Annotated in this window: 177 protein-coding genes, 2 tRNA genes and 1 riboswitch (2 of these 180 only partly in view); of the genes, 71 read left to right on the forward strand and 108 right to left on the reverse strand. The window is 72.1% G+C overall.

Going from position 1 to position 230,686, the window contains the following annotated elements:
• Together H4696_RS10675 and H4696_RS10680 are read left to right on the forward strand one after the other, a co-directional pair.
• Nucleotides 1-110, forward strand: partial view of an ABC transporter ATP-binding protein gene (locus H4696_RS10675; protein ID WP_086863026.1) — the 3' end only. 1,561 nt of this gene lie to the left of the window's left edge; 110 of the gene's 1,671 nt are visible here — the last part of the coding sequence; its start codon lies beyond the left edge, outside the window; it ends in the stop codon at nt 108-110.
• Entirely contained in the window at nt 107-1,858 is a 1,752-nt protein-coding gene (locus H4696_RS10680) for an ABC transporter ATP-binding protein (RefSeq protein WP_086863025.1), read from the forward strand. Before H4696_RS10675 ends, H4696_RS10680 begins: the two co-directional genes overlap by 4 nt.
• Before the next feature lie 138 nt (nt 1,859-1,996).
• Here H4696_RS10680 and H4696_RS10685 read toward each other — a convergent pair whose 3' ends face one another.
• The 4 genes from H4696_RS10685 to H4696_RS10700 all read right to left on the reverse strand — a co-directional run bounded on the left by H4696_RS10685 (nt 1,997) and on the right by H4696_RS10700 (nt 21,864).
• A complete protein-coding gene (locus H4696_RS10685) occupies nt 1,997-2,206 on the reverse strand; it encodes an MbtH family protein (protein WP_086863024.1) in 210 nt (69 codons plus the stop codon).
• Between the two features lie 11 nt (nt 2,207-2,217).
• On the reverse strand, nt 2,218-3,243 hold the full coding sequence (locus tag H4696_RS10690; protein WP_086863023.1) for an ABC transporter substrate-binding protein: 1,026 nt from the start codon (nt 3,241-3,243) through the stop codon (nt 2,218-2,220).
• Between the two features lie 67 nt (nt 3,244-3,310).
• Entirely contained in the window at nt 3,311-3,724 is a 414-nt protein-coding gene (gene panD, locus H4696_RS10695) for an aspartate 1-decarboxylase (RefSeq protein ID WP_086863022.1), read from the reverse strand.
• A 2-nt stretch (nt 3,725-3,726) separates the two neighbouring features.
• On the reverse strand, nt 3,727-21,864 hold the full coding sequence (locus H4696_RS10700; protein ID WP_192782235.1) for a non-ribosomal peptide synthetase: 18,138 nt from the start codon (nt 21,862-21,864) through the stop codon (nt 3,727-3,729).
• Between the two features lie 136 nt (nt 21,865-22,000).
• On the opposite strand from H4696_RS10700, the gene H4696_RS10705 reads away from it, so the two are divergent.
• The 4 genes from H4696_RS10705 (at nt 22,001) to H4696_RS10720 (ending at nt 25,534) form a co-directional block, all read left to right on the forward strand.
• On the forward strand, nt 22,001-23,038 hold the full coding sequence (locus H4696_RS10705; protein ID WP_086861981.1) for a FecCD family ABC transporter permease: 1,038 nt from the start codon (nt 22,001-22,003) through the stop codon (nt 23,036-23,038).
• 1 nt (nt 23,039) lies between these two features.
• Nucleotides 23,040-24,098 (forward strand): FecCD family ABC transporter permease, encoded by a 1,059-nt coding sequence (locus H4696_RS10710; protein ID WP_086861980.1) that lies wholly within the window; start codon nt 23,040-23,042, stop codon nt 24,096-24,098.
• 3 nt (nt 24,099-24,101) lie between these two features.
• Nucleotides 24,102-24,914: an ABC transporter ATP-binding protein gene (locus H4696_RS10715; RefSeq protein WP_086861979.1), complete on the forward strand. Its 813-nt coding sequence runs from the start codon at nt 24,102-24,104 to the stop codon at nt 24,912-24,914.
• A 134-nt stretch (nt 24,915-25,048) separates the two neighbouring features.
• Nucleotides 25,049-25,534, forward strand: a complete 486-nt coding sequence (locus H4696_RS10720; protein ID WP_086861978.1) for a DinB family protein — start codon at nt 25,049-25,051, stop codon at nt 25,532-25,534.
• Here the strand turns inward: H4696_RS10720 and H4696_RS10725 are convergent.
• Nucleotides 25,521-26,828, reverse strand: a complete 1,308-nt coding sequence (locus H4696_RS10725) for a lysine N(6)-hydroxylase/L-ornithine N(5)-oxygenase family protein (protein ID WP_086861977.1) — start codon at nt 26,826-26,828, stop codon at nt 25,521-25,523. The two genes, H4696_RS10720 and H4696_RS10725, sit on opposite strands and share 14 nt — an antisense overlap.
• Nucleotides 26,829-26,943: 115 nt before the next feature.
• On the opposite strand from H4696_RS10725, the gene H4696_RS10730 reads away from it, so the two are divergent.
• The 5 genes from H4696_RS10730 to H4696_RS10750 all read left to right on the forward strand — a co-directional run bounded on the left by H4696_RS10730 (nt 26,944) and on the right by H4696_RS10750 (nt 33,090).
• Entirely contained in the window at nt 26,944-27,888 is a 945-nt protein-coding gene (locus tag H4696_RS10730; RefSeq protein ID WP_086861976.1) for a methionyl-tRNA formyltransferase, read from the forward strand.
• 56 nt (nt 27,889-27,944) lie between these two features.
• Nucleotides 27,945-30,017 carry an alpha-galactosidase gene (locus H4696_RS10735; RefSeq protein ID WP_086861975.1) on the forward strand — a complete coding sequence of 691 codons (2,073 nt, stop codon included), beginning with the start codon at nt 27,945-27,947 and terminating at the stop codon, nt 30,015-30,017.
• Between the two features lie 109 nt (nt 30,018-30,126).
• The gene (locus H4696_RS10740; RefSeq protein ID WP_086861974.1) at nt 30,127-31,392 is read left to right on the forward strand and encodes an extracellular solute-binding protein; all 1,266 of its coding nucleotides are present in this window, start codon (nt 30,127-30,129) and stop codon (nt 31,390-31,392) included.
• 1 nt (nt 31,393) lies between these two features.
• Nucleotides 31,394-32,284, forward strand: a complete 891-nt coding sequence (locus H4696_RS10745; RefSeq protein WP_225955641.1) for a carbohydrate ABC transporter permease — start codon at nt 31,394-31,396, stop codon at nt 32,282-32,284.
• On the forward strand, nt 32,281-33,090 hold the full coding sequence (locus tag H4696_RS10750; RefSeq protein WP_086861973.1) for a carbohydrate ABC transporter permease: 810 nt from the start codon (nt 32,281-32,283) through the stop codon (nt 33,088-33,090). Before H4696_RS10745 ends, H4696_RS10750 begins: the two co-directional genes overlap by 4 nt.
• A 31-nt stretch (nt 33,091-33,121) precedes the next feature.
• On the opposite strand, the gene H4696_RS10755 is transcribed toward H4696_RS10750, so the two are convergent.
• On the reverse strand, nt 33,122-33,604 hold the full coding sequence (locus H4696_RS10755) for a GNAT family N-acetyltransferase (protein ID WP_211299737.1): 483 nt from the start codon (nt 33,602-33,604) through the stop codon (nt 33,122-33,124).
• Nucleotides 33,601-35,238, reverse strand: a complete 1,638-nt coding sequence (locus H4696_RS10760) for an ABC-F family ATP-binding cassette domain-containing protein (protein WP_086861972.1) — start codon at nt 35,236-35,238, stop codon at nt 33,601-33,603. The genes H4696_RS10755 and H4696_RS10760 overlap by 4 nt, the downstream gene beginning before the upstream one ends.
• A gap of 147 nt (nt 35,239-35,385) precedes the next feature.
• On the opposite strand from H4696_RS10760, the gene H4696_RS10765 reads away from it, so the two are divergent.
• From H4696_RS10765 to H4696_RS10790, 6 genes are all read left to right on the forward strand, one after another.
• Nucleotides 35,386-36,297 (forward strand): PaaX family transcriptional regulator, encoded by a 912-nt coding sequence (locus H4696_RS10765; RefSeq protein ID WP_192782236.1) that lies wholly within the window; start codon nt 35,386-35,388, stop codon nt 36,295-36,297.
• A gap of 2 nt (nt 36,298-36,299) precedes the next feature.
• The gene (locus H4696_RS10770) at nt 36,300-37,079 is read left to right on the forward strand and encodes an enoyl-CoA hydratase/isomerase family protein (RefSeq protein WP_169735043.1); all 780 of its coding nucleotides are present in this window, start codon (nt 36,300-36,302) and stop codon (nt 37,077-37,079) included.
• Nucleotides 37,080-37,241: 162 nt separating this feature from the next.
• Nucleotides 37,242-39,455: a glycosyl hydrolase family 18 protein gene (locus tag H4696_RS10775; RefSeq protein WP_086861970.1), complete on the forward strand. Its 2,214-nt coding sequence runs from the start codon at nt 37,242-37,244 to the stop codon at nt 39,453-39,455.
• A gap of 163 nt (nt 39,456-39,618) precedes the next feature.
• Nucleotides 39,619-40,791, forward strand: coding sequence for an alginate lyase family protein (locus H4696_RS10780; protein WP_086864333.1), 1,173 nt, complete (start codon nt 39,619-39,621; stop codon nt 40,789-40,791).
• Between the two features lie 118 nt (nt 40,792-40,909).
• Nucleotides 40,910-40,983 (forward strand) — tRNA-Pro (locus tag H4696_RS10785).
• A gap of 346 nt (nt 40,984-41,329) precedes the next feature.
• Complete coding sequence (locus H4696_RS10790; protein ID WP_143265369.1) at nt 41,330-42,943, forward strand: LA2681 family HEPN domain-containing protein; 1,614 nt, start codon at nt 41,330-41,332, stop codon at nt 42,941-42,943.
• 22 nt (nt 42,944-42,965) lie between these two features.
• Here H4696_RS10790 and H4696_RS10795 read toward each other — a convergent pair whose 3' ends face one another.
• From H4696_RS10795 to H4696_RS10835, 9 genes are all read right to left on the reverse strand, one after another.
• Entirely contained in the window at nt 42,966-44,075 is a 1,110-nt protein-coding gene (locus H4696_RS10795) for a tyrosine-type recombinase/integrase (RefSeq protein ID WP_249027198.1), read from the reverse strand.
• A gap of 89 nt (nt 44,076-44,164) precedes the next feature.
• A complete protein-coding gene (locus tag H4696_RS10800; protein WP_086864335.1) occupies nt 44,165-44,383 on the reverse strand; it encodes a helix-turn-helix transcriptional regulator in 219 nt (72 codons plus the stop codon).
• A gap of 13 nt (nt 44,384-44,396) precedes the next feature.
• Nucleotides 44,397-45,992 carry a replication initiator gene (locus tag H4696_RS10805; RefSeq protein WP_086864332.1) on the reverse strand — a complete coding sequence of 532 codons (1,596 nt, stop codon included), beginning with the start codon at nt 45,990-45,992 and terminating at the stop codon, nt 44,397-44,399.
• The gene (locus H4696_RS10810) at nt 45,992-46,378 is read right to left on the reverse strand and encodes a hypothetical protein (protein ID WP_086864331.1); all 387 of its coding nucleotides are present in this window, start codon (nt 46,376-46,378) and stop codon (nt 45,992-45,994) included. Before H4696_RS10810 ends, H4696_RS10805 begins: the two co-directional genes overlap by 1 nt.
• Nucleotides 46,375-47,928 carry an FtsK/SpoIIIE domain-containing protein gene (locus tag H4696_RS10815; protein WP_086864330.1) on the reverse strand — a complete coding sequence of 518 codons (1,554 nt, stop codon included), beginning with the start codon at nt 47,926-47,928 and terminating at the stop codon, nt 46,375-46,377. The genes H4696_RS10810 and H4696_RS10815 overlap by 4 nt, the downstream gene beginning before the upstream one ends.
• A gap of 334 nt (nt 47,929-48,262) precedes the next feature.
• Entirely contained in the window at nt 48,263-48,508 is a 246-nt protein-coding gene (locus H4696_RS10820) for an AMED_5909 family protein (RefSeq protein ID WP_249027199.1), read from the reverse strand.
• Nucleotides 48,495-48,761 (reverse strand): hypothetical protein, encoded by a 267-nt coding sequence (locus tag H4696_RS10825; protein ID WP_086864328.1) that lies wholly within the window; start codon nt 48,759-48,761, stop codon nt 48,495-48,497. The genes H4696_RS10820 and H4696_RS10825 overlap by 14 nt, the downstream gene beginning before the upstream one ends.
• A 246-nt stretch (nt 48,762-49,007) precedes the next feature.
• Nucleotides 49,008-49,463: a hypothetical protein gene (locus H4696_RS10830; protein WP_086864327.1), complete on the reverse strand. Its 456-nt coding sequence runs from the start codon at nt 49,461-49,463 to the stop codon at nt 49,008-49,010.
• A gap of 22 nt (nt 49,464-49,485) precedes the next feature.
• Entirely contained in the window at nt 49,486-49,710 is a 225-nt protein-coding gene (locus H4696_RS10835; RefSeq protein ID WP_086864326.1) for a hypothetical protein, read from the reverse strand.
• A 236-nt stretch (nt 49,711-49,946) separates the two neighbouring features.
• Here H4696_RS10835 and H4696_RS10840 point away from each other — a divergent pair, with 236 nt between their 5' ends.
• From H4696_RS10840 to H4696_RS10855, 4 genes are all read left to right on the forward strand, one after another.
• Nucleotides 49,947-50,690 carry a DUF5919 domain-containing protein gene (locus H4696_RS10840; RefSeq protein WP_086864334.1) on the forward strand — a complete coding sequence of 248 codons (744 nt, stop codon included), beginning with the start codon at nt 49,947-49,949 and terminating at the stop codon, nt 50,688-50,690.
• Between the two features lie 8 nt (nt 50,691-50,698).
• Entirely contained in the window at nt 50,699-51,166 is a 468-nt protein-coding gene (locus H4696_RS10845) for an NUDIX hydrolase (protein ID WP_086864325.1), read from the forward strand.
• Nucleotides 51,167-51,194: 28 nt separating this feature from the next.
• The gene (locus H4696_RS49915; protein WP_225955642.1) at nt 51,195-52,001 is read left to right on the forward strand and encodes a DUF6338 family protein; all 807 of its coding nucleotides are present in this window, start codon (nt 51,195-51,197) and stop codon (nt 51,999-52,001) included.
• A 1,503-nt stretch (nt 52,002-53,504) separates the two neighbouring features.
• Nucleotides 53,505-54,491, forward strand: a complete 987-nt coding sequence (locus tag H4696_RS10855; protein WP_086864323.1) for a helix-turn-helix domain-containing protein — start codon at nt 53,505-53,507, stop codon at nt 54,489-54,491.
• Here the strand turns inward: H4696_RS10855 and H4696_RS10860 are convergent.
• From H4696_RS10860 to H4696_RS10900, 9 genes are all read right to left on the reverse strand, one after another.
• Nucleotides 54,481-58,392, reverse strand: coding sequence for a S8 family serine peptidase (locus H4696_RS10860; protein WP_192782237.1), 3,912 nt, complete (start codon nt 58,390-58,392; stop codon nt 54,481-54,483). The genes H4696_RS10855 and H4696_RS10860 overlap by 11 nt on opposite strands.
• Nucleotides 58,393-58,849: 457 nt before the next feature.
• On the reverse strand, nt 58,850-59,467 hold the full coding sequence (locus H4696_RS10865; RefSeq protein ID WP_192782238.1) for a lamin tail domain-containing protein: 618 nt from the start codon (nt 59,465-59,467) through the stop codon (nt 58,850-58,852).
• Between the two features lie 114 nt (nt 59,468-59,581).
• Nucleotides 59,582-59,842, reverse strand: a complete 261-nt coding sequence (locus H4696_RS10870; protein ID WP_192782239.1) for a helix-turn-helix transcriptional regulator — start codon at nt 59,840-59,842, stop codon at nt 59,582-59,584.
• Nucleotides 59,843-59,916: 74 nt separating this feature from the next.
• The gene (locus H4696_RS10875) at nt 59,917-60,441 is read right to left on the reverse strand and encodes a lamin tail domain-containing protein (protein WP_338078665.1); all 525 of its coding nucleotides are present in this window, start codon (nt 60,439-60,441) and stop codon (nt 59,917-59,919) included.
• A gap of 115 nt (nt 60,442-60,556) precedes the next feature.
• Entirely contained in the window at nt 60,557-61,225 is a 669-nt protein-coding gene (locus H4696_RS10880; protein WP_086862902.1) for a response regulator transcription factor, read from the reverse strand.
• A 168-nt stretch (nt 61,226-61,393) separates the two neighbouring features.
• Complete coding sequence (locus H4696_RS10885; RefSeq protein ID WP_086862901.1) at nt 61,394-61,933, reverse strand: DUF4142 domain-containing protein; 540 nt, start codon at nt 61,931-61,933, stop codon at nt 61,394-61,396.
• Nucleotides 61,934-62,030: 97 nt separating this feature from the next.
• Nucleotides 62,031-63,395: a diaminobutyrate--2-oxoglutarate transaminase family protein gene (locus tag H4696_RS10890; RefSeq protein ID WP_086862900.1), complete on the reverse strand. Its 1,365-nt coding sequence runs from the start codon at nt 63,393-63,395 to the stop codon at nt 62,031-62,033.
• A complete protein-coding gene (locus tag H4696_RS51195) occupies nt 63,392-67,402 on the reverse strand; it encodes a Pls/PosA family non-ribosomal peptide synthetase (RefSeq protein ID WP_192782240.1) in 4,011 nt (1,336 codons plus the stop codon). Before H4696_RS51195 ends, H4696_RS10890 begins: the two co-directional genes overlap by 4 nt.
• Nucleotides 67,399-68,667 (reverse strand): aspartate kinase, encoded by a 1,269-nt coding sequence (locus H4696_RS10900; RefSeq protein WP_338078666.1) that lies wholly within the window; start codon nt 68,665-68,667, stop codon nt 67,399-67,401. Before H4696_RS10900 ends, H4696_RS51195 begins: the two co-directional genes overlap by 4 nt.
• A gap of 558 nt (nt 68,668-69,225) precedes the next feature.
• On the opposite strand from H4696_RS10900, the gene H4696_RS10905 reads away from it, so the two are divergent.
• Nucleotides 69,226-69,645, forward strand: a complete 420-nt coding sequence (locus H4696_RS10905; protein WP_192782241.1) for a nuclear transport factor 2 family protein — start codon at nt 69,226-69,228, stop codon at nt 69,643-69,645.
• Entirely contained in the window at nt 69,642-70,271 is a 630-nt protein-coding gene (locus H4696_RS10910) for a ScbR family autoregulator-binding transcription factor (protein WP_192782242.1), read from the forward strand. The genes H4696_RS10905 and H4696_RS10910 overlap by 4 nt, the downstream gene beginning before the upstream one ends.
• Before the next feature lie 260 nt (nt 70,272-70,531).
• Here the strand turns inward: H4696_RS10910 and H4696_RS10915 are convergent, their stop codons facing one another.
• Together H4696_RS10915 and H4696_RS10920 are read right to left on the reverse strand one after the other, a co-directional pair.
• Nucleotides 70,532-71,578 carry an alpha/beta hydrolase gene (locus H4696_RS10915; RefSeq protein WP_086861705.1) on the reverse strand — a complete coding sequence of 349 codons (1,047 nt, stop codon included), beginning with the start codon at nt 71,576-71,578 and terminating at the stop codon, nt 70,532-70,534.
• Between the two features lie 233 nt (nt 71,579-71,811).
• Entirely contained in the window at nt 71,812-73,443 is a 1,632-nt protein-coding gene (locus H4696_RS10920; RefSeq protein WP_086861706.1) for an AMP-binding protein, read from the reverse strand.
• Nucleotides 73,444-73,576: 133 nt separating this feature from the next.
• Between H4696_RS10920 and H4696_RS10925 the strand changes: the two genes are divergently transcribed.
• The 8 genes from H4696_RS10925 (at nt 73,577) to H4696_RS10960 (ending at nt 83,979) form a co-directional block, all read left to right on the forward strand.
• Nucleotides 73,577-74,425 carry a helix-turn-helix transcriptional regulator gene (locus H4696_RS10925; RefSeq protein ID WP_211299719.1) on the forward strand — a complete coding sequence of 283 codons (849 nt, stop codon included), beginning with the start codon at nt 73,577-73,579 and terminating at the stop codon, nt 74,423-74,425.
• Between the two features lie 129 nt (nt 74,426-74,554).
• Nucleotides 74,555-75,127: a TetR/AcrR family transcriptional regulator gene (locus tag H4696_RS10930; RefSeq protein WP_225955643.1), complete on the forward strand. Its 573-nt coding sequence runs from the start codon at nt 74,555-74,557 to the stop codon at nt 75,125-75,127.
• A 520-nt stretch (nt 75,128-75,647) separates the two neighbouring features.
• Entirely contained in the window at nt 75,648-77,513 is a 1,866-nt protein-coding gene (locus H4696_RS10935) for a CocE/NonD family hydrolase (RefSeq protein WP_086861708.1), read from the forward strand.
• Between the two features lie 27 nt (nt 77,514-77,540).
• Nucleotides 77,541-79,088, forward strand: a complete 1,548-nt coding sequence (locus H4696_RS10940) for an ABC transporter substrate-binding protein (RefSeq protein WP_086861709.1) — start codon at nt 77,541-77,543, stop codon at nt 79,086-79,088.
• The gene (locus tag H4696_RS10945; RefSeq protein WP_086861710.1) at nt 79,085-80,437 is read left to right on the forward strand and encodes a GH1 family beta-glucosidase; all 1,353 of its coding nucleotides are present in this window, start codon (nt 79,085-79,087) and stop codon (nt 80,435-80,437) included. Before H4696_RS10940 ends, H4696_RS10945 begins: the two co-directional genes overlap by 4 nt.
• A complete protein-coding gene (locus tag H4696_RS10950; protein ID WP_086861711.1) occupies nt 80,425-81,366 on the forward strand; it encodes an ABC transporter permease in 942 nt (313 codons plus the stop codon). Before H4696_RS10945 ends, H4696_RS10950 begins: the two co-directional genes overlap by 13 nt.
• Nucleotides 81,363-83,282 carry a dipeptide/oligopeptide/nickel ABC transporter permease/ATP-binding protein gene (locus H4696_RS10955; RefSeq protein ID WP_211299720.1) on the forward strand — a complete coding sequence of 640 codons (1,920 nt, stop codon included), beginning with the start codon at nt 81,363-81,365 and terminating at the stop codon, nt 83,280-83,282. Before H4696_RS10950 ends, H4696_RS10955 begins: the two co-directional genes overlap by 4 nt.
• A complete protein-coding gene (locus H4696_RS10960) occupies nt 83,269-83,979 on the forward strand; it encodes an ABC transporter ATP-binding protein (protein ID WP_211299721.1) in 711 nt (236 codons plus the stop codon). Before H4696_RS10955 ends, H4696_RS10960 begins: the two co-directional genes overlap by 14 nt.
• Here H4696_RS10960 and H4696_RS10965 read toward each other — a convergent pair.
• The 9 genes from H4696_RS10965 to H4696_RS51200 form a co-directional block, all read right to left on the reverse strand.
• Entirely contained in the window at nt 83,954-85,225 is a 1,272-nt protein-coding gene (locus H4696_RS10965; protein WP_086861712.1) for a glycosyltransferase, read from the reverse strand. The genes H4696_RS10960 and H4696_RS10965 overlap by 26 nt on opposite strands.
• A 145-nt stretch (nt 85,226-85,370) precedes the next feature.
• Complete coding sequence (locus tag H4696_RS10970) at nt 85,371-86,567, reverse strand: phthiocerol/phthiodiolone dimycocerosyl transferase family protein (protein ID WP_086861713.1); 1,197 nt, start codon at nt 86,565-86,567, stop codon at nt 85,371-85,373.
• The gene (locus H4696_RS10975; RefSeq protein WP_158104335.1) at nt 86,558-88,543 is read right to left on the reverse strand and encodes a CocE/NonD family hydrolase; all 1,986 of its coding nucleotides are present in this window, start codon (nt 88,541-88,543) and stop codon (nt 86,558-86,560) included. Before H4696_RS10975 ends, H4696_RS10970 begins: the two co-directional genes overlap by 10 nt.
• Nucleotides 88,540-89,550 (reverse strand): 3-oxoacyl-ACP synthase III family protein, encoded by a 1,011-nt coding sequence (locus H4696_RS10980; RefSeq protein WP_086861714.1) that lies wholly within the window; start codon nt 89,548-89,550, stop codon nt 88,540-88,542. The genes H4696_RS10975 and H4696_RS10980 overlap by 4 nt, the downstream gene beginning before the upstream one ends.
• 10 nt (nt 89,551-89,560) lie before the next feature.
• The gene (locus tag H4696_RS10985; RefSeq protein WP_225955644.1) at nt 89,561-89,779 is read right to left on the reverse strand and encodes a DUF5988 family protein; all 219 of its coding nucleotides are present in this window, start codon (nt 89,777-89,779) and stop codon (nt 89,561-89,563) included.
• 19 nt (nt 89,780-89,798) lie between these two features.
• Nucleotides 89,799-90,578, reverse strand: a complete 780-nt coding sequence (locus H4696_RS10990; protein WP_086861715.1) for an ABC transporter permease — start codon at nt 90,576-90,578, stop codon at nt 89,799-89,801.
• Nucleotides 90,575-91,540, reverse strand: a complete 966-nt coding sequence (locus H4696_RS10995) for an ATP-binding cassette domain-containing protein (RefSeq protein WP_192783018.1) — start codon at nt 91,538-91,540, stop codon at nt 90,575-90,577. Before H4696_RS10995 ends, H4696_RS10990 begins: the two co-directional genes overlap by 4 nt.
• A 220-nt stretch (nt 91,541-91,760) precedes the next feature.
• On the reverse strand, nt 91,761-92,666 hold the full coding sequence (locus tag H4696_RS11000) for an AraC family transcriptional regulator (protein WP_158104337.1): 906 nt from the start codon (nt 92,664-92,666) through the stop codon (nt 91,761-91,763).
• Between the two features lie 270 nt (nt 92,667-92,936).
• Entirely contained in the window at nt 92,937-93,581 is a 645-nt protein-coding gene (locus H4696_RS51200) for a response regulator transcription factor (RefSeq protein WP_086861718.1), read from the reverse strand.
• Nucleotides 93,582-93,893: 312 nt separating this feature from the next.
• On the opposite strand from H4696_RS51200, the gene H4696_RS11010 reads away from it, so the two are divergent.
• Nucleotides 93,894-94,697, forward strand: a complete 804-nt coding sequence (locus tag H4696_RS11010) for an SAM-dependent methyltransferase (RefSeq protein WP_086861719.1) — start codon at nt 93,894-93,896, stop codon at nt 94,695-94,697.
• Here H4696_RS11010 and H4696_RS11015 read toward each other — a convergent pair.
• From H4696_RS11015 to H4696_RS11025, 3 genes are read right to left on the reverse strand one after another with little or no spacing between them, the layout of a single operon-like run.
• Entirely contained in the window at nt 94,687-95,043 is a 357-nt protein-coding gene (locus H4696_RS11015; RefSeq protein WP_086861720.1) for a ClpX C4-type zinc finger protein, read from the reverse strand. The genes H4696_RS11010 and H4696_RS11015 overlap by 11 nt on opposite strands.
• A 26-nt stretch (nt 95,044-95,069) precedes the next feature.
• A complete protein-coding gene (locus H4696_RS11020; RefSeq protein ID WP_086861721.1) occupies nt 95,070-95,459 on the reverse strand; it encodes a hypothetical protein in 390 nt (129 codons plus the stop codon).
• Between the two features lie 52 nt (nt 95,460-95,511).
• Nucleotides 95,512-96,759, reverse strand: a complete 1,248-nt coding sequence (locus H4696_RS11025; protein ID WP_249027048.1) for a GDSL-type esterase/lipase family protein — start codon at nt 96,757-96,759, stop codon at nt 95,512-95,514.
• A gap of 131 nt (nt 96,760-96,890) precedes the next feature.
• Here H4696_RS11025 and H4696_RS11030 point away from each other — a divergent pair, with 131 nt between their 5' ends.
• Nucleotides 96,891-97,151: a hypothetical protein gene (locus H4696_RS11030; protein ID WP_086861723.1), complete on the forward strand. Its 261-nt coding sequence runs from the start codon at nt 96,891-96,893 to the stop codon at nt 97,149-97,151.
• 129 nt (nt 97,152-97,280) lie between these two features.
• On the opposite strand, the gene H4696_RS11035 is transcribed toward H4696_RS11030, so the two are convergent.
• The 3 genes from H4696_RS11035 to H4696_RS11045 all read right to left on the reverse strand — a co-directional run bounded on the left by H4696_RS11035 (nt 97,281) and on the right by H4696_RS11045 (nt 102,245).
• Nucleotides 97,281-98,132, reverse strand: coding sequence for a GH25 family lysozyme (locus H4696_RS11035; protein WP_086861724.1), 852 nt, complete (start codon nt 98,130-98,132; stop codon nt 97,281-97,283).
• A gap of 91 nt (nt 98,133-98,223) precedes the next feature.
• A complete protein-coding gene (locus H4696_RS11040) occupies nt 98,224-99,672 on the reverse strand; it encodes a radical SAM protein (protein ID WP_192782243.1) in 1,449 nt (482 codons plus the stop codon).
• Nucleotides 99,672-102,245 (reverse strand): glycosyltransferase, encoded by a 2,574-nt coding sequence (locus H4696_RS11045; RefSeq protein WP_225955645.1) that lies wholly within the window; start codon nt 102,243-102,245, stop codon nt 99,672-99,674. Before H4696_RS11045 ends, H4696_RS11040 begins: the two co-directional genes overlap by 1 nt.
• A 138-nt stretch (nt 102,246-102,383) precedes the next feature.
• Between H4696_RS11045 and H4696_RS11050 the strand changes: the two genes are divergently transcribed.
• The 5 genes from H4696_RS11050 to H4696_RS11070 all read left to right on the forward strand — a co-directional run bounded on the left by H4696_RS11050 (nt 102,384) and on the right by H4696_RS11070 (nt 109,688).
• Nucleotides 102,384-103,463, forward strand: a complete 1,080-nt coding sequence (locus H4696_RS11050) for a sensor histidine kinase (protein ID WP_086865402.1) — start codon at nt 102,384-102,386, stop codon at nt 103,461-103,463.
• Nucleotides 103,460-104,113, forward strand: a complete 654-nt coding sequence (locus H4696_RS11055; RefSeq protein WP_086865403.1) for a response regulator — start codon at nt 103,460-103,462, stop codon at nt 104,111-104,113. The genes H4696_RS11050 and H4696_RS11055 overlap by 4 nt, the downstream gene beginning before the upstream one ends.
• A gap of 95 nt (nt 104,114-104,208) precedes the next feature.
• Nucleotides 104,209-104,598 (forward strand): hypothetical protein, encoded by a 390-nt coding sequence (locus tag H4696_RS11060; protein ID WP_086865404.1) that lies wholly within the window; start codon nt 104,209-104,211, stop codon nt 104,596-104,598.
• A gap of 1 nt (nt 104,599) precedes the next feature.
• Nucleotides 104,600-105,898: a DJ-1/PfpI family protein gene (locus tag H4696_RS11065; protein WP_192782244.1), complete on the forward strand. Its 1,299-nt coding sequence runs from the start codon at nt 104,600-104,602 to the stop codon at nt 105,896-105,898.
• A gap of 133 nt (nt 105,899-106,031) precedes the next feature.
• Entirely contained in the window at nt 106,032-109,688 is a 3,657-nt protein-coding gene (locus H4696_RS11070) for a family 78 glycoside hydrolase catalytic domain (RefSeq protein WP_086864318.1), read from the forward strand.
• 5 nt (nt 109,689-109,693) lie between these two features.
• Here the strand turns inward: H4696_RS11070 and H4696_RS11075 are convergent, their stop codons facing one another.
• The gene (locus H4696_RS11075) at nt 109,694-111,025 is read right to left on the reverse strand and encodes a cytochrome P450 (protein WP_086864317.1); all 1,332 of its coding nucleotides are present in this window, start codon (nt 111,023-111,025) and stop codon (nt 109,694-109,696) included.
• 39 nt (nt 111,026-111,064) lie between these two features.
• Nucleotides 111,065-111,409: a hypothetical protein gene (locus H4696_RS11080; RefSeq protein WP_086864316.1), complete on the reverse strand. Its 345-nt coding sequence runs from the start codon at nt 111,407-111,409 to the stop codon at nt 111,065-111,067.
• A 172-nt stretch (nt 111,410-111,581) separates the two neighbouring features.
• Here H4696_RS11080 and H4696_RS11085 point away from each other — a divergent pair, with 172 nt between their 5' ends.
• From H4696_RS11085 to H4696_RS11095, 3 genes are all read left to right on the forward strand, one after another.
• Nucleotides 111,582-112,841, forward strand: a complete 1,260-nt coding sequence (locus H4696_RS11085; RefSeq protein WP_192782245.1) for a cation:proton antiporter domain-containing protein — start codon at nt 111,582-111,584, stop codon at nt 112,839-112,841.
• A 94-nt stretch (nt 112,842-112,935) separates the two neighbouring features.
• A complete protein-coding gene (locus tag H4696_RS11090; protein WP_086864314.1) occupies nt 112,936-113,118 on the forward strand; it encodes a CsbD family protein in 183 nt (60 codons plus the stop codon).
• A gap of 64 nt (nt 113,119-113,182) precedes the next feature.
• Nucleotides 113,183-114,055, forward strand: coding sequence for an alpha/beta fold hydrolase (locus H4696_RS11095; RefSeq protein WP_086864313.1), 873 nt, complete (start codon nt 113,183-113,185; stop codon nt 114,053-114,055).
• A gap of 153 nt (nt 114,056-114,208) precedes the next feature.
• Here H4696_RS11095 and selB read toward each other — a convergent pair whose 3' ends face one another.
• The 3 genes from selB to H4696_RS11110 form a co-directional block, all read right to left on the reverse strand.
• Nucleotides 114,209-115,930, reverse strand: a complete 1,722-nt coding sequence (selB, locus tag H4696_RS11100) for a selenocysteine-specific translation elongation factor (RefSeq protein WP_192782246.1) — start codon at nt 115,928-115,930, stop codon at nt 114,209-114,211.
• Nucleotides 115,921-117,204, reverse strand: a complete 1,284-nt coding sequence (gene selA, locus H4696_RS11105) for an L-seryl-tRNA(Sec) selenium transferase (RefSeq protein WP_086864084.1) — start codon at nt 117,202-117,204, stop codon at nt 115,921-115,923. Before selA ends, selB begins: the two co-directional genes overlap by 10 nt.
• Nucleotides 117,204-117,298 (reverse strand) — tRNA-Sec (locus H4696_RS11110). The genes selA and H4696_RS11110 overlap by 1 nt, the downstream gene beginning before the upstream one ends.
• A 54-nt stretch (nt 117,299-117,352) precedes the next feature.
• On the opposite strand from H4696_RS11110, the gene selD reads away from it, so the two are divergent.
• Together selD and H4696_RS11120 are read left to right on the forward strand one after the other, a co-directional pair.
• Nucleotides 117,353-118,345 (forward strand): selenide, water dikinase SelD, encoded by a 993-nt coding sequence (gene selD, locus H4696_RS11115; protein WP_086864083.1) that lies wholly within the window; start codon nt 117,353-117,355, stop codon nt 118,343-118,345.
• A 35-nt stretch (nt 118,346-118,380) separates the two neighbouring features.
• A complete protein-coding gene (locus H4696_RS11120; RefSeq protein ID WP_086864082.1) occupies nt 118,381-118,593 on the forward strand; it encodes a DUF2795 domain-containing protein in 213 nt (70 codons plus the stop codon).
• Between the two features lie 3 nt (nt 118,594-118,596).
• Here the strand turns inward: H4696_RS11120 and H4696_RS11125 are convergent, their stop codons facing one another.
• Nucleotides 118,597-118,887: a ribosomal protein L7/L12 gene (locus tag H4696_RS11125; protein WP_086864081.1), complete on the reverse strand. Its 291-nt coding sequence runs from the start codon at nt 118,885-118,887 to the stop codon at nt 118,597-118,599.
• A gap of 54 nt (nt 118,888-118,941) precedes the next feature.
• Between H4696_RS11125 and H4696_RS11130 the strand changes: the two genes are divergently transcribed.
• Nucleotides 118,942-119,508 carry an isochorismatase family protein gene (locus H4696_RS11130; RefSeq protein WP_086864080.1) on the forward strand — a complete coding sequence of 189 codons (567 nt, stop codon included), beginning with the start codon at nt 118,942-118,944 and terminating at the stop codon, nt 119,506-119,508.
• A 122-nt stretch (nt 119,509-119,630) separates the two neighbouring features.
• Here the strand turns inward: H4696_RS11130 and H4696_RS11135 are convergent, their stop codons facing one another.
• The 3 genes from H4696_RS11135 to H4696_RS11145 are packed head-to-tail and all read right to left on the reverse strand — an operon-like array spanning nt 119,631 to nt 121,777.
• Complete coding sequence (locus H4696_RS11135; RefSeq protein ID WP_086864079.1) at nt 119,631-119,963, reverse strand: antibiotic biosynthesis monooxygenase family protein; 333 nt, start codon at nt 119,961-119,963, stop codon at nt 119,631-119,633.
• Between the two features lie 45 nt (nt 119,964-120,008).
• Nucleotides 120,009-120,911, reverse strand: coding sequence for a serine hydrolase (locus tag H4696_RS11140; RefSeq protein ID WP_086864078.1), 903 nt, complete (start codon nt 120,909-120,911; stop codon nt 120,009-120,011).
• On the reverse strand, nt 120,908-121,777 hold the full coding sequence (locus H4696_RS11145) for a LysR family transcriptional regulator (protein ID WP_086864077.1): 870 nt from the start codon (nt 121,775-121,777) through the stop codon (nt 120,908-120,910). The genes H4696_RS11140 and H4696_RS11145 overlap by 4 nt, the downstream gene beginning before the upstream one ends.
• Nucleotides 121,778-121,884: 107 nt before the next feature.
• On the opposite strand from H4696_RS11145, the gene bla reads away from it, so the two are divergent.
• Nucleotides 121,885-122,784, forward strand: a complete 900-nt coding sequence (gene bla, locus H4696_RS11150) for a class A beta-lactamase (protein WP_086864076.1) — start codon at nt 121,885-121,887, stop codon at nt 122,782-122,784.
• A 33-nt stretch (nt 122,785-122,817) separates the two neighbouring features.
• Here bla and H4696_RS11155 read toward each other — a convergent pair whose 3' ends face one another.
• The 10 genes from H4696_RS11155 to H4696_RS11200 form a co-directional block, all read right to left on the reverse strand.
• Nucleotides 122,818-123,453 carry an NAD(P)H-dependent oxidoreductase gene (locus tag H4696_RS11155; RefSeq protein WP_086857221.1) on the reverse strand — a complete coding sequence of 212 codons (636 nt, stop codon included), beginning with the start codon at nt 123,451-123,453 and terminating at the stop codon, nt 122,818-122,820.
• The gene (locus H4696_RS11160; protein ID WP_086857220.1) at nt 123,450-124,388 is read right to left on the reverse strand and encodes a TauD/TfdA family dioxygenase; all 939 of its coding nucleotides are present in this window, start codon (nt 124,386-124,388) and stop codon (nt 123,450-123,452) included. Before H4696_RS11160 ends, H4696_RS11155 begins: the two co-directional genes overlap by 4 nt.
• Complete coding sequence (locus tag H4696_RS11165; RefSeq protein ID WP_086857219.1) at nt 124,385-125,638, reverse strand: ATP-grasp domain-containing protein; 1,254 nt, start codon at nt 125,636-125,638, stop codon at nt 124,385-124,387. The genes H4696_RS11160 and H4696_RS11165 overlap by 4 nt, the downstream gene beginning before the upstream one ends.
• Nucleotides 125,635-126,888, reverse strand: coding sequence for an ATP-grasp domain-containing protein (locus tag H4696_RS11170; RefSeq protein WP_086857218.1), 1,254 nt, complete (start codon nt 126,886-126,888; stop codon nt 125,635-125,637). The genes H4696_RS11165 and H4696_RS11170 overlap by 4 nt, the downstream gene beginning before the upstream one ends.
• The gene (locus H4696_RS11175) at nt 126,885-132,275 is read right to left on the reverse strand and encodes a non-ribosomal peptide synthetase/MFS transporter (protein WP_086857217.1); all 5,391 of its coding nucleotides are present in this window, start codon (nt 132,273-132,275) and stop codon (nt 126,885-126,887) included. Before H4696_RS11175 ends, H4696_RS11170 begins: the two co-directional genes overlap by 4 nt.
• Nucleotides 132,272-135,256 (reverse strand): non-ribosomal peptide synthetase, encoded by a 2,985-nt coding sequence (locus tag H4696_RS11180; RefSeq protein ID WP_086857216.1) that lies wholly within the window; start codon nt 135,254-135,256, stop codon nt 132,272-132,274. Before H4696_RS11180 ends, H4696_RS11175 begins: the two co-directional genes overlap by 4 nt.
• A 10-nt stretch (nt 135,257-135,266) precedes the next feature.
• Nucleotides 135,267-140,525, reverse strand: a complete 5,259-nt coding sequence (locus tag H4696_RS11185; RefSeq protein ID WP_086857215.1) for a type I polyketide synthase — start codon at nt 140,523-140,525, stop codon at nt 135,267-135,269.
• Nucleotides 140,522-143,956, reverse strand: a complete 3,435-nt coding sequence (locus tag H4696_RS11190; protein WP_192782247.1) for a non-ribosomal peptide synthetase — start codon at nt 143,954-143,956, stop codon at nt 140,522-140,524. Before H4696_RS11190 ends, H4696_RS11185 begins: the two co-directional genes overlap by 4 nt.
• 57 nt (nt 143,957-144,013) lie before the next feature.
• Nucleotides 144,014-147,445 carry a beta-ketoacyl synthase N-terminal-like domain-containing protein gene (locus H4696_RS11195; RefSeq protein ID WP_086858213.1) on the reverse strand — a complete coding sequence of 1,144 codons (3,432 nt, stop codon included), beginning with the start codon at nt 147,443-147,445 and terminating at the stop codon, nt 144,014-144,016.
• 310 nt (nt 147,446-147,755) lie between these two features.
• Nucleotides 147,756-148,466, reverse strand: a complete 711-nt coding sequence (locus tag H4696_RS11200; RefSeq protein ID WP_086858214.1) for a type 1 glutamine amidotransferase domain-containing protein — start codon at nt 148,464-148,466, stop codon at nt 147,756-147,758.
• Nucleotides 148,467-148,578: 112 nt separating this feature from the next.
• Between H4696_RS11200 and H4696_RS11205 the strand changes: the two genes are divergently transcribed.
• The gene (locus H4696_RS11205; protein ID WP_086858215.1) at nt 148,579-149,481 is read left to right on the forward strand and encodes a LysR family transcriptional regulator; all 903 of its coding nucleotides are present in this window, start codon (nt 148,579-148,581) and stop codon (nt 149,479-149,481) included.
• 83 nt (nt 149,482-149,564) lie between these two features.
• On the opposite strand, the gene H4696_RS11210 is transcribed toward H4696_RS11205, so the two are convergent.
• On the reverse strand, nt 149,565-149,813 hold the full coding sequence (locus tag H4696_RS11210) for a hypothetical protein (protein ID WP_225955646.1): 249 nt from the start codon (nt 149,811-149,813) through the stop codon (nt 149,565-149,567).
• A gap of 85 nt (nt 149,814-149,898) precedes the next feature.
• Nucleotides 149,899-151,149, reverse strand: coding sequence for a PucR family transcriptional regulator (locus H4696_RS11215; RefSeq protein ID WP_086858216.1), 1,251 nt, complete (start codon nt 151,147-151,149; stop codon nt 149,899-149,901).
• 533 nt (nt 151,150-151,682) lie between these two features.
• Between H4696_RS11215 and H4696_RS11220 the strand changes: the two genes are divergently transcribed.
• On the forward strand, nt 151,683-152,108 hold the full coding sequence (locus H4696_RS11220; protein WP_086858217.1) for a DoxX family protein: 426 nt from the start codon (nt 151,683-151,685) through the stop codon (nt 152,106-152,108).
• 187 nt (nt 152,109-152,295) lie between these two features.
• Here the strand turns inward: H4696_RS11220 and H4696_RS11225 are convergent, their stop codons facing one another.
• Together H4696_RS11225 and H4696_RS11230 are read right to left on the reverse strand one after the other, a co-directional pair.
• Entirely contained in the window at nt 152,296-152,808 is a 513-nt protein-coding gene (locus H4696_RS11225; RefSeq protein WP_086858218.1) for a VOC family protein, read from the reverse strand.
• 245 nt (nt 152,809-153,053) lie between these two features.
• On the reverse strand, nt 153,054-153,806 hold the full coding sequence (locus H4696_RS11230) for a D-Ala-D-Ala carboxypeptidase family metallohydrolase (RefSeq protein WP_249026924.1): 753 nt from the start codon (nt 153,804-153,806) through the stop codon (nt 153,054-153,056).
• Nucleotides 153,807-153,993: 187 nt separating this feature from the next.
• On the opposite strand from H4696_RS11230, the gene H4696_RS11235 reads away from it, so the two are divergent.
• Genes H4696_RS11235 through H4696_RS11245 form a run of 3 tightly spaced genes read left to right on the forward strand, consistent with a single transcriptional unit; the run spans nt 153,994 to nt 156,131 of the window.
• On the forward strand, nt 153,994-154,620 hold the full coding sequence (locus H4696_RS11235; RefSeq protein ID WP_086858219.1) for an NAD(P)-dependent oxidoreductase: 627 nt from the start codon (nt 153,994-153,996) through the stop codon (nt 154,618-154,620).
• A 46-nt stretch (nt 154,621-154,666) separates the two neighbouring features.
• Nucleotides 154,667-155,536, forward strand: a complete 870-nt coding sequence (locus tag H4696_RS11240) for an alpha/beta fold hydrolase (RefSeq protein ID WP_086858220.1) — start codon at nt 154,667-154,669, stop codon at nt 155,534-155,536.
• A gap of 4 nt (nt 155,537-155,540) precedes the next feature.
• Nucleotides 155,541-156,131 carry a TetR/AcrR family transcriptional regulator gene (locus H4696_RS11245; protein WP_086858221.1) on the forward strand — a complete coding sequence of 197 codons (591 nt, stop codon included), beginning with the start codon at nt 155,541-155,543 and terminating at the stop codon, nt 156,129-156,131.
• Here the strand turns inward: H4696_RS11245 and H4696_RS11250 are convergent.
• From H4696_RS11250 to H4696_RS11270, 5 genes are all read right to left on the reverse strand, one after another.
• Nucleotides 156,128-156,676, reverse strand: coding sequence for a dihydrofolate reductase family protein (locus H4696_RS11250; RefSeq protein WP_086858222.1), 549 nt, complete (start codon nt 156,674-156,676; stop codon nt 156,128-156,130). The genes H4696_RS11245 and H4696_RS11250 overlap by 4 nt on opposite strands.
• 101 nt (nt 156,677-156,777) lie before the next feature.
• The gene (locus H4696_RS11255; RefSeq protein WP_086858223.1) at nt 156,778-157,899 is read right to left on the reverse strand and encodes a S1 family peptidase; all 1,122 of its coding nucleotides are present in this window, start codon (nt 157,897-157,899) and stop codon (nt 156,778-156,780) included.
• Nucleotides 157,900-158,334: 435 nt separating this feature from the next.
• Nucleotides 158,335-158,664 (reverse strand): hypothetical protein, encoded by a 330-nt coding sequence (locus H4696_RS11260; protein ID WP_225955647.1) that lies wholly within the window; start codon nt 158,662-158,664, stop codon nt 158,335-158,337.
• Between the two features lie 157 nt (nt 158,665-158,821).
• Complete coding sequence (locus tag H4696_RS51205) at nt 158,822-160,063, reverse strand: sensor domain-containing diguanylate cyclase (protein ID WP_086858225.1); 1,242 nt, start codon at nt 160,061-160,063, stop codon at nt 158,822-158,824.
• Nucleotides 160,064-160,172: 109 nt separating this feature from the next.
• Nucleotides 160,173-161,837, reverse strand: a complete 1,665-nt coding sequence (locus H4696_RS11270; protein WP_086858226.1) for an alkaline phosphatase family protein — start codon at nt 161,835-161,837, stop codon at nt 160,173-160,175.
• A 327-nt stretch (nt 161,838-162,164) separates the two neighbouring features.
• Here H4696_RS11270 and H4696_RS11275 point away from each other — a divergent pair, with 327 nt between their 5' ends.
• The 8 genes from H4696_RS11275 (at nt 162,165) to H4696_RS11310 (ending at nt 169,218) form a co-directional block, all read left to right on the forward strand.
• The gene (locus tag H4696_RS11275; RefSeq protein WP_086858227.1) at nt 162,165-163,559 is read left to right on the forward strand and encodes an IS4 family transposase; all 1,395 of its coding nucleotides are present in this window, start codon (nt 162,165-162,167) and stop codon (nt 163,557-163,559) included.
• 233 nt (nt 163,560-163,792) lie between these two features.
• The gene (locus tag H4696_RS11280; RefSeq protein ID WP_086858228.1) at nt 163,793-163,987 is read left to right on the forward strand and encodes an antitoxin; all 195 of its coding nucleotides are present in this window, start codon (nt 163,793-163,795) and stop codon (nt 163,985-163,987) included.
• Between the two features lie 74 nt (nt 163,988-164,061).
• Nucleotides 164,062-165,234, forward strand: a complete 1,173-nt coding sequence (locus H4696_RS11285; protein WP_086858229.1) for a VanZ family protein — start codon at nt 164,062-164,064, stop codon at nt 165,232-165,234.
• A 98-nt stretch (nt 165,235-165,332) separates the two neighbouring features.
• Nucleotides 165,333-165,716, forward strand: coding sequence for an STAS domain-containing protein (locus tag H4696_RS11290; RefSeq protein WP_086858230.1), 384 nt, complete (start codon nt 165,333-165,335; stop codon nt 165,714-165,716).
• A 92-nt stretch (nt 165,717-165,808) separates the two neighbouring features.
• Nucleotides 165,809-166,207, forward strand: a complete 399-nt coding sequence (locus H4696_RS11295) for an ATP-binding protein (protein WP_086858231.1) — start codon at nt 165,809-165,811, stop codon at nt 166,205-166,207.
• Nucleotides 166,200-167,816 (forward strand): PP2C family protein-serine/threonine phosphatase, encoded by a 1,617-nt coding sequence (locus tag H4696_RS11300; RefSeq protein WP_086858232.1) that lies wholly within the window; start codon nt 166,200-166,202, stop codon nt 167,814-167,816. Before H4696_RS11295 ends, H4696_RS11300 begins: the two co-directional genes overlap by 8 nt.
• Nucleotides 167,813-168,868, forward strand: coding sequence for a cobalamin B12-binding domain-containing protein (locus H4696_RS11305; protein ID WP_086858233.1), 1,056 nt, complete (start codon nt 167,813-167,815; stop codon nt 168,866-168,868). The genes H4696_RS11300 and H4696_RS11305 overlap by 4 nt, the downstream gene beginning before the upstream one ends.
• A complete protein-coding gene (locus H4696_RS11310; protein ID WP_086858234.1) occupies nt 168,865-169,218 on the forward strand; it encodes an STAS domain-containing protein in 354 nt (117 codons plus the stop codon). The genes H4696_RS11305 and H4696_RS11310 overlap by 4 nt, the downstream gene beginning before the upstream one ends.
• Here the strand turns inward: H4696_RS11310 and H4696_RS11315 are convergent.
• Nucleotides 169,215-171,296 (reverse strand): MMPL family transporter, encoded by a 2,082-nt coding sequence (locus H4696_RS11315; protein ID WP_086858235.1) that lies wholly within the window; start codon nt 171,294-171,296, stop codon nt 169,215-169,217. The genes H4696_RS11310 and H4696_RS11315 overlap by 4 nt on opposite strands.
• Nucleotides 171,297-171,370: 74 nt before the next feature.
• Between H4696_RS11315 and H4696_RS11320 the strand changes: the two genes are divergently transcribed.
• The 3 genes from H4696_RS11320 (at nt 171,371) to H4696_RS11330 (ending at nt 173,052) form a co-directional block, all read left to right on the forward strand.
• Complete coding sequence (locus H4696_RS11320; RefSeq protein ID WP_169734912.1) at nt 171,371-171,805, forward strand: MarR family winged helix-turn-helix transcriptional regulator; 435 nt, start codon at nt 171,371-171,373, stop codon at nt 171,803-171,805.
• 269 nt (nt 171,806-172,074) lie between these two features.
• Nucleotides 172,075-172,506, forward strand: a complete 432-nt coding sequence (locus H4696_RS11325; RefSeq protein WP_086858236.1) for a hypothetical protein — start codon at nt 172,075-172,077, stop codon at nt 172,504-172,506.
• A gap of 9 nt (nt 172,507-172,515) precedes the next feature.
• Nucleotides 172,516-173,052: an alpha/beta fold hydrolase gene (locus H4696_RS11330; RefSeq protein ID WP_086858237.1), complete on the forward strand. Its 537-nt coding sequence runs from the start codon at nt 172,516-172,518 to the stop codon at nt 173,050-173,052.
• 80 nt (nt 173,053-173,132) lie between these two features.
• Here the strand turns inward: H4696_RS11330 and H4696_RS11335 are convergent, their stop codons facing one another.
• From H4696_RS11335 to H4696_RS49935, 10 genes are all read right to left on the reverse strand, one after another.
• On the reverse strand, nt 173,133-173,759 hold the full coding sequence (locus H4696_RS11335) for a DUF4360 domain-containing protein (RefSeq protein ID WP_086858238.1): 627 nt from the start codon (nt 173,757-173,759) through the stop codon (nt 173,133-173,135).
• Nucleotides 173,760-173,941: 182 nt separating this feature from the next.
• On the reverse strand, nt 173,942-174,805 hold the full coding sequence (locus tag H4696_RS11340; protein ID WP_086858239.1) for a spermidine synthase: 864 nt from the start codon (nt 174,803-174,805) through the stop codon (nt 173,942-173,944).
• Nucleotides 174,805-175,164 (reverse strand): adenosylmethionine decarboxylase, encoded by a 360-nt coding sequence (speD, locus tag H4696_RS11345; RefSeq protein ID WP_086858240.1) that lies wholly within the window; start codon nt 175,162-175,164, stop codon nt 174,805-174,807. Before speD ends, H4696_RS11340 begins: the two co-directional genes overlap by 1 nt.
• Nucleotides 175,157-176,299, reverse strand: a complete 1,143-nt coding sequence (locus H4696_RS11350; RefSeq protein ID WP_086858241.1) for a type III PLP-dependent enzyme — start codon at nt 176,297-176,299, stop codon at nt 175,157-175,159. Before H4696_RS11350 ends, speD begins: the two co-directional genes overlap by 8 nt.
• A 22-nt stretch (nt 176,300-176,321) precedes the next feature.
• Nucleotides 176,322-178,865, reverse strand: coding sequence for a glutaminase domain-containing protein (locus H4696_RS11355; RefSeq protein WP_086858242.1), 2,544 nt, complete (start codon nt 178,863-178,865; stop codon nt 176,322-176,324).
• A gap of 1,084 nt (nt 178,866-179,949) precedes the next feature.
• A complete protein-coding gene (locus H4696_RS11360; protein ID WP_143265020.1) occupies nt 179,950-180,426 on the reverse strand; it encodes an MSMEG_6728 family protein in 477 nt (158 codons plus the stop codon).
• 75 nt (nt 180,427-180,501) lie between these two features.
• Nucleotides 180,502-180,807, reverse strand: coding sequence for a DUF1883 domain-containing protein (locus tag H4696_RS11365; RefSeq protein WP_086858244.1), 306 nt, complete (start codon nt 180,805-180,807; stop codon nt 180,502-180,504).
• 102 nt (nt 180,808-180,909) lie between these two features.
• Nucleotides 180,910-182,034 (reverse strand): hypothetical protein, encoded by a 1,125-nt coding sequence (locus H4696_RS11370; protein ID WP_143265021.1) that lies wholly within the window; start codon nt 182,032-182,034, stop codon nt 180,910-180,912.
• 1,016 nt (nt 182,035-183,050) lie between these two features.
• Nucleotides 183,051-183,527: a MarR family winged helix-turn-helix transcriptional regulator gene (locus tag H4696_RS11375; RefSeq protein ID WP_086859264.1), complete on the reverse strand. Its 477-nt coding sequence runs from the start codon at nt 183,525-183,527 to the stop codon at nt 183,051-183,053.
• A 254-nt stretch (nt 183,528-183,781) separates the two neighbouring features.
• A complete protein-coding gene (locus H4696_RS49935) occupies nt 183,782-184,093 on the reverse strand; it encodes a hypothetical protein (RefSeq protein WP_225955649.1) in 312 nt (103 codons plus the stop codon).
• 257 nt (nt 184,094-184,350) lie between these two features.
• Here H4696_RS49935 and H4696_RS49940 point away from each other — a divergent pair, with 257 nt between their 5' ends.
• Nucleotides 184,351-185,013, forward strand: coding sequence for a phenylacetate--CoA ligase family protein (locus H4696_RS49940; RefSeq protein WP_225955650.1), 663 nt, complete (start codon nt 184,351-184,353; stop codon nt 185,011-185,013).
• Here H4696_RS49940 and H4696_RS11385 read toward each other — a convergent pair.
• Complete coding sequence (locus H4696_RS11385; RefSeq protein WP_086859266.1) at nt 185,010-187,577, reverse strand: hypothetical protein; 2,568 nt, start codon at nt 187,575-187,577, stop codon at nt 185,010-185,012. The two genes, H4696_RS49940 and H4696_RS11385, sit on opposite strands and share 4 nt — an antisense overlap.
• A 46-nt stretch (nt 187,578-187,623) precedes the next feature.
• Nucleotides 187,624-187,932: a DUF4326 domain-containing protein gene (locus tag H4696_RS11390; RefSeq protein WP_086859268.1), complete on the reverse strand. Its 309-nt coding sequence runs from the start codon at nt 187,930-187,932 to the stop codon at nt 187,624-187,626.
• 219 nt (nt 187,933-188,151) lie between these two features.
• Between H4696_RS11390 and H4696_RS11395 the strand changes: the two genes are divergently transcribed.
• Entirely contained in the window at nt 188,152-188,526 is a 375-nt protein-coding gene (locus H4696_RS11395) for an STAS domain-containing protein (protein WP_086859269.1), read from the forward strand.
• A 4-nt stretch (nt 188,527-188,530) separates the two neighbouring features.
• Here the strand turns inward: H4696_RS11395 and H4696_RS11400 are convergent, their stop codons facing one another.
• From H4696_RS11400 to H4696_RS50760, 14 genes are all read right to left on the reverse strand, one after another.
• Complete coding sequence (locus H4696_RS11400) at nt 188,531-188,911, reverse strand: response regulator (RefSeq protein ID WP_086859271.1); 381 nt, start codon at nt 188,909-188,911, stop codon at nt 188,531-188,533.
• Nucleotides 188,908-190,329, reverse strand: a complete 1,422-nt coding sequence (locus H4696_RS11405) for a PAS domain-containing sensor histidine kinase (RefSeq protein WP_086859272.1) — start codon at nt 190,327-190,329, stop codon at nt 188,908-188,910. Before H4696_RS11405 ends, H4696_RS11400 begins: the two co-directional genes overlap by 4 nt.
• A gap of 52 nt (nt 190,330-190,381) precedes the next feature.
• Nucleotides 190,382-190,780 carry an ATP-binding protein gene (locus H4696_RS11410; protein WP_249026974.1) on the reverse strand — a complete coding sequence of 133 codons (399 nt, stop codon included), beginning with the start codon at nt 190,778-190,780 and terminating at the stop codon, nt 190,382-190,384.
• A 70-nt stretch (nt 190,781-190,850) separates the two neighbouring features.
• A complete protein-coding gene (locus H4696_RS11415) occupies nt 190,851-191,495 on the reverse strand; it encodes a response regulator transcription factor (protein ID WP_276328927.1) in 645 nt (214 codons plus the stop codon).
• Nucleotides 191,496-191,563: 68 nt separating this feature from the next.
• On the reverse strand, nt 191,564-192,028 hold the full coding sequence (locus H4696_RS11420) for a DUF6292 family protein (RefSeq protein WP_086859274.1): 465 nt from the start codon (nt 192,026-192,028) through the stop codon (nt 191,564-191,566).
• Nucleotides 192,029-192,083: 55 nt separating this feature from the next.
• On the reverse strand, nt 192,084-192,791 hold the full coding sequence (locus tag H4696_RS11425) for an RraA family protein (RefSeq protein WP_086859276.1): 708 nt from the start codon (nt 192,789-192,791) through the stop codon (nt 192,084-192,086).
• A gap of 13 nt (nt 192,792-192,804) precedes the next feature.
• Entirely contained in the window at nt 192,805-193,143 is a 339-nt protein-coding gene (gene cutA, locus H4696_RS11430; RefSeq protein WP_086859278.1) for a divalent-cation tolerance protein CutA, read from the reverse strand.
• A gap of 9 nt (nt 193,144-193,152) precedes the next feature.
• The gene (locus tag H4696_RS11435; RefSeq protein ID WP_420831495.1) at nt 193,153-194,370 is read right to left on the reverse strand and encodes an MFS transporter; all 1,218 of its coding nucleotides are present in this window, start codon (nt 194,368-194,370) and stop codon (nt 193,153-193,155) included.
• 311 nt (nt 194,371-194,681) lie between these two features.
• Nucleotides 194,682-196,259 (reverse strand): Hsp70 family protein, encoded by a 1,578-nt coding sequence (locus tag H4696_RS11440; protein WP_086863636.1) that lies wholly within the window; start codon nt 196,257-196,259, stop codon nt 194,682-194,684.
• 1 nt (nt 196,260) lies between these two features.
• A complete protein-coding gene (locus H4696_RS11445; RefSeq protein ID WP_086863635.1) occupies nt 196,261-197,475 on the reverse strand; it encodes a hypothetical protein in 1,215 nt (404 codons plus the stop codon).
• Entirely contained in the window at nt 197,472-198,947 is a 1,476-nt protein-coding gene (locus H4696_RS11450) for a dynamin family protein (protein ID WP_192782249.1), read from the reverse strand. The genes H4696_RS11445 and H4696_RS11450 overlap by 4 nt, the downstream gene beginning before the upstream one ends.
• On the reverse strand, nt 198,944-200,782 hold the full coding sequence (locus H4696_RS11455) for a dynamin family protein (protein ID WP_086865297.1): 1,839 nt from the start codon (nt 200,780-200,782) through the stop codon (nt 198,944-198,946). Before H4696_RS11455 ends, H4696_RS11450 begins: the two co-directional genes overlap by 4 nt.
• A 26-nt stretch (nt 200,783-200,808) precedes the next feature.
• Nucleotides 200,809-202,020 (reverse strand): putative sodium/potassium/calcium exchanger, encoded by a 1,212-nt coding sequence (locus tag H4696_RS49945; RefSeq protein ID WP_225955651.1) that lies wholly within the window; start codon nt 202,018-202,020, stop codon nt 200,809-200,811.
• 130 nt (nt 202,021-202,150) lie between these two features.
• The gene (locus H4696_RS50760) at nt 202,151-204,715 is read right to left on the reverse strand and encodes a helix-turn-helix transcriptional regulator (protein ID WP_276328959.1); all 2,565 of its coding nucleotides are present in this window, start codon (nt 204,713-204,715) and stop codon (nt 202,151-202,153) included.
• Between the two features lie 268 nt (nt 204,716-204,983).
• On the opposite strand from H4696_RS50760, the gene H4696_RS11470 reads away from it, so the two are divergent.
• Together H4696_RS11470 and H4696_RS11475 are read left to right on the forward strand one after the other, a co-directional pair.
• Nucleotides 204,984-206,378, forward strand: coding sequence for a PI-PLC domain-containing protein (locus tag H4696_RS11470; RefSeq protein WP_086864442.1), 1,395 nt, complete (start codon nt 204,984-204,986; stop codon nt 206,376-206,378).
• Nucleotides 206,379-206,431: 53 nt separating this feature from the next.
• Nucleotides 206,432-207,583, forward strand: a complete 1,152-nt coding sequence (locus tag H4696_RS11475; RefSeq protein ID WP_192782250.1) for an FAD-dependent monooxygenase — start codon at nt 206,432-206,434, stop codon at nt 207,581-207,583.
• Here H4696_RS11475 and metH read toward each other — a convergent pair.
• Nucleotides 207,565-211,194, reverse strand: a complete 3,630-nt coding sequence (gene metH / locus H4696_RS11480; RefSeq protein WP_086860576.1) for a methionine synthase — start codon at nt 211,192-211,194, stop codon at nt 207,565-207,567. The two genes, H4696_RS11475 and metH, sit on opposite strands and share 19 nt — an antisense overlap.
• A 14-nt stretch (nt 211,195-211,208) precedes the next feature.
• Nucleotides 211,209-211,287, reverse strand: a riboswitch (S-adenosyl-L-homocysteine riboswitch).
• Nucleotides 211,288-211,581: 294 nt separating this feature from the next.
• On the opposite strand from metH, the gene H4696_RS11485 reads away from it, so the two are divergent.
• Nucleotides 211,582-212,439 carry a TIGR03619 family F420-dependent LLM class oxidoreductase gene (locus H4696_RS11485; RefSeq protein WP_086860578.1) on the forward strand — a complete coding sequence of 286 codons (858 nt, stop codon included), beginning with the start codon at nt 211,582-211,584 and terminating at the stop codon, nt 212,437-212,439.
• A 152-nt stretch (nt 212,440-212,591) separates the two neighbouring features.
• On the opposite strand, the gene H4696_RS11490 is transcribed toward H4696_RS11485, so the two are convergent.
• Nucleotides 212,592-213,977 carry a sugar porter family MFS transporter gene (locus H4696_RS11490; protein ID WP_192782251.1) on the reverse strand — a complete coding sequence of 462 codons (1,386 nt, stop codon included), beginning with the start codon at nt 213,975-213,977 and terminating at the stop codon, nt 212,592-212,594.
• Between the two features lie 251 nt (nt 213,978-214,228).
• Here H4696_RS11490 and H4696_RS11495 point away from each other — a divergent pair, with 251 nt between their 5' ends.
• Nucleotides 214,229-216,943: a cellulose binding domain-containing protein gene (locus H4696_RS11495; RefSeq protein ID WP_420831496.1), complete on the forward strand. Its 2,715-nt coding sequence runs from the start codon at nt 214,229-214,231 to the stop codon at nt 216,941-216,943.
• A 273-nt stretch (nt 216,944-217,216) separates the two neighbouring features.
• On the opposite strand, the gene H4696_RS11500 is transcribed toward H4696_RS11495, so the two are convergent.
• From H4696_RS11500 to H4696_RS11520, 5 genes are read right to left on the reverse strand one after another with little or no spacing between them, the layout of a single operon-like run.
• A complete protein-coding gene (locus tag H4696_RS11500) occupies nt 217,217-218,218 on the reverse strand; it encodes a zinc-binding dehydrogenase (protein ID WP_192782252.1) in 1,002 nt (333 codons plus the stop codon).
• 26 nt (nt 218,219-218,244) lie between these two features.
• A complete protein-coding gene (locus tag H4696_RS11505; protein ID WP_086865536.1) occupies nt 218,245-218,946 on the reverse strand; it encodes an HAD family hydrolase in 702 nt (233 codons plus the stop codon).
• Entirely contained in the window at nt 218,943-219,746 is an 804-nt protein-coding gene (locus H4696_RS11510; RefSeq protein ID WP_086865537.1) for a carboxymuconolactone decarboxylase family protein, read from the reverse strand. Before H4696_RS11510 ends, H4696_RS11505 begins: the two co-directional genes overlap by 4 nt.
• 35 nt (nt 219,747-219,781) lie before the next feature.
• The gene (locus H4696_RS11515) at nt 219,782-220,621 is read right to left on the reverse strand and encodes an AfsA-related hotdog domain-containing protein (RefSeq protein WP_249027296.1); all 840 of its coding nucleotides are present in this window, start codon (nt 220,619-220,621) and stop codon (nt 219,782-219,784) included.
• On the reverse strand, nt 220,618-222,063 hold the full coding sequence (locus H4696_RS11520; protein WP_225955652.1) for a hypothetical protein: 1,446 nt from the start codon (nt 222,061-222,063) through the stop codon (nt 220,618-220,620). Before H4696_RS11520 ends, H4696_RS11515 begins: the two co-directional genes overlap by 4 nt.
• Before the next feature lie 578 nt (nt 222,064-222,641).
• Here H4696_RS11520 and H4696_RS11525 point away from each other — a divergent pair.
• On the forward strand, nt 222,642-223,790 hold the full coding sequence (locus tag H4696_RS11525) for a cellulose binding domain-containing protein (protein ID WP_192782253.1): 1,149 nt from the start codon (nt 222,642-222,644) through the stop codon (nt 223,788-223,790).
• Between the two features lies 1 nt (nt 223,791).
• On the opposite strand, the gene mgrA is transcribed toward H4696_RS11525, so the two are convergent.
• Nucleotides 223,792-224,787: an L-glyceraldehyde 3-phosphate reductase gene (mgrA, locus tag H4696_RS11530; protein WP_086861458.1), complete on the reverse strand. Its 996-nt coding sequence runs from the start codon at nt 224,785-224,787 to the stop codon at nt 223,792-223,794.
• 27 nt (nt 224,788-224,814) lie between these two features.
• Complete coding sequence (locus tag H4696_RS11535) at nt 224,815-226,008, reverse strand: AGE family epimerase/isomerase (protein ID WP_086861459.1); 1,194 nt, start codon at nt 226,006-226,008, stop codon at nt 224,815-224,817.
• A gap of 156 nt (nt 226,009-226,164) precedes the next feature.
• Between H4696_RS11535 and H4696_RS11540 the strand changes: the two genes are divergently transcribed.
• The gene (locus H4696_RS11540; protein WP_086861460.1) at nt 226,165-227,226 is read left to right on the forward strand and encodes a lytic polysaccharide monooxygenase; all 1,062 of its coding nucleotides are present in this window, start codon (nt 226,165-226,167) and stop codon (nt 227,224-227,226) included.
• Nucleotides 227,227-227,341: 115 nt separating this feature from the next.
• On the opposite strand, the gene H4696_RS11545 is transcribed toward H4696_RS11540, so the two are convergent.
• Complete coding sequence (locus H4696_RS11545) at nt 227,342-228,289, reverse strand: LacI family DNA-binding transcriptional regulator (RefSeq protein WP_086861461.1); 948 nt, start codon at nt 228,287-228,289, stop codon at nt 227,342-227,344.
• 140 nt (nt 228,290-228,429) lie between these two features.
• On the opposite strand from H4696_RS11545, the gene H4696_RS11550 reads away from it, so the two are divergent.
• Entirely contained in the window at nt 228,430-229,701 is a 1,272-nt protein-coding gene (locus H4696_RS11550; RefSeq protein ID WP_086861462.1) for an ABC transporter substrate-binding protein, read from the forward strand.
• A gap of 66 nt (nt 229,702-229,767) precedes the next feature.
• Nucleotides 229,768-230,286: a GNAT family N-acetyltransferase gene (locus tag H4696_RS11555; RefSeq protein WP_086861466.1), complete on the forward strand. Its 519-nt coding sequence runs from the start codon at nt 229,768-229,770 to the stop codon at nt 230,284-230,286.
• Between the two features lie 52 nt (nt 230,287-230,338).
• On the opposite strand, the gene H4696_RS11560 is transcribed toward H4696_RS11555, so the two are convergent.
• On the reverse strand, nt 230,339-230,686 hold the final stretch of the coding sequence (locus H4696_RS11560; protein WP_086861463.1) for a glycoside hydrolase family 6 protein. The gene runs 1,461 nt beyond the window's last position; the window shows 348 of its 1,809 coding nt (coding positions 1,462-1,809); its start codon lies off the right edge, out of view; it ends in the stop codon at nt 230,339-230,341.

Raw genomic sequence — 230,686 nt, forward strand, 5'->3', positions numbered from 1 at the left:
TCGCCGCGACCGACCGAGTCGTCCTGCTCGACGACGGGCGCGTGACGGGCGAAGGCAGCCACGCCGACCTGGCGGGCCGGGCCGACTACCGGGCGGCGGTGCTGTCATGACCCGTGAACTCCTCCCCGTGGCCGACGGCCGCCGGATCCGCGCCGTCGTCGGCGAGCTGCTCGGCCGGGCCAAGGGCCGCACGACCGCGGCGGCCACGATGCTCGTCGCGGCGACCGCGATCGGCCTGCTCACCGCTCCCCTGCTCGGCCGCGTCGTCGACCTGGTCGCGACGCACCACCCGGCCGCCGACCTCGTCACGCCGGTCGTCGGCCTGGTGCTGGTCGCGCTGGCCCAGGCGGTCGCGACCGCCATCGGCGTGTCGCTGGTGGCGCGCCTCGGCGAAACGATCCTCGCCGAGCTGCGCGAGCGTTTCGTCGAACGGGCCCTCGGGCTGCCGCTCGAACAGCTCGAACGGGCCGGCTCCGGCGATCTCACCGCCCGAGTGACCAACGACGTCTCCGTCGTCGCGGAAGGCGTCCGGCAGGCGCTGCCCGAGCTGGGCCGGTCGGTGCTGACCGTCGTCCTGACGCTGGGCGCGCTGGCCGTGCTCGACTGGCGGTTCCTGCTGGCCGCGCTGGTGGCCGTGCCGGTCCAGCTGTGGACCGTGCGCTGGTACGTGCCGCGCGCGAAGCCGCTGTACGCCAGCCAACGCGAGGCCGTCGGCGCGCAACAGCAGCAGCTCCTGGACACCATCGGCGGCGCGAAAACGGTCCGCGCGTTCCGGCTCGCCGATGCGCACCTCGAGCGGGTGCGGCAGCGCTCGAACGGCGCCGTCGAGCTGGCGCTGCGCGGGATCCGGCTGGTGACGCGGTTCTACGCGCGGCTCAACCTCGCCGAGTTCCTCGGGCTGTCGGCCGTGCTGGCGATGGGATTCCTGCTCGTCGGGGCGGACGCGGTGTCGGTCGGCGTGGCGACGGCGGCGGCGCTGTACTTCCACAGCCTGTTCGGGCCGATCACGACCGCGCTCGCGCTGGTCGACGACGCGCAGGCGGCCGCGGCGAGCCTGGCGCGGCTGATCGGCGTCGCCGACCTCCCCGCGGAGGCGTCCCCCGCGCGCCCGGCCCGGCCGGTCGACGCGTCGGTCAAGACGGCGGGCATCGGGTACTCCTATGTGGACGGTCACCCGGTGCTGGCCGACGTCGACCTCGCCGTCGCCCCCGGCGAACGGGTGGCGCTGGTCGGGGCGAGCGGTGCCGGGAAGACGACGCTGGCCAAGCTGATCGCCGGCATCCACCGCCCGGGCACGGGTTCGGTCACCCTCGGCGGCGTCCCGCTCGACGAGCTGGGCCCGGCGGGCACCCGCCGGACGGTCGCGCTGATCAGCCAGGAGGTCCACGTCTTCGCCGGACCTTTGGCCGACGACTTGAGGCTGGCGCGCCCGGAAGCGACCGACGCCGAACTGCGGGCCGCGCTTGCGAAGGTGGGCGCGCTGACCTGGGTTTCGTCCCTGCCGGACGGCCTGGCGACGGTCGTCGGCGAAGGCGGCCACCAGCTGACCGTCACGCAGGCGCAGCAGCTCGCCCTGGTCCGCCTGGTGCTGGCCGACCCGCCGATCGCGATCCTCGACGAGGCCACGGCGGAAGCGGGCAGCGCCGGCTCCCGGGTGCTGGAGGCGTCGGCCGCGGCCGCGCTGGAAGGACGGACGGCGCTGGTGGTGGCGCACCGCCTGACGCAGGCGGCGGCGTCCGACCGGATCGTGGTGCTGGACGCGGGCGCCGTGGTGGAGTCCGGGACCCACGACGAACTGGTCGCGGCGGGCGGCCAGTACGCGAAGCTCTGGACGGCTTGGTCCGGCCAGCGCGCCTGACCTGGCCGAAGTCCGTGAATGCCACATCGAGGGACGTAGTGTCCGTGAATGTGGCATTCACGGACTTGCGCGGCGGGTAAGCACGCGAAAGCGCCGGGAGCCACGCGGGCTCCCGGCGCTTTCGTCTTCCCGGAAGGGTCAGTCGTCCATGGCGTCGGCCAGGGACTTCGGCCGCATGTCCGTCCAGTTCGCTTCCACGTGGTCCAGGCACGCCTGGCGGCCGGACGGCCCGAAGGCCACCGTCCAGCCGGCCGGGACGTCGACGGACTCGGGCCAGAGGCTGTGCTGGTTTTCGGCGTTGACCAGCACCAGGTACGTGCCGTCGGGGTCTTCGAACGGGTTGGTCACGGCGGGCCTCCTCAGGCGGTGACGTCGGTGCGGGCGCCCTTCACCAGCGCGGTCAGCTTCTGGATGACCGGCGTGGCGAGCAGGTGGTTGAAGCGGGGCTCGGCCGACCAGTCGCCGAGCTGGTTCGCCTTGACGGCGGGGAGCTGGTTCCACGTCGGGAACTGCGTCATCTGGGCGCGCGGCAGGGCGTAGGAGCGCGAGTCGGTCAGGATCAGGTCCGCCGGGTACTTGCCCGCCTGCTCCCAGGACAGCTGCTCCCAGTAGTCCTCGGTGCCGCCGCCGGAGACGATGTCCAGGCCGAGCTCGCGGTAGTACGCCAGGTCGGCGAAGAAGTCCGGCTTCGCGATGTAGAGGCCGTCCTTGTCGCCGTAGAGCACCAGGACCTTGAGGCCGGCCTTCTCCTTCGCCGCCGCGCGCAGTTCCTCGGACGCCTTGTCGAAGTCCTCCTTGGCCTTCTTCATCGTCTCCGAGCCGGCGTCACCGCCCAGCGCGACGGCCAGCTGCGAGTAGCGCTCGATCACCTTGGGCAGCGTGACTTTGTACTCCGAGAGCGCGACGATCGGCGCGACCTGCTGCACCTTGGGGCCGAGGTCGTCGGTGAGCACCCACATGTCCGTCGGCTTCGCGCCGGTCAGGCCGGTGACGACCAGGTCGGGCTTGAGCGCCGCGAACTTCTCCATGCTGAAGTCGTCCCAGGCGTTGCCGATCGACGTGACGGAGTTCAGGTCGATGTTGCCCGCCTGGATCTCCTTGCCGCCGTCGGCGGTCTTCTGCGGGCCGAACACGCCGACCGGGCGGACGCCGTAGTCCCACAGCGCGGCGGCCGAGCTGGCGTAGGCCACCACCCGCGCCGGACGCTGGTCGCGCGCCGCCTTCTGGCCGCGGTCGTCGGTGAACTCCCAGGGACCGGAGGCGGCACCCGCCTGCTTGCCGTCACCGCTGCCGCACGCGGTCAGGGCCGCCGCGGCGGCGACGCCACCGGCGCCGATCAGGAATCCACGCCGGCTGAGCCCGGCCGCGCCTTGGAACAGGGACATGAGAACCTCTCGCCGAACTTTAGGGTAGGCACACCTTATTTAGGGCAGCCTCGCAAAAGCAACTGTGTCACCGCCCACGGCCGGAGAGCTGGGTCTCGGCGCCGGGCACCGGCTCGGCCGGGTCGTGTCCCAGGTGGACCTGCCGGTTGTCGGCGTCGACGTGCACCACCCGGGGCCGGTGCGCCGCGCGCTCGGCCTCGTCGACCTGGGCGTAGGTGATGATGATGACCAGGTCGCCCGGGTGCACGAGGTGCGCGGCCGCGCCGTTGACACCGATCACGCCGCTGCCCGCTTCGCCGGTGATGGCGTAGGTCTCCAGCCGGGCGCCGTTGGTGATGTCGACGACGTGGACCTGCTCGCCTTCGACGATGTCCGCGGCGGCCATCAGGTCCGCGTCGATGGTCAGCGAACCGACGTAGTGCAGGTCGGCCTGGGTCACGGTGGCGCGGTGGATCTTGGCGTTCATCAGGGTGCGGTGCACGTCTACTCCGTGTCTCGGGTCAGCAGCGCGGCGAGTCCGGCCGCGGTGGGGGTGCGGAAGAATTCGGCGATCGGCAGTTCGGTCCCGAGCCGTTCGGTGATCCGGTTGCGCAGGACCACCAGCAGCATCGAGTGGCCGCCGAGGGTGAACAGGTCGTCGTCGGCGCCGACCGCGGCGACGTCCAGCACCTCCGCGAAGATTTCGCAGAGGGTCTTCTCCAAGGGGGTTTCCGGGGCACGGCCCCGGGTTTCGAACTCCGGCACGGGCAGCGCGGCCTTGTCGAGCTTCCCGTTGGGTGTCACGGGGAACGCGTCGAGGGGGACGATCGCCGCGGGCACCATGTACTCCGGCAGCGTCCGGGCGAGGAACTCCCGCAGCCGCGCCGGGTCCACAGTGGACGGCGTCGGGTACGCGACCAGCCGCTCGTCGCGGACGACGACCAGCGCCTGCGTGACGTCCTCGTGCCGGGCCAGGGCCGTCTCGATCTCGCCCGGTTCGATCCGGAAGCCGCGGAGCTTGACCTGGTCGTCGGTGCGGCCGAGATACTCCAGCTGCCCGTCCGGCCGCCACCGCACGAGGTCGCCGGTGCGGTACATCCGCTCCCCCGGCTCGAACGGCGAGGCGACGAACCGTTCCGCGGTCAGCGAAGGACGCCCGTGGTAGCCGCGGGCCAGCCCGGCGCCGGCCAGGTACAGCTCGCCCGGCACCCCGGCCGGGACCGGCGTCAGGCCGCCGTCGAGGACGTACGCCCGCGCGTTGTGCACCGGGCGGCCGACCACCGGCCGGTCCGCGTCGGCGAACCGGCCGACCAGCGCGTCCACCGTGGCCTCGGTCGGCCCGTAGAGGTTGTACGCCGCCGTGCCGGGCATCGACCGCAACGTCTCCCACAGCGTCTGGGACACGGCTTCCCCACCGACGCCGACGACGCCGAGCGCGCACTTCCCGTCCTCGACCACGCCCGCCTCGGCCAGCTGCGTGAAGTGCGACGGCGTGAGTTCGAGGAAGTCGAGCCCGCGTTCGCGCACCACCGTCGCCAGCCGCGCGGGATCGCGGCGGGTTTCGTCGTCGACGACGTGCACCTCGTGCCCGTCGAGCAGCCACAGCTGCGGCTGCCAGGACGCGTCGAAGAAGAACGCCCACGCGTGCCCGACCCGCAGCCGCCGCCCGCCCGCCGCGGCGACCGCCGGGCGGTAGAGCGTCTCGCGGTGGCTGTGGAACAGGTTCACCAGCCCCGAATGCGGGATGACGACGCCCTTGGGCTTGCCCGTCGAACCGGAGGTGTAGAGCACGTACGCCGGGTTCGCGGGCGACGGCGGCTTCAAAGCCGCGCCGGTGTCCACGACGTCCTCGATGAACAGCGCTCCCGGAACCGGTGAGGCCAGCGCACGGCTGGTGAGCACCAGCGCGGCACCGGAGTCCTCGAGGATCGCGGCGATCCGGTCGGCCGGCTGGTCCGGGTCCACCGGCAGGTACGCCGCGCCCGTCTTGAACACGCCGAAGATCGCCTCGACGACCGTCGCGGACCGCGGCAGCACGAGCGCCACGACCCGCTCCGGACCCGCGCCCCGGGACGCGAGCCACCGGGCGAGGCGGTCGGTCCGCGCGGCGAACTCCGCGAAGGTGACGCTCGAATCGGCATCGCTCAGCGCGGTCGCGTCCGGGGTCGCCGCCACCTGCGCGGCCAGCCGGTCGACGACCGTCGGCGCCGACGTCGTCAGCGGCTCGCCGCTCCCCCACTCGCGCAGGATCCGGTCCCGCTCGAGGGGTTCGAGGACGTCGATCCGGCTCAGCGGCCGGTCCTGGTCCGCGACGACGGCCGTCATCAGCCGCACCAGGCGCTCGGCGAGCGTCCGGGCGGTCGGCTCGTCGAAGAGGTCGAGGCTGAACTCGAGGTCGCCCTCAATGCCGCCCGCGGTTTCGACCAGGTCGAAGGACAGGTCGAACTTCGCCTGCCGCAGCCCGGTGTCCCGGTAGGCCGCGTCGAGCCCGAGCAGCCGCTCCCGTTCGCCACTGGAGTAGTACACCGCGAGCATGACCTGGAACAGCGGGTGCCGGGCCAGCGAGCGCGGCGGGTTGAGCAGCTCGACGAGGTGCTCGAACGGCAGGTCCTGGTGGGCGTACGCGGCGAGGTCGGCTTCCCTGACACGGGCCAGGAGCTCCCGGAACGTCGGGTCGCCGCCGGTGTCGGTGCGCAGGACCAGCGTGTTGACGAAGAACCCGGCCAGGTCCTCCAGCGCGTGGTCGGTGCGGCCGGCCACCGGCGTCCCCAGCGGGATGTCGGTGCCCGCGCCGAGCCGGGTCAGCAGGGCGGCCAGCGCCGCCTGCAGCACCATGAACGTGCTGGTGCCGCTGCCGTTGGCCAGTGCGCGTAGTCCACTGTGGACTTCCGCGGGCACGGTGAACGGCACGGCGGACCCGCGGTTGGTCGAGCGCGCCGGGCGCGGCCGGTCCGCCGGGAGCGCCAGCTCGTCGGGCAGACCCGCCAAGGTGTCCCGCCAGAACGCCGCCTGGCGGCCGAGCACGCTGTCCGGGTCGTCGGCGCGGCCGAACATCTCGCGCTGCCACAGCGTGTAGTCCGCGTACTGCACCGGCAACGGCGTCCACTGTGGACTTTCGCCCCGCAGTCGCGCGGCGTACGCGGTGTCGAGGTCCCGCTTCAGCGGCGGCAGCGACCAGCCGTCGCCCGCGATGTGGTGCACCAGCAGCACGAACACGTGCCGCTCGGGCCCGGCCGACACCAGCGTGGCCCGGATCGGGATCTCGGCGTCGAGGGTGAAGCAGTACGACGCCGCCGCGGTGACGCGCTCGCCGGGATCGGCAGCCGTTTCGACGACCAGGTCCGGGCGGGCGCGGTCGTCGCCGGGGTCGAGGACGACCTGCCGCGGGGTGCCCTGTTCCTCGACCAGGAGCGTCCGGAGGACCTCGTGGCGCGCCACGACATCACGCAGTGCGGCTTCGAGGGCATCGGCGTCGACCGGTCCGGTCAGCTCCCACGCCCACGGGATGTTGTAGGTCGCCGACAGCCCGTCGAGGCGGTCGAGGAACCACAACCGCTGCTGCGCGAACGAAAGCGGCAGGACGTCCGGCCGGTCGGCCGGCACCAGCGGCGGGCGGCTGCGGCGGCCCGGGTCCAGGACTTCGGCGAGCCGGGCCGGGGTCGGCGCGTCGAACACCGCCCGGATCGGCACTTCGACGCCGAGCAGCGCACGGACCCGGCTGACCAGGCGCGTCGCCAGCAGCGAATGCCCGCCCAGCGCGAAGAACCCGTCGTCCGGCCCGACCGCCGGCACGCCGAGGACGTCGGCGAACAGTTCGCACAGGGCCTGCTCGGCCGGTGTGCGTGCAACGCGGCCCGAGGTCCGGATGTCCGGATCGGGCAGGGCGGCGCGGTCGAGCTTGCCGTTGGCGTTCACCGGCAGTTCCGGCAGCACGACGATCGCCGAGGGGACCGAGTACGCCGGCAACCGCGCCGCCAGCGACGACCGCAACGCGGCCGGGTCGCCCGACGGCGCGACGTAGGCGATCAACCGGTTCGCCCGGGCGACGACGACCGCGCGGGCGACCGCGGCGTCGGCCTTCAGCGCGGCTTCGATCTCACCCGGCTCGACGCGGAAGCCGCGGACCTTGAGCTGCTGGTCGGCCCGGCCGAGGAAGTCGAGCGCGCCGTCGGGACGGCGGCGGACGAGGTCGCCGGTGCGGTACATCCGCTCCCCCGCTTCGAACGGCGAGGCCACGAACCGTTCCGCGGTCAGCGCCGGGCGCCCGAGGTAACCCCGGGCGAGGCCGGCGCCGGCCAGGTACAGCTCGCCGCGCACGCCCGGCGGCACCGGCCGCAACCCGGCGTCGAGGACGTACGCGCGGGTGTTCGCGACCGGCCGTCCGATGGCCACCGGCCCGCACTCCTGCGCGAGGCTGTCGCCGGCGACCTCCGAGCAGCCGTACAGGTTCACCAGTTTCGCCGACGGCCACCGCCGCGCGACCTTTTCCGCGAGCGCCTCGGAAAGCGGCTCGCCGCTGGTGATCCACGTCGTCACCGAAGCGAACGCGTCGGCCTGGGTGTCTTCGGCGAAGGTGTCGAGGAGGCTCGGCACGACGGTCAGCACCTGGGCGCCGGACGTCCGGACGAGCTCGGCGAGCGCGTGCGGATCGGTGGCGGTCGCGTCGTCCGCGAGGACCACCGGGTCGCCCGCGACGAGGCCGCCGAGCAGCTCGGTCGAGCCGTCGATGAAGGTCAGCGCGCTCTTCGCGACCCGGACGCCTTCGGTGCGCCCGCGCCCCCAGTGCAGCCGGTTCGCCAAGGCGAGCTGGGTGCCCGCGACCGCCTTCGGGCGCCCGGTCGAGCCGGACGTGAAGATCACGTACGCCGGGTGGTCCGGGCGGATCAACGGCCAGACCGGTGCGGGCCCGGTGTCGCCGGGCCGGACCAGCCGGTCGCCGAAGCCGTCCTCGGCGATGACCAGGTGCGGCTTCGCGTCGGTGAGCATCAGTTCGACGCGCTCGGCCGGGTGGTTGAGGTCCAGCGGCAGGTAGGCGGCGCCGGTCTTGAGCACCGCCAGGAGCGCGACGACGAGGTCAGCCGACCGCGGCAGCGCGACCGCCACGACCCGCTCCGGCCCCGCACCCCGCGCGAGCAGGGCACGGGCGAGCGTCGTGGCCCGCGTGTCCAGCTCCGCGTAGGTGAGCTGCTCGCTGCCGAAGACCAGCGCGGTGGCGTCCGGCGTCCGGGCCACCTGCGCCGCGAACAATTCACTGGTCGTTTCCGCGGGGAGGACGGTCGCCGGCGCGGGGGCGAGCTGGTCGTGCTCGGCGTCGGTGAGCAGGTCGACCGCGCCGATCCGGGTGTCCGGGTCGGCGACAACGGCCGCCAGCAGTGTCCGCAGCCGGGCCAGGATCGCCTCGACGCTCGCACGGTCGAAGACGTCGCTGTTGTACTCGGCCGTGCCGCGGATCCCGGCCTGGGTGCCGGGCGACTCGCCGACGAAGAACACCAGGTCGGCGCGTGAAGTGCCGGTGCGGACCGGTTCCTCCACGACGGTCAGGCCCGGCAGGGTCAGGTCGGCGACGGCGTTGTTCTGCCACGCCAGCATCGTCTGGAACAGCGGGTGGTACGCCAGCGACCGCGCCGGGTTCAGCGCCTCCACCAGCCGTTCGAACGGGACGTCCTGGTGGGCGTAGGCGTCCAGGCTGCGGTCCCGCACCCGGGCCACGAGGTCGCGGAACGTCGGGTCGCCGCCGGTGTCGACGCGCAGCACCAGGGTGTTGACGAAGAAGCCGACGAGGTCGTCGAGCGCCTGGTCGGTGCGCCCGGCGATGGACGTGCCGATCGGCACGTCGGTGCCCGCGCCGAGCCGGGTGAGCACCGCGGTGAGCCCGGCGTGCACCACCATGAACACGCTGGCCCCGCACGCGCGAGCCAGGTCGACGAGTCCACTGTGCAGGCGCGCGTCCCAGCCGAAGGCGAACTGCTCGCCGCGGTAGGACGCCTCCGCCGGGTGCGGCCGGTCGGTCGGCAGCTCGATCCGTTCCGGCAGCCCGGCGAGGGCTTCGCGCCAGTACGCCAGCTGCGGTTCGATCACCGGCTCGCCGAGGACGTCCCGCTGCCAGAGCGTGTAGTCCGCGTACTGCACCGGCAGCGGTGTCCACTGTGGAGCTTCACCGGCTTGCCGGGCGGTGTACGCCGTGGCGAGGTCGCGCCACAGCGGCGCGGTCGACCAGCCGTCGGAGGCGATGTGGTGGAACACCAGCACGAGGACGTGTTCCCGGGCGCCCAGCCGCAGCAGCTCCGCGCGCAACGGGAGCTCCGACTCCAGTTCGAACACCGTGCGAGCCGCTTCCGAGACCGCGTCGGCGAGCGTGGCGCCGGTGACCGCACGGACCGGCAGCGGGATCGAGACTTCTTCGAGCACCTGCTGCCGCGCTTCTCCGTTGATCTCGGGGAAGACCGTCCGCAGGGCTTCGTGGCGTTCGACCACATCGGACAGTGCGGTGCGCAGCGCGTCGACGTCGAGCGCGCCGGTGAGCCGGACCGCGCTCGCCATGTTGTACGTCGCCGACGGGCCTTCGAGGCGGTGCAGGAACCACAGCCGCTGCTGGGCGAACGACAACGGCAGCACGTCCGGCCGGGGCTCGGCGCGCGTCAGGGCGGGGCGGGCGGCCGAGGCGTCCGCGGCGGCCAGCAGCGTGGCGAGCCCGGCCACGGTCGGCGTTTCGAACACCGAGCGCACCTGCAGCTCGACGCCGAAGACCGCGCGCAGCCGCGCGACCAGCCGCGTCGCCATCAGGGAATGGCCACCGAGGGCGAAGAAGTCGTCGTCGACGCCGACCGAGGTGTCGAGGACTTCGGCGAAGAGCCCGCACAGGACCTCTTCGACCGGGGTCCGCGGCGCCCGCCCGGTGGTGGCGGCCTGCTTGTCGGGGCTCGGCAGCGCGCGGCGGTCGAGCTTGCCCGAGGCGAGCAGCGGCAGCCGGTCCAGGAGCACGAACGCCGAGGGCACCATGTACTGCGGCAGCCGGTCGCGGACGTGCGCCCGCAGCGCCGCCACCAGCGCGCTCGTGTCCCGCTGCCCCGCCGGGTGGTTGCCGAGCGCCTCGAGGGCGGCGCGGACCGGGCGGGTGCGGTGGATCCGCGTCGGCGCACCGGTGGTGAACACGACTTCCAGCGTGCCCGCGTCCGCGGTCAGGGTCGCATACGCGCGGTAGCCGTGGCGCTCGCCGAGGGCGTGCAGGGTCTCCGGGTCCACCCCGGACGGCTCGCCGTCCAAAGCGGACAGTGCGGCATCGGCGTCCCCGCTCGCGAGCGCCGCGACGGCGGCCAGCTCACCGGACAGGCGGGCGTCGGGCACGCCGGTCACGCGCAGCCGGGCCGGGCCGTCGGCCAGCCGCGCTTCCAGCTCGGGAAGTGAGGTGAACGAGACGACGTCTTCGGCCACCGGCGCCGGCTTCGGGGCCTTCCGCAGCACGACGTCGTAGCGGTGCCGGGTCAGCTCGTTGTGCGCGTGGCCGCGCTTGACCCACAGGTCGACGTCGTCGAAGCCGTCGAGTTCCCGGCTCAGCGCCGTGAAGAAGTCCGGGTCGAGCACCAGCTCGCCTTCCCGGGCGATCGCCTGGTCGGCGGCCGCGGCGTCCCGGCGGCCGTGGCGCAGCTCGGTCGCGGTCCGGAACGCGCGCAGCGAGCGCAGGTTCCGGATGTCGCCGAGGAAGACGACCCCGCCCGGCCGGACGCGCGCGGCGGCCGTGCGGATCACCTCGGCGAGGTAGCCGACGCTCGGGAAGTACTGCGCCACGGAGTTGATGATCACCGTGTCGAACGGCTCGGCGGGAAGCTCGCCCAGGTCGTGCGCCGGACGCGCGGCCAAGTGGACCTTGCTCGCGAACGGCGTCGCCGCGAGTTCGCGCCGCAGGTTGGCGATGGCCTGTTCGGACAGGTCGACGCCCCAGTACTCCTCGGCGTCCGGCGCGATCCTCGACAGGATCAGGCCACTGCCGACGCCGATCTCCAGCACCCGCTTCGGCTTCAGCGAGCGGATGCGGTCGATCGTCGCCGCGTGCCACTCCCGCATCTCGTCCAGGGGGATCTCGGTGCCGTCGTAGCTGGAGTTCCAGCCGGTGAAGTTCTCCTCCAGCCCCCCGGCCGCCGCGTCGGTGAAGACGTTCTCGTGCAGCTCACGCCATTCGCCGACGTGCTCCAGCTCCGCTTCTTCGTCCCGCCCCGCCGAGGGCACGGCGTAGGCGATGAGCCGGCCGTCCTGCGCGACGACGACGGACTGCCCGACGGCGGGGTGCTCGGCCAGCACGGACTCGATCTCGCCGAGCTCGATCCGGTAGCCGCGGATCTTGACCTGGTCGTCCGCGCGCCCGAGGAAGACCAAGCGGCCGTCCGGCAGCCACTTCACCAGGTCGCCAGTCCGGTAGAGGCGGCCGCCGGAACCGAACGGGTCCGCCACGAACCGCTCCGCCGTCAGCCCCGGCCGACCCAGGTAACCCCGCGCCAGGCCGGAGCCCGCGAGGTACAGCTCCCCCACCACGCCGGGCGGGACCGGCCGCAGCCCCGCGTCGAGCACATACGCCCGGGTGCCGGGGTCGGGGATGCCGATCGGGACGACCGTCGCGCCCGCCAGCTCGGCCGGATCGCTCTCGCCGAGCGTCGAGTTGGTGGTCGCCTCGGTCGGGCCGTAGGCGTTGAACATCCGCCGTCCCGGCGCCCAGCGGCGCACCAGCTCCGGTGACACACGCTCGGTGCCCGCCAGCAGGACGCTGTCGCGCGGCAGGTCGAGGTCCGCCGGCATCGCGTCGAGCAGGGCGGGCGGCAGGATCATGAAGTCGACGGCGTGCCGGTGCGCGTACTCGGTCAGCGCGGGCCCGGCGACCCGGCGCTCGGCCGGGACGACCACCAGCCGGCCACCGGAGAGCAGTCCGAGGCACAGGTCCCAGAACGCGACGTCGAAGCTCGGCGACGCGAACTGCAGCACCCGGCTGTGCGGCCCGATGCCGAACCGCTCGACCTGCGTGGCGACCAGTTTCGCCACGCCGGAGTGCTGGAGCACGACGCCCTTCGGCCGCCCGGACGAACCGGACGTGTAGATCACGTAGGCCGCGTTCTCCGGCCGCACCGGCACCGCCGGGTCCACTGTGGACATCTCGCCCAGCGCCGGGTCGTCGAGCAGGACCCGCGGCAGGGTCGCGGGCAGCTTCGCCTCGACGTCCCGGGTCGTCACCACGCAGACCGGCCGCGCGTCCTCGGCCATGTAGGCGATCCGGTCGGCCGGGTAGTCGACGTCGATCGGCAGGTAGGCGGCCCCGGCCTTGAGGACGGCCAGCTCCGCGATGATCATGTCCGGCGACCGCGGCACGGCCAGCGCGACCACCCGCTCGAGCCCGGCGCCCCGGGCGAGCAGCAGGTTCGCCAGCCGGTTGGCGTGGGCGTCCACTTCGGCGTAGGTGAGTTCCTCGTCCTCGAAGACGAGCGCCACCGCGTCCGGCGCCTCGGCGACGCGGCGGGCGAACATCCCGGGGAACGTCTCCGTGCCCGCCGGGTCGAGGGAACCGGCCCATTCGGTGAGCACGCGGTCCCGTTCGTCCCCGGCGAGGAGGTCGAGCGCACCGACCGGGCGGTCCGGTTCGGCCAGCGCCGCGCGCAGCAGCACTTCGAGGCGGCGCAGGATCGCGTCCGCGCCGGCGTGGTCGAAGACGTCGGCGTTGAACTCCAGCACGCCGTCGATCCCGGCTTCGCGCTCGGTCAGCGAGATCGCCAGGTCGAACTTCGACGTCCCGGTGGTCACCGGGATCTCGGAGACGGTCAGCCCGGGCAGGGTCACTTCGGCGCGGGCGTTGTTCTGCCCGGCGAGCATCACCTGGAACAGCGGGTGGTACGACAGCGACCGCGCCGGGTTCAGCACCTCGACCAGCCGCTCGAACGGCACGTCCTGGTGCGCGTACGCGTCCAGGTTGCGCTCGCGCACGCGGGCCACGAGGTCGCGGAACGACGGCTCGCCGCCGGTGTCCACGCGCAGCACCAGGGTGTTGACGAAGAACCCGACGAGGTCGTCGAGCGCCTGGTCGGTGCGCCCGGCGATGGGCGAGCCGATCGGCACGTCGGTGCCCGCGCCCAGCCGTGTGAGGAGGGCGGCGAGGGCCGCGTGCACGACCATGAACACGCTGGCGCCGGACTCCCGGGCCAGTTCGGTCAAGCGGGCGTGCAGCCCGGCGTCCCAGCCGAAGGTGTGCAGCTCGCCGCGGAAGGTCGCGGTGGCCGGGTGCGGCCGGTCCAGCGGCAGCTCGATCCGGTCCGGCACGCCGTCGAGCACGTCACGCCAGTACTCCAGCTGCGCGCTGAGGACGCTGTCGGGGTCGTCCTCGCGGCCGAGCAGCTCCCGTTGCCAAAGTGTGTAGTCCGCGTACTGCACCGGCAGCGGCGTCCACTGTGGAGTCTCCCCGGCGCGGCGGGCGGCGTAGGCCGTGGCGATGTCCCGCCACAGCGGGGCCATCGACCAGCCGTCGGAGGCGATGTGGTGGAACACCAGCGCGAACACGTGCTCGCCCGCGCCGGTCCGGAGCAGTCCCGCCCGCACCGGCACCTCGCGTTCGAGGTCGAAAGGCCCGCGGACGAGCCCGGTCAGGGCCGCGTCGAGGTCCGTGACCTCGCGCACCGGCAGCGTGACGTCTTCGGCCGGGAGGATGTCCTGGTACGGCAAACCGTCCCGCTGCGGGAACCGGGTCCGCAGAGCCTCGTGGCGGGCGACCACGTCGGTGAGGGCAGCCCGCAGCGCGTCGACGTCCAGTTCGCCTTCGAGGCGCATGACCAGCGGCACGTTGTAAGTGGCCGACGGCCCTTCGAGGTGGTGCAGGAACCACAGCCGCTGCTGGGCTCCGGACAGCGGCACCAGTTCGGGCCGCCGCTGCCGGACCAGCGGCGGGCGCGCGGTCCCGCCCGCGGTGGCGAGCACCTCGGCCAGGCCCGCGGCGGTCGGGCGCTCGAACACCGACCGGACTTCCAGCTCGGCGGCCAGCGTGGTGCGGATGCGGGCGATCAGGCGGGTGGCCAGCAGGGAATGGCCGCCGAGGGCGAAGAAGCTGTCGTCCGGGCCGACGCGCGGCAGGCCGAGGACGTCGGCGAACAGCTCGCACAGCTGCCGTTCGAGCGGGGTCCGCGGTTCGCGGTCCGATGTCGGCGCCACCGGGTCCGGCGACGGCAGCGCGCGGCGGTCGAGCTTGCCGTTGGCGGTCACCGGGAGCGCGTCGAGGACGACGATCGCCGAGGGCACCATGTGTTCCGGTAGCCGCTCGGCGGCCAGCGCCCGCAGGTCCGCGGACAGGGTCCGGACGCGGCCGGGGTTGCCGGTGTAGGACAGCAAGCTCTGCGTCCCGGGCCGGAAAGCGCCGGCGGTCTCGCCCGTCGTGAACAGGACGTCCACCGAGCCGTCGCCGGCCCCGGACCAGGTGACGACCGTGCGGAAGCCGTGTGCCTCGCCGAGTTCGTACCAGTCCTCGGGGTCGACGCCGTCCGCGGTGCGGCCATGGGGGACACCGTCGACGCGCAGCCCGTCGCCGAGCCGCGCCGCGACCTCGTCCACAGTAGACACATTCGTACCCCACGCGAGCACGGGGACGTCCGGCTCCGCCGCAGTGCCCGGCCGTAGCACGACGTCGTAGCGGTACTGGGTCAGCTCGTTGACGGCCCGGCCGCGCTTGACCCGGATGTCGGCGGCCACGCCGTCGAGACCGGCGAAGAACTCGGGTGCGACGAGGAGTTCCTTCTCCCGCAGCAGGCTCTGCTCGACGCCACCACCGCGCGCCGCGGCCACCGCGGTGTGGAACGCCCGGACCTGGCGCAGGTCGCGGACGTCACCGACGAACAGCGCCCCGCCCGGGGCCAGCAGGTCCAGCGCCTTCCGCACGACCTCCAGCAGGTACCTCCCGCTCGGGAAGTACTGGACGACCGAGTTGAGCACGATCGTGTCGAAGAACCCGGACGGCAACCCGGCGAAGTCGGCGGCGTCGCCGGTGCGGAGTTCGACGCGCCCGGCGAGCGCGGGATCGGCCTCGACCCGGCGGCCCAGCGAGGCGATGACCTCGGCGGAGAAGTCCGTGCCCCAGTAGGTCTCGCAGTCCGGCGCCAGCTCGGTCAGCAGCAGGCCGGTGCCGACGCCGATCTCCAGCACCCGTTTCGGCTCTAGGGAGCGGATCCGCGTGACGATGGCGTCGCGCCACTCGCACATCTCGGCGACCGGGATCGGCTCGCCGGTGTAGCTGGAGATCCACCCGGTGAAGACGTCGCCGTCCCCGGAGTACATCGAGTCGTACAGCTCGCGCCATCCGTCGACGTGCTCGGTCTCGCCGGCCGGGCTTTCGGAGTCGGCGGGCACGACGTAGCCGACCAGGCGAACGTCGCCCGGGCGGTCTTCGCGGGCCACGACCACGGCGTGGGCGACGTCGTCGTGCGCGGACAGCGTCGCGGCGATCTCGCCGGGTTCGACGCGGAAGCCGCGGATCTTGACCTGCTCGTCGCCGCGGCCGAGGAACTCGAGGACGCCGTCGGCGCGGAAGCGGGCCAGGTCGCCCGTGCGGTACATCCGCGCGCCGGGGGCGCCGAAGGGGTCGGCGACGAACCGCTCCGCGGTGAGCCCGGCCCGGCCGAGGTAGCCGCGGGCGAGCTGGACCCCGGCGAGGTACAGCTCGCCGGACGTGCCGGGCGGCACCGGGCGCAGGGCGGCGTCGAGCACGTAGGTCCGGGTGTTCCAGACCGGGCGGCCGATCGGGACGGCGGTATCCACTGTGGACGTCCGCCAGGCGGTGACGTCGACCGAGGCTTCCGTGGGGCCGTAGAGGTTGTGCAGTTCGGCGTCGAGCACCCGGCCGAACTGCGCGACCGCGTCCGGCGGCAGCGCCTCCCCGCTGCAGAGGACCCGGCGCAGGCTCGTGCACTCCCCCGCCGCCGGTTCCTGCAGGAAGACCTGGAGCATCGACGGGACGAAGTGGACGGTCGTGATCCCGCGGTCGCGGATCAACCGGGCCAGGTAGGCGGGATCCTTGTGCCCGTCCGGTCGCGCGAGCACCTCGGTGGCGCCGGTGATCAGCGGCCAGAGGAACTCCCACACCGAGACGTCGAAGCTGGACGGCGTCTTCTGCAGCACGCGGTCGTCGCCGGTCAGGCCGTACTCGTCCTGCATCCACAGCAGCCGGTTGACGATGCCCTCGTGCGGCACGACGACACCCTTGGGGCGGCCCGTCGACCCGGACGTGTAGATCACGTACGCCGGGTTTTCCGGCCGCACCACGACGTCGAGCGGTTCGCCGGAGACTCCGGCGACGGTGTCCGGGTCGTCGAGGAGCAGGGCACCGGGGACGGCGGTCTCGCCGACGGCCAGCACCAGCGCCGGAGCGGCGTCTTCGAGCATGAACGCGATGCGCTCGGCGGGGTAGCCCGGGTCGAGCGGCAGGTACGCCGCGCCCGTCTTGAGCACGGCGAGGATCGCCGTCACCAGGTGCGTCGAGCGCGGCAGCGCGAGGGCGACCACGCGCTCGGGCCCGGCGCCCCGCGCGGCCAGCACGCGGGCGAGGCGGTTCGAGGCGGCGTCCAGCTCGGCGTAGCTGAGCTCTTCGTCCTCGAAGACCAGCGCGGGGTGGCCCGGGGTGCGGGCGGCCTGGGCGGCGAACAGCTCGGGCACGGTGACCGCGGGAACGTCCTCGACCGGGCCCGACCAGGTCGCTTCGAGGCCGTCACGCTCGGCCGGCGTCAGCACGTCGAGGGTGCCGAGCCGGCGGTCCGGGGCCGCGACGACCTGGCGGAGCAGGACTTCCAGCCGGTCGAGGAGCCCGGTCACCGTGGCCCGGTCGAACACCTCGGCGTTGAACTCGGCCTGGCCGTGCAGCCCGTCGGCGCGTTCGGTGAAGGAGAACCAGAGGTCGAACTTGGCCGTGCCGGTGCCGACCGGCTGCTCGGTGACGGTCAGCCCGGGCAGCTCGACGCCGGTGCCGGGGGTGTTCTGCCAGGCGAGCATGGTCTGAAACAGCGGGTGGTGCGCCAGCGACCGCGCCGGGTTGACCGCTTCGACGAGCCGCTCGAACGGCACGTCCTGGTGCGCGTAGGCGTCCAGGCTGCGCTCGCGCACCCGGGCGACGAGGTCGCGGAAGGACGGGTCGCCGCCGGTGTCGACGCGCAGCACCAGGGTGTTGACGAAGAACCCGACCAGGTCGTCCAGCGCCGGGTCGGTGCGGCCGGCGATCGGGGTGCCGATCGGGATGTCCGTGCCGCCGCCGAGCCGGGACAGCAACGCGGTCAGGCCCGCGTGCACGACCATGAACGGGCTCGCGCCGCACGCCCGCGCGAGGTCGGCGAGGCTCGCCTGGAGCCCGGCGTCCCAGGCGAAGGTGAAGAAACCACCGCGGTAGGCGGAGACCGCCGGGTGCGGGCGGTCGAGCGGGAGGGGAATCCGCTCGGGCAAGCCGTCGAGCGCGCCGCGCCAGTAGTCGAGCTGCGCGCTCTCTTCGGCGGCGAGGAGTTCGCGTTGCCAGAGGGTGTAGTCCGCGTACTGCACCGGCAGCGGGGTCCACTCGGGAGCGTCGCCGCGGAGCCGGGCGCGGTAGGCCGTGGCGATGTCCTGCCAGAGCGGGGACAGCGACCAGCCGTCGGCGGCGATGTGGTGCACGACCAGGACGAGCACGTGCCGTCGCGGGTCCACGGCCAGCAGCTCGGCACGCACCGGGACGCCGGCACCGAGGTCGAAGACCCGACGCACGAGAGCGTCCACTTCGGCGTCCACATCGGACACTTCGCGGACGGTCAACTCGACCGTCCCTTCCGGAAGGACTTCCTGGTACGGCACGCCGTCGACGACCGGGAAGACCGTGCGCAGCACCTCGTGCCGGGCCAGGACGTCGTTCAGCGCCGAGCGCAGCGCGTCGACGTCCAGCTCGCCGGACAGGCGCATGACCAGCGGGACGTTGTAGGTCGCCGACCCGCCTTCGAGACCGTGCAGGAACCACAGCCGCTGCTGCGCGAACGAGAGCGGCAGCCGGTTTGGCCGCTCGGTGACGCGGGTCAGCGGACGCCGTTCGGTGCCGGTGACGGGCCCGGCGAGGAGTTCGGCGAGCGCGGCCGGGGTCGGCGCGTCGAACACCGCGCGCACCGGCACCTCGGCGCCGACGGCCGCGCGGATGCGCTGGATCAGCCGGGTCGCCAGGAGGGAATGCCCGCCGAGTGCGAAGAAGTCGTCGTCCGGGCCGGCCTGCGGCACGCCGAGGACGTCGGCGAACATCTCGCACAGCAGCTGCTCGACGGGGTTGCGGGGCGCGCGGCCCGGCCCGGCGGTGAACCGTTCCGGGCTCGGCAGCGCCTTGCGGTCGAGCTTGCCCGAAGCCAGCACCGGCAGCTTGTCCAGCACGACGAACGCCGACGGCACCATGTAGAGCGGCAGCCGGTCGCGCACGTGCGCCCGCAGCGACGCAACGAACGCGCCGGTCTCCCGCCGGGCCGCCGGGTTGTTGGCGTACGAGCCCGGCGTGCCGGTCCGGCGCCCCGGCCGGTAGGCGGTCCCGTCCTGCCCCAAGTACCCCAATGTGGCATTGGGTGCGTCAGACGCACCCAATGTGGCGTTCGGTGCGTCTGACGCACCGAACGCCACATTGGGGCGCGAGAAGACGGCTTCCAGCTCGCCGCTTTCGGCGGCCCAGGTCACCGCGACCCGGTAGCCGGCACCTTCGCCGAGCCGGTGCAGGGCTTCCGGGTCGACGCCGTCCCGGCCGTCGAGGGCTTCGAGCGCGGCCGCGGGGGCGGCTTCGTCGAGGGCGCGCACCGCGGCCAGCTCACCGGACAGCCGCGCGTCCGGGATGCCGGTGACACGCAGCCGCTCCGGGGACTCGGCGGCCAGGAACCGTTCGACCGCACCGAGGTCGCCGAACGCGACGACCTGCTCCTCGACCGGAACCGGCCGGGGTCCCTTGCGCAGCACGACGTCGTAGCGGTGCCGGGTCAGTTCGTTGTGCGCGGCACCGCGCTTGACCCACAGGTCGACGTCGTCGAACCCGTCGAGGCCGCGGGCCAGCGCCGGGAAGAAGTCGGGGTCGAGCACGAGTTCGCCCTCGCGCGCGATGGCCTGGTCGACCGCGGCGACATCGGCCCGGCCGTGCCGCAGCTCGACCGCGGTGCGGAAGGCCCGCAGTGAGCGCAGGTTGCGGATGTCGCCGAGGAAGATCGTCCCGCCCGGCTTCAGGACGCCGGCGGCGGTCTTCACGACCTCGGCGAGGTAGTCGGCGCTCGGGAAGTACTGCGCCACGGAGTTGATGATCACCGTGTCGAACGGCTCGGGCGGCAGCTCGCCCAGGTCGTGCGCCGGGCGCGCGGCGAGGTGGACCTTGCCCGCGAACGGCGTCGCCGCGACCTCGCGCCGGACGTTCTCGATGGCGCTCTCGGAAAGGTCGACGCCCCAGTACTCCTCGGCGTCCGGCGCGATCCTCGACAGGATCAGCCCACTGCCGACGCCGATCTCGAGGACCCGCTTCGGCTGGAGGGACCGGATGCGGTCGATCGTCGCCGCGTGCCACTCGCGCATCTCTTCGAGAGGGATTTCCGAGCCGTCGTAACTGGAATTCCAGCCGGCGAAGTTCTCCTCGATGCCGTGGGAGCCCGCGAGCATCTCTTCGTGGACGTCGTGCCATTCGTCGACGTGCCCCTGCTCGGCCGCCTGGTCGCGGTCGGGCACCGGCACGGCGTACGCGATCAGCCGCCCGTCCTGCGCGACGACGACCGACTGGCCGACGCGCGGGTGTTCGGCGAGGACGGACTCGATCTCGCCCAGTTCGATCCGGTAGCCGCGGATCTTGACCTGGTCGTCGGCGCGCCCCAGGAACACCAGCCGGCCGTCGGGCAGCCACTTCACCAGGTCACCCGTGCGGTAAAGACGTCCGCCGGAACCGAACGGGTCCGCCACGAACCGCTCCGCCGTCAGCCCCGGCCGACCCAGGTAACCCCGCGCCAGGCCGGAGCCCGCGAGGTACAGCTCGCCGACGGCGCCGACCGGGACCGGCGCCAGGTGCGCGTCGAGGACGTAGGCGCGGGTCCCCGCGTCCGGGACGCCGATCGGCACGGCCGAGCCCGGCGTGATCTCCGGGTCGCAGAGCCCGAGGGTCGAGTTGGTCGTGGCCTCGGTCGGGCCGTAGGCGTTGAACATCCGCCGCCCCGGCGCCCAGCGGCGCACCAGCTCCGGCGACACGCGCTCGGTGCCCGCGAGGAGAACGCTGTCGCGCGGCAGGTCGCAGTCCTCGGGGAACTCGGCGAGCAGCGCGGGCGGGAGGATCATGAAGTCGACGCCCTTGGCGTGGGCGTAGTCGGCCAGCTCCGGGCCGGGCACCCGCCGCTCGGCCGGCACGATCACCAGCCGGCCGCCCGAGAGCAGCCCGAGGCACAGGTCCCAGAACGCGACGTCGAAACTCGGCGACGCGAACTGCAGCACCCGGCTGTGCGGGCCCACGCCGAACCGCTCCGACTGCGTAGCCACCAGTTTCGCCACGCCCGCGTGGGAAACCACGACCCCCTTGGGCCGTCCGGTCGACCCCGACGTGTAGATCACGTAGGCCGCGTTCGCCGGGACGATCCGCGCGGCCGGGTCCGTGGCCGGTGCCGCGTCGAGGTCCACTTCGTCCAGCAGCAGGACGTCGCCGTCGAAGCGGCCGACGAGGTCGCTGGTGGTCACCACACACACCGGGCGGGCGTCGGACACCATGAAGGCGATCCGCTCGGCCGGGTAGTCCTGGTCCAGCGGCAGGTAGGCCGCACCGGCCTTGAGCACCGCCAGCTCGGCCACGATCATCTCAAGCGAGCGCGGGACGGCGAGGGCGACCACGCGCTCCGGCCCGGCACCGCGGCCGATCAGGACGTGGGCGAGCCGGTTGGCGCGCGCGTCCAGTTCGGCGTAGGTCAGTTCCTCGTCCTCGAAGACGAGCGCGACGGCGTCCGGGTTCTCCCGGACGCGGGCCGCGAACAGCTCCGGCAGGGTCGAGAGCGGCGTCGCGAGGTCCGTGTCGTTCCAGCCCTCCAGGATCTCCCGCAGTTCCGGCGCGGTCATCAGGGCGAGCCGGTCGACCGGCCACTGTGGACGATCGGCCGCCTCGGCGAGCAGGTTGCCCAGGTGGCCGAGCATCCGGTCCACAGTGGACTCGTCGAGGACGTCGGGGCGGTAGTGCAACCCGTCAGCGGTCAGGTTCAGGTCCAGCGGGAGGTCGGTGTCGGCGCCGAAGCCGACGTTGACGAGCAGCGATCCCCCGCGACCGGGCTCGGGGTCCAGCTCGGCGACCAGGTCGGCGAACGGCACCTCGTGCGCCAGCGCTTCCTCGCGCGCCTCGCGCACACGCGCCACGACGTCGGCGAACCCGGGCGAGCCGCCCAGATCCACCCGCAGCGGCACCAGCGAACCGATCCCGAGCAGGACGTCGGCGGTTCCCGCGTACCGCGACAGCAGCACCGTGAACGCCGCCAGCAGGGTCAGCTCGTCGGCCTCGGGCACCGGCCGGCGGAGCACCACCGGGGCGGCGGGCTCCACGGGGTAGGGCCGGTCGACCGGCAGCGGCAGCTCCTTCGGCGCCGAAGCGAGGCGGTCACGCCAGAAACCGAGCCCCGACACCTGCTGCACAGCGTCACCGTTGCTCACCGGTAGACCAGCCTCCCGCTGCTCGCGGCGCCTCCGACGAGGCGCAAACTTAGGTGACCCTAACAAACGGATGGTGAGGATGCACTCCTGTACCATCGGTTAGCCTTACCTAAAATCAGTACCAGTCGGAGGTGCGGTGCGAACAGACCCCGGAGGGATCGCTCTCACGCGACGCCCGCCACACACGGGCCGCGCACTCGGTCTGCTGGCCGCTCTCGGTGTGCTGGTTTTCCTGTGCCTGCTGAGCGTCTGGCTGGGCTCGAAGGAGATCTCGTTCGATGCCGTCTGGCAGGTGCTGTGGCACGACGACGGCTCGGCCGACGCGGTGATCATCCACAGTGTCCGGCTGCCGAGGACGTTGCTGGCCGTCCTGGTGGGAGCCGCGCTCGGCCTGGCGGGCACGGTGATGCAGGCGCTGACCCGCAACCCGCTCGCCGACCCCGGGTTGCTGGGCATCAGCGCCGGCGCCGCGTTCGCGATCGTCTTCTCGATCACCGTGCTCGGCGTCAGTTCCCTCTACGGCTACGTCTGGTTCGCCTTCGCCGGCGCGCTCGCCGCGACCGTCGTCGTCTACTACCTCGGCACCCGGGGCCGCAGCGGGTCGAGCCCGGTCAAGCTGGCCCTCGCCGGGGCCGCCGTCACGGCGTTGCTCGGCTCGTTCACCAGCGCGATGGTGCTGTCGGACCCGGTGGCGCTCAACCGTTTCCGGTTCTGGTCGGCCGGTTCCCTCGCCGGCGTCGACGGCGGTTCGCTGCTGCGGATCCTGCCGTTCCTGCTCGTCGGCGTGGTGCTGGCGATCGCGAGCGGCCCGGCGCTGAACAGCCTCGCGCTCGGTGACGACGTCGCGGTCGCGCTCGGGCGGCGGCTGGGCCCGCTGCGGCTGCGCGGAGCGCTGGCCGTCACGCTGCTGACCGGCGCGTCGGTCGCCGTCGCCGGCCCGATCGTCTTCCTCGGCCTGATCGTCCCGCACGCCGTCCGGTTCCTCATCGGCCCCGATCACCGCTGGCTGCTGCCCTACACCGCGGTGCTCGCGCCGTGCCTGCTGCTGGCCGCCGACATCCTCGGCCGGGTCATGGCCCGGCCCGGCGAGATCCGCGCCGGCGTGATCGTCGCGTTCCTCGGCGCGCCGTTCTTCATCTACCTCGTCCGCCGCCGCAAGCTCGTGGAGTCCTGACATGAGCCTGCTGCAGGTGCGGCGCGACCGCGTCACCTTCCGCCTCGCGAAACCGCCGGTGTCCGGCCAGGTCAGGCTCCGGCTCGCCGCCGTGTCGCTCGTGCTCGCCGTGCTGGCGTTCGTGTTGTTCTGCGTGGGCATGACGATCGGCGACGTCCCGCTCAGTGTGTCCGACGTGCTGTCGGCGGTGTTCGGCGGCGGGGACAGCGGAACCGCTTACATCGTCCAGGAACTGCGGCTGCCGCGCGCACTGACCGGGCTGCTCGCCGGGGTCGCTTTCGGCGCGTCCGGCGCGGTGTTCCAGACCATCACCCGCAACCCGCTGGCCAGCCCGGACATGATCGGCATCAACGCGGGCGCGGCCACCGCCGTCGTCGCGGGGATCTCGTTCGGCTTCGGCGGCGGGCTCGGCACCACGACGCTCGGCCTGCTCGGCGGCCTGCTGACCGGGTTGCTCGTGTACGCGCTCGCCTGGCGGCGCGGCACCACCGGCTACCGGATCATCCTGGTCGGCATCGGGATCTTCGCGATGTGCACCAGCCTGACCGACTACCTGCTCAGCCGCGCGCAGATCACCGAAGCCCAGGCGTCGATCGGCTGGCTCGTCGGGAACCTCGCCAACCGCGGCTGGGAGCACGTCCTGCCCCTGGCCGGCGCGCTGGCGGTGCTGCTTCCCTTGCTGCTGGCGCTGTCGCGGTGGATGCGGACGCTGCAGCTCGGCGACGAAGTGGCCGCCGGGCTCGGCACCCCGGTCCAGCCGGTGCGGCTCGGCCTGCTGCTGTCCGGCGCCGGGCTGGTCGCCTTCGCGACGGCGTCCGCGGGCCCGGTTTCGTTCGTGGCGCTGACCGCGCCGCAGATCGCGCAACGCCTGGCACGCCAGACGTCGCCGCCGCTCATCGTGTCCGCGCTCACCGGCGCGGTCGTGGTGCTGGGCAGCGACATCCTGGCGCGCACCATCACGGCGTCCCCGCTGCCGGTCGGCATCGTGACCGGCGCGCTGGGCGCCCCGCTCCTGCTCTGGCTGCTGGCCAGGGCCAACCGATCCGGTTCCGGAGGCTGACCCATGGAAACACCGTCACTGCGGGTGCAGCAGCTGCGCGTCGCCTACGACGACCGGGTCGTCATCGACGGTCTCGACCTCGACATCCCGCCGGGCCGGATCACCGCGATCGTCGGGGCCAACGCGTGCGGGAAGTCGACGTTGCTGCGCACGCTGGCGCGGCTGCTCACGCCGAAGTCGGGCGGGGTCTACCTCGACGGCCGCTCGATCCACGACTTGCCGACCCGCCAGGTGGCCCAGCGGCTCGGGATCCTGCCGCAGTCCCCGGTGGCACCGGAAGGCATGACGGTGGCCGACCTCGTCGGCCGCGGCCGCGCCCCGCACCAGAGCTGGTGGCGCCAATGGTCCACTTCGGACGAAGGCGCGGTGCGTGACGCTCTGGCGGCCACGCAGATGACCGACCTGGCCGACCGCCCGGTGGACGAGCTGTCCGGTGGCCAGCGCCAGCGCGCGTGGATCGCGATGGCGGTCGCCCAGGGCACCCCGGTGCTGCTGCTCGACGAGCCCACGACGTACCTCGACCTGGCGCACCAGATCGACGTGCTCGACCTGGTCGTCGACCTCAACCGCGGCGAGGGCCGCACGGTCGTGATGGTGCTGCACGACCTGCCGCAGGCCTGCCGCTACGCCGACCACGTGATCGCGATGAAGGCGGGCCGGATCGTGGCTTCGGGCGCGCCGTCCGACGTCATCACCGAGGAGCTGGTGGACGAGGTGTTCGACGTCCGCTGCCAGATCACCCCCGACCCGGTCAGCGGCACCCCGATGGTCATCCCGATCAGCCGCCACCACCCGGCTCCGGTGCACCAGTCCTGAAGTCCGTGAATGCCACATCGAGGGCCTTTAGGTCCCTCGATGTGGCATTCACGGCTTTGGGCTATCCTGGGGTTCGGCCCGCCTCGCGTGTTCCGGGGAACGTCCGGCCGAAACCCCCTCCAGGAAGCAGAGCCATGTTCGTGCTGCCCGAAATCACCACCGGAACCGAGCGCCACCTGCTGGAAGCCACGATGGACCGCCAGCGGCGCGCCGTCGCCGACACCGCCCGCGGGCTGTCGGAGACCGAGGCCCGCGAGCGGCTGGTCGCGTCCGTGACCACGCCGATCGGGCTGGTCAAGCACGCCGCCATGGCCGAGCGCCGGTGGTTCCAACTCCTGCTGCAGGGCCTCGACGAGGCCGAATGCGACGGGCCCACGACGCCCGGCGACCCCAGTTTCGCCGTCACCGACAGCGAAACCGTGGCCGACGTGATCGCCGAGTTCGAGCGAGCGAGCGCCCGCTCACGCGAGATCGCGGCCCGCTTCGAACTCGACGACACGTGGAAGCACGACGTTCTCGGCGACGTCAGCCTCCGGTTCGTCTACCTGCTCCTGATCGAGGACTTCGCCCGCCACGCCGGCCACGGCGACATCCTGCGGGAGCAGCTCAGCGCGCGCTGACCGCGTACTCCCCCGCCGGCTCGGCGACCACCCGGCGCTCCACAATGGACTGCAGGATCTCGCCCACCCGCACCGCCGTGTTCGACAGCAGTGACGACGTGATGCCGTGTGTGTGCTCGGTGCCGCCCTGGAGGTAGATCCCGCCGCGCAGCGCCGGTTCCGTCGTGAGGCGGTAGTCGCGCTCGACGCGCAGCCTGCCCTCCTCGTCCCGCGAACAGCGTGAGCCGAGCTCGCCCAGCAGCGGCGTCGGGTCGGCGGGCCGGTACCCGGTGGCGTAGACGACCGCGTCGGCTTCCAGCACCGTGCGTTCGCCCGTCGTCAGCGATTCGACCGTGGCCGTCACCGCGGTTCCGGTGTCGGTCACCTCGACCGGGCGGGAGACGTTGAACAGCCGCAGCCGCTCCACGCCGAGGACCTTCTCGCGGTAGACGCGCCGGTACAGCTCGTCGATCAGGTCGATGTCGACGGCCGAGTAGTTCGTCGCGCCGTGGTAGCGCATCAGGCGGTCCTTGACCGGCTCGCCCGCGCGGTAGAACTGGTCGACGGCTTCCGGGTCGAAGATCCGGTTCGCGAACGCGCTGTCGTCGGCCGGGCTGTAGCCGTAGCGGGCGAACACCGCGCACACCTCGGCGTGCGGGAATTCGTCGTGCAGCAGCGCGGCCACCTCGGCCGCGCTCTGGCCGGCGCCCACGACGACGAACCGCTTCGGCGACGTGCCGCGGAGGGCGTCGACGCGGAACAGCAGTTCGCTGTTGTGCCAGATCCGCGGCCCGGCGGCGATCCCCTCGGGCAGTTGCGGGCGCAGACCCGTGCCCACCACCAGGTTCCGGGCGCGCAGCGACGAGCCGTCCGACGCCTCGACGTCGAAGTAGGCCACCTCCGGACCGTCGTAAACCGGCTTCACCGACACGACCTCGGTGCCGTACGAGACGACGTCGTCGACCTTCGCGGCCGCCCACTCGAAGTAGTCGTGGAACTCGACCCGCAGCGGGAAGAGGTTCTTGTGGTTGATGAAGTCGACCAGCCGCCCCGCCGAGTGGAGGTAGTTGAGGAAGCTGAACTCGCTGGTCGGGTTCCGCATCGTGACCAGGTCCTTCAGGAACGACACCTGCATCGTGGCGGTGTCGATCAGCATCCCGCGGTGCCAGCCGAAGCGCGGCTGGCGCTCGAGGAAGTGCGCGGTCACCGGTTCCCCCGCGCCGGCGTTGTGCTCGGCGAGGGCGATCGCGAGGGCCAGGTTCGAAGGTCCGAAGCCCACGCCGACGATGTCGTAGATCGGGACCTCTGCAGTCATGTTGCTCCCTCGCGCGCTCCGGTACCGTTCAGGGAACCCTAACCTAACTTAGGCGAGCCTCGCCTAGTACGTTCGTGGTGATGTTCGTCCCCCGATCACGAAAGGGCACTCTCGAATGCGCGTGGCGATGTTCGGCTACCAGACCTGGGGGCACCGGACCCTGCAGGCGCTCATCGACGCCGGGCACGACGTCGCCCTCGTGGTGACGCACCCGAAGAGCAACCACGCCTACGAGCGGATCTGGGCCGACTCGGTCGCCGACCTCGCCGAGGCCAACGGCATCCGCGTGCTGCTGCGCAACCGCCCGGACGACGCCGAGCTGCTGGCCGAGCTCAAGGCCGCGGACCTCGACCTGATCGTGGCGAACAACTGGCGCACCTGGCTGCCCCCGGAGATCTTCGAGCTCCCGCGCCACGGCACGCTCAACATCCACGACTCGCTGCTGCCGGCGTACGCGGGCTTCTCCCCGCTCATCTGGGCGCTGATCAACGGCGAGCCCGAGGTCGGCGTCACCGCCCACATGATGGACGGCGAGCTCGACGCGGGCGACATCGTCCTGCAGCGCGCGATCCCGGTCGGCCCGGCGGACACCACGACGGACCTGTTCCACCGCACGGTCGACCTGATCGCCCCGCTCACCGCCGAGGCCATCTCGAAGATCGAGACGGGCTACACCCCGGTGCCGCAGGACCGCTCGAAGGCCAGCTTCTTCCACAAGCGCGCCCGCCGCGACAGCCTGATCGACTGGACCCTCCCCCCGGCGGACCTCGAGCGTTTCGTGCGCGCGCTGTCGGACCCGTACCCGAACGCGTACACCCACCACCGCGGCGAGGAGCTGCGGATCCTCAAGGCGTCGGTGTCGCAGGGCCACTACGGCGGCACGCCGGGCCGGATCTTCATCAAGGAAGGCGACGGCGTGGTGATCGTGGCGGGGCCGGAGGCGCGGCGCGGGCAGTCGCCGGGGCTGGTGGTCGAGCGGGTCCGGACCGCCGACGGGACCGAGCTGCCGGCGCACGAGTACTTCAAGACCATGGGCGGGTACCTGACCGACCGGCCTTGACCCGGTGAGCGGGAAATCCTGGCCGCCGTGGTGCTCCGGCGGCCAGGATGGCCCGCATGGCCGGGATCAGCTACCTCGACGACCACCGCACCTGGGTGCTCACCGGCGAATCCAGCACCTACGCCCTGCGGCTCGACGAAGACGACGTCCCCGCCCACGTCTACTGGGGTCCCCGGCTCTCCCCGCCCGAAGTCGTCGAACTGACCGCGAAAACGCTTCCCCGCTGGGACGGCTTCAACGACCCGAACGAAGGCCTCGACGAACTCGCGGCGGACAGCGGCACCCGCTACTGGACCCCAGCCCTGCAACTGCGCTTCGCCGACGGCGCCCGGGGCCTCGAATGGCGGCACGAAACCCACGAGAGCACCGGAAACCACCTCAAGATCTCCTTCACCGACCGCCACTACCCGGTACGGATCACGCTCCACTACCGCTTCCGAAAAGACGTCCTCGAACGCTGGACCGAGCTGGACGCCGACACCGACGTCGAGGTCGCCCGTGCCGATTCCGCGACCTGGGTGCTCCCCCTCCTCGACGACTACCGGCTCAGCCACACCACCGGCCGCTGGGCCGCGGAAACCCAGCTCCGGCGAGAAACCGCGTCGCACGGCGAAACCGTCTTCGGCAGCCGACGCGGGATCACCAGCCACCACGCCAACCCGTGGGTCATGGTCGACGACGGCACCGCCACCGAACGCCACGGCGAGGTCTACGGCGTCGCCCTCGCGTGGAGCGGGTCGTGGCGCCTCACCACCACCCGGTCCTCGACCGGCCGCCTCACGGTCAGCGGCGGCTTCGGGCAAGACGGCGTCGTCCACCACGTCGGGCCGGGAAAGCCGCTGACCACCCCGGTCGCGGCGGGCCTCTACACCGAAGGCGGCTTCGGCGCCGCCAGCCGCGCGTGGCATGCCTACGTCCGAGAACACGTCCTGCCGCACCCAAGCGAACTGCGCCCGGTGCTCTACAACTCCTGGGAAGCCACGGGTTTCGCCGTCTCCGAAACCGGGCAGCGCGCGCTCGCCGAACAGGCCGCGGCACTCGGCGTCGAGCTGTTCGTGCTGGACGACGGCTGGTTCGGCGCCCGCACCGGCGACCACGCCGGGCTCGGCGACTGGCACGTCAACCGCGAGCGCTTTCCCGGCGGCCTCCAGCCACTGGTCGACGCCGTGCACGCGCTGGGCATGAAGTTCGGCCTCTGGGTCGAGCCCGAGATGGTCAACCCGGACAGCGACCTGTACCGCGCCCACCCGGACTGGGTCCTCCACCAGCCGCACCGGCGGCGCTCGGAACTGCGCCACCAGCTCGTTCTCGACTTCGCGCGGCCGGACGTCGCCGCGTGGGCGCACGGCTGGCTCGACCGGCTCGTCGGTGACCACGGCGTCGACTTCCTCAAGTGGGACATGAACCGCCCGTTCAGCGAAGCGGGCCAGGACCGCGTGTGGGTCGAGCACACCCGGGCCGTGTACGCGATCCTCGACCGCCTCCGGGAAGACCACCCCCACCTTCGCATCGAGGCGTGCAGCGGTGGTGGCGGCCGGCTCGACCTCGGCGTGCTCGCCCGCACCGACCAGGTCTGGCCGTCCGACAACACCGACGCCCTCGACCGGCTCCGCATCCAGCACGGCTACAGCCAGCTCTACCCGGCCCGCGCGATGTCGGCGTGGGTCACCGACAACCCCGGCTTCGTCACCGGCCGCTCGGTGCCGCTGCGCTTCCGGTTCCACGTCGCCATGGCCGGCGTGCTCGGTCTCGGCGGCGACATCGCGCGCTGGCCGGAGGCCGACCTCGCGTTCGCCCGGGAGATGATCGCGCGCTACCGCGAGATCCGGCCCGTTGTGCAGCACGGCGCGTTGTACCGGCTCCGGCCGCCGGTCGACGACGGGCTCGTCGCGCTCCAGTACGTCCTCGGCGACCGGTCGGTCGTCTTCGCCTACCGGCAGGCCGCGCACTTCGCCGAGCCGGACCGGCCGCTGCGGCTCGACGGACTCGATTCCGCTGAGCGGTACCTCGATCCGGATTCCGGGACCACGCACAGCGGCGCCGTACTGCTCGCCCACGGACTCCGCCTCGGCCTCCCGACCGGCGACTTCGCGAGCACGGTCGTCCGGTTGGAGCGAATTCCGCGCTAGAGATCGGATCTCTGGGCCACTCTTCGACGGTTTCACGGCCGATGACCGCTTGACAGCCCGTCAGACGTCAGATCAAATGCGTCATACATCACATCTGGTGGAGGGCTCGATGAGAACGACATTGGCGCTCGGCGCGGCGGCGCTCCTGGCGGTGAGCGCGTGCTCGGTCGGGTCGAACACCGGCAGCGGCACCGAAATCACCTTCCTGACCTTCGAAACCCCGAACCTCACCCCGGCCTACTGGGACGCCGCCATCAAGCGCGTCACGGACAAGAACCCGGGCGTGAAGGTCAAGAAGCTCGTCGCCCCGACCGCCGACGGCCGGACGTCGTACGCGAAGCAGCTCCTGCAGTCCGGTCAGTTCCCGGACGTGCTGATCGCCGTCGACTCGGCCGGTTTCGCCGAAGCCGGCAACCTCTACGCCTGGACGCCGGAGGAGCTCAAGGACTTCCAGTTCCCCGAAGCCAACCCGGTCAACGGGAAGCACTACCAGCTGCCGGCGAACACCCAGACCATCCCGCCGATCTACTACAACAAGAAGATGTTCGCCGACGCCGGCATCGCCGCGCCGCCGAAGACGTGGGACGAGCTCGTCGCCGACGCGGGAAAGCTGAAGGACAAGGGTTTCCCGCCGTTCACCATCGGCGGCGGCAAGGACGGCTTCCCGTCGTCGATGATCCTCTCCGGCCTGGTCTCCACCGAGGTCTACAACGCGATGCCGGACTGGCTGACCCAGCGCCGCCACGACCAGGTCAAGTTCACCGATCCCGCGTTCCAGCACGCCTTCGCGAAGCTCGCCGACCTCGCCGCGAAGGGGTACGTGGACAAGACCAGCGTGTCCCGCGACTACGCGGCGACCGAGCAGGCCTTCCTCGACGGCAAGAGCGCGATGTACCCGATGGGCAACTGGTTCGCCGCGAACGCCGACTCCAAGAAGCACGACTTCGAAGTGGGCGTTTTCGACTTCCCCACCGAGGACGGCAAGCTCGTCGTCCCGGCCTACACCGGCGGCGGCATGATCGTGAACGCGAAGGCCGCGAACCTCGACGCCGCCAAGAAGTTCGCCCTCGGGTTCCAGCTGGACAAGGACCAGCTCGACGCGTCGGTCAAGGCCGACGGCCTGTTCCCGGCCATCAAGGGCTACACCCCGCCGGCCGACGTCGGGCCGACGTTCAAGGCCGGCTACGACCTGTACACCCGAGCCGTGCGGCAGAACGCCGTGGTGTCCGCGTTCCGCTGGGAGACCGCCGACGACGGGCTGCTGCCCGGCATGAAGGACAAGGTCGACCAGGCCGCCCAGGACGTCATCACCGGCCGCAAGTCCGTGGCCGACGCGTGCGCGTTCCTGGACGCCGAGTGGGCGAAGGCGGGCTGACTTGGCCACCCGCAAGCCGGTCCTGCCGCGGCTCGGGCACTTCGCGTCGTTCGGCGCTCCGGGAGTGCTCGTCTACCTGTGCTTCGTGCTGGCCCCGATCCTGATCAGCTTCGGGTACAGCCTGACGAACTACAACCCGTTCAACCCGCCGGTGAAGTTCACCGGGCTGGACAACTACCGGCTGCTCTTCACCGACGAGCAGTTCCTCACCGCACTGAAGGTGACCACGATCCTGACGCTGATCGTGGTCGTCGTGCCCAACGTCCTCGGCCTCGGCGTCGCCCTGCTGCTGGACCGGAAAGGCTGGCTGTACAACGCGTTGCGGAGTGTGTTCTTCACGCCGGTGATCCTCAGCTCGGTCGTCGTCTCGATCGTCTGGTCGCGGCTGCTCGACGACGAAGGACCGCTCAACAGCCTGTTGCGGGCGCTGGGGGTCGAGCACCCGCCGGGCTGGCTGTCCGACCCCGGCCTGGCGCTCTACTCGGTCGCCACGATCGTGTGCTGGCAGATGCTCGGGTTCTGCGTCGTCGTCTACCTGGCCGGGCTGCAAGGCGTGCCGGCGGAACTGCTGGAAGCCGCGGAGATCGACGGCGCCGGGCCGCTGCGCCGGTTCCGCGCGGTCACCTGGCCGCTGCTCGCGCCGTCGCTGACGATCAACACGGTGGTGCTGCTCATCTCCGCGTTCAAGACCTACGACTACGTGAAGGTGATCACCAACGGCGGCCCGGGTTCCGGCGCCACCGCGACGATCGCGTTCGACGTGCTGCAGACCGGCTTCGACGCCAACCACGTCGGCTACGCGTCCGCGATGGCCGTGCTGATGCTGGTGATCGTCGCGGTCGTGACGACGGTCGTGCTGAACTTCCTCCGCCGCCGGGAGGTGGACCTGTGACCCGGCCCGCGGTCGCCGTGGTCGTCAGCGCGGTGTTCTTCGTGCCGCTGTACCTGGTGCTGGCCAACGTCTTCAAGCGCGGCGACCTGATCGCGAAGGAACCGGCGGCCCCGCCGCTGCCGCCGACGCTGGCCAACGTCCACGCGGTGCTGACCCGCCCGGACGGGCTGTTCTGGGTCAGCCTGACCAACAGCGTCGTGGTCACCCTGTCGTCGATCCTGGTCCTGACGGTGCTTTCGGCGATGCTCGGCCACTACCTGGCGCGCTCGGCCAAGCGGTGGACGAAGGTGCTGACGCTGGTGCTGCTGGCCGGGCTGATGATCCCGCCGCAGGTCATCCTGATCCCGATCACGGACGTCCTGCGCGTCACGCACCTGATGGCGACGCTGCCGGGGCTGATCCTGTTCAACGTCGGCTACTACGTGCCGTTCGGGGTGTTCGTGTTCTCGGGCTTCATCCGCGGCGTGCCGGTGGAGCTGGAGGAAGCGGCCCTGCTCGACGGCGCGAGCCGGCTGCAGGTGTTCTGGCGCGTGGTGTTCCCGCTGCTGCGCCCGGCGACGGCGTCGGTGCTGATCTTCCTCGGCGTGTGGATCTGGAACGACTTCATCGACCCGCTGATCATCCTCGGGCCGAGCCAGGGCACGACGATCACCACCGGCATCTACCGCTCGATCGGCCAGTACCAGGCGGACCTGGGCAGCGTGTTCGCCCTGATGTTCCTGGCGACGCTGCCGGTGCTGATCTTCTACCTGGCGCTGCAGAAGCAGTTCGTGAAGGGCCTGACCGGCGGCGCGACGAAGGGCTGAAGCGGCACTTTCACGTGAAAGTGCCGCTTCTTCACAGGACTTTCACCATGGTGTCGGACTGCGCCGAGCCCGCGCCGGTGACTTCGTAGCCCACCGCGAGGTACAGCCGCTGCGCGAAGTTCTCGCGCTCGACGCTGAGGCTGATCCGCGCGATGCCGGCCTCCTTCGCGCGGGCCTCGACGGCGTGCAGCAACGCGCGCCCGACGCCGCGGCCGCGCCAGGCCGCCGCCACGCCGATGGTCAGCTCGGGGACGTCGGCGGCCACGAAGCCGTACCCCAGCTCACCCGGCGGGAAAAAGCGCAGCCACGCGGCGCCGACCCGCTCGGTATCCGCTTCGGCGACCACGCCCAGGTCGGTCTCCCGCGGCCAGCCGGCGATGTAGTGCGCGGTGTCCGGGGCCGCGAGCACGCGCCGTCGGCTCTTCGGCCGCCACCGCGGTGACCAGTTGACCGCGGCCACCAGCATGTCGGCCAAGAAGTCGCCGTCGTCGGCGGTGGCCGGGCGGAGCTTCACCGCTCGCGGACCTGCCCGCCCTCGACCTCGAGACGCCGCGTGACGTGCACGGCGTCCAGCATCCGGCGGTCGTGCGTCACCAGCAGCAGCGTCCCCGGGTACTGGTCGAGCGCCGACTCCAGCTGCTCGATCGCGGGCAGGTCGAGGTGGTTCGTCGGCTCGTCGAGCACCAGCAGGTTGACGCCGCGGGCCTGCAGCAGCGCCAGCGCCGCCCGCGTCCGCTCCCCCGGCGAAAGCGTCGCCGCCGACCGCAGCACGTGCGCGGCCTTGAGCCCGAACTTCGCCAGCAGCGTGCGGACCTCGGCGTCGGCCAGCTCCGGGACCTCGCGCGCGAACGCGTCGGCGAGCGGGACGTCGCCGAGGAACAGCCGCCGGGCCTGGTCGACCTCGCCGACCACGACGCCCGCGCCGAGCGCGGCGTTCCCCTCGTCGAGCGGGACCCGGCCGAGCAGCGCGGCCAGCAGCGTCGACTTGCCCGCGCCGTTCGCACCGGTGATGGCGACCTTGTCCGCCCAGTCGATCTGCAGGTCGACCGGCCCGAGCGTGAAGCCGCCGCGGCGGACGACCGCGCCGCGCAGGGTCGCGACCACCGCGCCCGCGCGCGGCGCCGCGGCGATCTCCATCCGCAGCTCCCACTCCTTGCGGGGTTCCTCGACGACGTCGAGGCGCTCGATCATCCGGTCGGTCTGCCGGGCCTTCGACGCCTGCTTCTCGGTGGCCTCGGCGCGAAACTTGCGGGCGTTCTTGTCGTTGTCGGGTTGCTTCCGGCGCGCGTTCTTGACGCCCTTCTCCATCCACGCCCGCTGCATCCGGCCGCGCGCTTCGAGTGACGCTTTCGTGTCGGCGTACTCCTCGTAATCCTCGCGCGCGTGCCGCCGCGCGACCGCGCGCTCCTCGAGGTACGCCTCGTAGCCACCGCCGTAGCTGTTGACCTGCTGCTGCGCCAGATCCAGCTCGACGACGCGGTCGACGGTCCTGGCGAGGAACTCGCGGTCGTGGCTGACCAGCACGGTCGGCGCCCGCAGCCCGGAGACGAACCGCTCGAGCCGGGCCAGGCCGTCCAGGTCGAGGTCGTTGGTCGGCTCGTCGAGCAGGAAGACGTCGTAGCGGCTCAGCAACAGCGACGCGAGCCCCGCCCGCGCCGCCTGGCCGCCCGACAACGACGTCATCGGCTGGTCGAGGTCGACGGCGAGACCGAGGTCGGCAGCGACTTCGGCGGCGCGGTCGTCGAGGTCGGCGCCGCCGAGGGCGAGCCAGCGGTCGAGCGCCGCCGCGTACCGGTCGTCCGCGCCCGTTTCGCCCGCGGTGAGGGCTTCGGTCGCGGCGTCTAGATCGGCCTGCGCCGCCGACACGCCGGTGCGGCGCGCGAGGAATTCCCGGACCGACTCTCCTTCCCGCCGTTCCGGCTCCTGCGGCAGGTGCCCCACGGTCGCGGTCGGCGGGTTCAGCCGGATCTCGCCGCCGTCCGGTTTCGCGAGTCCGGCGAGGGTCCGCAGCAGCGTCGACTTGCCGGCGCCGTTGACGCCGACCAGGCCGACGACGTCGCCCGGGGCGACGACCAGATCCAGACCGGAGAAGAGGGTGCGGTCACCGTGGCCCGCGGCCAGGTCCTTCGCGACGAGTGTTGCGCTCATGAGACCGCCGAGTCTACGGGGCCGTGGTGAACTGTCAGATCATGGTCAAAGCCACCGACTGTGTGTGTCGGGTGGCGCTTTGATCACTGAGTGTGGGTACCCTGTTCGGTTGTCGCGTCTTCCGTGCAGTGAGGTTGGTGAACACAGATGGGCGAACCCGCTCCCCCGGTGACCCTCGGCCGCAGGCCGAAACCGAGGGAAGGCCGCCCCTCCGCGCCCCGGCCCACGGTGAGCCGGCGCCGCGAGGTGAGCCACGCCAGCGCCCGGTCGCTCCTGATGACCGTGCTCGGCGAGTACGCGCTCCCCCGCGACAAGCCCGTGTGGACGTCGATGCTCGTCGAGGTCCTCGGCATCCTCGACATCGAGGAGAAGTCGGCCCGGCAGGCACTGGCCCGCTCGGCCGCCGAGGGCTGGGTCGTCTCCGAACGCGTCGGGCGGCGGGTGCGCTGGTCGCTGACCCCGCCCGGGCGCCGGCTGCTGACCGAAGGCGCCGAGCGGATCTACGCGTTCGGCCGCGAACGGCCGCCGTGGAACGGGCAGTGGCTGATGCTGATCGTGTCCGTCCCGGAGGCCAAGCGCGACCTGCGGCACCGGCTGCGCACCCGGCTGACCTGGGCGGGTTTTGGTTCGCCGGTGGCCGGCGTGTGGGTCAGCCCGGACCTGTCCCGCCAGCGCGAGGCCCAGCAGATCGTCAGCGAGCTCGGCCTCGACGCGCAGGCGATGTCGTTCACCGCCGCGTACGGCGAGGTCGGCGAGCAGGAGTCCATGGTGGCCCGGTCCTGGGACCTGACCGAGCTCAAGGACCGCTACGAGGACTTCATCGACCGGTTCACCGGCCTGCACCCCACCGGCGGCCGGGCGGTGCTGCGCGCGCAGACCGAGCTGGTCCACGAGTGGCGGCGGTTCCCGTTCCTCGACCCGCAGCTGCCCGCCGAGCTCCTCCCGGCGAAGTGGAGCGGGACGAAAGCCGCGGAACTGTTCCATCACAAACACGTCGACTGGCGCCCCGAGGCCCAGCAGTATTGGGACGACATCGTCGAAACCGAAGAAGCAGGGTGAACATGACTCAGCAGGTCCGCCTCGATCGTGACGGCGGGCTCGCCGTCCTGACCGTCGACGCTCCGCCGTTGAACCTCTACACGGCTTCGCTGCAGTCCTCGCTCGCTTCGGCCCTCGACTCGCTGGAGGCGGCCCCGGCGCGCGCCCTGCTGATCCGGGCCGAAGGCAAGATCGTCAGCGGCGGCGTCGACGTCTCGCTGTTCGACGCGCAAGGTTCGCCCGCCGAGGCGAAGGTGCTGTTCGACGAGATGCTCGCGGTGCCGGACCGGATCGCGGCCCTGCCGTTCCCGACCGTGTTCGCCGCCCACGGCCTCTGCCTGACCTGGGCGTTCGAGGTCGCCGTGGCCTGCGACCTCATCCTCGCCGCCTCGCGCGCCAAGTTCGGTCTGGTCGAGAAGGTCGTCGGGCTGACCCCGACCATGGGCGGCACCCAGCGGCTCGCCGCTCGCGCAGGAGTGGGCCGCGCCAAGGAGTTCGTGATGACCGGCGACACCTACGACGCGGCCACGCTGGAGCGCTGGAACGTCGTCAACCGCGTGCTGCCGGACGAGGGCTTCGACGACGCTGCGCGGGAGTTCGCGCGTCAGCTGGCGGCCGGGCCGACCCAAGCGCACGCGGCGACCAAGCGCGTCCTCGACCACTTCTCCGCCGGCGGCGTCCCCGAGGCGAACGCGCACATCACGTCGATCGCGGCCGCGCTCTTCGAGACCGAAGACCTTCGCGGTGCGGTGAAGTCGTTCCTGGCCGACGGGCCGGGCAAAGCGACGTTCTCGGGCCGTTAACCGTCCGTTCGGACGGCGGTAGCCGCCGTTCGGGCCTGCGCGGTTCTCCCCGCCCCGGGTTACATTCGATGTGGTCTAGACCACATCGTCCCCGCCCCTTGTGCCGTCTGGAGAACCGCCATGAGACGCACCCCTGCCCGACTACGCTCCGCGCTCGCCGCCTTGCTGATAGCGCTCGGCGGCACCGCGGCCCTCGCGCCACCCGCCGCCGCGGCCGGTTCGCTGACCGCCACCCTGGCGATGAGCGGCACGACCGGCACCTACACCGTCGCCAACACCGGGACCGCCTCGGTGAGCAACTGGGCGATCACCTTCACGCTGCCCGCCGGCGTCACCGCGTCGACCGGCGAAAACGGCACGGTGACCCAGAACGGCACGCAGGTCACGCTGACCCCCGCGTACTACATCGCGACGCTGGCGCCGGGCCGGAACACCTACCCGTACAGCCCGACGTTCCGGCTCAGCGCGGCCGCGACACCCACGCAATGCCGCGTCGACAACGCCAACTGCGACGGTTCACCGGACACGCCACCGGGGGCGCCCAGTGGGCTCAGGCTGGTCACGAAGACGACCAAGACGGTGGCGCTGGCGTGGACCGCGTCGACGGCCGGGTCGTTGCCGGTGACCGGGTACGACGTCTACCAGGGCAGCTCCCTGGCCGTGTCGGTGACCGGGACGAGCGCGACGATCACCGGGCTGTCGCCGGGGACAGCGTACTCGTTCGCGGTGAAGGCCAAGGACGCCAAGGGGAACACCTCCCCCGCGAGCACTCCCCTGTCCGTGACGACGAACAGCCCGGCCGACGACACGCAGGCGCCGTCGGCTCCGACCGGGTTGCGCTCGACGGGCGCAGACTCGGGCAGCGTCTCCCTGGCCTGGACGGCGTCGACGGACAACACCGGCGTGATCGGCTACGACGTGTACCGCGGATCGGTACTGGCCACGACGGTGACCACGACGTTCGCCGTCGTGACCGGGCTGGCACCGTCCACTTCGTACACGTTCACGGTGCGGGCGCGCGACGGCTACGACAACGTGTCCGCGCCGAGCGCCGCGGTGACCGCCCGGACCGGCGACATCGTCTCGGGCTACGCGAAGGTCGGCTACTTCGTGCAGTGGGGCATCTACGGGCGCCAGTACTTCGTGAAGAACCTCGAAACCTCGGGCGCGGCGGCGAAGCTGACGCACCTGCTGTACGCGTTCGAGAACATCGACCCGGTGAACCTGACGTGCCTGTCCGGCGTCACGAAGGGCACCACGGCGAACCCCCAGGACCCCAATCAGGGTGACGGCGCCGGCGACGCCGAGGCGGACTACTCGCGCCCGTTCGCCGCGGCGCAGTCGGTGGACGGCGTGGCCGACACGGGCTGGGAGTCGCTGCGCGGCAACTTCAACCAGCTCAAGAAGCTCAAGGCGAAGCACCCCAATCTCAAGGTGCTGGTGTCGCTGGGCGGCTGGACGTACTCGAAGTACTTCTCCGACGTCGCGGCCACGGACGCGTCGCGCAAGAAGTTCGTCTCGTCGTGCGTCGACACGTGGCTGAAGGGCAACATCGCGCCCTACGGCGGCGCGGGCGGCCCGGGCACGGCGGCCGGCATCTTCGACGGCATCGACCTCGACTGGGAGTGGCCGGCGAGCGCCGACGGCCACCCGGGCAACCGCTGGAGCCCCGCTGACAAGGACAACCTGACGGCGCTGATGGCCGAATTCCGCACACAGATGGACGCGTACGGCGCGACGACCGGCAAGCGGTACCAGCTGCACGCGTTCACCCCGGCGGACCCGAACAAGGTGGCGTCCGGCTGGGACCTGTCCCGCGTCTTCAACTACCTGGACGTCGCGAACGTGCAGGGCTACGACTTCCACGGCTCGGGCAGCGACAACTCGTGGGAGCCGAACCGCACCGGCCACCAGGGCAACCTGTACGCCGACGCGGACGACCCGTACCCGTTCCACTTCAGCGCCGAGGCGGCGATCAACGCGTACACGAACGCGGGCGTCGACCCGCGGAGGCTGACGTTGGGCCTGGCGTTCTACGGCCGCGGCTGGCAGGGCGTGGCGGACGGTGGCAAGAACGGCGAATGGCAGTCGGCGACCGGCGCGGCCCCGGGCCAGTTCGCGGAGGAAGCGGGGACGCGCGGTTACGCCAACCTGGTCGCGAGCGTCCCGGGCTGCACGGTCCACCACGACACGGCCGCGGTGGCGACGTCCTGTTACACGGGCAACGGCGGCCAGTGGTGGACGTTCGACGACGCCTGGTCGATCGGGCTCAAGACGACGTGGCTGAAGCAGCGCGGTCTCCTCGGTGTGATGGCGTGGGAGATGTCGGGTGACACCGGTGTTCTGATGAACGCGGTCAGCGCCGGGCTCGGCTAGTTATTCAGCCCGCTGAACGGAATCGGCCTTTCCGTTCAGCGGGCTGAACCTTTCCTTCAAATCGCGAATAAAGAGCCTTTGCTCCTTGACTCTCGGTGGTCTGGACCATGAAACTGAGCGCAGCGCGCAGGGGATCCAAGACACCGTCGTCGCGAGGAGAGCCATGTCCCGCTTCCGCAGAGTTTTCGCTTTGGGCGCCCTGATCCCGCTGGCACTGGGCTTGATCGCCACGCCGGCCCCCGCCGCCCCGGCGACGTTCACGCACCCGGGCGTGCTGGTGAGCCGCCCGCAACTGGACTTCGTGAAAACCCAGGTGAACGCCGGCGCCCAGCCCTGGAAAGCGGCGTACGACCAGGCTTTGGCGAGTTCGTACGCCTCCCTGTCCCGCACCCCGAAACCGCGTGCGGTCGTGGAATGCGGCTCCTATTCGAACCCGAACTACGGCTGCACGGACGAGCGCGAAGACGCGATCGCGGCGTACACGGACGCCCTGATCTGGTACATCTCCGGCGACGCCCGCTACGCCCAGAAGTCGATCGCGCTGATGGACGCGTGGTCGGCGACGATCACGAGCCACACCAACAGCAACGCCCCGCTGCAGACGGGCTGGGCGGGCTCGTCGTGGCCGCGCGCGGCGGAGATCATCAAGTACACGTACTCGAGCTGGCCGAATTCCGGCCGGTTCGCCACGATGCTGCGCAATGTGTACCTGAACACCGTCATCAACGGCAGCAACAGCAACGGCAACTGGGAACTGTCCATGATGGAGGCCGCGGTCGGCATCTCGGTGTTCCTGGAGGACAAGACGAACTTCGACAAGGCGGTAACCCGTTACCGCAACCGCGTCGCGGCCTATGTTTACTTGGCTTCGGACGGTTCGCTGCCGAAGACGGTCCCGGGCAGCGGTCTGGACACCCGTTCGGAGATCGTGAGCTACTGGCAGGGCCAGTCGACGTTCGTGGACGGCCTCACCCAGGAGACCTGCCGCGACTTCACCCACACGGGCTACGGCATCGCCGCGATCGCGGACGTGGCGGAGACGCTGCGCATCCAGGGCCAGGACGTGTACGGAACGGACGTGGGCGAGCGCCTGCGCCAGGCCCTGGGCTTCCAGTCGAAGTACCAGCTGGGCACGGCGGTGCCCTCCTGGCTGTGCTCCGGCTCGTTGAAGCTCGGCCTGGGCCCCGTGACGGAGGTGGGGTTCAACGCGCTCCACACCCGCCTTGGGATCGCGATGACGAACACCCAGACGTTGACCGAGCGTCAGCGGCCGGCGGGGTCGAACAACCTCTTCGTGGCGTGGCAGACGCTGACGCACGCGGGGAACGCGGCTTGATCTTGGGCTCCGGTCCGCTTGGCTTGTTTCCGCAGGTCAGGCGGGCTGGGGACCCTGCTTGCAGAGGGGTTTGAGGGGCACGCTAGAGTACTTCTCACGCACTCAGCGAGTGCGGGTCCGGGCTGTGGCGCAGTTTGGTAGCGCACTTGACTGGGGGTCAAGGGGTCGCAGGTTCAAATCCTGTCAGCCCGACGGACAAGCTTAAGGCTCGTGATCGGCGTATCTGCTGGTCACGAGCTTTTTGTGTCCGCACAATCCTCTGCCCCCGGCATCTACCCGCGCCCAGCCTGGGGACCACGGGGGGACCACGAGTTACAAGCAGCCTCGTCCAGCGGAACCAACCCACGCAAGGCTGACACAACCTCTACGGCCACCAGCACGCCCGGGGACTCGATCGACATCCAGACAGGGGCAGCCCACCCGACGAGCCTTTCCACCTCGTGCCCACCCTCCGAGCAAAAGATCACGGTTCGAGAACCAAGTTTGCGACACGCCGACAGATCGTAACGACTTCCCCATTGGAACCGACTGGGTCTAGATGACCCCGACTGATCATGAGATTTTGTTCCTGGCTGACTCAGCTCTTGCCGCGGCCTACGAGCACGTGGACGACCAACCCAGCGAAGCAGCATCTGTCGCCAAGGAAATATTCTCTCGACTTCAAAGAATTACCCCGGGCCCAATCCAGCAGCAAGTACTAGTGAACTGCTCAAGCCTTTTGATCGACGCTGGCTCTCGGGCCTCCGACAAGGAAGCGCTAGATATTGCCGCCGAACTGACAGCCGAACTGATTTCTTCTCCCCATCTGGCACATGAAGAAGTTGCCAGGGCGAAATATAATAGAGCCAACTGCCTCACCTCAATTGTCGAATATGAATTCGCAATCACGATCACAGAATCTACCGACGAAGCCAAGTTAGACGACGAGACCATTAGGGCGAAAGAACTTGTACATAGACTTAATAGTCGCACCCTTCTTACTGAGGCTCGACGCCTTTACTATGCTGCCGGAACGGACGAAACCATCGATGCCGACCAGAGGGGACGCAGTTTTTGCAACTTGGCGAATCAACTGGACTTCTCCGGACGGTGGGCGGAAGCTTACGATGCATACCTGAGTGCGCTCACAATCGATCCCACCAACGGAAATGCAGCAGGAAATGCCGCCATGCTTCTGCGCATTGCCATGCAGGCAGGCACAGTCGACGTCGGCCATGCCGCAGTATTGCACAATAGGTTCCTTCGAATCGCACATGATCACCTAGACAGGGTCGCCGAACTGGCCGGACCAGATACTGCAGATTTCTGGAGAGGCCTTGAACTCTTCGACGTAGAAGATCATTGGCACCCCGGTAATCCGGATGACCATCTTCAGAGCTGGCTTATCAAGCATCGCTTAATCCTTGCTACGACAGCCCTAGAAGGACTCGGGTCCACGGAGGTCAAGTGGGACAGCGTACACATCGATACCGTCTACACACCTATAATACAGGATGGCCCTCCCGAAATTTTTGCGATGATTAATTCAATTAAAGCAGAGTATCTCGTCGCCAGAAGGACCATCTATACCGCCTGCCAGATGGCCGAAGAGTCCGAGGGGCGGCAGCATCACTCAGATACAGGCTGGTATGCCGACACTGAAGACAACAGACTTTACGGGCAAATGCCAGGGATGTTTGTACTTGGCCAGCGAGCGACACTTGATGTTCTGGACAAGATTTGCGTTTGCATCAACGAGCATTTTCAAATTGGAGACCGACCCTCATCGGTGGCTTTCCGAAGCTTTCTTGCCAAGAAGGATACCTTAGGGTTTCGAGCAGAGATTCTTAACAAGCTAGATATTAGCCCTACGCTTGTCGCACTGCGAGAACTTGTTGATGACGTCAACCCGAACGGGCTCTACCCGGACGCCTACAATCTCAGAAACGCCGGGACCCATCGAATCGTGGTAGCAACTTCAGATGAAACAAAGGACTTAGGAGTCGATTCAATCAGCCTTATTGGGATCGACAATCTTGAAAAAGTTGCGATTCAAGCTTTGCAAGTCACGCGCGCCGCGATAATGTACCTAGTTGCCCTGGTCAACCATACAGAGCGACTGAAAGGTGTCAAAGATCGAGTGATCAAACTTCCCGTCGTTGGACAGAAATAGGAAATTTAGTTCCATTGTCGAACTATATTGCCCTCAGACCTATTTTGCCGTCACGCTTTAAGTAGCTTGATAAAAGATCGCCAGCCTCGGTTACCGACCGTTGACTAGGGTGCAAGTATCGCTGCGTGGTAGACAACGACCCATGTCCTGCGATCTTTCGCAGGTGGTGCACGGGAACGCCGGCATCCGCCATCCACGTCAACCCTGTGTGTCTCAAGTCGTGTCGCCGGAGATGGTCGTAACCCAGATTTGCTACTACGTCGTCCCATGCCGTCGCATCTCGGAGCACCGCTGTCGTGATCCGACCCCCACGGGGCCCCTTGAAAAGCCGGCCGTCCGGCTCGTTGCCAGCGAGCGCGATACGTCGCTGAACCAACTCTCGGATGTCCTCGATCAGCGGGACCGTCCGAGCCCGTTTCCCCTTCGTTCCCTTGTCCACCAGTCCACCAGGTGACGGCGTCGTCTGCCGGCGAACCGTCCAAGTCCACGACGAGGTATCGATATCCGCAACCCGGCAGCCCGAGACTTCCCCGATCCGGGCCGCCGTACAAGCAGCGAACAGAACCACGTCACCCCAACCCCGGTACTCCCCCGACGACCGCGCTACCAGGGCGTTAGCCAGCGTAGTGAGCGAGATCCAGTCCGGCAGCGCCAGCGACCTCGGATCGTCCAACTCGTCCTCGGCGCGCTTGTACTCCTGCTGCCAGCCGGTCACCCGGGCCGGGTTTCGGTCGATGATCCCGTCCCGAAGCGCCTGCTCCATGACCCTGACCAGCACCGCGATGCTGTTCTTCACCGTCGACCGGCTGCACTCGTCCGCGATCCACGCGTGAACCGCACGGTCGACCGCCCCGTTCGTGATCATGCTGACCGGCAGGTGCCCCAGCGTCGGGACGACCCGCTTCCGCCACCCGGCCAGGTACGGATCGGTGGTCTTGGCCTCCAGCCCACGCAGAGCGAACGTCATGTTCGTCGTCCCATAGTCGGCCAGCTTCATCGTCGCCGTGTTCGGATCGACCCCCTGGGCGGCGGCACGCTCCATCCGGGTGATCCAGTCGCGAGCTTCGTCCTCGGACGCGAACGCCTCCGACTTGCTCGGACGCCTCTTCGTCACCGGGTCGATCCACCGCACCCGAGCGCGGTACGGACTCGGCCGTCCAGGCCGGTACTCGACATCAGACGACAACGAGACGCCGAGCGGCAGACGCACATCGCCGGCCATCACGCAGCTGCCTGACCTGGATCAACGCGCCTACTCCGTAGCCACGCTTCGACGTCCGACGCGCTGTACACGGTCACCCGCTCGGACAGCTGCACGAAGGGCGGTCCCTGCGGCGGCCGGGATGTTCGCCACCTGCGCACCGTCGACGGATCAACGCCGAGCAGGGCGCCCAACTCCTCAGTCGTGAGCCACCGCCCATCCACCAGTCGCAGCTCCATGTCCACTCCCCTCTTACGCCGCCAGCTCGGTTGCCGAAGTTTCTGGAGGTCTCCCCGCCGCCAATAGCGCCCGGTCGTACTCGGCCTTCCACGTGATCCGTTCCGCGATCGCGCGCATGACCAGGTGTGGCCGGGGTGGGACCTGCGGGTCGCCGGGCTCGACCTTGCGCCAGACCTGCTGCGAGCGGTCGGCGTCCGGCTTCTCGATCCCGACGGCCGCGAGCGCTTGGAGCACGAAGGCTCGCCGGTCGGCCTTGTGGTCCATCAGCGTCCTGCCGGACCACTTTCGCGAGACCAGGACACGGCGGCCGGGCAGGCCGAGCGTGGTCCGGCGGTGAGCCCGGCCCTTGCAGTGCCCCGGGGTGGTCTTGCCCGTGACGCCCTTGGGCTGGACGCCGTAGAGCAGCCATACCGCGCAGCGCGGCGAGCACGGCGTGACCGACAGCTCGGCGTGAAGCCGGTCGTGGTGATCGGCTTGTGCCGCGCTGTCTGCCTCGACCACTTCGCCGGTGGACTTGGTGAGGTACTTGGTCAGGTAGCCGATGTGGCGGCCGGCCTCGTCAGTCCCGCCCAGGATGCCCTTCGAGTGCACCTGCCGCCCGAACCGGACCACGTGCGACGGACACTCGACCGCCTCCACCGCGTCGTCCCACCGAGTCAGCGGCTCACGCGTCTCCGGATCAACGAAGCCGGCCTCAGGGCCGTCCCAGACCGGCAGCCGATCGGCGTAGACGATCTCGTCATGCGCCGGCCACCAGACCTGGTGATAGGTGGCCTCAGTGACCTGCCGGATCACGTCATGCGGCACCGAGCCCCGAATCGCCGCGTGCAGGTGTGGCGCGGCCCGACGCTGCGGCTCGACCGTGGCGAAGTACTGCGCGTCCCAACCGACGACCCGGCGCAGGTTCTGCCACCACCGATCCACCAACGCCGAGAAGTGCACCGCATCCCGAGCAGCCCGCCGGTAGTCGTACCGGGCCGGGTCGACCGGAGCACCGTCACCGCGAACCGGCCCGTAGGTGTCGCAGGTCAGCGTCACGAACATGGACGGCCGAAACTTCCCCGCGTACTCCCGGCCCACGGTGGTCTTCGCGACCTTTCGCCGAGGAAGGTTTGGCGTGTCCTGCCTGCGCTTGGTCGAGCGCTTCACCGCCCGCCTGGCCGGGACGTCGAGGGCGGGAAGCCGGCCCCGCAGCCCGAGTTGCCGAAGTTCCGCATCAACCCCGGCAACCTCCTCCCGCAGCTCCTCGGCCTCCACCTGGTCGTGCTCGACCACCTCCCGGTAGGCCGCGACGAGGTCGGCGCGGTACGTCAGCAGTTCCTTGTGGTTCTCCGACGGAGGAGCAGGGGTGAGGCTCGGTTCTTCGGTCATGTGCCAGCCTTCGCGGCACTGGACCTGCCGCAGCGCCTTCGCCTTCCGGGCGCAGGGCAGACAGACCGACTCGACAGTGGACCCACAGGGCACCGGGACGTACCGAAGTTCGCCGGTCGTGGTGTCCCCCACCTCCATCGTGAACGGGCGGACACAGACCCCGTGCTTCTCCGCCGTCGCCCGGATCACGTCAGCAGCCAGCGGTGTCCGCATCCGCTCTGCACGTGTCTCACCCATCAGGCCGCCACCTCCTCCGGCGAGGACCAACCACGCAGAAGGAACACCGGCATGTCCTGCTTCGCTCCGGCCGGGAGATCCGGGAACGTGCTCGGCTCAAACCGCACCACGCCGAACACCACGACGGGGATGCCGCACGGCGTCCGGCCGGTGATCGACAGGTGCACCTGCGTCCCGTCGACCAGCCGCCATAGCCGAGCCGAGACGTCCTCGAGCGTCTGCGTCCACACCAGCAACGCGCGCGCGACCTCCGGCAGCCCGTCCACGTCGAGCTGAACGGTGATCGGGCTGGACCAGGCGTTGACGTCCACCGACGCGGCCGGCGGCAGCTGGTGCGAGTCCAGATGATCACGGATGGCGTCGAGGAATATCATCAGCCGGTTCACGCGGCCACCCCCTCACCGCCGTGCCGCAGATCCGCGACACCCCCATTAGTCACGTATGCCTCCAGCGCCTTGACCGTGGCGTCGGAGACCCACCCGGCCCGGATGCGCAGGGGTTCGCGGATGCCTTCACCCCACACGTAGCCCACGCCGGCCTCCGAGTCGCCGATCCGGTTCGCCCACGCCCCGCGCTCGTACGCGCCGTCACCCAGCACCATCCCGACGTGCGTCTTCGAGGTGACGCGCAGGCACACCCGCCGGGTGAACAGCTCCCGGACCGGGACGGTGTCCTTGGTGGGCTCCTGGACGTAGCCGCGGACCGAGATCCCCAGCGCACGCCCCTGCGTCGTCAGCAGTGCGACGCGCTCCACAATGGCCTCACGGGTCTTGCGGTCGGTGTACTTCGTGAGCGCCCCGATCTCGTCGAACTCCAGTAGCTCCAACGGATACTCCGTCGACACCGGGATCGTGCGCAGCCGACCGGCGAACGCGCGCTTGCGGGATTCCATCTCCTCCACCAGGCCGTCAAGCACCTCGACCGCGTCCTTGCCGCCCACCGCGTAGCGGGCGAAGATCCCACGCCCGTAGGCCAGTTCCATGCCCTTGGGATCGATCCCGCACATGCGCACCACCCCGGCCCGGATCGCCGGAGCAGCGGCCACGAGCGGACACCACATGACGCTGTTCTTGCCTGCACCCGAGGCACCAGCGGTCAGGCAGTGCGCACCAGAGCCCAGCAGCGGGACCCGCCAGTCACGCCCGTACTCGGTCCGCCCGGCCCACACGTTGCGCAGGTCCACCCCGGTCGAGTCGACGCCGTCCGGGACCTGGGGGCCGGCCACCCCGCCGCCGAGCAGGTCACGGCGTTGGAAGTCGATCGAGACGACGTTGGGGGCCAGTTCGCGGACCTGGCAGCGAGCGACCTTCCGCGCGACGGCCAAGGCACGAGCGGCGTCGTCGAAGTCCTCCGGCTTCTGCCCGGCCACCAGCTCCACCCGCACCTCATCCCACGACGCGCCGGAGCGGACGCTGAGCACCTTGGGCATCCGTGCGTTCGGCCGGTTCGAGGTCGAGCGGGAGAGCGCGCGTCGACGGCCGACGAGGTTGACGTTCACCACCACCGGCAGCGCCTCATCCCGCACCGAGAGACCGCACGCGTGCAGCCACTCCGGCAGCTTCCGGCCGTACACGGCCCAGCGAGCCCACCAGGAGCGCAGGAACCGCCAGCACCACTGGTCGAACGAGACGGCGTCGATCGCCCACCAAGCGGCAAGGATTGTCGCGAGGCCGCCGAGGGTGATCGCCAGCGACAGCCAGCCGAACAGCTCACACCAGCCATAGACCGCGACTATGGCAAGGCTGGTCCGCCACCGGGTCACGACCTGGGCGAGCATCCACACGACAGCCTTGCACAGCCACCACAGGGCCACGAACACCACGGCCGCCGCAGCCAGAGCTTCCAGAATCGAGGCCAGGGCGCGGCCGACCTTGTGCAGCACCCACACACCGAGCCCCAGCCCAGCCAAGGCCACTACCGCGAAGCCGGCAGACATCACCGACCACCCCGCTTCACGTCGAGGTCCAGCGGCAGCATTCCCAGACAGGGAGCGCACTGGGTCTCGCCGGGCAGGAGTTTGGCGAAGCGTTTGCAGGAGGCGCAGCGCGTTCGGGTGACCCCCGTTGACGCGCGCCGGTTGTCGTCGTTTAGCGTTGTCATTGTTCACTTCCGCTGGTTGTGGACAGCGCAGGAGCGGCAAGGTTGGTAGCCAGGCACCGCTTCTGCGCCTTAACGGATCACACGCACCCGCAACAGGACGTGCTTCATCGCCGCACGTCGGAGAGTGCGTTTTCACTGATACTGTTGACTTTTCGGTCGTCTACATGCGACTACTCAGCAGGCGTCCCTTCCCTCTGAAGGTCCGCCGAGATCTCACCCGCCTTCCGCTCCTCGTATCCGGCCCAGTACAGCGCCTCGTGGTGATGACCCCGGTCGACGTCCGCGACGGCCTTATAGAGCCGTGCGTTGCCGAGGCGGAACGCCAGCCACACCGACGGGTTGGCGTCGGTCGGTGGCCGGCGGTCCATCACGACCTCATGGGCGTCCCGCAGCGTCCTTGGCTCACCCTTGCGCACGATCACGCCTCTCCGCGCGGGCTTCCAGCAGCGCCGCCAGGTCCTCGGCGTGGTCGCGGAGCCGGCGAAGGAACGCCGCGCACCCCGCCCAGGCGTCCTGGTCCTCCGGCGGCACCAGCGTCACCACGCACAGCCCACCAGCCAGCACCAGGACCGGCGGATGTGACGCGCCCATCCCGGTCTCCTCCACCGTCACCTCGGTACCCGCGCCCACCGTCCACCGCAGCCCCAGCCCGTCCCACGTTGCCGTCATGCTGTTCCCATTCCCGGGCCAGATCGGCGAACCCCTCGGCCGCCGACTCCAGCGCCGCCACACACCACCACGGCAACCCGCGCGCCTGCGCCAGCTCGTGCCACGCCCGGGAGACCCGCCGCGCAGCGTTCGCCGTGTTCGTCGCACTCACCGGCGACAGCACCGCACGACCGTGCTCCCACGCGGCCATGTAGTCCCGGTACGCCTGCTCCCACGCCTCGACCCGCTCGCGGAAGCCCATCCCTGTCACGCCGCCTTCGCCGTCTCACCGGACCCACCGGACCCACCGGACCGGGAAGACTTGCTCGCGGCCTGCTTGAACCCCGTCGCGCGGAACACGTAGGACTGGTACTTGAACTCACCCTGACCAGCCACCTTCGGCTCAGCCGTCAGCCCCTCCAGCTCGATCGGCCGCATCCCCGGCAACGCCTCCGACGTCGTCGGCACCGGCTGCACGTCAGCCAAGAGCGTGATCTCGAACGACGCCCGCTTCGCCCGCGTCTCCGCCGGGTCGGTGACCATCACCTTCCACTGCCGCTTACCGGTCACCTCGTCGACCCGCTGCCGCACCGGTCGATTGGCGGCCCGGTCCTCACGCGACTGATACTCGTTGTCGGGCGACACCTCGCCCACCATCACCAGGCCCTGGGTGAACGCGTCGTCGAAGTCGATGCTGAACCGGTGTCCCTTGTCGATAGCCATGCTGAATCCCTTGTGTCGTCTGCTAGTTGGTTACTTCGGGCGGTTCTCCGCCTCGTGCCGCTGCGGCGTCCAGTGCCGCGCTCACCTCGTCCAGTTCCCTCCGCAGTACGGCGATGGCGTCGGAGTCCACGAGCAGGACCACCGGGAACGCCTTGCCGAACCGGACTTCCGCGCGGTTTGCGTACGTCAGCGCCCTGACACGAATCGGCAGATCAGCCGTGACGTGGATCTGAACCGTGTCGCGCATGCCACGCCGCGCCTACGCCGCACGTCGGCGAGGTACCGCCCGCTTGTCCAAGCCAGCCGGCCGGACGGCGGTTTCAATCGTCACGCCTACCTCCTCGGTGTCCTGGCACCGGGCCTGCCCCGGCAACCTGACACCCAGACTCCGCCAAAACGCGGGACGTGATCACCACGTGGCGGGACATCTTGGGACGTCCCTGGTACCGTCCAAGACGTCCCTACACGTCCCAAGGGGTGCCGATGCCGAACGAACGCCTGCGTGACGCGCTACTGCGCAACGGCCTGACGCTGGAGCAGGTCGCCAAGGCCGTCGGCGTCGATCAGAAGACCGTCGAGCGCTGGATCACCAAGAACCGGACGCCCTACCCCAAACACCGGCACAAGATCGCCGCCATGGCACGCGAGTCAGAGACCTACCTGTGGCCGGACTCGATCGCACCGGAGCGCAAAGCCGAGACAGCCGCCGCCGAGCTTGTGCAGGTCTTCCCGCACCGCAACGCCGTCCCCGTCGAGCTGTGGGACCGGCTGATCAAGGAAGCATCGGACACCGTCGAGATCCTGGTCCACGCAGCGTTGTTCCTGGTCGAACGCCCACGATTCATCAAGGACCTGACAGCCAAGGCAGCGGCCGGCGCTCGAATCCGGCTCGCGTTCGGAGACCCCGAGGGTGACAGCGTCGCCCTGCGCGGCAAGGAAGAGCAACTCGGCGACGGGACGCTTGCGGCGCGCATCCGCAACGCGCTCGCGTCCTACCGGCCGCTGGTTGGGGTCGATGGCATAGAGATGCGGTTCCACAACACGACGCTCTACAACTCGATCTTCCGGTTCGACGACGAGATGATCATCAACACGCACGTGTACGGGTTCCAGGGAGCCCACGCCCCGTCCCTTCACCTGCGGAGACTGTCCGCCGGAGACCTCTTCGAGACCTACTCGGAGAGCTTCGAGTCAGTCTGGAACCTCGCCAAGCCGGCCACCTTCTAGGAGGCAGCATGTCCCGAGTCGACTACTACAACGACCCGAACGCACCCAAGGCCAACAGCATCGCAGTAGCAGTGTCGGCGTTCATCCAGGACGACGAAGGCCGGATCCTGATGATCAGGCGCACGGACAACGACCTGTACTCCATCCCAGGTGGCCAACTGGAGCTTGGCGAGACATTGGCCCAGGCTGCGGTCCGTGAGGTACGCGAGGAGACCGGCATCGAGTGCCAGGTCACGGGAGTGATCGGTCTGTACTCCAACCCGAAGCACGTCATCGCCTACGACGATGGCGAAGTCCGCCAAGAGTTCTCTATTTGTTTTCGAGCGTTGCCGGTAGGCGGAATCACTCGACGGAGCAACGAAAGCAGCGAAGTCCTTTGGATAAAACCGAAGGACCTGGAACAATTGGATATCCACGAGTCTATTAGGCTTAGGATTAATCACGCACTCGAAAGGGGCGATATCTACTTCAGCTAGGCTCATCACCAAGCAGAGGACAAACGCCTTGCTTCCGACGACATTTGCCCAGATAGCCGTACTATCACTACTTGTTATCCCAGGATTTGTCTACAATTCCACAAGGTCAAAATTCAGAGGACCGACGCCGGAGGATCGCGAGCTAGGAGTTCGGGTTCTGCGCGCCCTTGGCGTGTCAGCCGTTCTCGCACTGGTATACATCGCCCTACTGGGACGCTGGATGCGCCCAGACCTTGTCAACCCCGCCCACCTTTTGGACAGCCCTCGCCGCTCCGCCGCCAAAGCCCTTCTTCTGATCTTCATTATTCCAGCACTGCTAGGGATAACTTCACACGTCAACTGGGCCCACAGTAGAATTATCAAATTCCCATTATCCAAGAAACCTCGTTGGAACAGAGACAAATGGGTCGAATGGTGGAAGTTGACCTTTCGGTCATATAGTCCAACTCCGACCGCGTGGGACCACATGGGACCGAAGGTCGACGGATTCGTTAGAATCTTGACGAAAGATCAAGTTTGGATTGGCGGATACGCCTCTGCCCAGAAGTTTATCAGCGCCTACCCAGAAGGCAGAGAAATCTTTCTAGACTTCGCCTACGAAATGACCGCGGACGGAGAATTCGGCGAACCGATTCCAGACTCCGAGGGCGTCTGGATCAATTGCGCAGACGCTCTAGTCGTCCAGTTGATCTCGGCAAACTCCAACGACGACAGCGAGGATTTCGTCGAAGAGCAACAGGAACCTAGCGCGGCCATGAGCAGGCTGGCACAACGAGGCCGCCTGTGGATAATGAACCATACAAAGGGACTTCGGAGGCGCAGTGACGAAGGGTGATCGAAACAAGAAGGTCGAAGACACCAAGAAGTGGTACGCGCCTCGAAGCGGCGGCTATACAAGTCGCTCAACACAGACAGGCGACGTTGCGAAGCAACCACCCCGCCCGCCGAAAGGCTCCGGTGGAATAGTAACCAAAAGAGGAACCAAGTAGAGGGGATATCCCATGCCCAAAAAGGAAGGACGCCACGTCACAGGTGGCGGCTGGGTTGGCAAAGCACAACCCGCTTCACGCGATGCGAACGGAGCCCAAGGACAAAGCGGAAGTTCCGAAGAACGCGGTGGCTGGGTTTCATCAAATCCCCGCCCGACGACCCCACCAAAGGCACCAAAAGGTAAAGGTGGAATCTCTCCCGCCAAGGGTTCGAAGTAAGCGGCTCTCAGCGACCTTGCCGAACTTGGCTCTACTGGATCAAGGCGCCGCCGCTGGCGGCGCGCACGTCACCGTCCGCACGGCGAACCTGCCCAGGCGACACGCCGACCTGCCGCTCCGCTCCGGCCGGCGGCCGCCGGGCAGGCCCGCCGATCCGTTAGCAGCGCACGCGCGCCGCCAACGGGACTCCCACATGCCTAGGAAGCCCAGCCGCACCGACCGTCCTGCCTCTCTACTACCAGCGAAAGCACCAGGTCACTGGACTCGCCGACTCCTTGGCTCGACCAGCCAACCCCGCACTTCGCTGTCGTCGTGCAGGTAGTCGCCGCCAGACCCGTCATGTAGATCGATTCCGTGGAGCAGATCCAAGGCCCACAAGCTCAGCTCATCCCACGAGAGACCGTCATCCGTCCGCCACCGTCCAGCCCATCGGTCGACCGCGTCACGGCTCATTCGGCCATCAAGAAGCGCAACGAAGTGCGCCTCAATCTCGTCCAAGTCCGGCTGCGTACCAGCGATCATGCGTCGACCGTACCGCGTCATGCCAGCTGACGACATCACCGGACGCTAAAGCGCCGGACCACAGCCACCCGCCGCTCAGCTCCCCACCTGAGGTCCAAAAGCAGTGGTCACCAGCGGCTGTCCTCGCCTCCGATTCTCTAACGCCGAGCCACCCGCATCAAGGCGGGAAAGATGCCTTGACACGGCCGTCTCAACGCTAGGAGCCGCATGGGCGAGAACGACGACCAAGACCAGGACTTCCGCTCGGGAGGCCCGCCGGCCGCCAGCAGGACCGAACCAACTCACCCTCTGGACCTGGGCGGAGCTGGGGACCACGTGGGGACCACACGTGGTCCGCGCCCTTGAACGAACCGCATGTGAGCGAACTTCAGGTGATCTTGCGAACCGCCGCTGACCTGTGGAAACCGCTACTCCAACGTCCTGGGGGTCAAGGGGTCGCAGGTTCAAATCCTGTCAGCCCGACGGAAAAGCCACGTTTACGCACGCAGACGTGGCTTTCGTCGTCTCCGGGGTCCGTCCAGGCCGACAACCTCCTGAGTACCTTCCGTACCCCTCCCCCTCCCTCGATGAGCGCTACCGTCGGCGCACCCGGGATACCCAGGAGGGTCATGCTCGACATCATCGGTCTCCGCGAAGCCGACCTCGACGTCTACCAAGTCTTCGCCGGCTCCGGATCGATGACCTCCGCCCAGCTTCGCGAAGCCACCGGGCTCTCCGACGAACAGCTCCGCCCCATCCTCCGGCTCCTCACCCGCAAAGGTCTCCTCGCCCGCCTGCCCGGCACCCCCAAGGCCTACGCCGCCGTGCGGCCGGAAGTTGCCATTGGGGCCATGCTCAGCCGCAAACAGCAAGAACTCGCCGCTGCCAGGGTGATTGCCGAACGGCTTGAAGAACGGTTCCGGGAAGCGCCCGCGCAACACCCCGTCGACCTCATCGAAGTCGTCCACGGCACTGAACGCATCGCCGAACGGGCCGACGGACTGCTCCGGCAAGCGAAACAAGAAGTCACCTTCATCGACAAGCCCCCGTACGCCCAGCCGCCCACCGTTCTACACCCCGCCGAACGGGAGCTGCTCGAGCGTGGTGTGCGGTTTCGCGGTGTCTACGACCGCAGTGCGCTCGAACTGCACGATCTTCCCACCGACCTCGAAGCCGGGCTCGTGCTCGGCGAGGAGGCCCGGGTCGTGCCCGAAGCGCCGCTCAAAATGATTCTCGTCGACCGGGACTTCGGGCTCGTGCCACTGCGAACAGACCTGCCGGAGATCCGCACCGCCCTCGTCATCCGGCGCTGCGCCTTGCTCGACGCGCTCAGTGCGCTCTTCACCCTGCTCTGGCGCGAAGGCCTCCCCCTGCGCCTCCCCGCGGCCGAGCAGCCGGGCGTCCTCTCCTTCGACGACGCCCGGCTGCTCGCCCTGCTCACCACCGGCCTGCCCGATCGCAGCATCGCCAAGCAGCTCGGCATGAGCTACCGGACCTTCCAGCGCCGGCTGCAGAACCTCATGACCCAGCTCGGGGCCGGCACCCGGTTCCAAGCCGGACTGCAGGCCGCCGCTCGGGGGTGGGTTGCGCTGCCTCGGCCTGACGTCAGTGAGTGAGTGCGTACGCCCGCTGGATCGTCTGCGTGACCGTGTTGCCCGAGCTGTCCCGTGCTTCCGTGCGCAGCCAGACGTAGTCGCCGGTCGGCTGGTCTACCGTGACCGTCCACACCGGACCGCCGGACGGCTTGGCGGCCGCCGGGGTCCACGTGCGGCCTTCGTCCACTGAGGACGACACCCGCAGCTGGGTCACCGGACCGCCGCCGCGTGCACCTGAATGGGACGACGCCGCGATGTCGAACGTGAACGACGGGCCGGGTGCCCGGTTGGCCGGGTCGAGCGGGAACCGGTAGTCCAGCTGGATCAGCGGCTGGAAGGAGCACGCGGCGCCAGCCGGGTAGCAGGTGAAACCCGCGGGTGGCGCCGCGCTCGAACGCTCCGAGGTGAACGTCCACGACGTGTCCGTCCGCGGCGAGTGCTGGAACAGGACGCCGCTGGGGGTGCCGACCTGGGATTGGGGCGGCATCACGTCGGTGACGTCCAGGCGGTAGGCCGCGCGCTCCGGGGCGAGCCGGAACACCGGGAACAGCGCCAGTGGATCGTCCGCATTGGACCTCGGGACTTCGTGGCCGTCGCGGAACAGGCGCGCCGTCGTGCCCGTGAAGTACCGGGCGTTCTCGTACGGGCTCGCGTAGTGCGCGCCGTCGGTCCACTGCAGCGCCGGGACGAACAGGTCCGGGTCCTGGCCGCCGCGGCAGAACGAGCAGAGCACCGTCCAGCCGGCCGCCGTCGCCGGGTAGCGGGCCGGGTGGTCGGGTGGGAGTTCCACCGCCGTGCTGTGGAGCGCCGCGCGGAACCAGTGCTCGTCCGGCCTTGTCCGCTCGCCCGCGCGGTAGGCACCCTGCGCGTTCATCGCCATCGACGCCCGCCTGCCCGCCGCGTCGTTGCCGGACAGCGTCACGACCCGCTTCCACACCAGCCGGTCGTCCCCCGGTCCGGTGTACTCCGTCCACGAGCCCGGCACCGGGATCTTCGTGCCCTGCACCAGCTGCGTCTTCCACGAGCCGGTCGGGAACGCGTACCAGTTCTTCTGCCCGCTCAAGCCCGGCCGGTCGGCGTGGTAGGTCGTCTTCGTCGCGACCAGCGCCGCCCGGTCGACCCGCCGCACGAGGTCCTTCGGGACGCCGTTGCGCTCGAAGTAGCTCAGGTTGTACATCGCGTCGGGAGCCGCGCGCACCACCAGGTGCACCGACGCCGCCGCTCGCAGCGCCTCACCCTGCTCGGAACCCAGGGACAACGTCGGCACCACCGCGCTCGTGAGCCCCGGGATCGGCGCCGCGCCCGCGTACGGGAGCATGACGACACCACCCCCGGCGGCTACGACACGCGCCGCGTTCGACGCGCCGGCCGCGACGTCGTCGGGCGAACCCGCCGGGATCCGCACCAGGACGGCCTTTCCGCGGACGTCCGTGGCGGGCAGGTCGGCCGCGTCCGCAAACACGAGCGGCAGCGTGCGTTCACCCGGCAGTTTCGCCGTGAGGGACGGGACGTCGTACGCGGGGTTCAACACCGTCTGGCCCGCCCTGAGGTCGACCGCCGCCGAAGACAGGACCGCGCTGTCCTGCAACGAGATCGTGCCGGTCGCCGTGGCGGCCGCCGGGGCGACCCGGACCTCCCACGCGGATCCGCCAGTCGACAGCCCCGCTTCGCCGATGTACCCGTTCGTGCTCGCGGACGGGGGAATCACCCGGCGCAGCATCACCGTGCGGTCCCGCAGATCGGCCGGTTCGGGCATGGAGAAGCCGGCCGGGACGGCGGTCGCCGCGTTCAGGGTGATCTCCACCGGACCGGACACCGCGACCCCGGCCGCGCTGACGGCCGACCAGCGGCGCGTCGTCGCGTCACGCTCGACGACCCAGCCGAGGGCCGAGTACCGGCCGGCGGGCACGGCGACCCGGCCGACCCCACCCACCAGGTCGACCTGCTGGCTGACCTGGTCGAGGAAGGGGTCGTTGCGGTTCGCGCCGCCCCCGCTGTCGTCGATCAGCTGCGCCGAGGCCAGCTCCGCGGGCTTGCCCGCCGAGTCCAGTACCCGCAGCGTCACCGGGGCCAGTACCGCCGCGTTGTACGCGCTCACGGCGGTCCGCACCGCGCTGCCGTCCGCGGTCGTGGCGAGCACCGAGCCGCCGTAGACCCCGGCCGTGCCCTGGTTCGGATCTTCGCTCAGCTCCACGGACTTCGTGGATTTCGGCGGGACGGACACGGTCGTGCCCGACAGCCGCATCCCGGGCAGCGGGCCGGCCTGGTCGTCCCACGGGCGCACCTGGAGCTTCAGGCTGAGTTCCAGCGGCCGGTCCCCGGTGTTGGCGTACGTCAGCGTCCGGACGACCGGCGCCGCGGCCGTGCGCTCGGTGCGGCCGAAGCTCGCCACCGCCGTGCCGCTGGCGTCCTGCGACACCGCGCGGGCGATGTCCAGCAGGCCGGCACCCTGCTCGTACCACCGCAGGCCGACGTCCTTGGCCGTGCTGACCAGCGTGTTCTTCAGCGCTTCCCCCGACAGGTCCGGGTGCTGCTGCAGCAGGATCGCCGCCGCGCCCGCGACGTGCGGGGTCGCCATCGACGTGCCGGACACCCGCGTGTAGAAGTCGTCGACCGGGTCGCCCAGCGACGTGCCGGCCGCGCGGGCGGCGGCGATGCCGACGCCCGGCGCGGAGATCTCCGGCTTCACCACCGCGTCGCGCAGGCGCGGGCCACGGCTGCTGAACCACGCCAGGGTGTTGTCGCGGTCGAGCGCGCCCACGGTCAGCGCCGACGACGCCGAGCCCGGTGTCGTGACCGTCCGGTCGCCCGGGCCCGCGTTGCCCGCGGCGACCACGAACAGCGTGCCGTTCTTCGCCGAGAGCGTGTCGAGCTGCTGGCTCAGCGGGTCGAAGCCGTCGCTGACCCCGGCGCCCAGGCTCAGGTTGACGATCTTCGCGCCCTGCGCCACGGCCCAGTCGATCCCGGCCATCACCTGCGCGGTGTCCCCTTCGCCCGAGGCGTCGAAGACCTTGGCCACGACCAGTTTCGCGTCCGGCGCGACGCCCTTGAAGCGCCCGCCGGAGGCCGCGCCGGTGCCGCTGATGATCGACGCGACGTGCGTGCCGTGGCCGTGGCGATCGACGACGTCGCCTTCCCCGCTGAAGTCGGCGGCGGCGGTCGTCTTGCCCACCAGGTCGGGGTGCTGCGCGTCGATACCGGTGTCGACGACGGCGACCGTCGTCCCGGCGCCGGTCAGGCCGCGCTGCCACGCGGCCGGCGCGCCCACCTGCGCGGTGCTGCGGTCCAGCGCCACGCGGACCTTGCGGTCGAGGCGGACGTCGGAAATCCCCGCCGCCAGCGCGGGTTTGCCCGCGGGGTCGCGGGTCACCAGTGCGTGCCAGAAGTCGGCCGCGCCGGCCTTTTCGACGTGCAGGCCGACGCCGTTGGCCGTGGTCAGCGGGATGCGGTGGTTCGTGCGCGGGAGTGCCTTCGCCTTGGCGTCGAGCGCCGGCGCGGAGAAGGCCGTGCGGCCGTAGCGGGCGATGACCGGGATGGTCGCGGACGCGGTGTCGTCGCGGCCGTCCTCGACGAGTTCGGTGAGGTTGAACAGGTCGCGGTTCAGCGCGCCGCTGGTGATCAGCGGGAGTGCGTCCGAGGGGTAGACGAGCAGGCCTTCGGCCGTCGTCGTGAGGTGGAACGCGGGCCGCGGCCGGTCCGGGCGGAGCGCCGGTTCGACCTGGGCGGTGCGGTGGCCAGCGCCGTCCTGTTCGTAGGTGACCACGTCGCCGGTGAGCAATGTGACGTGGTGGACGGTGGGTGCTGCCGCGGGCGGGGCGGCGGCAACGGCTGCGGCAGCGGTTTCCGGTACGGGCAGGAGGGACAGGACGATCGCGGCGACGACGGTCAGGTGCTTTCGCCGGTGAGGGGAACGCGGGGACATCGGGACCTCACTCTCCTCGGATGCCACACGGCGGCCGTTGCGCACGGCCGCCGCGAGAAGGTTTTCCGAGGATGAGGGAGGTTTTGGCGGAAGGACACAGGTTGGGATGGCGGGGTGTCGCCATCGGCGACATCCCGCCACGGGACAGGCCCGGGCCGCGGGGTGATGCGCCCCAAGGCGGCCTTGGTTGCGTCTGACGCACCGAAGGCCGCCTTGGGTGCGTCAGACGCACCGAAGGCCACATTGGGGCGCTCGGGGTCGGCGGGTGAGCCGGTTCCGCGATGCCGGGCGAGCGGCCTGGGGAGCGGCCGCCCGCCCGGCGGGAGCCCGAGCCGTGAGGGCGACCCGGGCTGGTGAGTGCGGCCGCGTCGCGGGGGCCCTGCCGCACCCCGCGACGCGGCCGCTGGCCGGGGCCGCCCGGAACAACACGAACCGGGCGGCCATCAGGGACGCAGGGTCAGTTCTCCATGCCCGGCGTGCGCTGGTGCAGCGAGAAGTCGACGCGGTTGTTGTCGGTGTCGGTGCTCAGGATGTCGCGGGCGCTCGCCGCCGCGAGCTGTTCCGTGGCCGCCGTTTCCGGCAGCGCTGCCTGGCCCTCGCGCGGGGTGGCCGCCGCCGCGTTGAAGGCGACGCCGTCGACCTTGGTGCCCGTCTGGCTGAAGACCGCGATGCCGCCGTTCGTCGGGATGCCCTCCGGGCCGGCCAGGAAGAACGGGACGACGTTGGTCTGGTCGGAGATGGTGCCGGAGAAGTTCTGGCCGGTCAGCACCATGAACTGGCCGGGGTTGCCCTTGGGCTGCAGCACCATGCCCGCCGGCAGCGTGATCGTGTCGAGCACCGCGTTGGACGGGCCGTAGACGCGGATCGTGTAGCCGGTCAGGTCCTGCGAACGGTTCGACACGTTGCGGATCTCGATGAACTCGTCGGTCGCGCCGTTCGGGCCCCGGGTCGAGACCTCGTTGATCACCACCGACGACGAGACCGCGGGCTGCTCTTCGGTCGCGGCGGCCACACCGCCGGCCGCCAGGCCCGCCAGTGCGGTCAGGATTGCCGAGCCGGCCAGAAGACGACGCATGATCGAATCCTTTCGGGAGAAATAGAGAAATACCGTTTTCCGCCATTCTGAAACTGTTTCCGTCGGCGGTGAGACCAGTATCCAACGAAGATCGACGGCGCCGGAAGGGGCCAGTTATCCGGTACTTTCCCGATCGGCCGAACGGCGCCGGCTGCGGGTCACCGCCGCCGCCAGCTCCAGCTCGGCGCACGGCGTGTCCAGCGCCCGGCTGAGCCAGCTCCGCCAGTACGGGCCCGGAATCCTTTTACCGCGCTCCCACCGGGAAACCTCCTCCCGGGTGACGCTGTCGTTGCCGGACATCGCGTGCAGCCTCGTCGCCAGGTCGTCCTGGGACCAGCCTTTCGCGGACCGCCGTTCGGCGAGCAGCTCGCACATCGAAAAGCGAACCGATCCGTGCCTGCTTCGTGCGGGCACCACGAACACCCCTTTCCACGAGATTCGACAGAAAATCAGTTCCGCGCGCGGACACAGCTGAAGTCGACGCGGTTGTCGTCGGTGTCCCGGCTCGCCGCGTCGCGCGATTCCGCGAGCCCGGGGCACGCCACCGCGGCTTCCCGTTCCCGGCACGGCGAAGATGCCGCCCAGCCGACGGCGTCGGCGCGCACGCGGCGGTGGTCCAAGAGCATTTCGCCGTCGCCGGGGACCTCCGGCACGACCAGCTCCGCCGCTTCGGTCCCGCCGAAGCCGGCGGCGGCGATCAGGAAGCGGCCGCCGGCGGGGATTTCCGCGCCCGCGGGCAGCAGCGCCAGCTCGACCGGCGCCGGGCCGCCCGTGCACGACCGCACGGACCAGCCGCTCAGGTCGGCCGTCGCAGCGCCGGCGTTGCGCAGGACGAGGTACCCCGCCGGGCCCGCCAGGACCTCCTGGATCTTGACCTGGGGTGCGGGTCCGGCCGGGAGCCCGCCGAGCGCGAGCACCAGGGCCAGCGCGCCCAGCACGGTCACGGAACCGGCCTCCCGGAAAACGGCTGCCACGCCGAAGTCGTCACTCCGGCCAGCCTAGGAAGAAGATCGCCGGCTCACAGGATCCGGCCGGTACCGAACCTCGCCCGGCCGCGGTACCCCCGGTACCGCCGGTACCGCGGCCGGGTCAACCGCCGGCACCCGGCGGGCGGAACGGGCCCGCGCACGGGACCGGGCCCGCCGGTGCCCCGAGCGCGTGCACCAGCTCCCGCCGGCTCGAGAACCCGAGCTTGTGCAGGATCCGGCTGGCGTAGTTCTTCACCGTCTGCCGGGCCAGGTGCAGCTCGCCGGCGATCTCGTCGTTCGACCAGCGGCACAGCATCAGCGCCAGGATGTCCTCCTCCCGCTTGGTCATCACGCTCGGGTACGGCACGGACCCGGGCAGCAGCGGCGCCGTCTCCCCCGCCGGTACCCAGACCCGCCCGCCGGCGAGGGTGGACCGCACCGCGGCCATCAGCCGCGTCCCGCTGGCGGACTTGTGCACGAAGCTGTCGGCGCCGGCGTTGAGGGCCGTGGCGACGGCCGCGGGCGAGGCGTCGCCGGAGAACACCAGCACGGCCGCGCGGTCGAGGTGTTCCTTGGCGAACTGGCAGATGGCCGCACCGGCTGGCGCACCGGCGAGGGACAGCTCGGTGATGACCATGTCGGGGTGGTCCACCTCGCAGTGCCGCAACGCTTCCCGCTCGGTACCGGCTTCGCTGACCACCCGGACCCCGGCGTAGTCCCGCAGCAGCTGCCGGACCGCGTACCTGAGCACGGGCTGGTCGTCCACCACGAGCGTCGTGACGCAGTGCATGGTTCCCCTTGTGTGTTGTCCGGGCTCGGGCCAGCTGCGATCTTCCCGCTTCCGCAGCCGGGCGCAGACCGTCATCCGGGTGATACGGCGCGTACTCGCACCGGGTGGCGGGCACGCCGAACGCCACCCCGGCGGTGGTGCCGGGGTGGCGGCCGGGAACGGGTCCCCTCAGCCGGGGCTGCAGACGTCCAGTGCCGAAACGGCCTCCTCGAGGTGGTCGTGCAGCACGGGCGCCGACCGGGCGGCCAGCGCCTTGACCTCCGGCGACCACCCGTGCCGGGTCTCCCGCTCGCCCAGCGCGATCGCCTCCAGGTGCGCACCGATCTGGTCGCGCAGCCAGGCCGCGTCGAAGTCCGGGCCGGACCGGGCCGCCAGGTCGGCGAGCTGCGCGAGCTTCCCGGGCTCCGGCACGGAATACAGCGTGACGCCCTCCCGGGACGCCACGCCGATCAGGTCGGCGTCCAGTTCCGTGTGGTGCGCGGCGAAGCGGGGGCCCAGCTCCCGCACGGCGGCGCACTTGCCGCGATCGGTGAGGTCACCGGCGAAGATCTCGAACAGGTTGTTCTGGTGGGTCCGGTTGAGGTACTCGCGGTCCTCCGCCGACACGTCGGCCCGTACCGGTGGCGCCGGGACGGCGGCCGCGGCCGGTGCCACCGGCAGCAGGACACCGAGCAACGCGGTGGCGGCCAACGCGGACCGTGCTTTCATCGTGTTCTCCCATGGTCGGGGTCGGGTCGGTCCGATCGTCGGGGTTCCGTTGCGGCGCGGGCAATCCGCGCACCGAAGCCCGGCGTCCGATCCGGCGTCACACCGGTCGGCAGTGTTCGATCGCTTCGAGCAGGATCGTGCTCGCCACCTCCACGACGTCCGCGGTCACGGTGAGCGGCGGCAGCAGCCGGACGACGCCGTCGTCGCGGCCGCCCAGTTCGACGATCAGGCCGTTGCGCAGCGCGTGCGCCTGCACCGCGCGGGCGTAGTCCGCCGCGGGGCGGCCGTCGTGCGGGGATGCCAGCTCGATGCCCCACATCAGGCCGATCCCGCGCACTTCCCGCACCCACGGCCGGCCGCGCAGCACCGACAGGGCCCGCCCGAGCTGCTCGCCGCGCCGCCGGACGTTGCCGAGGACGTCGTCGCGCAGCATGATCCGCACGGTCTCCGTGCCGGCGGCGAACGCGGCCTGGTTGCCGCGGAAGGTCCCCGTGTGCGCGCCGGGCGCCCACCGGTCCAGCCGCCGGTCGTAGAGGATGACCGCGACCGGCAGGCCCATCCCGCTCAGCGCCTTCGACGCGACGACGACGTCGGGCTCGATGTCGTACCGCTCGAAGGCGAACCAGGTACCGGTGCGGCCGCAGCCGGTCTGCACCTCGTCGACGACGAGCGGGATGTCGAGTTCGCGGGTCAGCGCGCGGACCCGGTGGACGAACTCGCGGCGGGCCGGGATCACCCCGCCTTCGCCCTGCACCAGTTCCAGCACCACGGCGGCGGGCCGGGGCACCCCGCCGAGCGGATCGCGCAGCGCCCGTTCCAGCAGGACCGCGCAGTTGATCTCGCAGTCGTCCGGCGTCAGCCCGAGCGGACAGCGGGAGCATGACGAGTACGGGAAGAAGTGCACGCCCGGCATTCCGTTGGCGATCGGCTGCTTCTGCCGGACCAGGCCGGTCAGCGCCATCGCCGCGTGGCTCGCGCCGTGGAACCCGCCTTGGAACGACACGACGTCCCCGCGCCCGGTCGCGGTCTTGCACAGCTTGAGCGCCGCGTCCACCGCGTTCGCCCCCGCCGGGCCGCAGAAGTGGATCTTCATCCGCGACCGCAGCGCGGGCGGGAGCATCGCCAGCTGCGCGTCGACGAACGCGCGTTTCGCCGGCGTCGGGAAGTCCAGCCCGTGCGTGAGCCGCCGGAGCTGCGCGTTCGCCGCGGCGACGACTTCGGGGTGGTTGTGGCCCAGCGCCAGCACCCCGGCACCGGACAGGAAGTCGATGAAGACGTTGCCGTCGACGTCGCGGACGTGGCTGCCGTCCCCTTCGGCCAGCGCCACCGGCAGGTTCCGCGGGTAGACGCGGGCGTTGGACTCCCAGCGCTCCTGGTGCGCGAGGTACTCGGCCGACCGCGGGCCGGGCAGGTCGCCCGTGACGTGCGGCCGCGGTCCCGCGGCGATGGGGACGCCGGTCATGACACCCTCCCCTGGACGAGTTCCCCGGCCCCTTCGGTGGCCGGGTTGCCCCGCCAGCGCGACCGCGGCGGGGTCACGGAGCCCTTCATCAGGAACGCGTCGGCTTCGACGACGGTCCCCTCGCCGACCGTGACTCCGTAGTGGACGAACGCGCCGACGCCGATCGTGCTGCCGGCGCCGACCGTCGTGTGGTCGGACTTGAACGTGCCGTCCTCGAGCGAATGGCACTGGAGCACGCTGCCGGCGTTGAGGACGACGTCGTCGCCGATCGTGACCAGCGACTTCTCCGGGATCCCGCACCCGTCGTCGTAGACGCGGCGGCCGATCCGGACGCCGAGCAGGCGCCACAGGACGCCCTTGAACGGCGTGCCGTCGAACAGCGCGAGGTGACGGCCGGGACTCAGCTTCCAGAACCGTTCGTGCCGCCAGAACACCGGGTCGTAGATCGAGCAGAACCGCGGCCGCAGCCGCCGGAACCCCTGCGCGGCGCGCTCGGCCAGCACCAGGAACAGGACCGAGAACAGCAGCGCGCCGGCGATGCCCCCGGCCGTGGCGAAGGCTCCGAACCGCGGGTGCAGGCCGCCCGCGACGACACCGATCCCGAGGACGCCGGTCAGGTTCAGCCACTGCACCACCAGGTACCAGCCCATGGTGGCCGTGTTGTGGCGCAGCTTGGCCGCGAGGCCGCGGCGGCGGGCGGCGCCGGTCCACAGGTGGTCGAAGCCGCGGTCCCGCCGGACCGAGCGCGGGATCTCGAACGCCGGCGAGCCGAGCAGGCCGACGTCTTCGCGGACCGGCCCGTCGAGCGGGACGAGGACCTTGGTCGCCAGCAGGCAGTTCCGGCCGACGCGCGCTCCCGGCGGGTAGGCGATGTCGTTGCCCAGGAACGTCTCCGGCGCGACGGCGGTGCGGCGGAGGCGGAACGACGAGCCGGAGTAGTCCGCGTTGAGCAGGGAAAGCCCGTCCGAGACCATGGTCCCGGTGCCGACCGTGCACAGGAACGGCGTCTCGTGCTTGACCTCCACGCCGAAGTTGGACCCGGTCTGGCGGACCTGGGACAGGTCGTACCCGAGCGCCCGCAGGTAGTGCACGATGTAGCTGCTGTCGCCGAACAGGTAGGTGAAGGTGCGCAGGTTGGTCAAGCGCGCGATGGCCCGCTGGACGGCGTGGTGGAACCCGTAGAGCGGGTAGACGCGGTCCGGCACCAGGAACGGCGCCAGCAGCCGGGGCAAGGTCAGCACGAGCGTGAGACCGCCGGCGAGGGCCCCGGCGTAGAGCAGCGTCGAGGACGCCAGCTGGTCGCGGTAGAACGCCCAGCCGGTGAGGTCCGCCTGGGCGGGCTGGACGAAGTGCGCGACGACCGTGCCCAGCGCGAGCGTGAGCGGCGTCGTCACCAGCAGGAAGGACGCCAGCTGGGCCACCGCGAACGCCGTCCGCCGCGCGCGCCCGGCGAGTCCCGCGGGCAGGGCCTGGTAGTCCACTGTGGAGGGACGGCCGGGCGAGCCGTGCCAGTGCTCCCCGGCCGGCACCGCCTGTCCCGCGGCGAGCGACGAGGAATGCCCGAGCTGGGCGTCGTCGCCGAGCGCGGTGCCGATGTCGAGCACGGCCGTCTCGCCGACGAACGCCCGGTTCCCGATGGTGACCCGGCCGGTCCGGATCCGGCCCGCTTCGGCCCGGTAGCAGGCGATCGAGGCGTCCTTCCGGATGACGGCGCCCGCGCCGACGGTCAGCAGATCGGTGCACACCGGCGGCCGCCGGACGAGGATCACCGCCCCGGCACCGATCTTCGCCCCGAGCAGCCTCAGGTACAGCGAGTACAGCGGCGAGCCGGCGAACAGGGCCAGCGGGCAGAACCGGGTGACCGTCTTGACCGTCCAGAACCGCAGGTAGGCTGGGCTCCACAGCGGGATCTCCCCCGGTTGCCAGCGCCCGACGAGGAGCCACTTCACCACGACCGGCACCACGCAGAGCGCCGCGAACCCGGTGCCGGCCGCGGCGACCGCGCGCAGGTAGCCGTCGAGCAGGCCGCCCGCCGCCGACACCCAGTCGTAGGCCGTGTCGGCCAGCACCGCCGACCCCGCGATGTAGGCCAGGAAGACCAGCAGCTGGTAGGCCCCGCACAGGACGTGGGCCGGTGTGCTCGCCCGGTGCGGCGTTCCGGTCCGGACCGGCCGGGGCCGCGCTGCGGGTACCGAGCGGGCCAGCTCGCGCACGGTCGGGTGCAGGTAGAGCTGCTTGACCGGCAGCGTGAGCTCGCCCGACTCCCGCACGCGCGAGCAGAACTTCGCCAGCAGCAGCGAATCCGCGGCGAGGTCGGCGAAGAAGTGCGCGGTGACCGAGACGCGGTCGAGCCGGCACACCTCGGCGAGCGCGCCGGCAAGGAGCCGTTCGGTGTTCGTTTCCGGTGGCGTGTACGCCGTTTCCGCGGCAAGCGCCCGCGGGCCGGCCGGAGCGGGCAGGTGCGCGCGGTCGGCCTTGTGGCTCGGCGTCATCGGAATCCGGTCGAGCCGCTCGAAGTACGCCGGCACCATGTAGGCGGGCAGGCGTTCGCGCAGTAGGCGTCGCAGCTCGCCGGGGTCGGCGCCCGGCGCGTCCCGGCGCAGGCTGTAGTAGGCCACTAGCTCGGTCGTCCCCGGCTCCGGTTCGTGGGTCCCGACGACGGCCTGCGCCACGCCCGGCGCCCGCAGCAGGATCGACTCGATCTCGGTGAGCTCGATCCGGTAGCCGCGCACCTTGACCTGGGTGTCGGTCCGCCCGTGGTACTCGATCTCGCCGTCGGCGGTGATCCGGCCGAGGTCGCCGGTGCGGTAGATCCGCCCGGACGGGTTACCGTCGATGCCGAGGAAGTCCGGGATGAACGCGCGCTCGGTCAGGTCCGGGCGGTTCAGGTAGCCCTCGGCCAGCCCGGCCCCGGCGATGCCGATCTCCCCGAGTTCCCCGGCGGGCAGTGCCCGCGGCTCCGCCGGGTCGAGGATGACCACGGAGTACGTCGGCAGCGGCACGCCGATGGTGACCGGCCGGTCCGGGTGCAGCACCGACCAGGTCGCGGTGACCGTCGTTTCGGTCGGGCCGTAGACGTTGAGGAAGCGGCGGCCGGGCCGGGACCAGCGCGCGACCAGGTCCTCCGGGCAGGCTTCCCCGGACACCAGCAGAAACCGCAGGTCCGGCAGGTCGTCCTCGAGGGTGGCCAGCAGCGTCGGCACGCAGCACAACGCCGTGATCCCGGTGGCGCGCAGGAAGTCCTGGAGCTCGGCCCCGGCCGGTGCGCCGCCCGCGGGCCGGGGCACCAGTGTCGCGCCGGACAGCAGCGGCACCCAGATCTCCTCCACGGAGAAGTCGAAGGCGATCGTCATGCCCTGGTAGACGCGGTCCCCCGGCCCCAGGCCGTACGCCTCGGCGGCGACGCCGACGAAGTTGCCGATGGCGGCGTGGTGGATCGGCACGCCCTTCGGCCGTCCGGTGGAGCCGGAGGTGTAGACGACGTAGCAGAGGTCCCCGGCCGGGACGTGCGCCGGCCGGGTGCCCGGACGGGCGGTGATCCGGGCGGCCTCCTCGTCGACGCAGAGCAGGTCCTTGCCCTCGCCGAACCGGTCGCGCAGCGGGGACGCGGTCAGCACCAGCCGGACCCCGGCGTCCCGCAGGATGAAGGCCAGCCGGTCGTCGGGGAAGGCCGCGTCGAGGGGCACGTATGCCGCGCCGGCCTTGAGGACGGCGAGCATCGCGACGTAGCTGTCGACCGGTTCGGTCAGGAGCAGGCCGATCCGGTCGCCGGGCCGCACGCCGCGGGCGAGCAGGTGGCGGGCCAGGCGGTTGGCGCGGGCGTCCAGGTCGCCGAAGGTCAGCCGGACGGCGCCCGCGTCGACGGCGAGCCGATCGGCTTCGCGGTCGCAGAGCCGCTCGAAGAGGTGGTCGAGCCGGGTGGCTTCGCCCGGGCGGGGGCCGCCGGCGCCGGTGAGGACGCGACCGTCGGCCGTCGACACGGCCGAGGGCGTTTCGCGCGGGGTCACGGCCTCGCCTCCGCCGGCCGGTCGAGGTGGAACGCCCGGTGCAGCGCGCGGACCGCGTGGTCGAGCCGGTCGAGCGGCAGCACCGCGGTGAGCCGGCCGGCGGAGATCGCCATCGCGGGCATCGTGGCGCCGAGCTCGCCGGCGGTGCGCAGGACTTCGGCGGGCATGTCCGGCCGGTCGAGCAGGCCGGTGCCGACCACCGACACCGCACCCAGGTCGTCGTCGAGGGTCCAGCGCGCGCCGAGGTCTTCGACGAGCTGCCGGGCCGGGCCGGCGAAGGGCGCGGTCCCGCGCAGCGTGAACCGCAGCTCGCCGGCCCCCGGCCAGCTCAGCGTGTCCGGGTGCAGCCCGTGCCGGGCCAGGTCGGCCAGCAGCCGCGCCCCGCGGTCCGGGGACAGCCCCGGTGCTTCGATCCGCAACAGCCGCACGTCGCGGTCGTGCGCGATGCCGACCACCTCCCCGCCGCGCTCGAGCGCCGGTTCCACGGCCCGCACGCGGGTGCTCGCGCCCGTGCGCGAAGAGTGCCGCACGTGCACCGTCACCCCGTGCTGCCCGGCCAGCTCGACCGATCTCGGGTGCAGGACCCGCGCGCCGCCCCTGGCGAGCTCGGACATGGCTTCGTAGGAGATCGACGGCACCTGCCGGGTGTCCGGCACGATCCGCGGGTCCGCGGTCCGCACGCCCTCGACGTCGGTGCAGATCTCGCACTCGGCCGCGCCGAGCACGGCCGCGAGGGCGACGGCGGTGGTGTCGGAGCCGCCTCGCCCCAGCGTGCGGAGTTCGCCGTCGTGGTCGCGGCCCTGGAACCCGGCGACCACGACGACCCGGCCGTCGCGCAGCCCGTCGAGGATCCGGTCCGGGTCGATGTGCGCGATCGTGCCCGCCCCGGGCCCGCCGGTCACCTCGATGCCCGCCTGGTCGCCCGTGAGCGAGACGGCGTCCACTCCGCGGCGGGTCAGCGCCAGGGTCAGCACGGCGGCCGAGACCTGTTCCCCGGTCGCCAGCAGCTGGTCCAGCTCACGGGGATCCGGCCGGTCGGTGAACTGCCCGGCCAGCGCGACCAGCCGGTCGGTCGCGTCGCCCATCGCCGAGACGACCACGACGATCCGCCGTCCGGCCGCGGCCAGGTCCGCGACCCGCGCGGCCACCCCGCGCACCAGCTCCGGCGTCGCCAGCGACGAACCACCGTATTTCCGCACCACGATCCCGGCCACGCGTGCGTCGCCCGATATGCCGGATTCCGCCATCGCCCATGAATTATTCACCTGTCGCCCCTCCACTTTCGGCAAACCGCCCACGACGTCGTGGGCAGAACTTCCGGACGCCCATTCCCGTGCCACCGATAGCGGGCTCGACGCGCGGATTTCCCTTGCCCGACCGCGAGAACCGGTCGTACACAGTGAACCTAGTTCGCCATTTCCGGGCCCGGTACCTCCGTAAGCGGTAACCAAAACTGCCGCCATTACCGGCATCGATCTTCCGTTCATACGATCGACCGAGCCAAAAAGACGACGCATTCCATCGACACGCCGGTAAAACGTCGAGACAACCGACGGACAACGACCGGCAACCGATTGCGCACCGCCGTTCACCGCGAATTCCGCGGGCCCCCACCCTCAGCCGGGGGTAATGACGTAACGCCCGGACCACCAGTGCACGCAAATGGCGGAAAGATCGCCTGCGAATGCCGTCGTACTTCGTGATGAATCGTCGACGATGCCCCGGCGAACCCCGCGTTTTCCGGTATCGTCGCCCCCGGCCGGGCCGCCCGCCCGGCCGGTCCCCAGTGCCCGGCTCCGGCCGTGAAACCCCCGGGAGAACGCGTGAACTCCGCTGCGCAGACCCGCTGCCGCCGTCCGGACCCGGCCGCCATCGTGCTCGCGCAGCAGGCGCTCCTGCGGTTCGGCGCCGGCGACTTCGCCGGGGTCGCGCAATTGCTCGCCCCGCGCGTCGAATGGCACGGGCCCACTCCGGCGAAGCCGGGCGGCACCTCCGAAACCTGCACCCGGCGGCAGGTGGAATCGTTCCTTTCCGCCTTCGATTCCGCGCTGACCGTCGCCGGGCTCAGCGTGGGCCGCTGGGTCTGCGAGGAGGACACCGTCGTGGTGCTGGGCCGCATCCGCTGCCAGGCCAGGGCCGACGGCGCCGAGAAGTCGTTCGAGTTCGCCGTGTCCCTGACGGCCGGGGCGGACCTCGTCGACTCGTGCTGGCTGCTCGCGCACCCGGCGGGTCCCGCGACGTGACCGGCACCGCCCGGGGCCGCCGGACGCGCGAGGAACTGGTCGACGCGGCCGCCGCGATCTTCGACCGGGTCGGGTTCGCGGGCAGCACGCTGGAAACCGTCTGCGCGGAGGCCGAAGTGACGAAAGGGGCGCTGTACTGCCACTTCCCGTCCAAGGCCGCGCTGGCCGCGGCCGTCGTCGAGCGGTACTGCCCGCTGTGGTGGGAACTGGCGGCGCGGCTGTCCGCGCGGCACCCCAGCCCGGTCCAGGTCCTCGTCGGGCTCACTTTCGAGGTCGCCCGGCGGCTGCAGCACGACCCGGCGTACCGGGCGAGCGTCCGGCTGCCCCTGCACGCCGAACTGGCGGACGTGCTCGCGCCCGCGCACTTCCTCGGCTGGCTCGCGGTGGTGCGCGACCTCCTGCGCCGGGCCCGGCGCGCGGGCGAACTCCGCGGAGATGTGGACGTGCGCGCGGCCACCGAAAGCACGGTCGCGGAGTTCGCGGGTACCCACCTGCTCGCCCGCGCGACGGCCGGCGAGCACGACCTGGTCGGGCGGGTGCGTGCGATGTGGCGGCAGCGGCTGCCCGGGTTGGTCGAGCCCGGCACGTCCGCGCGGCTGCGGCTCGAACCGCCGGAGCCGGAATGACCGCCGCAATCCCGCCTGTTGTCACGCACCGAAAGTCGGTCGACGAGCGCCCCAATGTGGCGTTCGGTGCGTCCAGCGCACCCAATGTGGCGTTCGGTGCGTTGGACGCAACCAACGCCACATTGGGGCGCATCGCCGGACCGCTGCCGGCGCCTCTCCCGCTCCGGTGGGGTGAACCCCGCCGCCCGCAAGGGAACGTACGGACGCGGCCGCGCGGGGCCCACCTCCGGGCGGGTGATACCCGGGGAATCCTCAGCTCGTCAGCCGCCGAGGCGCAGGGGCTGGGTCAGCATCGGGAACGACTGGTGCAGGGAACGCTGCCACCACGGCCAGTTGTGCGTGCCCGGCCCGTAGAAGTCCGTCGTCACCTGCGCCCCGACCTCGCGCAGCCGCCGGGCGAGCGCGGTGTTCATCTCCGCGCACAGCGGCTCGATGAACAGGTCCGGTGGCGTGCCCGGCGGGTCGAGCACGCCCGGGGTTCCGTTGCCGCACGCCAGGTACAGCGGGATGCCGGCCAGGTTGCGGGCCAGGTCGTACGGGTTGTGCGCGGCCCAGACGTTCGCGTTCAGGTTCGGATCTCCCCACAGCGCCGTGGGGTCGTAGCCGTCCTTCACCAGAACACCCTGGATCAGGCTCGGCCCGCGGGCTCCCTCGTACGTCGTGTGCACGACGCCGCTGTAGGACGCCGCCGCCACGAACATCCCCGGGTGCCGTCCCGCGTAGGCCAGTGCGCCCAGCCCGCCCATCGACAGGCCTGCGATCGACCGGACCGTCCCGGCGCCGTAGCCCCGCTCGAGGATCTGGCGCAGTTCGGTCAGGTGGAAGGTCTCCCAGCCCGGCGCGCCGCCCGCGCCCCGGTTGTACCAGTCCGAATAGAACCCGTCCCGCCCGCCGGACGGCATCACCACCAGCATCTCGGCGCCGCGGGTGAAGGTGGCGACGTCGGTCGAGCGCGTCCACGACGTGTAGTCGTCGCCCGCGCCGTGCAGCAGGTACAGGACCGGCCAGGTGCGCGTGGAGCCGGGTGTCCAGTCCGCCGGGTGCAGCAGCCGCACCATCGCCGTGGCCGCGAGGGCCGGGGATTCGACGGTCAGGTCGAGCATGGTGGGGCTCAGCCGGTGTTCGGCGACCACCCGTGCCCCGCCGTCGGCCACCGCGGCGGCGTTCGCGGTACGGGGCAGGGCGGCGACGGCGAGCGCGGACAACCCCGCGGTCGCGCCGAGGACGAACTTGCGCCGGGATACTTGCGACGGCGGGGGTGCCACCGCGCGGGTCGGGATCTGCCGGTCTTCGACGGGCCTGGGCATCGTTGCCTCCAGGGGTGTGGGACACGAGGTCCTGGCGTCCCCGGGCGTGCTCGGGCGCGCCGGTGCGACCGGCCCGGGGACGCCAGGTGTGCGCAGGAGAGCCGAACGCTCTCCTGCCCCCGCGCGGGGCGTGGACCGGCGCGGGAGACGGGGATCCCGGGCAGCCGGAACCGGGCCGGCGCGCGGGCAGGAGGAGTCACCCGGGGGTCACCCGGGCCGGTGCGGCGGGACGGCTATCGGGAGTGCCGGTGCGCGTAGCGCAGGGCGGAGCGCTGGAGCTTGCCGCTCGGCGTCTTCGGCAGCTCCGGGACGAAGTGGACGATCCGCGGGTAGGCGTGCGCGGCGAACCGGGTCTTCACCAGTGCCTGCAGCTCGCCCGCCAGTTCCGGGCCGGCGACGCGGCCGGGCCGCACGACGACGTGCGCGGTGACGACTTCGCCCCGCAGGTCGTCGGGGGCGCCGACCACGGCGGCCTCGGCGACGGCCGGGTGGGACTGCAGCACGGACTCCACTTCGGACGGTCCGATCCGGTAGCCCGCCATCAGGATGATGTCGTCGTCACGGGCGGCGAAGTGGAAGCGCCCGCCGGCGTCCCGCGCGGCCGTGTCGCCGGTGAGGTACCAGCGCCGGTCGGCGGTGAACCGCTCGGCCGTGCGGCCGGACGCGCCGCGGTACCCGGTGAACCACATCAGCGGGCTGGCGGTCAGGTCCACCGCGAGCCGGCCGCGTTCCCCGTCGGCGGCGGGCTCCGCGGTGTCCGGCCGCAGCACGTCCAGCCGCCAGCCCGGCAGCGCGCGGCCCATCGAGCCGGGCCGCCGTTCGGCGCGGACGTCCGGGTGCCAGGCGTTCGCGACCGCCATGCCGAGCTCCGTCTGCCCGTAGTGGTCGAGGACCGGCACGCCGAACGTGCGTTCCGCCCAGTCGCTCACCTCCGGCGGCAGCGGTTCCCCCGCCGACGAACAGGCCCGCAGCGCCAGGTCGGGTGGGGCCAGGTCCTCCGCGGCGCGCAGCGCGCGGTACACCGTCGGCCCGGCGGTGAAGTTGGTGACCCGGAAGGCGCCCAGCACCGCCCAGGTGAGGTGCGCGGAGAATCCACTGTGGAGCAACAGGGCGCGGCGGCCGAGGGCGAGCGGGCCGAGGATCGCGTGGTAGAGGCCGTACGCCCAGCCCGGGTCGGCGGCGTTCCAGAAGACGTCGGACGGCTGGTGGTCGAGCCCGAACTCCTGGTAGGAGCACATCGAAGCGACCGCCCACAGCGGCACGGGCACGCCCTTGGGCGGCCCGGTGGTGCCCGACGTGTAGAGCTCGACGAGCGTGGCGTCCCCGCCCATTCCCGCCGGGGACACCTGCGGTGGCGCCTCCAGCAGGCGCTCGAAGGGGTGGTCGCCCGGGTGGTGGTTCCCGGCGGCGCCGGTGGTGACCACGGTCAGCCGCCACGCCGCCGGGATGTCCTCGTTCGGGCCGAGTTTCGCGCGCTGCCCGGGTTCGGTGACCACGATCCGCGCGCCGCTGCCCTGGATCCGGGTGGCGATCGCGGGCGGGGCCAGCGCGGTGAACAGCGGGACGTGGACGGCGCCGACCCGCCAGATCGCGAGCAGCGTCACGACCAGGTCCGCCGACTTGCCGAGCAGGGTCGCGACGCGGTCGCCCGGTCCGGCGCCGAGCCCGGCCAGCGCCGTGGCCAGCCGCGCGGACCGGGCGCGCAGCTCGCCGTAGGTCCAGTCGCGCCAGGAAAGATCCGGCTCGACGACGGTGAACGCCACGGCGTCGGCGGGGTGCCGGTCGCACAGCAGTTCCGCGGCCCGCGCCCGGGGGCGGTCGAACCGCGAAACCAGATCCTCGACATGGCGGTGGATGCTCGTCATGGGGACCTCCCGGACCTACGCGATACCGCCAAGGTGCCGTACCGTGGCAAAAATGTCCCATCGCGCCGAGGTCCCAGCTACCCCCGGCTGAGGGGAGGGGCCCCCGTTCGCGACGTTTTGCGAGGAGGCAGGCGTGAACCCGAACGCCACGGCCGACGACCGCCCGGAGATCCACCGCGCACTCGCCCGGATGCGGGACGCGACCGGCCTGCCGATCACCTTCGGCGGTGAAGTGGGCGCCGGGCGGCAGGTGAAGCTGAGCCAGATCGCGGGCCCGAACACCGGCGCGCTCCGGGGCGTCAGCCTCGAGTACGGGCGCGGGCTCGGCGGGAAGGCGGTGGCGCAGCGGCGGCCGGTCGTCGTCGACGACTACGTGCGCTCCCCCGGCATCAGCCACCACTACGACCACATCATCGTCGCCGAGGGGCTGCGCGCGATGGTCGCCGTGCCGGTGGTGGTGACGCGGACCGTGCGCGGCGTGCTCTACGGCGCGTTGCGCAGTTCGATGCCGCTGGGCGACCGCGTGGTCCAGTCCGTCGTGGAGTCGGCGCGGGAGCTGGAGCAGAGCCTGGCCGTCCGCGACGAGGTGACCCGGCGGCTCGCCTGGCTCGACCGCTACGACGCGACCGACTGCCACCGGCCGCACTGGGAACTGGTCCGCGAGGCCTACGCCGAACTGCGGATCCTGACCCAGAGCGTCGACGACCCGGTGCTGCGCGCCCGCGTGCGCTCGGTCTGCGACACGCTGTCCGCCGTCGCCGGCCGCCCGGCGCGGACCGGGACCGTGCCGTCGCTGTCGGCCCGCGAGCTCGACGTGCTCGCCTGCGTCGCGCTCGGCTGGACCAACGTCCAGATCGCGGACGATCTCGGGCTCACCGCGGAAACGGTGAAGAGCTACCTGCGCAGCGCCATGCGCAAATTGGTGGCGCGCAGCCGGATGGAGGCCGTGGTCACCGCCCGCCGGTTCGGTCTTCTCCCGTGAGGGTACCGGATGCGGTACGGTAGTACCGCGCGCCGCTTCGAACCCGGGCGTGTGCGAGGCTACGGAACCATGACCGCGAAGCCACCTTGGATGACGCCACCGGGAGCGCGCACGGCGCGAAGCCGACGCATGTCCGACGCCAAGCGCGAGGAGCTGATCCTGCGCCTGGAGCGGCTTTTCCTGGACGAAGGCTTCGCCCGGCTGACCGTCGACGACCTGGCCAGCAGGCTCCAGTGTTCGAAGTCGACGCTGTACGCGGTGGCCGGCAGCAAGGAACAGCTCGTCGTCGTCGCCGTCCGGCACTTCTTCCAGGAGGCGGCCGCGCGGGTCGAGGAGAAGGTCGGCCCGATCTCCGATCCCCCGCAGCGCATCGCCGAATACCTCTCCGGGCTGGGCGCGGAACTGCGGCGGATGTCGCCGGAGTGCTACGCGGACCTGCTCACCTTCGAGGCCACCGCCGAGCTGTACGCGCGGCATTCGCTCGCCGCCGCGCACCGCGTCCGCGAGTCCATTCAGGACGGTGTCGCCTCGGGCGCGTTCCGCGCGGTCAACGCGGACTTCGTCGGCGCGGCGGTCAGCCTGCTCATCGACGGCATCCAGCACGGCGAACTGCTGGACCGGTCGGGCCTGTCGATGGCCGACGCGTACACGGAACTGGGGGCGCTGGTGCTCGCCGCGCTGACCAACCAGACGGCGAAGTAGCGCTTTCCGCCAGCGAGATTCCCCTGTCCGCGACCCGTCTGCGTCGGCCAGGACGGCGGCCGACTCGGGTCGGTGCAGCTCGCAGCGTTGCACCAGCGTCTTGAATGAGTCATTCAGGACCTCCGAAGACCTGAATGAGTCATTCAAGACGTGGGGGCGAGCGGGTCACCGACGGCAGAGCGGCCCGGCCGCGTGACTTTGCCGGGACCCCGGCCGTGATGTCGTGAACGACTCGTTCAGGTCGTCTGGTGAGGTGAACGACCCGTTCATGACGTGCGGGCAGCCGGATCGGCCGTGCTGATCCGACTTTGCCGGGGCCCTGCCGGGTGTCTTGAATGAGCCATTCAGGACACGCGACGGGCCGCCGGCGAGACCGGACGCGCCGCGACAGCACCGCCGGGGCCACGTCTCACCTTCGCGAGGGCTTGCGCCGTCGCGGCGTCTGTGTCTAACGTACGGAATCCGGTACTGAAGTATTCGATCTCGTACCCACGCGATTCCGGCGACAGCGGAGGCGAAGATGCCTGCACGCACGGACACCGAACGACGCCACGGAGTCGTGCTCCGGCGCGACGTCCGGATCCCCACGCCCGAACCGGGAGTGTCCCTTTCGGCCAACCTGTTCCTGCCCGACGGGCCGGGCCCGTTCCCGCTGCTGGTCACCGTGCTGCCCTACCGGCGGGACATCGCGGCGCTGAACGGGTCGCCCACCGAACGCTGGTTCGCCGAGCGGGGCTACGCGTCCCTGCTCGTCGACCTGCAGGGCACCGGCTCCTCCGACGGCGTCCCGCGGCCGCCGTTCGACCCCGGGGAGGCCGACGACGCGCTCGACGCCATCCGCTGGGGTGCCGGGCAGGCGTGGTGCAGCGGCGCGGTCGGTATGTGGGGCGGTTCCTACGGCGCCATCACGACCTTGCGCACCGCCGCCCGGCGCCCCGAAGCGCTCAAGGCGATCATCGCGCTGGAAGGCCCCACCGATCCCGGCCGCGAATTCGTCCACCCCGGCGGGACGCGCGGCGCCTTCTCGCCGCTGGCGTCGTGGTCGGTGAGCACGCTGTTCAACCAGCTGCTGCCCCCGGTCGACGACTTCGCCGACCCGGACGAGCAGGCACGCTGGCACCGGCGCCTGACCTTCGCGCCCTACGTGCTCGACCTGTTCCGGAACGGCCCCGGCTCCCCGGTCTGGCCCCGGCGCCGGATCGACGTCGCGGCCGTGGAGGTTCCCGCGCTGTGCGTCGCCGGCTGGCGCGACCTGTTCGTCGACGGCGCGGTCCGCGCGTACGAAGAACTGCGCGGCACCAAGGCGCTGATCGCCGGTCCGTGGATGCACGTCATGCCGCAGGAGTGCCCGGTCACGCCGATCGACTTCCTGGAGATCGCCCGCTCCTGGTGGGACCGCTGGCTCCTCGACACCGACGACGGCCCGGACTTCCCCGAGGTCCGGCTCCACGTCCAGGGCGACCGGCCGCGCTGGCTCGCCTTCGACACGTGGCCGCCGGAGGGCTCCGTCCGCACAGAGGACCTGGCCGGCTGGCAGCGCTCCGCCCCGGCCGCGCCGGATCCGGCCACCGGCTTGCAGTCCGGGCTGTGGGCGACGCCCGCCGGGCAGTTCGGGCTGCCGCTGGACCAGCACGGCGACGACAGCCGCAGCCTCTGCCACACTTCGCCGCCGCTGCCCCGGCCGCGGCTGATCAGCGGCCGGCCGTCGGTGACGCTCATCCCGGCGTGGCCGCGGGTGTCGGTGAAGCTCACCGACGTCGACCCCGCCGGGCGGTCGGTGCTGATCTGCGCCGGGATCGCCTGCGGGGGCGAAGGCGAGCTCACCGTGGAGCTGACGCCGACCACCTACGAAGTCGCGGCCGGACACCGGCTCCGCGTCGTCGTCGCCCCCGGCGACTTCCCCCGGGTCTGGCCGCAGAAGCCGCCCGAGGGCTGGCCGGTGGCGCGGACACTCGCCCTGCCCTACGCCGATCCCGCACGCGGGGTCGGCTGCTCGATGCCGGAGCCGGCCGAGCCCGCGCTCGCCGGCCTCGAGGACCAGTTGGACGGCGAAGCCGGCGACCAGGCCGCGTCCTGGGAAGTCACCGAGGACCTCTTGCACGACACGGTTTCCCTGCGCCTGGCGGGCCGGCACCGGATCCGCCCGGAGGACGTGCCCGGCGGGCGGCACACGCTGAGGGTGGACCAGGAACTCGTCGCCACCGCGCACCGGCTCGAGCCGGACGCGTCCACCGTCACCGGCCACCTCACCGGCACCGTCGACACCGCGACCGGCGCCCACGTCACCGTCGAAGTCACCGTCACCGCGACCGCGACCACCCTCGACGCCCACGGGAAAGTCGTCCACGACGGCGTTTCCCTGCTCGACCGGCACTGGCGCGGCTGACCACCCAGCCCCAGCGAAAGGTGCTCCATGTCCTCCCCTGCCGTCCTCACCCGCCGCGACTTCACCGTCGGCGGCCTGCTGCTCGCCGCCGGCCTGGCCGCCGGCGCGTGCGGCGGGCCGTCCGGTTCCCCCGGCGCGGACCGCACCCTGCGCATCGGCCAGTACTGGCCGCCGACCAGCCTCGACCCGGCGAAGGCGGGCGGGGAGTCGCAGTTCTTCCTGCAGCCCGCCTACGACCCGCTGATCTACCGCGCCGCCGACGGCGGGTACGAGCCCCGCCTCGCGACCGCCTGGCGGTACGTGGGCACCGGCAACACCGCCTTCGAGATCACGTTGCGGGACGGCGTGACCTTCAGCGACGGCACCCCGCTGACCGCCGAGGGCCTCAAGGCGAGCATCGAGCACTTCCGCGCGTCCGCGGGCCAGGCGGCGGCCTTCCTCGCCCCGATCGCCACGATGACCGCGCAGGGACCGCTGGTGCTGCGGCTGACGCTGAACCAGCCGCACCCGCTGCTGCCGTCGCTGTTCACGCAGGACTTCCTCGCCGGCGACGTGATCAGCACGCGCGGCGTGGCCGCGCCGGCGGAGCTCGCGACCCGCACCTCGGGCGCCGGGCCGTACGTCCTGCTGCCCGGCGAAACCGTCGCCAACGACCACTACACCTACGGCCCCAACCCGAAGTACTGGAACTCCGCGGGCCGGTTCTACGACCGGATCACCGTCAAGGTCCTGCCCAACGAGAACACCGCCCTCGCCGCGCTCAAGACCGGTCAGGTCGACGTCGTCGCCGGCAGCTACACCATCGCCGGCGGCGCGAAGGCCGCCGGGTTCGAGGTGGCGTCGAGCCCCGCGATCGTGATGGGGCTGCAGCTCAACGACCGGGCCGGCACGCTGTCCCCGCCGCTGGCCGACGTGCGCGTGCGGCAGGCGCTCAACTACGCGGTCGACCGCGCGAAGATCACCTCGGCCCTGCTCGGCGAGTACGGCATCCCGGTCGACCAGCCCTCGGCCCCCGGGGAGGCCGGTTACAGCGAACAACCCTTCTACACCCACGATCCCGGCAAGGCCCGGCAGCTGCTGGCCGACGCCGGCCACGGCGGCGGGTTCGAGCTGCCGGTGGTGATCCCGTCCACGCCCGCGTTCCCCGGCGACCTGGCCCAGGCGATCGCGTCGGACCTGCGCGAGGTCGGCGTCACGCTGCGGGTCACGGCCAAGGAACCCACGGCCGCCAACAGCGCGCTCACCCAGTTCCCGGCGTCCAGCATGGGCTGGGGCGTGCTGCCCGCCTACTTCATGGGCCGCGGGCTCTGGCTGAAGGACGCCATCGGGATGAACCCGTTCCACAGCAGCGATCCCGAGCTGGAGCGCCTCGACCGGCAGGCCGCGGCCGCCGACGAAGCCACCCGGCCCGCCCTCGACCGGAAGGTCATCCGCCGCGTCGTCGAGCTGGGCTGGTTCCTGCCGGTGTGCCTGAGCCCTGGCCTGCTGTTCTACCGGAACACGGTCGGCGTGGACCCGGTGCCCGGCAAGCCGTTCCCCAGCGTCGCCTCCTGGCACCCGGCCGGCCGGGGATGAGCGACCCGGATCCGCTGTTCCCGCCGGGGTTCCGGTGGGGCGTCGCCACGGCCGCCTTCCAGATCGAAGGGGCGTGGAACGCCGACGGGAAGGGACCGTCCAACTGGGACACCCGGGCGCACCACGCCGGCGGCCTGGCCGGAGGCGCGACCGGCGACGTCGCCTGCGACCACTACCACCGGCTGACCGAGGACCTCGACCTGATGGCCGGGCTCGGCGTGGGCAGCTACCGGTTTTCCGTGTCCTGGCCACGGGTCCAGCCCGCCGGGCACGGCCGCTGGAACGGGCGCGGGCTGGCCTTCTACGACCGGCTGGTCGACGGGCTGCTGGCCCGGCGGATCGAGCCGCTGCTCACGGTCTACCACTGGGACCACCCGCAGCCGGTCGAGGACGCCGGCGGCTGGGCCGCCCGAGACACCGCGGCCCGGTTCGCCGACTACGCCGAGGGACTCGCCGTCCGGTTCGGCGACCGCGTCCGGCGCTGGCTCACGCTCAACGAGCCGCTTTCGGTGATGCACGCGGAGCTGAGCGGCCGGCCGGGGCCGCGGGCGCGACGGCACGGGTTGCGGGTGGCTCACCACCTGATGCTCGGGCACGGCCTGGCCGTCCCGCGCCTGCGGGCGCACGCGCCCGACGCGGCGATCGGGATCAGCCTCAACCTGGCCGGGACGACGCCGGCCACCGACCGGCCGGCGGACCTCACGGCGGCCGACCGGGCGGAGGCCTACGAGGACCGGCTGTTCCTGGATCCCTTGCTGCGCGGCGACTATCCGCACCTCGACGGCCGGCCGGTGATCGAGGCCGACGAAGCCGACCGCCGCCTCATCGCCGCTCCGCTGGATTTCGTCGGGGTCAACTGGTACGCGCCGGCCCGGGTCGCCGCGTCGGCGGCCGGGGTGTTCGGCTACGCCCGGGTGCCGTTCCCGGACGTGCGCACGAACCTGCTCGGCTGGCCGGTGGCACCGGAGCAGCTCGGCGCGCTGCTGGCCTGGCTGCGCGCGGACTACCCGGAGCTGCCGCCGATCGAGATCACCGAGAACGGCTACCCCGACGTGGACGAGCCGGACGCCACCGGCTCGGTGCCGGACCTGCCGCGCATCGCGTACCTGCGGGCGTGCCTGCACCAGGTCCGTGCCGCCCTCGACGCCGGCTCGGACATCCGCGGCTACCACGTCTGGTCGCTGCTGGACAACCTCGAATGGGACCACGGCTACCGCCCGCGCTTCGGGCTGGTGCACGTCGATTTCGCGACGCTCGCCCGCACGCCCAAGGCGTCTTACCGGTGGTACCGGCAGCTCATCTCCGCCCAGCGGAGCGACGGGAAGGACGGGCGGGCATGCTCCGGTTGATCGCGCATCGCCTGGTCGTGTCGGTGGCGCTGGTGTTCGTCGTCTCGCTGGCGGCTTTCCTGCTGCAGTCCGCCGCGCCCGGCGACCTCGCCCGCGCCATCCTCGGCCAGAACTTCAGCGTCGAGGCGTACGACCAGCTGCGCCACCAGCTCGGCCTCGACCAGCCCGTGCTGACGCAGTACGGGCAGTGGCTCCGCGACGCGCTGCACGGCGATCTCGGCACGTCGCCGATCAGCGGCCTGTCGGTGGCGGACGAGATCGCCCACCGGCTGCCCGTGACACTTTCGCTGATCGGCTGCGCCACCGTGGTGACCGCCTTCGTCGGCGTCGCCCTCGGGGTGGTCAGCGCCGTCCACGGCGGCCGGATCGGCCGCGTCGTCGACGTGCTCTCGCTGATCGGCTACGCGCTGCCCAGCTTCTGGTTCGCACTCACGATGGTGACGCTCTTCGCGGTCACGGTCCGGCTGCTGCCCGCGACCGGGTACGTCTCGCTGGGCACGTCACCCGCCGCGTGGGCGCGCAGCCTGGTGCTGCCGGTCGCGACCCTGGCGCTGCCCGGCATCGCCGTGTTCGCCAAGCAGACGCGGGACGCGATGCTGGACGCGCTCTCCCGCGACTACGTGACGGCGCTGCGGGCCCACGGCGTCCCCGAGGTGTCGGTGGTGCTGCGCCACGCGCTGCGCAACGCGGCGATCCCGGTGGTGACCCTGGTGGGGCTGACGTTCATCGGGCTGCTGAGCGGCACGGTGTTCGTGGAATCGGTCTTCGCCATGCCGGGCCTGGGCGGGCTGGCGGTCCAGTCCACCTCCCTGCACGACATTCGCATGATCCAAGGCGTGGTGGTGGTGTTCACGGTGATCGTCGTCGCGGTCAACCTGGTGGTGGACCTGGCCTACGGCTGGCTGAACCCGAAGGCGCGGGTCCGGTGACCGCGGGCATCGAGGAGTTCGTCGCGCGCGGTGTCCGGCCCGGGCGGCGGTGGCTCGCCGCGTTCCGCCGCCCGCTCGCGTGGGCGCCGCTGGGGTACCTCGCGCTGCTGGTGGCCGGTTCGGTGCTGGCGCCCGTCCTCGCGCCCTACAGCCCGGTCACGACCGACCTGGACCAGGTGCTCGCCGGGCCGGGTGCCGCGCACCCCCTCGGCACCGACGCGCTCGGCCGGGACGTGCTGACGCGGCTGATGTACGGCGGCCAGATCAGCCTGCTGCACGCCGGGATCGTCGTGGTCACCGTCATCGGGGTGGGCGTCACCAGCGGGGTCGTGGCCGGGTACGCCGGCGGCTGGTTCGACCGGGGGTTCACCTGGGTCGTGGACGTGCTGCTGGCGATCCCGGTCCTGATGACGCTGCTGGTGGTGCTGGCCGTCGTGGGCGAGCACCAGACCGTCGTGATGATCGCGCTCGGCGTGCTCGTCTCGCCCGGGCTCGCGCGGGTCGTCCGCGGCGCCACCTTGGCCGTGCGCAAGGAGCTGTACGTCGCCGCCGCGCGGGTGTGCGGGCTGCCGCACCGCCGGATCGTGGCGGCGCACGTCCTGCCGCGGATCGCCGGCCCGGTCATCGTCCAGATCTCACTGCTGGCAGGCGGCGCGCTGCTGATCGACGCCGGGCTCAGCTACCTCGGCTTCGGCGCGCAGCCCCCGGACCCGACGTGGGGCGACATGATCGCGCAGGCCGCGTCGGTGATCGACCGGCAGCCGTGGCTGCTCGTGCCCCCGGGAGTCGTGCTGGGCCTGGCGATCCTCGCCTTCGGCCTGCTTGGCGACGTCGTCCGGGACGCGACCGCGGACCACCACGCCGAACCGCTGCGCGACCGGCTGCACCGCGCGCACCGGGCGGCCGCGCCGGCGCTGACGCCGCGCGGCGAACCGTCCACCGCTCTGCTTTCCCTGCGGGACGTCGAGGTCACGCTGTCCGGCGACCGGGTCGTCGTGACGGGCCTGGACCTCGACGTCGGCCACGGCGAAACCGTCGCGCTGGCCGGCGAATCCGGCTGCGGCAAGTCGATCACCGGCCGCGCGGTCCTCGACCTGCTCCCGGCGGGCGGCGCGGTCACCGCCGGGAGCCTCCTGTTCGACGGCGCCGACCTGGCACTGGCGGGGCCGCGGGCGGTGCGCCGGCTGCGCGGCTCGCGGATCGCCCTGATCTCGCAGGACCCGGTCGCGGCGCTCGACCCGGTGTGCACGGTGGCGAACCAGCTCGGCGAGCTGGTCCGGCTGCGGCACGGCGGCTCGCGGGCTTCGGTGCGCGAACGCGCGCTGGGCCTGCTGCACGACGTCAACCTGCCGGCGGCGGTCGCCCGCCGCTACCCGCACGAACTCTCCGGTGGCATGGCCCAGCGCGTCGCGATCGCCATGGCGCTGGCCGGCGAGCCGAGCCTGCTCATCGCCGACGAGCCGACGACCGCGCTCGACGCCGCCGTGCAGGACGAGGTGCTGGGCCTGCTCGGGCGGCTGCAGGCCGAACGCGGGATGGCGATCCTGCTCATCACCCACGACTGGTCGGTGGTCTCCGCGTTCTGCCGCCGCGCGTACGTCATGTACGCCGGGCAGATCGTGGAATCCGGCGCGGTCGGCGACCTGATGACGCGGCCGCGTCACCCCTACACCGAGGGCCTGCTCGGCGCGATGCCGAGCCGGGCCCGGCCGGGCTCGCGGCTGGCCGCCATCCCCGGCTCGGTGCCGGAACCCGCGCGGTGGCCGCACGGCTGTCACTTCGCCCCGCGGTGCCCGCTGGCGACGGCCGAGTGCCGCGCGGCGCCGGTCCCCGTCTTCGAGCCCGCCGCCGGGCACCGGACCCGGTGCCTGTACCACGCCAAGCTGTCCTCCGGAGGGGAACGTGCCTCTGCTTGAAGTCCAGGACCTGCGCGTCGGCTACCGGCCCCGGCACCCGGTGGTGGACGGCGTCGGCTTCGTCGTCCGGGCCGGGGAGACGCTCGGGCTGCTCGGCGAGTCCGGCTCGGGGAAGTCGACGATCGGGCACGCGATCGTCGGCCTCGTCCGGCCCGAGAGCGGCCGGATCCGGTTCCACGGCGAGGACATCGCGCACGCGAGCGCCCGCCGTCGGCGCGAGCTGAGCCAGCACCTGCAGATCGTCTTCCAGGACCCGCACGGCTCGCTCAACCCGTCCCGCACGGTCGGCAGCACGCTCGCCGAGCCCCTGCGGGTCGTCCGCCGGCTGCCCCGCCGGGCGGCCGAGGAGCGCGTCGCCGGCGTCCTGGACCGGGTCGGCCTGCCCCCGGCCGCGGCGGCCCGCTACCCCGGCTCGTTCTCCGGCGGCCAGCTGCAGCGCATCGCCATCGCCCGCGCGCTGGTGCTGGAGCCGGAGCTGGTGGTCTGCGACGAGCCGACCAGCGCGCTCGACCTTTCGGTGCAGGCCCAGATCCTGAACCTGCTGCTGGACCTGCAGCAGCAGCTGGGCCTGAGCTACCTGTTCATCTCCCACGACACCGACGTGGTCCGGTTCTTCTGCCACCGGGTCGTGGTGCTGCGGGACGGCCGGATCGCCGAGCGGGGCCCGGTGCCTACGCGAGCGCTTCCAGCACCTTGACCGCCTCGCCGGTGCCGTCCTCCGCGCGGATCAGCTCGCCCAGTTCCTTCGCCCGGGCGGGCACGGTCCCCGCGACGGCGTCGCCGATCGCCCGGGCCAGGCCGTCCGCCGTCAGCTCCCGCAGCGGCTGCGGTGGCGGGGCCACGCCGAGCGCGAACAGCCGCCTGCCGAAGTACGGCTGGTCGAACATGAAGGGGCAGACCACCTGCGGCTTGCCCGCCGCCAGCGCCGCGCCCGTCGTGCCCGCTCCGCCGTGTTGCACGACCGCGGCCATGCGGGGGAAGAGCCAGTCGTGCGGGGCTTGGGTCAGGCAGAACGCGTCGCGACCCAGGCCGTCCGGGCGGATCCCGCCGCGGCCCAGCGCGACGACCGCGCGAACGCCCGTCGCGCGCAAGGCCGCCGCGACGACCTGGCCGATACGGGCCGGGTCGCTGCCGACCATGCTGCCGAACCCGAGGTAGACCGGCGGCGGTCCCGCGGCGAGGAAACCGGCGAGGTCCGCGGGCGGCGTCCACGGCGCCGGCGGCAGGAAGAAGAACCCCGGCGTGTGCACGGGTTCGGGGTACCAGGCCCGCGGCGGCAGCACGTGCCTGCTGAACGCCTGCAGGACCGGCGCGCGCGTGCCGTCGGGCCACCGCAGCGGATCGTGGGCGAAGCGGCGGCGGGTCAGCCCGAGCCCCTCCCGCCGGAACCGCGCGGGGCTTCCGGTGAGGGCCCGCACGAACGTCCTGGTCGACGCGTACGACGCCGGGTTGAGCGCCGCCGGCAGCCGGTACGGGAACAGCGGGTCGGGGAACGACGGCGTCGGCACCCAGAACGGCTGCAGGCACACCGGGACCGCCGGCACGCCCAGCAGCTCGGCGATCGCGTGCCCGGGCACGTTGACCTGGTGCACGACGAGGTCGACGTCGCCGGCTTCGGCCAGCGTCCGGCCCAGCGCCCCGAGGTCGCCGAACACCCGGGCCATCGCGGCGCGGTTGTGGCGCAGCAGCCGCAGCCCGAGCCGTTTCCCGCGCAGGCCGCGGAAGTTGCGCTCGACGGCCTCCCACGCCGCGCGGTCGTCGACGAGCTTGTTCGTCCCGTCGTCGAGCGGGATCACCCCGGCGCAGAACGGTTCGGCCACCGCGGCGGACGACGCGGGCGCGGCCACGACCACCTCGTGCCCGGCCCCGGTGAGGGCCGCGGCCAGCGCGGCGAACGGCTGGACGTCACCGCGGCTGCCGTGGGTCAGCAGCAGGAATTTCACGGATTCCGTTCCTCTCTGGATGTGGTCGGATCCCGGTGCCGAGCGCCCCAATGCCACATTGGGTGCGTCCAGCGCACCCAATGTGGCGTTCGGTGCGTTCAACGCACCCAACGCCACATTGGGGCGCTTGCCGGCCGAGTTCTCCCTACGCCGAAGCGCCGATGATGAGCAGCTGCTCGTGCAGCTCCCGGACGAGCCGGTCGACGTCGCCGGGGGTGAAGAACCGGTCGGTGAAGATGTGCAGCACCGTCAGGCGGTCCCGGTAGGTCGAGACGTAGTAGCCGGGGAAGAACGTGTCGCCGACGGTGTTGAGGATGTGGATCTCGGTGAACTCCAGCCCGGCCGGCGCCGGGAACTCCGGCACCACCCCGAGGTTGCTGATCAGCGCGAAGGAAAGGTTGCGGCCGAGCGCGTCCTCCATCGGCGCCGCTTCCCGGACGCCTTCCGGGCCCGCGAGGACCTCGTCCATCCGGGCCTTGACCTCGCGGCCGACCAGAACCGGGCTCAGCCGCGGGGACACGCCCGTTTCGGCCACGTAGGACATCATGAAGTTGGTCGTCTCCAGCTCGCCTACCGGCGGATCGACCCGGCGCCGGAAGTCCACCGGCGACACGCAATACATCGGCACGGTCTCGCGGCCGCCCGCCAGCACGCGCTGGGCGAGCAGGATCGCGCCCGAGACCAGGCCGTGCACCGTGGTTTCGTACCGGCGGGCCGCGCGCTTGAGCCACTGGGTCTCCTCCACCGAGAGCCGCAGGTAACCGCTGAGCAGGCCCGCGGTCCCGGCCGTCGGCTCGGGCGGGACCGCGGAGTGGAACAGCCGCCGGTCGTAGGGGATCAGGCCGAGCCGTTCGTGGAAGAGCGCCGCGGGCGGCGCGGGCAGCGCCGTGCCCGGCTCGCTCACCGGCTCCTCCCCCGACGCGAACGCCGTGAACAACCGCAGCAGCTCGCGGAAGGTGCCGAGCCACGCGTTCGCGTCGGTGATCGAATGGTCGGTGCGCAGGGCGACGAACCCGTGCCCGTCCCCCTGGACGAGCACGAGGTCGGCGACCCCGGCCGTGACGTCCCACGGCAGCCCGGCGATCCGCTCCAGCGCGTCCGGCCCGTCCACCAGCACGGTCAGGTCCGGTTCGTGCTCGGGCGAAACCGCCAGCACGGCTTCCGGCGAGGTCCCCCGGACGCGGGCCCGCAGCACCGGGTGCACCGTGCAGAGGTGCCGGAACGCGCGCGCCAGCACGCTGGCGTCCAGCTCGCCTTCATACTCCGCGGCCATGATCACCACCCGGTCGAGATGGGCCAGTTCCAGGTAGTTCAGCGGACGTTCGAGCCCGGTCAGGTCCATTTCCACTCCCGCGTGAAGAACTGCGTGCCGTTGACGAGCACTTCGGCCGTGACCGCGGCGTCCGCGGCTCCCATGTCGATGCCGGCTCGGACGACGACCCGGTCGCCGTCCGGGGTTTCGGCCGTCTTCTCCCCCGTCGCCGTCATGCGCGTCGCCGCCGGGTGGTGCTCGGGCACGCCCAGGTCCACCTGCGTCGTCATGGCGAGGAAGTCCCGGTCGTCGCCGGGAATCCTGATGCGGTCCCGCTTCTCCACGGTCAGCCGGACCGCCGAGCGGAGGTGGTCGCGGGCGATTTCCCAGCGGTCCCGGCCGGGCCCGGCTGGGCCGCGGCGGTCCGGCGGCGGGACCAGGACGTCGGTGAGCGCCGCCGGGTCGGCGGCGGGCAGGCTCAGCGTCGTGGCCTGGTGGCCTTCGTACTCCTCGGCGGCGAGGCCGACGTAGTCGCCGGGACCGCGGATCACCCGGACCCCGAGCAGCCCCGGCTCGGCGGCGGGCCACAGCCGCGGGATGTCCGCCTCGGCCAGCACCAGCCGCACGCGGTGGCCCGCCGCGATCCGGTAGCACGTCGGGTCGAGCTCGACCTGGACGACGTCCTCGCGCCGGGCCAGGTTCACCGTGCCCGACGCGATGAGCAGCGACCGGTCCTGCTCGTCGACGTCGGTCACCTTGAGCACGCACCGGGTCGCGGTGGTGCCGGGCCCGAGCAGGAGCCGCACCGAAGGCCGGCCGGCGATCAGCAGCGGCTCCGGCAGCGGCGCGCTGGTGAACGCGAGCGTCCGGGCGTCGTCGTCGTGCTGGTCCAGCGGGTAGCCGAACCGGTCGGTCGGGTGCTTCGTGAGGCCGCTCAGCGCGCCCACGGTGGGGTCGCCCCGGCCGGTGACCGTCGTGGCCGCCGACGGCCGCCCGCCCGGCGCGGACCGGTACAGGTGCCCGGAGCGGGAGGTGACGAAGACGTGATCGGCCTTCTTCTCCGGCGGCCACTGCCCGGCCCGCACCCAGCGGGAGCCGGTGCCCTGGACGAAGAACGTCGCGGTCCGCTCGCGGGTCCCGCCCCGCGGCGCCCGGCCGTGCAGCCACCGGTCCCACCACGCGCAGGCGAGCACGGCCGACGGGAACGGCGCGACCGCGGCCACGTCCGGGAAAGTGTGCAGCCACGGGCCGACGATCAGGTGCTTGGGCGCCCGGATCTGCTGGTAGGCGGCGATCATCCCGTCGCAGAACAGGTCGCGCCAGCCGGCGACGCACAACGACGGCACGGTGATCCGCCGCGCGTCGATCCGGCGCTCCGCCCACACCGCGTGCCCCGGCGGGTGCTCCCAGGCGTCGGCGAACCACGGCTCGAACTTCTCCAGCCGTTCCTTCCACACGCTCTCGTAGTTCTCGCGGTCGCCGTCCCGCAACGGCGGCAGCAGCGCGCAGAAGATGTGGTACAGGCTCAGGTGCCCGAACATCCCGATCCCGCCGCGCAGCCCGGCCGGGTGCACCAGGTCGCGTTCGACGTCGGTCCAGCCCATCACCGGGAAGATCGCCTTGAGCGCGGGCGGGCGCTGCGCCGCGACGGCCAGCGTCGTCATCCCGCCGTGGGACAGGCCCCACATGCCGACCCGGCCGGTGCACCACGGCTGCGCGGCGGCCCACTGCACCACCGAGACGCCGTCGGCGACCTCGCCCGGGCTCAGCAGAGGCCGCGGCGTGCCCTCCGACGTCCCGATCCCGAAGCAGTCCACGTACAGCACCGCGTAGCCCCGCTCAGCGAAGTACCGCAGGTACCGGCTCGCCGCGATGCCGCCGAGGCCGTCCTTGCGTCCGGTGTGGAGGGTCACCAGCACCGGCACGCGGTGCGCCGTCTTCGGCAGGTAGAGGTCGGCGCCGAGGGTCAGCCCCGGCTCGCTCGACGGGATGCGGACGTCCCCGCGGAACTCGACGTCGTGGCGCGGTGGGCCGGACGGCGGCACGCGCACCGGAGGCCGGATCACCGGAGCTCCGCGGGCTTGCGCGGGCGGGTCCAGCGCAGCGTGGCGCCGCCCCAGCTCATCCCGCCGCCGAACGCCACGAGCAGGACGACGTCGTCGTCGAACAGCCGCCCGGTGCGGACGGCGTCGTCGAGGGTGATCGGGACCGAGGCCGCGCCGGTGTTGCCGTAGCGCTCGACGGTCAGGTGCATCTGCTCCGGCCGCAGGTCGAGGGTCTTGGCCAGGTCCTGCAGCATCCGGCCGTTCGCCTGGTGCGGCACGATGAGGTCGATCTCCGACACCTCCAGCTCCGCCGACTTCGCGACGTCGACGACGAGGTCGGGCAGCACCCGCGAGGCGAGGTCCCGGACCTGCCTGCCGCGCATGGCGAAGTAGTGCTCGCCCGCGGCGAGGGTGGCCGCGCTCGCCGGCCGCCGGCTCCCGCCGCCGGGCACGGTGACGAAGTCGGCCGTCGTCCCGTCGGAGCCCAGCGCGCTCGAGAGCAGCCCGCGGCCGCCGCCGCGCTTGCCGAGCACGACCGCCCCGGCCCCGTCGCCGAACAGCACGCAGGTGCGCCGGTCCTCGTAGTTCAGGATGCGCGAGTAGGTGTCCGCGCCGATGACGAGAGCGTTGCGGGGCAACGGGTCCGCGTCCAGCAGCGCGTGCGCCGTGACCAGCGCGTAGACGAACCCGCTGCACACCGAGTCGACGTCGAAGGCCGCCGCGCGCATCGCCCCGAGGTTGGCCTGCACGGCGCAGGCGGTGGCCGGGATCGGCTGGTCGGGGGTCGAGGTGGCGACGATGAGCAGGTCGATGTCGGTGGCCGCGAGGTTCGCCGCGCGCAGCGCGTGTTCGGCGGCCTTGGTGGCCAGGTCCGAGGTGGCTTCGTCCGGCGCCGCGACCCGGCGCTCGGCGATGCAGGTCTTGTCGAAGATCCACTGTTCGCCGAGGCCGAGCCGGCGGCCGAGTTCGGCGCTGGTGAGGACGGTCTCCGGCAGGTAGGAGCCGGTGCCGAGAATGGCGGTGTTCATGGGCGCCCTTCTATTCCGCGAATTTCGTCCGGTCGCACCAGACGAAGACGGCGCCGTCTTCCGGTACTCCGCGGGAACTGTCTTGGGGGACGAAGTGCTCGTATCCCGCCAGGTACGGGATCTTCAACCGGTCCGCGGCCAGCTCGGCACAGCGGACGAGCACGGTTTCGGGCATTCCGTCGGGTGCTCCTTTCAAGGTCACTTCCACGGTCGGCTCGGCAGAGCCCATGGCCGGTTTCACCTCTCCGTCATCCGACGCGCCGGTGGTAGGCGCGGATCGCCAGGGGGAAGAACACGCCCAGTACGCCGGCCGACCAGGCCATTGCCCCGGTCAGCGGGCCGGCGACCGGGCCGCCGTTGAGCAGGCCGCGCACGGCGTCGGCGAGCAGGCTCACCGGGTTGATGCCGGACCAGGCCCGCAGCCAGCCCGGCATCGTCGCGGCCGGGACGAAAACGCTGCTGGCGAACACCATCGGCATGAAGAGCGCGACGGCACTGCCCTGCACCGCGTCGCGGTCGCGCAGCACCATGCCGAGGAACACGGTGATCCAGCAGAAGCACAGCCCGGCGGTCACCAGGATCGCCGCCGCCGCGAGGACTTCGAGCGGCCCGGTCCGCACGCGGTAACCGAACGCGGCGCCCGCCCCGAGGAGCACGGCGATCGCCACGACGTAGCGGACCGCGCCGGCGAGCACCACCCCGGTGAGCGGGGCCGACCGGGCGATGGGCATGCTGCGGAACCGGTCGAACACGCCGCTGCCGGCGTCGCTGTTGAGCCCGACCCCGGCCGAGAGCGTGGCCATCAGCACGGTCGGCACCATCAGCCCCGGCACCAGGTCGCGCAGGTAGGCGTCCTGGCTGCCGGCGATCGCGCCGCCGAAGAGGTAGCCGAACATGACCAGGAACAGCAGCGGCTGCACGGTGACGTCGACCAGGTGCTCGGGGTTGCGGCGGATCTTGCGCACTTCGCGCCCGGCCAGGATCAGCCCATGCCGCACGGCTTCCGCGGGCGTGACTCCGCCGCTCATCCCGCACTCCCTTCCCGCGCCGCGGGAACCTCCACCTGGGCCGGCTTCCCGGTCAGCGCGAGGAAAACCTCGTCGAGACTCGGGAACCGCAGCGCCAGCTCGGCCACGGCCAGCCCCGCCTGGTCGAGCTTGCGGACCAAAGTGGACAGCACCATCGGGTCCGCGGCGGGTGCGGTGAGCAGCCCGGTGCCGAAGTCCCGGGCCGGGGTCGTCCCGGTCAGCTTGCCGAGAACCCGGGCCGTCGCGTCCATGTCCTGGCTCAAGGCCGGGCGCACCTGCACCGTGCGGCCGCCGACCCGGCGCTTGAGCTCGTCCGGCGTGCCGTCGGCGACCACGCGGCCGGCGTCGAACACCGTGATGCGGTCGGCGAGCCGGTCGGCCTCCTCCAGGTACTGCGTGGTGAGCAGCACGGTGACGCCCTCGGCCACCAGTTCCCGCACCACCTGCCACAGCTCCCGCCGCACGTGCGGGTCGAGCCCGGTGGTCGGCTCGTCGAGGCAGAGCACCCGCGGCCGGCCGACCAGGCTGGCGGCCAGGTCGAGCCGGCGGCGCATGCCGCCGGAGTACGCCGACGCGGGCCGGGCGGCGGCCGGCCCGAGCTCGAAGCGCTCGAGCAGTTCCGCCGCCCGGTCCCGCGCCGCGGGGTGGGACAGTCCCAGCAGGCGGCCGAGGAGCACCAGGTTTTCCGTGCCCGTCAGGTCCCCGTCGACGGACGCGTACTGGCCGGTGAGCCCGAGCAGCGCGCGAACCCGCGCCGGTTCGCGCGTCACGTCGAGGCCCCCGACCCGGACCAGGCCCTCGTCCGGCCGCAGCAACGTGGCCAGTACCCGGACCATGGTCGTCTTCCCGGCTCCGTTCGGCCCGAGCACGCCGACCACCGTGCCCGCCTCGACGGCGAACCCGACCCGGTCGAGCGCTGTGGTCCGCCCGAACCGTTTGACCAGGTTCTCCACCCGGATCATCGGCGGCACTTTTTCCTCCTTCGGACGTACTCTTTTCCGGCCGGCGGGGCAATCCCGCGTTTCCCGCCCGAGATCCATGATTCCGCGGCGGGCACACTCTCCGACATCCGAAAACCGAACCCTTCTTCCCGTTCCCGGAAATTGGTTCGGACACGAAAAACGGGTGCCGTCCGCACTCGCGGACGACACCCGTTCGGCTACCCGGATTTCCGGGCGGAATTCACCGCCGCAGCGTTTCCGAGGGCCGCTCCCCGAACCGCTGCTGGTACCGGGCGGCGAAGTGGCCCGCGTGCAGGAAACCCCATTCCGCGGCCACCTCGGTGACCGTGACGGCGTCGGACTGGGCCGCCCGCAACTGGTCGCGCACCCCGCGCAGGCGGGTTTCCCGCAGGTACTCCATCGGCCCCATCTTGAGGTGCTTGCGGAACCCCAGCTGCAGCGACCGCTCGGTGACGTCGGCCTCGCGCGCCAGGCTCGCGGTCGTGTGGTGCCACTTCGGATGGCTGTCGATCCACTCCAGCGCGATGCTCACCGCGCGGGTCGGCGCGGCCGGGATCTCGCCGTCGAGCATCCGGGTGTAGTTGCTCGGCTGCCCCATCAGCAGCGCGGTGGCCAGCGTGCACTCGAACGTCTCCGCGACCGCGCGCCGCTCGATCAGCGACCCCGGGCGCTCGAGCTCGGTCACCAGCATCCGCAGGCCGCGCAGCCAGCTTCGGCCGTTGCCCGAGCCGACGGCCATCGCGGGGGCGAACCGCAGCGGCTTGCGCAGGGGCGCGCCGAGCAGGTCGCTCAGCCGGGCCTCCAGCCCGGCCCGCTCCAGCCGCACGATCAGCTGCGAGCAGTCGCCCGGCCAGCGCAGCGCCACCGGGTCCGCCGGGGAGAGCACCGCGGCCGTCGCGGTGCTCAGCGGCACCCGGTCGCCGCCGCAGCGCGCCTCGGCTTCACCCGCCAGCGGGACCAGCACGGTGAAAAAGGATTCGGCGGGCCCGGACGCGAACCGCACGGTTCCGCCGTACCGCAGCGCGCTCACCGACAAATCACGCAGCCGCGCGTAGTGCATTCGCGCGTCCAGCCGCGAATCACCGCCGAGTACCCGGAGGGTGTGCGGCAGCCAAACGCGGCTCACTTCGTCGCGCACATGATTCGCGTCACAAGAACGGAAGAGCTCGTAACGCGCGAGCGGCAATCCCGACGCGGAGCCGTCTTCCCTGGACAACACCGACCTCCGTCCACTATTCACTGAATTCGTCCGGACCGGAAACCGCGTCGTCGCGCCTTCCCGGAGCACCCGGGCACCACGGCCGGGGCCGCGAATGCGGGACCGCGCCGACCGGCAATCATCGTATGGCCGCCGCCGCGACGGCCGCATCGGTCGAAAGAACGAACATCGACGATTTCACACGATGCCGAGGTCGCGGGCGAAGGCGGCCAGCTGGGTGCGGCTGCGCAGGTCGAGCCGGGCCAGCATCCGGGAGACGTGGGTCTTGATCGTCGACTGGCTGAGCCCCAGCTCCGCGGCGACCTCCAGGTTCGAGCAGCCCTGCGCGACGAGCCGGAGGACGCTCAATTCCCGCTCGGTCAACGGGATCCGCGGGGCTTCCCGCAGCCGGTGGGGTGCCCGGACGCGGAATTCTTCCAGCAGCTCCCCCGCCGCGGCGGGGGAAAGCCAGCCACCACCCGCGGCGACCGCGCGGACCACGGCTGCCCACGGGTGGCCGCCGGTCCGGTCGACCACGTACCCGCGCACCCCCGCCCGCGCGGCGGACAGCACGTCCCCGGGGTGGTGGGTGTCGGCCAGCAGCACGACGGCGGGCGGGCGGCCGCCGCGCGCGATGTCCCCGGCCACGGCGACGCCCTCGGCGCCGAGCACGGCCCGGTCGAGCACGACCACCGACGGCGCGAGCTCTTCGAGCGCGGTCACGACGTCGCTCCAGGTCTCCGGTACCCGCTGCCGCACCTCGATGTCCACCTCCTCGATGAGCTGCCGCCCGATCCGGTGGGCCAGGCTGGGACAGGACAGGATCAACAGGACGCGGATCACGGTCGCGGCGACCCGCTTCCACCCGCCACTCGGGGAAAGCCGTGCCTGGCGCAATGGTTCGGACCTCTAGTCCCGATCAAGCCGTGTCACCTCCGGGGTCGCTTCGTGAATGCTGGCGGAAAGTAGCGCAGTGACGACGGAGCGCACCAGCGGCACACCGTGGATCTTCGTCCCATTCCCGCACATCACCGGTTCGCCGCAGCACCGGTGGGCCGTCCGGTTGATCTTCACCCGGCAGAAGGACGCAGGATCCGCCCCGCACCGGGACCGCTAGGGTGGGCCCGGTCATGGCGATCGACGAGGGGGCCGGACATGACCGACGAAGCGGAGGCGGACTGGATCCCGCCTGGGGCCGACCTTTCCCGGCCCAGCGCCGCCCGGATCTACGACTACCTCCTCGGCGGCGGCCACAACCTCGCCGCCGACCGGGCCGTCGCCCGGCGGCTCGAAGCCATCCAGCCCCAGGTCGCCGCCGTCGCCCGGCGCAACCGCGCCTTCCTGGGCCGCGCCGTGCGGTTCATGCTGGATCGCGGGGTCCGGCAGTTCCTCGATCTCGGGTCCGGCATCCCGACGGTCGGCAACGTGCACGAGGTCGCCCAGTCGGTCGATCCCAGCGCCAGGGTCGTCTACGTGGACTACGAACCGGTGGCCGTCGCGCACAGCCGCATGCTGCTCAAGGACAACCCCCACGCCGAAGCCGTCGAGGCCGACGCCACCGACACCGAAGGCGTGCTCAGCTCGGAGCCCGTGAAGCGCCTGCTCGACCTCGGCCGGCCCGTCGGCCTGCTCGCCATCACGCTCGGGCACTACCTGCCGGACGTCCGGACCGTCTTCGGCGCCTACCAGGACGCGGTCGCGCCCGGCAGCTACTTCGCCCTCACCCACCTGACCAACGACTTCGCCGTCCTCAACGATCCGCGGGTCGCCGAAACCATGCGGCAGACGCAGGACCACATCTTCCCGCGGACGAAAGCCGAGGTGCTCGCCCTCTTCGACGGCTTCGAGCTGGTCGAACCCGGGCTGACCACTTCAGCGGGCTGGCGGCCGGACCGGCTCGCCGCCGCCGTCGATCCCGAAGAGGACGGGCTCTACGCCGGGGTGGGCGTCAAGCGGTAGAGCCGAAGCGCTCCCACGCCGACTGGCGGGTCATGCCGAGCGCCTCGCCGATCTGGGACCACGTCGCCCCCAGCGCACGAGCCTTGCCGACCCACGCCGCCAGGTTCTCCTGCACCTGCGCGGTCGCGGCCGCGACCGGGCGGAGGTTCTGCAGCACCTGCTCGATCGGCAGGTCGTGCTCCCAGGGCGCGATCATCGGCGCGTCCGACGGCTTGCCCTCGATCACCGACACGCACAGCTGCACGCACCCGTCGCAGATGAAGACGCCGGGACCCCCGATGAGCGTGTCGACTTCCGTGTTCGGCTTGGCGCAGAACGAACAGCGCGCGATGACCCGAGTGCTCATGCCGACCTCCTTTGTCAGGGCGGACCTTACAGCCGCAAGGGAGCGCCTGACAAGAGGAACGCGGAGGTCCACTCGGCCAGCTCGGTGAACCGGCCCGTCAGCTCCTCGATCTCGGCCCAGCGCCGGTGCTCCCGCTCTAGGTCCGGCACCAGGAAGTCCTCCACCAGCAACAACAGCGTGGTGATCTCGTAGGCGACGTCCGCGAGCTGCAGGAACGGGCGGTACTCGGCGGGCGTGCCGGCCCCGTGGCGGACGGCCCAGTCGCGGGCGCCGTGGCCCGCCGTACGGCAGGCGGCCGCCACCCGCCGCCGCAGCTCGCCGCGCCGGGAGTCCGGTTGTCCTTCGGCCAGCGGGGCGACGTTCCAGGCCACCGACAGCAGGCAGCACCCGGCGTCGTCCATCGAGTCAGCGATCACCGACGTACTCTGCGGAACCGCGGGCACAAGGCCCGGGCTCCGACTCGCCGGGTCACCCCATCGTGTGGCGAACCGGCCCGGATCGGGCGAGCATCGGCAACGAGACGAAGTCGGCCAGGGCCTGCTGACCGGCGGCGTTGGCGTGGATGCCGTCGCCGTTGTCGTAGGCCGGCAGGATGCTGTTCGGCTTCAGCGGGTCCTTGAGCACCTGGTCGAAGTCGACGACGCCGGAACAGGTGCCGCCGCAGGTGTTCCAGCGTTCGACGAACGTGCCGATCTCGTGGCGGGCCAGGTTGGCGGCGTCGCTGTAGCCGGGGCGCGGCGTGCTCGGGGTGACGTACACGGCGATGCCCGCCGCGCGCAGGCGCTGGAAGACCGCGCGGTAGCTGTCCAGGATCGCCGTGGCGTCGCAGCCGTACGCGAGGTCGTTGGTGCCGTAGTAGTAGATCACCGACGTGACGCCGTGCAGCGCCAGGACGTCCCGGTCCAGCCGGCTCGCGGCGTCCAGGCCCGCGACCGACGGCGGCATGCCGGGGCACGACGGGGCACTCGTGGTGCCCGAGACACCGGCGTTGGCCACGGCGAGCGGCACGGCCGAGGCGACGGCCCGGCGGGCCAGGTCGTCGGTCCACCGCCGGTCCGCGCCGAGCTGGGTGCAGCCGGGGCCGCAGTTCGTGCTGCCGATGCCGTCGACGACCGAGCTGCCGAACGGGACGACCGTGCCCTTGAGCGCGGTGTTGTGCACGTCGACCGCGCTCACGACGTAGGTGGCCCCGACCGTCGAGGTGTAGGCGGCGCCCGAAGCGTCGCCCGTGTGGTCGCCCGAGCCCGGCGGGGTGAGGTAGTTGTCGCGCAGGGCCGCCCCGTGGCGGCCGGGGACCGCGGTGCCCTCGACCGACATGCTCACGGCCAGGTTCGTGTCCGGCCTCGTGACCAGCCGCGTCTCGTCACTCCAGACCTCGCCCCCGGCGGGGATCGTGACGGCCGCGCGGCCGGCGAACGTCAGCTCCCGCACCGCCGCCACCGCGGCGCCGCCCGCGCTCGGGCCCGCGGTCGCGTGCCCGATGGTCAGCGGCCCGGTGCCGAAGGTGTTCTGGAACCGGACGCGGACCGCGTCACCGCCCTGGCTGAGGTGGGTGATCATGCGCAGCGACTGCGCGGACACCGGCGCGTCGGCCCGGCCGTCCTGGGACTGGGCCCACGACGTGAACCAGGCGGGCCCGGCCCCGGCGGCACCCGGCGCCGAGGCGACGACGGCCGCGGCGACGGAAAACGCGGTCAGAAGGGCGATCCTGCGCACGGCGGCTCCCTCGTCCATTGAGGACAGTCGACGGCGACGGTCCTCTCGCCGATCGTAAGCAGCCGATCACGGGAACGACAGGATTTTGTCCGATCTTGTCAACGGCACGAAACCTGCAGTTCGATGGCGGCATGGAGCAACCACTCTTCGGCGAGCCCTTCGAGACCCCCGACGGCACCACGGTGATCCCCGTCAGCCGCCCGCTCGGGGTGTTCGCGATCCGCGACGGCCAGGCCAAGTGGGAACCGGCCGTCGACGCCACGCGCGTGGCCTTGATCGCGGTGACGACCGGCCTGGTGGCCGCGACGCTGGGCACGCTCGCGGTGCTGCGGCGGCCGCCGTGGCCGGACCTGCGGGCCGTCGAACCGCCCCACCGCGGCCGGTGGCGCTAGCCGAACCAAAGGTCCTGAATGAGTCATTCAGGACCTCCGAAGACCTGAATGACTCATTCAAGACGTTCGCACGCGCCGCCGGCCGGCCTCGGGCCGGGGCGTCCGCTCGGCTGACTTACCGGGCAGCTCCTAAGCGCCGCCGGTCGCCGCGCCCTTGGCCAGTGCCTGGACCCGGCCGAAGGGGCCGTTGTAGTAGTTCTGGTCCCCCGGCAGGCCGCCGCCGCGGGCGAACTGCCAGATGCTCTGCTTGTCCCAGCCCGCGGGCAGCTCGCCGACGTCCGGGCCGTAGCGCGCGAGCCAGAGCGGGTTGGTGTTGCCGAAGCCCGACGCGTTGCCGGTGCAGCGCTTCCACCACGCCGTGCTGGTGTAGATCAGCGCGCTGCGCTTCACCTTCGCCAGGTACGTGCGGGTGAAGTCCGCGATCCACGCCGTCATGTCCGCCGGGTTCTTGCCGTAGCAGGTTTCGCCGTACGGGTTGTACTCGATGTCCAGCGCGCCCGGCAGGGTCGTGCCGTCGGCGCGCCAGCCGCCGCCGTTGGCGATGAAGTACTCCGCCTGCGCGGCGCCGCCGGAGACGTCCGGGCGGGCGAAGTGGTAGGCACCGCGGATGATGCCCGCCGCGTGCGCGCCGTCGTACTGCTGCCCGTACTGCGGGTTGACGAAGCCGGTGCCTTCGGTCGCCTTGACGTAGGTGAACTGCGCGCCCGCCCCCGCCGCGGCGGCCCAGTCGACCGGGCCCTGGTGCCCGCTGACGTCGTGACCGAGGGTCTGCCCGGCGTCGTCCAAGCGCGGGGTGCCCTGGACGCCTTCGTGCAAGGCGATCTGCGTGCCGGCGTAGTTCGTGTCCGCCAGCGAGTAGTCGGGGGCGGCCGACGCGGGCGGGGCGGTGACCACCGCCGCGAGCGCGGCCAGCGCGCCCGCTCCGGCGAGCCGCGCCCGCCACTTCGGTCGTTCGTCCTGTGCGGCCAGGCTTCGGCTCATCCGGGCTCCGATCTCGGTACTGGCACGTCCGGAGCCCATGCTGCCTGCCCGTGTCGCTCTTCGCGACACTTCTGCCACTCGATGTAGTGATCTACAGCTCGGTCGTGATGATCGCTTCCACGAGAACCTCCCCCACCCGGGTCAGTTCGACGACGCCGTGGTCCGGGTCCAGCCGGACGAGCCCACGCGCGGCCAGCGAGCGGAACTTGCCCAGCCACGGCTCCGCGAACAACGACCGGCCGGGGAACCGCGAGCGGTGGAGCGAATCCCGCAGCGGCTGCAACGTCGTCAGCGCCATCTTGACCGCCCGCGCCTCCTGCGCTTCGGGGGTGAACCGCGTCGCGGACCCGAGCGGAATCCGCCCGGCCGCCACGGTCTCGATGTACCGCTTGGAGTTGACGTCGGTGATCGCCTCCGACGCGCGGCAGCTCGAGCTGCCGCCGAGCCCGATCGCGACCTCGGCCTCCTGCTTGTCCTGGTCCACCATGATGGACTTCCACTTCTCCGGCCCGAGCCCGGCGCGCGCGAAGTACATCGTCGGGTGCTCGGTGTACCCCGCCGCGCGCAGGCCGTCGGTGAGCAGCTCGCGCATCTGGTACTGCTCGCCGAGCGTCGGCCAGCGGTGGCCGTCGCGCACCAGCTTGTCCCGGTAGGACGGCAGCTGCCACGCCGCGGGCTTCTCCCCGGTGACGCCGGTGCGGGTGTCGCTGTAGGACGCCAGGTGCAGCTTCGTGCACACGACCGCGGTGACCTCGTTCTCCAGCACGACGTCCAAGTCGCGCCGGACGCTGTCGAGGGTCTGGTCGAGCAGGCCGTACATGAGGTCGATGCTGACCCAGTCGAACCCGGCGCGCCGGGCGTTGCGGACGAAGTCGACGCACATCGCCGCGGTGTGCTCGCGGCCGCACAGGTCGAGGACGTGGTCGTCGAACGACTGCACGCCGCTGGAGAGCTTGGTGCAGCCCAGTTCCCGCAGCAGGTCCAGCTTCGCCGGGGTGAACGTGCTGGGGTCGCCCTCGAAGCGGATCGTGGTGTCGCCGGTGAACCCGAAGCGCGCGCGGTAGAACTCCAGCAGCCGGCGGATTTCCGGCTCCGGCAGCAGCGACGGCGTACCGCCGAAGACGTTGAACTCCCCGACCTCGGCCCCGGCCAGGTTCGGCACGGCGTCGAGCCACAGCTCGGCTTCGGCGATGTTCAGGTCGACCCAGTGCTTCGCCTTTTCGTACGCCACCTCGGGTTTCCCCTTCACGAGCACCACCGGGTACTGGCAGAACCGGCAGCGGTAGGCGCACGTCGGGATGTAGGACCACAGGTGGATCGGGCCGGACGACGCCAGCTGCGCGTCCAGGTCCCGCAGGAACTCCGCCGGCGTGCCGGGGACGTTGCCGGGGAACACGTGCGCCCCGAACGGGTCCTCACGGACGAACTCCAGCAGGTGCCGGTTCTCCGGCGCGCCCAGGACGTCGAGGACGGCGGGCCGCGGCCACGCCGGGTCGAGCCCGTGCAGCGAGCCGATCGCGTCTTCGTAGGCGAGCGTCATCAGAACACCCCTCCGTTGCCGAAGTAGTTGTGGGCTTCCCCGGATTCGCGGTCTTCGCAGTAGTAGCGGACGAACTCCGCGAAGCGTGCGGCCGGGATCTCCGCCAGGCACGGGGGCAGCGGCGGCGGGTAGCCGATGTCTTCGCCGACGTGCCGGCGCAGGCACGCGAACAGCTCGTCGGCGAACTCGAAGTACAGCCGGTACGACGGCGTCTTGTAGGCGTGGATCGGCGTGAAGTCGACGACGCGCATCTCGTCGCGGATCTCCGCGATCCGCCGGGCCAGCCGGGTGGCCAGGTCCGCGCCGAAGAACGCGATCACGGCGTCGTCTTCGAGCAGCGTAGGGGTCAGGAGCACCGGCAGGATGGTGTTCTTCGGCGTGAAGTCCTTGATCGAGAACTCCCACGCCTGCTTCGCCTCGGCCTCGGTCAGGTCCGCGGCGGCCGCGGGCGCGGCGGGCCGGATGTCGCGCATGACGATGATGCCGTCCGAGCCGTAGGCCCGGCCCGCGATGACCTCGTCGATGGCGTGGTCGACGCGCCGCGGGTTGATCTCGACGCGCGAGCGCGGCGCGTACGTGAGCGCGTCGCCCCCGCTGGCCACCTTGATCCCGAAGTCCCAGTCGTCGGAGAGGTGGTTGACGAACTTCCCGTCCTGCAGCTGGTAGAAGATCTCGATGCCGCCGGCGCGCTCGTAGGCGTCGCGCTCGACGGCGAAGCCCTTGCCGTCCGGGAAGCCGCCGAACAGCGAAAACGTGACCGCGCGGCACCGCAGCGTCCGCTGGATCGCGTCCCACAGCCGCGGCCGCCCGGTGAAGTGCGCGGGATCGTAGTAGTAGTCGCAGACGCCGATCGCGGCCTTGCTCGTCTCCATCGCGGTGAAGAGTTCGCTGAGCCAGTGCGCGTCGACGCGGCAGTCGGCGTCGGCCGACACGAGGTAGAACCGCTCCCCCGGGTCGGTGTCCGGCCGGTTGCGGCTGCGGGCCGCGGCGAAGTCCATCCCGGCCCGCCGCGCGCACGAAACGCCTTGCTCGGGCTCGCGGATGACGTGCAGCGCCAGTTCCGGGTGCGCTGCCGCGAAGTCCCGGGCGATCGCGACCGTGTCGTCGGTCGAGTTGTTGTCCACCAGCACGACCTCGTAGCTGCCGCGGTCGAGCGGCCCGTCGCCGTCGCGCTGGTCGTGCAGCGTCCGCAGCACCTCCGGCAGGTTCGCGGCTTCGTTGTACACCGGCAGCACGACGCTCAGCCGCGTCCCCGCCCCCATCGGCGGCGGGTACAGCCGGTCGACGACGTCGTCGACGACCCGCGTGCCGAACCGCGCCCGCCCGAGTTCCGAGTTCGCCCGCACCACTTCCGCCCGTTTCCCTTCGTCGGTGATCAGCTCGGCCACCTCGCGGGCGAACGCCGCGTCCGGCAGGTCGCGGGCCCGGATGTCCAGCACCGGGGCCCGGAACCCGCCGTAGACGACGTCGTACAGCTCGTACCCGCTCGTGATGTACGGCGTCCCGGACGCGATGGCCTCGCTGACCGGGTTGCCGTAGCTCTCGTAGTCGTAGGAGGTCAGGAAGGAGACGACCGTCGCGTGCGCCAGCAGATCGCGCACCGAGTAGCGCTCGGGCACGGCGGTGTCGTACGGCGTCAGCCAGCCGCCGAACACGACGCGGTCGCGCACGCCGAGCTTCTCGGCCAAGGCGACGAGCCGGGTGTGCTCGGCGGGCGCCTCTTCGACGTCGCCGGCGACGAACAGCCACGCGTCCGGCAGCATCGCCAGCAGGTGCAGGTCCCGGTCGAGGCGCTTCTGCGGGATGATCCGCGTGATCCGGGCCAGGAGCGGGACGCCGTCCGGAATGCCGTGGTCGCGCCGGAAACCGGCGTTGCGCTCGTCGACCCGCGCGGGCGCGATGGCGAACGCGTTCGGCAGGACGTCGATGTTCCGCAGCCCGGGAACCCACTCCAGCGTCCGGGCCTTCGCCTGCTCGTGCAGCGCGAAGTAGTGGATGTGCGGCGAATTCCGCGGCGCCGGGACGCCGGGGTACGGGAACCGGCCGTACTTGGCGATCCCCGGTTCGCTCTGCCACATCAGGTCGTGGTCGCGCCAGAACACGAACCGGCCGAGCCGGTGGCGGGCGCCGTAGCGCTCGATCGCCCGGTACAGCGCTTCGGTGTAGGTGAGGTTCTCCGGCAGGGTCCCGTTCTCCACCATCACCATCGTCACGCCGAGGCGTTCCCAGGTCGCGACGATCCGGCCGGCCAGTGCACCGGCGATCCGGTCGATCTCCGGGCGCAGGGTCTCGTCCCCGCGCTGGACCACTTCCCGGAGCACCCGCTCGACGAACGCGCGGTCGTAGCCGCGGATCCCTTCGACGCCTTCGACGCGGTCGAGCGTGACCCACTCCGGCAGCAGGCCCGCTTCGTCGCGGTAGGGGCGGAAGAAGGCACCCTTGTCGGCCTTGATGTCGTACCCGAGGTCGAGGTGCACCCGACGCCCGGGCAACCGGCCCGCTGTCTTGAGGAACTCGACCACGACCCCGGACAGCGGAGTGGCGTCGAAGGACACGCCCCAGAGCACTGACATCGATGTCGGACTCCCGTCTCGGCTTCGCCGTCACCCTCAGCCTACGGGGTGTGGCGCCGGGTGGCCGCGTGAGCAGAGAGCGCTTTCCCCGTGCCGCGCGTGGTTGACCGCGGCCGCCGCGCACCCCAGAGTGGCTCCATGAACCGGGCCCTCGGGGTGCTGACCTGCGGCGCCTTCCTCTCCGTCGTGCTCGGGGTCCTCGGTTCCGGGGAGCCCGTGCTCTCGCTCGTGCTGGGCGCCGTTTTCACCGCGTTCGCCACGCTCGGCTTCGGCTGGGTGCAGGACCGCGGCCGGCTCGCCTGGGCGGCGGGGTACGTCGCCGTGCAGCTCCCGCTCGCCTTCGTCGTCTTCACGGTCAACGCCGGTGTCGGCGCGACGCTGTTCCTGGTCGTGCTGGTCAGCCAGTGCGTGCTGCTGCGGCTGCCGCTCCCGGTGATCGCGCTGGTGATCGCCGTGGTGCCGCTCGTGCACCTCGGGATGTCGCTCGGCGAAGGCCTCCGCGAAGGGCTCGGCACGCTGGTTTCCGTGGTGTTCGCGGCCGTCATCACCGAGTTGCTCCTGCGCGAGCAGCGCTCCCGCGGCGAACTCGCCGAGGCGCACGAAAAGCTGCGCGACTACGCCACCCAGGCCGAACGGCTGGCGACCGCGCAGGAGCGCAACCGGGTCGCTCGCGACATCCACGACGGGCTCGGGCATTCGCTCACCGTCGTGCAGATGCAGGTCAAGGCGGCCCGCGCGGTGCTGCCGACCGATCCCGGCAGGGCCGACGAAGTCCTGGCCAAGGCCCAGGAGCAGGCCGAGAACGCGCTCGCGGAAGTCCGCCGGTCGGTCAAGGCCCTGCGCGAACCGCGACCGGCTCCGTTGCCGGAAGCGCTGAACGCCCTGGTCTCGGAGGCCGGCGTGCCGGCGCGGCTGACCGTGTCCGGTACCGAACGCCCGCTGCCGGAAGAGCACCGGGAGGCGCTTTTCCGGGCCGCCCAGGAAGGCCTGACGAACGTCCGGAAGCACGCGGCCGCCACCCGGGTGGACCTCCGGCTGGACTACGCCGAGACGTCGGTGCGGCTCTCGGTGCGCGACGACGGTGCCGGCACCCCCGGCGGCGGCACCGGGTTCGGGCTGCTGGGGCTGCGCGAACGCGCCGACCACCTGGGTGGCAAGCTCGACTTCACCTCGGCGCCGGGCGAGGGCAGCGCGCTGAGCATGGAGGTACCGGGATGACGCCGGTCCGCGTCCTGCTGGTCGACGACCAGGCCCTCTTCCGCGAAGCCCTCGGCACCCTCCTCGCCACCCACGACGGCATCGACGTCGTCGGCGAAGCGGGCAACGGCGACGAAGCCCTGAGCCGGGCCGCCGCCCTGTCCCCGGACGTCGTCCTGATGGACCTGCGCATGCCGGTCCTCGACGGCGTGGGCGCGACCCGGCGGCTGCGGCTGGCGCGGCCGGACGTCCGGGTCATCGCGCTGACCACCTTCGACGACGACGAAGACGTCTTCGCCGCCCTGCGCGCGGGCGCCGTCGGGTACCTGCTGAAGGACGTCTCGTCGGCGCGCCTGGTGGAGGCGGTGCTGGCGGCCGCCCGCGGGGAATCCGTGCTGCAGCCGTCGGTCGCCGCGAAGGTCGTCGCGCGGTTCGCCGAGCTGCCGCCGGAGCCGGCGCCTCGGCCGCAGCCACTGGTCGTGCCACTGTCGGAGCGCGAACTCGAAGTGCTGCGGCTGCTCGCCGACGGGCGCAGCAACCGCGAAATCGCGACGGCGCTGTTCCTCGCCGAGGGCACGGTGAAGAACCACGTGACGAACCTGCTCGGCAAGCTCGGCGCCCGCGACCGGACGCAGGCCGCGTTGCGCGCGAGGGACCTCGGCCTGCTCTGACGCCGGTCACATGACCCCGGTCATGACTTCCGGCACCTGGCAGCACGGCGCCGGGCCGGGATTCTCGTCCAGGACGCAACCTGGAGGGACCCGAGATGACCACCACCGAGACACCCCGACCCACCTCTCGCAAGTTCGCGAGATTCACCGGCCACTACGTCGAAATGGTCGCCGCCATGCTGATCGGCATGGTCGCGCTCGGCCCGCTGTGGCCGTCCGCCTGGCTCGAGCGGGCCGACGCCGGCGCGCTCGTGATGGCCACGGACATGACCGTCGCGATGGTGCTCGCCATGGCGCTCCGCCGGCACTCGTGGCCGCGGATCGCCGAGATGGCGGCCGCCATGTACCTGCCGTTCGCGGCGCTGCTCGTGCCGTATTGGCTCGGCGCGCTGTCCGGCACCGCGCTGATGGTGGCCGGGCACGTGCTCATGTTCCCGCTGATGCTGGCCGCCATGGTGTGGCGCCGCGCCGAGTACTGGCACTGAAGTGCGGACCTTCCTGAAGTGGTGCGCGCTCGTCGTCGCCGTGCTCGCCGTCCCGGCCGTCGGCGCGACCGTCTCCGCGCTGTCGGCGTTCGACGCCCTCTACGCCCCCGGCCCGCCGCGGCCCCTCCCGGCCGCGGCGCCGGCGCCCCACGACCCGGCCAAGCCGACCGCGGTGGTCGTCGTCGGCGAGCACGGCGCCGTCGTCTCCGATGTGCTGGCGCCGTACGAGATCCTGGCCTCGACCGGCCGGCTCAACGTCTACGTGGTCGCGCCGCACCGCGAGCCGAAGCCGCTGACCGGCGGCCTGGACCTGGTGCCGGACTTCGGTTTCGAGGAACTCGCCGCCCGGCTCGGCCCGAAGGCGCCGGACCTGGTGGTCGTGCCCGCGCTGCCGGACGTCGGCGAGCCGAGCGGCGACGTCGTCACGGCGTGGCTGCGCGCTCAGGCCGCGCGCGGCGCGAAGTTCCTGAGCGTCTGCAACGGCGGAGGCGTGCTCGCCTCGGCCGGCCTGCTCGACGGACGCCCGGCCACCGCGCACTGGCTGAAACTCGGCACGTGGGCGAAGGAGTACCCGGCCGTGAAGTGGGTGCGCGGGCAGCGCTTCGTCGACGACGGCGACATCGTGTCCACCGCCGGGATCCTCTCCGGCGTCGACGGCACGCTGCACTGGGTCGAGCGGCTGGCCGGGGCGGAAGTGGCGGCCCGCGCCGCGGCCGCGATCGGCTGGCGGCACTACGGCGACGACGTGCCGGTGACCCCGCCGGCCGGCGTGCCGGACGCGGCCGCGATCGTCAACGCGGCCTTCCGGTGGAACCCCGACGAAGTCGGCGTGCTGCTCACCGGCGGCGTCGGCGAGATCGAGCTTTCGTCGGTGTTCGACACCGAAGGCCAGTCGCTGTCTTCGCGCACGCTCGCCGTCAGCGCCGACGGCGGCCCGGTCCGGTCGCGCCACGGGCTGACGTTCCTGCCGCGGGCGGCCGTCACCGCACCGGGTCTGGACCGGCTGGTCGTGCCGGGTGCGGCGCGCGGGATCACGCCGCCGCCCGGCGGGCCGTCCCCCGAGTACGTCCACGACCGGCCCGGCTTCGCCTACGACACCGTGGTGAGCGGACTCGCGCGCCACACCGACGTGGCCACCGCCCGCTGGACGGCGAAGGTGCTGGAACTGCCCACCGACGGGGTCGTGTTCGAAGGCCGGGCTTGGCCGTGGCTGCCGACGGCGGTGCCGGTCGCGCTGATCCTGCTGGGCGCGGCGGTCATCGTGGTGATGCGCCGGGTCAGGAGGCCTAAAACGATTTAGGAAACCGCGTACCGACGAAGGTCGGGCGCCCCGGTGGAGTATTGCCAACGTGTGAGGTTGTGATTACAGTCACGTATCACGCTGTATTGAAACGTTCAAATTCGTCGCCCATCCCCGCCTCCAGGGAGCCTGCATGCTGCCCTCCAAGCTTTGGCGCGCGACCACCACCACGCTCGCCGCGATCCTGGCCCTTTCGGGCGCCGCGGCTCCGCCGGCCGGCGCCGCCCCACCCGTCGACCTCGCCGGAGCGCACTGGATCTGGTACCCCGAAGGTGACGCCCGCGTCTCGGCGCCCGCCGCCACCCGGTACTTCCGCACGACGTTCACCGTCCCCGCCGGCGCGGTCACCGACGCCCGGTTCGCCGTCACCGGCGACGACACCGCCGACGTCTGGCTCAACGGCAGCCCCCTGGCTTCCTCCGCGCGCACCACGGACTCCTGGCGGACGGCGCTGGCCGTGGACCTCAGGCCCGCGCTCAAGCCCGGCGTCAACACCCTCGCCGTCGCCGCCCGCAACGCCGGCGGACCGGCGGGCCTGCTCGGCCGGCTGCGCGTCACCACCGGCTCGGGCACCACGGACCTGACCACCGGCGGCACCTGGAAGAGCGCCACCACCGCGGCGGAAGGCTGGGAACAGCCCGGTTTCGCCGACGGCGGCTGGGCCGCGGCCCAGGACCTCGGCGCGTACGGCACCGGCCCCTGGGGCAGCGGCGTCAGCACGCCGAGCCCCTCGGATCCGACCCCGTTGTCGGTCGCGACCGCCACGGTCGGGCAGCGGGTGAACCCCCTCGGCGTCGACCCGGCGCAGCTGCGGTTCGGCTGGAAGCTGGGCTCTTCCGCGCCGCAGCAGCGGCAGTCCGCGTACCAGATCGTGGTGTCCGCCGGCGGCACGGACGTCTGGGACAGCGGCCGCGTCGCTTCGGTGCAGCAGGCCGACGTCGCTTACGGCGGTCCGGCGCTCGGCTCGCTCACGGCGTACACCTGGCGGGTCCGCGTCTGGGACGGCCAGGGCCGGCAGAGCGGCTGGAGTGCGGTGCAGCGCTTCGAAACCGCGTTGCGCACGCCGTCGACCGAGTGGACCGGCGCGTTCCTCGGCCGCGCCACCGCGGGCCCGGACCTGGCCGGGGCCGGCTGGATCTGGTACCTCGAAGGCGATCCGCTCGGCGGCGTGCCCCCGGCGACCCGGTTCTTCCGCAAGACCCTCGACCTGGCGGCGGCGCCGGGGAAGGCGACGCTGGTCGTCACCGGCGACGACACCGCGACCGTGTGGGTCAACGGCACGAAGGTGAGCGACTCGCCGCGGGTCACCGACTCGTGGAAGACGGCCGCCGTCGTCGACGTCGGCAGTCTCCTGACGGCGGGGTCCAACACGATCGCGATCAGCGCCGAGAACACCACGCAGAGCCCGGCCGGGCTGGTCGCCAAGCTGACCGTCCCGAGTGGACCGACCGTCGTCACCGACGGGTCGTGGAAGGCGAGCCAGACCGGCCCGGACGGCTGGCAGCAGCGCGCGTTCGACGACAGCTCCTGGACGGGCGCCCGCGCGCTGACCGCGTACGGCACCGGCCCGTGGGGCGCGAACGTCGCCGTGTCCGCGCCCTCTCCCCTGCTGCGCAAGAGCTTCACCGTCTCGAAGCCGGTGGCGAGCGCGCGGCTGCTGACCACCGCGCTCGGGCTGCAGGAGACCCACCTCAACGGCGCCAAGGTCGGCGCGGAGGTCCTCGCGCCGGGCTGGACCGACTACGCGAAACGCGTCCAGTACCGCGTTTCCGACGTCACCGGGCAGATCCGCCAGGGTGAGAACGCGCTGGGCGCGATGCTGGGCAACGGCTGGTACTCCGGCAGCGTCGGCATCGCCGGCAGCCAGAAGTACGGCACCGAGCCGTGGTACTCGGCGCAGCTCAAGCTGACCTTCACCGACGGCACCAGCACGACGATCGCGTCCGACGGCACCTGGAAGACCGCCGACGGCCCGATCCGCGCCGACGACCTCTACCAGGGCGAGACCTACGACGCGCGGCTCGCGCCGGCGGGCTGGGACCGGCCCGGCTTCGACGACCGCGGCTGGGCGGCACCCCGCGTGCGCTCCGGCGCGACGCCGAACCTGGTGTCCCAAGTGGACAACGGCGTCACGGTGCAGCAGGAGTTCAAGCCCGTCGCGTGGACGCAGCCGAAGCCCGGCGTGTGGGTGGCCGACCTCGGCCAGAACTTCAGCGGCTGGAACCGGCTTTCGGTGACCGGGCCGGCGGGGACGACGGTGACCGTGCGGCACGCCGAAGTGCTCAACCCGGACGGCACGATCTACACGACGAACCTCCGCGCGGCGCAGGCCACCGACCGGTTCACCCTGGCGGGCACCGGGTCCGCCGAGACGTACGAGCCGCGGTTCACCGTGCACGGCTACCGGTACGTCGAGCTGACCGGCCTGCCTTCGGCCCCGACGGCGTCGACGCTGACCGGGCGGGCGATGTGGACGTCCGGCGCGCAGACCGGCACCTTCACGACGTCCAACGCGCTGGTGAACCAGTTGCAGCACAACATCTTGTGGGGTGAGCGCTCGAACATGCTCTCCGTCCCGAGCGACTGCCCGCAGCGCGACGAGCGGCTCGGCTGGACCGGCGACATCGGGATCTTCGCCGGCACCTCGACGTTCAACCTCGACGTGGCGAACTTCCTCGGCAAGTTCAGCGACGACCTGGTCGACGCGCAGCACGACGACGGCGCGTTCACCGACGTCGCCCCGGGCGTGCTGAGCGGCTCGGGCACGGCGGGCTGGGGCGACGCGGGCGTCATCGTGCCGTACACGCTGTGGCAGCGCTACGGCGACACCGGCGTGATCGACGAGCACTTCGCCGCGATGGTGAAGTGGGTCGAGTACCTGCGTTCGACGTCCGGCGCGGACCTGATCCGCGACCACCAGACGTACGGGGACTGGCTCAACGTCAACGACAACACCGCGCAGGACCTGATTTCGACGGCGTTCTTCGCGTGGTCGTCCCGGCTGGTGTCGCGGATGGCGGCGGCCACCGGCCGCACGGCGGAGGCGACGAAGTACGGGACGCTCGCCGACCAGATCGGGGCGGCGTTCACTTCGCGCTTCTCGCAGGCCGACGGCACGGTGGGCTCCGGATCCCAAGCCGGTTACGTCCTGGCGCTGGCGTTCGGCCTGCTCCCGGCGGCCCGCGTCCAGCCGGCGGCGGACAAGCTGGCCGCCCGGGTGGCGGCGGCGGGCGGCCACTTGAGCGTCGGCTTCCTCGGCGTCGAGAACCTGCTGCCGGTGCTGGCCGCGCACGGCCACGCCGACGTCGCGTACCAGGTGCTGCTGCAGCCGGACTTCCCCGGCTGGGGCTACATGATCGGCCACGGCGCGACCACGATCTGGGAGCGCTGGGACGGCATCAAGCCGGACGGCACGTTCAACGACCCGGGCATGAACTCGTTCAACCACTACGGCCTCGGCTCGGTGGGCGACTTCCTGTACCGCACGGTCGGTGGCCTGTCACCGGCGTCCCCGGGGTACGCGTCACTGCTGGTGGCGCCGCGCCCGGGCGGCGGGCTGACGTCGGCGAAGTCGGCGTACGAGACCCCGTACGGCGGCGCGGTCAGCGACTGGTCGGTGTCGGGCGGGACGCTGACGCTGAAGGTGACGGTCCCGGCGGGGTCTTCGGCGACGGTGAAGGTCCCGACGTCGAACCCGGGCGCGGTGGCGGCTCCGGCTCAGGCCGTGCCGTCCGCGCCGGGGACGTACTTCGTGCCGGCGGGTTCGTACGTGTTCACCGCTCCCGCGTAGGGAGTTCAGCCGGTGCCGCCTCCTTCGCGGGGCGGCACCGGCCGCACGGTGAACTTCAGGTGGAAGTTGTCCAGCGTCGTCGGCAGCGGTCGATCCGGCGACAGCACCGGACCCGTCTTCTGCTCGAACGCGTGGCCCCGCAACAGGTTCGCCAGCATCGTGCTCACGCAGAACTGGACGAGATCCCGCCCCGGGCAGATCGCCGGGCCGGCGCTGAACGGGACCAGGGCCGGGTTCGCCGCCGCGCGGCCGTCCAGCCAGATGTCCGGGTCGAAGCAGTCGGCGTAGGGGAGGTCCGCGTCGCGGTGGAAGAACGGGGTGAAGACCAGGACCGTCGTGCCCGCCGGGCCCCACGACGTCTCCTCCGTGCTCTCGCGCAGCAGCATCGGCGTCGTGGGCCAAAGCCGGATCGCGTCCAGCACGCACGCCCGCAGGTAGCTCAGCTGCTGCGGCTCCCCCGGGTCGGTCCCGGCGATCTCCTCACGGGCGCGGTCGGCCGCCGCCGGGTGGGAGGACAGCAGGGCCAGGGTCCGGAGGGTCACCATGCCCGCCGCGTCGAAGGCGAACAGCCAGTGCGCCACCTGGTCGGCCGCGGTGCCGTCGTCGGCCGTCTCCGCGATCGCCGCGGCCAGGCTGCCCGGCTCCGCGCGCTCGAGGTGGGCGGTCAGCCGGTCGCGGAACTCGGTGCGCAGCCGGTTCCGCCTCGGGTGCAGGTACGCCCAGTTGGCGTCGAGGCGGAGCTTCTCCAGCAAGCCGGTCAAGGTTTCGTCGTCACGGGCCCCTTCGCCGAGCACGACGCGGCGGACCAGATTCCACCAAGCGACGTTGAACGCGTCACAGGTCAGCTCGGTGGCGCAGGTCAGGACGGCGGTCTCCTCCGCGATCGCCCGCGCGAAGGGCCCCGCCAGCTCGTGCAGCGGGCGACCCGGTTCCAGCACGGCTTCGGAGAACTCCCGCCGCGGGCCACGCTCGTCGGCCTCCGAAATCAGCACGCCGTGCGGCTGGAAGTGCCGCAGCGCGGCCCGTTTCTCCACTGTGGACGGACTGAACGGCGTCGGTGCGGCCGCCAGCACCGCGCCGACGTCTTCGGCGGACAGCGCCAGTTCCACCGACCGGCCGGGCACGCGCAGCTTCAGCGGCCGCCCGTCGTGCCGGTCGCGCAGGCGCGTCAGCAGTTTCACGGCCGGACGGTCGACCTGCAGCTTCTCCGCGACGGCCAGCGCCAGCGGGCGGCGCTTGATCACCCCGCCGGCCAGCGTGGGCAGCGCCACGCCGACGGCGATCCGGATCGTCTCGGCCACCGAAGCGGTGTCGGGCCTCTCCTGGGTAGTCGTCATGAAGCGCGGCTACCCGGCCCGGCCGGGACGGAAACGCCGTCAGCGGCGCAGCGCGACGTTCAGCACGTCCCCGGCGTGGTCGAGGCAGTCCGCGCAGATCACCGCGTCCCGCGCGGCGCAGTCCACACGCAGCAGCGGACGCCGCAGGCCGAGGAACGTCCGGCGCTCGCGGCGGCCGCAGAAGTCGCAGACCGCGGCCAGCGGAGACGTCACCGCGGCCAATACGTCGCCCGCCGGGGTCTCGCGGTCCGCGCCGTCGCGCACCACCCGCAGCCCGGCCCGCACGCAGTCCAGGCAGATCGGGCCGGCCCGGCCGGGCACCCGCGGGTCGCGGAGCCGCCCGCAGAACCGGCACGGCCGGCCGGCCCCGTTGCTCGCCGTCACGCCGCCTCCTCACCGGTTTCGCCGCGCGCACAGCCGGGAACTCCGGGCGCGGCGCACCCTGACCGTCACGCTACTCCGGTCCGGGGCGACGGCGGACCCGGCTCACGCTCGGCCGGGTCCCGGCACGGACCTCCCGCCCGGGCGGCACGGCACGAGCGGGCAGGAGGAACCCTTGTCGTCCTTGACGGTGCTGTTCGGCGTGGCCGGCCTGCTCGCCCTCGCCGCGGCGATCGTCCCGAAGCTCGTCGCCGACCGGCCGTTCTCGGTGCCGCTGGTGATGCTGATCGCCGGGATCGTCCTCGGCCTGCTGCCGCTGCCCGCGCCGTACGGCAACGGCTGGAGCGACCCCGCCGCCCACCTGCACGGCGTCGAATCCTTCACCCAGCTGGGTATTCTCGTCGCGCTCGCCGGGGCCGGCCTGTCCGTGGACCGCCCGCTCGGGTTCAAGCGCTGGGGCTCGACATGGCGGCTGCTGGCCCTGACCATGCCGCTGTCCATCCTGGTGATCGCCGCGCTCGGGTACTGGTGGCTCGCGCTCGCCCCCGGCGTGGCACTGCTGCTGGCCGCGGCGCTGGCCCCGACCGACCCGGTGCTGGCTGGCGACGTCGGCGTGCCGCACCCCGACGTCGAGCCGGACCTGGCCAGGAACAACGAAATCCGGTTCACGCTGACCACGGAGGCCGGGCTCAACGACGGCCTGACCATGCCGTTCGTCCTGCTCGGCCTGGCCGTCGCGGGCAGCGAGCCGCACCTGGACGTCTCCTGGGTGCTGGTGGACCTCCTCCTGCCCGTCGCGATCGGCGTGCTGGTCGGCCTGCTGGCCGGCCGCGGCCTCGGCTGGGCGATCTTCCACACCGCGTCGGACCGGCTGCGGCTGGCCGAGTACGGCGACGGCCTCGTCCTGCTCGCGCTCGCCTTCCTGCCGTACGCGCTGGCGGAACTGGCCCACGGCAACGGGTTCGCCGCCGTGTTCGTCGCGGCGGTGGTCGTGCGCAAGCTGGAGCGGGAACACGACTACCACGGCGTTCTGCACGCCTTCGGCCACCAGCTGGAGCGGCTGTTCGTGCCGCTGGCCCTGCTGGGGCTCGGCCTCGCCATCGGTGACGGGCTGCTGCGGGGCCTGCGCGTGCTCGAAGTGGTTCTCGCGGTCGTCGCGGTCCTGGTCGTGCGGCCCGTGATCGGCTGGCTTTCGCTGGTCGGCAGCTCCGCCGGCCGCCCGGCCACCGCGGCGATCGCGTTCTTCGGCGTCCGCGGCATCGGCACGCTCTACTACCTGGCCTACGCGCTCAACCGGCTCCCGGTGCCGCAGCAGGACGTGCTCTGGCGGGTCGGCGCGCTCGCCGTCGCCGTGTCGGTGCTGGTGCACGGCATCCTCGCGGAGCCCGCGATCCAGCGGATCGAACGAATGGGCGGCCATCTCCCGGCGACCTGATGTGTAGACCCGCGATGGCCGGGTAACCGCGTGTCAAGGCCCTTTTGGCGACTGGCCGATCCGGAAATGTCGCCGCGACGGAAGGTGCACCCCGATGAACGACAAGATCGAGAACAAGGGCGAAGAGCTCAAGGGCCGGGCCAAGGAAGCCGTCGGCAACGCCACCGACAACGAGCAGTGGCAGGCCGAGGGCAAGTCCGAGCAGGCCAAGGGCTCGCTGAAGCAGGCGGGCGAGAAGATCAAGGACGCCGTGAAGGGCGTCACGCACAAGGACTGACGTAGTTCTTCCGCGGCCGCACCCCCGCCCGGGGTGCGGCCGCCTTTCGCGCTGGGGGCAGCACATGTTCGACGGCTTCACGCTCGACCACGTCGACGTCGGCGACGTCACGCTGCGGGTGCGTCACGGCGGCTCAGGGCCGCCGGTCCTGCTGCTGCACGGGCACCCGCGCACGCACACGACGTGGCACCGGGTGGCCCCGCGGCTCGCGGAACGGTTCACGGTGGTGTGCCCGGACACGCGCGGCTACGGCGCTTCGACGAAGCCGCCGACCGATGCCGAGCACACGCCGTACAGCAAACGCGTCATGGCGGCCGACTGCGTCGCCTTGATGGCGCACTTCGGGCATTCCCGGTTTTTCGTGGCAGGACACGACCGCGGCGCGTACGTGGCGACGCGGCTGGCGCTCGACCACCCTTCGGTCATCCGCGGCGCGGCGATCCTGGACGCCGTCCCGATCGGCGAGGCCCTCGCCCGCTGCGACGCGCGATTCGCGCGCGAATGGTTCCACTGGTTCTTCTTCGCCCAGCCGGAAAAGCCCGAACGGGTGATCACCACCGACCCGGACGCCTGGTACAACGTCGGCACCAAGAACACGCCCGAGCGCCTCGGCGAGGAGAACTTCGCCGACTTCCACCGCGCGATCCACGACCCGGCGACGGTCACCGCGATGCTCGAGGACTACCGCGCCGGCCTGGGCATCGACCGCGCCCACGACGACGCGGACCGGGCCGCCGGCCGGCGGATCACGTGCCCGGCGCTCGTGCTGTGGTCGAGCGACGACGACCTGGAGGACCTTTACGGTGATGTCCTGGGTGTCTGGCGGTCGTGGACGACCGATCTGCGCGGGCACTCGATCGAGTCGGGGCACCACATGGCGGAGGACAACCCCGAGGCGCTGGCCACCGCGCTCGCCGAGTTCTTCAGCGGAACCTGAAGTTCGGTTGCAGTGGGCTCGCACGATGCGCCCCAAGGCGGCCTTGGTTGCGTCTGACGCACCGAAGGCCACATTGGGGCGCTCGGGGCCTGGACCTCGGTTCGGCGAGTGGGCCGGTTCCGGCCGCCCGCCCACGTCAAGCGACGCGCGACACTAGCGCACCAGCCGAGTCCCGTCGCCGAGGGGCTCCGTGCAGCCCGCCGCATCTAGGCGTTCCAGCAACGGGATCATCACCCGCCGGGTGCTGTCGAGCGCCTTCCGCGCCTCGGAAACCGTGAACGGGCCCGGCAGCGAGCGCAGCCCCGCCACCGCCCGCTCTTCCGCGTCCGGGCCGAGCACGACGCCTTCGGCGAGCGCGGTCAAACGGCCGAGCCGCACCGCCGCCGCGAGTTCGCGCCTGCCCAGCCCCAGCGCCCGCAGCTCGTCCGCCTCCGGCGCGCGGAACGGGTGTTCGGCGAGCCGCTTCAGCACCGTCTCCAGCGCCGCCTCGACCGCGGGGGCCAGACCGGCGCCGGGACGGCGGACGAGCCCGCCCGCCACCTCGAACCCGGTACCCGCCAGCACGGGGACGACAAGCTCCGGCGCAGGCAGGCCGAGCCGCTGCCGCAGCGCCTCCACCGGCACGCCCGCGGCGGTCCGGTCCCAGCCGCCCACGACCTCGGCCGCCTCCGCGCGCAGGGCGGCCAGCCGCTCCGAGTCCGCGCGCCAGCCGCCCAGACGCTCTCCCGTCTCGGCCAGGCCCATCGCGGCGAAGTCGGCCGCGCGGACGAAACCGTGACGGCGCAAGTAAGTCCGGGCGAGATCGGGGTCCGCCAGCTCACGCCCGCGCTCCCGGGCCGCGCCGCGGCGGGTCAACGGGGGCGGGCGGACGTCCAGGACGTCGAACCCGGCGGCGATCCGGTGCTCCCCCGGGTCGCGTACCAGCCCCCGGTCGCCGACGCGCAACGGCAGCGCGGTGCTCGTCGTGAGCCGCGCGGTGTCCGTCCCCAGTGGACGGACACGCACCGGCCGCGCCACCGTGCCCAGGTGCAGCACGAGGTGCCGGTGCAGATCGGCGGCGGCCGCGCCGCGCAGCCGGACGTCGAACTCGGCCGTGGTGCGCCACCGATCGGGCGTGAGCAGGACGTCGCCGCGCCCGACGTCGGCCCGCGCGGTGCCCCGGAGGTTGACCGCCACTCGGGCCACGGCGGTGACCCGGTCGCGGGGCTCGCCGAGCGCCTGCAGCCCGCGGACCTTCACCGGCGTCGTGCCCAGCCACAGCTCGTCGCCCACGGCGATCGTCCCCGCGGCCAGCGTGCCCGTGACGACCGTGCCCGCGCCGGACACGGTGAAGGCGCGGTCGATCCACAGCCGGACGTCGGCGTCCGGGTCGGGCGCGGGCAGGCCGGCCGTCAGCTCGGTGATCGCCGTGCGCAACTCTTCGAAGCCCGCGCCCGTCCGGCCGCTGACCGCGACGCTCGGCACCGCGCCCAGCGACGTCCGGGCGATCTCGTGCAACGCGGCTTCGGTGGCGGCCGCCGGGGCGGCGCGGTCGGCCTTGGTGACGACCAGCAAGCCGCGGCCGACGCCGAACGCGTCCAGCGCGGCGAGGTGCTCGGCCGACTGCGGCATCCAGCCCTCGTCCGCGGCGACGACGAACAGCACGGCCGGCGCGGGTCCCGCTCCGGCGAGCATGTTGGGCACGAACCGCTCGTGGCCTGGCACGTCCACGAACGCGACGTCTTCCCCGCCGAGCCGGGTCCACGCGAACCCGAGGTCGATGGTGAGGCCGCGGCGGCGTTCCTCGGCCCACCGGTCCGGCTCCATCCCGGTCAGCCGCCGCACCAGCGTGGACTTCCCATGGTCGACGTGGCCGGCGGTGACGATCACCCGCATCGGCGCACGGCTTCCCGCAGCTTCGCGTCCTCGTCCGGCCGCACGGTCCGCAGGTCGAGCAAGCAGCGGTCACGCACGACCCGGCCGACGACCGGCGGCTCTCCTGTCCGCAGGGCCGCCGCGAACCGCGCGGGCAGGCTGACCGCGGCACTGGGCAGTTCGACGCCGGGGGCGCCCCCGCCGCCGACCGCCGCGGTCGATGCCACCGCTTCGGCGCCGAAGTCCCGCAGGCTCTCGGCCAGGGTTTCGGCCCGGCGTCGCAAGTCCTCGACGGACGCTTCGAGCGCGGCGCGCACCGGCGGGACCGGGCCGCGCAACGTCGCTTCGAGGGCGGCGAGGGTGAGCTTGTCGACGCGCAGGGCCCGGGCCGCCGGGTGCCGCCGCAGCCGTTCGACGACGTCCTTCTCACCGAAGAGCAGCCCGGCCTGCGGGCCGCCCAGGAGCTTGTCCCCGCTGGCGGTGACGACCGTGGCGCCCGCCCGCAGCGCGGTCGCCGCGTCCGGTTCGTCCGGCAGGAGCGGGTGCGGGGCGAGCAGGCCGGAGCCGATGTCGGCGACGACCGGCACGCCGAGCTGGGCGAGTTCCTCGAGCGACGCCTCCGCCGTGAACCCGGTGACGCGGTAGTTCGACGGGTGGACCTTGAGCACGAAACCGGTGTCCGGGCCGAGAGCGGCGGCGTAGTCACCGGCCGTCGTCCGGTTCGTGGTGCCGACTTCCCGCAGCCGGGACCCGGTCGATTCCAGGAGGTCGGGGATGCGGAAGCCGTCGCCGATCTCGACCAGCTCGCCGCGGCTGACGACGATCTCGCGGCCCGGGGCCATGGCGAGCGCGCAGAGCAGCAGGGCGGCCGCGTTGTTGTTGACGACGTGCACCCCGCCGGCGTCCGGCACGGCGGCGGCCAGTGCGGCGAGCGCGCTCCGGCCGCGGCGAGCCCGGTCGCCGGTCGCGAGGTCGAATTCGACGTCGGTGGCGCCACCGGCCGCGACGAGCGCGTCGAGCGCGGCGGCCGAGAGCGGGGCGCGGCCGAGGTTGGTGTGCACGACGACGCCGGTCGCGTTGAGCACCGGCCGCAGCGAGGACGCGCTCCCGGGCAGCCGCGCGAGCACGGTGGCGGCGACGTCGGCCGGGGCGAGTTCTCCGGCGCGCGCGGCCCGCTGGACGTCCTGGACGACGGATTTCACCAGGTCACGGCCGAGTTCGGCGGCGGCCTTGGCGATCCCGGATTCGGCCAGGAGGGCGTCGGTGCGCGGGATCGCGCGGCGCGGGTCAGGCATGGCGGAGGCGGACGGGAATCGAACCCGCCAGCGGCAGGACCTGCCGCTCGGCGATTTTGAAGATCGCGCCGGTCACCAGGCCGGATACGCCTCCCTGCACCATGGCAGCCATCCTGCCAAGGTCGCGGCGGACGGGCACGATGAGCCCGTGGGTTACCGACTGACGCAGTACGCGCACGGCGGCGGCTGCGCGTGCAAGATCCCGCCGGGCGAACTCGAAGCGGCCGTCCTCGGCCTCACCGGCGCCTCCCCCGTCGATCCGCCGGGCGAGCTGCTCGTCGGGCTCGACACCGGCGACGACGCCGCCGCGGTCCGGATCTCCGGGGACACCGCGCTCATCGCGACGACCGACTTCTTCACCCCGGTCGTCGACGACGCCTACGACTGGGGCCGGATCGCCGCAGCGAACGCCCTTTCGGACGTCTACGCCATGGGCGGCACGCCGGTGGTGGCGGTCAACCTGCTCGGCTGGCCGCGCGAGACGCTGCCGTTCGAGCTGGCCGCCGAGGTGCTGCGCGGCGGCCTCGACGTCTGCGGCGCGGCGGGCTGCCACCTCGCCGGCGGGCACAGCATCGACGACCCGGAACCGAAGTACGGCCTGGCCGTCACCGGCGTCGCGGCCCCTTCGCGGCTGCTGCGCAACGACGCCGGCCGCGCCGGGCTGCCGCTGACGCTGACCAAACCGCTCGGCGTCGGCGTGCTGAACTCGCGGCACAAGGCCACCGGGGAACGGTTCGAGCAGGCGATCGACGTCATGACGACGCTGAACGCCCCGGCCGCCCGCGCGGCGCTGGCCGCCGGGGCCGCGTGCGCCACCGACGTCACGGGGTTCGGCCTGCTGGGGCACCTGCACAAGCTGGCGCGGGCCAGCGGCGTCACCGCCCGGCTGGACCCGGCGGCCGTGCCGTATCTGGACGGCGCCCGCGCGGCGTTGCGCGACGGCTACGTCAGCGGCGGCACCCGGCGCAACCTCGACTGGGTCGCCCCGCACGCCGACCTGTCCAGGATTTCCGCGGACGAGGCGTTGCTGCTGGCCGACGCGCAGACGTCCGGCGGGCTGCTGGTCGCCGGGGAGCTGCCGGGGTACCCGGTGATCGGGGAGCTGGTGCCGCGCGGGGACCACACGATCGTCGTGGGCTGAGTTTTCGGCCCGGGCGCGGCGGGTACGCGACGAACATGCCTGCACCGGAACGAGCCAGCCTGGAACAGCACCTGGCCGAGACGCAGTACCCGTGCGGCCGCGACGAGCTCCTGCGCCGCGCGGCGGCGGCCGGCGGCGGCGACTCGGTGCTCGGCTCCCTGGGCGGCCTGCCCGACAGCGACCAGTACGACGACTTCGACGCCGTCTGGGAGGCCGTGTCGGCCAAGCACGTCGGCGGGGCGCCGTAGGGTTCAGGCGAGGCGCTCGACGGCGTCCTTCGCGTCTTTGAGATCGGCGCCGGTGTGTTCGCGGTAGACCTTGATCGCCTGGATCTTCCGGCCCTCCCGCACCAGCGCGGCGACCTCGGCGAGTCCGGGCTCCTCGACGACCACCCCGAGCTTCTCGGCGATGGCGTCGAGCTTGGTCTCCATCCGCGCGAGCCGCCGATCGACCCGCGTCAGCCGCCGATCGGTGGCCGACGACCCGAGCGCGACGACCACGACCAGCACGACGACACCCAGCAACAGCATCCCGTAGTCCATGGCGCGCCATGCTACTTGCGGAAATTGTCGGTGGCGGTGGTTATCGTCCGTCCCATGACCACACTGATCGACCGCCCGAAGACCGCCCTGCTCGTCGTCGACGTCCAGAACGGGGTGATGTCGTCGGCCCACGACCGCTCGTCGGTCCTGGCCAACATCGTCACCCTGGTGGACAAGGCCCGCGCGGCCGGCACGGAAGTGGTGTGGGTGCAGCACACCAGCGCCGAGCTGCCGCGGGACAGCGAACCGTGGGCGTACGTGCCCGAGCTCGTCCGGTGGGAGGCGGAACCGCTGGTGCACAAGGAGTACGGGGACTCGTTCGAGGCGACGGACCTGGAGGCGGTGCTGGCCGAGCGTGGCGTGGGCTCGCTGGTGGTGGCGGGCGCGCAGACGGACGCGTGCATCCGGTCCACGCTGCACGGGGCGCTGGCGCGGGGGTATGACGCGGTGCTGGTGTCGGACGCGCACACGACGGAAGATCTGTCGGCTTATGGTGCTCCGCCGCCGGGGCAGGTGATCGCGCACACGAACATGTACTGGCAGTACCAGACGGCGCCGGGCCGGACCGCGGGCACGATGACCACGGAGGAGGTGGAGTTCGGGGTGACGACACCGGCTTGAGAGGTGACGGACTGGGCTGCCGGGCGCGGTTGCGGGCGCCAGGATCGGCCGAGCCGCGATCGGTTCACGGCGACCCTGAGTTACGGCCGTCTCGTGCGCGCCCCGCGATCCCGTGCGGTCACCTACTCCTGCCGGGTGAAGCCGTAAGCGCGCTCCACCTTCGCCACCTCGATGTAGTAGTTCGCGTACCACTCCTCCCGGCCGCGGCGCTGCGCCTCAAGGTGCTCCGGATGCTGCTTCCACGCCGCGATCGCCTCGGCGTCCCGGTAGTACAGCACCGTCAGCTCCCGGCCGTCCGCGGAAGTACGGGACTCGCGGCCCAGGTACCCGGGCTGAGCGGGGCCCAGCTCAGCCATCCGCTCGTCCATCGCCGCGTAACCGACGAGATTCGACTCGTCCAGGGCGCTCGTGATGATCACCGCGTAGTACGGCGGTTCCGGTCTCGTGAAGGACACCGGCGGAGCTTAAGCGGACGGAAACCGGCGCCCCAACGGGTTTTCTCAGCTGCCGCGGAGGTGGTCGCGCAGGGCTCGGGCGACGCGGGACATCAGCACGTCCGCTTCCGGCTGAACCGCCGCCGGGACGCGGGATTCCGTCAACGCCACCACGGCGAACACGCCGCCGTCCGCGTGCTCCACCACCCCCGCTTCGTGGCGCATGTTCAGCAGCGTTCCCGTTTTCGACGACCACTTCGCCGCGTCGGAGGCGAAGTCCGGGGTAAGGCGGTGGCGGATCACGTTGTTCGCCATCAGGTCGCGCACGCCCGCGGCGACCGCCGGGTCGATCTTCGACGGCGTCCACAGTGCCTGCAACAGCTCCAGCAGCGCCCGGGCCGACGCGGTGTTCGCGCGCGAGACGTCGAGCTGGGCCAAGCGGTGGCCCTGGCCAGCCGTTCCGGCGCTGATCGCCAGCGCGTGGGCCAGGTCCGCCTCGCCGGCGTCGAAGCGCTCGGCCGGGGTGTCCACCAGGTCGCGCAGCTCGTGCCGCAGCGCGATGCCGGTCAGGCCCCAGCCGGTCAGCAGCGCGGCCACCTCGGCCGGGGGCGTCAGGCCGAACAGGACGTCGGCCGCCTGGCCGTCGCTGAGGCACGTGCTCAGGTAGAGCAGGTCCTCGATCGCGATGCGGGCCGGGTGGCGGAAGCGGGTCACGCCGATCGGGCCTGGCGTGGTGACGCGTCCGGGCGGGACCTCCAGCTGGGTCGCACCGTCCAGCTCGCCTCGGCGGATGCGCTCCAGCGTCGCCGCCGCGAGCGGGACCTTGACCAGGGACGCGATCGGGTACTCGCGGTCCGGGTCGATCCCGACCTCGGCGCCCGTGCGCAGGTCGCGCACCAGGAACGACCCGCGTAGGCCGCCTTCGTCCAGCTCCACCCGCAGGTCGCGCACCAGCGCCTCGGTACTCACGAGCCAGCCCCAAGACAACGGCCGACGCCCGCCCGCAACACCGTGCGCAGCCGCTCGGCGTCCTCGCCCAGTGCCGCCGCCACCTCGTAGCCGCGTGCCAGGTCGACTTCGCCGATCGGCCGCCAGTTCAGACCAAGCTCACCCGCTTGCGTGACCGAGCAGAGCAGCAGGTCCGCCGAAGCGATCACCTCCGCGGCCGCCGCGGTAAGCGAGCCGGCCACGGCGACCTGCGCCGGCTGGAGCCCGACCGCGTCCCGGACCCGCAGTACCCGGTCCCGGACATGCGGGACATCGTCCTCCGGCTGGATCCACACCCGCCGCCGCGGGCCACCGGAGCGGCCCGCCCGCAGCGTCTCCAGGTGCACGATCCGCGCCCCCGACGGCGCCACCCCGGCCACGCCGAGCGGCACCGCCCACACGCCCTCCTCGGCCGGGACGGCGGTGAGCGCCGCCCGCACCTCGCTCGTGCGGACGAGTTCGGCCCGCTCCCCCGGCTCGGCGGCACGAAACTCCAGGTGGACCTCGAACGCACGCGCTTCGGCGGCGAGTTCGGCGAGCTCCCGCACCCCGCAGGTACCCGGCACCGCCACGCGCATCGGCCGCAGCCGTGCGCGCTGGGCGTCGTGCTCCAGCGAGTCGGCCAGCCGGACCAGCCGCTGCGCCGTGGGCAGCACGTCGCGCCCGAACGCCGTCAGCCGTGCCCGGCGGGTGGAACGGTCGAAGAGCCGTTCGCCGAAGTGGCGTTCGAGCGCGGCGATCCGCCGGCTCGCGACCGGCTGCGGGATGCGCGCGAGTGCCGCGCCCGCCGTGAAGCTCCCCGTCTCGCTCACGCTCACGAACGCCCTGCAGCCGCCGACCAGGTCCACGACCTCACTCTATGCGATTCCGGCATCAATCGGCACGTTTCCGTCTTGGACAGCATGAGCGAACGCGGTGAGACTGCGGATGTCGATCAAGACCGGAAGGAAGCACCGTGCCGTTCCCCCACGTCCGGTGGGCCGCGCTCGCCGCGCTGGCCCTCGTCCCGCTCACCGCGTGCGCCGCCGAAACGCCGGCTCCCGCAGCACCGCCGTCGACGTCCGCGGTCGCGCCGGCACCGCGGCCGGACTTCGCGCCGCTCGAACGCGAATTCGACGCGCGCCTCGGCGTGTACGCGATCGACACCGGCTCCGGCCGCGAGATCGCCCACCGGGCCGACGAGCGCTTCGGGTACGCCTCGACGCACAAGGCGTTCTCCGCCGGGGCCGTCCTCCAGCGCACGAGCATGGAAGGGCTGGCGAAGGTGCTGCCCTACACCCGCGCCGACGTCCAGCCGAACTCGCCGGTCGGCGAAAAGCACGTCGGCACGGGCCTGTCCTTGCGCGACGCGATCGACGCGGCGCTGCGCTACAGCGACAACACCGCCGCCAACCTGCTGTTCCGCGAGCTGGGCGGCCCGGCGGGGCTGGCCGCCGCGCTGCGCGGGATCGGCGACACGACCACGCACGTCGACCGGATCGAGCCAGGCCTCAACGACCTGGCCCCGGGCGACGTCCGCGACACGAGCACCCCACGCGCAATGGCGGCCGACCTGCGCGCGTTCGCCCTCGGCACGGTGCTGCCGGCGGCTCAGCGGACGTTCTACACCGACACGATGCGCGCCAACCGCACCGGCGACGCGGTGATCCGCGCGGGCACCCCCGCCGGCTGGACGGTCGCCGACAAGACCGGTACCGGCGAATACGCGACGCGCAACGACATCGCGGTCGTCTGGCCGCCGGGCCGGGCGCCGATCGTGCTGGCGGTGATGTCCGACCGGAAGACCGAGAACGCCGAGCACGACGACCGCCTGCTCGCCCAGGCGGCGAAGCTCACCCTCGACGCCTACCGCTGACCGCCCGGGCGCGACGCGAAGGTCGCGAATGACTCATTCGCGACCTTGCGGCAGCGCGCGGAAGATCCGGGCCACCTCGCCTTCGACCTCGTCGAGCCACCGCACGCGGGTGTCGGCACCGGCGTCGGCCAGCACCCGCAGCACGAGCCGCCAGACCTCCGGCTCGCCGAGGTACGGGGCCAAGCAGCGCCGCCAGATCGCGTCGAGCGGGTCGCCGAACAGCGTCCGCTCGCGCTCTTCGGTCGTGTCGGACGTGTTCACCACCAGCAACCGCCGCAGGGAAAGCAACGACTCGGGCGCGCCACCCGCGGCGGAGAGGCGGTACGCGACACCCGGGACGAGGATCCGGTCGAGCCAGCCGCTGAGGATCGCGGGCGGCTTGCCCCACCAGTTCGGGTGGACCGCGACCAGCCCGCCCGCGTCGCGCAGCTCCTCGCGGTGGCGCCGCACCAGCGGGTCCGGTTCGGCGGCGAGGAACTCTTCCGCCCGGGTCCCGCTGGTGTAGGCCTCTTCCGCGGTCAGCACCGGGTCGAAGCCCTCGGCGTACAGGTCGTGGAACCGCACCGGCACCCCGGCCTGCTCCAGCGCCGCGACGACGCGGTCGGCGAGCGCGTGGTTGAAGCTCCCGGGCCGCGGGTGCGCGAGCAGCACGACGACCGGTGCGGTCATCCCGTCATCGCCACCAGGATGCGCCGCTTGCCGGTGAACGGCTCGCGCCCGTGGGCCATCAGCATGTTGTTGATCACCATGATGTCCCCACTCTGCCACGGGAACGCGTAGCTGACCTCGTCGTAGACCTCGCGGATCTTCGCCAGGTCGTCGACCGGGATCGGGCTGCCGTCGGCGAAGTAGGCGTTGCGCGGCAGGTCGGCCTCCGGGTACAGCTCCAGCAGCGCCTCGCTCACCTCCTCGCCGAGGCTCGAGACGTGGAAGAGGTTGGCCTGGTTGAACCACACGGTGTCCCCGGTGTGCTCTTCCACCACGAACGACGGCCGGACGTGCCGGGTGCGCAGGCCGTCCTCGGTCCATTCGAACGTCTGGCCGTTGCGCGTGCAGTAGTCCTCGACGACCGCGCGGTCCTCGGTCTGGAACGCCTCCTGCCAGGTCAGCCCGAGTCCTTCGCGGAACGCTCGCGTGTAGACGACGCCGCCCGCGAACCGCTCACGGAGGTCCTCGGGCAGCAGCCGGTACATCGCCCGGCTGTCCGCGATCGGTGTCGCTCCACCGGTTTCCGCGGCGGTGTCGCACAGGAAGAACAGGCGCGCGGGCCAGCTCGCCGAGTACGAGTTCTCGTTGTGCATCGGGATCGACTCGGCCGGCGGGTACTCCGTCGAGGTGTAGATGTTGCCGGCGACGTTCGAGCGCGGCGTCGAGCGCTCGGTGTAGGTCAGCAGCGCCCCGCCGATCGTCTCGGTGACCCGGTTGAACAAGTCGAGGTCGGCGGGCAGGCCGCGCAGCAGGATCGCGCCGTGATCGCGCAGGTGCTCCCGGACCTGCGGCAGCTGCGCCTCCACGGCCGCGAAGTCCGCGGCCGGGAAGACGGCGATCTTGGTGTGCTCGTTGCCCTGCAGCTGCCCCAGCGGCGCCGCGAGATCGGCGGTCATGACTCCTCCAGTACGAATCGGACAAGCTTCGCGGCTTCGGCGTGCAGCGCGGCCAGGTCGTCGACGTCGGCGAACCCGGCGACGAGGACGTTCACGGCGTAGATCTCCTGGTCGTCGCTGAGCACCTGGCCGGGGGAAACGATGGTGACGACGTCGAGGACCTCCGGCAGGTCCGCGACTTCCGCGGTGCCCTCGACGCGCACCAGCCGCCCGGTGCCTTCGGCGTAGACGACCAGGTAGCCGACCGGCACCGGCAGCCCGATCCCGCGCGCGGGCGGCGGGGTGCCGAGGGCGAGGGAAACGACTTCGGCGGTGACGTCGATGCCGGTGGCCAGCCGCAGCAACGCCGGTTGCGCTCCCCCGGCGGGACGTCCGGCGTTGACCTCGACGACCACCGGCCCGAGCGTGGCGTCGTCGATCACTTCGACGTGCGCGCACGTCGAGTCCAGGCCCAGGGCCAGCACGGCGGCGGTCGCGGCCTCGGTGATCAGCCCGGCCCGTTCCTCCGTCAGCCCGAACGGCGGGCAGACCATGCCGAGCTCGAACTTACGCTCGTCGATCAGCGGTTTGCCGACCACCGTGACGGGTTCGGCGGCGCCGTCGCGGACGAGCACGTCCACCGCGTACTCCGGGCCGTCGAGCAGGCTCTCGACGAGGAACACCCGCAGCGGGTCGAGCGGGCCCGGCAGCGGGCGGTGGTAACGCGCGTCGGAGTTCTCCGGCAGCCGCGTGGCCAGCAGCTGGTAGGCCGCGACCAGTTCGTCCACAGTGGACACCGTGCGGACGAGCGTGCTCGCGGCGCCGTTGACCGGCTTCACGATCGCCGGGAGACCGACCTCCGCGGCGATCGCGGGCGCCTGCGCCGGATCGGCGAACAACGCGGCCCGTGGCCCCGGCAACCCGGCCGCGGCCAGCGCCTGCCGGACGGCGAACTTGTTGTGCGCCAGGGTGAACACGTCCGCCGGGCAACGCGCGACGCCGAGCAGCTCGGCGATCCGGGCGGTGCTCGCGATGATCCCCTCCGCCGCGGTCAGCACCGCGGCGGGCTCCCGGTCGCGGAGCGCTTCGGCCACCGCGGGCGCATCCCGGACGTCGTCGACCACGACGAAGCCGTCGACCTGGTACTCTGGCTCGCCGTCGGCCAGGGGCTCGGTGACCAGCTCGGCCCGCCACCCGGCGGCCCGGACGGCGGCCGCGAAGTCCGCGATCCACTGGCCGTGCGTTTCCCGCACGATGAACGCGGTCTTCACGCGACCTCCAACCGGATCAGCTTGCTGGCTTCGGCGTGCAGCGCGGCGAGGTCGTCGTGGTCGGCGAACCCGGCGACGACCAGGTTGACCGCGTACGTCTCCTGCTCGTCGGTGAGCACCTGACCGGGGGAAACCGTCGTGACGACGTCGACGACCTCCGGCAGCGCGGCGACCTCGTCGAGGCCGCCGATGCCGGTCAAGGTGCCGGACCCGGACGCGTACAGGATCAGCATGGCCAGCGGGATCGGCAGCTTCGCGGGCTCCCGCGCGGGCGGTGGCGCGGCGAGGGCGAGAGCGGTCAGCTCCGCGAACACGTCGACGCCGGTGCGCAGCTTGGCCAGCAGCGGCATGATCGAGCCCGCCGGGCGGCCCGCGTTGACCTCGACGATCGTGGGGCCGCGGCGCTCGTCGTCGATCACCTCGACGTGCGCGATCGTGTTGTCCAGCCCCAGCGCGAGCACCGCCGCCGACGCCGCCGACGTGACCAGTTCCGCCCGCTCCGCCGAGAGCCCATCCGGCGGGCAGGACAGGACCAGCTCGAACTTGCGCTCGTCGATCAGCGGCTTGTCGAGGATCTCGACCGGCTCGGCGACGCCGTCGCGGATCAGGACGTCCACCGCGTACTCCGGCCCCTGCAGCAGGCTTTCGACGAGGAACGTCGCGGCCGGGTCGATCGTCCCCAGTGGACGGTGGTAGCGCGGGTCCGCGGACTCGGGCAGCCGCGACGCCAGCAGCTCGTACGCGGCCGCCAGTTCAGCCACAGTGGACACCGTGCGCACGAGGTTGCTCCCGGCGCCGTTGACCGGCTTGACGATCGCGGGCAGCCCGACCCGGTCGGCCACCTCGGATGCCGAAGCGGCCGAGGAGATCAGCGCCGCCGCGGGACCCGGCAGCCCGGCCGCGGCCAGCGCTTCCCGGACCGCGAACTTGTCGGCGCACAAGGCGAACACCGACGCCGGGCACCGCGCGACACCGAGCAGCTCGGCGACCCGGGCGGTGCTCGCGATCGCGCCGTCGGAACCGGTCAGCACGGCGGCGGGCACCCCGACCGCCGAGCGGATCCGGGCGGCGACGGCTTCGGCGTCGTAGACGTCGTCGACGGCGATCACCTCGTCCACCACCCCGGCCAACGACGCCTCGTCGACCGGCGGCGCGAGCAGCACCGCGCGGTGGCCGGCGGCGTGCACCGCGGCGGCGACTTCGCCGACCCAGTGCCCGCGGGCTTCCCTGATCAGCACGACGTCGCTCACGCGGCCTCCTTCCCGGCGAGCTTGCGCTCCCGTTCCTGCGCGCCGACGAGGTCGTCCGGCAGCGAATCGGGCACCTCGGTGTCGAAGCGGCGCAGCAGCTTCACGGCGAACCCGCCGGCGTTGATCAGCAGCAGGATCAGCGCGTAGACGACGTACGCGAGCCCGACCCCGCGGCCCTCGCCGGTCCCGAGGATCGAACCGACCGACCCGGACAGCGCGCCGCCGGGGGCGAGCAGCGGCGAGAACCAGCCGACCGCGAGCGGGGCGAGCACGGCGAACCCGATCGGCAGCGTGGACCAGGTGATCGTCTGGTTGATGGCGAACACCCGGCCGTGGTAGCGCTGCGGCACCTTGACCTGCACCAGCGTCGCGTAGATGCCCTGGGACACGGCCATCGCCGCGGCCAGCAGGAACACCCCGGCCGCGACCACGATCAGCGACGGCCGCAGCCCCATCACGAGGCTGCCGACCGCGATGCCGACGTTGCCCGCGAGCACGCCGACCATCCGCCGCTTGCGCGGGCCGCCCCACAGAGCCATGCCGATGCCACCGGCCACCGCGCCGACCGCTTCGGCGAGCGCGACCTGGGCGACGTCGGTGACCGTGCCGAAGGACAGCACCAGCGGCGAGACGAGGACCAGCGCCGGCGCCAGGAAGACGTTGGCCAGCGCGAAGTACAGCAGCATCGTGCGGAAGCCGCGGTGGTTCCACGAGTACTTCAGCCCGCCCGCGATCGCCGTCAGCAGCGGCTCGCGCGGGCGCCAGCCGAGCAGGTCCGGGAACCGGACGAACAGCAGGCTGACGATGGCGAAGACGTAGCTCGCCATGTCGAGGACCAGGATCCCCCGCAGCTGGATCGCCGCCAGCAGCCCGGCCGCGATCACCGGCATCAGCAGCTGCGCGAAGCCGTTGGACAGCTGGGCGAGCCCCATCGCGTGTCCCAGGTACTGCTTGGGCACGAGCTGCGCCACCGACGACTGGTAGGCGATGCGCTGGATCGAGCCCGCGACCGAGCCGAGCGGGATCAGCACGTAGAGCCACCAGAGCTGGAGGTTCCCCACCGTCAGCAGCACCGCGAGCGCTAGCTGGATGACGCCGGCGATCGCGCTGGCGGCGATCATGATCTTCCGGCGGTCGCCGCGGTCGACGAGCGCGCCCGCCACCGGCAGGACCAGCACCCCGCACAGCAGCGCCAGCGCCCAGAGCAGGCCGAGGTCGGTGACCGAGCCGGTCCGGGTGTAGAGCCAGATCGGCACCGCGAACGACGTCAGCGCCGACCCGGTCGACGACACCAGCTGGCCGACCGTGACCGTGACGAACCGGGCCATGCTCGGCTTGACCGCGGGCTTGTCGTCCACTTCGGACCGGTGGGTGTCGTGCACCGCCCAGCCCTCGTCTTCGCGCACCGAAACGTGCAGGTCACCGGGTTCGTCCAGGGCCGGGTGCACCCGGGTCAGGATTTCCGCCAGCTCTTCCGCGCGGTAGCGGAGGAAGAAGTGCCCGGCCTGGTCCAGCACCACGAGCGCGGTCCGGTCGGTGAGGAACTCCCACTCGCGGTAGCGCTCGGCGTAGTAGTCGGTGACCGGGTCCTCCGAGCCGACCACCGAGATGATCGGCGCGCGCAGCTTGGCGACGCGGGCATCGAGCAGGCCGCTGAAGTACTCCTCGGCGGCGCGGCTGTCGGCGCGCATGTTGCTGATGATCCGGTCGGCCTGTGCCGGGTCGAGGTCGTCGGTGTCGACGCCCATCCCCTTGAGCCAGTTCGCGTAGTACCGGTTGCTGCGCAGCTTTTCCAGCCGCGTCCGCAGCGTCCCGACCGCGCCCTTGATCCGCGCGAACGGGAAGATCGCGCCGATGTGCACGACTTCCAGCTCGCGGCCGCGCTCCTCGAGACGCCGGGAGACGCCGACGGCGAGGGCGTTGCCGACGCCGCAGTGGCCGTAGATCGCCAGCGGCCCGTCGATCCGCTCGAGGACCTCGTCCGCGAGCCGCTCGACCAGTTCGTCGAACGGCACCGCTTCTTCGGACAGGCCGACGTCGTGACCGGGGATCGCGACCGAGAACAGCGAATACCCGCTGGGCAGCGCGTCCGCGAGGGGCTGGTAGACGATCGCGCTGCCGCCGCCGTACGGGAAGCAGACGTAGGTGAGCGTCGGCTTCGCGACCGGCTTGGTCAGCTCGTACAGCAGATGGCCCGAATCGTCGCGGTCGCCGTCGAGGAACACCGCCAGCTCGCGGATCGTGCGGTGCTGGAACAGGTCCATCACGCCGGCCTGGTGCCCGGCCTTCGCGATCCGCGCGACCACCTGGGTGGCGAGCATCGAGTGGCCGCCGAGGTCGAAGAAGTCGTCGTCGACGCCGAGTTCCTCGACCTTGAGAACGTCCCGCCAGATGTCCGCGAGCAGCAGTTCGAGCGGGGTGGACGGCTCGACCATTGCGGTGCTCGCGTCCCGCGCGGCGACCGGCGCGGGCAGGGCCTTGCGGTCGAGCTTCCCGTTCGGCGTCAGCGGCAGCGCGTCGAGGGTGACGAACGACGGCGGCACCATGTAGTCCGGCAGCGTCTCCTTGAGCGCGGCCCGCAGGCCTTCCGCGTCGCCGACGACGTAGCCGACCAGGCGCTTGTCCCCCGGCGTGTCCTCCCGGACCACCACGACGGCGTCGGCCACACCGGGCTGCTCCCGCAGGCGGGCCTCGATCTCGCCGAGTTCGATCCGCAGGCCGCGCAGCTTGACCTGATGGTCGAGGCGGCCGAGGAACGCGATCGTGCCGTCGGCGCGCCAGTGCGCGAGGTCACCGGTGCGGTACATCCGGCCGCCGTGGAACGGGTCCGTGACGAACCGCTCGGCCGTCAGCTCCGGCCGGTTGTGGTAGCCGAGCGCGAGCCCGACGCCGGCGATGTGGAGTTCGCCGGGCACACCGACCGGGCACGGGTTGCCGCGCCGGTCGAGGACGTAGATCCGGAGGTTGCGGATCGGTGCCCCGATCGGCACGGACGCCACCTCGGCGAGCGCTTCGGGCGTGCAGTGCCAGGCGGTGACGTCGATCGCGGCTTCGGTCGGGCCGTACAGGTTGTGCAGTTCGCAGTGCGGCAGCCGCCGGACGAACTCGCGGGCGGTGTCGAGCGGCAGTTCCTCGCCGCTGCAGACCACGCGCCGCAACGCCGTCACCGACTCGATACTCGGCTCCGCGAGGAACAGATTCAGCATCGACGGCACGAAGTGCGCGGTCGTGATCCCCTCGGTGGCCAGGAGTTCACGCAGGTACGCCGCGTCCTTGTGCCCGCCGGGCTCGGCCAGCACCAGCCGGGCGCCGGTCATGAGCGGCCAGAAGAACTCCCACACCGAAACGTCGAAGCTCGCCGGGGTCTTCTGCAGCACCGCGTCCGAGCCGTCGAGGCCGTATTCGCGCTGCATCCAGTCGAGCCGGTTGACGATGCCGCGGTGCCCGTTCGGCACGCCCTTCGGCCGCCCGGTGGAGCCCGAGGTGTAGATGACGTACGCGGGATCGTCCGCGCTCACCAGCGGTTCCGGAGGCGTGGCCGGGCCGGTCAGGCCGTCGAGCACGACGACGGTCGTGTCCCCGGCCGGGAGGGTGTCCCGGAGCGCGGCCTGGGTCAGGACCACCGGCGCGGCCGCGTCTTCGAGCATGAACGCGAGCCGGTCCGCCGGGTACTCCGGGTCGAGCGGCACGTAGGCGCCGCCCGCCTTCAGCACGCCGAGCAGGCCGACGACCAGCTCGAAGGAGCGGTTCGCGAAGACGCCGACCAGCGTCCCCGGCCCGACGCCCAGCTCACGCAGCCGGTGCGCGAGGCCGTTGGCGCGCTCGTCGAGGTCCCGGTAGGACAGCGATTCACCGCGGAACGTCAGCGCGGGCGCGTCCGGCGTGCGGGCCACCTGCGCTTCGACGAGCGAGTGCAGCGTGCCCGGCGGGATCTCCCCCGCCGTGTCGTTCCAGCGGTTCAGGACCAGGTCGCGCTGGTCCCCCAGGATGTCCAGTTCGGACAGTGACCGTTCGGGGTCGGCGGTGATCGAGCGCAGCAGCGTGACCAGGCGCCCGGCCATCCCGGCGACGGTCTCCGCGCCGAACAGCGCGGTGTTGTACACCAGCTTGCCGATCAGCCCGGACTCGACCTCGATGGCGTGGAACTCGAAGTCGAACCGGGTCGCGGGCAGGTCCATCGGCAGCCAGCGGAAGTCCACTTCGGACGTCCCGGCCGTGCCCAGCCGGCCCATCTCGTAGTTCTGCAGCACGAACATCGCCTGGAACACCGGCGAACGGCTCACGTCCCGCGGCACACCGAGGGCGTTCACCAGGCGTTCGAACGGGACGTCGGCGTGGTCGAACGCGTCGAGCACGTGCCGCCGGGTCCGCGCCAGCAGCTCGGTGAAGCTCGGGTCGCCGTCGAGCTGGGCGCGCAGCGGCAGCATGTTGATGAACATGCCGACCACGCCTTCCAGCTCGGGCAGCCCGCGCCCGGCCGACGACGAGCCGACGGCGAAGTCCTCCTGCCCGGAGTACCGGGACAGCAGCACCTGGTAGGCCGCCAGCAGCGTCATGAACAGCGTGACGCCGTGCTCGCGGCTCAGGTCGCCGAGCGCCCGGACGAGGTCCTTTTCGACGAAGAACTCGTGGATCGCCCCGTCGAACGCCTGGGTCGCCGGCCGCGGCCGGTCGGTGGGCAGTTCCAGGGGTTCGACGCCGCGGAGGGTCTCCTGCCAGTGGTCGAGCTGCCGGTCCAGTTCGGCGCCGGTCAGCGTCCGGCGCTGCCAGTGCGCGAAGTCGCCGTAGCCGATGGACAGCGCGGGCAGCGCGGCCGCCGTCCCGTGGTAGGCCGCCGCGAGGTCGCGCAGCAGCAGGTCGACCGACCAGCCGTCGCCGACGATGTGGTGGGTGCACACGGCGAGGAAGTGGTCGTCGTCGGACACACGCACCAGGGTGGCGCGCAGCAGCGGTCCTTCGGCCAGGTCGAACGGCTCGGCCGCGGCGGCGTCGACGGCGGCCCGGGCGGCCTCTTCCCCGGAAGCGTCCACAACGGTCAAGGGGACGGTGACCACCGGTTCGAGCCGGACCGACGGCTGCCCGTCGTCCCCGGCCGGGAACCGCATGCGCAGGGCCTCGTGCCGGGCGGGGAGGCTGTCCAAAGCGGACTGGAGCACGCCGACGTCCAGGCGGCCGGTGAGCCGGATCGGCACCGGGATGTGGTACGACGTGGTCCCGGGTGCGAACTGCTCCATGAACCAGACGCGTTCCTGCTGGTACGACAGCGGGACGGGGTCGCCGTCCGGCCGCCGGGTGATGGTCGCGGCGGGCTCGGCGCGCCGCCGCAGCCGCCGTTCCAGCAGCGCCCGGCGCGCGGCCGCGCTGCTGGTTTCGTCGATCGTCGTCACGCCTGCTCACCTTCGGCCAGCTGGGCCCGGACCTCTTCGTCGCTGAGCTGGTCGAGGTCGGCTTCCAGGCGGCGTTCGACCTCCGCGGCCAGCTCGGCCACCGTGGTGAACGAGAAGAGGCCGCGGACCGGCAGCTCGACGCCGACCTGCTTGCGGATCCGGGCCATCGCGCGGATCGCGAGGAGCGAATTGCCGCCGTGGGCGAAGAAGTCGTCGTGCACGCCCAGCTTCTCGATGCCCAGCAGTTCCCCCAGCACCTCGGCGACCAGCTCTTCGGCCGCGGTGCTCGGGGCCACGTACTCCGCCTCGCCGCTGGGTTGCGGGTCGGGCAGCGCGGCCCGGTCGAGCTTGCCGCTCGCCGCCACCGGAAGCGCTTCGAGGGTGACGAACACGGTCGGGACCAGGTACTCCGGCAGCACCGCCCGCAACGCTTCGGCCGCGCCGTCGGCGTTCCCGACGACGTACCCGACGAGCGTTCCCTCGCGGACCGCGACCGCCGCGTCCCGGATCTCCGGCAGCTCGCGCAGGGCGGCTTCCACCTCCCCCGGCTCGATCCGGAAACCGCGCAGCTTGACCTGGTCGTCGGTCCGGCCGAGGTACTCGAGGGTGCCGTCCCGGCGCCAGCGGGCCAGGTCGCCCGTGGCGTACATCCGCCCGTACGGGCCGTCCGGGAACCGTTCGGCGGTCAGTTCGGGCAGCCCGAGGTAGCCGTGCGCGAGCTGCGCACCGGCCAGGTGGAGCTGGCCGGCGACGCCCGGCGGCACCGGCCGCAGGCGCTCGTCGAGGACGTAGGCGCGGGTGCCGGGGATCGGGCGGCCGATCGGCACCGGGCCGTCGACCGGGCCGTCGAGGCGGTGCACGACGCAGCCGACGGTCGCCTCGGTCGGCCCGTACTCGTTGGTGACGACGATCCCGGCGAACGGCCGCACGGCCTCACCCATCAGCGCCTCGCCGCCGAGCACCAAGTCCGCGGTCGGATAGGACTCCTCGGGCAGCACGGCGAGGTGCGTCGGGGTGGCCTTGACGAAGTCCGGCCGCCCGGAGTCCACGATGGACCCACCGGCGGTGAGCGGGCCGAGCAGCGTCGTGACGGTCAGGTCGAACGACGCCGACGTGTGCAGCAGCGCGCGGCCGGCGAGACTCGGGTACGCCTCGCGCGCCCAGCCCAGGTAGGTGGCGAGCGCGCGGTGGCCGACCTGCACGCCCTTGGGGCGCCCGGTCGAGCCGGACGTGTAGATGACGTAGGCGATGTCGTCGGCGCCCGGCCGAGCGGGGTTCTCCTCGGAGGACTCCGCCCACACCGCCGGATCGTCGAGGGCGAGGGTCTCGGCGGCCAGGGTCACCTCGCCCGCGGTCAGCACCACGCGCGCCCCGGCGTCGGCCAGGACCAGCTCCTGCCGCGCCGCCGGGTTGGCCGGGTCGAGCGGGACGTAGGCCGCGCCGCTCTTGAGCGCGCCGAGGATGCCCACGACGAGGTCCGCGGAGTTCGGCGCGCACACGCCGACCACGCCACCGGCCCCGACGCGGTGCGCGACCCGGTTGGCCCGCGCGTTCAGCTCGGCGTACGTCAGGACCGTGCCGCCGAGCTCCACCGCGACGGCGTCGGGCGTCGACCGGACCTGCTCTTCGAACCGCTCGACGAACAGCGGCGAGTCCGAAGTGGACGATCCGCTCCACGATTCCACCTGGGCGCGCTCGGCGTCCGACAGCAGCGGCAGGTCCGCCACGGCGATCGAGGCGTTCTCGACCGCGGCCGCCAGGACGCGCAGGAACCGGTCCGCCATGGACTCCGCGGTCTCCCGGTCGAACAGGTCGGTGCGGTAGAGCAGCCGGCCACCCGTCGCAGTGAGGTCGATGGCGACGTCGTCCTTGGCGGTGGCGTAGCGGACCGGCTCGATGCCCGAGTCGGGGATGAAGTTGAAGCCGATCTGGTAGAGCGCCTGCACGCCCGCGTCGCGCTCCGGCCGCACCTCGTCGGCGACCAGCTGGAACGGCACGCGGCCGTGCTCGATGGCGTCGAGCACCGCGGCGCGGACCCGGCCGACCAGCTCGGCGAACGCCGGGTCGCCGCCGCAGTCGACGCGGATGGCGAGCTGGTTGACGAACATGCCGATCAGCGGCGCGAGTTCGGGCAGGTCGCGGCCGGCGACCGGCACCCCGACCACGATGTCCTCCGACCCGGACAGCCGCGACAGCAGCGCGGTGTACCCGGCGAGCAGCACCATGAACGGCGACGCCGACAGCTCGCGGCCGACTTCGCCGACCCGGTCGAGCAGGCCGTCCGGGAGCGTGAAGTCGACCTGGCCGCCGTCGAACCCGAAGTCCGCGGGCCGCGGCCGGTCGGTGGGCAGGCTGTGCACCGGCGGGAGCCCGGCGAGCCGCTCGCGCCAGTAGTCCAGCTGCGCGCGCACGAGCGGGAGCTGGCCGCGCTGCCACGCCGAGTAGTCCGGGTACTGGATGGCCAGCTCGGGCAGCTTCGGCAGCCGCCCTTCCGCGACCGCGTTGCAGGCCTCGTTCAGCTCGTTCGCCAGCACCAGCACGGAACCGGCGTCGAACACCGTGTGGTGCACGACGAAGGTCAGCAGCCAGTCGGCGTCGCCGAGCCGGCAGAGCTGGGCTCGCCACGGCGGCGCCGACTCCAGCGGGATCGGGCGGCGGGCGATCGCCTCGGCCAGCTCGGCCGCGCGTTCCTCCCGCTCCGGGAGGTCACGCAGGTCGTGCACCTCGACGTCGATCGGGACGTCGGCGTGCACCACCTGGACGAGCTCGCCGCCGTCCATCCGGAACGCCGTGCGCAGGGCTTCGTGCCGCCCGACGACCACGCCGAGCGCGGCGCGCCACTGGCCAACAGTGAGCGGCAGGTCCTGCCGTACCTGGCAGGGCAGGTTGTACACCGGGGACGCCGGGTCGAGCTGGTTCGACAGCCAGATCCGCTCCTGCCCGAACGAGGCCGGGAACGTCCATTGCTTCGTGTCGGTCATGTCTCCTGCTTCAGCGCTCGAGCTTGGGGATGGTGGTGGCGGCGTCGCTTTCACGTGAAAGCGACGCGCTCTGCAGTTCTTCGATCCGCTCGACCAGTGCGGCCACCGTGGAGGATTCGAACAGCGTCTTCATGGCCAGCCGGGCGCCGGTGGTCTTGCGGACCTGCGCGATGAGCTGGATGGCGACCAGGGAATTGCCGCCGAGGGCGAAGAAGTCGTCGTGGACGCCGATGTGCTCGACCCCGAGCACCTCGGCCCACTGCCGGGCGATCTCGGCCTCGAGGTCGGTCCGCGGCGCGACGTAGTCGTCCTGGGACTGCGCCTGGACGACCTCCGCGACCTCTTCGGTCTCTTCCAGGGCTTCGGCGGTGACCCGGCGGGCGAACAGGTCGCGCACCGGCCGGGTGCTGATCACCACCTGGCCGCCGAGGCCCGGCGTCAGCGCCCGGAGGAACGCCTCGGCGCCGTCGACCGGCCGGATGCCACTGGAGTCCACAGTGGACTTCGCCGCGGGCGCCGTGAGCCCGCCGCTGACCGCACCCTCGTCGACCTGGCGCAGCACGAAGTCCTCGATCTCGACCAGCACGCGGCCGTCGTCGGCGCACAGCGTCAGGTCCGCGGCGATGACCTGGTCACCACCGGAGTCGCGGTAGCGCAGGTGGCTGTGGAAGCTCGCCGGGAGCGCGTCGTGCACGACCACCCGGCCGTAGCTCATCGGCAGGTACGTGCCGCTCCCCCGGCCGCGGCCGAACGCGGTCGCGACGTCGAGCAGCGCCGGGTGCAGCCCCCAGCCGGTGTCGAAGACCGGCGCGACGAGCGAGGCGAGTTCCTCGTGCGTGCCGACGTGGTGGGTGCGCAGCGCGGCCCACCGCGGGCCGAAGGTGACCATGCTGGTCCGGCCGGTGCCGAAGGCGTTGCCGTCGTCGAGCACGCTCGTCCTGGCCCGCACCGCGTCGAGGTCCACAGTGGACGTCGCGGGTGCGGGGATCCAGCCCGCGGAGCCGCGGACGTGCGTCTTCGTCACCCCGCCCGCGCGGCTGGTCACGGCGAACCCGTCGCCGTCGAAGCCGACCCGGTACTCCGCGACCGTGCCCTCCGGCACCGAGAACGGCTCCAGGAACGCGACATCGCGCAGTTCGACGACGTGGCCGTCGCCCGGCTTCGGCAGCGCCGCCTCGACGGCCGCCCGCACGGTCTCCAGGTGCCCGGTGCCGGGCACGACCGGGACCCCGGCGATCCGGTGCTCGTCGAGCAGCCAGTGCGCGGCCGCCGAGACCAGCCCGTGGCAGTCCTCGCCGGTGCGCGTGGTGAGCACCGGGTGCGCGACCGGGCCGTCCGCCTTCGTGCGGGTGGACCGGATCGTCGTCGGCGCGGCCACTTCCGCGGCCATCCCGACCTCGTCCCAGCCACCCCAGTCGTGCGACACCACCCGCGCCCGCCAGCCGTGGTCGCCGCGGGCGTAGGCGTCGAGGAAGTTGTTGGCCGCGCAGTAGTCGACCTGCCCGAAGTCACCCGAGACGGCGGTGACCGACGAGCACAGCGCGACGAAGTCCATCGGCAAGTCGGCGAACGCCGAAGCCAGCGCCAGGGTGCCGGCGATCTTCGGCGCCAGCACCGCTTCCGCGGCCGCGCGTTCCTTGACCTCCGCGACCCCGCCACCGGGGAGCCCGGCCGCGTGCACGATGCCGTCGAGCCCGCCGAACTCGCGTTCGGCCAGTTCCCGGACTTCCCGCAGCCGCGCCGGGTCGGTGACGTCGGCGGCGACGACGTGCACCACCGAGCCGGCCGCCTCCATCCGCCGGATCGCCCGGATCGCGCGCGCCGTCCGGTCGGTCCCGTCGCGGGTGTCCCACTCCTCGCGCGGCGGCAGGCCGGAGCGGGTCAGCAGGATCAGCTTCGCACGGACGCGCAGGGCGAAGTCCTCGGCGAGGGTGACGCCGATGCCGCCGGTGCCCCCGGTGATCAGGTACCGGCCGCCCTCGCGGAGCACCGGCACCGCTTCGGGCACGGTGACCTGCGTGTGCTCGAGGACCCAGCGCCGGCCCCGCCGCAGGGCGACCTCGGCCTCGGCCGGGCGGAACAGCTCGGCGACGACCTCCTCGGTCACCGCCTCGACGTCGATGCGCCGCACGGCCGTGCCGGGAACTTCCAGCGGCAGCACCCGCGCGATGCCTGCGAGCGTCGCGTGTTCAGGCCGGGTCAGGTCGGTGCCGGTGACGTCGGCGGTGCCGGTGCTCAGCACGTCGATCCGCACCGGCTCGCCCCAGGCCTGGACCAGGTTGAGGACGCTGAAGAACCCGCGTTCCTGGGCGGCCATCCCGGTTTCGGTGCCGCCGAGGGCCCACGCGTGGACCACCCGTTCGGGCCGGTCGCCGAGGGCGGCGACCAGTTCGTCGTAGTCCGCCCGCACCCCGGGCCGGACGGTGAAGCCGCGGTCGGTGGCGGCGAAGGCGGCGCCGGGCCGGACCTCGGTGACCGCGACCCCGGCGTCCCGCAGCAGACCGGGCAGGACGTCGTCGTCGACGAACGCGAGGCAGGACGCGAAGGGCTCCCGCCGCAGTTCCGGACCGGCCTGCCGCCAGGACGGCACCGCGAACCACTCGTCGAGGGGCAGCGGCCCGCTCGGCTGCTCGGGCTGGACGAGTGTCCCCTTCGGATCGGGGTCGACCCAGTACCGCTTGCGCGCGTAGGGGTAGCCGGGCAGCGGGACGCGGTGCCCGGCCGTCGTCAGCTCGACGGACACCCCGTGGGTCCACAGCAGACCGGCCGCGGCGTACAGCGTTTCGACGTCACCCTCGCGGTCGGTGCGGCCGGGCAGGCTCGGCTGCGGCGCGGGCAGGCCCTTCGGCACCTGGCCGCGGGCGAGCCCGGCCAGCTGGTGGCCCGGGCCGCACTCGACGAGCGCCCACCGCTCGCCGCCGCCGAGCAGCGTCCGCACGCAGTCGCCGAACCGGACCGCCTGGCGCAGGTGCGCGGCCCAGTACGCCGGATCGGTGGCCTGCTCGGCGGTGATCCAGCCGCCGGTCAGGTTCGACAGGAACGGCAGCGACGGCGCCGACCGCGGCACCGCGGCGACCGCCTCGGCGAACTCGGCCAGGATCGGGTCCATCATCGGCGAGTGGAAGGCGTGCGAGGTCACCAGTTCCCGGCACTGCACGTCACTCGACTTCAGCAGCGACGCGAAGTCCGCGACCGCGCCGGACGGCCCGGCGACGACGCACGTCCCCGGCCCGTTGACCCCGGCGATCGAAAGACCTTCCGGCAGCCGCTTCGCGACGGATTCTTCGTCGAGCTGGACGGCGAGCATCGCGCCGGCGGGCATCGCCTGCATCAGCTCGCCGCGCCGCACGACCAGCCGCATCGCGTCGGCGAGGGTGAACACCCCGGCCACGGTCGCGGCGACGTACTCCCCGACGGAGTGCCCGAGCATCGCGCCCGGCCGCACGCCCCAGCTGCGCCACAGCCGGGCCAGCGCGTATTCGACGGCGAACAGCGCGGGCTGGGTGTACCGCGTCTCGCGCAGCTCGGCGTCCCCGCCGCGGCCGAGGACCAGCTCCTTCAGGCCGGGCAGCCCGGAAAGCTCGCAGCACTCGTCGAACGCCGTCGCGAAGACGGGCTCGCTGCGGTACAGCTCGGCGCCCATCCCGGCGTACTGCGAACCCTGCCCGGAGAACAGGAACGCCACCTTGAGCTCGCCGGCCTGGCCCGTGACGAGCCGCCGGGAGTCGCGCAGGCCGTCGACGGCGTCTTCGGAGTCGCGCGCGACGACCACCGCGCGGTGCGGGTACTCGGTGCGCCCGGTCGCGAGGGTGTGCGCGACGTCGGCGAGGTCGAGGTCGACGTCCCCGGCCAGCCGGTCGGCGAGCCGCTCGACCGCGGTGGCCAGGGTTTCCGGCGTCTTCGCCGACACCCGCAGCAGGTGGGCCGGGTGCGGCCGGCGGTGCCGCCGCGGCGCGGGCGCCTCCTCCAGCACCACGTGGGCGTTGGTGCCGCCGACGCCGAAGGAGCTCACGCCCGCCCGGCGCGGGGTGTCCGCGGCTTCCCACTTGGTCACGGTGGTGGCCGGGTGGAAGGGGCTGTTCGGGAAGTCGATGCCCGGGTTGGCTTCTTCGTAGTTGATGGTCGGCGGGATGAGCCCGTGTTCCATCGCCAACACGGTCTTGATCAGCGCCACGACGCCGGCCGCCTGCGACAGGTGGCCGATGTTCGACTTCACCGAGCCGATCGCGCACCAGCCGGTGTCCGGCACGCCGTGGCCGTACACAGTGGACAGCGAGGTGATCTCGATCGGGTCGCCCAGCGCGGTTCCGGTGCCGTGGGCCTCGACGTAGCCGATCGTGCGCGGGTCCACCCCGGCCATGCCGACCGCCTGCGCGATGGCCTCGGTCTGCCCGGCGACGCTCGGCGCGGAGAAGCCGACCTTCGTGGCGCCGTCGTTGTTGATCGCGTTGCCGAGCACGACCGCCCGGATGTGGTCGCCGTCTTCCAGGGCCTGGGAGAGCCGCTTGACCAGGACAACGCCGACGCCGCTGCTCCACACCGTGCCGTTGGCGCCGGCGTCGAACGCGCGCACGTGCCCGTCCGGGGAGGTGAAGCCTTCGACGCCCATGTACCCGATGCCGTGCGGCATCTCCAGGTTCACCCCGCCGGCCAGCGCGAGGTCGCACTCGCCGTTGCGCAGTGCCTCGCACGCCAGGTGCACCGCGACCAGCGACGTCGAGCACGCCGTGTGGATCGCGAGGCTCGGGCCGCGCAGGTTCAGCTTGTAGGACACCGACGTCGTCAGGTAGCTGGGCTGGTTGCCGGTGGACATCCCGATGCCGCCGTGCTGCGAGGCCATCACGCGCTCGTTGCGCAGCAGGTTTTCGATGAGGTAGCCGGTCCGCCCGGTGCCGCCGTAGACCCCGATCGCGCCGCCGTAGCGGGCCGGGTCGTAGCCGCCGTCGGTCAGCGCCGCGTGGCAGGCTTCGAGGAAGACCCGGTGCTGCGGGTCGGTGATCTCGGCTTCGCGGCTGGTCATGCCGAACAGGTCGGCGTCGAACTCGTCGAAGCCCTCGACCACCGTGGTCGCGTTGACCCAGCTGGGATCGTCCAAAGTGGCCGGATCGGCACCGCGGGCGAGCAGTTCCTCGCGGGTGGCGGGCTTGATGGACTCGACCCCGTCGACGAGGTTGCGCCAGAACTGCCGGAGGTCGCCGGCGCCGGGGACGCGGGCGGCCATCCCGACGATGGCGATGGGTTCTGCGCCCGGTTCGAGGTCGTTCGTCACTGCGGTCGCTCCTGTTCGTGGCCGGTCGTGCCGGCACTGCGGCGGGGTCTTCTGGACGGGGTGCGCCCCCGGCGGGCGGCGACCCGCTCGGCGGCCCGGGCGAGTTCCGGACTGGGCGCGGCCCCCGCGTGGAGGTGGGTGGCGAGGGCGCGGACGGTGGGGTGGGTGAACAGGTCGACCATCGGGATGCGGCGGCCGAGCCGGGCGGTGACCTCGGCGTGCACCTTCGCCAGTGCGAGCGAATGCCCGCCGACGTCGAAGAAGTTGTCGGTCACGCGGACGGCGTCGAGACCGAGCACCTCCCGCCAGGTCGCGGCGATCAGGGCTTCGGTCGCCGCCAGCGCGGCCGGGTCGACGGCGGGCGCGGGCTCGGCCTTCGGCGGCGCGGCCGCTTCCGGCGCGGCCGTCCGGACGGCGGCCCGCGGCAGTTCCGGTGCGCACGCCCCGGCCGGCCGGTCCGGCTCGGCGGCCAGCGCCGCGAGGAGCGCCGTGAAGTCCTCTGCCAGCGCGGCCATCCGGGCCGCGTCGAACAGGTCCGGGTTGTACAGCAGCTCGACGCCGTGCTCGAGGACGTACACCGTGAGGTCGAACGGCGAACCGGGTTTCTCGACCGGAAGCCACGTCCCGCGCACCCCGGGCAGGTCGAGCCGGGGTTCGGTGAAGCCGAGGACGTTGACCATCACCTGCACCAGCGGCGCCCGCGAGGGGTCGCGGGGCACGCCGAGCGCGCCCACGAGCCGGTCGATCGGGGCCGCCGGGTGCGCGGTGGCGGCCAGCAGTTCGGCGCCGCCGCGGCGGGCGAGCGTGGTGAAGTCCGCGTCCCCGCCGCGCAGCCGCACCGGGACGATGTCCACGAAGAACCCGGCGACGTCCTGGGTTTCGGCCAGCTGCCGGTCCGCGACGACGGTGGCGACCAGGTGGTCGTCCCCGCCGGTCAGGCGGGCGAGCAGCTGCCCGAACGCGGCCAGCACGACGCCCGCGCGGGTCGTCCCGGTGCGGGTCGCCAGTGCTCCGACGGCTTCGGCGACGCCGTCCGGGAAGGCCTCGTGGTGGGTCGTGCCGCGGTAGGTCTGCACCGGCGGGCGCGGCCGGTCGCGCGGAAGGTCCACTGTGGACGGCGCACCCGCGAGGTGCTCGGTCCACCACGCGAGGTCCACGGCTTCGCGGCGGCGGTCGCGGTCCGCGCGCCACACCGCGTAGTCCGCATAGGACACCGGCAGCGGCGGCAGGGTCTCGCCGCGGTAGGCCGCCGCGAGGTCGGCGCAGAGCAGCTCCTGCGACCAGCCGTCGAACACGGCGTGATGGAGCGTGAACCCGAGCACGTGCTCCTCGGGTCCCAGCTCGTACAACCGCACGCGCCACGGCGGTTCGCGGTCGAGCCGCACGGGTGCCGCCGCGTCGGCGGCCAGGCGGCCGCGGACCTCGGAGTCGGTCAGCGGGAGCACCGGCAGCTCGACGTCGCCGGGTGGCAGGCACTCCGCCCGCGGGGCACCGTCGACGGGCCGGATCCGCCAGCGCAGCACGTCGTGCCGTTCGGCCACCGCGCGCAACGCCGCCCGCAGCGCGCCGACGTCGAGCGGCCCGGTCAGCCGGAACGCCATCGCGATGTTGTACGGCGCCGCGTCCGGGGCGAGCTGGTCGAGGAACCAGAGCCGCCGCTGCGGCGGGGACAGCGCGGGAGCGTGCCCGGTGGTCAGGCCCGCACCGGTGAGCGGCGCGGCCGCGGCCACCCGCCGGGTCAGCTCCTCGAGCGTCCGGCCGGCGAAGACGTCCTCGACGGACACGTCGGCGGCGAAGTCCTTCCGCAGCGCGGCGACCAGCCGCATCGCCGCGATCGAGTCACCGCCGGACCGCAGGAAGTCCGGCCCGGCGCCCGCGCCCAGCACCCGCCGCCACACCTCGGCGACCGGCGAGCCGCCCAGGTCTTCGCCCGGCTCGCTGTCGGCCAAGGCACGCAGCGCGGGCCGGTCGATCTTCCCGGTGACGGGGTTGACCGGCAGCACGTCCAGGCGGCGGAGCACGGCCGGGCGCATGGCCTCGGTGAGCCGCTCGCCCGCGTAGGCGTGGATGTCCGCGTCGGACGGTGCCGACGCCGGGCTGAGGAACGCGACCAGCCGGGTGCCGCCCGGACCGGGCACGGCTTCCACGGCGACGGCGCCGACGTCCGGGTGGGCCCCCAGCGCGGCCTCGACCTCCCCGAGCTCGATGCGCTGCCCGCGGATCTTCACCTGCCGGTCGGCGCGGCCGGCGAACTCCAGCCTGCCGTCGAGGCGGAGCCGGGCCAGGTCGCCGGTGCGGTAGAGCCGCTCCCCCGGCGTGAACGGGTCCTCGACGAACTTCCGCGCGGTCAGTTCCGGGCTGCCGAGGTAGCCCGCGGCGAGGCCGGGACCGCCGATCAGCAGCTCCCCGACCTCGCCCGGCGGGACCGGCCGCAGCTCGTCGTCGACGACGTGGGCGCGGTGCTCCGGCGTCGGCGTCCCCAGCGGCAGCGGGTCGGCGGGTACACCGGTCACCTCGTCGGTGAGCACGACGACGGTGGTCTCGGTGGGGCCGTAGACGTGGAAGAACCGGCGGCCCGGCAGCCAGCGGGCGACCAGCTCGGCGGGCACCGGCTCGCCACCGCAGGCCACCGTCCGCCAGCCGGGCACGTCGGCGGGGTCCACAAGGGACAACAGGGTCGGGGTGATGAACCCCCAGTCGACGTCGTGCTCGACGATGAACCGCCGCAGCCGTTCGGGGTCCGCCCGGTCGGCGGTCCCGGCCAGCTGCACCGAGCCGCCGACCGACAGCGGCACGAAGACGTCCATCGTGAACGCGTCGAACCCGAGCGAGGAGATGCCGAGCGTCCGGGTGCCGGGACCGACGCCGAGCCGGCCGGCGAACCCCGTGACGAACGCAACGATGTTGCGGTGGCTGGTGAGCACGCCCTTGGGCCGCCCGGTCGAGCCGGAGGTGTAGAGCACGTGCGCGGTGGTGTCCGGGCCGGCCGGGCAGTGGCCGGGCGCGGCGGGCGGCGGGACGTCGATCCCCGCCACCGCACCGAATTCCGCGACGGCCGCGTCACCGATGACGAGGGAAACCCCGGCGTCCTCGGCGATCGCGGTCAGCCGCGCGCGCGGCCCGCCCGGGTCGAGCGGGACGTAACAGGCGCCGGACAGCAGGACCCCGAGCACGGTGCTGATGAGCGCGGGTGTGCGGTGCGCGCACACCCCGACCCGGGTCTCCGGGCCGGCTCCGCGTTCGCGCAGGACGGCCGCGACACCCCAGGCCGCGGCGACGAGCTCAGCGTAGGTGAGCCGGGTCCCGCCCTGCCGCACCGCGAGCGCGTCCGGCGTCTTCTCCGCCTGTGCCAGGACCAGTCCGGCGACCGTGGTGTCCGGATAGGACAGTGGCGGGCCGTGCGTACCCGCGACGGGCAGCGTGTCGGTCACGAAGAACTCCCCAGTTCGGCCCGGCCGCGGTGGCGGCCGGGTGGTGGTGCGTGCGGCTCATGGGTGGTGTCCCGGAACCGGTGGGTCGATCCAGCACCGCACGCGCTGGAACGGGTAGCCGGGCAGCGGCACCCGCCCGGGCTCGGCGCCGTCGTGGCGGGCGGTCCAGTCGACGCTGTCGCCGCCGGTCCAGCGCAGCGCCAGCTCGCGTGCGGCACCGGGCGGCCCGGCCACGTCGCCGCCCTCGGCCAAGAGGGTGCCGAGCCCCTCGACGGCTTCCTCGGCGGTCGAAGCAACCACAGCCGCTCGGCAGGCGAACTCCCGGCGGCCCACCGCGAGGGTGTAAGCGGCGTCGGCGAGGTCCGGCGGGTTGGCGGCGAGCCGGTCCCGCAGCGCGGATAGGGCCTGGCGCAGGGCTTCCGGGTCCCGCGCCGACACCGGCAGGACGTGCGGTCCCCCGGCCGTCACGCGCGAGCCCGGCGCCGGTGCTTCTTCGACGACGACGTGAACGTTGGTGCCGCCCAGGCCGAACGCGCTGACCCCGGCCACCCGGCGGGGCGCGTCGGGCCAGTCGGTGGCCTTGACCGGCACGAAGCACGGGCCACCCGCCAGGTCGACCTCCGGGTGCGGCGCGGTGAAGTGCAGGTTCGGCGGGATCACGCCGTGGCGCACCGAAAGCACCGCCTTGATCAGGCCGGCCACCCCGGCGGCCGCGTCGAGGTGCCCGATGTTCGTCTTGACCGAGCCGAGCGCGCACGTGCCGGGCGGGACGTCGCGGTACACCCGGTTGAGCGCGGCGACTTCGATGGCGTCGCCCAGCGGCGTGCCACTGCCGTGCGCCTCGATCAGCCGCACCTCGGCCGGGTCCACTTCGGCCACGGCCAGTGCCTCCGCGATCGCGGCCGCCTGGCCCGCCGGGCTCGGCACGGCGTACCCGGCGCGGTCGGCGCCGTCGTTGGTCATCGCCCAGCCGGGCAGCACGGCGTGGATGTGGTCGCGGTCGGCGAGCGCGTCGGACAGCCGCCGCAGCACCACGACCCCGGCGCCGGAGCCGAACCCGGCCCCGTCGGCGGCCGCGTCGAACGAGCGGCAGCGGCCGTCCGCCGACGCGAGGCCGCCCGCGCGGTACCGCGGCCACGTGACGCTCACCCCACCGGCGATCGCCAGGTCGCAGCGGTATTCGGCGAGGCTCTGCGCGGCCAGGCCGACCGCGGCGAGCGAGCTGGAGCAAGCACTTTGGACGGCGACCGCCGGCCCGGTCAGCCCCAGCCGGTAGGCGACCTGGCCGGGCAGGTGGTCGGTGAGCTGGCGGCCGAGCAGCCGGCCCTCCCAGTCGTCCGGGTCGACGTCTCCGGTGACGGCCGGGTTCCCGAAGAGGTGGAAGAGGAAGTACCGGTTGACCCCGGCGGAGGTGAACACCCCGACCGGGCCGTGCTCCTGCGCCGGGTCGCGGCCCGCGTCCTCCAGCGCCCGCCACGCGGCCTCCAGGAACAGGCGGTGCTGCGGGTCGGTGCGCGCCGCTTCCTCCGCGGTGAACCCGAAGAACCCGGCGTCGAAGTCCTCGACGCCGTCGAGACGGCCGCCCGCCCGCACGTGCGCGGGGTCGCCGCGCAGGCCGGGTCCGATGCCGAGCGCGGCCAGCTCGTCGTCGGTGTAGTCGTGGATCGCGTCGGCGCCCGCGCAGAGGTTCCACCAGAACGCGTCCGCGTCGGGCGCGCCCGGGAACCGGCAGGCGAGCCCGACGACGGCGATCAGGTCGCTGCCCGGCTCGTCCTCCTCGGCTTCGGCCGCGGCCGCACGGGGTTCGTCCGAAGGGGCCGGTTCCAGGTAGGCGGCTTGCGCCGCGACCGTCGGGCGCTCCAGCAGCCCGAGCAGCGGAACGTCCACGCCGGACTCCGCGGCCAGCCGCTGCTGGACCCGGCCCAGAAGCAGGGAATGCCCGCCGACGTCGAAGAAGGCGTCCTCGGTGCCGAACCCCTCGTGCCCCAGCACGGCGGCCCAGATCGCGTGCACCCGCCGCTGCGCCGCGGTCATCGGCCCGGCCGGGACGGGCGCGGGCGGCCGGGGATCCGGAAGTGCTTCCTCGTCGAGCTTCCCCGTGACCGTGAGCGGGAACGCCGGGACGGCGACGACCGCGGACGGTACCGAATGCGCGGGCAGCACCTCGGCCAGCGCGGCCCGCAGCGCCGTCACGTCCGGCTCGCCGGCCGGCACGACGTAAGCGAGCAGCTCGCCGTCCCGCACGATCGAGCGGGCTTCGGCGACGCCCGGCTGTTCGCCGAGGCGGGCTTCGATCTCGGTCAGCTCGACCCGGAACCCGCGGACCTTCACCTGCCGGTCGAGGCGGCCGAGGCAGACGATGGTCCCGTCCGGCCGGACCTCGCCGAGGTCGCCGGTGCGGTAGCTGCGGACGCCGTCGCCGGTGGTGCCGAACGCCGGGCCCGGCTGGTCGAAGTAGCCGTCGACCAGGTACTCGCCGCTGACTTCGAGCTCACCGCCGTCGAGCACGGTGAGCGCGTAGCCGGGCAGCGCGGTACCGATCGGCAGCGGGCCGGTGGCGCCGGCCGGGACGTCGGCGGCGGTCAGCCGGTACTGCGCGGCGAAGGTCACCTCGGTCGCGCCGTACCCGTTGACGTACACGCATTCGGGGGCGAAGCGACCGCGGCGGACGTCGGCGTAGGTGGCCTGCTCACCGCCGAGCAGGACGGTCCGCACCGACGGCAGGTCGCCGTCGAGCGCGTCCAGGAGGTGGCGGTAGACCGTCGGCGTCGAGTGGTAGACGGTGACCCGGTGCCGCGCGAGTTCACGGGCGGCGTGGGCGACGCCGTGGGCGCGGACGTCCACCGGCACCACGGCGGCGCCGGTCAGCAGCGCCGGGTAGAGGTCCGGGATCGCCGCGTCGAAGCCGAAGGACGCCAGCAGGCTGAGCCGGTCGGCGGCGGTGATGCCGAGCGACGCGATCTGGTTGTCCACGACGTGCAGCAGGTTGCGGTGGGTCTGCGCGACCGCCTTCGGCGTCCCGGTGGAGCCGGAGGTGAACAGCACGTAGGCCGGCGCGGCCGGGTCCGGGTCGGGCACCGGCAGCGGCGCGGTGTCCGGCCCGGACTCCACGACCCGCGCGGCAGCGTTGCGGCACAACGCTTCCGCGAGGTCGCCGTGCTCGGGGATGGTGAGCACGGCCGACACGCGGGCCGCCGCGACCTGGTGGGCGAGCCGGTCCCGCGGGAACGTCGGGTCGAGCGGGACGTACGTGCAGCCCGCGGCCAGGGTGCCGAGGATCGCCGCGATCGCGGCGGTCCCGTGCCCGGTCAGCAGGCCGACGAACTCGCCCGGCCGGACGCCGGCGTCGAGCAGCCGGGCGGCGTGCCCGCCGGCCAGCCCGGCCAGCCGCGCGTAGCTCACCGCCGAGTCGTGCTCGACGACCGCGATCCGGTCGGGCGACTGCCCCGCGATTCCCGCGAAACGTCTGATGCAGCCGTCTTGCGTCATCGCTCGGTGTCGGCTCCCGACGGCGAATGGGCGCGCGGAAACCACGGCGGTGACGTCGACTTCATCTCACTCCCCAGTGCGATTCATGGTGAAGAATCACGCAAGGTTAAGGCTCAAGTCGCCGCGTGGGGATACGCAATCCGCAGAGTTCAGCCGAATGACCTATCGATCCTGGACCAGACGCACGAATTTCCCACGTGATCCCCTCTCGCGGTGAGCCCACCCGCCACTGTGGACACCCGATCCACTACCGCGCGTGACGCTCCCGAATTGCGGAGTTCGCCGGTCGGATATTCACCGACAACCCATTTCACGAAATCGATCCAGAATCGAGCAGCCGCGCGACGCGGGCCGCGGTGTCCACACTGGATTGCGGGTTCTGGCCCGTGACGAGGTTCCGGTCGGCGACGACCGTGCTCGACCACGGCGCACCCGGCGTCACGTCGGCACCCTGCTCGCGCAGCCGGGCCTCGATGAAGAACGGCGTCCGCTCCCCCAGCCCGCCCTGGCGTTCTTCGTCGTCGCTGAAGGAGGTCATCGCGCGCCCGGCGAAGGCGAACGTCCCGTCGTCCCGGCGGGCGGCGAGGAGCCCGGCGACGCCGTGGCACAGCGCCGCGACGAGCTTGCCCTCGTCGTCCGCGGCGGTCAGCAGCCGGCCGAGCGCGGGGTCCGCCACCAGGTCGGCCATCGGCCCGTGACCGCCGGGCAGGTAGAGCGCGTCGTAGCCGTCGGCGGTCGCGTCGGCCAGCTTGATCGGCGCGGCCAGGTCGTCGAGCGCGTCGAGGTACGCGCGGTACTTCGCACCGGCCGCGGGGTCGACGCCGCCGCGCTCGTCGAAACTGACCGGGTCGGCGACCGGCCGCCGCCCGTCCGGGGTGGCGACGTCGACGTGGTGCCCGGCCTCGGTGAGCACCCGGTGCGACTCGGCGACCTCCTCGGCCCAGAAGCCGGTCGGGTGGTCGGTGCCGTCGGCGAGGCGCAGCCGGTCGGCGGCCGAAACGATCATCAGGATCCTTGCCATGTCGGGGTTTTCCTCTTCCGCGGGACCCGGTGCCCCGCACGCCGGGGACAACCGCGCGAGCCCGGCGGGTAGTCCGTACCATCCATAACGTCACTTATGGAAGGTGGCTTGCGTGCCAAGTCTGGATCTGCTCAGCACGTTCCTCGCGGTCTACCGGCGCGGCTCGCTTTCGGCCGCGGCGGCGGAGCTGGGCCTGACCCAGCCCGCCGTCACCGGCCAGCTGTCCCGGCTGGAGAAGGAGCTGGGCGAGCCGTTGTTCACCCGGTCCCGCCACGGCGCCGCGCCGACCGGCCGCGCGGTCGAGCTGGCCGCGCGCATCGGCACCCGGATCGACGAACTGCGCGGCGCGCTCACGGCCGGCCCGGAGGACGCGGTGCCACTCGATCGGGTGGCGCTCGGCGGCGCGAGCGACGCGATGGCGACCCGGGTGCTGCCCGCGCTCACCCCGCTGACCACGCGCGGGCTGCAGCTGTCGGTGACGCTCGGCCTCGCCGAGGAACTGCTCGCCGCGCTCACCGCGGCCCGCCTCGACCTGGTCGTCTCGTCGGTGCGGCCCCGCGACCGCGCGCTGACCGCGACGCCGATGATCGACGAGGAGTTCGTCCTGGTGGCCGCCCCGGCCCTGGCCCGCGGCATCGACCCGGCCCGGCTGGCGGCCGACCCGGTCGGCGCACTGGCGCACCTGCCCCTCGTGGCGTACGCCGACGAGCTGCCGATCATCCGCCGCTACTGGCGCAGCGAGTTCGGCAGACGCCCGCCGAACCGGGTCGCGGTGGTGGTCCCGGACCTGCGCGCGATCCTCGCCGTGGTGGTCGCCGGCGCCGGCGCGACGGTCCTGCCCCGCTACCTCGCGGCCGCGGCGCTGGAGTCGGGTTCGGTCGAGCTGGTCCACGAGCCCGAGACGCCGCCGCTCAACACCTGGTACCTGGTCACCCGCGCGACCCCGCCCCGCCCGGCGGTCAGCCTGGTGCGCGACCACCTGCTCCAGCGCGCGCACGCCTGGGGCTCGCTCTAGCCCGGCCGGAAAGCCGTGAATGCCACATCGAGAGACGTATAGGCCCTCGATGTGGCATTCACGGACCGCGGGGCCGGCGCGGCTCAGCCCGCGTTGGCCAGGAAGTTTCCGCCCGCCGGCGCGCTCTCCATCAGGCACGCGTGGCAGGGCATGCCGCGCAGCCCGTCGAGCACTTCGGCCTCGCCGGGGAAGATCGCCTCACCGCACAGCGCCGTCAGGTGTTCCGGGACCGGGCCGGTGGGCACGGGGATCAGGTGGCAGACGCGTCTGCTCTCGCCGACGACACCTCGGCGAAGCCGCACCAGCGCGAGCATCCCACCGTTCTCACCCATACCGGAAACGTAGGCCGAACGGCCGATCACGGCTTCGTGCTCGCGACCCAACGATCATCGCCACCGGTGGTCCGGGACACCAAAGTCACGCCGGGGACAGCACCGCCGCGCCGAGCCGCTGGCACAGGTTCAGCGCCAGCTCGACGTCCAGCCGTCCCTCGCCCAGCCCGCGCGGCAACAGCTCCTGCGCCTTGCGGACGCGGTACTGGACGGAGTTCTTGTGCATCGTCAGCTCGGCGGCCGCCGCGGTGTAGCTGCCGCCGGAGGCGAGGAACACCCGCAGCGTCTCGCGCAGCCGTCCGCAGTTCTCGTCGTCGGCCGACATCGGCCCGAGCGTGCTCGCGACCCACAGCCGCGCCGCGTTGAGGTCGCTCGTCATCAGCGCCACCGTGCCCACCTCGCGGAAGGTCAGGACGCGGTCGCAGTGCTCACCGGCGGCCAGCGCCAGCGCGTGCACCCGGCGGGCCTGCTGGTGGGTGTCGCGGAAGCCGTCGACGCCGGTGCCGGGATCACCGACGGTCACCCGCACGCCCGGGTCGGCGTCCGCGAGCGCCGCGTCGAGGTGCTCGCGGTGGACCGACGCGACCGGCAGCCAGGCCCAGGCCCCGGCTTCGTCGCGGGGCACGAACAGCGGACGGCCTTCCCCGCCGGCCCGCTCCAGCACCGCCCCGGCGACCGACTCCAGGTGCGACAGCACGTCGTGGGCCTCGGACGCGTGCCAGATGACGAGCCCGACGTGCGTGCCACGCAGGCGGTAGCCGATCACCGCCTCGGCCGCGTCGACGTCGGTCGGGCCGCCGTTCTCGCCCAGCAGGTCCAGCACCTTGGCGGCCCGCGCGGCACTCCGGTTGAGCAGCCAGCGGTCGCGTTCGTCCTGGTAGACGCCGACGAGCTGGCGGACCACCCGGGTGATGAACTCGTAGGCGACCTTCAGCAGCCGCCGCATCATGGCGCCGAGCAGGGCCGCGTCGTCGACCACGCGGATGCATTCCTGGAACCCGAAGTCGAGCATCGCGGCCTGGCCGAGGTCGTAGGCGCGGATCAGGTCGAACACCGGCGTGCCGCGCTGCGCCAGCCGCCGCGCGTACTCCATCGCCGCGGCCGGCGGCTCGACGGTCGCCGGGTCGATGCCGTGCCGGAAGATCTGCAGCGCGGTCTCGATGTTCTGGTAGACGCTCGCCGACAGCAGGCTCACCATGCGCTCGTCGTCGTTGACCAGCTGCGGCAGGTCGGCGGCGTACAGCTGGACCAGTTCCCCGGTGAGCTCGCCCGCGCGGTCCGCGAGGGTGGCGGCGATCTGCCGGATGCGCTCCGAGACGACTTCTTCGTCCACCATGGAGCCACTCTACGGGGTCGTGGATCAAGCTCATCGAGGAACACGTCGATCCTGTCGAATGTCGCGTCGGCGAACGTCCCGCCCTCACCGGCGAAAGGCGACATCACCTGTGCGATATCGACCGGAAGTGTCACATTCGGGGACCCGGAGTGCGTGTCGTTCGTCCACATCGGACAGCGTCAAGGCCTCCGCTCAGCCGCGTCGCCGGCGCGACCCGGCAGGGTACGGTGCGCTCCTCAGAATTTTCTCAGAACAATGACGGCGAACGCGATTAATTCCGAAACATTCCCGAAACATGCAACGGACCACTCCGCAAACTGGTCTGGACCAGTTCGGCAAGATCACCCTGACGGCGGCTTTGCGTTGCCCACAGCCGGAAAGTCCGGTGAATCACTTTACTTAAATGTGCTTAACCGACCTTAGGACCTTGTGACGAGTGACGGACGGACGGTATATCTGAGCGAACCGAATTCGCAGCGGCCGGTCCCTCCCCCGGCCGGTTCGATGCCGCCCGCACCGACACCGGAGGCACCATGCACCGCCTGAACCCGGCCCGCGAGCACGTCATCGGGCTGTACCGCATCGTCATCGGCTTCTTGTTCGCCTGCCACGGCCTCAAGACCCTGTTCGGCCTGTTCGGCGCCAAGGCCCCCGCGGCCGTCGGCGCCTGGCCGGGCTGGTGGGCCGCGCTGATCCAGCTCGTCTGCGGCGTGCTCGTCTGCGTCGGCTTCGGCACGCGGGTCGCCGCCGTGCTCGGCTCCGGCTCGATGGCCTACGCGTACTTCACCTCGCACGCCCCGGACGGCCTGTTCCCGATCCAGAACGGCGGCGAAGCGGCGACGCTGTTCTGCTGGTCGCTGCTCATCGTCGCGTTCGTCGGCCCCGGCCGCTTCGCGCTCGGCAACCTCACCACCCGGCAGCGGGAAGCGCAGCCGGAACGGGCCGGCGTCACGGCCTGACGCGAGAGTAAGGTCCGGCGGCGCCCCGCGCCGCCGGACCTTACTCGTGTCGCGCGTCCGAGGTCCGGAGACAGCGCGGCGCGAGTGCCAACGTCTTGAATGAGTCATTCAGGTCTTCGGAGGTCCTGAATGACTCATTCAAGACCTTTGGTCCGGGCCGGGCGAGAGCACCTTTCGACGCGCGACGCTAGCGGGAGATCCCCACGCCGCTGCGCGCGTCCGGGCCGTACTTCGCCAGCTCCCCCGCGAGGTCGAGCCGGCCGATGCCCGCGCTCTTCGCCCGGTCGTCTTCGGTCAGCAGCTCGCGCGGGATGATCCAGACCACCTCGAACTCGATGCCACTGGGATCCTTGGCGTACAACGACTTCGTGGTGCCGTGGTCCGACGAGCCGACCAGCGCGCCGGCCTCGCGGAGCCGGCCGGCGATCCGCTCGAGGTCGCCGAGGGTGTCGACCTCCCACGCGAGGTGGTACAGCCCGACAGACGTCTGACCGGCGCCGGAGTCCTCGGCGTGAGCGCCGATTTCGAAGAGCCCGAGATCGTGGTCGTTGGTCGAGCCGGGCGCCCGCAGGAAGGCCGCGCCGCGGTGGGCGTCGCCGCCCTCGATGTAGCCGAAGCCCAGCACGTCCCGGTAGAACGCGACGCTTTCCGCCAGGTCGCGGACGTAGAGCACGGCGTGGTTCAGGCGAAAGATCGACATCGGGACTCCCGCGCGGGACGCAATAGATTGAAGTTTCAACTTCAGGCTACCACGAACACCACTCTCGGTAGGTCCGGTGACCGACCGGGCGACAAACCTTCGACACCGCATCGAGGCCCTGTTCAGGCGGCCCGGCGGTTCGTAGGGTGGTTCCACCGCAGGACATCGTGTCAGCTGTCCCGCGGGCGGTGGCGCCCCCGGATCCGACCTTTCCCCGAAGCCAAGTCCGGGGGCCCACCGCGTCCTCAGCTGATCGTGCCGCTCTCCCACCACCAGCTCTGCGAGCCGTAGGCGTACTCGACCCGGCTGTCGACGTGCTGGTGCGCGTCCGACAGCGTGTAGCGCTCCAGCCCGGAGAAGCCGCAGGCCTCGGCGAGGACGTAGACCTGCCGGGTGCTCAACCCGCTGACGTAGATGTCGGCCGCGACCCCGTAGAGGTGCATGCTGTTCGACGCGCCGCCGATGGACTGGTTGTGCGCGATGCTGCGGAAGCCGGACGAGATCGTGATCGCGCGCCCGCCCGCCTTGAGCCGCAGGGCTTCGAGCTTGTACATCAGCCGCCGGACGTTCTCCTTCACCGTGGCCGCGCCGACTTTGCCGCCGTCGAAGCTGCTGCCGTCCTTCGAGGTGAATTCGCTGAACTCGAAGTGGGCGGTCGAGCCGTCCGCCGACTCGAGGGCGTTGAGCGCGGCGAAGTCGTCGGAGTCCGCGATCCCGGTGGCGGGCAGGTGGTTCGCGGTCTGGAACCGCGTCAGCGCGGCCGCCGTCCCGGGCCCGAAGTCGCCGTCGACGGCCACGTAGGTCTGCTTCGGACTGTCGGCGGCCCAGCCGGCGACGCGGATCTGCAGCTCCTTCACCGCCGCCCCGGTGGAGCCGGACCGCAGCGACGACGGCCACGAGTAAGCCGAGGCGACGCCGGGGAAAGCCGCCATCGCGGCGGCGCCGCCGGCGAGCACGACGCCGGTCTTGAGCAGGGTGCGACGGTCGAAAGTGGTCACGAAGGCCTCCGGGTGGACGGCGACGGGGCCCGCAGCAGACACCGGACCACCAAAGATCCGCCAACCACGGGCCCGCCACTCGGCCACGGCCGACGCGCGCGTGGTGAATTCTCCACCTCCTCTTGCGCAGAGTTAACTTAGCTCTAAGCTAGACTTCTTAGTGCTAAGCAAACCGAGAGGGAGCACCATGCGCATCACCGTGTTCGGCGCCGCCGGCAACGTCGGCCGCCGGGTCGTCGCCGAAGCCGTCACCCGAGGTCACGAAGTCACCGCGGTCGCCCGGGATCCCCGGCGCGCCGAGGGACTGGCGGTCCCCGTGCGCGCCGGCGACGCCGCGAACCCCGAAGACGTCGCCGCGGTGAGCCGCGGCCAGGACCTCGTGATCACGGCGACCCGCCCGGCGCCCGGCCGGGAGGACGAACTCATAGAGGCGACCCGCGGCCTGCTGAAAGGCCTGGCCGGGACCGGGGTGCGCCTGCTGGCCGTCGGCGGCGCGGCCACGCTGACCACGCCGGCCGGGACGACCGTGCTCGACGCCCCGGACCTCCCCGCGGAGCTGCGCCCGATCGCTTCGGCGTGCCGGGCGCAGCACGACGTGTACCGGGCCGACACCACCGTCGACTGGACCTACGCCAGCCCGCCCGCGCTCCTGGAACCGGGCGAGCGGACCGGCCACTACCGGCTGGGCGGTGACGAATTGCTCGTCGGCGCCGACGGCCGGTCGGCCATCTCGATGGAGGACTTCGCGGTCGCGCTGCTGGACGAGGCGGAACGGCCGCGCCACCACCGGACCCGCTTCACCGTCGCGTACTGAGCGTCATCGGATTTACATACATACACCATGTATGTAACCTGGCCTCATGACGAAGCGGAGCGAAACCCTGGGTCAGGAGCACCGCGTCCGGTTGCCCGCCGGCGAGGTGCGGTACTTCGAGCGGGGCTCGGGCGCCCCGGTGGTGTTCGTCCACGGGGTGCTGACGAACGCGGAGCTCTGGCGGAAGGTGGTGCCCGACGTCGCCGCGGCCGGGTTCCGGTGCCTGGCACCGGACCTGCCGCTCGGCTCGCACGACCTGCCGATGCGCGCCGACGCCGACCTCTCCCCCGCCGGGAACGCCGACGTGATCGCCGATTTCCTCGAGGCGCTCGATCTCCGCGACGTCACGCTCGTCGCGAACGACACCGGCGGAGCGCTGACGCAGATCATGCTCAGCCGCCGTCCGGAACGGGTCGCGCGGGTGGTGCTCACGCCGTCCGACTGCTTCGAGTACTTCTTCCCGCCGATCTTCAAGGCGCTGCCGCCGATCGCGCGGGTGCCCGGGTCGATGGCCGTGCTCGGGCAGCTGCTGCGGATCCGCGCGCTGTACCGCCTTCCGCTGCTGTTCGGGTGGGTGACCAAGCGGCCGCTGCCGGACGCGGTCGCGCAGGCCTACCTCGGGCAGCTGCGGAAGTCGGCCGGCGTGCGCCGCGACCTGCGCAAGCTGCTCAAGGACGTCCACCCCCGGCACACCCTCGCCGCGGCCGAGCAGCTGCGGACCTTCGCCCGGCCGGTGCTGCTGGCCTGGGCCCCCGAGGACAAGCTGTTCCCGATCCGGCTGGCCCACCGGCTCGCCGCGCTGCTGCCGGACGCGAAACTCGTGGAGGTGCCGGACTCCTACACCTTCATCTCCGAGGACCAGCCCGCCGCGCTGGCCCGCCACGTCGTCGAGTTCGCGGGCGTCATGGCAGATTAGGCGGGTGCGACGTACCCAGCAGGACCGTTCCGCCGGCACGAAGGCCGCCTTGGTCGCCGCCGCGCGCGAACTGTTCGCCGTCCGCGGCTACCAGGCCGTGCCGGCGGACGAGATCACCCGCGCGGCCGGGGTCACCCGGGGCGCGCTGTACCACCACTACGGCGACAAGCAGGGCCTGTTCCGCGCCGTCGTCGAGGAACTCGAACGCGAGCTGACCGAGGAGGTCGAAGCCGCGTTCGACGGCGCCGCCGACCCGCTGACCGGCATGCTCCAAGCGCTGGGCGTCTTCCTCGACGCCTGCCTGCGCGAGGAGGTCCGCCGCATCTCCCTCACCGACGCCCCGGCCGTGCTGGGGTGGGAGGTCTGGCGCGAGATCGAAGCGGAGTACGGCCTCGGCCTGCTCGTCACCGTGCTGGAGCAGGCCAGGGCCGACGGGCTGATCGTCGACCAGCCCGTCCGCGCCCTGGCCCAGCTCGTGCTCAGCGCCGTCATGGAAGCGGCGCGGATGATCGCCGCGGCGGACGCCCCGGCGCAGACGCGCGCCGAGGTCCAGCAGGTGCTGGGCGGCTGGTTCGGGAGCCTGCTGCGGACCTAGCGCGTCCGGTAGGTGCTCAGCACCGCGGCGCCGACCGCCGTGCTGGAAGCCAGCCGCAGATCCGCGGGCGCCACGCCGTCGAACAGCCGCCGTCCCGCGCCCACCAGGCTCGGGAACACGAGCAGCCGGTACTCGTCGACGAGGTCACGCCGGGCGAGCGCCTGCGCGATCCCGATCGAGCCGATCACGATCAGGTCCCCGTCGTGGCGCTCGGCCGTTTCGAGGAGATCTCCCTGCAGCAGCGAGGAGTTCTGCCAAGCCGTCACGTCGGTCAGCGTCCGTGAGACGACCAGCTTCCGGGCCGCGTTGAGCCGGGCGGCGAACTCGTCCGTGCGGCCGGGCCAGAGCTTCGAGAAGAGCTCCCACGTGGTGCGGCCGAGCAGCAGGGAGCCGGTTTCGAGCAGCGAGCCGAGCCGGAACTTGTCCCCGGCCACCGCCTCCGGCCCGTGCCGGAACGCCCAGCCGCCGGCGGCCGTGCCACCCGAGCCGTCCGGGTCCTCGGCGACGCCGTCCAGGGTGACGAACTCGGTGACGATCACGCTCATGACTGCTCCCGGTGGTTCCCGCCGCGCCCCGTTGGCGCGGCTCCACCGGTATCTACCGGCGGCGGCCGCCGGATTCATCGGCCGCCGCCGGAGAAATTTTTCTACGCGGTGACGAGCGACAGGCCGTAGGTCTGCAGGATCTCGTTCACCGGCTGGAACCAGGTCTCGCCACCGGAGCTGCAGTTGCCCCAGCCGCCGGAGGTGACGCCCTGGGCCTGGTCACCGGTGATGAACGAGCCGCCGGAGTCGCCGGGCTCGGCGCAGACGTTGGTCCGGGTCATCTGGTAGACCGCGCCCTGGGAGTAGTTGACGGTCTCGTTGAGGCCCAGCACCGTGCCGCAGTGCCAGTGCGTGGTCGAGCCCGAGCGGCACACCGACGTGCCGACCGGCGCGACCCAGGAACCGCGGACGAGCGCGTCGCTGACCGTGCCCCAGCCGAGCACGACCGGCGCGGTCCACCAGCCGTTGCCGATGCGGATGAACGAATAGTCGTTGCCCGGGAAGGAAGAGCCGGCGAAGCTGCCCATCGCCGAGCCGTCCCAGCCGACGACCGAGCTGCCCGCCCCGCCGCAGTGGCCGGCGCTGACGAAGCCGCCCTGCACGGAGAACCCGATGGAGCAGCGGGTGTTGCCGTTGATGTAGTAGGGATCGCCGCCGACGGTGCCCGCCGAGAACGGCTGCGCGGACGGCGCGCTCGCCACGGTCACCGGGCCCGCTTTCGCGGCGCGGGCGAGGAAGGCGTCGACGTCGGCACCGCGCGCGCCCGGGCGCAAGGTGACCACGACGCTGCCGGCCCGCGGGTCCACCCGCCAGCCGCTGACGGCCGCCGGTGCGGGATCCGCCTTGGCCGAGGCGTCGATCGCGGCCTTGGCGGCGTCGAGCTTCGCGGCGCTGACCCGGGCGCTGGTGGGCTCGGCGCCGGTCTTCCGGACGGCGTCGGCGGCGCCCGGGTCGGTCACGCCGACGACGAGCTTGCCGAGCGCGGGGTCGAACCACGCGCCGCCGAACGCGGCACCGGCGGCCTGCTGCGCGGCGGGCATGATCCGCGCGGCGGACGTTTCCTGGCCGAGCCGGGTTTCGGCCTGGGTGGCGGTCAGGCCGAAGTCCCGCTGCATGGCGGCGATCAGCCCGGGCGACGCCACGGCCGGGCTCAGGGAAGCGGAAGCGAGGGAAGCGGTCAGGACGGCGGCACCGCCGAGAGCGAGGGCGATTCTTCGACGCATGGGGACTCCTCCAGGGACCGGGGGAAAGAAACACACCGTGCGCCGAGTGTGCGGGGCGGTGCGCGGCGGGTCCAGATTTGTCCGGTCTTCTGTCCGGAATTCGCGGGAGCGAACGTCTGTCCACTGCGGACTGAGGGCGTGTTTTCACTGCGGGGCAACGGATTCCGGGCACACGAAGAAGCGCGAGCCGGGCTCACCCGTCCGCGCCGACGAAGGTCTGGACCAAGTACAGCACGGCGGGACGGCCGCCGGGCCCAACCGGAGACCGCCGGGCAGCGAACGTGCACGACCGTCCCTCGCCGGTCGGATCGTGTTTCCTATAGGATCCTGCGCCGGCGGGCATGAAGACCTCGGCCGCCGCACCGCCGGAAAACCGCGCGCACGACACCGTCCGGCCACCCGGGAAATGGGTGGCCGGACGGTTCCGTGCCCGAATCAGATTTCGTCGACCTGGTAGGTGACCACCCGCGCCGGCACGAGCAGCGCGCCCGAACATTCCGCGACCGCCGGGCCGAATCCGTACGGCACGAAATCCCCGGCCACGAACCAGAACGCGTTGCCGTTCGCGCAGTGCGCGATCACGCGGTAGCCGTACCCCTCACCGGGGTAGCAGCTGACCGAAACGCCCTGTCCGAACAGGGTTCCGTAGCGCTCGCCGAAGCAGCCGGGTGGCGCGAAGTCGCCGCCGGCCGCGGCCGCGGGCACGACCGTCAGACCGAACAGCGAAAACAAAGCGACCCCGAGAACCGCCAATTTCCTTCGCATGACCACTCCTCAGCGCGGAGAAACCCGACGTGGATTAGCGTAGAAGTGCGGAAGAATTACCGGCAATTCATCGGGCCAGTGAATCCGCGTGCAGCGGAAAGTCACGACGCTGCTCCATCCGGGCTAGCCCGCGACCCTGGACGGATGGCGCATTTCCTCAATGGCTGACGCAAACCCGGTTCCGGCCCGAGTTCTTCGCCGCGTAAACGGCCTTGTCGGCGGCGCCGAGCACCTCGTCCACCCGGTCACCCGCGGCGGGGTGGACCGCCACCCCGATCGACACCGACAGCCCGGCGACCGCGGTCCCGTCGGCCAGCGTGACCGACAGCCCGCCGACCGCGTCGCGGATCCGCTCGGCGACCGCCACCGAATGGACCGGCCCGATCCCGGGCAGCAGCACGACGAACTCCTCCCCGCCGAACCGGCCGACCGAGTCGTAGACCCGCACTTCGCCCCGGACGGCTTCGGCGACCGCGCGCAGGACGTCGTCGCCCGCCAGGTGCCCGTAGGTGTCGTTCACGCGCTTGAAGTGGTCGAGGTCGATCATCAGGATCCCGCAGTCGCCCCCGCCGCGCGCCGCCCGGCCCAGCTCGGCCTCGGCCCGCGCCCGCCATTCCGCGATGGTGAGCAGCCCGGTCTTCGGGTCGCGGGCCCGCAGTTCCAGCCGCCGCCCGAGCTCACCGCGGTGCAGCAGGACGACCGGCGGCACGAGCAGCGGGACCAGCCACGGCCGGGTGACCAGCAGCGCGGCGGCCACCGCGCCGAGGCACAGCGTCGCGGCGTCGAGCAGGTTCTCCGGCACCGACCCGGCGAACGACAGGAACGGGCGCGCCGGCTCGTGCAGCTTGAACCCGATCATCACCAGCACGGTGTTGACCAGCACGAACGCCGCGGCGGCAGCGATCGTCCCCAGCGGCCCGCCACCGTCCAGCCCGGCGACCGCGTGCGCGGCGTAGATCGTGACCACGTGGGTCGCGACCGAGCACGCGGCCCGGTAGCGCCGGGCGCCCGGCACCCCGCCCGCCGTGCGCACCCAGAGGTGCCCGTAGACGAGGACGGCGAGCACGGAGGCGAGCAACGGCGGCATCGAAAGCGCCGCCGCGAACAGCCACACCGAGATGACGCTGATGTGCGGGTTGCTGGACAGGAACCGCCGCATCCGCTCGGCCTTCGCCGACAGCTCGGCTTGGCCGATCGCGCAGCCGAGCACGATGGCGAAGAAGAGCCAGTCCCGCGGGGCGGGCGCCGCGGACGGCACGAACACCGGCAGCCCGACGGCAGTGGCCTCGACCAGCAGGTAGTAGGGCAGGACACCGGGCGGCGCGGCGCGCAGGCGGTCCGGACGCGCCGGGTTCGCGACGTCCGGCGGCGTGCGCCGGGATTCCCGGTGCTGATCCACTTTCCCTCCCGTGGCCGTGGATCGGCCGGGCTCCCCCGCCCGGCGCCACCCACGATAGGCGCACCGGGCCGCCCGCGGGAACGAACACGCGAAAGTCCGAAAAGGACGGTCAGCGCGCGAACGCCGTCAGGAAGCGGTCGCGGAAGGAGTCCATCTTCCACACCGGGGCCGCCGCGCCCGGGTGCAGGCCGTCCTGCCAGCCCCAGCCCGAGATCCGGTCGAGCACCTTTGGGTCCTTCGCCACGATGGTGATCGGCACGTCGTGCACCGCGCCCTGCGGGGTCACCACCGGCGGCTGGTGGTCGCCGAGGAAGACCAGGACCAGGTCGTCGCCGCCGTAGTGCTGGACGAACGAGATCAGCGTCTTCAGCGAGTAGTCGGTGGCGTCGCGGTAGGCGTCGCGGATCTTCGCGGGGTCCTTCCAGACCGACTCCGGGGCCTCGCCCGCGGCCGGCATCGGGGCGAACACCGAGCCGTCGCCGACCTGGTTCCAGTCGACCAGCCAGGGGCGGGGCGACCACGGGGCGTGGCTGGACACGAGGTCGACCTCGGCCATCACCGGACCGCCCTTGGCGAGCTCCTTGCGCTGCAGCATGGACATCGTGAACTGGTCGGGCATGGTGGCGTAGGCGAAGCCCGGGCCGTGGTAGCCGACGCCACGGGCGTCGTAGTAGGCGTCCGGGTGGTAAAACCGCTGCCCCTCGGGCCAGTCCTTGGTGTGCGCGGGCACGTCCCACACGGTCCGCCAGCCCGCGCGCTGGAACGCGCCGCCGAGGGTGAGCCGGTCGCCGGCGAGGAGGTCGTTGTAGCGCTGCTGGTTGTCGATCCACATGCCCGACTGCACCGTCGAGTGGGCCAGCCAGCTGCCGCCGCCGAACGTCGAGGACGACAGGAACGCGCTCCTCGCACCGATGCCCGCCGCGCGCAGCTCCGCGGTGCCCGCGTCGAGCGTCGCGCCGATCTTCGGGCCGAAAGCCGGGTCGTCGAGCGCGACGCGGCCGTAGCTCTCGACGAAGGTGAGCACGACGTTCTTGCCGCGCAGGCCGTTCAGCAGCTGGTCGCCGGGGGTGGTGCGGAACGCGTCCACCGCGGCCACCTCGCCGAACGGGCGCTGCTCCCGCAGGCCGGCCCCCACCTGCCGGAGGTCGCCGTAGGCCAGCGCGACGGCGCTCTGGGCGGCCACCGGCTGACCCGGCGCGCTTTCGACGCCGAACACCGAGCAGCCGATCCAGACGACCGCGAGCACCGCCACGACCCGGGTCGCCGCGGTCCGGCGCCCGGCGGCGACCCGCGACAGGCGCAGCGCGGCCAGGACCATGAACACCACGACGGCCACCGCGAGCACACCGGCCCCGACGAGCACGGCGACGGTGGCCGCGTCCCCGATCTGGCCGGCCAGGAACTCGACCCCGGCGTGGAAGAAGCTCCAGTCGTAGACGGGGTCGAACGGCTTCTCGAGAGTGGCGTAGAACCCGGTGTCGAGCGCCTTCATCAGGGTCAGGAGCCCCAGCACCAGACCGAAGAGTGCGGCGACGACGCTGCGCGCCCGCGGCGGCAGGACCAGCACGAACGCGGCGACGACGACGCCCTCCACCGGCACCCGCACGAGCGCACCGGCCGAAAACGCGGTGAGGTCGTCCGGCGCGAGGAGCCCGAACAGCACGAGCAGCGCGGCGAGCGCGGTGAGCACCCCGCCCGCGACGCCGTGCCGCCGGCCGAGCCGGGGCAGGCCGAAGTCGGGCAGGGGCGCGGCCGGGGCGGTTCTTCCAAGCATGGCGGAGCCTCACGTCATCGTTCGCGGCGGTGACCACCCGGCCCGTGCGGCGGGACCGGCGATCCTCACCCGGTATACGAGCCACGGCCACGGGCGGTTCACGCGGGGCCCGCAGGGCGGGGTTTCGGCACAGTCGCGCGGCCAGGCCCGCTGCCGCCGGCGACCGGCCCGCCCACGTCTTGAATGAGTCATTCAGGTCTTCGGAGGTCCTGAACGACCAAGGCCGGGTAGTTAGGGCGTTGGGTGTGGTGTCAACCCCCTGACACAGGGCAACGGAGCTTCCGCTAGAACATCGTCGACCAAGATCAACGTTCGGCGGGAGCTCCGTTGTCCGCGCAGTCTGTCATAACCCGGATCACCCGCACCGCGAGCGGGGTCTTCGCCCCCGGCCACCTCGGTGAACTCACCCAGATCGTGCCCTTCGAGATAGTCGATGCCGTGCTGGCCGAGCCGGTCCCGGCGACCCAGCGACGAGTGCGGCTGCTGCCGGCCCGGGTCACGGTGTATTTCCTGCTGGCGATGGGACTGTTCCCCGAACGCGGCTACCGCGGGGTGTTCTCGGCACTGACCGCCGGGCTGGCCGAGCTGAGGCTGGTGACCCCGACAGCCTCGGCGTTGCGCCAGGCCCGCCGCCGGGTCGGCGCCCGGCCGCTGGCGGCGTTGTTCGAGCTGCTGGCCGGCCCCATCGCCTGGCCACGCAGCCCGGGGGTCTGCTGGCGCGGGCTGCGGCCGGTGGCGATCGACGGGACCGGCATCGCCATCCCCGACAGCGAACCCAACCGGGCCTGGACCGGCAAGACCCGCACCGCGTCCCACCCCGACGCCGGGTATCCGCTGCTGCGGCTGGTGGCCCTGGTCGAATGCGGGACCCGCGCCCTGATCGGGGCGGTGTTCGGCAGCCCCGCCCAGGGGGAACTGGCCTACGCAGGCAGGCTCACCGACCGGCTACGCCCGGGGATGGTGCTGCTGGGCGACCGCAACTTCGACGACGCCACCTTCATCGCCGGCACCGCCCGCTCCGGCGCGGACCTGCTGATCCGGCTCAAAGCCAACCGGCGCCCACCCCTGACCGGCCGCCACCGGGACGGATCGATCACCTCGATCATCGGCCGGGTGCCCGTCCGCATCATCGAAGCCCGCATCACCGTCACCGGGGCGGACGGCTCCCGCCGCACCGAGCACTACCGGCTGGTCACCACCCTGCTCGACCCCGACCGCCATCCCGCTGCGGAACTGCTCGAGCTCTACCACCAGCGCTGGGAAATCGAATCGGCCTTCCTCGCGCTCAAAGACACCCTCTCCGGCGGCCGGGTCCTGCGCTCCCAGACCCCGGCCGGAGCCGAACAGGAACTCTGGGCACTGCTGGCCACCTACCAGATTCTGCGGATCGCGATGACCGACGCCACCGGCACCCGGCCCGGCACCGACCCCGACCGGGCCGGATTCAGCGTCGCCCTGCACGCCGCCCGCGACCAGATCATCACCGCCCGCTCCGTCATCGCCGACACCCACATCGACCTCGTCGGCACCATCGGCCGCCAGATCCTGGCCGGCCTGCTCCCCGCACGCCGGGCACGGACCTGCCCACGGAAAGTCAAACGACCCCTGTCCAAATACGCCTACACGAAGCCCCGCCAGCCCCGCGCCTGCCTCAAGATCACCATCAACGTCACCGTCACCGACGCTGCAACAAGCCCCTTGACACGACCCACCCCGCCCTAACTACCCGGCCTTGCCTGAACGACTCATTCAAGACGTTCGGCCGCCGCGGCCCGGGCGGTTCACGCGGGGCCCGCGGCCCTACCCCGAACCCCGTGGCCCAAACCCCGCGCACCGCCTTTCACCCGCAGAAACACCGGAAATCCCCGCGACGGGTGCCTAGTGGTTGCGGGCCTCCGGAGCCGGTGTTCTCCTCGGGACGACCGATGATCGAATTCCGGACGGAGGCAGGACGGATGAACCTGTTCGACAAGGCCAAGGAAGCGCTCGGGCAGCACCCGGAGCAGGCCGATCAGGGTGTCGACAAGGCCGCCGAAGCCGCCAAGCAGCGGTTCGGCGAGCACTCCGACAAGATCGACCAGGGCTCCGACAAGGTGAAGGACTTCCTGCACAAGCAGGGCGGCGGGCAGCAGGACGCGCCGCCGCAGTGACCGGCCGCCGGTGAAACCCAGCCGTCCGGGGGAAGCACGCTTCACGTCCCCCGCGGCTGGGTACCACCGGCTCCGTGGTCGCCACCTACCTCGTCCCCGTCCGCACCGCCCTCCTCCTCTTCCCCTTCCTCGCGCTGGCCGTCATGCTGCCGGCCGCGTTCGTCAGCTACCGCCGCCGCGGCCGCGCCGGCGGGTGGCAGACCTTCGTCTTCTACGCGTTCCTCTTCTACCTGCTGGCGATCGCGACGCAGACGGTGCTCCCGCTGCCCGCCGATCCGGCGTACTGCGCGGGACACACGTATGCGAGTTCTCCGCAGTTGCGGCCGTTCTACTTCGTCGAAGTGGTCTCGCAGCGCGCCCGCGGGCACTGGAGCCCCGGCGCGCTGCTGCACAACCCGGCGGTCTGGACCACGGCGCTCAACGTCGTGATGCTCGCGCCGCTCGGCTTCTACGTCCGGTACGCGCAACGGATGCGGCTCGTGCCCGCGACCCTCATCGGCTTCGGCGTTTCCCTGTTCTTCGAGCTGACGCAGCTGACCGGCCTGTGGTTCGTCTACCCGTGCCCGTACCGGCTGTTCAGCGTCGACGACCTCATCCTCAACACGGCGGGCGTCGTCGCCGGCTGGCTGCTCGCCGGTCCGCTCGGGCGCCTGCTGCCCGCCCTCGAACCGGAGCACGACCGGCGCCGCTACGCCGCGAAGGTCACCTTCACCCGGCGGCTCTTCGCGCTGGCCACCGACCTGCTCGGGTTCGCCGCGCTGCTCGGGTTCCTCTTCGGCCTGCTCACGCTGTTCGGCGAGGACCTGCGCCACCGCGACACGCCGGTGGTGATCCTCGCCCTCGTCTGGTTCGTGGTGCTGCCCGCGGTGACCGGCTCGACACCCGGGAAGCGCGCCATGCTGCTGCGGGTGACGCGGCGGGGCGGCCGCCGGGCCGGACCGGTCTCGCTGCTGGTCCGCAACGGCGTCCTGCTCTCCCCGCTGTGGCTCGCGTGGTGGCTGCTGGACCTCGACCGCTGGGACCTCGGCACGCACCCGGAGCAGCTGCTCCTGCCCGTCGCGCTGGCCGCGTCGGTGTTCGTGGTGGGGGTCTGGACGCCGCTGGCGGTGCTGCTCGACGACGAGCACCGCGCCCCCTACGAACGGCTGACCCGCACGGTGAACACCGCCATCGTGCCGCCCGGCGCCGAGCCGCCCGGACCGCCCGCGGAACCGCGGTCCCGGCAGCCTGTCCTCAAAGGACGGTGAACGGGCACCGCGCTGCCCGCGGCGGGCGGCTTTGGTAGATTGCCCCTGGAACGGGTTGAGCCGCCAGCCCGTGTCCCGATCCCCGATCTGGAGTCTTCATGACCACCGACGCAGCGCGGCCACGGCAGCGGTACTCCGGCGACGGCTGGTCCCTGGACAGCTCCGAAGACGGTGACCTGAGCGTTTACACCCTGCGTGGTGAGTTCGACTTCGCGGTCTCCGCCAAGCTCGCGGACCTGGTGCCCGCGGACCCCGGTGCCGCGCGGATCGTCGTCGACATGGCCGGCGTGGAGTACTGCGACTCCAGCTGCCTGCAGGTCCTGCTGCGCCTCGCCCGGCAGTCGCACCGGGCGGGCGGCCGCTTCGCCGTCGTGTCGGCCGCGCCAGTCGTGACCCGGCCGATCGAACTGCTCGGGCTCGGCGACGTCATGCCCGTGTACCCGACCCTCGAGGCGGCCCGTTCTTCCTGGGGCGAAGCATGACGACCTCCGATATCCGTGTGGGCGGCCCCGGATCCGGGCATGAAGAAGGAGAAGGCCTCTCCGGGGGGTCCGGCACGGCGAAGGAGGCGGTTGTGAAGCTCCGCGATGTGCGGCACGAGCTAGGCATTTCCGCCGAGCTCACCGAGCTGGCCCGGGTCCGCCACTGGGTGCGCTCGGTGCTGTGCGGCCTGCCGGCCAACGTCGTCAGCACCGCCGTCATGGTGGTGGACGAGCTGACGTCCAACGCGCTGCGCCACGGCCGCGCGCCCTACCACGTCCGGCTGCTGCCGGGCGCGGCCAAGCTGCGGATCGAGGTCGACGACGGGGGTGGCGAGGCCGCCCGCCGGCGCGAGCCGTCCGACCACGGCGGCCGCGGGCTCCTGCTGGTGGAGCGCTGCGCCGCGGCGTGGGGCCAGCTGCGCCGGCCCAGCGGCAAGACCCTCTGGGCCGAGCTGGTCACCGATCCGGGCCCGGCCGGAGCCCGTGGCTGACCGCGCGCGCACCGCCGCCCCGGTCGACGACGGACGGGAGTGGGCCACCGCCCCCATCGCGGCACTGGTCGTGGACGGTTCCGGTGTGCTCCGGTCGCTCAACGAGGCCGCCCGCCTGCTCTTCCCGGCCGCCGAGCCGGGCCGCCCGCTCGACGGCACCGTCGCGGACTGGCTCATCGCCAGCCGCGCTTCCGACGGGATCGCCCGCGGCGAGGTCGGCACGAAGTCGTTCGCCGCGTACCCGATCCCGCACGGCGACGCCGTGACGTGGTGGCTCGTCGACGAGACCGACGCCCGCTCGGCCCGCGAGGCGCTGGCGCGGGAGCAGGAGCGGACCGCCTTCCTGAGCGACGCTTCGGCTGCCCTGCTGGGCTCGCTCAACCTCGAACGCTGCATGGAGGTCGCCGCGCGGCTGGCCGCGCAGCACCTCGCCGACGCCGCGCTGATCCTGGCCCCCGGCCACGGCGGCATCTTCCCCGCCGTCTCCTGCGTCCGCGGCGGCGAGCCGATCCGGTCCCGGCTGGCGATCGACCCGGACGAGCTGCCCGGCCTCGGCGAGGCCCTGCAGGGCTTCCCGCCGGTGCCGTCGCGCTGGCTCGACCCGGACGCGGCCCCCGGCTGGGTGCTGCCGGACGGCTTCGGCCCGGTCGGCTCGATCGTCGTGACGCCGCTGCCGGGCCACGGCGTCCCCGCCGGCGCGCTGGTGCTGCTGCGCCGCGGCGACCGGGCGTCGTTCACCGGCCAGGAAGAGCTCTTCGCGCGGCTGTTCGCGGCCCGCGCGGGCGCGGCGATGTCGGCGGCCCGGGTGTTCGCGCTGCAGGCGTCCATCACCGACACGCTGATGCGCGAGCTGCTGCCGCCCACCCTCGAGCAGCTCGGCGGGGTCGAGTTCGCCGGCCGCTACCGCCCGGCCCGCGACGGCGAGCGGATCGGCGGCGACTTCTACGACGTCCATTCGGCGATCACCGCCGACGGCGACGAGTCGCTGGCCGTGCTCGGCGACGTCTGCGGCAAGGGCCTGGACGCCGCGGTGCTGACCGGCAAGATCCGCACGACCCTGCGGGCGCTGCTGCCGATGGCGGGCGACCACCACCGGCTGCTCGACCTGCTGAACCGCACGCTCGGCGACAACGCCGACGCCCGGTACGTCACGCTGGTGCTGGCGTCCGCGCGTCGCGAGGGCGCCACCGTCAAGCTGCGCGTCACCGCCGCCGGGCACCCGCCGCCGTTGGTCGTGCGAGCCGACGGCCGGGTCGAGGAGGCCGATACGCGGGGCAGCCTGATCGGCGTCCTGCCCGAGATCGAGTCGGTGAGCGCCGACGTCACGCTCGACCCCGGCGAGACCTGCCTGCTCTACACCGACGGGATCATCGAGGCCAAGGGCGGGCCGCTCGGGGACGAGATGTTCGGCGAAGAACGGCTCCACCAGGCCGTCGCCGAATGCGCGAACATGCCCGCCGACGCCGTCGTCGAGCGCGTGCAGATGCTCGCCTCGCAGTGGATCGGGCGCGGCACCCACGACGACATGGCCGTGCTGGCGATCACCGCGCCGCGCGGGCAGCACCTCGCCGCCGTCGGCGGGCACGGCCGCGGGCGGTACACCGCATGAGCACCGCGGTGGCCGAGCACGCCGAGCGGCTCTGGGACGCCGTGACGACCGGCGACGAGTACACCGCCGGCGACGTCGTGGTCCAGGCGCTGGGCGCGGGGACCGATCCGGAGAGCGTGCTGCTCGACGTGATCGGTGCGGTGCAGCGGCGGGTCGGGCAGGAGTGGGCGGCCAACCGCCTGACCGTCGCCCAGGAGCACGCGGCGACCGCGATCAACGACCGCGTCATCGCCACGTTCGGCTACCTGCTGAAGCGCCCGGAGCCGCACCTCGGCCGCGTCACGGTCGCGTGCGTCGACGGCGAATGGCACGCGATGCCGGCCCGCCTGCTCAGCGAAGTGCTGCGCCTGCGCGGTTTCCAGGTCGACTACCTCGGCGCGCAGGTGCCCGCCCCGCACCTGGTGGCCCACCTGCACCGGACCGGGCCGGACGCGGTGGCGCTGTCCGGCTCGCTGGCGACCCGCCTGCCGACCGCCCACGCCACGATCACCGCGTGCCAGGCGGCCGCGACCCCGGTCATTGCCGGCGGCGCCGCCTTCGGCCCCGACGGCCGCTACGCACGCCTGCTGGGCGCCGAAGCGTGGGCGCCGGACGCGCGGACGGCGGCCGACCGGCTCACCCGGCCGCTCCCCCGCCCGCACGCCGGGCACCAGCCGCTCGACGACCTGCCGCACCTGGCCGACCAGGAGTACACCCTGGTCACGCGCAGCTCCGGCCGGCTCGTGAAGGCGGTGCTGGCCGGGCTGGAGGAGCGGATACCGGCCATGCGCGACTACACCGACCTGCAGCGCCAGTACACCGCCGAGGACCTCGCGCACATCGTCGAGTACCTCGCGACGGCGCTCTACGTCGGCGACGAAGAGCTGTTCACCGGGTTCCTGACCTGGACCGCCGGGATCCTCACCGCACGAGGAGTTCCGGCCACCTCGCTGGTGCCCGCCATCGACCTGCTCGAAGCGGAGGTGCGCGACTTCCCGCGGGCCACCGCCCTGCTCCGCGCCGCGCGCGAGCGCCTCACGGAACCGGCGGCCGGATCGGAGCTTTCGGCATGACCAGCGGGCTGACCTGCACCTGGAGCACCCCGGACGAGGGCACGGCCGCGGTGGCGATCGTCGGCGACCTCGAGTTCGCCACGGCCGGCTTGCTCGTGCGCCTGGTCACCGACCGCTTGGCGGACGACCCTGGCGTGCGAGAGGTGCGCCTCGACTGCGGCGAAATCGGCTTCTGCGACTCCTCGGGGCTGTCGGAGCTGCTGAAGGTGCACCGCGCGGTCGTCGGCACGGGCCGCCGGCTGCGCCTGGACAACCGGAAGCCCGCCCTCGACCGCCTGCTCACCCTCACCGGCACGGCGCGGTTCCTGACCGGCGAGACGGCGGACTCCCGGGTCGTCCGCGACTCCTAGCTCCCCGCCGGCCGCGGGTCCTCCACCCGCGCCAGCTTCGACGGCCACCAGATGCGGCGCCCGACGTCCACGGTCAGCGCGGGCACCAGCAGCGACCGCACCAGCAGCGTGTCGAGCAGGACGCCGAACGCGACGATGAACGCGATCTGGGCGAGGAACAGGATCGGGATCACCGCGAGCGCGGAGAAGGTCGCCGCGAGCACGACCCCGGCGGACGTGATCACCCCACCGGTCAGCGAAAGCCCGCGCAACGTGCCGTCCCGCGTCCCTCGATTCAACGCCTCTTCGCGCACGCGGGTCATCAGGAAGATGTTGTAGTCGATCCCCAGCGCCACCAGGAAGACGAACCCGAACAGCGGCACGACCGGATCCGCGCCCGGGAAGCCGAAGACGTGGTTGAACACCAGGGCCGACACGCCCATCGTCGCCGCGAACGAGAGCACCACCGTGGCGATGAGCAGCAGGGGCGCGAGCAGCGAGCGCAGCAGCAGGGCCAGCACGAGGAAGATCACCAGCAGCACGATCGGGATGATCAAGGCGCGGTCGTGCTTCGACGTCTGCTGCGTGTCCAGCTGGATCGCGGTCGGGCCGCCGACCTTCGCGTTCGCGCCGGGGATCGCGTGGACGGCGTCACGCAGCTTGCCGACGGTCGCGACCGCCGTCTCCGAGTCCGCCGGGTCGTTCAGCACGGACAGCACCTGCACCCGGCCGTCGACCACCTTGGGCCGCCCGTCGGGGCCGGGCAACGGGAACGACTGCGCGATGCCGTCCATTGTGGACGCCTGGAGCACCGCGGGCAGCGCGTCGACGTCGGCGATCGTGATCGCGGGCGCGCCGAGCCCGCCCGGGAAGTGGCGGCCGAGGATCTCCTGCCCCGTCCGGGAATCGACCTCGGTGAGGAACACGTCGGACTGCGCGGTGCCGGAGGCCTTCAGCTGCGGCAGGAACGCGACGCCGACGCCGAGCACGAGCGCCGTCACCACCCAGACCGCCCGCGGACGGCGGCCGACCAGCCGGGCCACCCGGCCCCAGATTCCGGACGTCTCCGGGTGCGGCGAGCCGAACGCCGGCTTGAACGGCCAGAACGCGCCGCGGCCGCAGAGCGCCAGCACCGCGGGCAGGAACGTCGTCGACGCGAGCAGCGCGGCGCCGATGCCGATCGCCGCGACCGGGCCGAGTCCCTTGTTGGAGTTGAGGTCGCTGAAGAGCAGGCACAGCACGCCGAGCACGACGGTCCCCGCCGACGCGGCGATCGGTTCGAGGGTCGCGCGCCACGCGAGCTTCAGCGCATCGAAGCGGTTCTCGGTGTCCCGCAGCTGCTCGCGGAAGCGCGCCACGAGCAGGAGCGCGTAGTCGGTCGCCGCGCCGAAGACGAGGATCGAGAGGATGCCCTGGCTCTGGCCGTTGAGCGCGAGGACGTCGTTCTTCGCCAGCAGGTACACGACGAGGCTGGCGAGCCCGAGCGCGAACACCGCCGACAGCAGGACCAGGAACGGCAGCAACGGGCTGCGGTAGACGGCGATGAGGATCAGCGCGACCACCCCGCCCGCGACGAGCAGGAGGATGCCGTCGATGCCGCCGAACGCCTTGACCAGGTCGGCAATCTGCCCGGCGGGCCCGGTGACGAGCACGGTGAGCCCGCCGGGGGCGCCGGCGAGCTTCGCGCGGACCTCCTTGACGACGTCGCCGGGGTTGCCGTCGGCGACGATCGGCACGCTGAGCTGCAGGGCTTGGTCGTCCCGCGGTGCCTTTTGCGGGGCACCGAGCGGGCCGGCGACGCCGGGCACGCCACCGAGCTCCCGCGCCTTCGCCTCGAGGAACTGCCGGTCCGCGGCGGTCAGGCCGGCCGGGCGCTCGGCGACGACGGTCGCGGGCAGCACCTGGCGCGGGGTGAACGCCTTCTGCTCGCCGGAGACCTCGGTGGCCTCGGCCGAGCTCGGCAGGAAGGCGGCGTTGTCGTTCTTCGCGACCTCGCTGAGCTTCCCGGCGAACGGCCCGCCGAAGCCGCCGAGCCCGAGCCAGACGACCACGAGCAGCGCGGGGAGCAACCAGCGGAGGCGGCGCGGGGAGTCGTTCATGGTCGCTAAGGTCCTTTCGAGGGCGAACACGCCCTATTGTTCAGCAGGCTGAACATTTTGCACGACGACCCGGAGTGACGGTGAGCACAGCCCCCGAACCCGACCTGAGCACCTGGCCCACCGGGCGGTTGCTGGCCGTCGCCGCCCGCCTGGTGGAGCAACGCTGGGTGACCATTCTCGCCGACCTCGGGCTCACCCACGCGGGGCTGATCGCGCTGCACTCGCTGCGCGACGGGCCGCTCCCCCAGCGGACGCTCGCCCAGCACTGCCAGGTGACCGACCAGACGATGAGCCGCACGCTCGACCGCCTCGCGAAGGCGGGTTTCGTGACGCGCACGCCGGATCCGGCGGACGCGCGCCGTCACCTGACCCGGTTGACTTCAGCCGGCCGGGCGGTCCACGAACGGGCGGTGCGCGCCGAACCCGCCCTGCTCGGCGGGCTCGGCGAGGACCCCGCTTTCCGCGGCCGGCTGCTCGAGCTGATCGCGGGGCTTTCCGCGGGCGATTGAGAGTTCGCGGGCCTGGGTAGCTCTTCTGGCATGTGGATCGCGGTGAGCACCCCAGTGGCCGTCCTGATCGCTACCGTCCTGATGGAGCGGTTCGAACGACGATGCCGGCTGGTGCCCACCGCGAAGACCGAACGACCTCCCGTCGCACGCTGACTCACTCGATGTGATCCACGTCTCACTATCCTCCCTCGAGAACCCTGGGCCCGTCCCCCGGCGACTGACTGATCGGATCCGGCGGACCGAGACCGGGTTCAAGGGAGGAGAAATCCATGCGCAGCAACCCGAAAACCACCCGCGCGGTGCTCGGCGTGGCCCTCGCGGCCGGCCTGGTCACGGCGGTGAGCATCGGAATGGCCGGTGGCGCGACCGCGCAGCCGGGCGGCACGGAGGGGACGATGACGAACGCGAACCAGCTCCCGAAGGGGGCACGGGCCACCGTGCAGGTGAGCCCCAACCCGACGACCCAACGCGGCCAGGAAGTGACGATCACCGGCAATTGCGGTGGCGGCACCGGCCTGAAATCCGTGCTCGGCGGCTTCCCCGAGCACCCGGCACTGGAGAACATCCGGATCCTGTCGGCCGGCCCGGACCACTTCGTGGCCAAGGCGAACCTGGTCCAGACCATCGGCAACGGGGTGGGCCCGGTCTTCGTGGACTGCGGCGGCGAAGCGGGCGTGACCCTGCTCGTCACGCACGTCTAGCCCGGCGGCATGCCTGACGCCGTCGTGATTCCCGGTGGTGCGTTCGGGCCCGCGGCGGGACTGCTGATGTATGCCGGGGTGGTGGCGGAGCGGCGCGGCGTGACCGTGCACCGGCATGGGTGGTCGCAGCCGCCGCCGCGACCGTCCGAGCCGCGGATCGAAAGCTGGGTGTGCGACGAGATCAGGCCCCTGCTCGACCGCCTCGGCGGGAGCCCGCTGCTGATCGGGAAGTCCCTCGGCACGAACGCCGCCTCGCTGGCCGCCGAGCGGAGCCTGCCTGCGGTGTGGCTGACGCCGATTCTCACCGTGCCGTGGGTGGTCGCCGCGTTGGCGCGGGCCACCGCGCCGTCGCTGCTGGTGGGCGGCACGGGCGACGCGATGTGGGACGGCGCCGAGGCTCGCCGGCTGTCGCCGTACCTGCTGGAGATCCCGGACGCCGACCACGGCATGCAGGTGCCCGGGCCGGTCAGCGAGACGGTGGCCGTGCTCGGGCGCGTGGTCACCGCGATCGACGAGTTCCTCGACGCGATCGCCTGGCCGGGCTGAGTCCGGGTGAACAGGCGGGCGGATCGCTCACCGGCCGGGTGCCGGTGAGCGGTCCGCATTTCCGGCGATGACCCCGGAATTCAGCAGGTTTTCCACGCGAAGTGGTAAATGGTGTCCACACTCGCGTGCTCGGAATCCATTTCGATGAAAGAACCACCGGTGGAGGTACCCGCGTCGGCGCGCAGTTCCGCGTTGATGTTCAGGTTCCGGCTCTCCCCGCACGGGGCGAACACCAGCTCCTCGACCTCGGTCACGTCCGAGGCCCGCCACACGCCGTGGAACGGGCCGGGGAAGGTGTGGCGCACCCGCGCGGTCGGCGCTGTCCCCGTGAAGTAGTAGTTGGCCTGCTCGAGCGCGCTCGCGCCGCTCTCGATGTGCGCGTAGCCGCGGTAGTCGGCTTCGGCGATCGCGTACGTGAATCCTTGCGGGACATGGACGAGCACGTTGATCTGACAGTTCTTCCGGCCCTCCAGCGCCGGTGCGCCACCACCGGCCTTGGCGGTGAAGTTCGTGTAGTGCACCGTGAAGGACGTGTTGTCGGACGCGACGTCCGCGGATGCCGTGGCGGTGCCGGCCGGGCAGCCGGAGCCGTTGATGGTCTTGATGTCGAGCGTGATCTTTTCGGCCGGAACCGAGGTGGCCGGGGATTCGACGGGGGCGGCGAGAGCGGACAGAATCATTCCGGCGACGACCGACACAACGAGCATGACGCTCCTCCAAACGGGCCACGGTGCCTGGTGATCATGATGATCGCGCGCGGAGCAGATCGTAGCGCGATCACCACCATTTCGACGGCCACTGAACGGAGTAACACGACCGCGAAGAGTACGGGAAATCCATTTCCCGCAATTTCACGTTCAAAAGCGATGGATATTCGGATAATCGAAGGTCAGGACTGGTCCGGACCACTGCCGTGCCGGAGCGAATACGGCGGGGTGGCGCCGCCGAGGAGGGCTTCGGCGTCCAGGGTCGCCGCCTCGCTCCCCCGCTCCGCGAACCGCCGGGCCACCAGCGCGGCCGGGTCGTCGACGCGGTCCACGCGGCCGGACAGGAACGCCCACTCGTGCTCGTCGGACCCGAAGTACAGCACCGTGCCGAACACCTCGCGGAACCGGCGCCACGAGGCCCGCAGTGTTTCGTTGCGCCACAACGTCGGGCAGCCCGCCTGGCAGGTCACCACCCCGCCCGGCGCCAGCACCCGCACGCAGCGGTCGAGGAAGTCCTTGCCGTACAAGCGGTTGTGCTGCGCGTCCGGGTCGTCGTTCTCGTCCGGCAGGTCGATCACGACCACGTCGTAGGTGTCGCCCCGGGCTTCGGCCGCGGCCAGGAAGGCCCAGCCGTCCTCGAAGGACACCCGGATCGGGCCGTCGCCGCGCGCGAGGTCCGCGGAGGTGTAGCCGTAGGGCAGGTGCTCGGCGCACGCCCGCACCGCCTGCTCGTCGATGTCGACGTGCTCGACCAGCGAAGCGCCGGCGCCGACCGCCAGCTGCGAGGCGACACCCTCGCTCGACCCGATGATCAGCACGCGCCGCACCTGCTCGGCCAGCAGCAGCGCGGGCACCATCAGGGCCTCGTGGTAGACGAGCTGGCTCGCCTCGGTGCTCTGGCGCTCGCCGTCGCAAAACAGCGAAACCCCTTGCGCGGTCTTGCCGATCAGCACGTGCTGGTACGGCGTGCGCGCGTCGAACACGACGTCACCGACCTCCCACACGCGGGTGAGGCCGGGGCCGACCGGTTCGTGGATCTGGGGCATCAGCGTTCTCCGCGGCGCAGGACGGACAGGTGGACCGAAGCGGCGTCCAGCGACTTCGCCAGCAACCGCAGCGCGTGCTCGGGGTCGGCGCGCTCGCCGCAGGTGAACACGTCCGCGAAGAGCGAGCCGTGCTCGGGGTAGGTGTGCACGGACGCGTGCGACTCGGCGAGCAGCGCGATCACCGTGGCACCCTGCGGCGCGAACCGCTTGGCCACGATGTCGACGACCGTCGCGCCCGCCCCGGTCACCGCCGCCCGCAGCAGCTCCCCCAGCCGCGCGGGGTCGTCGAGCAGGCCCGGGTCGACGCCGTGCAGCTCGGCCAGGACGTGCCGCCCGGTGAACCGGCCGACCTCAGGCATCCCCCCACCTCCCGATGCAGTACGTGCGCAGCGGCTCGATCCCGTTGAAGCCGACCGACGCGTAGCTCGCGGTGTAGGCCCCGGTGCCCGGCAGCTCGAGCCGGTCTCCGGTCCGCAGTCGCAGCGGCAGTTCGTAGGGCGTCCGCTGGTAGAGCACGTCGTCGCCGTCGCAGGTCGGCCCGGCGAGCACCACCGGGCCGCTCGGGCCGCCGGGCGGGTCCACCGGCTCGAACCGGTAGGCGATCGCCTCGTTCTCGGCCTCGGCGAGGCCGTTGTAGCGGCCGATGTCGAGGTACACCCAGCGCCGCCCGCCCCGGTGCGCGACGAGCACGACCTCGGTCCGCAGCAGGCCCGCGTCCGCGACGAGCACCCGGCCCGGCTCCAGCAGCAGCTCGGGCCGCTCCCCGGGGAAGTGCGACTCGAGGGCCGACGCGATCGTCGCCGCGTACGCGTCCAGCGACGGCACGCCGGCCCGGTGCGCGGTCGCGAACCCGCCGCCGAGGTTCAGCCGCGTCATCGCGACGCCCTGTGCCGTGGCCTCGGCGAACAGCTTCGCCGCCGTGGCGATGCCGATCTCCCACGCGGCGACGGCCGGCTGCTGCGAACCGACGTGGAACGCGATACCGGGCCGGAGCCCGAGCGCGGCGGCACGCAGCACCAGGTCCAGGGCCTCGGCCGGCTCGCAGCCGAACTTCCGGCCGAACGGCGTCACCGAGTCGGGCCCGTCGAGCACGACGCGGATCGACACGGCCGAGCCGGGCGCGTGCCGTCCCAGGTGGTCGACGTCGTCCGCCGCGTCCGAAGTGAACTCCCGGACCCCGCGTTCGAAGGCGAACGCGATGTCGCGCGGCTTCTTGATCGGGTTGCCGTAGGCGATGTCCGCCGGGACGGCGCCGCGCTCCAGGCACAGCGCCAGCTCGCCGGGACCGGCCACGTCGAAGCCGATCCCGGCCGCCACCAGCGCGTCGAGCACCGGCGGCGCCGGGTTGGCCTTGACCGCGTACCGGATCAGCGCGCCGGGGAAGGCCGAGCGGACCTCCCGCGCCCGGGCGGCGACGACGTCGGTGTCGACGACCAGGCACGGGGTCGGCGGGTCCTGCTCGGCCAGGAACCGGCGGATGGGGTCGGCGCACACGGCGCCAGTGTCGCAAACGGCGTCAGACGAACCGCCACAGGTGGTCCGGAGTCCCGTTGTCGGCCCACTGGGTCACCTGGGCGCCGTCCGCCGTGGACTGCTGGTCGACCGCCATGACCTTGCCGCTGCGGACGTTGACGAGCTTCGACCACCCGCCGCCGGCGTCGACGATCCGCCAGTCGTGGTCCGGGGTGCCGTTGTCCTGGAACTGCTGGACGTGGGCGCCGTCGTCGAGGCTCTGGTCGTGCACCGCGAGCACCTTGCCGCTGTTGCGGTTGACGATCCTGACCGTGCCGTCGCCGTTGTCGACCACGGCCCAGAGGTGGTCGGCGGTGCCGTTGTCCGTCCACTGCGTGACTTCGGCGGTGTCGGCCAGCGACATGTTCGACACGGCGAGCACCTTGCCCGACCGCTGGTTCTGCAGCTTCCGCCAGACCGTGGTCGACGCCGCCGGGCGCGTCAGCAGGGCCAGGTAGCCGCCGGCGACCGGGCGGGCCTGGAAGCCGCGCTGGGTGGCGTCGGCGACGACGTACCAGTCACTGAACGGCACCCGCTGCGGCGTGGTGTTCGCGTAGCTGTAGACGCCTTCGACCAGCGTGTTCCGGATGTTCGGCTGGTCGGTCAGCCAGGCCGCGGTCCACAGTTCCCAGTCGGCCTTCGTGTAGTTGTTGCGCGGGTCCAGCAGGACGCCGTGGGCGCCCGCGCGGCCCTGATACCAGGCGGCTTCCTGCGCCGCGACGCCGAGCGGGACGAGGTCGAGGCCGAGCACGCGGTCGGCGAAGCCGTTGTACTTCAAGCTCCACGTGCCGGGCTGGTCGTAGGCGAGCTTGAGGTGCTGGCCGTCCTCGGCGAGCGTCACCCACTGGCTGATGTAGCTCCGCGACGTCGAGCGGTACCGCTGGACATCGGCGGTGTTGCCGGCCGCGGCCGCGATGACGCCCATCGCGCCGACGCCGATGATGCCCTTGAGCGCGAGGTTGGCGCTGTGCGCGATGAACCCGGTGAAGTCGTCGGTCTGGTTCTGGAAGCCGGGGTCCAGGGTGTTGCCGATCAGGTACTCGGCCCACTGCCGCAGGATCCGGTAGTGGGTGTTCGCGAAGGCGACGGCGTCGGCCGACGGGAGCCGCTGCACGAGCGCGGCCGCCATGATCAGCATGTTGGCCGACTCCTCGACCGGCATGCTCTCCTCGTTGCCGTCGTTGTGCCCGGTCGCGTCCGGGTAGTGGGTGCCGAGGTCGTGCTCGGCGAACTGCATCGGCCAGCCGCCGCGCTCGGCGTAGTCGAGCAGCGGTTCCAGGATCAGCCGCAGGTACGCCGGGGAAAGGTAGAGGTAGGCCGGGAAAGCCGGGTACGTGACGTCCACTGTGGACATGTTGCCGTTGGAGGAGATCTCCTTCAGGAAGCCCCACGGCGCGCCACCGCGGTCGACCAGTTCGGTGCCGCCGAAGGCTTGCCGCAGCGCCAGCGCGCAGATCCCGGCGTAGTGCTCACCGGTGCTCCCGCCACCCGCCGCGGCGACGGCGTCGTCGTGCAGCCGCTGGTCGATCGCGGTCGCGGCGGCCAGCGCGCTCGCGTAGTCGTTGCCGAACCAGACGGCCATGTCCGGCCAGCTGCCCCAGTAGTGCGTCCACCAGGGGTTGAGCGCGGTGCCGAGGTACCGGACGGCGGGCGTGCGGACGTGCCCGATCGAGAGCGTGAATGGGGTCGAGGAGCCGCCGGCCGGGATCGTGCCGAGGTTCTTGTTGAACGCGAGGACCGGCCAGCGGTCGCTGATCGCGCGAGGCTGGGCGGTGTCGCTGGTGTTGTCCAGGACGCCCTGCCCCGCCGAGGCGGCGCGCACGACGGTGTCCTGCCCGATCTGCCAGCTGGTCCCCGACGTCGGTGCGGCGAGCACGAGCCGGCCCCAGCTGGCCTGGTCGCCGTTCTCCTGGAGGACGCCCGGGGTCGCCGGGGTGCAGCTGAGCAGCGTGTAGCCGCCGGACTGCTGCTGCGTCCAGGTGACCGGGGTCGAGGTGTCGCCGTGCACCCACTCGGCGGAGGTGTCGAAGTGCAGGTCGACGGCGTGCGCCCGCCCGTCGACGGCGGTGGCCTGGATGGTCACGTAGCCGAAGGGCACGCACTGGCGCTGCAGGTTCGCCGGGTCGACCGGCGAGAAGAAGGTGACGGTGAGGTTCACGCCCCCGCCGGCGAGGACGTACGTCGAGCGGGTGCCGGTGACCCGCAGGCTGACCTGCGTCATCGGGGTGAGCGCGGGCCCGGACGGCAGGGCGGGCGAGCCGGCGAAGACGTAGGCGGCGCCGTCGATGCGGGCGAGGCCGCACAGGGCGGTGATGTGGCCGGTCCAGAAGCTCGACCAGGTGCCGGCGAGGTTGTCGGCGGGCTGCCAGGTGGAGAGGTAGGGCGACCGGACGATGAGCGGAGTGGCGGGCGGCCGAATCGGGCTGAAGCTCCCAGCGGCGGCGGCCATCCCAGGCAACCAGAGCGCGGCCGCCACGGCGGCGGCCGTTCCCCCGGCGAGCCGGATCAGGTCGCGACGGGTGAGGTGAGCACGTGCAGGCGAGGACATCGGTGACCCCTTCGACGGCGTGCGAACAGCGCGGACCAACTTTTACATCGTTGATACAACGTTGTAAATCCGCCGAAGGTCGGCCGCAGTGGGGGCGGTGGACCACTGGGGCCGCAGGTCCGGTGCCAATTCGAGCGGTGCGGGCCCGGATGGGGCCGCAATGACCCCGGGCTGGTCTCCGGAGTTCTGCACTTGGGCCGCGCCAGCGCCCGAGAGCACCACTCTCGGGCAACATTGGCCACGGAGAGCACTGCTCTCGAACAACTTCCACTACGGAGAGCGCTGCTCTCGGCCAGCACTAACCACAGAGAGCACCGCCCTCAGGCGAGATCGACTTCGAAGGCGCCGCTCTCGGCCAGCTTCGGCCACAAAGAGCACCGCTCTCAGTCACCTTTGCCTGCAGAGAGCACCGCTCTCAGTCGCCGTTACTTGCGGGGAGCACCGCCCTCGGTCGGCGTCGTTCGCAGAGAACACCGCTCCCAGCGAGCGTTACCTCCGGAGAGCACCGCTCTCGGGCGACGCCAACCGCCGAGAGCACTGCTCTCGAGCGAATCCTGCCGCGGAGAGCACTTCCCTCAGACAGCTTTGGTTGTGGAGAGCACCGCTCTCACTCGGCTTTGATAGCGGAGAGCGCTGCTCTTATTCCGCGCCGGGCCCCGGAGAACACCACTGGCAGGCGAGCGGTTCTCGGTTCAGGCCGGCCACGGGTAGCACTGCTGGCCGAGCACGCCAATCACGGAGAGCGCCGCTCTCGGACCACACCCCTCGCGAAGAGCACTACTCTCTGCCCTCTGCAAGACCTGAAGAGCACCGCCGTCAGGCGTGCCGATCTCCGGCCAGGCCGGCCACAGGCAGCACTGCTCGCTGAGCTTGCCGGTCACGGAGAGCACCGCTCTCGAGCCGCGCCAGCCGTGGAGAGCACCGCTCTCGGGTCACGCCAACCGCCGAGAGCACCGCTCTTGCACGAATCCTGTCGCGGAGAGCACTGCTCTCGAACCGCGTCAGTCGCAGGTTGGCCTCGCTCGCTGGCCGCTCGGCGCAGGCAGGCTTCGGGCGCTGCCAACCGCAAGCCGGCAGCGTGGTCTCAAGCCGTGCGCGAGGGGCGGTCCGACGGCGGCCACACGTACGGCAAGTCCGGCGCCACGTCCGGGAACCGCGCACGGTAATGATCGGGGTCCTTCCGCACCAGAGCAGACTGGTGACTGCAGTGCACAGCTTCATCACCCAGCCACGGCGGCAGCTCATCGGCAACCGCCAACTCGGCCTGCGTCCGAACCACCGCACCGCCGAGCGACTGCCGGTACTCGTCGGCCAGCTTCACCGCGCACGTGTCGGCCGCCCCCAGAGCGCACCACACCGCGCAGACCTCGAAGCCGTAGCGGGTCAGGGCCTCCTCGTAGCCGGTCCACATCTTCGCCGCGGGATGGTGACGCCAGCCGTAGCCCGGCACGACGAGCGCGCGCAGCACCTGAAGGGCCTCGACGCGCTGTTTGCCGAGCCGGCGCCGGTCGAGTGTGCGGGCGCTGGCCGTGAAGTCGGCGCAGGGCAGGAAGGTCTGCATCGAAGGCGGGTTACCCCGTCGCCGGGCGGCCACACCTGTGTCCCTCCGCGGCCCGAAGGCCGCGGAGGGACAAGATCACCGCCGACCGGTGCGTCCCCTGGCCGCCGCGGCCGGTTCCGGCTCGACGCTCACCCGGGGGCGGAGGGGCAGGTTTTCCAGCCCCTCGACGTCGAGCACGAGGAACCAGTGCGCGTTGGCCGGGATGTGGATCTTGAACATCGGTGCGGTGGCCACCCCGCCGTGCATCCGGTAGTACTGCCGGCGCCGGTATGCCTGGAAGTTGACCTCCGTCAGGAGCCTGACGTTGGCCATCGCGTCCAGGCGGACGGTGACCACCGCGTCTCTTCGCACTTTCCCGAGGTCGAACACGTTCGCTTCCATTACGTCCCTCTTCCACGCGTGGTTGATCGGTTCGAGTTCTGGTCGCGGGCAGCGCGGAACACGCCGCGGGAGCACACGACGGAGCGGAAGATCGGGACGGGTCTAGCCGGGACCGGTACCCGGTTCGCAAGGACGGAAGAGCGGCACGAAGTCCTCGGAAGGCCACGTGCCGGGCCGCAGGTCGCGAGTCCCGTGCTCGGCGGCCAGGAACGCGGGCGGAATGGTGTTGCCGGACCCACCGCCGAGATCGGACGGTGCTGGCACCGCGGGCGCGGCCGGCACCGGCGGGGTCTTGGCGGGCCCACGGCGGGCTTGGGACGTCGGATCCGCTTGGTGCGCCGGACTTGCCTGATGCGCGTTGTGCGCCGCTCGCCGAACGTCCACTTCGGACGGACAACCGGCACCCGGCGTGGTTGCGTTCACGGGCACGGAGGGAAGAGCTTTCCGCGACGGCAGCGACGATTTCACCTGCGGCAGCTCGACGATATGACCGGCGGGCCTGGGGAGGAGTTCGCTGCCATCGGTGGCAGGAGGGAGAACCGGCTCGACCGTCCGTACGACGGGCTCGATCACCCCGGCGGCGGTGCCGACGACCGGCTTCGCCACCGCACGCACGAGATCGGTCACCGGCGCCAAGACACTTCCGGCCGTCGCGGTGACGGGCGACAGCACCGGCTCGACGGCAGCCACCACCGGCCGCACCACGCCGGCGACCGCACCGGTCAATGGCGCCAGGACCGGCTCGACCGCCTGGACCACGGGTCCCGCCACCGCGGCAGCCGTGGCGGTGACCGGCTTCGCCACCGCCTGCACGACATCCGCGACCGGCTCGAGCACGGCCCCCGAAATGGGCGCGACAACGGCGCTGGTCACCGGCTTGGCAGCACGCGAAACCGAGTCGACCACCGGACCGGCGATCTCGGCGACCGGCGCCACCACGACAGCGACCGTCTTGGCCGCCGGCTCGGCCGAACGCACGACCGTGGCTACCGGCTCGACCACCGGCGCAAGGGTCTTGGCAGCACGCGCGATCGGGCGCACTACCGGCGAAACCACGGCATCTGCTACCGGCCCGACCAAGTGCGCGGCCTGCGCGGCCGGCTCGACCTCCGATCCCGCCGAACGCACCACCGGCGCGAGCGTCTTGTCCGCTGAACTCACGCCCGCCGCGACAATTTCGGGCACCTGCGGCACCGCGGGCTCGGGTGAACGCACGATTCGCGCCATCGGCTCGACCGCCGGCCCCGCCGCCCCTACGCCCGCGGCAACCCGCGACACCACAGCCCCGGCCGAACGCACACGCGCGGCGGCAACCCCAGTCACCGGCGGCGCAGCCGGCTCGCCCGAACGCACCATCCGCGCAGCCGAGCCAGCCGAACCCGCACCCGCAGCGACCCCGGTCTCCGGCGGCAGCGCGGACCTGGCCGAACGCATCACCGGCCCAGCAGCAACCCCAGCCACCGACGGCACCGCGGGCCCAACCGATCGCACCGCCGGTCCAGGCCTCGTGCCCGCAACGGGAACCTCGACCACCGGGCGCCCAGCCGAACCCACGCCCTCAGCAGCAACCGTCGGCACCGCACGCCCGACCGAACCCACCACTCGCGCAACTGGCGCGACCGCCGGACTCACATCCACAGCAGGAATCTCGGTCCCCGAGCGCCCGGCCGAAGCCACCACTCGCGCCGCTGGGTCAGCCGAACCCACACCCGCAGCGGCGACCCCCGTCTCCAGCGGCCGCGCAAGCCCGGCCGCACGCACCACCCGCCCAGCAGCAATCCCAGCCACGGGCGGCGCCGCAGGGCTGACCGAACGCACCGCCGGGCCAGAACTCGTGGCCGCAATGGGAAGCTGGCGCTCGACCGAATCCACCACCCGCGCGATCGCACCCAAGCCGCCAGAATCGTCCGGCGCCCCAGAAGTCGCCGCGTCGGCGTCGCCGGACGTCAGCCACAGTGCCAGCCACAAGCCCGCTGCTGTGGCGGCCACTACCAGTAGCCGGCGCGTGGCGGCCCAGCTGGCTGCCACGTCGCTAGCCCGGGTCACGTCGGCGAACCTCCAGGTGCGGATGCGCTGGACAAGGGGACGTACCCTCCAACGCCCGGCCCCACACCCGTGCTACGCGCCACTCGTCGCTTCCACTCGTCCGGACTAACCCCTAAGTGTCAGCAAGCCTGAGTAAAGACTCCACTCGGCGGACGCGGATCGTCCAGTCGCCCCTAAAAGCCTGCGTCGTCCGGTGATCAGGCTTCCTGAGAACGACGCAGCTCTGACAGCGCTCCCAGTGCGGTCACCCCGTGCTGGAGGCCCTCGCGGAACGTCGCGCGCTGGCCGGGGCTGAGGTCGGCCAGCAGGGCGTGCTCCACCTTGCCCACGGCGGGTGCGCAGTCGGCCAGCAACGCTTGGCCGGCGTCGGTCAGGCCCGCCAGCAGCACGCGCTTGTTGCCCGCCTTCGGGGTGCGCGCGATCAGGCCGCGGTTCTCCAGCGCCAGCACCATCTCGTGCATCGTCTGCGGCCGGAGGAACGAGCGGCGGGCCAGCTGCGCGGACGACAGGGGGCCGCTCGCCTGCAGCACCGTCAGCGCGGTGTACTGCAGCGTCGTGAGGCCCAGCGGGCGCAGCGCGTCGTCGAGCAGGGCCCTGATCACCAGCTCGAGCCGTTTGACCAGGTAGAGGGTCAACGGCGCGCCGGCGGGGTGCTGCTCCGCGGAGGTGCTCACGCGCCCATCATGACACGCGCCGGCCGCTATGCTCCGATCATGGACCTCGGTCGGCAGACCCGCGTGCGGCAGGCGTTCGACACCTTCTTCGCTCCCCCGGAACCGGCCTCCGAGAGCCACGTCCTCGACCTCTTCCGCCGGACCGCGGAAACTGTGCCCGCGTACCGGAAGTTCCTCGACGCGCACGGGATCGTTCCCGAGGGTGTCACCACCATCGAAGACTTCCGCAAGCTGCCCCTCGTGGACAAGGCGAGCTACCACCGGAAGTACCCGCTGCCCGAGTTGTGCCGCGGCGGCACCTTCGACGAGCTCGACATGATCGCCGTCTCCTCCGGCTCCAGCGGCCGCCCGACCATCTGGCCGCGGGCGCTCGAGGACGAGCTGCACGTCGCCCGGCGGTTCGAGCAGGTGCTGGTCGGCGGCTTCCACGCCGACCGCAAGAGCACCCTCGCCGTCGTCTGCTTTCCGCTCGGGACCTGGGTCGGCGGGCTCTTCACCACCGCGTGCGTGCGGCACCTCGCCGCCAAGGGCTGCCCGATCACCGTCGTGGCGCCGGGCAACAACAAGGCCGAGATCCTGCGCGTGCTCCCCGAACTCGCGCCGCACTTCGAGCAGGTCGTGCTGCTCGGCTACCCGCCGTTCGTCAAGGACGTCGTCGACACCGGGCTCGCCGAAGGCATCGACTGGCCCGCGTACGCTATTCAAGCTCGTCCTCGCCGGCGAGGTCTTCAGCGAGCAGTGGCGCGACCTCGTCGCCGGGCGCGCCGGGGTCGCCGATCCCGTCACCGACATCGCGTCGCTCTACGGCACGGCGGACGCGGGCGTGCTCGGCACCGAAACCCCGGTGTCCGTGGGCATCCGGCGGTTCTTCGCCGACCACCCGGACCTCGCCCGCGAGGTCTTCGGCGACGCCCGGCTCCCGACCCTCGTGCAGTACGACCCGGCGAGCCGCTTCTTCGAGGTGCACGACGGCACGCTCGTGTTCACCGCAGACGGCGGGATCCCGCTGATCCGCTACCACATCGCCGACGACGGCGGCGTCCTGCCGCACGCCGAGCTGCTCGCCTACTGCGCCCGGCACGGCTTCACGCCACCGCCCGGGCCGGAGCTGCCGTTCGTGTACGTGTTCGGCCGGTCGCTGTTCACGGTTTCGTTCTTCGGCGCGAACGTCTACCCGGAGAACGTCACCGTCGGGCTGGAGCAGCCCGGCATCAGCGACACCGTGACCGGGAAGTTCGTCATCGAGTCGGTCGAGGACGCCGACCGCGACCGGCGGCTGCGGATCACCGTCGAGACCGCGCCGGGCGCGAGCGCCGACGCCGGGCGGATCGCGGAGTCCGTGCGCGCGCAGCTGGTGCGGCTCAACAGCGAGTTCGCCCACTACGTCCCGGCGGACCGGCAGCTGCCCGACGTCGTCCTGCGCCCGGCCGGCGATCCCGAGTACTTCCCGGCCGGGGTGAAGCACCGCTACACGCGGCCGTCCTAGGGCCGGGCCAGCTTGCGGAACCGTTCGCGCCGCTCGCCGGCGGACGAGCCGTCGGCGATGTCGTCGTCGAACCACGAGCACAGCGCCGCCCACAGCTGGGTGCGCGCCGCGTGGTCGTCCTCGGCGACCAGCGTGTGCTCGAGTTCCGCGATGTCGGCGACCAGCTGGTCGAGCCGCTGGTCGCACAGCCGCACGTACTCGCGGACGACGACGTTCGGGTCGAGGCCGGTCTTCCCGCGCCGTCCCGCCGCGCCGCGCAGCTGGGCGTGCAGGCTTTCCTCGCTGTAGAGCGGGAAACCCGAGATCGACCCGGGATAGCCGGATTCCGCCGACCACTCGCGGAACGCGCAGATCGCCTGGTAGCGCGTGTACCAATCCTGTTTTCCGGTGGCCAGCGCGGTCAGCTTCCGCCAGGCGTCGCGGTCGGCGGCGCGCCAGCGGTCGACGGTCCGGCTGTCCGGCCCCGGGTCCACGGGCCGGGTGCGCCAGAAGTGCGCCCGGCAGCCGGCGATCTCGGCGACGAGCTGGCGGACGTAGCTGACCTGCTCCCACACGTGCGCGCGCTGCGGCCGCAGCGGCGCGGCGCGGTCCGGGGAGAAGGTGACCATCTCGAAGACGCGGAACAGCTCGTGGCCGCGCAGCGCCGCGAGGTCGGGGTCCTCCCCCATCACCCACGAACGGCGCTCGGGCAGCCGTCCACTGTGGCTGATCGTCGCCGCGTGGTAGAGCTCGCGGACCGCGCGGCGGGCCACTTCGTCGCGCGCTTCGCCTTCCAGGCGCGGATTCCGGGCGCGGTCGCGCAGGTCGCGTTCGCCGCGGGGGCCGACTTCGAGCATCGCGACGGCGTACACGCTCGCCGCGTTGTAGCACTCTTCCCACGAACTACGCGGCCCGGCGGCTTCGACGGTGTCGTCGAGCGCCCGCGGGTCCGGCGGCCACCGCCGGTCCGGGCAGACGTCGGCCAGTCGTTCGCGGCTGGCCGGGTAGGCGGGCAGCGGTTCGGGGACGGCTCCGGTGACCGGCTCGACATCCGCCATCGCGCGCCGCAGCACCGCCCAGACCAGGGACAGGTCGAGCGCGCGGTTGGTCAGCTGCTGCCAGCTGCGGCGCCAGCGCCTGCCGAACCGGCGGTAGTCCTCGATGAGCCGCTCGATCTCGTACTGCGACAGCGCGGCGAAGTACGAGCGCATCTCCGCGGCGCGCTGGTTGTACTCGGCCAGCTGCGCCGGCGTCGCCTCCTGGACGAGGAGTTCCTCGACCGGCACGCGCAGCACGCGCCGGTGCAGCGCCAGCCGCTTCTCGCGCGGGGTCGGGTACCGCTGCGTCCGCACGTCGAGGTCGACGTACCGGCGGAAGCGCAGCTCGATCGCGGCCCGCAGCTCGGCGCGGCGCCGCGCCCGCGCGTCGCCCGGGGCGCCCGCGGTGGTGCGCCGGACCCACCAGGACCCGGCCACGGAGTCGCCGTGGCCGAGCACGAGCGCGTGCCGGTAGCGGGCGATCAGCAGGGCGACGTCGCGCCAGCGCGCGTCGCGGCGGGACTGGCGCGCGAAATCGGGTCCGATCCACCACCGGGCGAGGGTGGGGTGGCCCCGGCTGCAGACGGTGATCACGTCGTCGTAGGTGGCGAGCGCGTCGAGGTGGAGGTCGAGCTGTTCCTGGAGCGCCGCGATCTCGAGCCGGATGTAGACGTTGGCCGGGTCGAGGCTGAGCGCCCGGTAGTACTCGGCCAGTGCTTCGTCGTAGCGGCGGTAGGTGATGAAGTGGTTGGCGCGCTGGTAGGCGTCGAACAGTTCGTACGGGATCTTGGCGTCGCGCCAGGCGGCCCAGTGGATGTTCGTGCGGACGTACGCGCTGCGCGGGATCACCAGCGCGGCCACGGCGTTCGCCGCGCGGTGCAGCACGCGCGCCCAGTTCTCGTCCTCGATGACGAGCGGGCTGGCGGCGAAGCGCGGGACGCGGACGAGTTCGAGGATGAGCTGGTAGCGGCCGGTCGTGTTGCCCGGCCGGATGGTGCCGCTGACGGTGAACGCGGCGGGCGGCTGCGCGAGGCGGATCAGCTTGGTCGCGGCTTTCCACCAGCCGTCGGCGGAATCGCCGGCGTGCTCGACGATCTGGATGAAGTCGTACGAGCTGCCGACGCCGGGCACCGGGGTCGGCGTGTAGAGGCGGGACTCGTTGAGGAACCGCTTGAAGGTCGCGGTCAGTTCGACGGCGGAGTCGATCTCGCGGTCGTGGCTGCCTTCCGGCCGTTCGTCGGCGAACAGCCGGATGTCGATCTGGTTGGCCCGGTAGGCGGCGGCTTCGAGCCGCGCTTTGCCGACGGAGTACAGCGTCAGGACGACGGAGACGAGGACGACGGAGGTCTGCAGGACGGTCCAGGTGATGACGCTGGCGACCTTCGGGTCCCGGATGAAGGGCAGGTTCTGGAAGAACGGCAGGTACGGGACGACGGCGAACCCGGCGGCGACGAGCCCCGCCACCCCGGCCGCCAGCCACCACCTGATCCGGTGCGTCTCGGGCAGTTCGGCCTCGTTGAAGCCGCCGTGCCGCCGCGCGGACACCATGGATCACCCCCTCGTGTCAGGTTACTCGCGGAGGGGGTGCGTTTCGTTACCGCCCGTGATCTGCGAGTTCGGCGATGACCTGGGCGTGACACGGCTCGGGAACGCACCAGCAGCCGAGGCGGCGACCGCGGAGGGCGGGCAGCAGGGCGAGCAGATCCGGCCGCGACAGCAGGTGCTCGCGGTACTTGGCGACGACTTCCTCGCGCGAGCCGTCGGGGCCGGGCCGGAAGGGGCTGGCGAGCTTCGAGCCCTCGAGGTGCCAGCCGCCGCGGTGCATCGCGCGCCCGACGTAGACGACGTCGGCGTAGTCCGGATCGTCCCGGTGTCCCTTCAGGTTGACGACCGTGGTGGGCATGCGACCTCCTGGTTACTCCGCGTCAGACTACGGCCACACCCTCCCCCACCGGGCCGGGCCCGATGGCTCGTCTAGTGCATCTGCACTATGCTGAAGGCTCACGGTTGAGCCGTCAGCCGCCACCGGACGCTCCGCGCCGCGCGCCGGCAGGCTGCCTTTCCCTGGCACCCGTACCGGAAGTCCGGTTCGCCCCGCTGCCCGAGGAAAGGGTGTACCGCGATGGTTCCCCAGCCCCGCTCGGCCGACCACGAGCTCATCGCCGCCGGCGGCCACATGTCCCTGCACCTGCGCCACCCCGGCGCCCGCACGGTGCTCGTCGAGGTCTCCGGCGAGGTCGACCTCAGCACCGCGCGCAGACTGGACGAAGTCCTCCAGTCGCGCATCCACGACCGGGTCGAGGAGGTCGTCATCGACCTCTCCGCCGTCACGTTCTTCTCCGTCGCCGGCCTGAACTCGCTGCTGCGGGCCCAGCTGCTCGCCGACGCGGCCGGCGCGCACCTGAGCGTCGACGCCGGGGGGTCGCGCGCGGTGCGCCGGCTGTTCACGCTGCTCCCGGCGGACTTCGACAGCGTCGCGGCGAACGTCCGGCCGTGACCGCTCACGGCCGCGGCTGACCACCCAGCCGCCGGACGGCCTCGACGATCGCCCGGTTGGGCGCGCCCTTCACCAGGTACTCGGTGACGCCGGCCGCCGCGAGCCCGGCGATCGACGTCCGGTCGGCGTAGGCCGAGAAAGCCAGGATCGCGGTGCCCGGGCTGCAGCGGGCGATCTCCCGCGCCGCCCGCGCCCCGCCGCCACCGGGCATCCGGACGTCGAGGACGGCGACGGCGGGCCGGTGCCGCTCCGCGAGCCGGATCGCCTCGTCGGCGTCGCCCGCCACCGCGACCACGGCGATGTCGGGCTCCTCCTCGAGGACCTCTTTCAGGACGTCGCGGATCATCACGTCGTCGTCGGAGATCAGCACCCGCAGCTCGGTCATGGTTCGAGTCCCGTCACGTCGGGCAGCGCGGGCAGCCAGAACTCCACGGTCGTGCCCTCGCCGGGGGTGCTGGTCAGCGAGAGCCAGCCGTGCGCCGCTTCGGCCCGCTCGCGCATTTCGACCAGCCCGAAGTGGCCCGCCCCGGCTTCGTCGCCGGCCGTGCCGATGCCGTCGTCGGTGATCCGCACGTGCGTCCCGTTGTCCACGGTGGACAGGGTGACGTCGACCCGGGTGGCCCGGGCGTGCTTGTGGACGTTGCTCAGCGCCTCCTGGCAGATCCGGTAGGCGGTGATCGCCGCTTCCGGGGACGGCTCGGCGCTGAGCTCGTCGCGCACCGAGTGCGCCAGTTCCCACCGGCGCGCGACGTCGTCGACGTAGGCGGAGACCGCTTCCACGAGACCGTGGCGGTCCAGCTCGGGCGGCCGCAGCCGGGACACCAGGCCGCGCAGCCGGCCGATGGCGGCCTGCACCGACTCGTCGAGCCCGCCGACCGCGGTCGCCGCCGGTTCCGGCAGCCGGGAGGCGAGCAGCTGCAGGCGCATGCCGACGGCGACCATGGACTGGATCGACTCGTCGTGGACGTCCCAGGCGATCCGGCGCCGCTCCACCTCCTGGGCCTCCACGAGGTGCCCGACCAGCCGGCGGCGGTCCCGCAGGGCCTGCTCGGCGTTGCGGCGCTCGGTCATGTCGCGGGTGACCTTGCCGAAGCCCTGCAGCCGGCCCCGCTCGTCCAGCAGCGCCGTGATCACCACGTTCGCCCAGAACCGGGTGCCGTCCTTGCGCACCCGCCACCCTTCGTCCTCCAGCCGCCCCGCCGCGGCCGCGACTTCCAGTTCGCGGTCCGGTTTTCCCGCGGCCACGTCCTCGGCGGGGTAGAACACCGAGAAGTGCCGCCCGAGGATCTCGTCCTCGGAATAGCCCTTGATCCGCGCCGCCCCGGTGTTCCAGCTCGAAATCCGCCCCTGGGGGTCGAGCACGAAAATCGCGTAGTCGACCACGCTCTGCACCAGCAGGCGGAACCGTTCTTCGCTTTCCCGCAGGGCGACTTCGGCCGCGCGGCGGTCCGTCATGTCGCGGGTGACCTTCCCGAACCCCTTCAACCGACCCCGATCGTCGTACAGCGCCGTGATCACGACGTTCGCCCAGAACCGGGTGCCGTCCTTGCGGATCCGCCACCCTTCGTCCTCCAGCCGCCCCGCCGCGGCCGCCACTTCCAGTTCCCGGTCCGGTTTCCCGGCCGCGACGTCTTCCGGCGGGTAGAACACCGAGAAGTGCTGTCCGAGGATCTCGTCTTCCGAGTAGCCCTTGATCCGCGCCGCCCCGGCGTTCCAGCTCGAAATCCGCCCTCGCGTGTCCAGCATGAAGATCGCGTAGTCGAGCACCCCCTGCACCAGCATGCGGAACCGGTCGTCGTCCATGCGGCAACTCTGCCGGATCGTCGCGTGGTCGGCAGGGCGCGTTCCCGGTCGCTCACCCGGCGAGTTCGGCCGAAGCCGCCGGCAGCGCGCACCAGACGACCTTTCCCCGGCCGTGGCGCGCGGTCCCCCAAGCGGAGGAGAGCCGCGCCACGAGGGTGAGGCCCCAGCCGCCGTCCGCGCCGGCGGGCCGCCGCACCGGAGGCGCCGGATCGTCGTCGAAGACCTCGATGCGGAGCTGCCCGCCGGCCATCGCCAGCCGCAGCCGCGGGCGGCCGCCGCCGTGGCACAGCGCGTTGGTCACGAGCTCGGTGACGAGCAGCTGGGCGTCGTCGACGACGGAGCCGCCGGCCCACGCGCGCAGCGTCAGCCGGGTGAACCGGCGCACGAGCGCCAGTCCGCCCGCCGAGCCGGTCAGGGCACACTCCGCGGTGAGCGGGGCCGGAATGTCCACGCGTCAAGCCTCGTCGGCCGCGCGGCGCCGCACGAGATGCAACCGCTCACCTCGGGCTGGTGCAGCTGCATCAGCTGATGAGGCCCTCCCGGCGGGCCACGGCGACGGCTTCGAGCTTCGAGCGCGCGCCGAGCTTCTCCAGCACGCGCTGCACGTGGTTGCGGGTGGTGTTGCGCGACACGCCGAGCCGCTCGGCGATCTCGTCGGTGGTCGCGCCTTCGCCCAGCAGGTCGAGGGTTTCGCGCTCCCGCGCGGTCAGCGCCGTGCCCACCGCGGGAACCCGGCCGGTGAGCCGGTCGAAGACGCCGGGCAGCAGCTCCGGCTCGAAGACCACGCCGCCGGCGGCCACCTCCCGGACGGCGGACTCCAGCACGCCAAGCTGCGACGACTTGAACAGCAGCCCGGCCCCGCCCGCCTTCGCCACCTGCGCGGCGATCGCCGGGGTCGCGTCGCCGGTCAGCACCAGCACCCGGGCGCCGCCTGCCGCGAGTTCCGCGATGGCGCCCAGCGCGTCGCCGTCGGCGAGCCGCCGGTCCAGCAGCACGACGTCCGGCTGGTGCTCGCGCACGTCGGCGAGGGCCTCGGCCCGGGAGCGGGCACGGCCCACCACGGTGATCCCGTCGCCGCGGTCGAGGGCGAGCTGCAGTGCCTCCGCCACCATGTCGTGGTCCTCCACGAGCAGGACGCGGACGGGGTGCGGCTCATCGGCGGTCACGGGCTTCCTTCGGGGGGACGGGGCGCTGCCCGCTCATCCTAGGTGCCCGGCGCGCTCCCGTCCTGCGATCACCAGGCCGTGGAGCCCGGGCGCGGCAAGTCTTCCGGGCCGGTGACCGGCAGCCGCTCGACGAGGTCCTCGTGGTGCCCCGGCCGCCGGAACACCGGCGGCGGGAACGCGCCGGCGGGTGGCCCGGTGAACCGCAGCGCGTCGAGGAACCTCGCGACCGCGCGCGGGGGTGGCACGACCTCGGTGCCCCCGAGGTAGCCGAGGACCTTGGCCGCGCCGCCGCTTTCGGGTTCGACCTCCGCCGACCAGCCGTGCACCTCGTCCCAGATCAGGGCCAGGTCGTGCGCGGGCAGGTCCGGGAGGGTGCGGTCGAGCGCCACGTACCCGGAGCTGGGCACGTCGAGGTCGAGCGAACACGACTCGAACCCGACGCCGACCGCGCCGGCGACGCGGGCGAGGTAGGCCCGCAGCCCCCGGGCGAAGTGGTATTCGATGTCCTGGCCGAAGCCGATGACTGCGTTCATGGTCCCGCCTCCCGCCGAGGGATACCCGGTCAGGTGAACGACCACACTTTCGTGGTCACTCTTCGATGGCACCACCGACGGCACGCAGGTGGGCGCGGAACGTCAGGCCGGGGTCCGCTTCCCGCGCGGCGAGGAACTCCGCGAAGCGCACCTGTTCCCGCAGCGGTTCGCCGCCCCGGATCCGGTCGGCCTGGCGACGTTCGGTGTCGCGGATCGCTTCGGCGAGCGAGAACAGCTCCGGGGCGCGGGCGAGCGGGACGAAGAGCACGCCGTCGTCGTCGCCCAGCACGAGGTCCGACGGCGCGATCCGCCAGCTGCCGACGACCGCTTCGGCCAGCCCGCCGTCGACGCGCGGGCCGAGGGTGAGCGGGCCGGTCGGGAGGGAGCCGAGGCTGAACACCGGGAGCCCGATGGCGCGGATGTCCGCGGTGTCGCGGTGCAGGCCCCAGATCAGGACGCCGGAAAGCCCGGCGGCGCGCGCCTCGAGCACCACGAGGTCCCCGACGCAGGCTTCGTCGAGGCGGCCGCCGTTGTCGACGACCAGCACCCCGCCCTCGGGCGCGGTTTCGAAAGCCTCCAGGAAGACGTCGACGCTGCCGACGTGCCGGGCCGGGACCGCCGGCCCGAACAGGCGGCCGCCGTGGACCACCGCGCGCGTCGACGCGGGGGCGCAGCGCACCGGCAGCCCGGCCCGGATGCACGCGTCGGCGAGGTGGGCGGTGGTCAGCGTCGCGAAGCGCCGCCTGAGTCCTTCGAGCTCCATTCCCTGACTTTAGTCAGGAACCGGCGTCCGGACCACGGGTTTCGGCGGTCAGCCAGGCGAGGTACTCGGCGCTGCCGCCGACGATCGGCGTGGCGATCACTTCCGGCAGGTCGTAGCCGTGCAGCTGCCGCAGGCGCTCGGTCAGCGCCGGCACGCGATCGGCGGTCGTCTTGATCTCGACCCGCCATTCCTGGTCGGTCTGCACGGCGCCGTCCCACCGGTAGACGCTGGTGATCGGCCCGACGACCTGGGCGCAGGCCCCCAGCCGCCCCGCCACCGCCTGCGTCGCGAGTTCTCGCGCCGCCGTCTCCGAGTCCGTCGTGGACGTCACGATCACGTGTTCCGCCGCCATGGGGCGAGATTACCGGCGCAGGCGGTGCATCGCGGCGGCGCCGAGCACGGGCCCGACCGCGAGCACGGGCACGGCGGCCCGCCAGCCGACGGCGTCAGCCAGGAGCGGCAGCAGCTGGATCGTGGTGGCGCTGAGCAGGAACCCGAACGCCGTCATCGCGGTGAGCGCGGTCCCGACGTACCGCGGATCTGCGGTTTCGGCGAGCGCGGCGGAGAACTGCCCCGAGTCGGCGATCACGGCGACGCCCCAGACCAGCAGCACGGGCAGCAGGAGAACGGTGCCGGAGACGGCGTAGGACAGCACGGCGCACCCGGCGCTGACGAGCATGGCCACCGCGGCGACGACGGCCCGGCCGCAGCGGTCGGAGAGCGCGCCGCCCAGCAGGCACCCGGCCGCCCCGCAGATCCCGATGACGGCGAACGCGGTCACCCCGCCCGGCCCGCCGGTCGCGGCGAGGTAGGCGGGCAGCCAGGCCCACAGCGCGTAGAGCTCCCACATGTGGCCGAAGTAGCCGAGGCACACGAGCCGCTGCCGCCGGTCGGCCACCATCCGCAGCAGGTAGCGCGGCTGCCACGGTGGCGAGGGTGCCCGGTCCGGGCCTTCGCGGACGAACAGTGCCGACACTCCCGCGCCGATCGTCGCCAAGGTGGCCGCGCCGAACAGGACGGCTCGCCAGTCGAGCGGCGCCAGGAGGTGGGGCAGGGCCGAGCCGACGGTCAGCGCGGCGAGGAGGGTGCCCAGGGCGAGCCCGCGGTGGCGGGGGAACCACGAGACGACGACCTTCATCCCGACCGGGTAGACGGCAGCGAGGGCGAAGCCGGTGGTGAACCGGAGCGGGACGACGAGCCCGCTCGCTCGCGCGCACCACGGCAATGCGGCGGTGACGAGCGCGGCGAGCAGCGCGCCGGCGGCGATGAGGGTTTGCGGGCGGATGCGGTCGGCGAGGTTGAAGGCGGCGGAAACGACTGCCCCGCAGGCGAAGCCGACCTGGACGGCGGCGGTGAGGAGGACGGTTTGTTCCCGCGAGAGTTCCCATTCGGCGCGCAAGGCCGGAAGGACGGCCGAGGCGGAGAACCAGACGCTCATGCCGCACACCTGCACGACCGCGAGCAGTGCGAGCTGACGGGTGGGGGTGCTGGGACGTGCTGGTGCGGGGCGGCGGGGGATCACCCGATCTACTTGCGGGTGGGGGACGATCGTGGTCAACGGCGGGATGTGGGGCTTCACCCCATGGGCTGGAAAATCTCTCACATACTGGGCGGGTGGGGGCGGACCGGGTTGGGCTGCGCCTCTCACTCGAGCGCGGGCGGCCGGCCCCGCTGGATCGCCCTGTGACCGCGGCGGGCCGAGAACGCGCCCCGCCGAACCGGGCAGCCCGGCCAAGTCACCACGGCGAGTCGAGAGGCCGGGCCGCCGGCAGCGGGCCGCCGAGCCGGGACCGGGCCGCAAGGGCTGGGCGGCCCGGTCCCGGCTGTCGGCGGTGAGCCTCCGCTCAGCCCGTCGAGCGGCATCGCCGACCCAGCCCCGCGGCGCTGCGGTCAGGTTGTCGGGGGTGTCGTGGTCGTGGGGGTGGTGGTCGTCGTCGTGGGCGTGGTCGTCTTGGTGGGGCTCGTCTTCGGCGGCACCTTCCGGCGCGTCGTCACCGGCGCGTTCGTGTGCGGCGGGGCCACCGTCGCGTGCGTCGTCTCCGGGGTTTCCGGTGGCGGCAGCGTCACCAGGGCCGGGGTCTCGCTCTCCGACGTCGTCGCCGGTGGCGGGGTGCTCCCCGAGGGACTGCCGCCGGAGTTGCTGACCGCCACCGCCACCCCGCCGATCGCCACGACCGCCACCGCGCACAGGCCCACCACCACGCCGCGGCGGGAGGCGCGGCGGGCCGGGCTGCCGGACTTCTGGCGGCCCAGCGACGGCGGCGGTGCGCCCGCGCCGAAGCCGGGCGTCGCCATCGCGCGCGTCTCCTCGCGCGGCGGTGGCACGCGGGTCTCCTCGCGCGGCGAAGGCACCCGCGGCACCGGCGGCGGGAACGCGGGCCGCGCTTCCGTCGCCTGCACCAGGCCGGAGCGGCCCGAGGCGAGGGCCGCCGCGCCGAGGGCGACGCCGTACTTCGGGTGGATGTCGACCGCCGTCGGGCGGCCGAGCTCGGCCGAAACCAGCTGGGAGACCAGCGGGATCCGCGACGAGCCGCCGACCAGCAGGACGGCGCCGAGGTCGGCCGGGCGCAGGTTCGCCGAGCGCAGCGCGCGATGCAGCGAACCGATCGTCGCGGTGATCGACGGGCGGATCATCTCCTCGAACTCGCCGCGGGTCAGCCGCACCTCCGTCTGCACCGACGGCAGCAGCACCGGGACCGCCACCTCGGTGTCCGCCGACAGAGCTTCCTTCGCCAGCACGCATTCCTGGCGCAGCCGCACGACCGCCGCCACCGCGCCCGGGTCGTCCGGGTCGATCTGCGACAGCTTCCCGTCCAGCGCCCGGTCGACGTGCCCGAACACGGCTTCGTCGAAGTCGACCCCGCCCAGGCCCTCGATGCCTTCCGGCGTGCCGAGGATCTCGAACCCGCCGTTGCGCTTCCGCAGCACGGTCGCGTCGAACGTGCCGCCGCCGAGGTCGTACACCGCGACGACGGCACCCTCGTCGAGCCGCTCCTGGGCCGCGTAGTGCGCCGCCGCGGCTTCGGGCTCGGTGATCAGGCCGACGCGGTCGATCCCGGTCAGCTTCGGCACCTGTTCGAACAGCTCCCGCTTGTACGGTCCCCAGTTCGCCGGGTGGGTCAGCGTGATCCGGTCCGGACGGCCGCCCTGCTGCCCGGCGACCGTCCGGACCACGTACCCGAGCAGGTGGGCCATCAGCGACGCCACCGAGTGCGGCGCGCCACCGAGCAGCACCGGCGTCGGATCGCCCAGGCGCCGCTTGAACTCCCGCGTCACGCGGTCCGGTTCGACGGCCGCGCGCCGGCTCGCCGCGTCCCCGACCAGCACGCTGCCGTCGGGCCGCAGCAGCACCACCGACGGGATGGCCGCCGTCCGGTCGCCGAGCGACACCATTTCGACGTGGCCGGCCCGGTCGACGGCGGCGGCCGTGAAGGTCGTGCCGAGGTCGATGCCCAGTCCGTAGCCCATTTCAGCCTCCGCCGGCGGTGTGCGCGTGGTCGAGATTCGGGTGGTCTTCGGGAACCGGCTCCGGTTCCGCGGGGTGTTCTTCGTGCGAGTGGTCCTCGAGCGGGCCCGGTGGGTCCACCGGCGGCGGGTCGTGCGGTTCCGGCGGCGGGCTGTCCGGCACCTCGGCCGCGGCCGGCGCGGGGTCCGGCTCGGGGTGCCGCGGCGGCTCGAACGGGTGCTCCTTCTCCACCGGGTGCGGCCGGCTCCCGGTGACCTCGCCGGCGTCGTGGTGCGCCGGTTCGCGTTCGGTCGCGAAGCTGTGCCGCGGGGCCGGGTGCTCGGCGAGCGACGCCGATGCCGCCAGGTTCGTCTCGACGGCCGCCGGTGCGGCGTCCACTGTGGACGGCGTCCGGCTGAACGTGACGACCGGCGGTGCCGGTGGCCCTGGCAATGTGGGCGCCGGTGCGGTGACCTGCGCGGTCACCGTCGCGCCGCGGCCCTTGTCCCCGACCACCTCGGTCTGGTGGATGGTCGGCCCGGCCGGCTCGCCGAACGGGTCGTCGGCCTTGGCCTGCTCGTCCACGCTCACCCCGACCTCGATGCCGGGCGGCCCCGTCTCGGCCTCGTCGAGGACGACGGTCTCCTCCTGGAACACCTCGATGTCGCCGTGCCCCGGCGCGTCGGGGGTCAGCTCGTAGGTCAGCGAGCCCTCGTGCTCGACGGTGATCGTGCCGTCCGGGTTCTCGTGGACGACGATGCCGGCGTCCTGCACGATGTCGATGTCCGTGTCGCCCGGCGTCCCGTCCCCGGGCACGACGAGGTGCTGGTGATCGGTGTACACCTCGTCGTGGCCGTGGTTGTGCACGACGAACCGCTCGGTCGCGTCGATGACGAAGTTGCCGAACTCGTCTTCGCGGACCTCGATCTGCTCGAACTCCTCGACGGTCGGCAATTCTTCGAGCGGCAGGCCGTCGGCGGTCTCCGGGTGCCAGACAGTGCCGGTCTGCGCTTCCACGTGGCCGTCTTCGCCGCGGGTGACCGTGCTGGTCTCCACCTCGGGGACGTACTCGTGGGCGGGCACGTCGTGGGCGGTTTCGGCGGCGGCCGGCTCCGGCTGCGGCGGTGGCGCGGCCGGGGAACCGCCCGGCGTGAGCACGTTGCCGGCCACTTCGGACGCGACCGCGCCGGCGGCGGCCGTGACGGCCTTCCTGATCTTTCCCTTCGGCTGGTCGGTCACGACAGGACCTCCGCCCTGGCTTCGCTGAGCAGGATTCCTTCGCACGTGCGGACCAGCACGCGCGCCGCGTCGCGGACGTCGCGCGGGGACGCGGGGTGCTCGGCGCGCCGCTGCCACCTCAGCAGCTGCGCGCCGAGCGCCTGCCGGATCGCGGTGCGGCCCGCGTTCCCCGGCAGGCCGAGGCGGCTCGGCACGTCCACCCCGGTCGCGCCGAGCAGTCGTTCCGCGTCGCGGGCCTCGTCGGTGGTGAACAGCACGACGCCGAGCCGGATCGAGTCGATCAGCTGGATCTCGGCGAACTCGTGCGCCCCGGCGACGATCCGCTCCCATTCGTGCAGCAGGCCGCCGGTGCGGTCCGGGTAGGCGCGCAGCACCAGCTCCGCCGCCTGCAGCGCCGACCGCGCCTTGAGCACGTCGGCCCGCGCGGCGAACTGCGTGGTCAGCAGGGACCGGAGGCGGTGCAGGCCGCTGCGGGCCAGCAGCTCGCCCGACAGCGCCCGCGCGCCCGTCACCAGCTCGCCGCCGACCAGCTCGACCGCCAGCCGCACGCCGAAGAGGCCGTAGCGGGCCAGCAGTTCGGCGCGTTCGGCCGCCGGGACGTCCACCTCGGACGTGCCGGTGGCGAACCGGTCGGCCGACGTCAGCAGCCGCGCCACTTCGGCCTCCGGTGCCGCCGAAAGCCGCCGGAACGCGCGGAACTCGGATTCCTTGAGCGACGCCGCCGAGCTGGCCAGCAGGCCGGCCACCGGGACCACGGTCTGGCAGAGCCCGCGAACCCGCGGGTCACGGGCGTAGCGAGCGGCGATCTTCGCCGCCGAATCCAGCGCGTCGGGCCGGGCGTGCCCGACCTCGTCGGCCTTTGCCAGCACGCCGATCGTGTTCACCGGGCGGCGCTGCGCCGGGTCGTCGTGGAAGGCGTCCAGGAACCGGACGTCGTCGCCGTGCACGTGCCGCATCAGGTACACCACGGCGTCCGCGGTGCCCACGCCGTCGCCCTCGGGGACCAGCGCCGCTTCGGTGCGCCCGGAGACCTCCGCCCGCGCCGACCCCAGCCCGGGCGTGTCGATCAGCGTCATCGCGCGCAGGGCGGGCGACGGCCAGTCGACGACGAGCCGGTCGACGTCGTCGGGCGCCATGCCGAGTTCGAGGCCGAGGGTGCCGCTGAGCCTGCCGAAGGGCAGCTGGCGCGGCATCCCGCGGACGGGGTGCAGCATGATCCGGTAGGTGGGGCCGTTGCGGTACCAGGTGACGACCCGGGTGCACTCCCCCGCGTCGGTCGCCGCGAGCTCCTGGCCGACGAGGGCGTTGAGCAGCGTGGACTTCCCGGCCTTGACGCGGCCGGCGATCGCGACGCGCAGCGGTTCGGCGAGCCGGCCGGCGATCTGCCGCAGCTGCGGCTCGGCGGGCGTGCCCGCGTACCCGGCGCACGCGCGGGCGACGAACCCGCGGACCTGGACGTAGAGCGGGGTCATCTGGCCACCGCCTTCGGTTTGGGGGCGCTGCGGAAGGTGAGCTCGTCGGCGCGGCGCTCGAGCACCTCGAGCGCGTCGATGTCGGCCTCGAGCCGGGTGAGCTCGGCGGCCTCGGCGTCGTCGGCGACGACCGCCTTCTTCGCGTTGGCCAGTGCTTCGGTCAGCGACCGCTGGAGTTCGTCGACGCGCGCGCTGTAGGCGTCGCGGAGTTCTCTTTGGACGGTCCGCATCGCGTCGCGCGAGTCCTTGCCGACCTGGAGGTTGAACTCGTCGACGAACCGGCGTACCGCGGTCTTGGCCAGGGTGCGGCGTTTCTCCAGCTGCCGCTTGCGTTCGTCGAGGAAGCCCGACCGGCCCATGAGCAGGCCCGCCGCCACCCCGAACGGCGTCGGGATGGCCAGCGCGGCCATCTTCGTGAGCATGGAGAACATCAGGAACCCGCTGTAGGCCTTCTGGAACGCGGCCATCCCGGTGGCGCCGCGGGTCTTGGCGCCGGTGAAGGACGCGTCGATGTCGATCTCCTCCACGACTTTCACGGGCGCCTGGACCTCCCGCGGCAGCACGGCCTGGGACTCGGCGAGCTCGAAGTGGTCGGCGACCCGGCCGGCCAGTCCCCTGGCCTGCTTGACGAAGGTCGCGTAGTTCTCGAGCGTCTCGTTCGCCAGGCGCTGCCGCAGCCACTTCTCGAATTCGGGCCAGTTCTTGGCCGGGTCGCCGTCCTCGATGGCTTCTTCGGCCTCGTGCAGCACGCCGCGGGAGCGGGCGCGCAGGTCGTAGTCCACATCGGACGAAATGTCGGCGAAGCCGTCGAAGAGGAGCTGCTGCCACTTGGCGGACTGGCTGCGCAGCGCGTCGACGCGGTCGTTGACGCGCTGCAGCTCCGCGACGAGCGCGGCGGACTGCTCGGGGTGGGCGAGCGCGGTGCGGCGGGCGCGCAGGGTGGCGTGCAGCTGCCCGACCGCGGACCCGACGTGCAGGCCGACGGCGTTGAGCGCGGACCGCTCGGCGTCCCCGACCACGCCCTGCAGGCACTTGACCAGCTGCGGGAAGCCGGACTCGACGTTCATCTCCTGGTCGGCCGAGCGGGCCGCGATGGTGCGCAGCTCCGAGGACACCGCGACGGTGTCGATGCTGAGGCCGCACGCTTCGAGGTGGCCGGCGTTGAGTTCGAGGATGCGCCGCCACTGCGGGTAGAGGTCGGTCTTGGTGAGGACGAAGAAGACATTCGGGCAGAGTTCTTTCACCGTCCGGAGGAACCGCAGCTCGGCGCCGGTGAGTTCCTGCGACGCGTCCGAGAGGAACAGGACGGCGTGCGCCCGCGGCAGCGAGCTGACGGTGACGGCGTTGTGCAGCGAGCCGAGCCCGCCGACGCCCGGGGTGTCGACCAGCACCAGCCCACCGGAAAGCAACTGGCGGCTGATCGACGCGGTGACGGACTTGAGTTTCCTCAGATTGCCGGGATTCCCGGCCTCGCTGACGTGACTCGGCAGGTCTTCGAGGGAGATCCGCTCGGTCCACGGCGGCGACGACGGATCGGCCGGCTCGTAGGTCGCCAGAGCCCCGGACTCCGACGCGAACCGGACGACCGTCGGCACCGCGGTCGCGATGTCGTCGTCGACCGGGCAGATCTTGGCGGTCAGCAGCGCGTTGATGAGCGAACTCTTGCCCTGCTTGAATTCCCCGACGACGTAGACGGTGACGTCCGGTTCGGACAGCAGGCGCCGGGCGTCGGTGAGGCGCTGGACGAGATCGTCCCGCCCGTAGGCCTTCGCCCCCTTGACCGCGAGGTCGAGGGTGTCGAGGGCGACGCGCCCCCCGCCACTCGGCTCCTGCATGACCGCTCCTCTGTGCTTACGCCGGCTCAGTAGTGGTCGACGTCGTGGTGGTCGACGTGGTGGGCGTGGTCGACGTGGTGGTCGTGGTGCTCGTGTTCGTGGTGCTCGGTGGCCGCCTGCTCGTTGAACTGGTTGCCGCCGTGGTGGCCCTGGGCTTGTTCGTTCTGGAAGATGTTGCCGTGGCCGCCCGACGAGGCCTGCTCGTTGAACTGGTTCCCGTGGTGGCCCTGGGCCTGCTCGTTCTGGAAGATGCTGCCGTGGCCGCCCGTCGAAGCCTGCTCGTTGAACTGGTTCCCGCCGTGACCGCCCGAGCCCTGCTCGTTCTGGAAGATGTCACCACGACCACCCGACGAAGCCTGCTCGTTGAACTGGTTGCCCCCGTGACCGCCCGAGCCCTGCTCGTTCTGGAAGATGTCACCACGACCACCCGTCGAAGCCTGCTCGTTGAACTGGTTGCCCCCGTGACCGCCCGAGCCCTGCTCGTTCTGGAAGATGTCACCACGACCACCCGACGAAGCCTGCTCGTTGAACTGGTTCCCGCCGTGACCGCCCGAGCCCTGCTCGTTCTGGAAGATGTCACCACGACCACCCGACGAAGCCTGCTCGTTGAACTGGTTCCCGCCGTGACCGCCCGAGCCCTGCTCGTTCTGGAAGATGTCACCACGACCACCCGACGAAGCCTGCTCGTTGAACTGGTTGCCCCCGTGACCACCGGAACCCTGCTCGTTCTGGAAGATGTCACCACGACCACCCGTCGAAGCCTGCTCGTTGAACTGGTTGCCGCCGCGGCCGGAGCCTTGCTCGTTCTGGAAGATGTCGCCGCGGCCGCCGTTCGAGGCCTGCTCGTTGAACTGGTTCCCGCCGGAACCACCCGAGCCCTGCTCGTTCTGGAAGATGTCACCACGACCACCCGACGAAGCCTGCTCGTTGAACTGGTTGCCCCCGTGACCACCCGAGCCCTGCTCGTTCTGGAACACGTCACCGTGGTGGCCGGCCGACGCCTGCTCGTTGAACTGGTTGCCGCCGCGGCCGGAGCCTTGCTCGTTCTGGAAGATGTCGCCGCGGCCGCCGTTCGAGGCCTGCTCGTTGAACTGGTTCCCGCCGGAACCACCCGAGCCCTGCTCGTTCTGGAAGATGTCACCACGACCACCCGACGAAGCCTGCTCGTTGAACTGGTTCCCCCCGGAACCACCGGAACCCTGCTCGTTCTGGAAAACGTCGCCCGATGAAGTCGTCATCCTGTGCACTCCTGACATTCGGATCGGTGAAGCCCGTGCCCCTCCGTTGTCACCAAGTCTCAGCCCGGAAACCGCCGCGGTCATGAGTAGCGGCCTACTCGGCTTCGCCGGGGCCGGCACCGTCACCTACCTATGGGCCGTCCCCCGCATTACTCCCCGGCTCCGGCTGCCCCACCACCGAAGCCAGCTCGCGGCGCCCCGAAATACCCAGCTTCGCGTAAACGCCGTGCAGCACGTTGTCCACCGTTCGCACCGACACCACCAGGCGGTCCGCGACGGCTCGGCTCGTCAGGCCGGTCGCCACCAGGCGGGCGATCTCCAGCTCGCGGACCGTCAGGTCGAGCGGGGTGTCCAGCAGCGCCAGCGCCGGCGTCGCAGCGTCCTCACAGGACACCAGCCACGACTGCGCCCGCTGCGCCGAACCGACCGCGCTCCCCAGCTTCCCCGCCGCGCGGTGGGCTCGGGCCGCCTCCGCCGCGACCTCCGCGGCGAGCAAGCGCGCCCCGAGGTCGGCGAACTTCGCCGCGACGGCGTCCAGTGCCACCGCGTCCCCTGAGGACAGCGCCCGCGCGTGCGCCGAGTAGAGCGACACCAGCGGGTTGTCCAGGTCCGACGAGAACTCGGGGACGCCGAAGCGGACCGCGTCGTGGCGGATCTCGGCCGCGATCGCCGCCCGGCCCGCCGCCTCCGCCGCCGACGCCGCCTCCGCCGCCAGCGACACCGCGCGGGTCAGCTCGCCCCGGGACGCGCACGCCCAGGCCGTGGCCCAGCGGCCGGGCGAGTCCGCCGCCTGCCCGGCCATCGCCGTCGCCCGGGCCAGCGCGTTCAGCACCGCCGGGCGGAACTCGTGCGGCTGGTCGTGGCCCTCCACCGCCAAGGCTTCGCGCAGCCGGCGGATCGCCGCCCGCACGTTCCCGTACGCCAGCGCGACCGTCCCGAGGGACGCCGCCGCGCCCGCCAGTGCCGGGGCCCAGCGGTCGCCGACCGCGTCGCGGTAGTCCGCGCCCGCCAGGTCCTCGGCCTCCTCCAGGCGGCCGGCCCGGCACAGCGCCACCACCCGCGCGTGCTCCAAGCGCACGCGAGATCCCGGCACGGACGCGTCGGAGGCCGTGATCAGCAGGCCCTCCTCGACGACGCCGAGGCACGCCTCCGTCCGCCCGGTCTCGGCCAGCGCCCCGGCCGCGACCACCAGTGCCCCGAGCCGCAGGACGTCGCCGCGCCGGTTGCGGTCCAGGATCGGGCCGAGCAGGTCGAGCGCCTCGCGGCACGCGCCCGTCGCCGCGCGCAACGCCGCACGGGCGACCACCAGCTCGTCGAGCGTCCCGGACACCGCGGTCTCGGCCGTGTCCAGCACGGACTCCGCCTCTTCGAAGCGGTTCAGGCCGAACGCCAGGTTCCGCGCCCGCGTCCCCGCGACGCGCGCGTGCTGCGCGTCGGACACCGTCTCGCCGGCGAGCTCGGCCAGCAGCGCGTCGGCGTCGGCGTGCCGCCCGCCCGCGATCCGGACCTGGGCCAGCAGGTACTTCGCGGCGAACCCGCCACCCAGCCGGACGGCTTCCGCGGCCAGCTGCTCGGCCTGGGGGAAGTCCTTGCGCAGCAACGTCTCCGCCGCGGCACGGACGAGCTGCGGGTCGGTCGGCAGCCCGGCGGCCAGCCGCCAGCGGACCAGCCGCGGTTTGTCCTCGGCGCGCCGCGCGCCGGTCATGTCCAGCGTCTTGGCGAGGATGCGGTAGGTGTCGCGCTGCCGCAGCGGCGACGTCCGGCGCCGGATGACCTCGGCGTAGAGCGGGTGCGCGAGGCGGACGTTCAGCCGCCGCCCGGTGCGCTCGGACACCACGAGCCCGGCCCGCTCGGTGGACGCGAGGACGTGGGCGGCGCCCAGCCGGACGAGCGGTTCGCTGCCCAGTTGCTCGCCGAAGGCCAGCAGTTCCAGCAGCCGCCGCTCGTCGGCGTCGACGCGGTCGGTGCGGGTTTCGATCAGCTCGACCAGCCGCGGTGTCGCGATGAGGGCGCCGCTCCACCGCCACAGTCCGTCCGTGGCCGACAGCGAGCCGCTGTCGAGCCCGCCCTGGACGAGTTCCCGCAGGAACAGCGGGTTCCCGAGGGTCAGGTTCCACAGCCGGTGCTCCGCCCCGTCCTCGAGCCGCCCGCCCAGTGCCGCGGTGACCAGCTCGATGGTCTGCGCCCGGGTCAGTTCGCCGACGTCGAGCCGCTCGGCGACGCGGTCCTTCCACATCGCGAACACCGGGTCGGGCACGCTGACGCCGTGCGGCGCGATCACGATGACGAACGCCGACGCCGTCGCGGCCAGCTGGTGCACCAGCGTCGCGGACAGGTCGTCGAGCAGGTGCGCGTCGTCGACGCACAGCACCAGCCGCCGCCCCTCCGCGCCCCGCGTGAGGTGGCCGGCGACCTGGTTGAGCCGGTGCGCGCGGTCGGCCGTGCCGTCGGCGCTGCCCGGCAGCAGGTGGGCGAAGGCGCCGAACGGGATCGTCGACGCCGACGACATCGCGCGCACCCAGTGCGTGCGCGCCCCACCGGCGGCCAGCTCGCTCAGCAGCACCTTGGCCAAGCGCGTCTTGCCGGCCCCGGCCCGCCCGGTCAGCAGCAGCCCGCACACCTCCGTGTCCGCCAGTGCCCGGCGCGCGAACGCCAGTTCCTGTTCACGGCCCACCAGCGGCCAGTCGTTCGCCACACCCACTGCCTCCCCGCCTGCGCACAGTCGTACTCCGGATAATGACAACGGAGCGGACCGCGAAGTACCGAATCCGCGCAGCGATTTGGCATATTTCGCCGGGCGGCCCGACAAATCCGACACAACGGACGGCCGATCCGGTATTCCGTGAGCATTTTCCCGCTATTCTCCCGGCACCGTGATCAACCGTTTTCGCGGAATTCAAGACAATCACTCGCCGAGGCGCCAGGATGGGGCTCACCCCGTTCCCCGAAGTGAGGACCCGAGGATGATCCGCCTGCCCGCACTGGCCGTCGCCGCGCTCACCGCCTCCGCGCTGCTGACCGGTACGGCCCACGCCGAGAGCCCGCCGTTCACCGCGTCGGTGTTCCGGGCGACGCACAACAGCTATTCGGGCAACGTCGACGGCGCCAAGAACTCGATCGCCTACCAGCTCGACCACGGCGTCCGGTTCATCGAGCTCGACGTCCACGACAACGGCTACGCGACCACCCACGACTACGGGGTCGGCCACGACTCCCCCGGCAACCTCGTCGACCACAGCGGCGGCAACCCGGCGTCGAACGACCTCCGCGACTGGCTGACCGTGGTGAACACCTGGTCGGCGCAGCACCCGGCCGCCGCGCCGATCGTCGTCATGCTCGACCTCAAGGACGACCTCACCGACAACCCCTCGTTCGCGGCCGGCAACCTCACCGCCGTCAACCAGGAGCTGGAGTCGGTGTTCGGCGGCCGGCTGCTGCGCGCGCCGGACTACGCCGGGCAGCCCACGGTCGACGCGCTGCGCGGGCGCGTGCTGCCGCTGCTGTCGGGCGACGGCACGAGCCGCGCGGAGTACAAGCGGGACGTCGGCTACCACCCCGCGGTCGCGCTCAACGGGCGCGGCCAGATCGTCGAGGTGCACGACTCCGGCGCCGGCGCACTCTGGTACTGGACCGGGACCTACGGCGCCGACGGCCGCGTCACCTGGCTGCGCCACGGCAAGTACGACAGCGGGCAGACCCCGGCCGTCGCACTGAACGACAACGGCGACCTCGTCGAAGTCCACCAGTCGCAGAGCGCGACCACGCTCTGGTACCACGTCGGCAAGCTCGGCGCGGACGGCGAGATCACCTGGCAGGCGTCCCACCAGTACGACAACGGCGTGCAGCCGACAGTCGCCTTCACCGACGCCACGCACCTGCGGGAGATCCACCAGAGCCAGAGCAGCAGCCAGAACTGGACGTGGAACGGCGCGCTGTCGGCCACCACCGTGTCCTGGACCGGCAACGCCAAGACGTCCGACGCGCGCTTCGCCAAGGACACCGCCACCAGCGGCGCCCGGCGCGTGCGGGTGTGGACCGGCGCCGACGGCCCGACGCCGTCGAACACGCTGCGCGCCGACACCGCGAGCGTCGCCGGCGACCGGATCCGCTACCGGCAGGTCGCGTTCGACGAGTTCCAGAAGGGCGACAGCGCGGAGCTGCAGCAGGGCGCGCTGTTCTACGGCGCACCCGCGACCGAGTCGGCGTTCATCACCTCGGCCCGGCAGTCGGGCAAGCTGGTCCGCGGCTGGGACTTCGACTCGGCGAGCGAGGCGACGACGCCCCTGGCGAACTACCCGGCGACCAACCACCCGTACGACGCCTGGTACCAGTCGCTGCTGACCGGCGCCGCCGAGTAGGCCGTCAGTGCTTCGTCAGGGGCCGGTAAGCGCCCCTGGCGAAGCTCGGCGACATGAAGAACCTCACCATCCTGATCTCCGGCGCGAGCATCGCCGGCCCCGCGCTGGCCCACTGGCTGACCCGCTACGGCTGCACCGTCACCGTCGTCGAACGCGCGCCGGCGGTGCGGCCCGGCGGGCAGGCCGTCGACTTCAAGGGCCCCACCCACCGGACCGTGCTCGAGCGCATGGGCATCCTCGACGACGTCCTCGCGCGCCAGACCGGCGGGCAGGACCAGACGATCATCGACGCCGCCGGAAAACCGCGGGCGGTCATCCCCGGCGAATTCACCGGCGGCGAGATCGAAATCCGCCGCGGCGACCTGGCGGAAATCCTTTACGCGCACACGGACTGCGAATACCTCTTCGGCGACACGATCAAGTCGCTGACCGAGACGGCGGACGGCGTCGACGTGACCTTCGCCCACTCCGGCCCGCGCCGGTTCGACCTGGTCGTCGGCGCGGACGGGATCCACTCGACCGTCCGGCGGCTGGCGTTCGGCCCGGAACGCGACTACGTCCGGTACCTCGGGTACCACTACGCGCTGGCGGAACTCGGCGAAGACGTCGCCGACGGTGACGCGGTGATGTACAACGAGCCGGGCCGGATGATCGCCGTCGGCGGGCCGAAGGCGTCGGCGTTCTTCGTCTTCGCCTCGCCGGAACTCGACTACGACCGCACGAACACCGCGCAGCAGCGGAAACTGCTGGCCGACGCCTACCGGGGAGCGGGCTGGCGGGTGCCCGAGCTGATCGCGAAGCTCCCCGAGGCCCGCGAGTTCTACCTCGACACCCTCAGCCGGGTCACGATCGATCGCTACTCCCGCGGCCGCGTCGTGCTCCTCGGCGACGCCGCCTACGGCAACACCCTCGGCGGCTTCGGGACCGGCCTGGCGATCGTCGGCGCGTACGTCCTCGCCGGGGAACTCCTCGCCGCCGGCGGCGACCACGAAGCCGCCTTCGCCCGCTACGAAGAGCTGTTTCGCGGCTACGCGAAGATCTCGCAGCGCGGCAGCGCGGGCCCGTTCCTCGCGCCGCCGTCACCGCTGCGGATCAAGCTCCGGGACTGGACGTTCAGGTCCCGCTTCCTGCTCGGCCTGATGCTCAAGGCGACCGACAAGTTCGCCACCGGCATCGAGCTGAAGGACTACGCCCCGGGCTCGTAGGCGAGGTTCGGCCGCAGCCACTGCTCGACCTCGGCCACTTCGACGCCCTTGCGCCGTGCGTAGTCCTCGATCTGGTCGCGCCCGAGCCGCCCGACGGTGAAGTAGCGGGAGTCCGGGTGGGCGAAGATCAGCCCGGACACGCTCGCCGCGGGCGTCATCGCGTACGACTCGGTCAGCGCCATGCCCAGCTCGTCCGCCTCGAGCAGCTCGAACAGCTCGCGCTTCTGGCTGTGGTCCGGGCTGGCCGGGTAGCCCAGCGCCGGGCGGATGCCGCGGAACCGCTCCGCGTGCAGGTCTTCCAGCAGCGGCTGGGCGTCGGGCTCGAACCAGTCGCGGCGGGCCCGCAGGTGGATGTGCTCGGCGAACGCCTCGGCGAGCCGGTCGGCCAGCGCCTTGACCATGATCGCCTTGTAGTCGTCCTGCTCGGCCTCGTACCGCGCGGCCAGGTCCTCGGCGCCGTGGATGGCCACCGCGAAGCCGCCCAGGTGGTCGCCGGCCGGCGCGATGTAGTCGGCCAGGCACCGGTTCGCGCGGTCGGCCGGCTTCGACGTCTGCTGCCGCAGCATCGGGAACCCGACGTGGACGTACTCGCCGTCGAGCCGGATGTCGTCGCCCTCGCGGTGCGCGGGCCAGAACGCGTACGCGCCCTTCGCGGTGAAACTGCCGTCCTCGATGATCTGGTCGAGCAGCACGTTCGCGTCGTCGAACAGCTCGCGCGCGACCGGCTGCTCCAGGATGGCCGGGTACTTGCCCTTGAGCTCCCAGGCCAGGAACAGGAACTGCCAGTCGATCATCTCGCGCAGCTCGGGGATGCCCGGCTCGACCACGCGCACGCCGGTGAACTCCGGGGTCGGCAGCTCGTCGAACGACACCCGCTCCGGGTTCGCGCGGGCCTGCTCGAGGGTGAGCATGGGGCGTCGCTGCTTGTTCGCGTGCTGCTCGCGCAGCACCTCCTGGTCGGCCCGGTTCTTCTCGGCCAGCGCGATCGAGCGGTCCGGGTCAAGCAGGTCCGACACCACGCCGACCACGCGGGAGGCGTCGAGCACGTGCACGGTCGCGTTGTCGTAGACCGGGGCGATCTTGACCGCGGTGTGCTGCTTCGACGTCGTGGCGCCGCCGATCAGCAGCGGCAGCTTCAGCCCGCGCCGCTGCATCTCGGTGGCGACGGCGACCATCTCGTCAAGCGACGGCGTGATCAGCCCGGAGAGCCCGACGGCGTCGGCGCCTTCGGTGACCGCGGTGTCGAGGATCTTGCCGGCCGGCACCATCACGCCGAGGTCGATCACCTCGTAGTTGTTGCAGCCCAGCACGACGCCGACGATGTTCTTGCCGATGTCGTGGACGTCGCCCTTCACCGTGGCGAGCACGATCTTTCCCTGGCCGCCGGTCGACGCGAGCCGGCCCTCCTGGCGCGCCTTCTCCTTCTCGGCCTCCATGAACGGCTCGAGGTAGGCGACGGACCGCTTCATCACGCGCGCGCTCTTGACCACCTGCGGCAGGAACATCTTGCCGGAGCCGAACAGGTCGCCGACGATCTTCATGCCGTCCATCAGCGGGCCCTCGATGACGTCGAGGGGCCGGGCCAGCTGCTGCCGCGCCTCTTCGGTGTCGTCCTCGATGAAGTCGACGATGCCGTGCACCAGCGCGTGGGACAGCCGCTCCCCGACCGAACCTTCGCGCCAGGACAGGTCGACGACGCGCTTGGTGCCGCTGCCCTTGACGTTCTCGGCGAAGGCCACCAGCCGGTCGGTCGCGTCCTCGCGGCGGTCGAACAGCACGTCCTCGACCAGTTCGAGGAGGTCCTTCGGGATGTCCTGGTAGACCGCGAGCTGGCCGGCGTTGACGATGCCCATGTCCAGGCCGACCTGCACGGCGTGGAACAGGAACGCCGAGTGCATCGCCTCGCGGACGACGTCGTTGCCGCGGAAGGAGAACGACAGGTTCGAGATGCCGCCGCTGATGTGCACGCCGGGGCAGCGTTCCTTGATCCGGGGAAGCGCGTCGATGAACGCCTTCGCGTAGCCGTTGTGCTCGGCGATGCCGGTGGCGACGGCGAGCACGTTCGGGTCGAAGATGATGTCCTCGCCCGCGAAACCGGCCTTCTGCGTGAGCAGGTCGTACGCCCGGCCGCAGATCTCGACCTTGCGGTCGGCGGTGTCGGCCTGCCCCTGCTCGTCGAAGGCCATCACGACGACGCCGGCGCCGTAGTTGCGGATGACGCGGGCCTGGGCCAGGAAGGGCTCCTCGCCCTCCTTGAGGCTGATCGAGTTGACCACGCCCTTGCCCTGCAGGCAGCGCAGCCCGGCTTCGAGCACGCTCCACTTGGAGCTGTCGACCATCACCGGGATCCGGGCCACCTCGGGCTCGGTGGCGATCAGGTTGAGGAACGTGGTCATCGCCTGCTCGGAGTCGAGCAGGTCGGCGTCCATGTTGACGTCGAGCAGGTTGGCCCCGCCGCGGACCTGCTCGAGCGCGACGTCCACGGCTCCCTGGTGGTCGTCGGACTCGATGAGCCGGCGGAACCGCTTGGAGCCGGTGACGTTGGTGCGCTCGCCGATCATCACGAACCCGGTGTCGGGGCCGATGCCGAACGGCTCCAGACCGCTGAACCGGGTGTGCGTGCGCGCTGCGGGCACCTCGCGCGGCGCGACGCCCTTCGCGGCTTCGGCGATCTTCGCGATGTGGGCCGGGCCGGTGCCGCAGCAGCCGCCGACCAGGTTGACCAGGCCGTCGCGGGCGAACCCGCCGATCAGCCCGGCGGTCTGCTCCGGCGTCTCGTCGTAGCCGCCGAAGGCGTTCGGCAGCCCGGCGTTGGGGTGGCAGGCGACGTAGGCGTCGGCGATCCGGGCGAGCTCCTCGACGTGCGGGCGCATCTCCTCGGCGCCCAGCGAGCAGTTCACGCCCACGACCAGCGGTTTGGCGTGTTCGATCGAGCTCCAGAACGCCTCGACGGTCTGGCCCGAGAGCGTCCGGCCGCTGAGGTCGACGATGGTCACGGAGATCCACAGCGGCAGGTGCGGCGCCACCTCGCGGGCGGCGGCGATCGCGGCCTTGCAGTTCAAGGTGTCGAAGATCGTCTCGATCAGCAGCAGGTCGACGCCGCCCTCGGCGAGCCCGGCGATCTGCTCCGCGTAGGACGCCTTGACCTGCTCGAACGTCACCGCCCGGTACGCCGGGTCGTCGACCTTCGGCGACAGGCTGAGCGTGACGTTGAGCGGGCCGATCGAGCCGGCGACGAACCGGCCGCCGAACTCGTCGGCGGCCTGGCGGGCGAGCTGCGCGCCGCGGGCGTTCATCTCGTGGACGTGGGACTGCAGCCCGTAGTCGGCCTGGCCGATGCTGGTGGCGGTGAACGTGTTGGTCGTGGTGATGTCGGCGCCCGCGGCCAGGTACTGGCGGTGGACGTCGAGGATGACGTCCGGGCGGGTGAGGTTGAGCAGGTCGGGGTCGCCGGTGACGTCGTGGGTGTGCTCGCCGAAGCGGTCACCGCGGTAGTCGGCGGGGGTCAGCCCGGCACCCTGCAACATGGTGCCCCAGGCGCCGTCCAGCACCGCCACCCGCTGGTCGAACAGCTCGCGCAGGCGTGCTTCGTGCTCTCGCGGGGTACTCACCGGCAGCCTCCCTTGGTCGGGAGGCGCCCTTGGTTGGTCAATCCCGGCCGAGCGTGGCGGACCCGGTGGTCCGTTGCAGCGCCTCTCGGCCTGTGGTCCACGGTATCGGATCTCCGGCCGCGCACGCCATCCCGCCCCGCCCGGGGGTCCACTGAGTGGGACAGCCTTTGTCCACAAAGGATCGACACGTTGCCTCCCCGTTCGTCACGGGCCCCTCCACCGTGCCGGTGCCGCGCCCCGCCGCTCTGCTCCCCGTCTGCCTACTCGCGCCGCGTCCAGCGCGGCTCGACCGGCACTGGACAAGGTCACCAAGGGTACTCGACCGGCGACCCTCCGCGGCATCCGGCCAACCTTGAAAACTGAAACACGTTCTAATACGCTCGCGTCGTGGACTACGGAATCGTGCTGTTCACCAGCGACCGGGGCATCACCCCGGCGGCCGCCGCGCGCGTCGCGGAAGCCGCCGGGTTCGCCACCTTCTACGTACCCGAGCACACGCACATCCCGGTGAAGCGGGAGTCCCCGCACCCGCGCACCGGCGACGCGTCCCTGCCCGACGACCGCTACAGCCGCACCCTCGACCCGTGGGTCGCGCTGGCGACGGCCGCCGCGGTGACGTCGCGGATCCGGCTGTCCACCGCGGTCGCCCTCCCGGTGGAGAGCGACCCGATCACCCTGGCCAAGACGATCGCGAGCCTCGACCACCTCTCCGGCGGACGGGTCACGCTCGGCACGGGCTTCGGCTGGAACGTCGACGAGCTGAACGACCACGGCGTGCCCGGCAACCGCCGCCGCACCGCGCTGCGGGAGTACCTCGAGGCGATGAGTGCACTGTGGACGGAGGAAGAAGCTTCCTACGACGGGGAGTTCGTGTCGTTCGGGCCGAGCTGGGCGTGGCCGAAGCCGGTCCAGCCGCACATCCCGGTGCTGCTCGGCGCGGGCCCGACGGAGAAGACGTTCCGCTGGATCGCCCGCCACGCCGACGGCTGGATCACCACGCCGGCGGACACCGACCTCGAAGGGCACGTGGCCCTGCTCCACCGGATCTGGGCCGAGGAGGGCCGCGCCGGGCGGCCGCGGATCTGCGCGCTCGGCGAACGGCCGGATCCGGAGCGCCTGGCGCACCTGGATTCGCTCGGCGTGACCGAGACGATCTTCGGGCTGCCGGACCGGGCGCCGGAAGAAGTCGAAGCGTGGGTCGGCCGCCTCGCCGGCAAACTGGGCCTGGCCGCCCCGGTGGGCTGAGCGCAGCCTTCGCCGCCCAGCGCACTGACACCGCCCACCGCCCCGGGCCGAAGCCGACCGCAAAGGTCTTGAATGAGTCATTCAGGACCCCTCAAGACCTGAATGACTCATTCAAGACACCACCGGGCCTCGCGAGGCGGCCGTCGAGCGCGTCAGCTCTTGACGCTCATGCCCTGACGAGCGCGCAGGTCGAGCTCGATCTGCTCCAGCGTGCGGCCCTTCGTCTCCGGGACCAGCCACTTCGTGAGCACGAACAGCACCACGTTGATACCCGCGAACAGGAACATCGAGCCGCCGATGCCGAGGGACTTCGGGTCGGAGATGATCGGGAACACCGCGCTCACGATGCCCGTCGCCGCCCAGAGGACCACGCTGCTCACGCTCATGCCCGTCGCGCGGACCTTGAGCGGGAAGACCTCGGACATCATCACCCAGACGACCGCGCCCCAGCCGAGTTCGTAGCCGACCAGGTAGAGCACCATCATCACCAGCATCAGGATGCCGCGCAGGCCGGTGTCGTGGACGTTGAGCACGATCAGCCCCGCCGCGGCGAGCGTCAGCACCATGATCACGTTGCCGATGAGCAGCAGCGGCTTGCGGCCCCAGCGGTCCACCACGAACACGACCCACGCGGTGAACAGGAACTTCGTGACGCCGAGCAGCACGCCGGACAGCAGCGCGGCCTGCGTGGCGAAGCCGAGCCCGATGAGCATGGTCGGGAAGTAGGCGTTGATCGCGTTGACGCCGCTGAACTGCTGGCCCACCGCGAGCAGCAGGGCCACGAACAGCATCGGCCGCACCCAGCCGGTGAACAGGTCGCGGAAGCGCGGCTTCTCTTCGGTGTCCATCCGGATGACGTCGCGGATGGTCGAGATCTCCTCGTCGAGGTTCACCGAGTTGCCGTGGGCGCTGGCCAGCACCCGCCGGGCCTCCTCCTCGCGGCCGTTCTTCACCAGCCAGCGCGGGGTCTCGGGCAGGAACGCCAGCCCGACGAGCAGGATCGCCGCGGGCACGATCGCGCCGGCGAACATCCAGCGCCACGCCGAAACCGGGCCGAGCCAGTAGCTCACCAGGAACGCGATCAGGATGCCGCTGACGATGAAGATCTGGTTCAGCGCGCCCATCGCGCCGCGCAGCCGGGCCGGCGCCAGTTCGGACAGGTACGTCGGCACCGTCGACGAAGAAAGCCCGATGCCCAGCCCGATCACCAGCCGGGAAAGCACCAGCAGCGTGAACGTCGGCGAGAACGTCGCCGCCAGGGTGCCCACGATGACGATCGCCGCCGCGACCATGATCGTGCGGCGCCGGCCGAGCGCTTCGTTGGTGCGGCTGGAGAACAGCGCGCCGATGATGGCACCGACCGACAGGCTGGCAGTGATCACGCCCTTGTCCCAGCTGGTCAGCGCCCACAGTTTCCCGATGAACGGGAGCACCCCGGAGATCACGCCGAGGTCGTAGCCGAAGAGGATGCCGCCGAGCGCACCGAAGAAGTACAAGGTGGTCCGGCTGATGTGCCGCGCCGGGGCTGTCTGCGTCATTGCCGGGTCGCCTCTTTCGTAGGTCCAGTCCAGCCAGCGGGCACCACACTCACACGCCGGAAAAAGCCCGACAAGGCCGCGCGCGATAACAATTCAGTCACCTGATCGATGTTCACATATGTGACGGCGCAAAACCGGCGTCGAATCCACTGTGGACAGTGCCGGGCGACGAAATCATCGAACGCTTTACAACGTTCAAAGCACTGGTTTACCGTCGCCCTGGAAGCGCTCCCAGAGTTGTGGAGGCCGACGTGAGACGACTGCTTTCCCCCAGCGCACCAAGGGCTCGCCGGCTCCTCGCGGCCGCGCTCGCCCTCCTCCTGCCCACCGCCGTCGCGATCACCGCCGGCGCGCCGGCCGCCCCCGCGGCGCCGGCGTCCTACACCTGGCGCAACGCGGAGATCGGCGGCGGCGGGTTCGTCCCCGGCATCGTCTTCAACCAGACCGAACCCGGGCTCGTCTACGCCCGCACCGACATCGGTGGCGCGTACCGGTGGAACCCCACGACCGGCCGCTGGCTGCCGCTGCTCGACTCGGTCGGCTGGACCGACTGGGGCCACAACGGCGTCGTCAGCCTCGCCACCGACGCCGTCGACCCGAACCGCGTGTACGTCGCCGCGGGCATGTACACCAACAGCTGGGACCCGAACAACGGCGCGATCCTGCGTTCGGCCGACCGCGGCGCCACGTGGCAGGCGGCCGCGCTGCCGTTCAAGCTCGGCGGCAACATGCCCGGGCGCGGCATGGGCGAGCGGCTCGCGATCGACCCGAACCGCGACAGCGTCCTGTACCTCGGCGCGCCCAGCGGCAACGGGCTCTGGCGCAGCACCGACTCCGGCGTCACGTGGGCGAAGGTGACCGCGTTCCCGAACCCCGGCAACTACGCGCCCGACCCGAGCGACCCGTCGGGCTACTCCAGCGACAACGAAGGCGTCACGTGGGTGACGTTCGACCCCACGACCGGCACGCGGGGCAGCACCACGCAGACGATCTACGTCGGCGTCGCGGACAAGCAGAACACCGTCTACCGCAGCACCGACGGCGGCACGACGTGGGCGCGGCTGGCCGGCCAGCCCACCGGGTACCTGGCGCACAAGGGTGTCCTCGACCCGGTCGGTGGCTACCTCTACCTCACGACCAGCGACACCGGCGGCCCCTACGACGGCGCGAAGGGCGACGTCTGGAAGTACGCCACGAAGACCGGCGCCTGGACGCGGATCAGCCCCATCCCGTCCGACAGCGCGGACGACTACTTCGGCTACAGCGGCCTGACGATCGACCGGCAGCACCCGAACACGCTCATGGTCGCCACGCAGGTGTCGTGGTGGCCGGACGTGATCTTCTTCCGCAGCACCGACGGCGGCGCCACCTGGACGCGGATCTGGGACTTCTCGAGTTATCCCGACCGGACACTGCGCTACACCCAGGACATCTCTTCGGTGCCGTGGCTGACCTTCGGCGTCCAGGCCGCTCCCCCGGTGCCGTCGCCGAAGCTCGGCTGGATGACCGAGTCCGCGGAGATCGACCCCTTCGACTCGAACCACTTCCTCTACGGCACCGGCGCGACGATCTACGGGTCGTCCGACCTCACGAAGTGGGACAGCGGCGGGAAGATCACGCTCAAGCCGGTCGTCGGCGGCCTCGAAGAGACCGCCGTGCTCGACCTGATCAGCCCGCCCTCGGGCGCTCCCCTGCTCTCCGGCCTCGGCGACATCGGCGGGTTCCGGCACGACAGCCTCGACACCGTCCCGGCCACCATGTACACCCAGCCGGTCTTCACCACGACCACCAGCCTGGACTACGCGGAGCTGAGCCCGGCGACGATCGTCCGGGCCGGCACGCTCGACCGGAGCGCCCGGCCCAACGACAACCGGATCGCGTTTTCCACCGACGGCGGCAAAAACTGGTTCCAGGGCGCGGAGCCGTCCGGCGGCGCGAGCGGCGGCACGGTCGCCGCGGCCGCCGACGGCAGCCGGTTCGTGTGGAGCCCGGACGGCACCCCGGTGAGCTATTCGGTGGGCTTCGGCTCGTCCTGGACGGCGTCCGCGGGCATCCCGGCCGGCGCGGTGGTCGAGTCCGACCGCGTCGACCCCAAGCGGTTCTACGGCTTCGCGGCCGGGAAGTTCTACGTCAGCACCGACGGCGGTGCGACCTTCACCGCGACCGCGGCCACCGGCCTGCCCACCGGCTCCGCGCACTTCAAGGCGATGCCCGGGGTGGCGGGCGACCTGTGGCTCGCCGGCGGGTCGGGGACGGCGTACGGCCTCTGGCATTCGACCGACTCCGGAGCGTCCTTCACGAAGCTGTCCGGGGTCACCGAGGCCGACAACATCGGGTTCGGCAAAGCCGCCAGCGGCCGGACGTATGCGACGTTATACACGATCGCGAAGATCGGCGGGGTGCGCGGGATCTTCCGGTCGGACGACGCGGGCGCATCCTGGACGCGGATCAACGACGACCTGCACCAGTACGGCAACATCGGGGCGGCGATCACCGGGGATCCGCGGGTGTACGGCCGGGTCTACGTGGGCACGAACGGGCGCGGCGTGATCGTGGGCGACTCCGGGGGCACCGAGCCCCCGCCGACGACGACCACCACGTCCGCCCCGCCCACGACAACGACGACGACCACGCCGCCGCCGTCAGGATTCTGCACGGCGGCCTACACGGTCACGAACCAGTGGCAGGGCGGGTTCCAGGCCTCGGTGAAGGTGGGGAACACCGGCACCGCCGCGGTGAGCGGCTGGACGGTGGCGTGGACGTTCGCGGACGGCCAGCGGGTGACGCAGGCGTGGAACGCGACGGTCACCCAGACCGGCGCGGCGGTGTCGGCGGTGGACGCGGGCTGGAACAAGACGATCCCCGCGGGCGGCAGCGCCGAGTTCGGCTTCACCGGCAGCGCCGGCACGGCCAACACCAGGCCCGCCGCGATCTCGCTCAACGGCCGGCCCTGCACCACGTCCTGACACGCACGGGCGGGAAGGGGGTTTCAACCCACCCCCAGGCGGTTGAAACCCCCTCCCCGCGCCCCCAGCCCGGACGCTCCGCCCGAGCAGCCGCAGCCTGCTCGGGCGATGTCCTGGTATCCACCACTCTCCCCGGTGCCGTCAGCGGCCGCCATTCCTGCCGAAACGCGACTTTTTCGCCCGAACCCACCACCGCTGACCTGCGAAAAGGAGGGCAGGGGGTACGGATATACCCAGCCGGGACGGCAAAAGTTACCCGGGGCGGCGGGCCACTCAGTCGCTTTCGAGCACGACCTTGCCGATGTGGCTGCCGGACTCGAGGTGCTTGAGCGCCTCTTCGAGCTCGTCGAAGGCGAACCGGCGGTCGATCACCGGCCGGAGCCCGGAGTGCTCGATCGCCCGGTTCATCGCCTGGAACGTCTCGCGGGAGGCGTTGGTGAGCCCGCGCAGGGTCAGCTGCTTGACCAGCACGAGGATCGGGTCGGCGCCGCCCTCGTGGGTCAGGACGCCGGCGACGCTGACGTGCCCGCCGTAGCGCGCCGCGAGCATCGACTGGCCGATCGTGCCGCCCCCGCCGACGTCGACGACGTGGTCGACACCGCCGCCGGTCAGCTCGGCCACCGCGGGACCCCACTCCGGCGTCGTCGCGTGGTTGAGCGTCTGCGCGGCGCCCAGCTCGCGGAGCCGCTCGAGCTTCTCGTCCGAACTCGACGTCGACACGACGTGGGCGCCGCCGAGCGCGGCGAACTGCAGCGCGAACGTGGACAGGCCGCCACTGCCCAGGGTGAGCACGGTCTGGCCCGGCACGAGCCGGCCTTCCTCGACGACCGCGCGCCACGCCGTGACGCCGGCGCTGGGCAGCGTCGCGGCTTCGGCGTAGTCGAGGTGCGCCGGGACGCCGACGAGCGCGTCCTCGGCGAAGACGGCGTACTCGGTGAGCACGCCGTCGAGGGTGCCGGCCAGGTCGTCCGCCGTCTTCTCGGGCGTGCCGGGGCCGGACAGCCAGTCCGGGAAGTAGGTCGCGGCCACCCGGTCGCCGGTGGCCCAGGCGCGCACGCCGTCGCCGACCGCGACGACCTCGCCCGCGCCGTCGGACAGCGGCACGACGTCCGGCTTCACCGGCTTGGGGTAGAAACCCTTGACGATCATCAGGTCGCGGGCGTTGACCGCCCACCCGCGCAGCCGGACCAGGACCTGCCCGGGACCGGGTTCGGGAACGTCGCGCTCGCCCGAGACGAGCCCGGCGCCGGGACGGGGCAGCGAAAAGTACTTCACGGCGGCTCCAAGGGTGCGGGGAATCCTCAACGAAGCCAGTGTGTCGAAGTCGCGAGCTCCGCGTCGACGATCTCCAGGAGTTCCGGGGTCAATTCGGCGAGCGACGCCGCGAAGTGGCGGACGCCGTGGCCGGCCATGAAGTCCCGCTGCCGCGCGTGGGCGGGGCTCGACGGGAACCCGATGAACCCGGCGCCGTGCGCGCGGGCGTCCTGGGCCACCCGGCTGACGTCGTCGACGAACACGATCTCGTCGAAGCCGGCGCCGAGCACGGTCCGGGTGATGTGGGCGACGCCGGGGCGGTGCTCGTTGATGCTCACGTACGGCACCTCGGGGTCGAGCAGGTCCACGAAGTCACCGAGGTACCGGTCGAAGGTGTGCTCGCGGGTCCGCCCGCCGTAGCAGACCAGCCGCACCGGGAGCTTCGAGAGCGCTTCCAGGCACTCCCGCGCCCCTTCGGCGACGCGGATCGGGTGCTCGGCCAGGTACTCCTGCCGCGCCGCCCACAGCTGCTTGAGCGTCTCTTCGGCCGGCTGGTCGAGGCCGCAGAGCGCGGTGACCTTTTCCGCGACGACGATGTCGCGCAACCCGATCACGTCCCGCTCGGCCGCGGCGTCGTAGACCCCGCCGTGGCCGGTGACGAACCGGGCGATCATGGCCAGGTAGGTGTCGTCGATGAGCACGCCGTCGCAGTCGAGCGCGACGACGCGCAGCTTCGCCAGGCCGCTCACCGCTGCGCGAACACTTCCCGCGCGGCGCCGATCGCGTTGAGCGCGGCCGGGAACCCGCAGTAGAACGCCAGGTGCAGGATGGTCTCCACGGCCTCCTTCTCGGTGCCGCCGACGTTGAGCAGCCCGTGGAGGTGCACCTTCAGCTGCGGCAGCGCCGTGCCGAGCGCGACGCACGCGGCGATCGTGACGAGCTCGCGGTGGCGCAGGCTCAGCCCCGGCCGGGTGTAGACCTCGCCGAAGGTGAACTCGATGATGTAGGTGGCCAGGTCGGGCGCGATGTCCGCCAGTGCGACGGCGACCTGCTCCCCTGCCTCGCCGTCGACCGCCTTCATCGCGGCCAGGCCGCGCTCGTAGCGGTCTTCGATGCCCGCCCACGCCACTTCGGCGGGCTCGGGCGCCGGCTCGTCCTCGGGGAGGCCCTCGAACGCCGCCTTGAGCGCCGTGAGCGCGTTGAGCGTGGCGGGGAACCCGGCGAACGAGCTGACGTGGATGACCGCCTCGACCAGCTGGCGGCGGGTGCAGCCGACGTTGAGCGCGGCCTTGGCGTGGAACTGCAGCTGCGAGCCCGCGTACCCGAGCGCGGTGAGCGCGGCCACGGTCGTCAGCTGCCGCTCCGGGAGCTCGAGCCCGGGCCGGTGGTAGACGTCGCCGTAGATGAACCCGACGCACCGCTCGCCGAACTCGGCCTCGCCGATGCTCTCGAACAGGTCCAGCACGGCCGGCCGGTCTGCCCCGCCGAGCTGCTGGATGAGTTTCAGGCCCTGGGCGAAGGACGCCGAACGGTCCGGCTCTTCGGACATCGTGGTGTGGTTTCCCTTCCGGAGTGGGTTTCGGGTCAGCCGAGGTAGGCGCGGGTGGCCTGGTCGGCCTTGCGGCGTTCCAGGGTGTCGATGCGCCCCTGCGCGATCATCGAGTACTCGATGACGGCGGTGGCCACGGTGCGCTCGTGCTGGCGCACCGCCGTGGTGGCGCGGAACTTCAGGTTGGTTTCGCGGCCGAGGTCGGACTCTTCGATGAGCGACTCGACCGTGGCCGGGAGCGGGAACAGGAAGTCCTGGAAGGACAGGTCGATGCGCTTCCAGACCCCGGCGTACGCGGCCGTGGCCAGGCCCGGGCGGATCGCGGTCTCGAACTGGGCGATGCAGATCTGCCGCATCGCCTCGACGATCACGATGCCCTGCACGTGCTCGCCGGTGTGGTGGTCGAGGACCAGCTCGTTGTCCCGGTGGATCCGCAGCTCGGCCCGGCAGTGCCCGGTCGACGGGCTGTGCACGCCGGCCAGCAGGACGTTCTCGGGGCGGTCCTTGTGCACGAGGACCGAGCGTTCCGGGAGGCGCCGGAACGCCGCCGGGTCCGCGAAGGTCACGGCGGCGCCGCTCTTCTCGCGGGCCGCTTCGAGCAGGTCGTGGTCGGTCGCGTCGACGCCCTGGCCGAGGTGGACGACCCAGTGGCAGCCGTCGGCTTCGGGGCCGTCGCCGGGGTCTCCGGCGGCGAGCAGCGCCAGCAGCCCGGAGACGGTGAGGACCCGGTCGCCGCGGGCGAACTGCGCGAAGCGGTCGGCGACCACCACCACGTCGCGGCGGGTGTAGCCCTCGCGCGCCCGGGTGTCCGCGGCGCCCGGGACGTCGTCCGGTGCCACCGGGGACGTCATCGCCCGGGTCGGGTCGCCCGTCACTGGCGAGCCGAAGCGTGGGCGTCCAGGACCGCCTCGGCGAGGTCGCGGGCGGTCGCCGCCGCGCGCCAGCGGGGCTCGTTCAGTTCGGTCGCCAGCACCTTCAGCATCGCGTGCACCATGTCCGGTTGCTTGCCGACGTCCGCGGAGAGCACCTGCTCCACCTGCGCGGCGGCGGCGTCGAGGTCGCCCAGCCTCAGGTGCGCGCGGCCCGTGTCGATCCGGATCATCGGGTCCATGGCCTCCCAGCGGTGTTCCCGGGGCAGCTTCTCGTAGGCCTCGCGGGCAGTCGTGTACTCGTGCAGCGCGGCGGACGCCTGCCCGACCGACAGCAGGGACGTCCCCGCCATGTAGTGCCGCCGGTCCTTCGTGATGTTGAAGAACTGGTCTTCCCCGCCCGCGCCGACGTCCGGGTCCTCGATGGCGGTCCAGCGCGCGATCGCATCCAGCACCTGCGGCTCGGCCTGCACCGACGACCAGCCGCGCGCTTCGGCGAGGATCAGCGGCGCGTCCGTGAGGCGCGCGCCGACGTGGTAGTTGAGCCCGTCGGCGGCCAGCCGCGCGGACTCGACGCCGTTGCCGGACCAGAACGCCACCCGCGCCTGCGACGTGCGCACCCAGCGGCGGGCCAGGAGGTCGTCGGCGTACTGGGTGTAGAGCCACGCCGCGGAGTTCAGCTGGCGGGAGAGCCGGTACCGGCCGAGATCGCCCGCGATCCACGCCATCATCGCCGAGCACTTCGCCCCGACGAGCAGCAGGTCCTGCGTCTGCTTCGGCCGCTGCCTGCCCTTCAGCAGCGCCGAGGTCCGCTCGTCGATGACGGCGAGCTGGCCGAGGATCGCGTCGGGCGCGGTGCGGGTGTAGGCGCCGCCCAGGAAGTCCAGGTCGGCCCACAGGTCGTCGAGCTGGACGTCGTCGACGTTCGTCGTGGTCAGCAGAATCGCGTCATCGAGCGCACTTGCCCCGATTTCGTCGTCCGGCTGGGCTTCACCGCGCGCGGCGGCACGAGCGGGCGGCGCGGGCGCCGGCGGCACCGCGGGTTCCGCGTCGGCGTGGTACTCGGCGAGGTCCTTGGCCGGCAGCTGCTCGAGATCTCGCAGGCCCAGCAGTGATTTCCAGCTCGTGCCGTACACCCCGGCCAGCACCCGCAGGGCCGCGACGGTCGGCCGGACGCCGCGTTCGGGCCACTGCTCGTACTCCCAGATCCGGGTGCCGCGCATGCCCGCGCGGGGATCGCCGGTCGCGGCGTTGTAGCGGTGCGCCGCGACGTCGAGCGAAAGCTCGGACGCCAGCCGCCACGCGGTGCGCGGCGGAATCCCGCACTCGACCACCAGGTTCTCCGCCACCTTCGCCGGAATCGCCTCTTCGGGGAAGCCCAAGGCGGCCAGCCGGTCGCGCAGTTGTGCACGGTACGGCTTACTCCCTGGCTTGACCTGTCGGCTCATCGTTCACCCAGTGCGGTTCGGAGTACTGGTGCACACGGAAGACAGTACCCCAGCGTGACGGCGGGGGCCCAGGGCGTCACCGATGCCGGAGCTGTGAGATTTCCGAGATGTTGAGCCCGCAACAAGGGTTTGCGCACGCGGCTTCGACGCGCGCGCGGGCCGATCCGTTCCACATAGGACTCGCCAGGGGAACAATGAGAGCGCTCCCATCCAGCCCGCACAACGCATCCCGCGCGACCCCCGGCGCGATCTTGGACCGGATTCCCGGAATCCACCCCAACGGCGGCACCGGCGGGCTCGCGGCGGTAGCGCAGCGCGATCACCGCACCCGTTGCCCGCCAACGGGTTCGGCCGTTCAGTACGGTTCAGTGGCCGCCCGCGGGCGGGACGGCACCGGAAACCGGGCCACCGGATCGCGGCACGTCCGGGTCCCGCTTTACAAGACCGACATCCCGGGGTTACTTTTTCGGCGGCTGGAAGCGCTCCCATGCCAGGTCGCCTCGCCAGAACGCGGCCACCACCCAGGGGCGTCGTGGTGCAGGCCACGGCGCCCCTGTCCGCGTCCCGGGAGGAACCCGATGCCCCGCAGGTTCGCCGGCGCCCTCGCCGCACTCTGCCTCGCCGCGGCGGGCACCACCGCGGTCCTCGCCGCCGGGCCGGCCGCCGCCGCGCCCGCGTGCTCGGTCGCCTACCGGGTCAACCAGTGGCAGGGCGGCTACACCGCCGACCTCACCGTGACCAACGGCGCGACGGCGCTCTCCTCGTGGACCCTCACCTGGCACTACGCCGGCACCCAGGCCGTCACGTCGGCCTGGAACGCCACCGTCCGCCAGTCCGGGACCGCCGTCACCGCGGACAGCCTGCCCTACAACGCCGCCCTGCCCGCCGGCGGTTCCGTGTCGTTCGGCCTGCAGGGCACCGGCGGCGGTGCCGATCCCACGGACTTCGCGCTCAACGGCGTCGCGTGCGGTGACCCCGCTCCCCCGGCCACGACCACCGCGACCACACCTATCACCCTGCCGACCACCACGACGTCCACGCCCCCGCCCGCGGGCTGCGCGGACACCGCGTTCTGCGACGACTTCGAGCAGCAGACCGGCGGCACCCCGGGCGGGCGCTGGACCGTCGGCGCGGCGAACTGCCAGGGCACCGGCACGGTGACCGTCGACAGCTCGGTGGCGCACTCGGGGACCCGCTCGGTCAAGGTCACCGGCCAGGGCGGCTACTGCAACCACGCGTTCCTCGGCACCGCCGTGACCGGCTCCGGCGTGCTGTACGGGCGCTTCTGGGTGCGCCACACCACGGCGCTGCCCACCGGGCACGTCGCGTTCCTGGCGATGCGCGACAGCACCGACGGCCGGGACCTGCGGGCCGGCGGGCAGAACCGCGCGCTGCAGTGGAACCGCGAGTCCGACGACGCCACCCTGCCCGCGCAGAGCCCGGCCGGCGTCGCCCAGAGCGTCCCGCTGCCGACCGGGGCCTGGTCGTGCTTCGAGTTCCGGCTCGACGGCGCGGCCGGGCAGCTCCGGACGTGGCTGGGCGGCACCGAGGTGCCTGGGCTCGTCGTCGACGGCGTCCCGACCGCCGACGTCGACCAGCAGTGGCTCGCCCGGTCCTGGCACCCGGCCGTGACCGACCTCCGCCTCGGCTGGGAGAGCTACGCCGGCGACGCCGACACGCTGTGGTTCGACGACGTCGCCGTGGGCGGCTCGCGGATCGGCTGCTGAGCTACCGGGCGGCGATCCGGTCGATCTCGGCCAGCTCCTCGTCGGTGAACTCCAGGTTCGCGGTGGCCGCGACGGTGTTCTCCAGCTGCGCGACGCTGCTCGCGCCGATCAGCGCGGACGTGACGCGCCCGCGGCGCAGCACCCAGGCGATGGCGAGCTGGGCCAGCGTTTGCCCGCGCCGCTCGGCGACGTCGTTCAGCGCGCGGATCTTGTCCAGCGTCTCCTCGGTGAGGCGGTCGCGGGTCAGGAACGGGCTCGCGCCCGCCGCCCGCGAGTCGGCCGGGACGCCGTCGAGGTAGCGGTCGGTCAGCAGGCCCTGGCTCAGCGGCGAGTAGGCGATCGAGCCGGTGCCGTGCGCTTCGAGGGTGTCGAGGAGGCCGTCCTCGACCCACCGGTTGAGGATCGAGTACGACGGCTGGTGGAGCAGCAGCGGCGTGCCCAGCTCGCGCAGCACCCGGATGGCGGCCTCGGTCTGCTCGGGCGAGTAGTTGGAGATCCCCGCGTACAGCGCCTTGCCCGACCGGACGGCGGTGTCGAGGGCACCCATGGTCTCCTCGATCGGCGTCTCCGGGTCCGGGCGGTGGGAGTAGAAGACGTCGAAGTGGTCCAGTCCGGTGCGGGCGAGGCTCTGGTCCAGGCTGGCGAGCAGGTTCTTGCGCGAGCCCCATTCGCCGTAGGGGCCGTCCCACATCAGGTAGCCCGCCTTGGACGACACCAGGATTTCGTCGCGGTAGGGCCGGAAGTCGGCCGCGTAGTGCCGCCCGAAGTTCGCCTCGGCCGCGCCGGGCGGCGGGCCGTAGTTGTTGGCCAGGTCGAAGTGCGTCACGCCGAGGTCGAACGCCCGGCGCAGCACCGCCCGCTGGACGTCGAGGGGCTTGTCGTCCCCGAAGTTGTGCCAGAGGCCGAGCGACACGGCGGGCAGCTTCAGCCCGCTGCGCCCGGCCCGCCGGTACGGCATTTCCGCGTACCGGTCCCCGGCGGCGGCGAAAGGCGACATGGTTCTCCTCAGTCGATCACGGAAAGTCTAACGACGCGGGGCGAGCGCGCCGGCGAACGACGCGGCCGGCGGCAGCGCGGGCAGCAGCGTCGCCTGGTAGGCGTGGTAGATGTCCGGCTTGCCCGCCCACACCGTCGCGGCCGGGCGGTTCTCCGGGTCGAGTTCGTGGTGCCACGAGCCGAGTTCCCGATCGGCGAAGCAGGCTTCGGCGTGGGCGCACCACTCGCGGAACCGCTCGAGGTACGCCGGCTCGCCGGTTTCCTGGTGCAGCGTCCACGCGGCGGCGATCGCCTCCGCGACGACCCAGTGCAGCCGCGTGCGCACGACCGGCGTCCCGGCGAAGTCGGTGGTGTAGACGAATCCCGGGCGCCCGTCGACGGCCCAGCCGGTCCGGGTCGCGGTCTCGAACAGCGCCGCCGCGTCGGGGACGAGCCAGTCCGGCGCTTCGGCGCCGAGCGCACACTTGAGGTGCACGGCCAGGCGCGCCCACTCGAAGAGGTGCCCGATCGTCGCGCCGAACGGGCGGAAGGGGTGCGCGGGCTCGTCCCGGTTGAACTCCAGGCGCACCCGCCAGGCCGGGTCGTAGTGCTCGGGAAGCAGCCAGCCGTGCGCGCGGGCTTCGCCGTGCACCAGGTGGTCCACAATGGACAGCGCCCGGGTGGCCCAGACCCGGTCGCCGGTGACGTCGGCGGCGGCCAGGAACGCCTCGACGGTGTGCATGTTCGCGTTGGCCCCGCGGTAGTCCTCCAGGTGCGTCCAGCCGCGGTCCCAGACGTCGGCGACGCGCCCCGGCCCCGGCTCCCAGAAGCGGCGTTCGACGACGTCGAGCGCTTCGGCCAGCAGGTCTTCCGCGCCGTCGGCTCCGGCGGCCGCCGCGCTCGACGCGGCCAGGACGACGAAGGCGTGCTCGTAGGCACGCTTCTCTGACAACGTTGTCGTCGCGTACCAGCCGCCGTGGCCGGGGTCGCGGAGCAGACCGGTCAGGGCCTCGACGCCGTGCGCGACCTGCGCTTCGGCCGCTTCGCCCTGCAGTTGCGCCAGCGCGAAGACGTGCGTCATCCGGCAGGTGATCCAGGTTTCGACGGGCCGGTCGAGCACCGGCCGGCCGGCGTCGTCAAGCCAGGCGAACCCGCCGCCGGGGTGCGCTGCCCGCGCGGCGAAGCCGAGCAGCCGGAGGGGTTCGGCCCGCACCCAGGCGGGGACCGGAGACGGACTTTCCACGCTGTGCCTTTCTCGGTGATCGACGACCTCCGCCAACGTAGGCCAAGGCGGCCGCCCCGGTCACCGCGGGCTGTTCCGGAAGTGACCGCCACCGCGTAAACTGACCTTGAGAGCGCTCCCAGTCTTCGACGCACGCTACCCGACGAAGGGACAGACGTGACCAGGAGACGAAGTACGATCCTCGCCGCCGTCACCGTGCTGCTGGCGAGCCTGACCGCCATCCTGCTGAACACCGGGACGGCCGAGGCGCACGGCGCGATGATGAAACCGGGCAGCCGGACCTTCCTGTGCTGGCAGGACGGGCTCAGCTCGACCGGGCAGATCATCCCCCAGAACCCGGCCTGTTCGGCCGCGGTGAACACCAGCGGCGCCAACTCGCTGTACAACTGGTTCGCCGTGCTGCGCTCCGACGGCGCCGGGCGCACGCGCGGGTTCATCCCGGACGGGAAGCTGTGCTCCGGCGGCAACCCGAATTACGCCGGCTTCGACCAGGTCGGCGACTGGCCCCTGACCCACCTGACGTCCGGCGCGACGTTCGACTTCTCCTACAACGCGTGGGCCGCGCACCCCGGCTGGTTCTACACCTACGTCACGAAGGACGGCTGGAACCCGAACCAGCCGCTGACCTGGGACTCCCTGGAGGACCAGCCCTTCCTGACGATCGACCACCCGCCGGTGACCGGCCAGGTCGGCACGGTCGACGGCCAGTACAAGTGGTCCGGCGCGCTGCCGTCGAACAAGTCCGGCCGGCACATCATCTATTCGGTCTGGAAGCGCTCCGACAGCGCCGAGACGTTCTACGGCTGCTCTGACGTCACCTTCGACGGCGGCCACGGCGAAGTCACCGGCGTGAAGGACCCGGGTACGCCGACGACGACCCCGACCACGCCGACCAGTCCCCCGCCGCCGGACGGCTCGTGCATGGCGATGTACGAGATCACCAACGCGTGGAGCGGCGGCTACCAGGCCACGGTGACGGTGATGAACCACGGCACGACCGCGTACAACGGCTGGCAGGCGGGCTGGACACTGCCCGCGGGCCAGACGGTCGGCAGTGTCTGGAACGGCACGCTGAGCCAGTCCGGTTCGGTGGTGACGGTCCGCAATGCCGACTGGAACGGCCGGGTGGCCCCGGACGGCCAGACCACCTTCGGCCTGGTCGTCAACGCGACGGGCAGCAACCCGGCCCAGCCTTCGCCGACCTGCCAAGGAAGCTGACCGTCCGCTGTGGACCGTTCAAGCGCCCCAATGTGGCGTTCGGTGCGTCTGACGCACCGAACGCCACATTGGGTGCGCTGGACGCAACCAACGCCACATTGGGGCGCTTGGGGGCTCACCCGCGGGCGGGTCCGGTGCTCCCCCGCGTCACCAGTGTCGGCCGCGGCGCGCACACGTCCGCCGCTTCCTCGCCCACCAGCAGCTCCCGCAGAACGACCGCCGCGAGGGCGCCCAGCTCCGCCAAGGGCCGCCGGACCGCCGTGAGCGCCGGGCGGACCAGCCGGCACAGCGGCGAGTCGTCCCACGACACCACCGAAACGTCGCCCGGCACCGCCAGGCCCAGCTCACGGGCCGCGGCCAGGGCGGCGACCGCCAGCACGTCCGTGTCGCACACCAGCGCCGTCGGCGGCCGCGGCACCGCCAGCACGCGGTGGGCCACCCCGGCACCCGCCTCCACGCTGCCCGCGTCGGCCGTGCCCACCTCCAGGAAGCCCATGCGGGCCGCCGCCGCGGTGAACGCGTCCGCGCGCGCCGCCGGGTCGGCGAACACCGCCGGGCCCGCGATCCGGACCACCCGGCGGTGCCCGAGCGCGGCCAGGTAGCCGAGCACCTCGCCGGCCGCCGCGGCGTCGTCCACCCACACCGAAGGGACGCCCGGTGGCCCGGGTGGCCCGCCCAGCCGCACCGCGGGCACGCCGGGCGCCGGGCACCGCGGGCCGGCGAGCAGCAGCCCGTCCACCCGGCGCTGCCCCAGCCCGCGGACGGGCAGCAGCAGCGACACCGGCCCGAGCTCGCGCTCGACGCCTTCCAGCAGCGCCACCAGGAACGGCTCGACGCCGAGCACGTCCGGGGCCCGGTCCAGGACCAGGCCGATCGCCCCCGTCCGGCCGCCGGCCAGTGCCCGCGCGGTGGTGCTCGGCGACCAGCCGAGGCGGCGGGCGATCTCGGTGATCCGCTGCCGGGTCGCTTCGGAGACGCCGGGGCGGCCGTTGAGCGCGTACGAGACGGCACCCTTCGACACCCCCGCTTCCCGCGCGATGTCCGTGATCGTCGGCCGCTTCACCGCGCTCCTCCGTTCGCCCGGTGTCCGTCCGGACACCCGCCGTCGCGCACCTTGACAACCCGCCGCGGCCGGAACGAGACTCGCCCCCGGGAGCGCTCCCAATCACGAGGGAGTGATTTGTGAACGGGGAGTGCGCGCGCATGAAGCAGATCCGAAGACGGCTGGCCGCGGCCGTCGCATTTGTCTTGCTGGTCCTGACCGCGGGCTGCGGTCCGGCCACGCCCGAAAAGATCACGCTGACACTGGCGACGTTCGGGCAGTTCGGCTACGAGGACCTGATCCCCGGCTACGAATTCACCCACCCCGGGCTCACGGTGCGGCAGGTCCGCACCGAGCAGGGCGGCCCCTACCACCAGGACCTGCTGGCCAAGCTGCAGAACGGCGGGGAGCTCGCCGACATCCAGGCCGTTGAGGAGGGGCACCTCGCCGACGTGCTCGCGCAGGCGGGGAAGTTCACCGACCTGGCCAAGGCCGGCCCCGCCGACGTCCGGCCCGGCCGGTGGCTGGAGTGGAAGTACGAAGCGGGCCGCAGCAAGGACGGCAAGCTCGTCGGATACGGCACCGACATCGGCCCGCTCGCCATGTGCTACCGCAAGGACCTGCTCGAAGCGGCCGGCCTGCCGACCGATCCCGGTTCGGTGAAGACGATGTTCGCGTCCTGGGACAGCTATTTCCAGGCCGGCGAGCGGTACGTCAAGCGCTCCAAGGGCAAGGCGTGGTTCGACTCCGCGGCGCAGAACTTCAACGCCATGGTCAACCAGCTCCCGACCGGCTACCTGGACCACGACGACCACTCCACCCTGGACACGAACACCGCGCTGCGCGACGCCTGGAACCAGGTCACCACGGCGGTGAAGCAGGGCCAGTCGGCGGGGCTCACCGCGTTCGCCGACGACGGGAACAACGGCCTGCGCACCGGCGCCTTCGCGACGAAGGTCTGTCCTTCCTGGATGCTCGGCGTCATCGAGCAGCAAGCGGGCCTCGCCAACGCGGGCAAGTGGGCGATCACCGACGCGTTCCCGAACGGCGGCGGCAACTGGGGTGGCTCGTACCTGACCGTCCCCGCCTCGAGCCCGCACCAGAAGGAGGCCGCCGCGCTCGCCGCCTGGCTGACCGCGCCCGAGCAGCAGCTGCACGCGTTCCGGGTGAGCGGGAACTTCCCGAGCCAGGTCGAGGCCTTCACCTCCCCCGACCTGCTGAGCGAGATGAACGGCTACTTCGGCGGCGCGCTGAGCGGCCAGGTCTTCGTCGCCCAGGCGCAGAAAGTCGGGAAACCGCAGTACAAGGGCCCTGGCGACGGCAAGATCCAGGAGACGGTGATCGCACCCGCGCTCAAGTCCGTCGAGCAGGGCGCCGACCCGGCCGCGGTCTGGGAGCAGGTGCTGATCGGGGTGCACCGGGTCGTGCCCTGAGGCCGGGCCGCGCGCCGCGGCGAAACCCGCTCGCGCCGGGGCCGGGCCGTTGGCAGGGTGACCGTCATGACCGACCTCGCCCCGCTCCTCGGCCACCCCGTCCGCCGTCCCGGACCGGACGACCACCTGCCCGTGCTCGCCGTCCTGGACACCTGGTGGGGCGGGCTCGGTGGCGAAGAGGGCTCCCGTCAACGGGCCCTGCTCCTGCCGAAGCTCATGTTCCAGCACTTCACCCGCAGCAGCTTCCTGGTGACCGGCGACGACCGGATCGTCGCGTTCCTGATCGGGTTCCTCTCGCCGTCGCGGCCGGCCGAGAGCTACATCCACTTCGTCGGGGTCGATCCGGCCGAACGCGGGCGTGGCCTGGGCGCGGCGCTGTACGAGCGCTTCTTCGCCCACAGCCGCGAGAACGGGCGCTCGGTGGTGCGGGCGATCACGTCGCCGGTCAACAAGGGTTCGCACGCGTTCCACACCCGGATGGGGTTCGTCACCGAACCAGGACCGAAGGAGTTCGAGGGGTTGCCGGTCCAGCCCGACTACGACGGGCCGGGCCTGGACCGGCTGAGTTTCCGCAAGGATCTCTGAGTGGAGCCCGGGCCGGACGGCGGCTGCGCGGCACCGCCCGGCCCGGAAACCGTTACTGCACCGGCGGGTAGGCGTTCTGGACCAGTTCCTCGAACTGGGCCTCGAACCACTTGCCGGACAGTGGCGCGTTCGGCAGCGCACCGGTCAGGTTGCCGCCGTTGGCCTGCTGGCTGCCGTGGAAGGTCGGGTCGCACATCTGGTCGAAACCCTTGCCTTCGTCGTTCGGGATCTGCGAGCTCGCGCCGTCGGACTCACCCGGCGGCTTGATCCAGACGTAGGCGTCGAAGTGCGCCGCCGGCGAGGCCGTCGGCCGCACGCCCAGCCCGGCTCCGCTCTGGTTGCACCAGTTGCCGCGGTGCAGCCGCCGGTCGATCCGGCCGGAGTTGACGTAGCTGTCCAC

Origin of the sequence: Amycolatopsis lexingtonensis, assembly GCF_014873755.1 — a bacterium.
Classification (GTDB): Bacteria; Actinomycetota; Actinomycetes; order Mycobacteriales; family Pseudonocardiaceae; genus Amycolatopsis; species Amycolatopsis lexingtonensis.

Coding starts and splice junctions, on each gene's coding strand:
- H4696_RS10680 (WP_086863025.1), top strand. CDS start 107: ATGACCCGTGAACTCCTCCCCGTGGCCGACGGCCGCCGGATCCGCGCC.
- H4696_RS10690 (WP_086863023.1), bottom strand. CDS start 3,243: ATGTCCCTGTTCCAAGGCGCGGCCGGGCTCAGCCGGCGTGGATTCCTG.
- H4696_RS10710 (WP_086861980.1), top strand. CDS start 23,040: ATGAGCCTGCTGCAGGTGCGGCGCGACCGCGTCACCTTCCGCCTCGCG.
- H4696_RS10715 (WP_086861979.1), top strand. CDS start 24,102: ATGGAAACACCGTCACTGCGGGTGCAGCAGCTGCGCGTCGCCTACGAC.
- H4696_RS10720 (WP_086861978.1), top strand. CDS start 25,049: ATGTTCGTGCTGCCCGAAATCACCACCGGAACCGAGCGCCACCTGCTG.
- H4696_RS10725 (WP_086861977.1), bottom strand. CDS start 26,828: ATGACTGCAGAGGTCCCGATCTACGACATCGTCGGCGTGGGCTTCGGA.
- H4696_RS10730 (WP_086861976.1), top strand. CDS start 26,944: ATGCGCGTGGCGATGTTCGGCTACCAGACCTGGGGGCACCGGACCCTG.
- H4696_RS10735 (WP_086861975.1), top strand. CDS start 27,945: ATGGCCGGGATCAGCTACCTCGACGACCACCGCACCTGGGTGCTCACC.
- H4696_RS10740 (WP_086861974.1), top strand. CDS start 30,127: ATGAGAACGACATTGGCGCTCGGCGCGGCGGCGCTCCTGGCGGTGAGC.
- H4696_RS10760 (WP_086861972.1), bottom strand. CDS start 35,238: ATGAGCGCAACACTCGTCGCGAAGGACCTGGCCGCGGGCCACGGTGAC.
- H4696_RS10765 (WP_192782236.1), top strand. CDS start 35,386: ATGGGCGAACCCGCTCCCCCGGTGACCCTCGGCCGCAGGCCGAAACCG.
- H4696_RS10770 (WP_169735043.1), top strand. CDS start 36,300: ATGACTCAGCAGGTCCGCCTCGATCGTGACGGCGGGCTCGCCGTCCTG.
- H4696_RS10780 (WP_086864333.1), top strand. CDS start 39,619: ATGTCCCGCTTCCGCAGAGTTTTCGCTTTGGGCGCCCTGATCCCGCTG.
- H4696_RS10790 (WP_143265369.1), top strand. CDS start 41,330: ATGACCCCGACTGATCATGAGATTTTGTTCCTGGCTGACTCAGCTCTT.
- H4696_RS10800 (WP_086864335.1), bottom strand. CDS start 44,383: ATGGAGCTGCGACTGGTGGATGGGCGGTGGCTCACGACTGAGGAGTTG.
- H4696_RS10805 (WP_086864332.1), bottom strand. CDS start 45,992: ATGGGTGAGACACGTGCAGAGCGGATGCGGACACCGCTGGCTGCTGAC.
- H4696_RS10815 (WP_086864330.1), bottom strand. CDS start 47,928: ATGTCTGCCGGCTTCGCGGTAGTGGCCTTGGCTGGGCTGGGGCTCGGT.
- H4696_RS10825 (WP_086864328.1), bottom strand. CDS start 48,761: ATGACGGCAACGTGGGACGGGCTGGGGCTGCGGTGGACGGTGGGCGCG.
- H4696_RS10830 (WP_086864327.1), bottom strand. CDS start 49,463: ATGGCTATCGACAAGGGACACCGGTTCAGCATCGACTTCGACGACGCG.
- H4696_RS10835 (WP_086864326.1), bottom strand. CDS start 49,710: ATGCGCGACACGGTTCAGATCCACGTCACGGCTGATCTGCCGATTCGT.
- H4696_RS10840 (WP_086864334.1), top strand. CDS start 49,947: ATGCCGAACGAACGCCTGCGTGACGCGCTACTGCGCAACGGCCTGACG.
- H4696_RS10845 (WP_086864325.1), top strand. CDS start 50,699: ATGTCCCGAGTCGACTACTACAACGACCCGAACGCACCCAAGGCCAAC.
- H4696_RS10855 (WP_086864323.1), top strand. CDS start 53,505: ATGCTCGACATCATCGGTCTCCGCGAAGCCGACCTCGACGTCTACCAA.
- H4696_RS10860 (WP_192782237.1), bottom strand. CDS start 58,392: ATGTCCCCGCGTTCCCCTCACCGGCGAAAGCACCTGACCGTCGTCGCC.
- H4696_RS10865 (WP_192782238.1), bottom strand. CDS start 59,467: ATGCGTCGTCTTCTGGCCGGCTCGGCAATCCTGACCGCACTGGCGGGC.
- H4696_RS10870 (WP_192782239.1), bottom strand. CDS start 59,842: ATGTGCGAGCTGCTCGCCGAACGGCGGTCCGCGAAAGGCTGGTCCCAG.
- H4696_RS10880 (WP_086862902.1), bottom strand. CDS start 61,225: ATGCACTGCGTCACGACGCTCGTGGTGGACGACCAGCCCGTGCTCAGG.
- H4696_RS10885 (WP_086862901.1), bottom strand. CDS start 61,933: ATGAAAGCACGGTCCGCGTTGGCCGCCACCGCGTTGCTCGGTGTCCTG.
- H4696_RS10890 (WP_086862900.1), bottom strand. CDS start 63,395: ATGACCGGCGTCCCCATCGCCGCGGGACCGCGGCCGCACGTCACGGGC.
- H4696_RS10915 (WP_086861705.1), bottom strand. CDS start 71,578: ATGCCCAGGCCCGTCGAAGACCGGCAGATCCCGACCCGCGCGGTGGCA.
- H4696_RS10920 (WP_086861706.1), bottom strand. CDS start 73,443: ATGACGAGCATCCACCGCCATGTCGAGGATCTGGTTTCGCGGTTCGAC.
- H4696_RS10930 (WP_225955643.1), top strand. CDS start 74,555: ATGTCCGACGCCAAGCGCGAGGAGCTGATCCTGCGCCTGGAGCGGCTT.
- H4696_RS10935 (WP_086861708.1), top strand. CDS start 75,648: ATGCCTGCACGCACGGACACCGAACGACGCCACGGAGTCGTGCTCCGG.
- H4696_RS10940 (WP_086861709.1), top strand. CDS start 77,541: ATGTCCTCCCCTGCCGTCCTCACCCGCCGCGACTTCACCGTCGGCGGC.
- H4696_RS10945 (WP_086861710.1), top strand. CDS start 79,085: ATGAGCGACCCGGATCCGCTGTTCCCGCCGGGGTTCCGGTGGGGCGTC.
- H4696_RS10950 (WP_086861711.1), top strand. CDS start 80,425: ATGCTCCGGTTGATCGCGCATCGCCTGGTCGTGTCGGTGGCGCTGGTG.
- H4696_RS10970 (WP_086861713.1), bottom strand. CDS start 86,567: ATGGACCTGACCGGGCTCGAACGTCCGCTGAACTACCTGGAACTGGCC.
- H4696_RS10980 (WP_086861714.1), bottom strand. CDS start 89,550: ATGAACACCGCCATTCTCGGCACCGGCTCCTACCTGCCGGAGACCGTC.
- H4696_RS10985 (WP_225955644.1), bottom strand. CDS start 89,779: ATGGGCTCTGCCGAGCCGACCGTGGAAGTGACCTTGAAAGGAGCACCC.
- H4696_RS10990 (WP_086861715.1), bottom strand. CDS start 90,578: ATGAGCGGCGGAGTCACGCCCGCGGAAGCCGTGCGGCATGGGCTGATC.
- H4696_RS10995 (WP_192783018.1), bottom strand. CDS start 91,540: ATGATCCGGGTGGAGAACCTGGTCAAACGGTTCGGGCGGACCACAGCG.
- H4696_RS11010 (WP_086861719.1), top strand. CDS start 93,894: ATGACCGACGAAGCGGAGGCGGACTGGATCCCGCCTGGGGCCGACCTT.
- H4696_RS11015 (WP_086861720.1), bottom strand. CDS start 95,043: ATGAGCACTCGGGTCATCGCGCGCTGTTCGTTCTGCGCCAAGCCGAAC.
- H4696_RS11030 (WP_086861723.1), top strand. CDS start 96,891: ATGGAGCAACCACTCTTCGGCGAGCCCTTCGAGACCCCCGACGGCACC.
- H4696_RS11035 (WP_086861724.1), bottom strand. CDS start 98,132: ATGAGCCGAAGCCTGGCCGCACAGGACGAACGACCGAAGTGGCGGGCG.
- H4696_RS11040 (WP_192782243.1), bottom strand. CDS start 99,672: ATGACGCTCGCCTACGAAGACGCGATCGGCTCGCTGCACGGGCTCGAC.
- H4696_RS11045 (WP_225955645.1), bottom strand. CDS start 102,245: ATGTCAGTGCTCTGGGGCGTGTCCTTCGACGCCACTCCGCTGTCCGGG.
- H4696_RS11050 (WP_086865402.1), top strand. CDS start 102,384: ATGAACCGGGCCCTCGGGGTGCTGACCTGCGGCGCCTTCCTCTCCGTC.
- H4696_RS11055 (WP_086865403.1), top strand. CDS start 103,460: ATGACGCCGGTCCGCGTCCTGCTGGTCGACGACCAGGCCCTCTTCCGC.
- H4696_RS11060 (WP_086865404.1), top strand. CDS start 104,209: ATGACCACCACCGAGACACCCCGACCCACCTCTCGCAAGTTCGCGAGA.
- H4696_RS11070 (WP_086864318.1), top strand. CDS start 106,032: ATGCTGCCCTCCAAGCTTTGGCGCGCGACCACCACCACGCTCGCCGCG.
- H4696_RS11075 (WP_086864317.1), bottom strand. CDS start 111,025: ATGACGACTACCCAGGAGAGGCCCGACACCGCTTCGGTGGCCGAGACG.
- H4696_RS11090 (WP_086864314.1), top strand. CDS start 112,936: ATGAACGACAAGATCGAGAACAAGGGCGAAGAGCTCAAGGGCCGGGCC.
- H4696_RS11095 (WP_086864313.1), top strand. CDS start 113,183: ATGTTCGACGGCTTCACGCTCGACCACGTCGACGTCGGCGACGTCACG.
- selB (WP_192782246.1), bottom strand. CDS start 115,930: ATGCGGGTGATCGTCACCGCCGGCCACGTCGACCATGGGAAGTCCACG.
- selA (WP_086864084.1), bottom strand. CDS start 117,204: ATGCCTGACCCGCGCCGCGCGATCCCGCGCACCGACGCCCTCCTGGCC.
- H4696_RS11120 (WP_086864082.1), top strand. CDS start 118,381: ATGCCTGCACCGGAACGAGCCAGCCTGGAACAGCACCTGGCCGAGACG.
- H4696_RS11125 (WP_086864081.1), bottom strand. CDS start 118,887: ATGGACTACGGGATGCTGTTGCTGGGTGTCGTCGTGCTGGTCGTGGTC.
- H4696_RS11130 (WP_086864080.1), top strand. CDS start 118,942: ATGACCACACTGATCGACCGCCCGAAGACCGCCCTGCTCGTCGTCGAC.
- H4696_RS11155 (WP_086857221.1), bottom strand. CDS start 123,453: ATGACCGCACCGGTCGTCGTGCTGCTCGCGCACCCGCGGCCCGGGAGC.
- H4696_RS11160 (WP_086857220.1), bottom strand. CDS start 124,388: ATGACCGCCGATCTCGCGGCGCCGCTGGGGCAGCTGCAGGGCAACGAG.
- H4696_RS11180 (WP_086857216.1), bottom strand. CDS start 135,256: ATGACCGACACGAAGCAATGGACGTTCCCGGCCTCGTTCGGGCAGGAG.
- H4696_RS11195 (WP_086858213.1), bottom strand. CDS start 147,445: ATGACGCAAGACGGCTGCATCAGACGTTTCGCGGGAATCGCGGGGCAG.
- H4696_RS11200 (WP_086858214.1), bottom strand. CDS start 148,466: ATGGCAAGGATCCTGATGATCGTTTCGGCCGCCGACCGGCTGCGCCTC.
- H4696_RS11210 (WP_225955646.1), bottom strand. CDS start 149,813: ATGGGTGAGAACGGTGGGATGCTCGCGCTGGTGCGGCTTCGCCGAGGT.
- H4696_RS11215 (WP_086858216.1), bottom strand. CDS start 151,149: ATGGTGGACGAAGAAGTCGTCTCGGAGCGCATCCGGCAGATCGCCGCC.
- H4696_RS11220 (WP_086858217.1), top strand. CDS start 151,683: ATGCACCGCCTGAACCCGGCCCGCGAGCACGTCATCGGGCTGTACCGC.
- H4696_RS11225 (WP_086858218.1), bottom strand. CDS start 152,808: ATGTCGATCTTTCGCCTGAACCACGCCGTGCTCTACGTCCGCGACCTG.
- H4696_RS11235 (WP_086858219.1), top strand. CDS start 153,994: ATGCGCATCACCGTGTTCGGCGCCGCCGGCAACGTCGGCCGCCGGGTC.
- H4696_RS11240 (WP_086858220.1), top strand. CDS start 154,667: ATGACGAAGCGGAGCGAAACCCTGGGTCAGGAGCACCGCGTCCGGTTG.
- H4696_RS11250 (WP_086858222.1), bottom strand. CDS start 156,676: ATGAGCGTGATCGTCACCGAGTTCGTCACCCTGGACGGCGTCGCCGAG.
- H4696_RS11255 (WP_086858223.1), bottom strand. CDS start 157,899: ATGCGTCGAAGAATCGCCCTCGCTCTCGGCGGTGCCGCCGTCCTGACC.
- H4696_RS11260 (WP_225955647.1), bottom strand. CDS start 158,664: ATGCGAAGGAAATTGGCGGTTCTCGGGGTCGCTTTGTTTTCGCTGTTC.
- H4696_RS11270 (WP_086858226.1), bottom strand. CDS start 161,837: ATGCTTGGAAGAACCGCCCCGGCCGCGCCCCTGCCCGACTTCGGCCTG.
- H4696_RS11280 (WP_086858228.1), top strand. CDS start 163,793: ATGAACCTGTTCGACAAGGCCAAGGAAGCGCTCGGGCAGCACCCGGAG.
- H4696_RS11290 (WP_086858230.1), top strand. CDS start 165,333: ATGACCACCGACGCAGCGCGGCCACGGCAGCGGTACTCCGGCGACGGC.
- H4696_RS11305 (WP_086858233.1), top strand. CDS start 167,813: ATGAGCACCGCGGTGGCCGAGCACGCCGAGCGGCTCTGGGACGCCGTG.
- H4696_RS11310 (WP_086858234.1), top strand. CDS start 168,865: ATGACCAGCGGGCTGACCTGCACCTGGAGCACCCCGGACGAGGGCACG.
- H4696_RS11315 (WP_086858235.1), bottom strand. CDS start 171,296: ATGAACGACTCCCCGCGCCGCCTCCGCTGGTTGCTCCCCGCGCTGCTC.
- H4696_RS11325 (WP_086858236.1), top strand. CDS start 172,075: ATGCGCAGCAACCCGAAAACCACCCGCGCGGTGCTCGGCGTGGCCCTC.
- H4696_RS11330 (WP_086858237.1), top strand. CDS start 172,516: ATGCCTGACGCCGTCGTGATTCCCGGTGGTGCGTTCGGGCCCGCGGCG.
- H4696_RS11335 (WP_086858238.1), bottom strand. CDS start 173,759: ATGCTCGTTGTGTCGGTCGTCGCCGGAATGATTCTGTCCGCTCTCGCC.
- H4696_RS11340 (WP_086858239.1), bottom strand. CDS start 174,805: ATGCCCCAGATCCACGAACCGGTCGGCCCCGGCCTCACCCGCGTGTGG.
- speD (WP_086858240.1), bottom strand. CDS start 175,164: ATGCCTGAGGTCGGCCGGTTCACCGGGCGGCACGTCCTGGCCGAGCTG.
- H4696_RS11355 (WP_086858242.1), bottom strand. CDS start 178,865: ATGTCCTCGCCTGCACGTGCTCACCTCACCCGTCGCGACCTGATCCGG.
- H4696_RS11360 (WP_143265020.1), bottom strand. CDS start 180,426: ATGCAGACCTTCCTGCCCTGCGCCGACTTCACGGCCAGCGCCCGCACA.
- H4696_RS11365 (WP_086858244.1), bottom strand. CDS start 180,807: ATGGAAGCGAACGTGTTCGACCTCGGGAAAGTGCGAAGAGACGCGGTG.
- H4696_RS11370 (WP_143265021.1), bottom strand. CDS start 182,034: ATGGCGCGAATCGTGCGTTCACCCGAGCCCGCGGTGCCGCAGGTGCCC.
- H4696_RS11385 (WP_086859266.1), bottom strand. CDS start 187,577: ATGGTGTCCGCGCGGCGGCACGGCGGCTTCAACGAGGCCGAACTGCCC.
- H4696_RS11390 (WP_086859268.1), bottom strand. CDS start 187,932: ATGCCCACCACGGTCGTCAACCTGAAGGGACACCGGGACGATCCGGAC.
- H4696_RS11395 (WP_086859269.1), top strand. CDS start 188,152: ATGGTTCCCCAGCCCCGCTCGGCCGACCACGAGCTCATCGCCGCCGGC.
- H4696_RS11400 (WP_086859271.1), bottom strand. CDS start 188,911: ATGACCGAGCTGCGGGTGCTGATCTCCGACGACGACGTGATGATCCGC.
- H4696_RS11405 (WP_086859272.1), bottom strand. CDS start 190,329: ATGGACGACGACCGGTTCCGCATGCTGGTGCAGGGGGTGCTCGACTAC.
- H4696_RS11420 (WP_086859274.1), bottom strand. CDS start 192,028: ATGAACGCAGTCATCGGCTTCGGCCAGGACATCGAATACCACTTCGCC.
- H4696_RS11425 (WP_086859276.1), bottom strand. CDS start 192,791: ATGGAGCTCGAAGGACTCAGGCGGCGCTTCGCGACGCTGACCACCGCC.
- cutA (WP_086859278.1), bottom strand. CDS start 193,143: ATGGCGGCGGAACACGTGATCGTGACGTCCACGACGGACTCGGAGACG.
- H4696_RS11440 (WP_086863636.1), bottom strand. CDS start 196,259: ATGGGCTACGGACTGGGCATCGACCTCGGCACGACCTTCACGGCCGCC.
- H4696_RS11450 (WP_192782249.1), bottom strand. CDS start 198,947: ATGACCCCGCTCTACGTCCAGGTCCGCGGGTTCGTCGCCCGCGCGTGC.
- H4696_RS11455 (WP_086865297.1), bottom strand. CDS start 200,782: ATGCAGGAGCCGAGTGGCGGGGGGCGCGTCGCCCTCGACACCCTCGAC.
- H4696_RS49945 (WP_225955651.1), bottom strand. CDS start 202,020: ATGACGACTTCATCGGGCGACGTTTTCCAGAACGAGCAGGGTTCCGGT.
- H4696_RS11470 (WP_086864442.1), top strand. CDS start 204,984: ATGATCCGCCTGCCCGCACTGGCCGTCGCCGCGCTCACCGCCTCCGCG.
- H4696_RS11475 (WP_192782250.1), top strand. CDS start 206,432: ATGAAGAACCTCACCATCCTGATCTCCGGCGCGAGCATCGCCGGCCCC.
- H4696_RS11490 (WP_192782251.1), bottom strand. CDS start 213,977: ATGACGCAGACAGCCCCGGCGCGGCACATCAGCCGGACCACCTTGTAC.
- H4696_RS11510 (WP_086865537.1), bottom strand. CDS start 219,746: ATGTCCGAAGAGCCGGACCGTTCGGCGTCCTTCGCCCAGGGCCTGAAA.
- H4696_RS11520 (WP_225955652.1), bottom strand. CDS start 222,063: ATGAGCCGACAGGTCAAGCCAGGGAGTAAGCCGTACCGTGCACAACTG.
- H4696_RS11525 (WP_192782253.1), top strand. CDS start 222,642: ATGCCCCGCAGGTTCGCCGGCGCCCTCGCCGCACTCTGCCTCGCCGCG.
- mgrA (WP_086861458.1), bottom strand. CDS start 224,787: ATGTCGCCTTTCGCCGCCGCCGGGGACCGGTACGCGGAAATGCCGTAC.
- H4696_RS11550 (WP_086861462.1), top strand. CDS start 228,430: ATGAAGCAGATCCGAAGACGGCTGGCCGCGGCCGTCGCATTTGTCTTG.
- H4696_RS11555 (WP_086861466.1), top strand. CDS start 229,768: ATGACCGACCTCGCCCCGCTCCTCGGCCACCCCGTCCGCCGTCCCGGA.